This window comes from Streptomyces sp. GbtcB6, assembly GCF_019091475.1.
Taxonomy (GTDB): domain Bacteria; phylum Actinomycetota; class Actinomycetes; order Streptomycetales; family Streptomycetaceae; genus Streptomyces; species Streptomyces hyaluromycini.
The window spans coordinates 3,093-233,778 of the sequence record NZ_JAGXJL010000003.1 but is presented as its reverse complement, the minus strand read 5'-3'; the positions used below and the strand labels follow the sequence as shown (position 1 = coordinate 233,778).

The window sequence follows — 230,686 nt, the reverse complement described above, 5'->3', positions numbered from 1 at the left end:
GACGACCTCCAGCGCGCGGGCGATCGAGCACTCCTGTGTCGCGTAGTCCTTGCCCAGTGCCATGGGGACCACCTTAGTCAGTTTCCCAGTAGCGGGTTCAATGAACGAACCAACGATGCTACGGTACCCCCATGACTAGGTTCAATGAAAGAACCATGAAGCGTGCGAGCCCTGCACCACCTGCATCCGCATCCGCATCTATCCCGGTCACGGACCCCGCCCCCGCCCGGAGCGGCCGCCCCACCCTGGCCCTCACCAGCGCCGCGACCGCCGTGGCCCTGATGACGTACACCGCCCCGGTGGTCACGCTCCCGGACACGGTCGCCGCCCTGCACACCCCGCTCTCCGCCCAGGCCTGGCTGCTGAACGGCACCCCGCTCGGCCTCGCCGCCCTCCTGCTGGTGGTGGGCAGCCTGGCCGACGACTACGGCCGCCGCCGGGTCTTCGTCGCCGGCACCCTCGCCCTCGGCCTGACCACCGCCCTCGGCGGCCTGACGACCTCCACCTGGGCCTTCACCCTGGCCCGGGTGGCGCAGGGCGCGGCGAGCGCGGCGATCCTGGCGAGCAGCCTGGGCCTGCTGGTGGCCGCGTTCCCGAGCCCCCGCGGCCGACTGCACGCGACGGGCGTGTGGGGCGCGTTCGTGAGCGGCGGCATCGCACTCGGCCCGCTGGTCGCCGGCGCGATGCCCAGCTGGCGGGTGGCGTACGCCGTCCTGGGCGCGGCCGCGCTGCTGGTGGCCGGAGTCTCCTTCCGCACGCTGACGGAGTCCCGCTCACCGCGCGGCGGCCGCCCTGACGTCGCCGGGGCCCTGACCTTCGGGCTCGCACTGGTGTCCCTGGTGGCGGCGCTGACCCTGGGCCGGGACGGCTGGCTGCGCGCACCGGTGGCCCTGCTGCTGGCGGCCACGGTCGTCCTGCTGGCGGCCTTCACCCTCGTCGAGCGCCGCTTCTCGTCCACCCCGATGATCGACCTGGCCCTCTTCCGCACCCCCCGCTTCCTGGCCTCCTCCCTCAGCGGCCTGGTCACGGGCCTGACGGTGATAGGCCTGTTCAGCTATCTGCCGGCGCTGCTCCAGCGGACGCTGGGAATGTCCGCGATGGACACGGCGTGGCTGTTCCTGCTCTGGTCCGGCCTGTCCTTCACGGTGGCGCTGCAGGCGAAGCGCCTGGCGGGCCGGGTCTCACCCCGCTGGCAACTCGCCGCCGGTTTCCTCCTCCACGCGGGCGGCGCACTGGCCATGCTGGGCGCCCTGGACGCGGGCTCCTGGCCCCGGCTGCTGCCGGGCCTGGTCCTCGGCGGGGTGGGCAGCGGCCTCCTCAACGCCGCGCTCCCCCTCCTGGCGGTGGAGTCGGTCCCCGCCGCCCGCGCCGCGATGGGCTCGGGCGCCCAGCAGACCTTCCGCTACATCGGCTCCTGCGCGGGCGTGGCCCTGACCATCGCCCTGGCCACGTCGTCCGGCACCGGCCTGGCACACGGGGCGGACGTGGCGATGGTGGTCTCCGCGGGAGTGGCGGTACTGGGGGCGGCGGGGGTGGTGGCGCTGCGGGAGCGGGCGCGGTAGCGGTAGCGGATCCGGCGCCGACAGTGCCTCGACCGTACGTTCCTTCACCAGCGCGGAAGTGTCCGACGCGCCTTCGCAAACGCGCCGGACACTTCCTCAAAGTGCCTCCTGCTCTCGCCCGTTACCGGGCAGCCCGTGCCCCCGGCCGGACAGCGGGCGCCGTGACGTGCGGAGCGGGAGCGGAACTGTTCGCGGGCTGCCGCAGGTGCGTGACTCCCGCGGGCGTGGCCTGTTCGAACCCCGACCAGACACTGCCCCCTCGCCATGCGGACCCGTCCCAGACGAAGGCCGCGGCCTGCGTTCCGTAGAAACCCGCCCCGCACGAAGCCCACCCGCCCCAGTCGATGAGCTGCTCCGGCCCCCACGGACCCCACCGGTTCACGCCGGTGGCACCGAACTTCCAGGCACTGCTGCGGCACACGTCCCAGCCGGACCCGTTCCACTTGAAGACGATCGCTCGCGTGGCGGCCCAGCCGTCGGGCTCGTTCAGACCCGTACCGCATCCCTGCTTCAGCGCGTAGGTATTTGAGTAGGCGAGGTTGCCGGAGAACGCGCCGGGCCTCTGGTGGTCGATTCCTGCGTCTCCCTGGACGCACAGGCCGGAAGCGTTGTACACGGTGACCCTTCGGGCCCAGGTGTACGCGCTTGCCGGTTGCGTCCACAGCGCTGCCATCAGCAACGCGACGAACATGCACAGTGTGGCTTTCAGAGACAGGCGGGACATGGTCGTGATCCCTCCAGTTCTTGAGTCGCCTGCGACTCGGCGACCGCCGTGCCGTTTCCAGGAGGCACCACAGGTGGGGAGTTGCCGAACCCCTCACGCAGAGTGGCGCCACCAGTCCCGACGGCACCTGTCAGGGCGGCACCGACCAGCAGGAAGCGTCGCGGACACCTCATGTCCTCGGCATACGTGACTCCCAGAACCCCCATGAGGTCCTGGGCCTGGGCCGAGGGCGAGACAGTGGGGCGACCGGTGTCCTCCCGGCCCCACCGGGCGTGTCCGCGACTGCGGACGTGAGTGCTCCGAGGTCGAGGACCCCGGGCTCACCGAACCTCTTCACGGTAGGCGATGCGGTCGCCCGTCGCCTGCCGGGAGCCGCAGGACGCCGAACCGGGCCCCGGCGCCTCCTCACCCGCTGACCTTCCTCGGCGCCTCAACTCCCGCGAAAATCGCCGGACTCCGAACCCCCGGCCCTCCGCCCTCCGCACCTCACCCGACCCCGACCCCGACCCCGACGGTCACCCGGTCCCCGCCCGCGGCCGCATCGACACCAGCTTCCCCCACACCACCATCCGGTACCGCGAGGTGAACTCGGGCGTACAGGTAGTGAGGGTGATGTAGTAGCCGGGCACCTTGTACCCGTACGACGGCTTCACGATCGAACGCGGTACGGCCCTGACGACCCCCGAGTCCCGGGACGACGTCTGCGGCAGGATCTGGTCCACGGCGTACGTGTACGTCGCCGACTCCGTCTCGACCTCGATCGTGTCCTTGCGCTTGAGCCGCGGCAGATAGCGGAACGGCTCGCCGTGGGTGTTGCGGTGCCCGGCGAGCGCGAAGTTCCCGGCCTGGCCCGGCTGCTGGGTGCCGGGGTAGTGGCCGACGTACCCGTGGTTGAGCACCTTCGGCTTGCTGACGCCCTCGGCGATCGGGACGCGCAGCCCGAGCCGCGGGATGACGAGGATGGCGTACGCCTGGGAGGCGACGACCCGGGTGGTGTACGACGTCTGCTTCCGGCCGGCGCCGGACGCCCCGGCGGACGATGCGGAACCGGCCGCACCGGAGCCGCCCTTCCCTCCACCGCCATCGCCCCCGGAGCCGTTCGACCCCCCGCTGCCCCACTCCCGCTCCAGTGCCGCCACCTTCCGCTCGGCCCCCTGCCTGGCCTCCCGGTTGGTCCACCACAGCTGGTGCACGACAAGGAGCATGAGCACCACGCCCACCGTGACGAGAAGTTCGCCCCCGGTCCACAGCACCCGCCGACGCCGGGCCCGCCACCGCCGCTCACCGTGCCCCACGACCCGCACCGCGCACCTCCCGCCGACCCCCGGTCGGTCCCGCACGATAAGGCGGCCGCCGCCAACTCACCAGAGCCGCGGGGACCCCTCTCACCGGACCTCCCCCCCTTCCTCGCCCCCACCTCTTCCTCAACGGGTTTTAGAAACCACTGTCAGAAAGCACTGTCACACCCCTCGACAACCTCACACACCACACCTGATGCTTCCTGTTGGCATGCGGGGGGACGAGTCAACGCCGGTTCGGGAACCGGTGTTTGAGCCGCACGGAGAGGTTGAGAAGCAGCCATGATCCGACGCAGAACACTCCTGGCCGCCGCGGGAGGCGGCCTCCTGGGCAGCGCCCTGGCAACCGGCACGGCCCGGGCCGACGCGACCATCGCCGTCAGCCCGTCCACCTCGTACGGCACCTGGGAGGGCTGGGGTACCTCGCTGGCCTGGTGGGGCAACGTCTTCGGCACCCGGGACGACTTCGCCGACATCTTCTTCACCACCAAGTCGACGACGTACAACAGCACTTCGCTCCCCGGCCTGGGCCTGAACATCGCCCGCTACAACCTGGGCGCGTCCAGCTGGAACAGCGTGAGCGGCGAGAGCATGGTGGCCTCCGCCAACATCCCCGCGTTCAAGCAGATCGAGGGCTACTGGCAGGACTGGAACAACGAGGACCCGACGTCCTCGGCCTGGGACTGGACCGCCGACGCAACGCAACGAGCCATGCTCGTGAAGGCGGTGAACCGCGGCGCGACGGCCGAGCTCTTCGCCAACTCCCCCATGTGGTGGATGTGTCTGAACCACAACCCGTCCGGCGCCTCCGACGGCGGCAACAACCTGCAGTCCTGGAACTACCGCCAGCACGCCTCCCACCTCGCCTCCGTGGCCCTGTACGCCAAGAACAACTGGGGCGTGAACTTCGCGACGGTGGAGGCCTTCAACGAACCGTCGTCGTCCTGGTGGACGGCGACGGGCACCCAAGAGGGCTGCCACATGGACTCGACAGTCCAGTCAGCCGTACTCCCCTACCTCCGAAGCGAGTTGAACAGCCGAGGCCTGACCAGCACCAAGATCTCGGCCTCGGACGAGACGAGCTACGACCTGGCCCGCACCACCTGGAGCGCCTTCTCCTCCACCACGAAGGGCTACGTGGACCGCGTGAACGTCCACGGCTACCAGGGCTCGGGCGGCCGCCGCGACCTGCTCTACACCGACGTCGTGACGACGGCCGGCAAGGCCCTCTGGAACTCCGAGACCGGCGACAACGACGGCACCGGCTACACCATGGCCTTCAACCTGCTCTACGACTTCCGCTGGCTGCACCCCACGGCCTGGGTCTACTGGCAGGTCATGGACCCGTCCTCGAACTGGGCGATGATCGCGTACGACGCGAGCACCCTGGCGGCCGGCGCGGTCACCACCAAGTACTACGTGATGGCGCAGTTCAGCCGCCACATCCGCCCCGGGATGAAGATCCTGGACACGGGCGTGAGCAACGCGGTCGCGGCCTACGACAGCTCGGCGAAGCGCCTGGTGATAGTCGCCCTGAACACCGCCACCTCCGCCCAGACCTTCACCTTCAACCTCTCCGGCTTCACCACGGTGACGGGCGGCACGGGCGGCCTGGTCCCCCGCTGGAACACGGTGACGACGGGCGGCGACGCGTACAAGTCGTACTCGGACACCTACCTGTCCGGGAAGACGGTCGCGGTGTCGGTGGCGGCGAAGGCGGTCCAGACCCTCCAGATCGACGGCGTGACGATCTGACCGGAACCGTCCCGGACCGGACCGGCGGCGGGGCCAAGCAGCTCCACCGTGCCCCGCCGCCATCCCACCCCCTACCCCAGCCGAACCCGCATCTCCACCCGCACCTCATCCCCCGCCTCCAGCCCCTGCGGCTTCCGCACCGCACTCTTGAGCGGCAGCAGATACCCCCCGTCCTTGGGAAACAAGGACGTCTCGAACACCACCCCACCCAAGGTCACCTCGACCGGAATGACCCCCCACCCGTAGGAGGCCATGGCGGCCACGGCCCGCACCTCCTCGCACTCCTCCTCCGGCACCGGCACGAAGTAGTACGGAGCAGGCCCCCGCCACTCCACGACACACCCACCGAACTCAAACCGCACCGAACGACTCCCCTCGCTACCGACTGCCCCCTATCCCTATCTCTTCTTTGTCACCGCCGGGCAGTACGGTGTCGTTCATGCGCCCCGACACGCCTGCCGAGAACGTCGACCACACCGCCGAAGCGGCACGCCTGGAGCGGACCGCCGACCGCTACCCCGAGGACGCCGAGGCCCTGCTGCTCCAGGCCGCGGCCCACCTGGAACTGGCCGACGCCCGCCCCGCCGCGACCGCGCTCTACGACCGCCTCCTCTCCACCCCGGACACCCTGGAGAACGCGCCCCTCGTCCGCGCCCTCAAGGCGTCGAACCTGTGGGAGTACGACCACGAGGCCGAGGCGCGGGCGATCATCGACGGCATCCGCACCACGGCCCCCCGGGACCCGGCCCCCTGGGTCATCGTCGCCGAATCCCTGGAATCCCACGACGAGCTGGAAGCGGCGCACGACACGTTCACAGAGGCGGCGACCCTCCTCCTCACGAACGTCGCCGAACCCCCCTACGCCACCCACCCCGTCCTCTTCGGCCGCCACCGGGTCCGCCGCATGCTCGGCCTCCCCCACGACGACTGGGACGCCCTGGCCGACACCCTCCACTCCTCCCCGATCTCCCTGGACGAACTCCACGACCCCAAGCGCGTCTGGTCCCTGGGCTCGGACAACCCGGAGGAACTGGAAGCCGAAATCTCCCGCCTCCGAGCAGAACTCGGCACCTACCGCGAGGCCCTCTCCCGCCCCTTCCCGGTAGCGGTCCTGCACTGGCCGGCGGGAGAACTGGAGGAGTTGCTGTCGGCGTACCCGGACCTGGCCGCCGAATACCCCTCCCACCCGGAGCACCTCTCGACCATAGAGTCCTCCCTCCGCGAACTGTCCGTCTCCGGCACCGGGAACCTGGGCATCGTCACGGGCACAGTCCCCTCCTACGAGGCCTTCGCAGCCTCGGAGGGCTCGTCCCCCGGCGACACCACCCTCCTCCCCCAGTACGCGACGACCCTGGCGGCCCGGGGGCGGGCGGTGGCTTGGCCTCCGCAGCGCACTTCGGACTGCTGGTGCGGCCAGACCCAGCCGTACGACGCCTGCCACGGCTCGTAAGCCACCCTCCGCACCCGCTAAGACGACCCGGCGTGCCCCCCACGCACCCGACGCGCCCCAACCCCGGCCCCGAACGCAGCCGACCCCTTCGGCTCACCCCGCCAAGCCGCCCACTTTCCCCGGGCCGCCCGCTCGCTTCTCCCCCGTGCCGGAGCGGCCCGGGTCAAGGGTGGCCCGAAGGGCCATCGGCGCAGCCGACGCGGACGCGGAGCGCAGCGGAGCGGGAGCGCCCTTGATGCGGGGCGCGGAGGCACGACACTGACAAAGAAGCGGGCGGCCCCTCCGCCGACGATGCCCACTCCAGTGCGGCGAGTCCTTCCCTGGCCACACGCCGATCCACCTACGCCGGCAGGATAATCCCGTGCCCAATGTCGTCCCCTCCTCTCTTGCCGTTTCCGCCCGCATGAGCAAGCAGGTGAGCAAAGACACGGAGGCTGAGCTGGCTGTAAGACGGCTGTTGCACGCGGCCGGCCTGCGCTATCGCGTGGAGTACCCCGTGCCGGGCATGCCCCGGCGACGGATCGACGTGGCCTTCACTCGGGCCAAGGTCGCCGTCCTCATCGACGGCTGCTTCTGGCACGGCTGTCCCCAGCACGCCACTCACCCGAAGGCCAACGCGGACTGGTGGCGTCGCAAGCTTGATCGGAACATGGCCCGCGACCGGGAGACGACCGAGCATCTGATCGCGGAAGGCTGGACGGTGCTGCGATTCTGGGAGCACGAGGCTCCTGGGGAAGTGGCCGTACGGGTGGTGGCGGCTGTGGAGCAGCGCCGGACGGAAGCGACCCGGGGGAGCAGAGAATGAGTGGACTGACTTTCGTCGACGTGTGCTCCGGGGCCGGTGGGCTCGCCCTCGGACTGGAGCAGGCAGGATTCGAGCCGCACCTGTTGCTGGACGACGACGAAATCGCCGTCAGCACTCTGCGGACGAACCGACCGCACTGGAACGTACTTCACGCCGACCTGATGGACTTCGACCCGGCGGAACATCCCGTGAGCCTCGATGTGGATCTCCTCTCGGCCGGCCTGCCGCGGGTGAAGTCGAGTGCGACCGTCGGACGTGCGGATTCGCGTGCGGAGGAGCAATTACTGAAGGCCACGGTCTATCTCGTCCATGCGATCAGGCCTCGTGCGGTGCTCATCGAGAACGTTCCGGGGCTCGCGCACTCGGACGCGTACCAACAGTTTCGTGATTTCGCCCGAGCCGAACTGGCCCACTTGGGATACGAGTTCAGTTGGTTCGTGGTGAACGCCGTCGACTTCGGCGTGCCCCAGAACCGCAAGCAGGGCGTCCTCGTCGCCATCGAGCAGCAATGGGCCTCGAAATTCCGGCCACCGGTACCGACCGTGCAGCAGCCCACGACGGTCGGTGCCGTTCTGGGACCGACCATGGCCTCACGGGGTTGGCCAGACGCCGCCCGTTGGGTCGCGCAGGCCGATCGACCGGCACCGACTCTGGTCGGCGGCTCGAAGAACCGGGGCGGCGCGGACCTGGGACCGACGGGAGCCAAGCGGACCTGGGCGACCATGGGTGTCAACGGTCACACCGTGGGCGACGATGTGCCCGACGCGGACTTCGTATGGAACCCCGAGCTCGGCAGGGACAACATGGTGAAGATCACGGTCGAGCAGGCCGCGCTGTTGCAGGGGTTTCCCGAGACTTGGGAGATCATCGGGCGCAAGACCGCCCGATACCGCCAGGTCGGGCACGCGACACCACCGCCGGTGGGAGAGGCGCTGGGGAGGGCTGTCGCCGCAGCGCTGATTCTGGATCCAGCAGTCCCCGCTGCCGGCTAGACTTCGGCCACATGACCAGCACGGCGTCCCACAAGCCCATCCTCGACCAGCCCTTCGTCCTCGACCTCTTCGCAGGTCCCGGAGGGCTGGACGTCGCCGGTCACTCGCTCGATATCCCGAGTCTCGGTATCGAGTGGGACAGAAGCGCGTGCCTGACCCGGTACGCTGCCGGGCTGGACACCCTGCACGCGGATGTGAGCGCGGTACGCAAGGACGCCTTCGAGTCGCTGCCGCCGGAGATCAACGTGCTCGCCGGCGGCCCTCCGTGCCAGACGTACTCGGTGGCCGGGCACGGCGCCGGGCGCCAGGCCTTGGACAGGGTCAAGAAGTACATCGACAGGCTGATGCCAGGTGACTCCGACAAGAAGATCGACGAAGAGCTCAAGGATCTCCCCGATCCACGTACTGCACTGGTCCTCGAACCTCTGCGGTACGCGATTCAGGCAACGCGGAGCCCCAATCGTGAGAACCGACCGTACGATGTGATCGTCCTGGAGCAGGTCCCAGCAGTGGCCCCGCTCTGGGAGCACTACGCCAAGGTGCTGGCCGAGACAGGGCTCCCCGACGGGACCAAATACAAGGTTGTCGTCGGCGTTCTGGACACCGAGACCTACGGGGTACCACAGACCCGATCTCGCGCGGTGTTGATCGCTCGACGCGAAGGGCTCGGTCAGCCCTCGCTCCCCTCCCCTACACACCGTTCCTATGATGCGAAGGAATGGAACCGGAGCAACGGGACGAGCGCACCTGACCAGGCCCGTCAGCCGACCCTTGACGAGGGCGGCACATCGGGGAGCGACGAGGACAGGCTCCCCTGGAGGTCAATGCGTGATGCCCTCTCGGACTCGGTGGGCTCGCATCCCGGGCGTGTCACTCCCTTCTTGGTCCGCTCGAACTACGGCAGTTCGGGGAACCCGGGGAGGCGTGGAGTGCGGACCGACCAGCAGCCCGCCACCACCGTCACCGGCCGCATCTCCCGTTTCGTGGTCTTCGAGCACCTGAACGAGAACATCGTCTACGAGGGTCCGCGGTTCAGCATGAACGAGGCGGGGATGCTGCAGAGCTTCCCGCCGGACTATCCGTGGTCCGGAACGGCGCAGGCCCAGCAGGTGGGCAACGCCGTACCGCCCCTGTTCGGTGCGCACCTGCTGAGTTCCGCTCTCGGACTCCCCAAGCCGACTCCAAGGGCATTGGCAAAGCCCTGGCAGCCGGCCACGGAGGAGCAGCGAGCCAAGCTGCGAAGCAATGGCTGCGGGGCCCCCGACAACTGCACCGACAAGTGCCCGCAGGCAAAGGACCAAGTGCCACCGCCCTCATCCATGCGCCCGCGCAAGGGCAAGAAGGGGTCGGCCAAGTAGTCCGAGCCCGGCGCCAGGTCAATCCCCGGGCTTCCTGCCCCTGACCGGCGCAGTCTCGAACAGTTCTGCAAAGTAGCTGGTGAGCGCGGCCACGGCCTCCTCCGGGACAGGGTCCTCGTCGGGCCCCTTCGGGAGTTCGTACCGCTCGACCGGTGGCGCCGATTCCGCTTCCGCGATCCAGTCGCGCAGATGGACGGGATCACGAGGCCGGTCCTGCCCGAGGATGTCGTAGATCAGGGTCGCACCGGCCGCGTTGATCGCGACGCTGAGGCCATCGACCTCTCGCCCCGTGGTGACCAGTCCGCTCTTCAGCAGACGGACCATGGCCTGAGCAGTGGGACGGTGGTCGATCATCTCCTTCTTCAGAACGCTGTGGATGAGGTCCTGGTTTCCGCAGGCTGCCTCGACCGGCTCGTAGTCCGCCCCGTTCCTGAACAGCTCCGCTGCCCACCACAGGCGTGAGAAACACTGCCGGTCGGCAGGTCCCCGGAAGCGCTCCGCGGCGACACGCCTTTCCGGCTTCTTCACCGTCGGTTCCGAAAGGTGACGCCAGACCACGTAGTCGGGAGCCACCGCCAGTGCGAGGTGGTTCCACAGACGCTTGTCCGCCGCTTCTCGTCGCGTCAGGCGCAGCGTGGCATGGAGCCGAGGCGCGAGCCATGCGTCGGCTCGCGTGCGGTCCTCCCGGAACTCGAAGATGGCGTCTTCCACCAGGCTTCGGATCGGCTCGACCCACCATCTGGCGTCGTCCTCGGGAAGCGGTTCGACGACCTTGGCGAGGTCGATGCCGCCGTGGACCTGTTCGCCTCTGAGCAGTTCCTCGGTGAGGAACGGATCGACGGCCGAGGTGGCGAGCAGCGCCAGCCGCTCCGGTACATGGTTCGGTTGGGTGATCACGTCTCACTCTCGCGGTTCATCTGTTCCAGACTGCGGATCACATAGGCAAGCGCCTTGGCGGCATCGGCGCGGCGGACCGCCGCGTAGTGGATACGGGTCTGCAACTCGACCCAGCCCGATTCACCGGTACGCCGGCGGTGGACCTGCCGTAGGGCCTCCTCGACATGGACGCCTGGAAAGACGTCCGGGAGCATCTCCCGGAGCACCTCGCCCTGCCAGTCGGTCGGGAAGACCGGGGCGCCGCCGGGTTCTACCTCCAGATCGCCGATGGCACCGTGGAACACCGCGGTCCAGACGTCGGTGGCCATCTGGGCGACCAAGAGGTCACGTACCTTGCTGTCCACTCCCGAGCCGTTACTGTCCAGCAGGCCGATGACACCCTCGACGTCGGTGTTCACGAACACGGTGGGGACTCTGGCCGAGGCGTCCACGATCCAGGGCGCGTCGGCGTAGGCCTGGAGCCACTCCCGGGAGCTTCTCTTGAACGATGCTGTCTGGACGTCCAGTTGGAGCCCACGGACGGGCTCGTCGGAGACCGTGTCGACGATCCAGCTCCGGTCGGTCTCAGCAATCGACCGTCCGCGCACTCCGTCCACCGTCCCGACGGCGTACACGGCGAGGGAGGCTCGACCCAAGTGGTCGTCGCGGAGCACCTCCAGCGACCCCGACCAGTCCCGCCCGCCCTCCGCGTCAAGCGTGAGATCCGCGGAGGTGCGGACATTGGTCTCGCCGTCGGTCAGCACGGCGAGGACGCTCAGATCGGACCAGGCCGCGTCCGGCGCATTCGCCCCGGGTGGCAGCGTCGCCGACAGGCCGATCGTGGCGCTCACCCAGTCGGTGTGACCGGCGATGCCGAGCGCGACGGACTGCTGTTGGGTCGAGTACGCCGTGGTCTCCAGCTGGTCGCGGGTGCCGTCCGAGAGCTTGAGGGACACCGACGTCACTCTGAGAGCGACCGGCCGGTTGAGTCGCTTGTACGGGTAGATCTTCACGCGTCACTCCCCCTTTCCGGCACGGAGTTCGAGGACGAGGCGGGTGAGCGTGGTCCTGACCGGGTGACTGGTGACATCGGTGGATCCTCGGAACTTCGCGCGACGCACGCCGGGAGTGAAGCGCAGGGTCCCGTCCTCCACCTCGCAGCCCTCGACAGCCACGAGTTCCGCCCACTCCAGCTTCGGACGGCCTCCGGAACGCACATCCAGTTGCGCGACCGGCACCATCGGGACGATCTCGTCGCCCCGCGGGATGCTCACCTCTGCGGTGATCCGCCATTCCCCGTCGTCGCCGACTGTCGCGTCGAGCTTGTCCAGCACCGGAACCACCGGCCCGGCGGGCGCCTTGGCCTTTGGCCTAGTTCTCACGGTCAACGCCTTGCGTACGGCCTCGCCGCCCTCGCGGCTGGTGCGCTTCGGCCGTGCGACAAGTTCCCTGACCGCATTGTTGACCTCGGCGGTCAGCGCGCTGATCCGGCGATACGCGGAGGGGGACCAGCGCAGAGTCAGCTCCTCCGTCTGCCCCCAGCGGTCGTGCTCAGGCGGTTCCGCCGCACGTAGGAATTCCTCGGCCTCCTTCGCGAAGGGAGCCGATTCTCCGGCTGCCTCGCCCACCAGCAGAACGGCCTGAAAGGGGTTGGTCCCAAGCGGCAGCCTCTGAACCCCGGCCCTCTTGACGGTCATGCGGTTGCCGCGCAGCGAGTGCACCTGGTTCTTCCCCCCGTCCCCGTCTCTGTCGCCCTCGGCCTCGGTGACCAGCAGGACCGCCTGGTGCGTGCCGAGCGTCCCATGGGCGCCGCCGGAGAGCGGCAGCTTCAGCGGGACGTTCCGCGCCGCGACCTGCCCGGCCTCGGTGAGACGGTCCACTGTGGTGCCCTCGTAGTGCGCCCTGAGGGCACGAGTCCGGGCGGGCTGCTCGACAGACGGGTCCACCTGCTTCTCCGGCACGACCTCCTTACCGTTCTGAAAGGCCCGGACAGAGACCTCCAGGAGGGGGAGCCTGCTGCCGCCGCCGGTCATCGCGGCCCAGAAGTCACGTCCCAGCGCCTCTACCAGACGGCCGTGCATCTTGCAGATGTCACGCGTGTCCTCATCGCCGTCCTCGACACCGCCGGACTCGTCGTCGGCGTCGGACCTGCTCTCAAGGCTGGCAACGTCGTGCGCACCGACGATGAGGAAGGAGGTACCGGGTTCGTCGCTCTCCCTGGTCAGATACAGACGTGCGACGGTCTCCTCGTCCGCCCACCAGGAACGGGCGACCATGGCACCGGGCGAATCGGGATCGGGGCGCCCGAACCAGGCCGGCCCCGCGTACGGCTCGCCGTCCACTTCGCGCCACGGCAGTTCGAGACGGCCGATGACCCGTCGCTCGGTACGTCCCTCGTGAGGCACGGACAGAGTGGAGTTGATGAGCACGAGTCCGAGGGCGCTGGTGGCCCACAGCGTCGCCTTGCCCAGGCCGTACGAACCACCCGCGCCGGGGCCGGACTTGAGGCTCTCCAGCTGACGCCTGACCACGGCGGCGAACTTGCCGTCCGCGTAGTCGTCGCCGATGAGCCCGGAAGCGTTGTAGTCGTCAACACGCAGCAGGACCAGACGGCCCTTCTCGTACATGTCCCGTACCCCGGCGTCTACGACCCGACCAACCTTCTGGTTACCGGCGGCCTCCGAGACGGCGGAGTAGTGCGGGAAGAGATCGTTCCAGAGGATCGCCTCACGGAAGGAGTCCAGGGCCTCACCGGTGAGCTCGTGCAGGGTGTAACGGACCCGGACCGGGCGGCCGTTCTCCGTAAGGCGCTCGTCCAAGCTGTTCTGGCAGGTCTCGCGGGCGAGGACCTGCACGTCGGCGTCGAAGGCGAAGGCTGCCGCATTGCCCAGGTCACGGCCACCGTCGGAGTAGCCGGGGCGGTGGTACCAGGTGACCGGGAGGCCGGCCTGGGTGTCGGTGGTGCGGGTGTGCACCGTACCCACGTCCGTGCCGAGCGCCTTGGCGATGTCCGTCATTACGGTAGGGCGAGGCGTCGACCGGCCCGTGATCCACGCGGACACGGCGGCCCGAGTCAGCTGGAGTTCGTCGGCCAGTTCGGCCTGCGTCTTCCCCGCGAGCTTGAGCTGTCGGGCCAGCCAAGGCCCGAACTCCTCGCCTGTCTCCACGCGTCACCTGCTCTTTCTCGAAGTCCATGCGGCTCGTGTGCTGTGGACCACGAGGTTAATTTGACACGTCCGGAAGCGTCAACCAACAGTTGATCGATCCCACGGCACGGATCCCTTCAACCAGGTGTCCAACTTGTATCGAATGCCCAACTGTCGCACCATGTGTACGACTTCCATAAATGGAGCGATTAACTCCCTTCAAGCGAAAGGGAGTTGAGCTTGCGCGTTCGAGTGGCCGCCGGTACCGTTGTTGACGATGGGGATCCCATCTCGCTCACGAAACCCGAAATCGGGAGGGCTGGGCGGCCGGGGAAGAAGTGCACCCAAATTCAGCCCCGCACAACAGGAAACGAGGCACACACCAATTCGCCTCCACCGCCACAGAAGAATTTCAACGAAAGGGCTGGCGACACTGGGCCAGAACCCGCTAGTGTCCTCAGCCAACAAGAGTCCCGGTGGGGGGATTCGCTATCGATTTAATCCATTTTCGCGGGGGGATGTGTGCCCAATTTACCCCTGTGCAACCTGAATAGGGGTGCGCCAGCAATGATTGAGCAGGGATACAACGACTTCTTGTTTTCATCTCGGGAATTGAGTTCATTCGATTTGGAAATCAGCACGGCCAAGACCGAGAACGAGGTGATGAAGATTCTCCAGGACTACGACCTGTCCGAGAAGGACTTTCCCGACGGCAGGGTTCCCGGTCTGCCGCCGGACGAGTTCCCGGCAACCTGAACACCTGGGCGAGGTAGTAAAAAGAGCAGGTCATAGCCCTGACCCGGTTCCTGTCGACGGGACCGAGCCCCATCGCCTTCGCGCTCTCGAAGGCACTGTGACGCCAATACCCAGCACCACGACAGGCATGCGCCGGCTTCGTCGAAGCCGGCGCGGCCAGTCCCATCCCTGACATTTCACTCGGACTTTTACGACCCTGGAGTGCAGAGCAGTGCCGTCTTCGCCCCTTTCGGTAGAGCAAACCGTTCTCGAACAATCCTCACGCGTCCTGCAGACTTACGCGGTGGACCCCGGCCTCGTGGCCGAGCACGCCAATGGCGAGCGTCGGATCACCCAGGGTGGATATGGCGACCGCCAGCTCTTCGAGCTCGTCCAGAATGCGGCGGACGAAATGGCCGACGAGCCGGGCGGCCGAGTTTTCATCATCCTCACGGACACCCACCTCTACTGCGCGAACGAGGGGAACCCGGTCACCCCTGAAGGTGCGGAGACAATTCTCCGAATGAGCATGTCGAAGAAGCGTGGAGGGCAGATCGGACGCTTCGGAGTAGGCGTCAAGTCGGTCCTCGTGGTAACCGACGCACCTGAATTCTTCAGCCGCACGGGAAGTTTCGGATTCGACCGTGCCTGGTCGTACGAGCAGATCAAGGCCGTACCTGGCGTATCAGCGCGCTACGGCCCGGACTTCGACGCCCCCGTACTGCGGATGGCCCGGCCTCTCGACGTGCAGGCCGAGCGCACCGCCGATCATGTACTCAACGAACTGCTGGACTGGGCCGCCACCGTCGTTCGACTGCCTCTGCTCCCCAGGGCCGACGATCGGTTGGGCAGGGACATGCACGGCGGTCGCGCCAAGGACCACGGCGAGCCGCGCGAGGAATTCCCGGTGGGCTTCCAGCTCTTCTCCCCGCACGTCGCGAAGGTCGTGCTGGAGGACCGCCGGCCCCGGCCCATGGCCCGACGTACGCTGACCACCCGACAGACCGGCGACCTGCACACCGTGGTCGAGGAGCGGACCGGAAAAGCCGTGACCACCGACCGGTGGCGTGTGTTCAGCACCACCCACGAGCCCGGTCCGAGTGCTCGGGCGGATGCCGGAGAGCTGCACGACCGGCTTCTGCTCGACCTCGCCTGGGGTGTCCCGGCCCTGGAGAAGGATCCGGAGAGCGGCCTGTACGTCAGCCCGCGATCGCGCGGACGCGGCAAATTCTGGTCCTTCTTTCCGACCAAGTACGAAATGTCGTTGAGCGGCATTCTCAACGGAGCCTGGAAGACCAACGAGGACAGGCAGAACCTGCTGGACTCCTCCCCCTTCAACCAAGAAATGATCAGGGTGTCGGCGAAGCTGGTCGTCGACTCCCTCCCCGCCCTGGCACCGGCCGAGGACCCGGCCGCCTACCTCCCCCTGCTGCCCGGCCGCGTCAAGGAGGCGATCAGCTGGGCCGACGAGTTCCTGACCCGGGAGGTCTGGGACCGCACCGCGGACCGCCCCTCCCTGCCCGACCAGGACGGCGTCCTGCGCGTCCCCACGGAACTGCGGATCCACCCGCGGCTCGACAGGGACCTGCGGAAACTGTCCAGTTGGCTGCGGATGTGGAACGAGTGCCCCGGGCGCCCCTCGAACTGGCTGCACCCGAGCACGGAGGCGGACGTCCTCCGTTCCGGCAAGGTCGAGCACATCATCGGCGCGGCCGGACACGAACGGACCGGCGTCCGTGAGTGGCTGGAAGCCCTGGTCGAGAGCGAGGCACCCGAAGCATCGGCAGTGGCCGTGCGAATCCTCGCGGACATGATCGAGGCCAACTCTCCCTATGCCGAGGAGGCCCGCAAGGCCCACATCGTGCTCACCGAGGAGCACGGTCTGGTAGCCCCCGTGCACGGCAAGGTGTTCCGCCGTGCCGACCAGGGCGGACTGCGCGAGGCCCTGGTGTACGTGGTCGACGAGCTTGCCCAGGATCCGTCGCTCGCTCACGCCCTCAACACCCTGGGCATCCGGGAGGCCGATGTCGAGGGCAGGTTCGTCAGCGTCCTCGATCAGGGCTTCGATCACTACAGCGATTCGGACTGGGAGCGCTTCTGGGAGTTGTTCCGTCAGGCGGGGGTCCGTCGGCTGGCCCACAAGGTCCTGGAGCGGGTGCCCGCTCCCCGCTCGACGCTTCGGGTGCGAACCGCCGACGGGCGATTCCGGCCGATCGAGGACTGCATGCTGCCGGGTGTCGTCGTCGACGCGAAGCGCGACCCGAGTATCGCCGTCGACATGGCGTTCCACTCCGACGACACCACGTTCTTCTCCCAGGTCGGTCTACGGGAGCGACCGTCCGGTGGGGTGCAGCCCCAGGCGGACGAAGCGTGGTTCGAGGAGTACCGCGAAGCCGTCCACGCCGCCTACCTGCGCGGCTTGGACAGTCGCGCCCCGCGCCCCACGCTGAGCCGGATGAAGGTCGAGGGCGCCGCGATCGGTGGTCCGCTCCACCTCTACCGCGCGCTCTCCGAGGAATCCCGCTCCGCCTTCCTGAAGGTGTTGCCCGACGACGCCGTCGTGGACAACTGGACGCTGCAGATCGGCGCCCAGACCAGCACCCGCCAAGCGGTGGCCTCACCGATCCGGTGGATGCTGAGGAAGTTCGGCTCGGTCAGCACCTCGCAGGGGATCAAGCCGCTGAAGGAGGCCGTCGGCCCCCAGCTCGCCGGCTATCGGGACGTGCTGCCGGTCGCCGACGTCTCCCCCGAGAAGGCTCGCAGGCTGCGGCTCCCGACCACCGTCGACGAGGTTCCCCCCGACCGCTGGGTCGCGCTCCTCGACGAGGTGACCCGTAGCGAGGACGACTCCTTCGTCGGCGCCACTTACGTGATGCTGACCCGGTTCGGCGCGGACTTCCCCGAGGACTCCCTGACGCGTTGCCGGATCGGCGACGTCTGGGGCACCCGCCCCGACGGCGAGATCACGATCGCCGTCGGAGCCGCTCAGTACCGGGCGCTCCGCGCCGAACAGCTCCCGGCGCTCCTCGTACCGACCGCCGAGGATGCCGAGCTGATGATCGAGAAGTGGGGGATGCTCCGCTATGCCGATGTGATCAGCCGGGAGACCCGTGAAGAACCGGAGGGTGACCCCGTCCCTCTGGTCGAGCTGTTCCCTGCCCTGCGGCAGCGCCTGAACAGCGGCCACCGGAACAGCATGGTGCAACGATGCAGCGAGCTGGAGGAGGTCATCCGTACGCCCAACGGCACACACGCCTCTCCCCTGGACGCCGTGCGCCAGGACGGCACCGTCAAGGTCCGCGTGCCGCTGGAGCCCGAGCCGATGCTGCGTCTCATCGATCGCGAACTCGGCCTTGGTCTGGGCGCCGCCGGTTGCCGCGCGGTCCTGGAGCACCAGGACCGTATGGCTCGTGACAGCGAGCTGAAGGCGGCGCAGAAGGCGGTGCGCGAGGCCGCGGACGTGGTGGCCAAGATCGAGCTGCTGATCGGTGCCGACGCGCTCCGGGCCGGCCTCCCGGAGGGATTGATGGAGGCCGAGATGCAGGCGACCGGCGGTGTGGAGCCGTCCGGGCGCCGGATCGCGCAGATGGCGTTCAACGCGCACGGTGACGGAGTGCTCCAGCAGCACGCCCGGGACATCCAGGTGCGTTTTCCCAACGCACCGGTCGCGTACGGGGGTTCGTCGGCGGCCATCGTGTTCGTCTCGGAGATGAGGCTGCCGGTCGCGTTCGCCGGTTCGAAGACTCCGTCTCCGCCACCGTTCGAGACCGTCGAGGGCCCTCGGGACTTCCCCAGCCTCCACGGCTACCAGGAGGACCTGGTCAGGAACATCTCCACCATGCTCGACCGACTGGCGCCCCAGCGCGGCATGCTGTCGCTGCCGACCGGCGCCGGCAAGACCCGGGTCACCGCCGAGGCCGTGATCCGCTGGGTGAAGCGGGTCGGCGACCTGAAGGGTCCACTGCTGTGGATCGCGCAGACCGAGGAGTTGTGCGAACAGGCCGTCCAGAGCTGGAAGTTCGTCTGGAGCAAGGTCGGTGCCGAACGACCGCTGACCATCAGCCGGCTGTGGAGCACCTACGAGGTCGGAAATGTCGTAGACCACCCGCACCTGGTGGTCGCCACCGACGCCAAGCTGGAGCGGTGTCTGGACACCGACCAGTACGCCTGGTTGCGCAAGGCCGCACTGGTGATCGTGGACGAGGCTCACACCGCCATCTCGAAGCGATACACCGAGATCCTCAGTCAGTTGGGACTCACACAGTACGAGACCAGCCGGCATCTGCTCGGTCTGACCGCCACCCCGTTCCGGAACACCAACGAGGAGGAGACCCGTCGTCTCGTCAGCCGCTTCGGCAATCGACGACTCGACGAAGGAGTGTTCCCGTCGGGCGACCCGTATCGCGACCTCCAGGACTGGCGCATCCTGGCCCAGGTCGAGCACCGCACCCTTGAAGGCGGTCGTATCGAACTCACACGGGACGAGAAGACGCACGCCGATCGCATGGCCATGCTCTCCCGCTCCGCCGAACAGCGGCTCGCCGATGACCACGCGCGCAGTCGGCGCATTGTCGACTCGGTGACGGAACTGCCGGACAACTGGCCGACGTTGCTCTTCGCCACCTCGGTCGACCATGCCAAATACCTGGCCGCCATGCTCAACGACCAAGGTGTCCCGTCCGCCGCCGTGGACTCGACGACCAGCACGCAGGACCGCCGCAACCGCATCGAGAACTTCCGAAACGGACGCATCCGAGTCCTCACCAACTACGGTGTGCTCACCCAGGGATTCGACGCACCTGCCACGCGTGTCGTGGTCGTGGCCCGGCCGGTTTACAGCACCAACGTGTACCAGCAGATGATCGGTCGTGGGCTGCGTGGACCACTGAACGGCGGCAAGGACAGCTGTCTGATCCTCAACGTCAGCGACAACATCGCCAACTTTGACACACACCTCGCCTTCACCCAGTTCGAGCACCTCTGGAGCCGGAAGTGACCGACGTCTACCAGGACAGCCCTCCGCTCACCGACGAGCAACTGGCCGTCGTCGAACAGTTCTGGGACGCGCGCGTCCTGGTCACCGCGGGCGCCGGGGCTGGTAAGACGCACGCCCTGGTGCGCCGGCTCGACGCCCTGTGCGGCCACGAGGACCCTGAACAGGCTCTGGAGGCGGCCGAGATCCTGGTGCTCACCTTCTCCCGGGCGGCGGCTCGGGAACTGCGCGAACGGATCTCTCGGCACGGGGAACGAGCTCACCGGGTACGCGCCCGTACCTTCGACGCGTGGGCCTATGAGGTGCTCCTTCAGGCACATCCGGACGGCGAGTGGGGCGCGGTCGGCTTCGACGAGCGGATAGCCGCCGCGACCCGCGCGATCGAGAAGGGCGCGCTGGAGGTCGGCGACGCGGTGCCACCGGCCCACGTCGTGATCGACGAGGTGCAGGACCTGCTGGGCGGGCGCCGTGAGCTGGTGGAGACGCTTCTCGACCGGTACCAGGACAGCTGCGGGTTCACCGTCGTCGGAGACGCCGCCCAGTCCGTGTACGGCTTCCAGATCGCGAACCTGGGCGAACGCGCTGACGAGACCGGTCGGTTCTTCGACTGGCTGCGCTGTTCCTACCCCGACGACCTCGTGGAGCTGCGTCTCACGAGGAATTTCCGGGCCACCACCGCCGAAGCCCGGGTCGCTCTGGCGCACGGCCCCCTTCTCCAGCAGGTCACCGACCCGGACGAGGCCGGGAGGCTCTACGACGAACTGCGCGATCTCCTTCTGGATCCGGCGAACGGCATGGGCGACCTCGACGGCGAGTTCACCCTGGACGGCCTGCGGGACCTCTCCGACACCTGCGCCGTCCTCACCCGTGACAACCAGCAGGCCCTCGTGGTCTCCGGCCTGCTGCACGCGCACGGCATCGACCACCGGCTGCGGCGCCCGCTGGAGGAGCGTCCGGTGCCGTACTGGGTGGCCGAGCTGCTGCGTCGCACGGAGGCGACCGGCCTCACCGAGGACCGGTTCCGTACGCTTCTCTCGGAAATCCCTCTTCCTTACGAGCCTGACGCCGCCGCCCTGTGGACGGTGCTGCGTAGGGTCGCGCGCGGTGCGGGGCGCGGAGTGCTCGATCTGGACCGGCTGCGCCGCGCGGTCGCCGACGGCAGGTTCCCGGACGAAGCGGCGGACCCGGAGAACGCCCGCATCGTCGTCTCGACGGTGCACCGGGCCAAGGGCCTGGAGTTCGATCGGGTGATCGTCCTGACGCCACCGACCCTCGCCGAGCTCCACAAGCGGCATCAGGACGAGTTGGACCTTCCCGCCGAAGCCCGCGCCCTGTACGTGGCCATGACGCGCGCCCGCCAGGATCTGTACCACGTGGCCCCTCCCGAACTGCCGCACTTCAAGCGGGCTGGGAGTCAGCGCAACGGCCGTCGCTACCTCGGGTCGTGGCGGTCGTACGACAGGTACGGGATCGTCGCCGAGGCGGGGGACGTCTGCCGGGACAACCCGCCCGGCCACCAGACCGACGCCGTTGCCACCCAGGCGTATCTCCTGGAACAGGTGCGCTCCGGCCAGGAGGTGCTGCTGCGTAGGGTCCACGACCTGCCGATGGGCGAGGCGGAAAGCCCGCCGTACGCCCTGGTGCACAAGGGGCGGGAGATCGGCGAGGCGTCGCGGCGGTTCCGCGAGGAGTTGTTCCAGGTACAGAAGGTGAACCGCACCTGGGACCCTTGGTGGCCCGACGAGATCCACGACCTGCGGATCGACACCCTGGAGACCGTGACGGGCAGCGCCGCCGCCGGCGCCAACGCCGGTCTCGGTGACCGAGGCGTGTGGATCGTCCCGCGCATCACCGGCATCGGCCGGTACCGGAGAGCCGACAACGACGAGGAGCAGCACGCATGACGCAGGTGGCAGGCCGACACTCCGAGCACTACCGGGTCCGGGACGAGGAACTCCTCGTGGGACTCCGCCGTGAGCTCCTCGGCCCCGCCGAGGACGCCGTACCGGACGATCGGGACGAGGTACTCACCCAGGACGCGCCGATCGACCGTTACTTGACCGGTGTGCTGTATCCGCGTGCCACGAAAGAACGGCAGGAGGAAGAGGCCGCCAAGCAGGACGGTCCGGACGACACTCCCGTCAACACCCGTGGCGACGGCGAGGATTCCAGCACCCCGCCGGAGGTCGGTGCCTCGGGGGACAGGCGGCCCTCCTCGATGGGCCTGACCTTCGCGGTCAAGCCGGATATAAACGACATGATCGTGGTCTCGGCGCGTGCGGCCGTCTACGAGCCCACGGACGCCGACGGCAAGCGGATCCCGGCCCGTCGCGCCGAGGCCCGTACCGTCGCCGACCAGCGTGAACGGTGGCGCCGGCGGGAGCTCTCCTTCCCCGACCAGCGCTTCGTCGTGACCAAGGCCGCTCCGAAAGATCCGATCCCGCTCAGCGACGAAGCCTCACTGCACGTCAACATCCGTCGCCTTGACAAGACCACCGGCACGGTCACGATCACGGTCACTCTGATCAACACGCAGAAGATCGGCGAGTGGGATCTACAGGACGCGTTCTCCCTCTTCCAGTGCGGGCTGACGGTCCGGGCTGCCGACGGCTCCGACGCGTTCGTCGAACGCCCGGCTCCGGACGCCGCCCACGACCCGGAGGTCGCCACGAGTCGGCTGCTGCACCGCCACGCCCCGACCTTCGCCGTCGGGCACGGTTGTGCCGCCGAATGGGACTGGAATCCGTGGCCTATCGGCATGACCGAAACCGCCCCGGAGATCGCCGTCCCTGAGGTGCGGACCCAGTTCGTGCCGACGGTGGAGGTGCTGCTCACCGACTCAAACCCCGAGATCGACAGCTCAGCGCTGTCCATGCTGGGGCTGGCGGAGAATTCCGACGCCGAGATCCTGACCGCTCTGGAAGGGCTCGCCGACGGGTACGAACGCTGGATCGACCGCAAGGCGGCCGAGACGGAGGATCTGGCTGCCGGAACGCACGAGGAACCCGCGCGGGAACAGGTCAAGGCCTGCCGCCAGGCACTCGGCCGAGTCCGCGAGGGCATCGAGCTGTTGCAGACCAAGCCCGATCTGATGAAGGCTTTCCGACTGGCCAATCGCGCCATGGCCGACCAGCGTGCCCGCAGCGCCTGGGTGAAGGGCGGACGCGTCGGCGTCCCCGACCCGACCGCCGGACGCTGGCGTCCCTTTCAGATCGCCTTCGTACTCCTGTGCCTGGCAGGCATCGACGACCCCGAGCATCGTGATCGGCAGATCTCCGATCTGCTGTGGTTCCCCACCGGTGGTGGCAAGACCGAGGCCTACCTCGGTCTGATCGCCTTCACCTCGTTCCTGCGCCGTATCCGCAAGGGCGTGGACGGCGGCGGTGTCACCGTCCTCATGCGCTACACGCTGCGGCTGCTCACCCTCCAGCAGTTCGAGCGCGCCGCGATCCTTCTCTGTGCCATGGAACACATGCGGCGCCGAACACCCGAGTTGGGCCACGAAGAGTTCTCCGTCGGTATGTGGGTGGGACGCTCGGCCACCCCCAACACGCTGACCGAGGCAGGCCTGAAGCTCGACGAGCTCCGCGCGAACCTCGACAAGCGCCTCGCCACCGAGAATCCCGTCCAGCTGCACGCCTGTCCTTGGTGCGGAACCCGCCTCGACGCACGGAACTACGAAGCCGACGAGGACGCGAAGCGGATGCACGTCCGATGCCCCGGCGCAAACTGCGACTTCGCCGACGGCCTGCCCGTCCACCTGATCGACGAGGCGGTGTACGACGCGCGGCCGACACTGGTGATCGCCACTGTGGACAAGTTCGCGTCGATGCCGTGGCGTCCGGCGACCGCGGCACTCTTCAACCGCGACGACGACCCGGACGGCGGCACCCCACCCCCGGAACTGATTGTCCAGGACGAACTCCACCTGATCTCCGGCCCGTTGGGGACACTCACCGGCCTCTACGAGACCGCCGTGGACGCACTCGCCGGCCGACCCAAGGTGATCGCCTCCACAGCCACCATCCGTCGCGCAGCCGACCAGGGACGCCACCTCTTCGCCCGCGAAGTGCGGCAGTTCCCGCCCGCCGGCCTCGACGCCCGCGACTCGTGGTTCGCCGTGGAGACACCGCGCGAGGAAAAGGCGAGCCGCCGCTACGTCGGCCTCCTGGCCCCCGGCATCAGCCAGGCCACCCTCCTGATCCGCACGTACGCCACCCTTCTGCACCGGGCCAAGCAGGCGAAGACCGAGGACGAGGTACGCGACGCCTACTGGAGTCTCGTCGGCTACTTCAACAGCCTCCGGCTGCTGTCCGCTGCCGAACTCCAGGTCCACGACGACGTGGTGGCCTATCTGGAGGTGCTCGCTGAGCGCGAGGGGGTGGAAGTCCGCTCGGTCGTCAACTACTCGGAGCTGACGAGCCGTATCGACGCCAGCGAGATCCCCACCCGCCTCAAGGGCATCGAGAAGCGGCTGCCCGACGAGGACACCGTGGACGTCCTCCTGGCCACCAACATGATCGCGGTCGGCGTGGACGTGGACCGACTCGGTCTCATGGCCGTGATGGGCCAGCCACAGACGACCGCCGAGTACATCCAGGCGACCAGCCGCGTCGGTCGCGCGCACCCCGGTCTGGTCGCGATCATGCTCAACTCAACGCGCTCCCGGGACCGTTCCCACTACGAGAGCTTCCAACATTTCCACTCGGCCCTGTACCGAGAGGTCGAGTCCACTTCCGTCACACCGTTCTCCGCCCGCGCCCGTTACCGGGGCCTGCACGCGGTGATCGTCGCCCTCGCCCGCATCATGATCCCCGCCGCCCGACCCAACGATGGCGCCGGAAAGGTCGAGTCCTACGAAGACGTACTCCGTGGCCCCATCAAGACGATCCTTCTGGAACGCGTGGACGCGGTCACCCGGGAGGAGACCAACGCCGTGTCCCGGGCCTTCGACGAGTTCGTCGGGTGGTGGTGCAAGGAGGCCGACATCCATAACGGCCTGCTGTTCGAGCCTCAGAGAGGCAGTCGCGCACCGTCGCTTCTCAAGGCCTATGACGACGAGTCCGAGGGCACCGGGGCGTATCCCACGTTGTGGAGCCTGCGTGACGTCGACGCCGAGACCGCCCTGTTCATGGAGGGAACCCGATGACCCCGCCCCCCGCCCGCCGTCGCCGAACCGGCGCGGACGGCGCCGCACCCGCCCACAACTTTCCGCGGCGCGGTGCGGTCCGCCGCGTCCAGGCGATCACCACGTACGGCGTCGGGTCGCTCATCGCCGTCGACCATGAGTCCTTCATCGTCTCGGGACTCGACGAGGCCGAGCAGAGCTGGAGCCGTGATGAGTCGCCGCAGATCCACGAACGGCGGCTGGCCCGAGTGCTCGGCGTCGACTACTTCCGGCTGCCGCCCGCTTCCGACGACACCAGCAAAGACGGTATCCGGGTCCGACGTTTTCCCTTGATGCACTCCTGCCCCGAGTGCAACGACCTGCAACGACATCGCGACTTCAACCCGCCGGCCGGTCGAAGCGTCTGCGGCACGTGCGAGGTCGACCTGGTCCCCTCCCGTTTCGTCGTCGCCTGCGAGGCCGGGCACCTCGACGAGTTCCCGTACTGGCAGTGGGTGCACCGTTCCACGGACCGTGGTGCCTCGACGGCGGCACAGTGCGGAGGGAAGCTCAAGATGCGCACGTCCGGGCGTACTTCCTCGCTGCGCTCCATCCTCGTCTCCTGCACCTGTGGGCAGGCACCCGAGGTTTCGATGGAGGGCTCCTTCCGGAGGAGAGCGCTCAAGGACCTGGGCCTCAAGTGCCGAGGCTCCCGTCCGTGGCTCGGTACGTCCGCCGCCACGGGCGGATGCGGACTCCCTCTGCGCACCCTGCAGCGCGGTTCGTCGGCAGTCTGGCAGCCGGTGTTGAAGTCTGCGCTCTCCATCCCGCCGTGGAGCAATGGCCGCGCGGATCCGCTCGCCGAACACTGGGAGCAACTACGCAAGCTGAACAGCCGCGCAGAGGTCGAGATGTGCCTCAAGTTCGTCTTCAAGGGTGAGAGCCCGGTTCCGATCGACGAAGTCATGGCCTTCCTCGACGCCGAGCGGGAGGAAGACCCCACTGGCGACGAGGCGCCCTCCTTCGACCATCGTTATCGCGCCCTGCGCAACAAGGAATACGAGCGTCTCCGCTCCGGCAACGACGAGAGCGAGCACTCCCGCGACGAGGAGTTCGTCTGCGAGACCCCGCTGGGCGACCAGAGCTTGCTCGACCCGCTCGGCGTCACCGGCCCGATGCTGGTCAAGAAGCTCCGCGAGGTGCGCGCACTGAAGGCGTTCACCCGGCTCGGCGACGCCGAATCGACGACCGATCCCAAGGAGATGCCGCTGTCCGAACGCTCCCTGCGTTGGCTCCCGGCCATGGAGGTTCGGGGCGAGGGAGTCTTTCTCCGTCTGAACGAGGATCGACTCGGCGCCTGGGAGAAAGCCACAGCGGTGGCGGCCCGGATCGAACGGATGCGCACCGCCCACCAGCGGGTGTTGGAGCAGCGGGCCGACGACCCGAGCCGCGTCGTCCTCTCCCCCGCCACGCCTCGCATGGTGCTGCTGCACACCTTGGCCCACATTCTCATCAACGAGTGGAGCCTGGAGGCGGGATACCCGGCCGCGTCCCTGCGCGAGCGCCTGTACACCGCCGAGGACATGGCCGGGGTGCTCGTCTACACGGCGACGAGCGACTCCGCAGGCAGTCTGGGTGGCCTGGTCGCTCAAGGTGAGCCGGAGATTCTCGCTCGCACGGTCCGTTCGGCCGTCCGCCGTGCCGAGTGGTGTTCCTCGGACCCGCTCTGCATGGAGACCGAGGCGTCCGGCGCCGGCGGAATCAACCTGGCGGCCTGCCATGCCTGCGTGATGCTCCCGGAGACGAGTTGTGAGCACAACAACGTCCTCTTGGACCGCGCCCTCCTTGTCGGAACCCCTGACGATCCCGAGGTGGGCTTCTTCGCCGACATCCTGAACCCATGACGTCCGCCCCGCCTTGGCGAAGGCGCCGACACTGATCGGCGCCTTCGCCGCGCTTCCCGAGTCAGGGAGCCTTCCGTCACCATGCCGGTCGTCGCGTGTCCGCCTCGAACTGCATCTGGGCGCGGTCCAGAGCCCCATCTGCGTCATGGCCATGGGCTCGAAGCCAGTGAAGAAGATCGGCGATGACGTCGATCGCCACCTCCTCCGCGGCGATGGCGCTCAGCCTGCTCGGTCCCCCCAGGTGGGTCGGCAACGCCGCGTTGTAGAAGTGCAGGCAACTCGTGGCTCTGGACACCCGGACGTCCTTGCTGTGGCCGTTCGCCTCCGTCAGTCCCGACGCGAGTTCAACCCACGTGATCTTGCGGTCGGGCAGGAGTTGGACGCCCCAGCGCTCGGACATCGCGGCTACTAGGGCCATACCGCGCCCCGCCTCGGCATCGCCGGCCGAGTCGATCAGACGCGGTAAGGCCCGAGTGTCGGGATCATGGACTTCGATACGCAGGCGCGTACCGCTGATGGAGACGGCGAGCGTCGTCGGGGTACCGGGGCCCACGTGAGTGATCACGTTGGAGACGAGTTCGCTCAGGCAGAGCTGGGCCGACTCCGTCAGCTCCGCCAGCCCCCAGAGGCCCAGATGAGCGCGAAGCAAGCGCCGCAGCGCCGCCATTTCCGCCGGCTCGGCGGAAAAAGAAAGATCCCAAAGCCTTCCCGGCGTACATCCACCGCAATCCATGTCCCAACTCCTTCGTCCACCTGACTCGTTGCGCTGCTCGTGAAGCAGTGGCCTGTCGCCCTGGCGCAGGCCACCCCTCCCAGGGCAGGAGAGAACAGGGGGCATACGCGATGCGCTTCTGCTCGCTGTGCGTGAGCGGCGCGATGTCCAAGCTAGAAGACGGCTTGGTAAATTTGCCACACTCTTCGGCAAATTAGCTCGATCGTGGCTCGCGAGCCGCCCAGCACGGCAGACTGCCGTCCGAGTCCGAAACGGAAGGATCGACATGGCCCCGAGGGCAGTACCGACGCAACGTCAGAGGCGCCTCGGTCACGAACTGCGCAGGATGCGGATGGCTGCAGGCGTGTCCGCGGAGCAGGCCGCAAACTTCCTGGGCGTGGACCGAGGAAAGATCTCCAACATGGAGTCCGGGGTCCGGAGCATCAGCGAGGAACGTCTGCGCACCCTGGCTCACCACTGCCGTTGCGACGACGAGGAGTACGTAGCCGCCCTGGTCGAAATGGCCTCACCCACCACCTCGGGCTGGTGGGAGCGGTATCGCGGAACCCTTCCTCAAGGTCTGCTGGACATCGCCGAGTTGGAGTGGCAGGCCATTCGCATGCGCACCGCATGCACAGTGCACATTCCTGGCCTGTTTCAGACGACCGACTATGCCCTCGCGGTCTTCCGTGCCGTCCTTCCGCAACTACCCGAGCACGAAGTGGCGTTGAGAGCAGCCCACCGCAACAACCGTCAGGAGGTGCTCGCCTCCGAGGCCGCACCCACTTTCACCGGAATCGTGCACGAGGCCGCGTTGCGGATGCAGTTCGGAGGCTCCCGGGTCAGCCGCGCGCAACTCGAACACCTACTGGACCAGTCCGAGCGGGACGGTCGAACGGTTCTGGTCGTCCCGTTCAGCAGTGGAGCCTTTCCAGGTGCAGGACAGACCGTTCTGTACGCGGAAGGACCGACGCAACAACTGGACACCGTGCAGATCGACAACTCCCACGGCCCGGACTTCCTGTACGGCGAGGCAGAATTGACCAAGTACCGCGCTCACTTGAACCGGATGGAGGAGCTGGCGCTGTCCCCCGACGACTCAAGAGCCTTCATCCACGCCATCGCACGCGAACTCTAGGAGACGTCATGCCTGAGATTCAGTGGGAAGATCCGTTCTGCGGGGAAGGCAACTCGTGCTTCCGGATAGGCGTGGACAGCTCCGGCAATGCGTTCATAGCGGTGAACGGCCAGGAGGACCGTTTCATCACGGACAGTCGGGACGCTCTGCAGACCATGATCCTCGACATCAAGGCCGGCAAGGCGGACCACCTGCTGAGGTGAGTCCCGGAGCGAACGCCGGTTCGTTGACACCTGGAATGACTCGCGGCTTAGGGCACCGGCTCGCTGTTGGCAACATCCTTACTCCCTGGGACAGTTGGTCACGACGGGCGAGCCGCAGGGGATGAGCGGGGGCTGTGGTGCAGAGGCGTCGACAGATCGTGCTGTGCGTATGTGCTGTCGTACTCGCGGTCGTAGCAGTCCTTCATCCACGCAGTGCCGACGACGTCGTGGCCGCCACCCAGTTCAGCATCGCCTTCTTCGCCACACTGCTGACCGGCGAAGCCGTGATCTTCGCGCTCACCTTCTCCGCTGCCAGCTCCTGGCCCTCCTTACAGGCGATAGACAGCCATATCGCCTTCCGGGAGTGGGTGCTCATCGGCTGGTTCGCCGCCCTCTTCACCGTCTGTGGCCTGCTGGGCGACAACAGGATCAGCGCGACCTACGGCGCGCTGCTGTTCCTGCTGGCCAACATCTTCGGGATCTTCTCCTTCATACGGCTCTTCGGTCTGGCCAGCGTCGGCGGCCGTAACCGGCTGCTGTGCCGGACGCTCGCCGAGTCGCTCAGTCAGCCGGGCGTCAGGGTCTCTGTCCACGACTTCGAGAACAGCTCGGTCGTCAACGCCTACCTCGGCGCCATCAATCAGGCCGTAACGAGCAACGATCCGACCGCTGTCAGAAACCTCGTGGACCAACTGGTCGAGGTCGAAGTGGGAGTGGAGGCGGCCGAGGGGGCGATCACCCTCCATATCGACGTCCTGCACCGGCTCGCCCGAGCCGCCCTGGTCAGCGGGGCCGATCCGATCCAGGCGACCGCCTGTGCTCACGCCCTTGTCGACTCCGTCGTCCGCCTGTGCCGGAACCTGCCCGAGCCGGCTCTGCCGCTCGGAGCCCTCAGCCGCTATCTCGCCTGGCTGACCAACACCTCACTACTGATGTCGGTACGCGGTGTCGCGTCCAATCGGTCCGCCCGTGAGCTGGTCGCCCTCAGCACCGATGCCCGGCTGAAGATCCTGCGCTGCGTCGACCCGGACCCTAAGTCCGCCACCAACCGCGACGAACTCGGCACGCTTCTCACGAAGCCGCACCAAGTCCTTATGTGGAGCTCCGACTTCGCCGAGTTCCACGGTGCGCACCAGGCCAGTGCCATGTACGGCGTGTACGAGATCCTCACCGGCACGAAGTTCATGGGGAACTACTGGGACGGCGCGTCCATCCTCACCCAGTTGCGTCAGGCTCTCTTCGGCGCCGACGACGCCGTGACCGGCCCGGCGGCGGACGCGGCTCGTGCGGCCTTCGGTGACGTCGAGGAGTACGACCACTTCTGGGCCCTCACCTCGGTGACTGCGCTCGCCACCCTGCGGGACTGCCGCGTCACCCACCCGCCGGAGCTCGTACGTCCCGAATTCACGCCTGACCACCAGCTGCTGGGCGCTTACCTGCGGACATTCGCCACCCACCGGTACTTCACCACGGCCGACGAGGCACGTACAGCCCTGCTCGGACTCCTTTCCCGTACAGCTCCGGTCGGGTCGGCCAGTGACCGCGTGCACCACAGTCGGGTCGGCCGTACGTACCGCGTGCCCGCCCCGCACGTGGAGCCGCAGCAGCGGCCCGCCGCGTTGATCCTCGCCATAGCCTGCCGTCTGGCTCCGCTCACGCCCCGCGAGGACGACATGGAGCTGCGTACCTTCCTCGCCGGGCTTCCCTCCACCGGTCTGAAGGCCACTGCCGTTCTGGCCGCCCGTGTTCTTCCCGGTGCGGCCGAGGAGACCGAACCGATCGAAGCCGTCGTCACAGGTCTGAAGGCCCTGACGCTGGTCGGGGCACACACCCGGGAGGGAGCATGACGGACCCGGTCATAGACACGATCGCCTGGCGCGAGCGCGTCGCCGCTCTCCAGTCGAGCGAGGTGACAGCCGCCGTCCTGGTGCAGTGCGATCTGACGTGGCTCCAACCCGGTCTCGTCGGTCTCCGGAATGAGATCGATCAAGCTGTCATGAACGCCCAGTTGCGTCGCGGTGCCTACCTCACCGTCGACCGCGTGATCCTGCACAATCTGCCCGTCGTGGTGGCCGGTGCCACGGCCCGGCCCGCCTCCGTCGACCGGGCCTTCGAGGAATGGCACCAGCGGCTGTCGGCCACCAGTCTGCTGCTCTGCACCTCCGACCGGCCGGCGCCCAGAATCCACCGTCTCATCCTCGACGGCGACCAGTCGTCCGCGCCCATCCCGGATATGGTCGAAGTGCTGGACAACGGCGACTGGACCGACCACCAGCGGGCCGGGCTGGCGCTGGACATCATCCATACGGTCGGCGCCACCACGCCTCTCACGGGCTACGACATGAACCTGGATGGCCCCTTCGGCGACGCCGATCCCTCCATATACATGTGAGCGTGGCCGCGAGCGGCCTACCAAAGACTTGGAGACCAGGTGCCCTTCTCCGCCGAGATCCCCGAGGACCACGTCTTCCTTACCCAGGCAATCGAGTTGTCGCGCCACGCGCTGGAGGACGAGGGCAAGACTCCGTTCGGCGCCCTGGTCGTCATCGACGGGGAGGTCGTCGCCACCGGCACCAGTTCGGTCGTCGAACTCCGTGACCCGACGGCGCACGCCGAGGTCATGGCCCTCCGTGCCGCCGGGGGCAAACTCGGCCGTCACCTCATGGAGGACGCCGTGATGTACTCCAGCAGCGAGCCGTGCCCCATGTGTCTGGTGGCCTGCTACTGGGCCCGCGTCTCGCGCCTCGTCTATGCCGCGACCAGCCATGACGTCGCGGTCAGTGGGTTCGAGGACCTGCAGTACTACCGAGAACTCAGCGTCCCCAATGCGGAGCGGACCCTGCTTCAGGAAACGGCGGTCGGCGGTGAGACGCGGGAGATCGCGGCGGCGGCCCTGGCCAGTTGGGCCGACAAGCTGCCCTTCCCCGTAGAACCCAAGCTCTGAAGTATCTGCTGGCAAGGCTCGTTGGATCAGGTACGGGGAGAACCAAGGCCGAGTTCGCAGCCGTCGGTCAAAAGGGTGCCCCGGCCGCCCGCTTCTTCGTCAGTGTCGTGCTTCCGTGAGCCGAGTAAAGGGCGCTCCCGCTCCGCTGCGCTGCGCGTCCGCGTCGGCTTCGCCGATCGGCCTCCGGCCGACCCTTGACTCGGCTCACTCCAGCACGGGGAAGAAGCGAGCGGGCGGCCGGGAAGGATGCGGTGGGGCTTGCGTTGGATGGCCCTTGGGTGGGCTGCGAGGGGCCGTCGGCGGTCGCTGCACACCGACGCGCATGTAGTGCCCAGGAGTTCTCGCTTCCTGGGCACTACCCGTACCCGGATCCCCCCTTTTTTGAGGGTGCCCCTCGAAAATGACGCAGGCCTTCGAGGATCTCGGCGGCCGGCTCGCGCGGGAAGTACGAAGGACTCAACAGGGCTGCAGGTGAGTGGTCCGGTTCGGCTTGGCCCAGTCCTCCACGGCGAACTGGTCGATTCGTCAGCGGTCGTCGCGCGCGGCGAGCCGCTTGTTGATCTCGGTCTTCACCGTCTCGTGGAGCTCCTCCGACGTGAAGCCGAGGTCGCGCAGGATCTGTGCGGCCGGGCTCTGCGCCACGCGGATCAGGCCCAGCAGGGTGTGTTCCGTGCCGACCCAGTCGTGGCCGAGGTCGGTCGATGCGCGGCGGGCCTGGGCGATGGCCTCCTTGCTCTCCTCGTGGAACGGGATGTGGCCCCGCGGCGCCTTCTTCCCGGCCGGCGGCATCGCTTCCTCGATCGCGTCGCGGATGCGTTGTTCCGACTCGGTCTTCGCGACCAGCACCTCGTAGGCCAGGCCCTGCGGTTCGCCGAGCAGGCCGAGGAGGAGGTGTTCGGTGCCGATGGAGTCGTGCTTGTGCGTGCGGGCGGCCTCCTGGGCCAGCACGATGCTGTGCCGGTTCAGGTTGGTGAACCGCTCGAACGCGGCGGGCGCGTGGCGCTGCTGGGCGGCCTGCTTGGACACTCCGATGGCGTCGCCGATCTGGGTCCACGACGCGCCGACCTGCTTGGCCTTGCTGACGTAGTGGTCGATGAGCTGGTCACCGAGGTCGGACAGGGTCTGGGCGCGCAGGCGGGCCTCGCTGATGCGGGCCAGTTCGCTGGCTTCGGGGAGTTCCTCGTCGAGACGGGCGATCAAGTCGGCCAGGCTGATGTCGAGTGGGCTCATGCGTCAATCTTAAGTTGACGACCCACGAGCGTCAACTTGTAATTGACGATTTTTGCGGGTGGACTCACACGGAACAGGCCGGCTGCCCCTGCTCCAACTCGCTTGCGGCATCGTCCTCTTGGGGCGACCGGGCGGCCTCGGTGTCAGGATGAGGGCATGACGACTATCCACGGGGAAGTGGCCGACGGGTTCGAAGGTGTGCGGGAGGCGTTCCGCGCCAACTTTGCGGAGCGGGGGGATGTCGGGGCCGCCGTGTGCGTGTACCGGGACAGGCGGCCCGTGGTGGATCTGTGGGGTGGGGTGGCCGATCCGGACACCGGGCGGGAGTGGGAGCGGGACACCTTGCAGCTCGTGTACTCCGCGACCAAGGGTGCCACCGCCACCGTGGCTCATCTGCTCGCCCAGCGGGGGGAGTTGGATCTCGATGCGCCGGTGGCCGCCTACTGGCCCGAGTTCGGGGTGGAGGGGAAGGCGGAGATCCCGGTGCGGTGGTTGCTGTCGCATCGGGCCGGGGTGGTGACCGTCGAGCCGCCGGTGCCGGTGGGGGACGCGTTGCGCTGGCAGCCGATGGTCGACGCGCTCGCCGTACAGCGGCCGGAGTGGGAGCCGGGGACCGCGCACGGGTATCACGGGCGGACCTTCGGGTGGCTGGTCGGGGAAGTCGTGCGGCGGGTTTCCGGGCGTACGCCAGGGCGGTTCTTCGCCGAGGAGGTCGCCGGGCCGCTGGGCCTCGACTTCTTCATCGGGCTGCCGGCGGCCGAGCGCGGGCGGGTCAGCCGGATGGTGTACCCGAAGCCGGAGGTCGACCTGAGCACCGTACCGCTGGACCTCGTGCCGCCGGAGGTACGGGAGTTCGTCGCCGCGCTGCAGGATCCTCAGTCGTTGAGCAACAGGGCGTTCGCCGTCACCGACCCCGCCGAGATCGACTTCAACTCGGTCGAGGTGCAGGCCGCGGAGCTGCCCGCCTCCAACGGGATCGGCACCGCGCGCGGCCTCGCCCGGATGTACGCCGCGCTGATCGGGGAGGTGGACGGGGTACGGCTGTTCAGCCCGGAGACGCTTGCGTCGGCGACCTCGGAGCAGGCCGCCGGGGTGGACAGGGTCATCATGCTCCCGATCCGGTACGCCTCCGGGTACATGCTGCCGGTCGAGACGAACCCCCTGACCGGGCCCCGCGCCTTCGGCCACCCCGGACGCGGCGGATCGCTGGCCTTCGCCGACCCCGAGCACGGCATCTCCTTCGGGTACGTCATGAACAGCATCGTCGAGGGGGCCGAGGACACGCGTGCGTCGGCGCTCGTGGAGGCGGTACGGGCCGCGCTGTGACGGATTGAGGCGGCGGCCGGGGGCGGCACCTCCGGTGGGGTGGGGCTGTCCCGCGCGCGCGTCCCGGGCGCACCTGGTTTCGTGCGCGCGGGACGCCCTGGACGCCCGGGACAGCTGTCACCGGAACGCCGCCACGTTGCGCCCCACCCACCCCCCGAACCCGCCCGCCGGGCGACCCAGCACGGTCTCCACGTCCGTGCTGATCCTCAGCTCCGCCGGAAGCGGCGCCCCCAGGACGTCCAGCGTGCCCGTGACCGCCTCCTCCGGCATGAAGCGGGCCATGGCCGCGTGGGCCTCCTCGCGGGGGAGTTCGACGAGTGTCACCTCCTCGCCCAGCGCCGCGGAGACGACCGCCGTCTGCTGACGCGGGCTGATGAGTTCCGGGCCGGTCAGCTCGTACACGCGGCCCCCGTGGCCGTCCTCGCGGAGCGCCGTCGCCGCCACCGCCGCGATGTCCGCCGGGTCCACGACCGGGAGGGCCACGTCGGCGAACGGGGCGAAGACCGTGCGCTTGGCGCGGATCGTCTCGGCCCACGCGAAGGCGTTGGAGGCGAAGCCGCCGGGGCGCAGGATCGTGAAGTCGAGGCCCGACGCGCGTACCGCCGCCTCGAATTCGCGCAGGCGGGCGTGTGAGGCCGCCTCCGGGCGGGTCGCGCTGACCTGGGAGGAGACCAGGACGATCCGTTCGACGCCGGCGCCCGCGGCCGCCCGGAGCAGGAGCTTGGGGTCTTCGCCCCAGGCGTTGAGTTCGCCGCCCAGGACGATGAACAGGGCCCGGGCGCCGGCCATGGGTGCCCGCATGCTCGCCGCGTCACCGACATGCCCCTCGGCCCATCGGACACCGGAGCCGCCGGACGCCTGCCCGGGATGCCGGGGCTGCTGGGGATGCCGGGACACCGCCACCACCTCCTCCCCCGCCTCGGCCAGCAGGTCCACCAGCGTCCGGCCGATGTTGCCGGTCGCGCCCGTCACTGTGATCATCGGATTCCCCCTGAAGTTAGTTAGTTGACTGACTTAGTGCGCTGACTCAGACGCTAGCACGGTCGAACCCCGGGTTGTCTATAGTTAGTTGGGTGACCAACTCAGTGGATCGGCGGGCGCGGGCGTCGCAGAAGCGGCAGCGGCTGATGGCGGCGGCCGCCCGGGTCCTGCACGAGCAGGGCATCGAGCGCACCACCCTCGCGGACATCGCACGCGAGGCCGACGTCCCCGTCGGGAACGTCTACTACTACTTCAAGACCAAGGACGAGCTGGTCCAGGCCGCCTTGTCCGAGCACACCGCGCATCTCGACGAACTCACCGACCGGCTCGACCGGTTGTCCGACCCGCGCGACCGGCTCAAGGCACTGGTCCGGGGGTGGGTCGAGCAGCGTGACGTCGCCGCCCGGTACGGCTGCCCCACCGGCACCCTGGCCGCCGAGCTCGGCAAGCGCACCGACGGGACCCTCGACGCCGAGGCCGGCGCGGTGATCCGGCGGCTGCTGGACTGGGCCGCACGTCAGTTCCGGGAGATGAGGCTGTCCGGCGCGAACGGCAGCTCGGCCGGCGCGGACGATCCGTACGACCCGGACGACCTGGCGCTCACCCTCGTCGCCGGCTACCAGGGCATGTCGCTCATGGCCAACGCACTGCGCGACCCGGACGTCATGACCCGCGAAGGCACCCGCCTCCTCGACTGGCTCGACTCACTCCAGTGAGCCTCCCCTGAGAATCCTTTGAAACATTTTCCCGGCCCACCGCATCAATGAGGTAAGCGGCAGAGCGCCGGGGCGGGGACGGGGACGGGGGAGCTTGCGGATGAGTCAGAGGGCTGGGGAGGACTACGCCGAGTTCGCCGCGGCGCGGGCCGGGCATCTGTACCGGTCCGCCTGTCTGCTCACCGCCGGGGACACCCATCTGGCGGAGGACCTGGTGCAGGAGGCCCTCGGGCGGATCTACGTCCGCTGGGGCCGGGTCTCGCGCGTCGGGAACCCCGCCGGGTACGCGCAGACCGTCCTCACCCGGACCTTCCTCGCCCACCGGCGGCGGTTCAGCAGCCGGGAGAGAGCCAGGGAATCGTTCCCCGAACTCGCCGACACCGGCGCCGATCACACGGGTGCCGATCCCTCGCTGCGGCTGACCCTCCTCGACGCGCTGGCGCGGCTCCCCGCGAAGGACCGGGCCGTGGTCGTCCTGCGGTACTGGGAGGACCGGTCGGTGCACGAGACCGCGGACGCGCTCAACATGAGCTCGGCCGCCGTCCGTACGCGGTGCGTGCGCGCCCTCGCGCGGTTGCGCGAGCTGCTGGGCGAGGACCTCGCCGAGTACGCCCGCTCCTGACATCGCTCCTGACATCAACCTTGTGGAAACGGTGGTTCGTCATGCCCGTGGAGCAGCGGCACAACGACAGCAACAGTGACAGCAACAGTGACAACGGCCAGGCCTTCGAGGTGCGATTCTCCGCCGCCCTGCACGACGCAGGCGACACCTTCGACACCGACCGGGGCGCGCTCGTCGCCGCCGGTACGGTCCGTGGGCGGCGACTACGGCTACGGCGGCGGACGACCGTGCTGGGCGGCGCCGCCGGCGTCGCGCTCGCCGGTGTGGGCGGGGCGCTGCTGGTGCCCTGGAGCGGGACGCCGTCCGGACAGCCCCGGCCCCCCTCTTCCGTGAGCACCACCCCGCACCCCACGTCCTCCCCCGCCACCCGCGCCATCACCTCGGACGAGATGATCAGCACGCTGGAGAAGCTGCTGCCCAAGGGGAAGTTCAGCATGGCGCAGGGGCGGGGCGTCGACGCGAGCGAGCCGCTCGTGGCGCCGTACGCGCAGGTCGTGTACGACGACGGGCACGGCGCGTCCGCCATCAGTGTCTCCGTGAACCGGGTGCTGCCGGGCGGGTACGACGCCCGGCAGGCCGTCCGGTGTCCGGACAAGGTCTATACGCCGTACGACAGTTGCACCACCAGCCATCTGCCCGACGCGTCCGTGGTCACCGTCGTCAAGGGGTACGAGTATCCCGACCGGCGGGTGGACACCAAGCTCTGGACCGCGAACCTCGTCACCCCGGACGGCCATCACGTCTCCGTGAGCGAGTGGAACGCCGCCGCCGAGAAGGACGCGCCGGTCAGCCGCGACGAACCGCCCTTGTCGGCTGCCCAGTTGAAGGAGCTGGCGGCGGCGCAGGACTGGCGTGGGGTCGTCGACGCCATTCCGGAGGATTCCCGGCAGACCCAGGAACCGCCCATGGCGCAGGAGGACGGCAAGGCGATCCGGCGGACCCTCACCTCGCTCGTTCCCAAGGGGCTGAAGGTGGTGGCGCACGGGAGCGATGACGACAGCCAGTTCACCTACGTCGTCGTCGACGACGGCAAGGGCCGGAGTCTCCTCCAGATCAATGTGCAGCCGGACATGTCCGATGTCGCGGGACAGCTGTTCGGGGCCGGGTCCGAGACCCTCTCCGACGGGACCAGGGTCGCCGAGCGGAAGCAGCCCGGGGAGAAGGGCGGCCCCGGGGTCGTCATGTGGACCGTCGACACCCTGCGCACCGACGGCTTCCGCGTGGTGATCAGCGCCTTCAACTCCGGCTCCCAGCAGACGGCCGCGACGCGCACCGCCCCGGCCCTGACCATGAAGCAGCTCCGCGCTATCGCGCTCAGCCCTCGGTGGCGGTCCTAGCCGTGTAGTTCGGGTGCGGGTGGGGTGGGGGCTGGTCGCGCAGTTCCCCGCGCCCCTGAAGGGGCGCTACAGCCGCCGCTTCTTCCCGGCTGCGGCCACGTTAGCCTCGGGGAATCCAGACAGAAGCGGCAGCAACAGAAGGAGACAGGCATGGCCAGGGTTCCCAGTTCGGTGATCGCCGCGGGCGGGCTCGTCGGAGGGTACGGCGTGGCCCGGTGGACGAAGAAGCGGCCGCTGGGCGGAGCCGTGCTGGCGGTCGCCGGGGCCGCCGCCGCGCAGCAGTGGCGGCAGCGGGCGGGCGGGAAGGCCGCCGGGGCGCTGTCCGTCGCGTATGTCGCCGCGTTCGCCGGGTCGCATCCGTTGGCCAAGAAGGTCGGCGCCTGGCCGTCCGTCCTCGGGGTGGCGGGCGCGGTGGCACTGGCGTCCTGGGCCGTCGCGGACCGCCGGGCCTGACCCGGCCTAAGCAGGTCGGGTGAAGTCCGCTGCCGCTCGGCAGCGCCCCGAAGGGGCGCGGGGCTGTATTGCCTGTGCGGCTACCGCCGCGTGGGCGCGACCAGCCACGACGGCGCCGCGGGCGAATGACGGCGCATCGCGGCAATTCCAGCGGAGCGCCTAGCCCTCCGAGGTGCGAAAGGCCCGCCGGTAGGCCTGGGGGCTGGTGCCGACCACTCTGCGGAAGCGTTCCCGGAAGGCCGTGGGGGAGCCGAAGCCCGACTGGGTCGCGATGCGTTCGACGGGGTGGGCGGTGGTCTCCAGCAGGTGCTGGGCCCTGCGCACCCGCGCCCGGTGCAGCCACTGCAGCGGGGTCGTGCCGGTCTGGTCGCGGAAGCGGCGGTTGAGGGTACGGGTGCTCATGCCGGCCCGCGCCGCGACCTCCTCCAGGGTCAGGTCCCGGTCGCAGTTGTCCTCCAGCCAGGCCAGGAGTGGTTCCAGGGCGGCGCCGGCGGGGGCCGGCGGCTGGTCGTGGACGATGAACTGGGCCTGGCCGCCCTCCCGTTCCAGCGGCATCACCGACATCCGGGCGGTGTGCGCGGCGACCGCCGAGCCGTAGTCCTTGCGGACCATGTGCAGGCACATGTCCATGGCCGCGGCCGCGCCCGCCGAGGTCAGGAACTGGCCGTTGTCGACGTACAGGACGTTCGGGTCCACCTCGATGTCCGGGTGCAGCTCGGCCAGGGTGCCGGCCGCGGCCCAGTGCGTGGTGGCGCGCAGGCCGTCGAGGAGGCCGGTGGCCGCGAGGACGAACGCCCCGACGCACACCGACGCGATCCGCGTGCCGTTCGCCGCCGCCGCGTGCAGGGCCCCGGTGACCTCGGGCGGCAGGACGCAGGCGGGGTCCGCTACGCCCGGCACGATGATCGTGTCCGCCTCGGCGAGCGCGTCCAGCCCGTACGGCGCCCTGACCGTGAACGCGCCGCCCGCCGCGGTCACCTCCTCCGCCGACCCGCACACCCGCACCCGGTAGGCGTCCCGTCCGTCGGGCAGCCGGGCCCAGCCGAAGGTGTCGATCGGCACGGTGAAGTCGGACGGGATGACCTGGTCCAGGACGAGTACGGCGACGGTGTGCATGGCAGGAAGGTAGCTGTTCAACGGGTTACCGCCAATCGGGGGGTCCCGGTTCCGGGCGGATGCCGACATCGAGGGCTACCGACGGAATTCGGTGACCTGCGGAAACGCGACCTCTGGCCGGTGGGGATCCCGCGCTGGTCTACGGGGATTCCCGGTGAACTTCTGGCCGTCGGCTGTCGCTGGTCCGGGTGCTCTGGAGAAGTTCCCGGAGCGAAACCCGTCCGTCAGCTGACGGACGCTCGGGCGCAACCTTCCGGTGTTCTGGCGTGTCCACGTAGTGTGCTGACGATACGCAGAACATGGCGGACAGCGGCGGCCGCCGCTTTCGCGACCGCCGCTATGGCGGTCGCGACCCCGGCCGCGCACGCCGCCGGAACGACGCTCGTCCTGGACGCCCAGGAGAACTACTACCTCCCCGCCGAGGGCGAGGGCCCGAACCTGGACCTCGGCATCACCGCCTCGGGCGGGGACGCCCATGACGTCTCGGTCGCGGTCGACGCGTCGTCCCTCGCCGGGAAGGCGACGATGGTGGTCACGGGGGACTGCGTGAGCACCGGCACCCTGAAGGTGAGGTGTGACGTGGGCCCGCTGTCGGGCAGGGAGTCGATCGACCCGTTCTTCCTGAAGCCCACCGCGGCCGCCAAGGCGGGCGACACCGGTGCCGTCACCTACACCGCCACCGCCTCCGACGCGACCACCGTGACGGGGAAGACGGACGTCCTGGTCGGCGGGCCGAAGCTCGTCCGCCGGCCCTACCCGGCGCTGAAGGGCATCGCGCCCGGCGCCGTCTTCGAGCGCACCCCGGCCTTCGCCGACACCGGCACAGCCCCCGCCGGCAAGGGCGTCATGCTGCTGGTGCAGGACTCAGAAGGCGTCTCTCTCGCCCGTGACCACTCCAACTGCCACTACTCGGACCTGCCCGACGTCGGCGCCTGGTGCCGGTTCGACACCCCGGTCGCGCGCGGCGCGGCCTACGAGACGGACGCGCCGCTGCGCTACACCGCCTCCAAGGACACGATGTACGGCTACGACACCTACGTCGTGTGGCCGGTCGGCGGCAGCGCGCCCGACTCCTTCGACCCGTCCGACTTCCCCGAGACCGGCACCGGCGCGCCGCTCGGCCTGAAGTCCGTCGCCTCCGGCTCCGGATTCACCGGCTCCGGGTACGGCACCTTCGCCACCACCCAGCACGCCGACTACCAGGCGCTCGGTGACACGGTCGAGGGCAAGGTCGGCGAGACGGTGAGCATCACCGTGGGCGTGCGGAACAACGGGCCGGGCCGGATGGACTTCCAGTGGGTGGGCGCCGACAACTCCGGCACGTTCGTGGTGACCCCGCCCGCCGGCACCACCATCACGGGCGCCCCCGGCCCCGGCGAGCAGGGCGACCCCGGGCCGCTGTGGAACTGCACACCGGGCAAGGCCGGCGCGAAGAGCTACACCTGCGACATCGGCAGCACGGACTTCCGGCCGGGCGACTCCGTGACCCAGGAGTTCACGGTGCGGATCGACCGGGTCGTCCCCGGCGCGCGGGGCAGCGTGCGGGCGGTGGAGAACCCCGAGTACCCCAATCGTGACGACGACGCGGCGAACGACACCGCGGCGATCGCGGTGAAGGCCACCGGCTCGGCGACGTCCAGCCCGTCGCCCAGCGCCTCCGCGTCCCCGTCGGCCACGGCCACCGCGAGCCCGTCCGGCTCCGGGGCGGGAACCAGCGGGACGACGACCGGCGGCGGGCTCGCCGCCACGGGCGCGGACGGAGTCCTGCTGCGGGCGGGCACCGCCGTCCTGCTGGTGGCGGGCGGCGCGCTGGCGTTCCTGGCGGCGCGGAGGTCGCGGCCGCGGGGCGGCCGCTGACGCCACCGCCCCGGCGTGGCAGGGCGTCAGCGGCCGATGAGGCGTTCCGTCACCTCGCGAACCGCATTTCGTCGGTAGCCCAACGGTGGCGAGAATCCGTCGAGTGGTGGCAGTATTGCCGCTTCTGCAAGATCCGCCGCCCGCCTACGGTCGACGCCGTGACCAAGTTCCTCCTCGCCGTCCATGTCCTCGCGGCGATCGTCGCGATCGGTCCCGTCGCCGTCGCCGCCAGCATGTTCCCGCCGGCCGCCCGGCGCGTCCTGGAAGCGCCGGACGACGTCCGGGCCGCCGAGACCCTTCGGCTGCTGTACCGGATCTGCCGGGTGTACGCCGTCGTCGGCGTCGTCGTGCCCGTGTTCGGGTTCGCCACGGCGAGCAACATGCATGTGCTGGGCAGCGCCTGGCTGATCACGTCGATCGCGCTCACCGCGCTCGCGGCGGTCGTCCTCGCCGCGCTGGTGCTGCCCCGGCAGAGTGCGCTGGTGGAGGGCGGCACGGACGCCCGTACCCGGCAGGCCACCGTCCAATTGGCCATGTTCACAGGGGTGTTCAATCTCCTCTGGGCCGTCGTGACGGTCCTGATGATCGTGCGGCCGGGGTCGACGACGGGCGCCTGACCGAATCCCCGGGTTTCTGTTATCGGGGCCGTGCCGGTTCGTCTCCCAGGGCATGCACATGACTCGACAGATCAGCCGCCGGAGCATGCTGAAGGCCTCGGGAGTGGCGGTGGGGGCCGCCGCCGGGATCGGCGCGGCAGGCGGTACCGCGGCCGCCGCCGGGACCGGGGCCGGGACCGCCTTCGCCCATCCCGGCCTGCTGCACACCCGTACCGACCTCGACCGCATGGCCGCCAAGGTGAAGGCGGGCGCCGCGCCCTACACGGCCGGGTTCGCCAGGCTCACCGCCAACCGGCACGCCCAGAGCGGCTGGCAGGCGCGGCCGCAGGCCGTGGTGTACCGGGGCTCGGGCACCCCGGAGAACTACTCGCTCCTCTACAACGACATCCACGCCGCCTACCAGAACGCCCTGCGGTACCACGTGACCGGCGAGAGCGCCTACGCCGACACCGCTGTAGCCATCCTCAACGCGTGGTCCTCGACCCTCACCGCGGTCAACGGCTCCGCCGACCGGTTCCTGGCCGCCGGCCTGTACGGCTACCAGTTCGCCAACGCCGCCGAACTCGTCCGCGATCACGGGGACTTCGAGCTGGCCCGCTTCCAGGAGATGCTCAGCAAGCTGTTCGGTGCGGTCAGCGACGACTTCCTCGTCCGGCACAACAACGCCGTCGTCTCCAACTACTGGACCAACTGGGACCTCGCCAACATGGCCTGCGTCCTCGCCACCGGCATCTTCTGCGACGACCGCGCCCAAGTCACCCGCGCTGTCGACTACTTCAAGCACGGCGCCGGGCTCGGGGCGATCGGCAACGCGATTCCCGTCGTGTACGAGGACGGGCTGGCCGAGTGGCTGGAGGCGGGGCGCGACCAGGGGCACGCGCTGCTCGGGGTGGGCCTGATGGGCACGTTCTGCGAGATGGCCTGGAACCAGGGGATCGACCTGTACGGGTACGACGACAGCCGCTTCCTCAAGGGGGCGCAGTACGTCGCCAAGTGGAGCCTGGGCGGGCAGGTGCCGTTCACCGCGAGCACGCGGCGGAAGGGGGCGATCGGCGGGTGGTCGGGCAGCGAGACGGTGACGGCCGCAGCCGGCGTCGATCCGTCGATGACCCGTCCCATCTGGGCGATGATCGCCAACCACTACACGAAGCGGCGGGGCCTGTCGGCGACGTACGTCACGCAGATCGCGGCCAAGGCGGCGCCGGAGGGCGGGGGCGGGGACTACGGGCCGAACAGCGGAGGGTACGACCAACTTGGCTTCGGGACTCTGACGTTCACTCGGGACCGGGTGAGCGAGGGGAAGACGGCGGGGGGTACGACGTCGTCCTCGCCGAGCCCGGGAGCGTCAGCGTCCGCCTCGGCGAAGGCGTCGACATCGGCATCGGCATCCGGGGCCTCACCGGCCTCGGCCTCTGCTTCTGCTTCCTCCGCGCCGTCGGCCATGGGCAAGGGCGACGACCTCGCCGCCACCGGGACCGGTGACATCGTCGCGTGGAGCGCGGGGGCGGGGATCACCGCGCTGGCCGGTGGGTTGCTGTTGCTGCGCAGGCGGGCCCGCGGCGGTCAATAGCGGCGCCCTCCCCGGAGAGACCCGGGCCTCACACATTCAGGTGATGCACCCGCACGGCTCCCCCTGCGCATGATGCCGCCTGCAACAGCAGCGGGAAACGCGAGGGGACGACAACCATGAGCCCGACCGACGCACTCACCTACGACCTGTTCATCAACAACCCTCCGCCACAGGACAACGGCCTGCTTCCGAACGGAGAACCGAAGCTCTTCTCCCCCGTCACCAGCACCCTGATCTCCGGTGCCGAGGACGCCGTGCTGGTCGACCCGGGTTTCACGGCCGAGCATGCGCACGCGCTGGGCGACTGGGTGGCCGCCAAGAACCGGAACGTGACGGACATCTTCATCACCCACGGCCACGGCGACCACTGGTTCGCCGCCGGCCTGCTGGCGGAGCGGTTCGGCGCACGCGTCGTGGCGACCGAGGGCACGATCGCCCAGATGCACGCCAACAACGCCGGTCGCCCGTACGTCTGGGACAAGGTCTACTCGGACATTCCGGCCTCCCCGGTGACCGCGGTGACGGTGCCCGACAACCGCTTCACCCTCGAAGGCAGGGAACTCGTCATCGTCGAGGTCGGGTACACCGACACCGAGGCGACCAGCGTCCTGCACGTGCCCGAGCTCGCCCTCGTCGTGGCCGGTGACGTCATCTACAACGGCGCCCACCAGTACATCGGCGAGGCCGTACTCGCGGGCCTCGACTCCTGGCGCCGGGCGATCGACCAGGTCGAGTCGCTGAGCCCGCGCTCCGTCGTCGCCGGCCACAAGAAATCCGAACTCGACGACGACGCGGCCCGGACGATCACCGAGACCCGGGAGTACCTCGACGTCGCCGAGGAGCTGATGGGCACCGAGAAGAGCGCCGTCGACTTCTTCAAGGCGATGGTCGCCCGCTACCCGGACCGGATCGGGCGAACGGTCCTGTGGTCGATGTCCCAGGCCGTGTTCGGCATCCGCGAGCACCCCGACGAGGACCCCGTCCAGTTCATCGCCGGGGGCTGGCTCTAGTCCGCGGCACCACCCGTCGCGCCGCCCGCCGTCGCGCCGCCCGCAGCTGCGCCGGGCGGCGCGACGGCCGTCAGCGGCCGGGCGATGTCCTCCAGCGGGCGGCGCTCCGCCTTCACCGCCAGCGCCGCCGCCACCAGCCCCGCCGCGCACATCAGCGCGGCGCCGATCTGGAAGGCCAGTACCGTGTCGGCCACCTTGCCCGTCCCCGTCAGGTCGGCGAAGAGGAGCGGTCCGCTGATGCCGCCGGCCGCCGTGCCCAGGGCGTAGAAGAAGGCGATGCACATCGCCCGCGTCTCCATCGGGAAGATCTCGGAGACGGTCAGATAGGCGCTGGACGCTCCCGCCGAGGCGAAGAACAGGACCCCGCACCAGCACGCCGTCAGGGTTCCCGCCGACAGCACGCCCTGGCCGAACAGCCAGGCCGTCAGGAAGAGGAGCAGCCCGGACACGATGTACGTCGACGAGATCATCACCCTTCTCCCCACCGTGTCGAAGAGCTTGCCCAGCAGCAGGGGGCCGAAGAAGTTGCCCACCGCGATGACCGCGAAGTAGTAGCCCGTGTCCCCCGTCGGCACGTCGAAGAACTTCGTGAGGATCGCGCCGAAGCCGAAGGTGATCGCGTTGTAGAGGAACGCCTGGCCGACGAAGAGGGAGAAGCCGAGGACGGCGCGGCGCCGGTAGTCGTGGAAGACCGTGCGGGCGATCTCGGCGAACGTGACGCTCGCGCGCTGGTGGATCACCAGCTCACCGGCGGGTTCGGGCAGCGGGACGCCCTTCTCGGCCTCCACCTGCCGCTCGATCGAGGTGACGATCTCCTCCGCCTCCCGCTCCCTGCCGTGGATCAACAGCCAGCGCGGGCTCTCCGGGACGTTGCGCCGCACCAGCAGGATGACCAGGCCGAGGACGACGCCCAGCGCGAAGGTCAGGCGCCAGCCCACGTCCTTCGCCAGGAAGTCCGTGTCCAGCGCGACGATCGACAGCAGCGAGCCGCCCACCGCGCCCACCCAGAAGCTGCCGTTGATGATCAGGTCGACCCGGCCCCGGTAGTACGCCGGGATCAGCTCGTCGATCGCCGAGTTGATCGCCGCGTACTCGCCGCCGATGCCGAAGCCGGTCAGGAAGCGGAAGGTGAAGAACCACCAGGGGGCGAAGGAGACCGAGGTCAGGGCGGTGGCGGCCAGGTAGACCGCCAGGGTGATCATGAAGAGTTTCTTGCGGCCGTGGCGGTCGGTCAGGCGGCCCCAGAAGAGGGCGCCGGTGCAGGCGCCGGCCACGTAGAGCGCCGCGGCCGTGCCGGTGACCTGGGAGGAGGAGATCGCGAGGCCGCTGCCCGGTTCGGAGAGACGGCTCGCGATGTTGCCGACGACCGTGACCTCCAGGCCGTCCAGGATCCAGACCGTGCCGAGGCCGATGACGATCGTCCAGTGCCAGTGGGACCAGGGGAGCCGGTCCAGGCGGGCCGGGATGCGGGTGGTGATCGTCCGGCCGTCCGCTGTCGTGTCCGCGTCCGTACCTGCACCCATCGTGCCTCCTCGGCCGGGAAGGAAACCGAAACCCCGGCCGGGTGCCCCGCTCCGGGCGCGCTACGCCCCCAGTGCCCGGGACACCGTGAAGATCAGCACTCCGGCCAGCGATCCCACCACCGTGCCATTGATCCGGATGAACTGCAGGTCGCGGCCGATGTGCGCCTCGATCTTCCGGGTGGTGTGTTCCGCGTCCCAGCCGGCCACCGTGTCGGTGATCAGGGACGTGATCTCCTTGCGGTACGTCGTCACGACGTGCACGGCCGCGCCCTCGACCCAGCTGTCCACCTTGTCCTGGACCTTGGGTTCGGTGGCCATCCGGGCGCCCAGGGAGATCAGGGAGGCGCGGACGCGCAGCCGCAGCTCGCTGCGTTCGTCCTCGGCCGCCGAGACGATCATGGACCGTACGGCCGTCCAGGCGGACGCGATCAGGTCCTGTACCTCGCCGCGGCCCAGCACCTCGCCCTTGAGCCGCTCGATGCGGGCCCGGGTGTCGGTGTCGGACTGGAGGTCGTTCGCGAAGTCCGAGAGGAAGCGGTCCAGGGCGCCGCGGGCCGGGTGGGAGGGCATGTCCCGCATCTCGGCGCAGAAGCGGAGCAGCTCCTTGTAGACGCGCTCGCCGACCTTACGGTCCACGAACCGGGGGGTCCAGCCGGGCGCCCCGCCCTGCACCGCGTCCATCACGGAGTCCGCGTGCAGCACCAGCCAGTCGTGCGCGCGGGTCACGACCAGGTCCACGGCCCGATTGTGGCCGCCGTCGGCGACGATCCGCTCCAGCATCTTGCCGATGCCGGGGGCGATCTCCTGGGCGTCGGCCCGCCGCGTGATGGCTTCGCCGACGACCGCCTGGACGTCGGAGTCCCGCATCACGGTGAGCGCGCCGCGGAGCGCTGTCGCGAGCTCGGCCGTGACCCGGTCGGCGTTGTTCGGCTCCGCCAGCCAGGCGCCGAGCCGGCTGCCGATGCCGACGGCGCGCAGGCGCTGCCTCACGACGTCCTGGGAGAGGAAGTTCTCGCCGACGAACTCGCCGAGCGAGACGCCCAGCTGGTCCTTCTTCGTCGGGATGATCGCGGTGTGCGGGATGGGCAGGCCGAGGGGGTGGCGGAACAGGGCGGTCACCGCGAACCAGTCGGCGAGCGCGCCGACCATGCCGGCCTCGGCGGCCGCGGCCACGTAGTCCGCCCATACCCCGGCGCCGGCGCCGGACGCCCACTTGGCGAGGACGTACACCAGGGCGACGAGCAGCAGCAGGCCGGTCGCCGTGCGCTTCATACGCCGGACGCCGCGCTGGCGCTCCTCGTCGGCGGGTGTGAAGGCGTTCATGGACTTGTAGGACGGGGTGGCAGCCGCCACCACCGCTTCCGTACGTTCCTCCATCTGCTCCACCCGTTCGCAGCCGGCACCACCCTCACGGTGACCCCGCACCCATTGTCCCTGCCTGACCTACTCCCGAAACGGACGAAGAGTTCCCACCCCACCTACCCGCCCCACACCCGCGGCTCCCCGAACTCCGCCGCCGCTGGAAACACACCCCCACCCACCCCGCCGCGACGGCGGTCAGCCACGACGGCGGATCTCGGCGGTGCCGAACCGGCCGGTGGCCACCTGCGGGCCGGTGGGGGCTGGTCGCGCCCACGCGGCAGAGCCGCATATCGATACAGCCCCGCGCCCCTGGGTTGGCTGCCCCACCGCCCGTTCAATGGCCCCGCGCGCCCCGGGTGGGCTGCCCCACCGCCCGCTCAATGGCCCCCGCGCGCCCCAGGTGAGCTGCTCCGCCGCCCTCCTCAGTGGTCCCCGTGCCTCCGGCGGTCCCGGTCCTCGCGGCGTTCTTCGCGGTGTTCCCTGCGCTGCTGGTGCCACTCGTGGCGGGCCTCGTGCAGTTCGTGGCGGGCCGACCTGCGGTCCAGGCTCTGCTGGCGGCGTTCCTCCTTGAGCCGCTGGCGTTCCGCCTTCGTCACCTTGTGGGCCACCTCGACCCCGCCCCAGAACGCGAAGCCCGTCACGACCACCCGCGGCGCACCCGGGTCCGGCGACATGTCGTGCTCGCGTTCGTCGAAGCCGCCCATGATGCCGATGCCGCGCATCACCACCTCGACGCCCGGCGGCACGATCACGCTGATCCCGCCCATGATCGCGATGCAGTTGATCACGACCTCGCCGTCCGCGAAGTTCGCCTCGCGCAGGTCGATCTCGCCGCCGCCCCAGAACGCGAAGGAGTTGAAGCGCCTGGGCACCGTCCAGCGGCCCTTGCGCTGGAATCCGGACATCACGGCCACCGCCCAGGAGGACGAGCCCTCGCCTCCGACGATCCGGCTTCCCCAACTCCCGCTCGCCGCAGGGGGCTTGCTGAGCGACACCGCCGGCGACGCGCCCGCCGCGGGCAGGTCTCTCGTGATCGGCGTCAACTCACCGTAGGTACGGGCCTTGTACGTCGCCTCCAGCCGCTCCTCGAACTCCTCCATGTCGAGGCGCCCCTCCGCGAGGGCGTCCCGGAGGATCTCGGTGACTCGTTCACGATCGGCGTCGGAGGCGCGCAGCTCCGGGGCATCGTCGGTCATAGAGTGCAGACTACGAGTTTGCGGCGCCGGGGACTATGCGGTGGCCCTGTCGGGCGGGGGTTTGGGGGTGTCCTCCATTGAACGCAGCATCTTCGCGATCACCGCCTCGATGTCCGGCTCACGGACCGACAGGTCGGCCAACGGGTACTCCGCCGCGATCCGCGCCACCAGCGGCGCCGCCGACTCCGCCGCCGGGAACGCCAGCCACTGCCTCGGCCCCTCCACCTTCACCACCCGCGCCGCCGGGCCCGCGTCGATCGGCGGGAGCTCCCGCTCCAGGTCGACCACGAGGGTCCGCTCGCTCTCCCCCGCCTCGTGCAGGCCGGCGAGCGGGCCGTCGTACACCAGGCGCCCGTGGTCGATGACCATCACGCGGGAGCACAGCTGCTCGATGTCCTGGAGGTCGTGGGTGGTCAGCAGGACCGTGGTGCCGCGTTCGGTGTTCAGTTCGCGGAGGAATTCGCGGACCTTTGCCTTCGACATGACGTCCAGGCCGATCGTCGGCTCGTCCAGGTACAACACGTCCGGGTCGTGCAGCAGTGCCGCCACGATGTCGCCGCGCATCCGCTGGCCGAGGGAGAGTTGTCGTACCGGGACGTCCAACAGGCTTTCCAGGGAGAGGAGTTCGACCAGGCGGTCCAGGTTCTCGGCGTAACGGGCGTCCGGGATGCGGTACATGCGGTGCATCAGGCGGTAGGAGTCGATCAGCGGGAGGTCCCACCACAGGGTGGTGCGCTGGCCGAAGACCACGCCGATGCGCTGGGCCAGCCGGGTGCGCTCGCGGGACGGGTCGATGCCGGCCACCCGGAGCCGGCCGCCGCTCGGGGTCAGGATGCCCGTCAGCATCTTGATCGTGGTCGACTTCCCGGCGCCGTTCGGGCCGATGTAGCCGACCATCTCGCCGCGCGCCACCGTGAAGGAGAGCGAGTCGACCGCCCGTACCTGCCGTCGTTCCCGTTTCAGGAACCCGGCCTTCTTCCGGACCTCGAAGACCTTCTCCACCCCGTCGACCTCGATGAACACCTCGTCGACCTCCTTGGACGCGTCCGGCATCAGATCAGCCCCTCCTACTCCGTTCATCCGATCAGCTGCCCGTACTTCGATACGCCCTGAGGCCCGCCCGCCATGCCAGCCCCGCCAGCGCGCAGCACACCGCCGCCACCAGCGGCGACGACCACACCGTCCACGCCGGCAGCCGCAGCGGATACGGCCGCCCCAGCACATACGCGGCCGGCACCCAGTTGACGAAGGCCAGCGGCAACAGGAACGTGACCCCGCGCACGAAGTCCTTCCCGAACACCGTCGGCGGGTACTGGAGCAGCGTCGTACCGCCGTACGTGAACGCGTTCTGCACCTCCGCCGCGTCCTGCGCCAGGAACTGGAAGGCCGCGCCCGCCACGAACAGCGCGCAGAAGATAGCCGCGCCGGCGGCCAGCATCAGCGGGATCAGCAGCACCTTCGCCGGCGTCCAGTCGATGCCGGCGGAGGCCAGCGCCCAGCCCAGCACCACCGCCCCCTGGGTGATCCGGCCGAGGCGGCGCAGCGCGAAGTGGTCCGCGCCTATCTGGGCGAGCACCGGGGCCGGCCGGACCAGCAGCGTGTCGAAGGAGCCGTCGCGGATCCGGGTGCCCAGCACGTCCATCGAGCCCAGCACCAGGTCGGCGACGCCGAACGCGGTCGCCGACAGGCCGTACAGGAAGGCGACCTCGGGCAGCGACCAGCCGCCGAGCGAGTCGACCTGCGAGAACATCAGCAGGATCGTGGCGAAGTCCAGCCCGGTCACCAGCAGGTTCCCGGCCATCGTGATGGCGAAGGACGTCCGGTAGATCATCGTGGAACGGATCCACATCGCGGCGATCAGCAGGTACGCCCGAAGGCCGTCCCGGACACGCTCACCCACCCTGCACCACCACCCGTCGCGTCGCCGCCGACTGCAGCAACCGCCCCGCCGCCAGCAGCGCCACCGCCCACGCGGCCTGGAAGGCGAACGCCCCCGCCACACCGGTCTCCCCCATCAGCACGTCCGCCGGCATCTGGATCTGCGCCGCCCACGGCAGGACGCGGACGACCTCGCCGAAGGCGCCCGGGAAGACGTTCAGCGGCAGGGTCATGCCCGAGAAGAAGATCCCGGTGATCATCAGCACCTGGTTGACGCCCATGCCGTCCATCAGCCAGAACGCGCTCAGCGCAACCAGGTAGCGGATGCCGAAGCTGACGAGCATCGCGAGGAACAGCGCGACCAGGAAGGCGGCCCAGGTGCCGGCGTCCGCGGGCAGCGCCATCGGGAAGAACACCGCGCCGACGAGGAAGGGAATCACGCCCCGCCCCAGCATCTGGAACAGCGAGCGACCCAAATCGGTCGCCAACCACCACAGTTGAAGATCGGCCGGACGGTACAGGTCGATCGCGATCGCGCCCGTGCGGATACGCTCCATCAGGTCTTTTTCCACGCCCCCGCCCTGGATCGCGAGAGTCGCGTACAGGCACTGTCCGAGCCACACATAGGTCACCGCCTGTGCCTGGTCATAGCCTCCGAGGTGCGGTTTCTCGTCCCACAGCGCCAAGTACGTGTAGACGAGGATGATCCCGAAGGCCGTGTTGGTGAACACCCCGGCGGCGGTGGCCGCCCGATACGTCGCGTACCGTCGGAAACCCCCCGCCGCGACGGCCGTGTACAACCGTCCCGCGCCCACGCCAACCGACCTCCCGGACCGCCCGACACCGAAGCGCAGGAGCCTACTGCGCCGACGACATCGCAGGCCACGCAATTTCCGTGACCGAAGCGTGCCGGAATCCGGGAACGGAACGCACGGTGCGAGAGTCTTCATCAGGGGGCGCAGAAGCGTACGAGGTCGTACGGGAACGAATGTACGACGCGAAACAGGAGTCCGTGCACGACATGAGCGACGAGCCGCAGCCGCAACAGCCGAACCAGGGCGGCGGAGGCCCGACGGAGCCGCCTGCTGCGGCCGAGGAGAAGCAGACCCCACCGCAGCCGGTGGCCGAGGCGAAGCAGCCGGAGCCGCCCGCGGCGGCCGAGGAGAGGACGCCGGAGCAGCCACCGGCGGGCGGGAGACCGGGCGGGAAGACGATCGCACCGCCGCGGGCTGCGGCCGAGGACACCCAGACGCGGCAGCTCACCGCGGTCACGGCGCCGAAGGCGCGACCGCCGGCGGCGGCCCGGGACAGGCAGGACGGACAGGACCGGCAGGACGGGCAGGACGGGCAGGACACGCAGACACGGCAGCTCGCGGCGGTCAGGGTGCCGAAGGCGGCAGCGCCCGCGGCACCCACCGCGGTCACCGCGGTCCCGGCGCCCGGGGCGGAGCCGCCCGCGGTCGACGTGCCGACGAACGGGGGCGAGAAGAAGATGAAGCGGCCCAAGCGGACCGGATGGCGGCGGATCATCCCGACCTGGCGGATGGTGCTCGGCACCTTCGTGATCGGGGTACTGCTGCTGATCGGCCTGTTCTTCCTCGGCTACTCGATGGTGAAGATCCCGACGGCCAACGCGTTCGCCACCAAGCAGTCCAACGTCTATCTGTTCGCCGACGGCTCCCAGCTCGCCCGCGACGGCGAGGTCAACCGGGAGAACGTCACCCTCGCCCAGGTCTCCGTGGACGCCCAGCACGCCGTGCTCGCCGCCGAGGACCGCGACTTCTACACCGAGACCGCGGTCGACCCCAAGGCGATGCTGCGCGCCGCCTGGAACACCGCGACCGGCAAGGGCACCCAGTCCGGCTCGACGATCACCCAGCAGTACGTGAAGAACTACTACCTCGCGCAGGAGCAGACCGTCACCCGCAAGGTGAAGGAGTTCTTCATCTCGATCAAGCTGGACCGCAGCGAGTCCAAGGCCCAGATCCTGGAGGGCTACCTCAACACCAGCTACTTCGGCCGCAACGCCTACGGCATCCAGGCCGCCGCCCAGGCCTACTACGGCATGGACGCCACCGACCTCGACCCGGCCCGCGCCGCCTACCTCGCCGCGCTCGTCAACGCGCCGAGCGAGTACGACGTCGTCGCCCACCCCGAGAACAAGGCCGCGGCCGTCGCCCGCTGGAACTACGTCCTCGACGGCATGGTCAAGAAGGGCTGGCTCAGCGAGTCGAAGCGGGCCGCCATGAAGTTCCCGATGCCCAAGGAGCAGACCGTCTCCACCGGCATGTCCGGACAGCGCGGCTACATCGTCAACGCGGTCAACGACTACCTGATCAAGAACAAGATCGTCGACTCGGACGCCCTGGAGGCCGGCGGCTACCGCATCACGACGACCCTGCAGAAGTCCAGGCAGAACGCCTTCGTGAAGGCGGTCGACGACAAGCTGATCTCCCAGCTGGACAAGAAGAACAACAAGGTCGACAACTACGTGCGGGCCGGTGGCGCCTCCGTCGACCCGAAGACCGGCAAGGTCGTCGCCATGTACGGCGGCATCGACTACGTGAAGCAGTACACCAACGGCGCGACCCGCGGCGACTTCCAGGTGGGCTCCACCTTCAAGCCCTTCGTCTTCGCCTCCGCCGTCGACAACGGCTCCACCACCCAGTCCGGCCAGACCATCACCCCGAACACCTACTACGACGGCACCAACAAGCGCACCGTCCAGGGCTGGTCCGGCGGCGCCTACGCACCGGAGAACGAGGACGAGAAGTCGTACGGCCAGATCACCGTCCGCAAGGCCACCGACCTCTCCGTGAACTCGGTGTACGCGCAGATGGCCGTCGACGTCGGCCCGTCCAAGGTCAAGCAGACCGCCGTCGACCTGGGCATCCCCGCCGCCACCAAGGACCTCCAGCCCTACCCGTCCATCGCCCTCGGCACCGCCACCGCCAGCGTCCTGGACATGGCGGAGGCGTACGCCACGCTCGCCAACCACGGCAAGCACGGCACGTACACGATGGTCGAGAAGATCACCAAGGACGGCACACAGGAGATCAAGCTGCCGGAGTCGACGACCAAGCAGGCCGTCAGCCGGCAGGCCGCCGACACCACCACCTCCATCCTGCAGAGCGTGGTCGACAACGGCACCGCCACCGCCGCCCAGGCCGCGGGCCGTCCGGCGGCCGGCAAGACCGGTACCGCGGAAGAGGACACCGCGGCCTGGTTCGCGGGCTACACCCCCGACCTCGCCACCGTCGTCTCCGTGATGGGCCAGGACCCGGTCACCGCCGCCCACAAGTCGCTGTACGGCGCGCTCGGCCTCGCCCGCATCAACGGCGGCGGGGCCCCGACCGAGATCTGGGCGCAGTACACCAAGGACGCCCTGAAGGGCACCACGGCCTCCGACTTCGACCTGGAGCTCCAGGCCGGCGCCGAGACGGTGGCCCCGGGCACCCAGGCCCCGGCCACCCCGGGCACCGGCGGCCAGGACAACGGCGGCACCACCGACCAGGGCCAGGACAACGGCGGCGCCACCGACGGCGGCACCGGCAACGGCGGCACGGACGGCACCACCACCGCCGGCACCACCGACGGCGGCACGACGGACGGCTCCACCACCGCCGGCACCACCACGTCCGGTACGACCACCTCGGGCACCGACTCGGGAACGACGACCTCGGGCACCGACTCCGGCACCTCCACCGGGACCACGACCAGCGGCACCAGTACCGGTACGACCACAGCAGGCACCGATACCGGCACCACCACCGGCACGACAGCAGGCGACGGGGGCGGATTCGGGTTCATTCAGTGACCGCTGGTCGCCTTGAGCCCCACCACGGCGACCAGCAGCAGACACACGAAGAAGATCCGGGCGGCGGTGGCCGGCTCCCCGAGCACCACCATCCCGAACACCGCCGCCCCGGCCGCCCCGATCCCCACCCACACGCCGTAGGCGGTACCGATGGGCAGGGTCCGGGCGGCGTACGAGAGCAGCAGCATGCTGGCGACGATCCCGCCGCCGGTGAGCAGACTGGGCACGAGCCGGGTGAACCCGTCGGTGTACTTCATGCCGACGGACCACCCGACCTCTAGCAGACCGGCGACGGCAAGCAGAACCCAGGCCATGACAGACACCTCCGAGACGTCTCGCTGAACGCGGGGTGCGTCGTCTTTGCCGTCACGGTCCCGGTACGGCGCGTCTCGTCGGGCTGGCTCCTTCGAAGGTAGCAAAGAAACAGCAAAGGGGCCTGGTGATCACAGTCACCAGGCCCCTTCTGCCCTCTGAATCACAGATACAGGCCGGTCGAGTCCTCCGAGCCCTCGAAGCGGTCGGCGGCCACCGCGTGCAGATCGCGCTCCCGCATCAGCACGTACGCGACCCCCCGCACCTCGACCTCGGCACGGTCCTCCGGGTCGTACAGCACCCGGTCGCCGGGCTCCACCGTCCGCACGTTCTGCCCGACCGCGACCACCTCGGCCCAGGCCAGCCGGCGCCCGACCGCCGCCGTGGCGGGAATCAGGATGCCCCCGCCCGACCGTCGCTCGCCCTCCCCGGTGTCCTGCTTGACCAGGACCCGGTCGTGCAGCATCCGGATCGGCAGCTTGTCGTGCTGGCTGCCCTGCTCGTCTCTCTTGGCGCTCACGCCTTCGAACCTACCTGCCTCTGATCAGCTCTTGCGCCGCCGGGTCCCGCTGAAGACCAGCAGCCCGACCACGCCCACGGCGACGAGGGCGACCGGCACCACCCGCTCCAGCCGCGGTGCACCCTCTTCGTCCACGAACTGGGCCTTCACCTCACTCACGACCCGGTTGACCTGGACGTAGGCCTTCCCGAGCGTGTGATCGACGTTGGCCGCGACCTTGGCCTTCGCGTCGCCGACGATGGTCTTCGGATGCACCCGCACCCCGATCTCGTCCAGCGTCTCGGCCAGCACCTCGCGGCGGCGCTTGATGTCCGCCTCGATCTGCGCCGGGGTTCTGGTGTCCGACGTCTCCGCCACCGTAGGCCCTCCGAAGTCTGCCGTACTGCCTGTTCTGGACAGTCTGTCAGTTCTCGCCACCGCTGCCATGCCAGGACCCCCCGTTACGCTAGACCGATGAGCGAGCGACTCCAGCCCGGGGACGTAGCCCCCGACTTCACCCTCCCCGACGCCGACGGCAACGAGGTGTCCCTCTCCGCCCACAAGGGCCGCAAGGTCATCGTCTACTTCTACCCGGCAGCCCTCACCCCCGGCTGCACGAAGCAGGCCTGCGACTTCACGGACAACCTCTCCCTCCTGGCCGACGCCGGCTACGACGTCCTCGGCATCTCCCCCGACGCCCCGGAGAAACTCGGCAAGTTCCGCGAGAAGGAGCACCTCAAGGTCACCCTCCTCGCCGACCCCGACAAGAAGGTCCTCGACGCCTACGGCGCCTACGGCGAGAAAATGAACTACGGCAAGACCTACATGGGCGTCATCCGCTCCACGGTCATCGTCGACGAGGAGGGCAAGGTCGAACGCGCCCTCTACAACGTCCGCGCCACCGGCCACGTGGCCAAGATCATCAAGGATCTGGGCATCTGACCCCGCTGCCCGGCCGCTAGCATGGCCGGGCAGCATCTTCAGGCGGCCGTGGTGGAATTGGCAGTCACGCTGGGTTTAGGTCCCAGTGGGGTAACTCCCGTGAGGGTTCGAGTCCCTCCGGCCGCACCAGCTCTTCACTCGCCGAGCAGGTCCCGCACGACGGGCACCAGCGCCCGGAACGCCTTCCCCCGGTGGCTGATCGCGTTCTTCTCCTCGGGCGTCAGCTCGGCGCAGGTTCGCGCCTCCCCCTCCGGCTGGAGGATCGGGTCGTAGCCGAAGCCGTTCGTGCCGGAAGGCGCGTGGCGCAGCGCCCCCCTCAACTGGCCCTCGACCACCCGCTCCGTGCCGTCCGGCAGGGCCAGGGCCGCCGCGCACGCGAAGTGGGCCCCCCTGTGTTCCTCGGCGATGTCGGAGAGCTGGGCCAGGAGGAGGTCCAGGTTGGCCTTGTCGTCGCCGTGGCGGCCTGCCCAGCGGGCGGAGAAGATGCCGGGGGCGCCGTTGAGGACGTCGACGCAGAGGCCGGAGTCGTCGGCGATCGCCGGGAGGCCGGTGGCCTGGGCGAGGGCGTGGGCCTTCAGCAGCGCGTTCTCGGCGAAGGTGACGCCGGTTTCCTTGACGTCGGGGATGTCGGGGTACTCCTCCGCGCCGACCAGGTCGTGGGGCAGGCCCGCTTCGGCGAGGATGGCGCGGAGTTCGGTGATCTTTCCGGCGTTGCGGGTGGCGAGGATCAGGCGGGTCGTCATGGCAGGCAGTATCGCAACTGCCGCGCCTGCCGCTTACGGCGTGCAGACCTTCGTCAGTTCGCCGGCCGCGTCGGTGACCGGGGTGACGTCGGGGGTCGAGTCGCCGTTCCTGACGGCCGTGCGGACGTTGTCCACGGCCTGCTGGAGGTGGTCGACCGCCTTGTTGACGTCGGCGTCGTCGGTCTTGTCGCCGATCTTCTTCAGGTTCTGCTGGATCGAGTCGAGGGAGGCGTCGGTCCGGGTGGGGTCGTTCGCCGCGTTCTCCACGGCCTGCTGGAGGGCGGTGACGCTGTCGGCGATGGAGTCGGCGGTCCGGACGCAGTCCAGCGCCGTGTCGACCGAGTCGCAGCCCGCGAGCAGGGCGGTGGTGAGTGCGGCGGTCGCGGCTACGGCGGCGATGGCGGTGACGCGACGGCGTCCTCGGCGTCGGCTGGCGGCCATGGTGGTGTTCCCTCCCCGTTGTACGGCTGGCCGGGCGCACGGTTGTACACGCCGTGCGCCCGTACCCATAGGGACGCGGGGCCGACCGCCGGGGTTGCCACGCCGTACCTCGGGATTTTTCTTTCCCTTTACTTCTTGAGGGCCTCGTCGAGCGCCGCCTGCTGGATCGTGGCGAGGTCGGTGCAGCCGGCGACCGCGAGGTCGAGGAGGGCGTTGAGTTCGTCGCGGGCGAAGGGTTCGGCCTCGGCGGTGCCCTGGACCTCTACGAAGCGGCCGTCGCCGGTGCAGACGACGTTCATGTCGGTCTCGGCCTTGACGTCCTCCTCGTAGCAGAGGTCCAACAAGGGCACTCCGCCGACGATGCCCACCGAGACGGCCGAGACGGTGCCGGTCAGGGGCTGGCGGCCGGCCTTGACGAGCTTGCGCTCCTTCGCCCAGGCGACGGCGTCGGCCAGGGCCACGTATGCGCCGGTGATCGCCGCCGTACGCGTGCCGCCGTCCGCCTGCAGCACGTCGCAGTCGAGGACGATCGTGTTCTCGCCGAGGGCCTTGTAGTCGATGACGGCGCGCAGGGAGCGGCCGATGAGGCGGGAGATCTCGTGGGTGCGGCCGCCGATCTTGCCCTTGACGGACTCGCGGTCGCCGCGGGTGTTGGTGGCGCGGGGGAGCATGGCGTACTCCGCGGTGACCCAGCCCTCGCCGCTGCCCTTGCGCCAGCGGGGGACGCCTTCGGTGACGGAGGCGGTGCAGAAGACCTTGGTGTCGCCGAAGGAGACGAGGACGGAGCCCTCGGCGTGCTTGCTCCAGCCGCGTTCGATGGTGACCGGGCGGAGCTGTTCGGGCGTGCGGCCGTCGATTCGAGACATGGCGACGAGCCTATCCGGAGCGTGCGAAGGGGCTCCTCCCAAGGTGGGAAGAGCCCCTTTTCCGGTGAGCCGGAGGCTCACATCATGTCTTCGATCTCCGCGGCGATCGGGTCGGCGTCGGTGCCGATGACGACCTGGATGGCGGTGCCCATCTTGACGACGCCGTGGGCGCCGGCGGCCTTCAGCGCGGCGTCGTCGACCAGCGAGGCGTCGTGGACCTCGGTGCGCAGCCGGGTGATGCAGCCTTCGATCTCGTCGATGTTCTCGATTCCGCCGAGGCCGGCGACGATCTTCTCAGCCTTGCTGGCCATGTTCCTTCTCCCTGATCCGAACCGCTTTGTCGCAGTAACCCACAGTTGGCCCAACTTTGCGAGCGGTCGTACCGCGGGTGCCGAATGATGGCGAGCACCGCGGCGGAACCGTCTGTCGACTGGTCTACACCAGCTGGCGGGTGGTCGACAAACCCCCGTGGCAACCCGCGGTGCAGCCGAGCGGCCCGGAGGACGCGCCCATGAGTGCCGAGAGCGCCGACAGTACGGCAAGTCCCGCGCGGGAGCGGTGGAACGTGCTGTTCCAGGGGCTGCAGAAGATGGGCCGCAGTCTGCAGCTGCCGATCGCGGTGCTGCCGGCCGCGGGGATCCTCAACCGGCTGGGCCAGCCCGACGTGTTCGGCGAGCAGGGGCTGGGCTGGACGGCGGTCTCCAAGGTGATGAAGGGGGCGGGCGGGGCGCTGCTCGACGGTTCGATCGGGCTGCCGCTGCTGTTCTGTGTCGGGGTCGCGATCGGGATGGCGAAGAAGGCGGACGGTTCGACGGCGCTGGCGGCGGTGGCGGGCTTTCTCGTCTATTACGGGGTGCTGCACCAGTTCCCGGAGGACTGTCCCGGCGGTTCGAGGACGCTGCCGGGGATCGGGTGCCAGGTGAGCGAGGGGACGGTGTCGACGTTCACGTTCCAGAATCCGGGGGTCTTCGGCGGTATCGCGCTGGGACTGCTGACCGCCTTCTTCTGGGCCCGGTACCACCGGACGCGGCTGGTGGACTGGCTCGGGTTCTTCAACGGGCGGCGGCTGGTCCCGATCATCATGTCGTTCGTGGCCATCGCGTTCGCCGTGTTGTGCCTGTGGGTCTGGCCGCCGGTCGGCAGTGGTCTGGAGAGTTTCAGTCACTGGCTGCGGGAGGCGGGGGCGTGGGGTGCGGGGGTGTTCGGGCTCGCGAACCGGGCGTTGCTGGTGGTCGGGCTGCACCAGTTCCTGAACGTGCCCATCTGGTTCCAGTTCGGCAGTTACACCACGCCCGACGGCCAGACCGTGCACGGTGACATCAACATGTTCCTGGCGGGTGATCCGCACGCGGGTCAGTTCACGTCGGGGTTCTTCCCGATCATGATGTTCGCGCTGCCGGCCGCCGCGCTCGCCATCACGCACTGCGCGAAGCCGCACCGGCGCAAGGAGATCGGCGGTCTGATGCTGTCGGTGGCGCTGACGTCGTTCGTGACCGGCATCACCGAGCCGATCGAGTACTCGTTCCTCTTCATCGCGCCCCTGCTGTACGCGGTGCACGCGGTGCTGACCGGGGTGTCGATGGCGGTGACCTGGGGGCTGGGGGTGCACGACGGGTTCAGTTTCTCGGCGGGGCTCATCGACTACGTCATCAACTGGAAGCTGGCGACCCGGCCTTGGGCGATCATCCCGATCGGCCTGTGCTTCGCGGCGGTCTACTACGCGATCTTCCGGTTCGCCATCACGCGGTTCGATCTGAAGACCCCGGGCAGAGAACCGGAGGACGAAGTGGAGGACGTCACCAAGGCTTAAGCAGCCTGTCGCCATATGGCGTACAGCGCGTAGCGCTCCGGTTGCGGAATTGACGGGTTCCTTATATCGCCCCCATCGTGTACAACAGGTCTACACCACTGAGTGGTGTAGACCACCACCGATGGAGGAAGTATGACAACCGCCACCGCGACGGCGGCCCCCACAAAGAAGTGGGGATCCGGTCTGTTCCAGGGCCTGCAGAAGGTCGGCCGCAGCCTCCAGCTCCCGATCGCCGTACTGCCGGCGGCTGGTCTGCTGCTCCGCTTCGGCCAGCAGGACATCCACGACAAGCTGCACCTGCCCGACAAGGTCACCTCGGTGTTCGCCACCGCGGGCGGCGCGATCTTCGACAACCTCCCGATGCTCTTCTGTATCGGCGTCGCGATCGGCTTCGCCAAGAAGTCGGACGGCTCCACCGCGCTGGCCGCCCTGGTCGGCTTCCTGGTCTACAAGAACGTGCTCACCGCGTTCCCCGTCACCGAGGCGAAGGTCCAGGCGGGCGCGGACGTGGCCGCGACGTACAACAACCCCGGTGTGCTCGGCGGCCTGGTGATGGGTCTGCTGGGCGCGGTGGTCTGGCAGCGCTTCCATCGGACCAAGCTGGTGGACTGGCTCGGCTTCTTCAACGGCCGCCGGCTCGTCCCGATCATCATGGCCTTCGTCGGCACGGTCATGGGCGTCTTCTTCGGTCTGGTCTGGAAGCCGATCGGCGAGGGCATCTCCAACTTCGGTGAGTGGATCACGGGCCTGGGCGCCCTCGGTGCCGGTCTGTTCGGTCTGATCAACCGTGCGCTGATCCCGGTCGGCATGCACCAGTTCGTGAACACCGTCTCCTGGTTCCAGATCGGCGACTACAAGACGGCGTCCGGCACGATCGTCCACGGTGACCTGACCCGCTTCTTCGCCGGTGACCCGACGGCCGGTCAGTTCATGTCCGGCTTCTTCCCCATCATGATGTTCGGTCTCCCGGCCGCCGCCCTGGCCATCGCGCACACCGCCCGCCCGGAGCGCCGCGCGGCCGTGATGGGCATGATGATGTCGATGGCGCTGACCTCCTTCGTGACCGGTGTGACCGAGCCGATCGAGTTCACCTTCATGTTCATCGCGCCGCTGCTGTACGTGATCCACGCGGTGCTCACCGCCGTGTCGATGGCGGTCACCTGGGCGCTCGGGGTGCACGCGGGCTTCACCTTCTCCGCGGGTGTCATCGACTACATACTCAACTGGAACCTGGCGACCAAGCCCTGGCTGATCATCCCGATCGGCCTGGTGTTCGGAGCGATCTACTACTTCGTCTTCCGCTTCGCCATCGTCCGCTTCAACCTCCCCACCCCGGGCCGCGAGCCCGAGGAGGAGATCGAGGACCTCACGAAGGCGTGAGTCCCGGCAGCACACATGACGAAGGCCCCCGCGGCGGCGGGGGCCTTCTCGTCGTACGGCCCTGAACGCCGTACACGTGTCAGATCTCGTACGTCACCCTCGGCGCCGCGAGATCCACCGGGCCGTCGAAGACCTCGCGGGCGTCGGCGAGGTTCACGGCGGGGTCGGTCCACGGCGGGATGTGGGTGAGGACCAGGCGGCGGGCGCCGGCCCGGGCCGCGGTCTCGCCGGCCTCGCGGCCGTTGAGGTGCAGGTCCGGGATGTTCTCCTTGCCGTGCGTGAAGGCGGCCTCGCACAGGAACAGGTCGGTGTCCCGGGCCAGGTCCTCCAGCGCCTCGGTGACGCCGGTGTCGCCCGAGTACGTCAGGGACTTCCCGGCGTGTTCGACGCGGATGCCGTACGCCTCCACGGGGTGGCGGACCCGCTCGGTGTGGACCGTGAAGGGGCCGACGTCGAACGTGGACGGCTTCACCGTGTGGAAGTCGAAGACCTCGCTCATCGAGGAGGCGGTGGGGGTGTCCGCGTAGGCCGTGGTCAGGCGGTGCTCGGTGCCCTCGGGGCCGTAGACCGGGATAGGGGGGCACGGGCCGCCGTCGTGGCGGTAGTAGCGCGCCACGAAGTAGGCGCACATGTCGATGCAGTGATCGGCGTGCAGATGGCTCAGGAAGATCGCGTCGAGGTCGTAGAGACCGCAGTGGCGCTGCAACTCGCCCAGGGCGCCGTTGCCCATGTCGAGGAGCAGCCGGAAGCCGTCGGCCTCTACGAGGTAGCTCGAACAGGCCGATTCCGCGGACGGGAACGACCCCGAGCAGCCGACGACGGTGAGCTTCATGAAGCAGAAACCTCCGTTGGCGGAAACCCAGATGCGCTGGGAACTGGAGTCGGGAAAAAGGGCATGACGGGGGTCGTGCGGTTTGTCGAGCGTAAGGCGCAAAAGAGCCGGTCGCTCCTCCGCCAGGGGCCGTTGTGGGCGAACTCACCTGTGGCGTCACCGGTTCGGCTGGACCGAGGGCGTATGAGGATCGCGTAAGGGCGCGCGTCGATTATCTCGCGCCGGTAACGTCGTCGTATGGACACGTCATGGTGGCTCGCGCTCGCGGCAGTCGTCCTGCTGGCGCTGGTCGCCACGCTCGTCGACGGCTGGGGCAGGGGCCACCGTCCGCGCGGGCACCGCACCCGCCCGCCGGGTCATCCGCGCGGCCCGCGCGGGCAGCTCGGACGGCCCCATCCGGGGGACATCTGGTGGGCCAACGTGCCCTACGAGAACGGTCCCGGCGCCAAGGACCGGCCCTGCCTGGTGCTGGCCGTGCGCGGCAACCGGGCGACGATCGCGAAGATCACCAGCAAGTACCACGACGAGCGCGCCGGGGTGATCCCGCTGCCGCCCGGCTCGGTCGGGGACGCCCAGGGCCGACCGAGCTTCCTGGAGACGGACGAGCTGCGCGAGATCGCGGTATGGGAGTTCCGGCGCCGGGTGGGCGTGGTCGACCCGGTGCTGTGGGACCAGGTGCGGCACCTGGCCGGCTGAAGTTCACTCCACCCTTACGGTGACCTGCCACTCCTGGATGCCCTTGCAGGAGACCTGGCCGGACGCGGTGGGCTCGGCGCACAGCGGGCGGGTGGAGGAGAGGGTGACGGTCCCGGCGGCCATCGCCTGGTAGGCGGCTCCGGCGTCGCCGCCGCGGAGCATGATCCCGTAGTTGATCTCCTTCAGGGCGGCCGTGTCCCCGGCCGCGGTGATCTTCTTCCAGGGGCGCTGCTCGGAGCCGGTCAGGGTGACCCGGAAGGCCCCGTCCTTGGCCAGGCAGAAGGTACGGCCGCTGTCGGCGGCGGTGAGCTCGGAGGTCAGGGGCGTGCAGCCGGCGGCGGAGCCACTGGCGGAGGGGGTGGGTGTCGAGGTCGCGGTCGGTGTCGGGGTCGGTTTCGCGGACACCGTGCCGCTGCCCTTGTCCCCGCCCCCGCTCTGGGAGCCGCAGCCCGCCAGCAGGAGCAGGCTCGCCACGGCGAGAGACGCGCGGTGGAACGTCGTACGGCGCATGAGGTGTCCGCCTTTCCGTCGGGGTACGGACCCTTGGTGCCGATATGACGTATCCGCCGCTCATACGGATCCCGCACCCGGAAGGCTTCCGGGTGCGGGATCCGGTCAGTTCACGGGCGGGGTCAGCCGGTCGTGACGGCGGTGTCGTCGACGACGAAGCTGGTCTGGAGCGAGGAGTCCTCGACACCGCTGAACTTCAGGGTGACGGTCGAGCCCGCGTAGGACCCGAGGCTGAAGGACTTCTGCACGTATCCGGTGGCCGCGTTGAGGTTGGAGTACGTGGCCAGGGTGGTCGAACCGGCGGTGACCGTCAGCTTGTCGTACTGGGTGCTGGTGGAGGTCTCGGCCGTGTCGACGTGCAGGTAGAAGGTGAACGTGGTGGCGGTGCAGCCGGACGGGATCGTCACCGACTGGGAGAGCGTGTCGGTGTGGGTCGATCCGTAGCCGTCGAGCCAGGCCTTGTACGAGCCCGCGTGGGCGGCCTCGCTGCTGGAGTTGGTGATGACGCCGCTGCTCGCGGTCCAGGTGGTGTTGCCCGACTCGAAGCCGGGGTTGCCAAGGAGCTGGGACGAGGAGCAGGTGCCGCCGCCGCTGGTGCTGACGGTCCAGGTGAAGGAGGCCGAGCCGGAGGCACCGGTGGAGTCGGTCGCGGTGACGGTGGCGCTGTAGGTGCCCGCGGTGGACGCCGTACCGGAGATCAGGCCGGTGGAGCTGGAGATCGACAGGCCGGTGGGCAGGCCGCTGGCGCTGTAGGTGAGGGTCGCGCCCGCGCTGTCGGAGGCGGAGATCTGCAGGCTGACCGAGCTGCCGGTCGCGGTGGACTGGCTGCCCGGGTTGGTGACGGTCACCGTGTTGCCGGTGGTGGTGCCGGAGGTGAAGGCGGCGGTGCCGTTCGGGGTGCCCCAGCCGGTCGGGCCGTCGTAGCCGGTGCCGGCGGTGCAGAAGTACGAGGTGGTGCAGGAGCCGTTGTTGCCGCTGGTGACGTCGTACAGGTTGCTGGTGTGGGAGTACGGGTACTTCGCCGGGTAGTCACTCGAACCCGGGGTGCCCGCGAGGGCGTACACACCGGCGATGATCGGCGAGGAGGCGCTCGTACCGCCGTAGACCGCCCAGCCGGAGCCGCCGTAGGTGTCGTAGACCGCCACGCCGGTGGCCGGGTCGGCGACCGCGGAGACGTCGGACTCCATGCGCTTGGTGCAGCCGGTGTCGGTCTGCCAGCTCGGCTTCGAGTCGTAGGCGGAGCAGCCGGAGCCGGTGCCCTCGGAGGAGCTGGTCTTCCACACGGACTCGGTCCAGCCGCGGGTGCTGGAGGAGGTGGACAGCGCGGTGCCGCCGACGGCGGTCACGTACTGGGAGGTCGCCGGGTACTCGGCGCCGTAGTCGGAGTCACCGGCGGAGACGGTGATCGCGACACCCGGGTGCTTGAAGTACGAGGTGTCCTCGCTGGTCTGGGAGGAGGACTCGGAGCCGCCCCAGCTGTTGGAGACGAACTTGGCGCCGAGCGCGACGGCCTCGTTCTCGGCGGTGCCGAGGTCGGAGTCGGTGGCGGAGCTGGCCTCGACGAGGATGATGTTGCAGTTCGGGCAGACGGCGCTGACCATGTCGATGTCGAGCGCTTCCTCACCCGCCCAGCCGGAGTCGTTCGTCGGCAGCGAGGTCGTCGAACCGGTCTGGCTGACCTGCTTGAAGCAGCCGTTGGCGACGGTGCATGCCGACAGGCCGTACGTGGAACGGTAAGTGGCCAGGTCGGAGGCCGCGTTGGGGTCGTTGTAGGCGTCGACCACGGCGACGGTCAGGCCGGAGCCGCCCGTCGAGGGCAGGTTGTAGGCGCTGTGCAGGTTGGTCGGGCTCAGGCCGGAGGGGGCCGCGGCGAGCGCGGCGGACAGCTGCTGCTTGATGTCGGTGCGGCGCTGCGCGAAGCAGTTGACCTCACCGGGCTTGCTGACGGTGGCGCACAGGTGCTTGGTGGGCACCTTCTGCCCGGCCTTGCCGGTGCTGTGCACGGCCTGCCGGGCGGGGTCGGTGAGGGCCTTGGAGTTCTGGGCGGCCCGGGTGGTCTGGGCGGTGGCCTGGGGGGCGATGGCGTGCGCCGGTGCCTGTGCCTGTGCGGTCGGTGCCGCGACGAAACCGGAGACGGCGAGGGCGAGGGCGGGGAAAGCGAAGGCCAGGAGTCTTCGCAGGCTCCGTCGTGATTCACGCATGGGGGTACTGCCTCCATCGGTGGGGTTACAAGGCAGGCCCGTGACGCGCGTAGCGGCGGCAGAGTGCGCGGTCATGAGCATGACACTTAAAACACCCTGGGATGCCGATGAGCGTGGCATGACAGGACGGTGAGGAACCTAGCGGGGTTCACCGGGGACCGGTTCCTCCGGGCGAAGATCTTTGCACCGTCATAGGCAGCGCTTAGCCCCCTCATAGGAGGGGGTTGGCGCGTGCATGATGAGCGCTATGCCCAGAGCTGACCCTGGAGGGTCTCGATGGCTTCCTCGGTCGTGGCGGCGGTGTACACACCGGTCGAGAGGTACTTCCAGCCGCCGTCGGCGACGACGAACACGATGTCCGCGCTCTCGCCGGCCTGGACGGCCTTCTTCCCGACACCGATCGCGGCGTGCAGCGCGGCGCCGGTGGAGATGCCCGCGAAGATACCCTCCTGCTGGAGCAGGTCCCGGGTCCGGGTCACCGCGTCCGCGGAGCCGACCGAGTAGCGGGTGGTGAGCACGGAGGCGTCGTACAGCTCGGGTACGAAGCCCTCGTCGAGGTTCCTGAGCCCGTACACGAGGTCGTCGTACCGGGGTTCGGCGGCGACGATCTTCACGTCCGGCTTGTGCTCGCGCAGATACCGGCCGACGCCCATCAGCGTGCCGGTCGTCCCCAGCCCCGCGACGAAGTGCGTCACGGACGGCAGGTCGGCGAGGATCTCCGGACCGGTGGTCGCGTAGTGCGCACCGGCGTTGTCCGGGTTGCCGTACTGGTAGAGCATCACCCAGTCGGGGTGCTCGGCGGACAGCTCCTTGGCCACGCGTACGGCGGTGTTGGAACCGCCCGCGGCCGGGCTGGAGATGATCTCCGCGCCCCACATCCCCAGCAGGTCCCGCCGCTCCTGCGAGGTGTTCTCGGGCATCACGCAGACCATGCGGTAGCCCTTGAGCTTGGCGGCCATCGCCAGCGAGATGCCGGTGTTCCCCGAGGTCGGCTCCAGGATGGTGCAGCCCGGGGTCAGCCGGCCGTCCTTCTCGGCCTGCTCGATCATGTGCAGGGCGGGACGGTCCTTGACCGAGCCGGTCGGGTTGCGGTCCTCCAGCTTGGCCCAGATCCGGACGTCGGCGGACGGCGAGAGCCGCGGCAGGCGCACCAGGGGGGTGTTGCCGACCGCGGCCAACGGGGAGTCGTAGCGCATGCCGATCTCAGGCCATGCCACCGGCGACGGCCGGCAGGATCGTCACGGTGTCGCCATCGGTGAGCTTGGTGTTGATGCCGTCGACGAAACGGACGTCCTCGTCGTTCAGGTACACGTTGACGAAGCGGCGCAGCTTGCCGTCGTCCACGATGCGGGCGTGGATGCCGGCGTGCCGGGTCTCGAGGTCGTTGAAGAGGTCGGCGATGGTGTCACCGCTGCCCTCCACCGCCTTCTGACCGTCGGTGTACTGGCGGAGGATGGTCGGGATGCGGACCTCGATGGCCATGATCGCGGGCTCCTGTCGGAAAGTCTGGGTGGTTGGGCGCGCACAGCAGCACGCCGCGGCTCATGGCCGTACGGCGGCAGGGAAACGTCAACAGATGGCGCTGTTCAGCCTGCACAGATCGACGTGCAGCCGCGCCACGAGCAGGGTGCCCCGCGCCTTGTCGCCCACGTCGTTCAGAACCATGGGGTCATCGTATCGATTCCCGGTGCGGGTTCCGGAGTGTGATTCCACATGATGGACGGATTCCGGCCGAGGGGTGAGATGACTGCCCCAGGGGCGCGGGGCTGTACCGATTTTGCGGCTCCGCCGCATGGGCGCGACGGGGAGGCGATGGATCGTCGCCGGGCGGCGCAGCCGACCTGAGGGGCGCGGGGCTGTATCGATATGCGGCTCCGCCGGGTGGGCGCGACCGGCCCCCACCGGCCCGCAGGTGACGATGCCGGTCCGGCACCGCCGAAATCCACCGTCGTGGCTGAGCGCCGCCGCGGCGGAGAAGGGGGAGCGACCGAGAAGGGGGAACGGTCGAGAAGGGGTGCGCAGCCGACCCAAGGGGCGCGGGGCTGTATCGATATGCGGCTCCGCCGCGTGGGCGCGATCAGCCCCCACCGGCCCGCAGGTGACGACCGGCCGGTCCGGCACCGCCGAAATCCACCGTCGTGGCTGAGCGCCGTCGCGGCGGAGGAGAAGGGGGCAGGCGTTGGCTCGCCGAGGGTCAGTACGCCTCGACGATGCTGATCTCCTCCTCTGTGACCTCGCCGTCCACGATCCGGTACGAGCGGAACTGGAAGTCGCCGAGGCCGTCGGTGTCGGCGGTGGAGACGAGGACGTAGTGGGCGCCGGGCTCGTTGGCGTAGCTGATGTCGGTCCGGGACGGGTACGCCTCCGTCGCCGTGTGGGAGTGGTAGACGACCACCGGCTCCTCGTCACGGTCGTCCATCTCCCGGTACAGCTTGAGGAGGTCGCCGGAGTCGAACTCGTAGAACGTCGGGGACATCGCCGCGTTCAGCATCGGGATGAACCGCTCGGGGCGGTCCGAGCCCGCCGGGCCCGCGACGACGCCGCACGCCTCGTCGGGGTGGTCCTTGCGCGCGTGGGCGACGATCTGGTCGACGAGGGCCTGGGTGATGGTCAGCATGGTCGCCAGGATAAGCAGAAGGGCCGCCCCGTACCGAAGGCTGGTACGGGACGGCCCAGATGCCGGACGTCCTGAGCGGCTGCCGCAAGGGGCGCCACGAGTGCTCCCTGCGGCGGGACGTCCTGGAGGGGGTGGTCAGTTCGCCTTCTCCAGCGGTGCCGGCTCGCGGCGCTCGGCGACCTCGGGGTTGCGGTTCTTCAGGACCAGCCAGCCGACGCCGAGCGCGGCGGCCCAGCCGGCCATGACGTACAGGCAGACCCGGGAGTCGCCGTCGTACGCGATCAGGCAGGTGACGAAGAGGAGGAAGGCGATCGCGATCCAGCTGCACTTCGCGCCGCCGGGGGCCGGGAAGGCGGAGGCCGGCAGGCGGCCCGCGTCGACCGCGCGGCGGTAGAGGACGTGGCTGATCAGGATCATCAGCCAGGTCCAGATGCCGGCCGCGGTGGCGACGGAGGTGACGTAGCCGAACGCCTTCTCCGGGACGACGTAGTTGAGGATCACGCCGATGCCCATGAAGAGGACCGAGACGGTGATGCCGAGCGCCGGGGTCTTCGACGCGGACAGCTTGCGGAAAACGGCCGGGGCCTCGCCGCTGTCGGCCAGGTTCCGCAGCATGCGGCCCGTGGAGTACATGCCGGAGTTGCAGGAGGACAGCGCGGCGGTGAGGACGACGAAGTTGACGATGCCGGCGCCGGCCGGGATGCCGATCTTCGCGAAGGCGGCCACGAAGGGGCTGACGCCCGGGGCGAACTCCGTCCACTTCACGACGCAGAGGATCACCGTGAGCGCGCCGACGTAGAAGAGGGCGATGCGCCAGGGGAGGGTGTTGATCGCCTTGGGGAGGGTCTTCTCCGGGTTCTCCGACTCGCCGGCGGTGACGCCGACCAGCTCGACCGCGAGGTAGGCGAACATGACGCCCTGAAGGGTCATCAGGGAGGAGCCGACGCCCTTGGGGAAGAAGCCGTCGAACTGGTAGAGGTTCGCGACCGAGGCGGTGTCACCGGCAGCGCTGAAACCGAAGGTGAGGACGCCGAGACCGATCACGATCATGCCGATCAGGGCGGTGACCTTGACCATGGAGAACCAGAACTCCAGCTCTCCGAAGACCTTAACCGAGATCAGGTTGACCCCGAAGAGGATCACCAGGAAGACCAGCGCGGTCACCCACTGCGGGACCGACGGGAACCAGTAGTTCACGTAGATCGCGGCGGCCGTCAGTTCGGCCATGCCGGTGACGACCCACATCAGCCAGTACGTCCAGCCGGTGAAGTAGCCGAAGAACGGGCCGAGGAACTCGCGGGAGTACTCGGCGAAGGAGCCGGAGACCGGACGGTAGAGCAGCAGCTCGCCGAGGGCCCGCATGATGAAGAAGATGATGCCGCCGGCGAGGGCGTACATCAGGATGAGGCTGGGTCCCGCCTTGGCGATGTTCGCCCCGGCGCCCAGGAAGAGCCCGACGCCGATGGCGCCGCCGATGGCGATCATCTGGACCTGGCGGCTGCCGAGCCCGCGCTCGTACCCCTCTTCGGAGGCTTCGGAGGTCCCGGAGGACTTCTCCGACGTGTCGACCTGAGCGGAGGTCATGTGTGGTGTGCGCCTTTCTCCATGCCGACCCGGGCCTCTCGTCGGCCTCGGATCGGGTTTCGATCCCCCCGGATTGCTGGAGCGGTGCCTGACCGGTGGTTGCCGGTTCGGTGGCGCACCCGGACGTACACATGGGTGGTGTTCGCCGGGCGGTCGTGAAGATTTATCACGGCCGCAACACTGATCACCGGGTTCCGCCGAGAGGGATTGTGGCGCACACCACTGGAAGAAGCGGACAAAGTTGGGCCGAAAAGGTCATACCAGGCCGCAACGGTGACGGGATCGTTATCCGGATTTGAGCGTCCTCTGAGCGAACGCGAAACCGGGACGGATTACGGCATAAGGGTTGCGACCAGGGTCTCCTGGAGGCCGCCGAGCCACAGGTACGCCATCACCATCGGCTTGCGCGGGTCCTCGTCCGGGAGCCGGTAGAGCAGGTCGGTGTCGTCCTCGTCGGTGATGTCGAGGCGGGAGCCGATCGCCAGGCGCAGGTCGGTGAGGGCGCCGAGCCACTGCCGGGACTCCTCGGGCGTCAGCTTGAGGACCGCGTCGCCCTTCTCCTCCGGGACGAGGGCGTCGAGGGAGCGGATCACCGCGAGGGCGGTCTCCCGCTTGCCGGCCCTGAGGTCGTTCTCGGTGTAGCGGCGGAACTCGGCGGAGTGGGCCTGCCGCTCCTCGGCCTCCTCGGGGGACTGCGGGAGCCGCTCCGGGTCGCAGTAGGCGTCCGGGAAGAGCCGGCGCAGCACCGGGTCGGCGGGCGCCTCGCTCGGACCCTCGGCGAACAGTTCGGCGAGCGGGTCGTCGGGGGCGTCCTCGGCGGGGCCGGGGCCGATGAGTTCCAGGAGCTGGACGGCCAGCGACCGGATGATGGAGATCTCGACGTCGTCGAGCGCGACGGCCGCGCCGCCGCCGGGGAGCGGTTCGAAGATTCCTGGCATGGAGGGGATTCGCTGCTTCCGGAGCTGATCGAGGAGCTGATCGGGGGCCGGCCGAGGGCCGATCGGGGGTGTGGCTACTTCCGGTCCTGCTGGAGGGTCGCCCACAGGCCGTAGCCGTGCATCGCCTGCACGTCGCGTTCCATCTCCTCGCGACTGCCGCTGGAGACGACCGCCCGGCCCTTGTGGTGGACGTCCAGCATGAGCTTGGTGGCCTTGTCCTTGGGATAGCCGAAGTACGTCTGGAAGACGTACGTCACGTAGCTCATGAGGTTCACCGGGTCGTTGTGCACGAGCGTGATCCACGGGACGTCCGGCTCGGGGACGGCGAAGGCCTCCTCCGCCGACTCGGTGCGTTCGATCTCTACGGGAGCGGGTGACGTCACAAGGCCCATGCTGCCACGGGCCCCTTAAATCGTCACACTGACGCGAAGGGGTGTAGCATCTTGCGCCATGAACACTGCGGACCTTGGGCTGCCGGTGGACGTCCCGTCGACGGCGCTCTTCACGGACCAGTACGAGCTGACGATGCTGCAGGCCGCCCTGAAGGCGGGTACGGCCGAGCGGCGGAGCGTCTTCGAGGTCTTCACCCGGCGGCTGCCCGACGGGCGCCGCTACGGCGTCGTGGGGGGCACCGGACGCGTCCTGGACGCGGTGGAGAACTTCCGCTTCGACGCCGACGTCCTCCGCTTCCTTCAGGAGCGGAACATCGTCGACGGGCCGACCCTGGAGTGGCTCGCCGGCTACCGCTTCAGCGGCGACATCTGGGGCTACCCCGAGGGCGAGGTCTACTTCCCGGGCTCGCCGATCATGCGGGTGGAGGGCTCCTTCGCGGAGTGCGTGCTCCTGGAGACCGTGATCCTCTCCGTCCTCAACCACGACTCCGCGATCGCGGCCGCCGCCTCCCGCATGTCCTCGGCCGCCGGGGACCGCCCGCTGATCGAGATGGGCGCCCGCCGCACCCACGAACTGGCCGCCGTCGCCGCCTCCCGCGCCGCCTACGTCGGCGGTTTCGCCACCACCTCCGACCTCGCCGCCGGCTTCCGCTACGGCATCCCCACCGTCGGCACCTCCGCCCACGCCTTCACCCTGCTCCACGACCACGAGCGGGACGCCTTCCGCGCCCAGGTCGACTCGCTCGGCCGGGGGACCACCCTGCTGGTCGACACCTACGACGTCGCCGAGGCGGTCCGTACGGCCGTGGAGGTGGCCGGGCCCGAGCTGGGCGCCGTCCGCATCGACTCCGGCGACCTGCTGCTGGTCGCCCACCGGGTCCGCCAGCAGCTGGACGAGCTCGGCGCCCGGGACACGAGGATCATCGTCACCTCCGACCTCGACGAGTACGCCATCGCCTCCCTGGCCGCCGCCCCCGTGGACGCGTACGGCGTCGGCACCCAGCTGGTGACCGGTTCCGGGCACCCCACCTGCTCGATGGTCTACAAGCTCGTCGCCCGTGCCGAGTCCGCCGACCCGAAGGCACCGCTGGTGCCGGTGGCGAAGAAGTCGACGGGCGGCAAGACGTCCGTCGGCGGCCGCAAGTGGGCGGCGCGGCGGCTGGACGCCGACGGGGTGGCGGAAGCCGAGGTCGTCGGCACCGGCGAGGTCCCGGCCGCCCTGGTCGACCGGCAGCTCCTGGTCGAACTGGTGAAGTCCGGCGAGGTCGTCGCCCGCGAGCCCCTGGACGCGCCCCGCACCCGGCACGCGGCGGCCCGCGCGAATCTGCCGCTCTCCGCGACGCAGCTGTCGCGCGGGGAACCGGTCATTCCGACGGAGTACGTGCAGGGGCGCTCGGGTAGCTAGAGCGAGTGCCCGCGTACGCGCCCCGCAAAGCCCCCTCCCCTACGCCCCCGTAAGTCTCTACGCTCATAGGTTCAGGCCGGGCCCGCACCCCTTCTTTCCGCGTCTCTCCCGTCGACGGACCCGATATCGAATGCGAAGGACACCGACCATGCGCCGCGCCTTGATCGTCGTCGATGTGCAGAACGACTTCTGCGAGGGAGGCAGCCTCGCGGTGGCCGGGGGCTCCGACGTGGCCGCCGCGATCACGGAGCTGATCGGGCAGGCGCCCGCCGGCTACCGCCACGTGGTGGCGACCCGCGACCACCACATCGCGCCGGGCGGCCACTTCGCCGACAACCCCGACTACGTCCGCAGCTGGCCGGCGCACTGTGTCGCCGGCACCGAGGGGGTGGGCTTCCATCCGAACTTCGCCCCGGCGGTCGCCTCCGGGGCGGTGGACGCGGTGTTCAGCAAGGGGGCGTACGCCGCGGCCTACAGCGGCTTCGAGGGCGTCGACGAGAACGGCGTCAAGCTGGCGGAGTGGCTGCGGGCCCGCAAGATCGACGAGGTGGACGTGGTGGGCATCGCCACGGACCACTGCGTGCGGGCCACCGCCCTGGACGCCGCGAGGGAGGGCTTCCGCACCCAGGTCCTCCTCGACCTCACGGCCGGCGTGGCAGAGGCGACGACGGAACGCGCCCTGGAGGAGCTGCGCGAAGCAGGCGTGGAACTGACCGGCAAGCCGGTGGTCTGAGGGTCACCCGCGCTGAGCCCGCTGCACCCTGAGCTCGCCGCGCCCTGAGGTCGGTGCGGTTTGCGGTCGCTGCGCTTCGGGGTCGCCGATCCCTATGGATCGCCTGCACTCTTCGTCGGCCGGTCACATCCATTCCCGCCGCAACGGCGATCAGCCACGCCGGCGGATTCCGGCGGTGCCGGACCGGCCGGTGGGCACCTGCGGGCCGGTGGGGGCTGGCCGCGCAGTTCCCCGCGCCCCTGGGTGGGCTGCTCAGCCCGGCAACGATCCATCGCCTCGCCGGTCGCGCCCACGCGGCGGAGCCGCATATCGATACAGCCCCGCGCTCCTGGGTCGGCTGCACAGCCCGGCGCTGGTCGGCTACGCCGGTGTCGGTCTGCGGAGGAGGGATCTGATCGGTCTCCAGAGTTCCAGCGCCGTGACACCGTTGTCAGGGGCAGTTCGCCATATCAGGCCGTCGGGGTGGTGGAGGACGGCCGTGATCTCGTCCGGGGTCGGTGGGGCGGCGTTGCCCCGCAGGTAGACCGCTCGCATGCCCAGGTTGCGTAGCCTGGTCAGGGCCCGGGCGCGGTTGTGGGCGTGGACCAGTACCCGGACGGCGGACGAGCCGTCCGCGGTGGCGGGGCTGGGCAGGTTCAGCGCCACCACCACCATGCCGTTCGGCAGCTTGCAGAACCCTCCTGCGGCCATGCGGTCACACCCCCGTGCGTGTCGGTGTCAATAAGAAAGCCACAGGAGGCACCTAAACACGAGCGGCGGCGACCCGCCAAGGGGGTCGCCGCCGATACATGTCTGACCTGCGGAAATGCGAATTACTTCACCGCGGGGCCGACCTGGAGGGAGATCGTCGAGCCGTCCCGGGCCTCCGAGACGATGTTGATCTTCGTGTTGGTGTCAGTGATCTTGACGCCGGCGGCCGGGTTCGAGGCGTCGTAGTAGTCGCTCTTGTGGTCGTTGAAGACCGACACCCCGGAGGACTGCCTGATCTTGGTCGCCACGTCCGCCTTGTGGAGGGTGATGCCGTCGCTCGCGTAGAGGCTGAACGGCGAGTCGTAGGCCTGGATGCGGTTGCGCATCAGCGTGCCGTCGGACCACTTCAGAGGCGTCGGGTGCGAGTCGATCGGGAGGATGAGACCGGTGCCGGGGTGGACGCTGGTGTTGTCGTCCGCCTCGGAGGTGTCCCACTTCCAGATCAACAGGCCGTTCTGGTACGGGTAGTGCTCCACCCAGTCCGGACGGGTCGTGGAGAAGCCGTAGTTGTACGGGCCGACCTTGAGGGTCTTGTCGTACGACACGTACTGGCGGTTCTCCGCGATGTAGTACTGCGCGTAGTCCTTGGTGAAGGACGCGCCGATGCGGGAGAAGCCGGAGGCGGTCCAAGCGGCGTCCGCCGACTCGGCGTTGTCGGCGAAGACCGTCGAGCCGTCCGCGGTCAGGGTGATCTCGTCGGCCGCGAAGCCCTTCAGGGCGACCCCGCCGTCGGTCTGGTAGCGGAAGCGCAGCTGGATCTTCTGGCCCGCGTAGGCGTCCAGCGGGTACGACAGCTTGGTGTACGCGTCGGCCGAACCGGTGAGCGCCGGCTTGTCGCTGCCGTCGCGCGGGAGGGCAGCGCCGTTCACCGTGCCGTCCAGGGCGGTCCAGTTGGCGCCGCCGTCGGTGGAGACCTCGGTGTAGAGGTAGTCGTAGCCCGACTCGATGTCGTACCAGCCGTCCAGGTTCAGCGTGGCGGACGACTTGCCGGTCAGGTCGACCTCACGGGTCAGCGTGTTCTTGAGGTTGTCGCCGCTGCCGCTCCACCACTGGGTCGACCCCTCGGCCGGGGTGACCACGGTGGTGGCGACCGCCTTGTCGGGGAGGGAGACCACCAGGGCCTGCTTGTTCTCGGTGTTGTACTCGGCGACGCCCAGCTTGGTGCTGGACTTCGTGCCCGCCTTGGCCACGCCGTAGTTGAGCCAGCCGAGCTGGAGCTTGTCCCAGGCGTTCATGTCGCCCGGCAGGTCGCCGATGGCCTCCTTGCCGGTGCCCAGCCAGGAGCCGGAGGACATCAGGGTCCAGAAACCGGTGGAGTTCTCGCCGCCGTTGGTGTCGTACTCGTCCGGCAGGCCGAGGTCGTGGCCGTACTCGTGGGCGTAGACGCCGAGTCCGCCGTTCTCCGGCTGCATGGTGTAGTCGCCGACCCAGATGCCGGTGTCGCCGACCTGGGTGCCGCCGAGCTTGTTGTCGGCGGGGCCGGTGGCGCCGGCGTCGGTGCCGAAGGCGTACCAGCGGTGCGCCCAGATCGCGTCGGTGCCCTGGGCGCCGCCGCCCGCGGACTCGTCCTCGCCGGCGTGCACGATCTGGAAGTGGTCGACGTAGCCGTCGGGCTCGTTGAAGTTGCCGTCGCCGTCGTAGTCGTAGCGGTCCCACTGGTCGTACTGGGCGAGGTCCGCCTTGATCGCGGCGTCGGACTCGCCGGCCGCCTTCTGGTCGGCGACCCAGGCGTTCAGGCCGTCGCGCACCAGGTTCCAGACGCTGGAGCAGGTGGTCGAGCCGCAGGCGTTGTTGCCGTAACGGGCCTCGTTGTAGGGGACCTTGACCCAGTCGGTGACCTCACCGTCGACCGAGTAGCGGCCCGAGGACTGCTTCTCGTAGTACTTCTTCAGCGACTCGGTGTTCTTGCCGGTGCCGAAGTAGAGGTCCTGGAAGTGGGCCTGGTTGTAGTCCGCCTGCCACGCCGTGGAGTTGTCCTTGGTGCGGTCCGGCTGGGCTATCTGGTTGTGCAGCGGACCGGCCGTGCCGTTGTACCGCGGGTCCGTCTGGTCGCCGAACTCGACGAGGATCGTGAAGATCTTGTCTGTCTTCTCGCGGCCGAGTTCGACGTACTTGCTGTCGCCCTCCTTGCCCTTGAGCTGGACGACCTTCGAACCGTCGCGCTCCTTGACCTGGGCCTTGCCGGATATGACCTGGTCGAGGGCCTCCTGGCGCTGGGCCTCCTGGGTCTTGCTCAGGGGGCCGTCGAGGTCGTGCTCCTCCTGCTTCGTCGACGGGTCGTGCCGGTCGACGGTGCTGGTGGTCGCCGCCGAAGCCGCGGCCTCCGCGACCGCGAAGGTGGCGAAGCCCACGGAGGCGGTCGCGAGCGTCACGCCGACGGCGAGCGCTCTGAACGTCCAGGGTCTGCTGGTCACTTGAGTTCCTCCCCTGCGCCGCGCGCACGGCAAGGGGGACCGGGTCATGGTTGGGGGTCCGTGCGCGCACGTTCAACGCGTCGATTCAAGTGACGATATTTGACTACTGGTTTACGAGAAAAGACAGACCTTGACTCGGACAGTTCAACTGCACTATGCGGAGCGGAAGTTCGCTTTACGGACGCCGGGACGCGACGGTACCCCCGAAGGGCCTCGCCCAACCGGCGCGCATATGCCTCCGGTTGCCGTATGCCATGCGACCGTGCGCCCCCTGTGCACCGGTACCGTGGGTTAGGTCACGCTTACCGGCCGTTCCACTCGGGCATGCACGCGAATAGAGTCGAACGGTGGAACGCCCGGAAGCCGGTGGAAACCAAGGCCGGTTCCCCGTCTCACCCCCATATCTCCCGAGGACACGATTGCCATGCCTCGTCCGACCCCGGCACAGCTCGTCTACGGTTCGTGCACCGTGATCTGCTCGACGCTCGCCATGCTGCTGCTGTCACAGACGAGTTCGGGCATCGGGATCGCGGTCATCGCGCTCGCCGCGCTCGGTCTGGGACTGCTGGTCGCCATGACGATCCCGCTCCCCCGGCCGCGCACGGTCGCACAGTCCGAGCCCGTCCCTGTCGCACTGCCCGAGGTGCGGGTCCCCCTACGGCGGGAGACCGTGGCCGCCGCCACGGCCGAGCCCGTCCGGGAGCCCACCGCACCCTGACGTACGCACACCAGTGAAGTCGGCGGGTCCGTGAGACTGACGGACCCGCCGACTGCTTGTGCGCCCCCCTGCACCGGCCCCGCTACGTGTTCGTACTGACCACGACCGTCTTCGCGGCCTTGTCGTGCAGCCCCTGTTTGTACGGCTTGTCGAAGAAGCTCCAGCCGCCGCAGATCACCGTCCAGATGCAGGCGCAGCAGAAGGCGAACGGCACCCACAGCACCAGGGCGCGCAGCAGCGAGGTCTGGGCGGTGGGCGTGGCGCCGTCGGCCAGGTTGGCGACCCGCATGCCGAGCCACTTCATGCCGAGGGTCTGCCCGGACTTGGCGATCAGCAGGGTGTCGTAGGCGACGAACAGGACCGCGGCCACGAGCGACTGTACGAAGGACCGGCCGGCCGAGATCTTGTCGCCGTTCATCTGGTACTCGCTCACCCCGAACGCCCAGGTGAGCAACACGACCACGATTCCCACCAGGATCATGTCGATGATCCGCGCGAGGGTGCGCTTGGCGCTGTCGGCGAGCGGCGGCATCCCGGCGAGGGGATCGTCGGGGTAGCCGCCGGTTCCGCCACCGCCTCCGTAGGGGCCACCACCTCCGTGGGGGCCGCCGCCGCCCGCGCCGTAGGGGCCGCCGCCGTAGGAGGGCGGCGGGGGCTGCGAGCCGCCGTACGGGGTGTCGTACGGCGAGCCCGGCCCCTGGCCCTCGCTCTGGCCCGGCGGGGGCTGCTTCCGGAACGGATCGTCCTCCGGCTGCTCTCCGGAGCCGGGGGGCGGGGGCGGTTCGGTGCTCATGGCCCGAGTGGACCGCGAACCCGCCGGGCCCGCATCCGGCGAGCGGCCGTACGGAGTACGACGGCCCGTCAGCCGGCGACGAAGGTGTGCGCCGCCTTGTCGTGCCAGCACTGGTGCCAGGGCCGGTCGAACAGGCACCAGGCGACGCCGACGATCCCGATGCCGAGCAGTCCGGGCACGGTGTACACCAGCCAGCGGCGCAGCGCGGCGCCGAAGGCGGGCGGCTCGTGGCCCTCGATGTCCCGTACCTCCAGGCCGAACAGCTTCTTGCCGAGCGTGCGGCCCCACTTGGCGGTGGGCAGCACCTCGTAGAGGACGCCGACGAGGAGCAGGACGGCGAGCACGATCCCGAGGTACAGGCCGGTGGTGCCGTCCAGCAGCCAGACGGTCTCGGTACGGCCGGAGAGCTTGGCCGCGTCGATCTTGTCCTGCACGTGGGCGGCGGCCTTGGTCCCGAACGGTACGGCGGCGGCCGCGGTCACCGCGCCGACGACCAGGCTGTCGACGAGCCGTGCGGCGAACCGCTTGCCGAGCCCGGCGGGCCGGGCCGCCGCCTGCCGCCGCGCGGCCGCCTGGAAGACGTCCTCCACCGGCGGCTTCCAGGGGGCGACCTGCGGGTCACCGGCGAGCTGGTGCACCTGCTGCGCCCAGGAGGACTGCCCGCCGCCGGCACCGGAGGCCATGGGGGTGGCCGAGGAGGCGGGAGCCATCGGGGACCGGGGCGCGGCGGACTGCTGCGGGGGAACGGCGGGAGCGACGGCCTGCGGGGCGGCGGCCTGCGGGTCCGGCTGTGCCTGGGCCGCGGCGGCGCGGGCGGCGGCCGCCTTTCCGGCGCCGAAACCGGGGCGCGCGCTGCCGCCGGCGCCGGGGGCACCGACCGGCCCCTGGGCACCGAAACCTGCCGCGCCACCGGGGCTGCCCGCCACACCGGACCCGGGGCCGGGCGTGCCCTCGCCCCGGATCGGCCGGAACGTCATCGTGCCGTCGTCCATGGGCGGCTGGGCGGGCGGCGGGGTCCCCGCCGGGCCGACCGTCGGCCTGCGGAAGATGAACGTGCCGCCGGAGTCGACGTCCCCCTGGTCCGCCGGCGGGATCGTCGCCGTGCCGTCGGTGCGGGAGGACCGGCCGTCCGGCTGGGCCGGGGAGCCCGCCGCCCGGGGGTCGGTGCCCCAGGCGCCCCCGCCGTCCCCCCAGCCGGAGGCGCCGCCCGGCTGCGGGTCCTCGTCGAAGAAATGCGGGCCGGTCTCCTCGACCGCCGAGGCCGCCGGTGCCGCCGGGGCGGCCGGGGCCGCGGGGTGGGAGCCGGGCGGCGCGACGAGGGGTTCGCCGTCGGACGGGGCCGGGCGGCTGGTGCCCGGCACCCACGCGGCGCCGTTCCAGTAACGGACGTAGCCGGGGATGGACGGGTCCGGGTAGTAGCCCTCGCGGGGCCGTTCGTCACCGGGTGCCGGGGTTGGGGCGGTCATGTCCGTCATCCCGTATCTGCTCGGGGGTCATGTGGGAGCCTCCACATCTATCAGACCCGGGTGCCCGCCACCGCCAGTCCCGCAGGACCCGCCCCTTTCCGGGCAGCCCTGTGCACCCCCTTCACCGCATCGGAAAAAAACTTCCCGGAACCCGCGTAATGCTCGCGGCCCCAGCCTCTCTCCACTCGTACGGGCCCACCCGCAGGCGCCCGTACGACTGACCGAGAGAGGAACCGAACGTCATGCATCACACCATGGTGGAGCGCGAACTGGAGCTGCGGCTCATCCTGTCCCCCGAGCGGAGCATCCCGGTCCCGGCCCGGCTGACCTACCGCTCCGACGACCCGTACGCCGTCCACGTCAGCTTCCACATCAACTCCGAGTTCCCGGTCCACTGGACCTTCGCCCGCGACCTGCTGGTGGAGGGGGTGTTCCGGCCGTGCGGGCACGGGGACGTGCGGGTGTGGCCGACCAAGTCGGAGGGCCGCAGCGTCGTGCTGATGGCGCTGAGTTCACCCGACGGTGACGCCCTGCTCGAAGCACCGGTCCCCCAGGTGTCCGCCTGGCTGGAGCGGACGCTGCGGGTGGTGCCCCCGGGTACCGAGGGCAGGCAGCTGGGGATCGACGAGGCGCTCGACCAGCTGCTCGCCCAGTGAGGGCCCCGCCGCATGGAGGCCGCGGGGGATCAGAACAGCTTGCCCGGATTGAGGATGCCCAGCGGGTCGAAGACGTTCTTCACGGCCCGCTGCATCTCCACGCCCACCGGCCCGATCTCGCGGGCCAGCCACTCCTTCTTCAGGACGCCGACGCCGTGTTCGCCGGTGATGGTGCCGCCGAGTTCCAGGCCGAGGCCCATGATCTCGTCGAAGGACTCGCGGGCCCGGCGGCACTCGTCGGAGTCCTGTGCGTCGAAGCAGACCGTGGGATGGGTGTTGCCGTCGCCCGCGTGTGCGACGACCCCGATGGTCAGCCCGTGCTTCTCCGCGATGCGCTCGACGCCCTCGATCATGTCGCCGAGCCGGGAGCGGGGCACGCACACGTCGTCGATCATCGTCGTGCCCTTGACGGCCTCCAGGGCGACGAGCGAGGACCGGCGGGCCTGGAGCAGGAGTTCGGACTCGGCGGCGTCGTCGGCGGGGACCACCTGGGTGGCGCCCGCGGCCTCGCAGAGCTCACCGACGGCGGCCAGGTCGGCGGCGGGGTCCGGGGTGTCGAAGGCGGCGAGGAGCAGCGCCTCGGTGGACTCCGGCAGACCCATCCGGGTGAGTTCGTTGACCGCCTTCACGGTCGTGCGGTCCATCAGTTCGAGCAGGGACGGCACATGACCGCCCGCCATGATCCGGCACACCGCCTCGCAGGCGGCGGCCGCGGAAGCGAACTCGGCGGCCAGCACCAGCTGCTGCGGCGGCTTGGGCTTCAGCGCGAGCACGGCCCGTACGACGATGCCGAGCGAGCCCTCGGAGCCGACGAAGAGGCGGGTGAGGTCGTACCCCGCGACACCCTTCGCCGTACGGCGCCCGGTGGACATCAGCCGCCCGTCCGCGAGGACGACGTCCAGACCGAGCACGTACTCGGCCGTGACCCCGTACTTCACGCAGCACAGGCCGCCCGAGGCGGTGCCGATGTTGCCGCCGATCGTGCACATCTCCCAGCTGGAGGGGTCCGGCGGGTAGTAGAGGCCGTGTTCCTCGACCGCGCGGGAGAGGGTGGCGTTGATGACGCCCGGCTCGACGACCGCGATGCGGTCCACCGGCGAGATCTCGAGAACGCGGTCCATCTTCGTCAGGGACAGCACGATGCAGCCGTCGGTGGCGTTGGCCGCGCCGGACAGGCCGGTGCGGGCGCCCTGCGGGACGACCGGGACGCGCAGCTCGGTGGCGACGCGCATGACGTGCTGGACGTGCTCGACGGTGCGGGGCAGCACTACGACGGCCGGGACACCGGCCGGGCAGAAGCTCGCCATGTCGTTGGCGTAGGAGGCGGTCACGTCGGGGTCGACGAGGACCGCGTCGGCCGGCAGACCCGCGAGGAGCCGGTCGGTGAGGTTGCTGGTGGCCTCGTCCCGAGGCGCTTCGATACGGCTCATGATCACAGCGTCGCACCCGGGGCCATCGGTGTGAACCCCACAGGTGCCGTCCTTGGGCCGCACGGATGTGGTGGTCGTATTGACGCACAGTGTGCGTCATGTGCGCGCTGGATAACCGACCGTCCCCACCAGCCACCTCGCTGCTCCCCGAACCGGCGCCGCCGCGCCGCCGCCGTGGCCGGGTGCTGCGGCGGCTGCTGGTCGTGGGGCTGGCGGGCGGGGTGGCGGCGGGCGGCACGCTGATGCTGTGGCCGCGCGAGCCGCACCGGGCCGCGCCGGGCCGCGCCGGGCCACAGGCCCAGGCGGCCGCGCAGGCGGCGGCACTCGCCGCGGCGCAGACGGCCGTCGTCAACGGCCTGCCCGCCGCGCTGCCCGACCTCACGAAGCTCATCGGCGCCCGCGAGGCGCGGGTACGGGCGCAGCCGAAGGACGCGAAGGCCTGGGCGGTGCTCGGGGCCGCGTACGTCGAGCGGGCGCGCCTGACCGCCGACACCGGCGACTACCCCCGGGCCGAGCGCGCGCTGCAGACCTCCCTCAAGGCGGCCGGCAAGAACAACACCGAGGCGCTGAGCGGACTGGCGGGCCTGGCCGTGGCGCGCCGGGACTTCCCGCAGGCCAAGCAGTTCGGCGAGGAGGCGCTGAAGGCGGCGCCGAAGCGCTGGTCGGCGTATCCGGTGCTGATCGACGCGTACAACGGGGTCGGCGACTACAAGGCGGCCCGGTCCGCGCTGGACAAGCTGATGGCGCTGAAGGTCGGTGCGGACGTGAAGCCGGCGGTGAAGGCGCGGGCCTCGGCGGTGTACCGGGACCGGGGCTGGCGCGAGGACGCGGTGGCCCAGGTGACCGACGCGGCGGCGGCCGCCCGGACCCCCGCCGAGCAGGCCGCGTATCTCTGCCAGGCCGGGCAGCTGGCCTGGGAACGGGGTGACCGTGAGGACGCGCTGCGGCACTTCACGGCGGCCGTACGCCTCGACCCCGAGCAGTCGGCCGCGCGGGCCGGGCAGGGGCGGGTGCTGGCCGCGCTGGGCCGGACGCAGGAGGCGCTGACCGCTTACCAGGGGGCGCTCGCGCACCGGCCGACTCCCCAGGTGGCCCTGGAACTGGCCGAGTTGTACGAGTCGCTGGGGATGGGTCGGCAGGCGGAGTCGCAGTACGGGCTGCTGCGGACGCAGGTGCGGCGGGAGCTGGAGGCCGGGGTCGACGACGATCTGGTGATCGGGCAGTACGAGACGGACCACGGGGACGTCCAGGAGGCGGTGCGGCGGCTGACGGCCGAGTGGGAGCGCCAGCCCGGCATCGAGGTCGCGGACGCCCTGGGGTGGGCGCTGCACCGGGCCGGCGACGACAAGGAGGCGCTGCGGTACGCCTCGGTCGCGACGGACTCGACGAAGGGCGGCGGGGTCCGCAGCGCGCTGTACGCCTTCCACCGGGGCATGATCGAACGCGACCTGGACCTCGAAGCACCGGCCCGCCGCCACCTCCAGGACGCCCTGCGGACCAACCCCTACTTCTCACCGCTCCAGGCCCCGGCGGCCCGCGCCACCCTCACCGCCCTCGGCAACCAGCCACCGAACGAGGAACTGCCGCAGTAGGCCGGGGGCGGGGCCGACCGGGCACCGCCGGGAGGAGCCGCCGTGGCTGAGCGCCGCCGTGGCTGAGCGCCGTCGCGACGGAAAGAACAGGAGGACCGGCGTGCCCGGCCGCAGGGGCCGGGGCGGGGCGTCGGGCGGTGGGTCACAGGTTGCCGCGGCGGTCCTGTTCTCGTTCGATCGCTTCGAAGAGGGCCTTGAAGTTGCCCTTGCCGAAGCCCATCGAGCCGTGGCGTTCGATGATCTCGAAGAAGACCGTCGGGCGGTCCTGGACCGGCTTGGTGAAGATCTGGAGCAGGTAGCCGTCCTCGTCGCGGTCGGCGAGGATCCTCAGCTCGCGCAGGGTGTCCAGCGGGACGCGGGTGTCGCCTACCCACTCGCCGAGGGTGTCGTAATAGGTGTCCGGGGTGCTCAGGAACTCGACGCCGGCCGCGCGCATGGTCCGTACCGTCTCGACGATGTCGTTCGTGTTGAGCGCGATGTGCTGGACGCCCGCCCCGCCGTAGAACTCCAGGTACTCGTCGATCTGGGACTTCTTCTTGGCGACGGCGGGCTCGTTGATCGGGAACTTGACCTTGAGGGTGCCGTCGGCGACCACCTTCGACATCAGCGCGCTGTACTCGGTGGCGATGTCGTCGCCCACGAACTCCTTCATGTTCGTGAAGCCCATGACCCTGTTGTAGAAGCCGACCCACTCGTTCATCCGGCCGAGTTCGACGTTGCCGACGCAGTGGTCGACGGCCTGGAAGGTGCGCCGGGAGGGCGGTGCGACGATCGGGGACGCGGCGACGAACCCCGGGAGGTACGGGCCGTCGTAGCCGGTCCGCTCCACGAGGGTGTGCCGGGTCTCGCCGTACGTGGCGATCGCCGCCAGCACCACCGTGCCGTGCTCGTCCTTCAGCTCGTACGGCTCGGCCACCGACCGCGCGCCGTGCTCGACCGCGTATTCGTACGCGGCGCGCGCGTCCGGGACCTCGATGGCGAGGTCGACGACCCCGTCGCCGTGCTCGGCCACATGGCGGGACAGGAAGTGGCCCCACTCGGTGTCCGGCCTGATGACGGAGGTGAGGACGAACCGGGCCGAGCCGTTCTCCAGGACGTAGCTCGCGGTCTCGCGGCTGCCGTTCTCCGGTCCGGAGTACGCGACCAGCCGCATGCCGAAGGCGGTGGAGTAGTAGTGCGCCGCCTGTTTGGCGTTGCCCACGGCGAAGACGACCGCGTCCATTCCCCTGACCGGGAAGGGGTCGTCCTGCCGGGCGGTCGCAACGGGAGTGTGGTGTGTGGTCTGCGTCATGTCCGAAGGGTGAACCCGGCACACAAGGTGCGCAATAGATACCGTTTCTACTGGGCAATATGCTCAGCACTACGGCCGTATCGGCGGACTTTCTGTACAGGATGACCATCCGGAGGCGGGTATGGCGATCGATCGTCTGGACGGGCGGATCCTGGTGCTGCTGGCCCGGGAGCCGCGCATCGGGGTCCTGGAGATGTCCCGTCGGCTGGGCGTGGCCCGGGGGACCGTGCAGGCGCGTCTCGACCGGCTTCAGTCGAACGGAGTGATCCAGGGATTCGGCCCCCAGGTGGATCCGGCGGCCCTCGGCTACCCGGTCACCGCGTTCGCCACCCTGCAGATCCGGCAGGGCCAGGGTCCGGACGTGCGAGCGCACTTGGCGACCGTGCCGGAGGTGCTGGAGCTGCACACCACCACCGGCACCGGCGACATGCAGTGCCGTCTGGTGGCCCGCTCCAACGCCGATCTCCAGCGGGTGATCGACCGGGTCGTCGGGTTCGAGGGCATCGTCCGGGCCTCCACGGCGATCGTGATGGAGAACCCCGTGCCGCTGCGGATCATCCCGCTGGTGGAACAGGCCGCGGCGGACAGCGAAGGGACGACCTGACCGGCACGCGAGTTCCAAAGAAGTCGATGCAAAAGAGGTGTTGCAAAGGAGCCTTTGCATAGCTATCTTTGTACACATGACGGAGCACGAGGAACGCAAACCGCGCCGGCTGGACGCCCGCTCCCTGCGGGGGCTCGCCCATCCGCTGCGGATGCAGCTGCTGGACGCCCTGCGGCAGCACGGTCCCGCCACCGCGTCCCAACTGGCCGAGCGGCTGGGCGAGTCCAGCGGCGCGACCAGCTACCACCTGCGCCAGCTCGCCGAGCACGGCTTCGTCGAGGACGCCCCGGAGCGCGGCAAGGGCCGGGAGCGGTGGTGGCAGGCGGCGGACCAGGGCATCACCTACGACAGCGCGGACTTCGAGGACGCGAGTCCCGAGATACGGGGACTGACGGAGGTCTTCCTGCAGGAGGCCGCCGCACGTCACGCCCGCGAGCTGGCCGCCTGGCTCGGCACCCGTGACCAGTGGTCCCAGGCCTGGACCCGCTCCTCCGACATGAGCGACATGGGTCTGCGACTCACCCCCGAACTCGCCCTCGAACTGATCGAGAAGATGCACGCCCTGGTCGACGGCTACCGGGACCGGGTCCCCGACAAGGACACGCCGGAGTCGGAACAAGTACGCATCCACATGCACCTCTTCCCCCTCAAGACGGACTGAGAGGCACACCATGTACACGCAGGCCCAGCTCGCCCGGCACCACATGACGGAACTGCACACCCAGGCGGAGAACCACCGGCTGGCGAAGGAGGCCAAGCCCGAGCGGGAACTCCGCCAGCGCATCGGCTGGACCCTGGTGGAGGTAGGCCTGCGCCTGGCATCTCCGGCCCCGGCAATCGCCCGGTAAGGGACACCACTCAGCGCCCCGTAGGCTCAGCGCCCCGTAAGGGGCGCGGGGAACTGCGCGAGCAACCCCCACCGGCCGGCAGCCGACCACCCACCTCCCCCCACTCACCCGCACCCGAAACTCAACAGCTGGGGACCTTCTCCCCCTTCTCCAACGCCACCAGATCGGACACGGCCCCCTTCAGCGTCGTCACCGGCACCAGCCGCAACCCCTTCGGCAACTCCCCCTTGGCATCGGCGCACTCGTCCTTCGGCACCAGAAAGACGGTCGCCCCGTCCCTGCGCGCGGCCTGCGTCTTCAGCCCGACCCCGCCCACGGCCCCCACCGTGCCGTCCGCTGCGATGGTCCCCGTACCGGCGATGTTCTTCCCCCCGGTGAGGTCTCCCCCGCTGCCGTTCCCGTCCAGCTTGTCGACGATGCCGAGCGAGAACAGCAACCCCGCGCTCGGCCCGCCCACATCCGCCAGCTTCAGGGTCACCTTGACCTTGCTCGCGCTCAGGTCGAGGTACTTCAGCGCGGCCTGGGCCGCCGCGTCCTGCGACTGCTCCATCTGCTCGGTGTTGTGCTGCTCGATCTCCTTGACGTCGTTGCCGCTCGGGTAGACCGAGTCGCGCGGCATGACGGCACGGTCCGTCCGGAACCAGCTGCCGATCACGTCGCCGAGTGAGACCCGCGCGTCCGGCCCGGTCGCCTCGATCGTCGTCATCCGCAACTGCCCGCTGGTCGTGCGTACGGGCGCCCCGGAGACGGTGATCACCGGGGTGCCCTTGTTGTCGCCGAGCACGTTGGCCGTCATCCCGGGCTGGGCCACCGAGAACGGCAACGGCGCGAAGACGGCCGTACCGATCAGAGCCACGACGGGAACCGCGCAGACGGCGATGACCTGGAGACGCGTGAGACGTGAGAGCACGGAGTCAATCTAACGCGGTGACCTGTTCGGGCCACCGCCCCGACCCCGCTCAGCGCAGCGCTTCCGCGACCTCCCGGGCCGCGTCCATGACCCGTGCCCCCACCCGTTCCGGCACGGCGTCGGCCAGCATCACGACCCCGACGCTGCCCTCGACGCCGGTGACCCCGAGCAGCGGCGCCGCGGCCCCGCTCGCCCCGGCCTCCAGTTCGCCGTGGGTCAGCGTGTACCCGGGGTCGTCCCGCGACTTGTGCCGTGCGGCCAGGATCGCCTTGCCGGCGGCCCCGCGGTCCAACGGGTGCCGGAATCCGGCCCGGTAGGCCACGTGATAGTCGGTCCAGGTCGGCTCGACGACCGCGACGGCGAGCGCCTCGGTCCCGTCGACCAGGGTCAGATGAGCCGTCGCCCCTATGTCCTCGGCGAGCGAACGCAGCGCCGGCAGGGCGGCTTCCCGTACAAGGGGATGCACCTGCCGACCGAGGCGCAGCACGCCCAGCCCGACCCGGGCTCGCCCGCCCAGGTCACGCCGTACCAGCGCATGCTGCTCAAGCGTGGCGAGCAACCGGTACACCACGGTCCGGTTCACGCCCAGTTTGTTGGAAAGCTCGGTGACGGTCAGCCCGTGGTCCGTGTCGGCCAGCAGTTTGAGGACGCGCAGTCCCCGGTCGAGCGTCTGAGAGGTCTCCGCGGTCACGACGCCCACTCCTTAAGTGGTGAGGTCGGCAACCTCCGACGCGGCGGATGCGTCGCCGAGTCCCGTCAGCGACGCGCTTCAGAGGCCGCCGATCGGCAGGACGGCCCGGCGGCTCCGGGCCCAGTCGCTTCACGGCTGCGCTCCGCGGCGGCGCTGCCACGGGGCGTGTGCGTAGCCGGACAGTAGCGAAGGGGGTTCGCTGAGCGGAAGCCTCCGTCCAGAATCCGGTCACGTACCGGTATGGACTACTGCGGATTAGGCCGGTATGTACACAGCGATGTACGCAGCGCCCTCGCAACAGCGCCCCAAAGGGGCGCGGGGCTGTGTCCATATGCGGCTCCGCCGCGCGGGCGCGAGCACCCCCCCTCAGCCGCACCCGACCGACTACCGCATCCGGGTAGCCCACTCCTGCACCTTGGCGATCCGCTGCCGCAACTGCCCCGCCGTGGCCTCCGCGCTCGGCGGCCCGCCGCACACCCTCCGCAGCTCCGTATGAATCACCCCGTGCGGCTTCCCGCTCTGATGCACATACGCGCTGACCATCGTGTTCAGCTGCTTGCGCAGCTCCATCATCTCCTTGTGGGAGACCACGGGCCGCCGCTCCGCGGGCAGTTCCAGCAGGTCGGCCTCGTCGTCCGGCTTCTTGCGGCTGTGCGCGATCTGCCGGGCCTGCCGCTTCTGCAACAGCAGCTGCACCTGGTCGGGTTCGAGGAGCCCCGGGATGCCCAGGTAGTCCTGCTCCTCCTCGCTCCCCGGGTGGGCCTGCATGCCGAACTCGGCACCGTCGTAGAGCACCCGGTCGAAGACGGCCTCGGACTCCAGCGCCTCGAAGGCGAACTGCTCCTGCTCGCCGGTGTCCTCGTCCTGCTCCTTGTTCGCCTCCTCCATCTCCTTCTCGGACTCGGCGTACGGGTCCTCCTCGCCGTCCTTCTTGGGCTTGTCGAGGGCGTGGTCGCGCTCGACCTCCATCTCGTTGGCGAAGGTCAGCAGATCGGGCACGGTCGGCAGGAACACCGACGCGGTCTCGCCGCGCCGCCGGGACCGCACGAACCGCCCGACGGCCTGGGCGAAGAAGAGGGGCGTCGAGATGGTCGTGGCGTAGACCCCCACCGCCAGCCGGGGCACGTCGACGCCCTCGGACACCATCCGGACCGCGACCATCCACCGGTCGTCGCTGCCGCTGAAGTCGTCGATCCGCTTGGACGCGCCGGTGTCGTCGGAGAGGACCAGGGTCGCCTTCGTCCCCGTGATCTCGCGGATGAGCTTGGCGTAGGCGCGGGCCGATTCCTGGTCGGAGGCGATGACGAGGGCACCCGCGTCGGGGATGCCCTTGCGCACCTCGGTCAGCCGCTGGTCGGCCGCGCGCAGCACCGCCGGCATCCACTCACCGCGCGGATCGAGCGCCGTACGCCAGGCCTGGCTGACGGCGTCCTTGGTCATCGGCTCACCGAGCCGCGCGGCGATCTCGTCGCCGGCCTTCGTCCGCCAGCGCATGTTGCCGCTGTAGGAGAGGAAGATGACGGGCCGCACGACGTGGTCGGCGAGCGCGTTGCCGTACCCGTAGGTGTAGTCGGCGGCGGAGCGCCGGATCCCGTCCTGCCCCTCCTCGTACGTCACGAAGGGAATGGGGTTGGTGTCGGACCGGAACGGCGTGCCGGTCAGGGCCAGCCGCCGGGTCGCCGGCTCGAACGCCTCCAGGCAGGCCTCACCCCAGGACTTGGAGTCGCCGGCGTGGTGGATCTCGTCGAGGATGACGAGCGTCTTGCGCTGCTCGGACCTGTTGCGGTGCAGCATCGGCCGCACACCGACACCGGCGTACGTCACGGCGACCCCGTCGTACTCCCGGCTGAGCGGTCCGGCGCTGTACTCGGGATCGAGCTTGATCCCTATCCTTGCCGCGGCCTCCGCCCACTGCTTCTTCAGGTGCTCGGTGGGGGCGACGACGGTGACCTGCTGCACGACATGGTGGTGCAGCAGCCAGGACGCGAGCGTCAGCGCGAACGTCGTCTTCCCGGCGCCGGGCGTGGCCACGGCCAGGAAGTCGCGCGGCTGCTCCTGGACGTACTTCTCCATGGCCCCCTGCTGCCAGGCACGCAGCTTGCTGGCGGTACCCCAGGGCGCCCGGCCCGGGAAGGCCGGCGAAAGGTGGTGGGAGGACTGGGAAGCAGAGGCGGCGGTGGTAGTCACGGTCTCCGTAGTAAGGGGGTCGGGCGGCAGTAAGGGGGTTGGGGGCTACGTATGACAACCGGGCCACCCTACCGGCGCCCCGTGACCGTCAAGGCGCGGACAAGGCCGGGTCACCCCCGGGTGGGACTCACGTCACAGATCACGAAGCCGGGTCGCCACCCAGGCCCCGGCGAGGGCCATGCCCGCCATCGGCAGGAACACGGCGACGAAGGCCGCCGGATGGGAACCGGAGCCGGCCGCCCCCGTCATGCTGCCGCCGCCGAGGGACGCGAAGGCCGCGCCGGTCGCGGCGAGCAGGACGACGTCCGAGAGGGCGTCGGAGATCTGGAGGGCGGCGGAGTTGGCGCCGGCCTCCTCCGGGGCGGAGAGCCGGAGCATCAGCACGCTGGCCGAGGCGATCACCAGGCCCATCCCGAAACAGCCGAAGGCCCAGGCGACGGCGACGATCCACACCGGCACGCCGGCCACCAGCACAGCCGGCACGGTGGCGATCGCCGCGGCGACCAGCACCATCCCCAGGGTCATCAGCCGCTCCCGGTACGGCTCCATGCGCGGCCGCGCCTGTACCCACGAGCCCACCGCCCAGGTCACCCCGCCCGCGGCCAGCGAGAATCCGGCGAGGGTGGGTGACAGCCCCCGCTGGGTCACGAGCATCAACGGCACGAAGGACTCGGCGGAGATGAAGGTGCCGGCCGCGACACCGCGCAGCAGGACCACCGACGGCAGGCCCCGGGCCGCCCGCCAGGTGCCGCGCGGCAGCAGCCCGAGCACCGCGGGCACCAGCAGCGCACCACCGAGCAGCCCCGGTATCACCGCCACCCACCGCAGGTCCTGGGCCGCGTACTGCAGCAGCCCCGCGCCGAGTGAAATACCGAAGGCAAGCCGGATCCGCCGCCGGTCGAAGGCTCCCTGCCCGCCTTCCGTCACGGGTCCGCCGGCCCGGCGCCGTATCTGCGGCAGGGCGAGTGCCACCGGGAAGACCACGAGCACCGGGATCCCGAGGAACACCCACCGCCACCCGAGCTGCTCGGTCACGGCCCCGGCGGCCAGCGGCCCGACGACGGACGGCACCACCCAGCCCGCGGCGAACGCGGCGATGATCGCGGGCCGCAACCGCTCCGGGTAGGCCCGTCCCACGACGACGTACAACGCGACGATGACCAGCCCGCCACCGAACCCCTGCACGGCCCGCCCCGCGATGAACACCCACATGGCCTGGGCAGTCCCGGCGACGACAAGCCCGGCGGCAAAGGCCCCGATCCCGGTCGTCAGCGCCCCGAGCGGCCCCTTCCGGTCCGACCACTGCCCGGACAGCACCATCCCGAACAGGCTGGTCGTGAAGTACCCGGAGAAGGCGAACGCGTACAGCGACACCCCGTCCAGTTCCCGGGCCGCCACGGGCATCGCCGTCCCGACGGCCGTCGCCTCGAACGCGATCAGCAGCACGACGGACACGATCCCGACACTCAGCGCCCGATACGGCCGCCCCAGCACACCACCCGCATCGGCTCTGTCAGCGGTCTCGTCTGCGACGACGGCGTCGCTCGGCTCAAGGGCGGTCATGCTGACCACGGTAAGGCCCAAAGCCCACCCTGGCCCCTGTCGCAAGCCCCGTCACGCCTCCGACCTTGGTCGTACACCCCCGGTCCCCCGGTTCATGAACGCCGTATGGCAGTCCCGTTGCAGCCCCGCCCGTCCCCTTGAGCCCCTCCCCCACACCCCCGTACCTTCTAACCACCGACACGGCCGTGTGCCCGAGTGGTTTAGGGACTCGCCTGCAAAGCGAGTTACGTGGGTTCGATTCCCGCCACGGCCTCTACTGCCTTGACCAGGCAAAACGACAGGGCGACACCTCAGACGGGGTCGCCCTGTCGGTCGTCCGTCTCAGTTCCCGTCTCAGTTGCCCCCCACCAGTACCGCGTCGGCTCACCCAGCAGCTCCAGCGTTGAGTGAGAGTAGGCAGCAAGATCTCTGAAAGCAGCGGCCTTCACACGCCAAGACGTCCATACTCACGCCATGGACGCAGGGCTAGCAGGGCTCATCGGGGCTGCAATCGGGGGCGTCTTAGGAGCTGGCGGTGCAGTGGCCGCCGCAGCAGTAACGGGCCGGGGCCAGCTTCGCGCCAACCTAGGCCAGATGCAGCGAACGGCGCGACGGGCCGTCTACCTTCCAGCGCTCGCCGAGTATACAGACATCATGAAAAAAGTCGATCAAATATGGGCTGACTTCGTTTCATACTACGACGAAGACACGACGCCTCCCGTAGCACACGAAACTTCTGAAGATTTAATAAACCGGATCAGTGAACTTTTCCACGAAGGACCCACCGACACCTACACAGCAATGCGCCTCGAAGGTCCACCAGGCGTGTATGAGCAATACCTACAATGCGATGCAGCGGTGGGCGACCTGTTGTCGACCCTACGGGATTCAATCGTCACTCTCGGGAGATACTCCGACGGAACCTTCCGCTTAATAAACTTCAGACCCTCCAATATGGATGAATCAGTGGAGGAGATAGGAGTTCGACGACTGAATTTCGGGATGCAGCTGGACCGCTTCACCGTAATGGCACATGACGCCATGTATCGCAGCTAAGTGCCGTACCGTAGAGGTTTTGTGACACGGCCCAGTGCGCGCTGACGCACTGGGCCGCCCATGTCATTCCCAGATCAGACCGTCCACCTGCTTGGCGATGTCCGTCCGTACTGCGTCGACCATGTGTTGATACCGAGCGGCCATGGCGGTTGTGGACCACCCCATGAGCCCCATGACCGCCCGCTCGGGGACACCAAGGATGAGTAGCACCGTCGCGGCCGTGTGGCGCGCGTCGTGCAAACGGCCGTCCCGAACCTTGGCCTCTGTCAGAAGAGCCTTCCACTCGGTCCAGTCGCGGCGATGGGACGGACTACGGCCATGCTCGTCCGGGAAGACAAGGCCGTTCTCCTCCCAACGCTGCCCAGCCGTTTCCCGCTCCACTTCCTGCGCCTTGAGGTGCGTATCGAGCAAGGCAACGAGTTGTTCGGGGAGTCCGACCGCGCGACGGCCAGCGCGCGACTTGGTGGTGGACAACTCGGGGTTGGTTCGTCGCCTCTGCGGGCAGTACCCGGCGGCCTTGCGTCCACAGGGCTCCGCGCACCCGTGGGCGTACTGCGGCCTGTGACGACTACGGCGGACAACAAGGAATCCACCCTCAAGGTCCACGTCGTCCCACGTCAGCCCTAGTACCTCCCCTTGACGCAGTCCGAGGGCGAGCGCGGCGGCCCATCGCGCGGAGTTGCGATGGCGGTCAGCGGCCTTCAACAGTCGCTGTACCTCTTGAACGCTGTAGGGCTCCACCTCGTACTCCCCCGTCTTTGGGGCCTTAGCCAACAGGACAGGGTTCCTGCCGAGATGGCCGCGCCGTACAGCCTCATTGAGGGCTGTGCGCAGAGTTCGGTGCACCTGGTGAGCGGTGGCGGGCTTACTGCCATTGGCCTGCATCTTGGCGTAGAACGTCTCGATGTGCTCGGGCTTGAGTCTGTCGAGCCGGTGAGCGCCCAAGCCGGGGATGAGGTGCTTCCGGACCGCGACGCCGTACCCGACCATCGTGTTGTCGTTGACGGCGAGGGGCGCGACGTTCTCAACCCAGTGCGTCAACCACGCCTTGACCGTCCACGCCTTGCCCGGCTTCCTTACGGTCTTGGCGTCGCGCTGTTTCTCCAGCTCTCGAACAGCCTCCGCTACCTCAGCCTTGGTCTTGCGCTCGACATGGCGACGGTCCGTCGTGCCGTCGTCGCGGACGCCGACGGTCACGCGGCCGTGCCATTTGCCGTCCTTACCGAAGTAGATCGAGCTACGGCCGTTGGGCTGTCGGGTGCGCTTCTTGTCTTCCGCCACAGGCGGACTCCTTCGGGGTGGGTGGAAACGGCCGGAGCGCCACCCCGTGGGGGTGGCGCTCCGTTGAGAGGCCGGTCAGGCCGCGCGCTGTTCGGCGCGTCGGCGGGCGAGGTAGGCGGCGGGGGCGTCGGCGGGAACGCGCCGGAGTCCGCCAACCAACAGGGACTCCAGCTCTCCCGTACGAATGAGGCCGAAGCATGTGGTCCGGCCTATGCGGAGGCAGCAGGCAGCCTCTTCGACGGTCAGGAGAACGGGGGCCGGTCCGCCGGCGTCAACGAGCCGGACCGTGTCCACACTGGCGATACTCACGCGGGAGCTCCTAGGGGTGAGGGGATGCACGGCCGGGGTGTCGTTGGTTCGACAGGCTTCTCAGGAGCCTGCGTGTGTCCGAGGTGAGGATTTCTGCGTCACAGCGTCACCCGCGTCACGCAGGCTTCTGACCTGCGGGTTTGGTGTGACGCAGAGCGTTCGGGGTGCGTCACGCGTGACGCAGGCTCTCGTCACGCGTGACGCAGGTGACGCGGCGTGACGCAGAGAGGGGCCGTCTGCGTCACGCCCTTATGTGCAGGTCACCGGCCGTTTTCCAAGATCGTGTGACGCTGTGACGCAGCGTTCCCCTACTTAGGAAAAAAGAGGGGGTGTCCGTGGTGGTGTGGCGCGGCTCAGAACGTGAAGAAGGAGCCGCTTCGCGGCGCGTCCATCGGGGCGGCGCGAGCGCCGAACAGCAAGAGGAGCACGCCTGGCCGGTGGTGCTCCTCTTGCTGTTCGGCCGTGGCGCCGGTCAGAGCGTCTGCTGTTCGTGCGGCGGCGCGGCCTGTGTGCGGGCCATTTCGATGTAGCGGCCTTCCCGGGTGCGTCCGGAGTCGATGAGTACGCCCCGCGCGGCGAGGGTGGGCTGTAGCCGCTTGAGCCGGTCGGAGAGGACCTTGCCGGTGGTCGGCCAGCCCTTTGGCAGGGGGCGGAAGTCGTCTCCGGTGTAGACGCGGCTGAGGCAGTGCAGCCACTCCGTGGACGTCATCTGCTGCCCCGTCCCCGGTTCGATGCCGGCCGCGTGCGCGAGGACCGTCTGAGCCAACAGGTCGCCCTCGATGACGTCGTCGTTGAGGTCGTCCAGGCTGGCCCGGTAGGCGGCCAGAGCACCCAGACCGGTTGCCGCGTCGAGCTGCGCGCACAGGTGGGCGAAGTCCGCCATGCGCAGGTCGGTCGGGGTCTCCGCGTCCACCGCGCGGACCTTGACCGTCAGGTCCAGGAGCGAGCCGAGGACGACGGGCAGCACCTGCGCGTACTCCGTCCACAGCTCATCCTCGGTGCGCCGCACTCGGGGCCGCTCCAGCCTGAGCGGCAGGAGCCGTTCCGCGAGGTCGGGCCGGATGACTCCGACGTCGATGCCGGTCAGGAGCAGGGGGCGACGGTAGCCGACGCGGAACACGTCCCCGTCAGTGAACAGAGCGCGCTTTACGTTCTCGGCACCAGTCACGATGCAGCACATCGCGTCGGACAGGTCCGGGCTCATGTGGGAGAGGTTGTCCAGCGCGGTCACCCATCCGGCAGCCACGGCCGCAAGGAGGTTCTCCTCATCCTTCGGGGCGCGGCGCAGGTCACCGGTCATGCCTTCGATGATCCGTACGAGCATCCGGCCGCCGGTCGACTTGCCGGCGCCCTGCGGTCCGGTGAGGAACGGGGCCGGGACGGGCACGGACGGCCCGAGGCACCCGACCAGCCACGCGATGGCCAGACACTCCGTCTCAGCCGTGGCGAAGTTGCACAGCCTCAGCAGCAGGTCGATGCCCTTGCCGTCCGTGTTCTTGACCGGCAGCGGGAGTTCGCCGGTGAGCTGGGTGCGCCGCCAGCACACCTCACGCGGGTCCGGAACGGCGATGTCCCATCCGGTGGGGTGGATACGGACGGACTGGCCGTCGGCACGCCCCAGGTCCAACCAGGTGGCCCCGTCGAATCCCGGGGCGACGCGGATGTACACGGGCTGGACGTCCTCGGTCAGTGCAAGTGCTTCGATCAAGTCGAGTGCCTCTTTAAGCGCGGTCCCGTTGAACACGCCCAGTCCGTCCTTGAACAGGCCGACCATGAGTTCTTGGCGGTGGCTGCCGGTGGTTCCCTGGGAGCGGATTGGGCGGGCGACGGGGTGGCCGTTGCGCTGCGCGTAGACGGTGCCGTCGGCGGTGCGGAAGTACCGGAAGTGCGTCTGCGCGTAGTCGGTGATGATCTCTCGGGCCGGGTTCTTGTCGTCGTCGGCCATGGTCACAGTCCCAATGTGGTCAGGGCGTTGGTCCACGCGTCGGTGCAGTGCCGGGCCGTTTCGCCCTTGGCCTGCGCGGCGGTGAACAGCCGCGTGACGTGGGCGTCGGTGAGGCAGCCGCACCGGCCGTGCGTCGACAGCACCGCGAGGAACGTCCGGTACACGGTCGCGTGGACGGCGCTGCGGGCCTCGGTGATGCGCTGCACGCCCATGGTGATCCCACGGTCCAGGTAGGTGGGCGTGCGGTGTGGGCACTCGCCCCCATGCCCCCTCAGAGGCACTGAGAGGCTCTGTGGCGCCCTGCGGGCGTGCGACGGCTCCTTTAACGCGCGCACAGCGTCCGGGAGAGCGGCCATGGCGCCCGTGCCGTTGTCGAGCCAACGGGCGTACGCCATAAGGGACTTGATGTCGATGCCGGGCCGTACGGCGTTCGAGGACGGCATGGTGCCCCGGTAGATCCAGTGTTCGCCTCGGGTGGTGAGCACGGTCCGGGTCGCGGGCAGCGTCTCACGGGCCCACCGGACGGCGGCAGGGTTGTCGAGGTCGACCACGGTCACGCCGGCGCCGCCGGGGTGGTAGGCCACGGACGCCGCGTGCCGCCACGCCGGCCCCCACGCGGGCGAGTTGAGGACGTGGGGGTCGATGGTGGCGGCGGCCCAGCCATGGCAGGGCTGCGGGCAGGCGCACGAGCCGGGGGTTTTCATGTTCGGCCGGCCACCGCACGCGTTTCGCGCGCAGGTCGGGCAGTTCCCGAACGGCAGCTTTCCCGCCCGCAGGGGCAGGACCGGGACGCCGGCCGCCCCGAGCTGAAGCGCGGTGCGCAGCGGGGTGAGTGTGGTGGTCACGCGGCCACCCCCAGACCGCTGGTCGTGCGGGTGGCGAGGTAGGCGCGGCCGATGAATTCGGTGTAGGCGGGCGGGATCGCCTCGGTCAGCTCCTCGCGGACGTCCGTCCAGTGCATGCCCATCGCGGTCTGGAGTTCGGGCACGGTGGGCTTGCCGCCGCCGTTGCCGTACGCGGCGACGTACGGGCCGTCGTAGAAGCGGCCGTGTCGGTAGCCGCGCACCCGGCCCCGGTGGGGGACGTGCGCGGGCTGCTCGGTCGTCCAGCCGCCCAACTCGAAGTTGCGGTGCCTGATGACCCCGAGGCCGTACATCTCGCCGCACAGCGTCAGGTCCTTACGGATCTCCGCACGGCCGTTGGGCTGCTCGATCACGTACGGCAGACCGGTCGCGTCCAGCAGTTCCCGGGTGGGCGCCACGAGGTCGACGTGGGCGCCGCCCCAGCCCTGCGAGGCGTTGGTGCCCACGGTGAGGGCACATCCGTGCTGGCACGGCGGCGAGGCGTGGACGAACACGTACCGGCGGATCTCCCCCGTCACGATCAGGTGGGCGAGGTAGGCGAGAGCGTCGCCCCGGTGGTAGGGGAACGGGTAGTTGGGGCGGTTGGCCACGTCGCACCCGTCCACGTCGAATCCGGCGCGGTGGTAGCCCACACCGGCGCCGCCGGCGCAGCAGAAGAGGTCCAGCAGGCGCGGTCGGGGGCCGGACACTCGCCGGATGAGGGTGGGTTGGGTCATTCTGGATGTCTCCAGTTCCTGGTTGGGTCCTGGTTGGACAAGGGCGGCCCCGCGACTTTGGCGAGACGAGGGGGCCGCCCTTGGCACAGCTAGAACGGGGCCTTGGCGCGGTAGCCGCGCCGGGTGCGGCGCATCCAGCGCGGCAGGGGCAGCAGGGTCATGCGCCACGTCGACCAGCACGGGCAGAACTCCCAACCGCTGCCCCAGTACTCCCCGGCGTCCGGGTAGCCGTAGCGCTGCACGGTGCCCCCGCGCCCCTTGCAGTCCGGGCAGTCGGGGCGGGGGGTGTCGGTCAGGACCAGGGCACGGAAGCGGCAGCCGTCGAGGACCTTGATTCGCAGGCGGAACATGGGTGTTGGGTCTCCTGTCAGCCGTGGTGCTCGTTGCGGGTGCGGGCGATGACCCCATAGGTCTTCGTGGTCGTGTTCTCCTGCCGGACCGGGCCGGCGTAGTGGTGGTGGTTCTCGGTGTGGACGGCCTTGAGGGAGCGCAACGCGGTGCCAATCGCGGCGACGACACCGCCCACGGCGGCGATCGGCAGCGTGACGAACAGAACGCTCGTCAGGGAGACGGCGGCGAATCCCTGGCAGGCGAGCCAGACACCGCACCCGATGCCGACGAATGCGGCTCCCACGCCGATGCCGGCGACGGCGGTCCCGGCGGCCCACGCGGGCACGATCCTGCGGTCCGGCTGCATGACCGGGGGCGTGTCGCCGTACGCCGGGAGCGGGCTGGTGTCGCGGTAGGCGGTCGGGGTGTCGGGGGCGGGCCGGTAGGCGTCGGCGATGATCCAGGCCGCTTCGGCGGCGGCCACGTCCTCGCTCATCCGGACGCCCTTGCGGAACGCTTCGGGAGTGGTCTCGGGGTACATGCGGAATCCCTTCCGGTCACGGTTCAGGGAGGCGGGGACACCCCCTGCCGGGGGCGTTGTGAGGGGGGTTTCAGGGGTCTGACCTGGGGCGCCTCCCTGCCTCCCTGACGATCAATTACGCAGGTCAGGGGGAGGGAGGCGGGCCAGGGAGGGGTTCAGGGAGTTCTCCCTGCCTCCCTGACCCGACGGGGGTCGACTCCCTGTCACTGGGAAGCGGAAGCGGAATCCGTCTCGTCGCGGTCGGCGAGTGCGCGGGCGATGCGGTCGGCGACGACGACCATGCGCCCGTCCGACTTGTGGGGCTCGCCTGCGGTGCCGGCGAGCACGCGCTTGAGGTCGATGAACGACCACTTGCCGTAGGTGTCGGGGGCGAGCACGGCGAGCCGCTTGAGAACGTCCTGGGTGCTGATGCGGGTGTCGGTGCCGAGGACGGCGGCGATGTCCGCGAGCGGGTCACGCGTCTCGCGCTCCGGTTCAACGGCGTGCAGGGTCGTGATCCCGCTGCGCAGGGCCTTGGCCCGCTCAGCGATGGCGGTTGCGTCGTCGTGGCCGATGAAGTGCGTGCGCACGGTGATGGACGACTGGCCCTTGGGGATGTCGATCCCGCTGGACGCGATGACCAACGTTCCCTGGTCCAGCCCGGGACGCAGCAGGTTCGGGGCCGCCCCGCCGTCGACGGCCTTGTCCCCGAGCGCCATGCGGGCCTGAGACTCGGTGCCCAGCGCGAGCGAGGCACGCGTGTGGGCACCTTCCCTGACCAGCTTGGGAAGGTTCTGGTCGGTGGGGTCCTGGGTCCCCTGCCACATCAGCACGTTGACCGCACGGCCCTGGTTGTGAATCTTCCGCACGGCCATGAAGTACCGGGAGGTGGCCTTGGATCCGCCGTACTGCTGCCCCAGGTCGTCCTTGACCGGGCACATGAACGCCACCTGTGCTTCGTCCACGATGCAGATCAGGGGCGGGAACTCCATGTTCGGCTCGAACTGACGGTCCTCGATCCGCCGGTTCATCTCATCGACCACGCCTTCGACCATCTCCGTGGCCTTGATGACGTGGTCGTCGGTCGGGCCCTGGATGAGCACGGTGGCCAGGCCGTTGAACATGACCCAGTCACCGCCCTTGAGGTCGGCGATCCGGAATTCGATGGTCTTGTCGAGCACGGCCCACAGGGCGAGCGATCGCAGGGAAGCGGTCTTGCCCTGGTTCGACAGGCCGGTGATGAGCAGATGGCGCTGATACAGGCTCAAGGCCGCCGCGTCGCCGCGCAGGTCCTGACCCCAGGGGGCCTTGCCCTTCTTGTAATCGGCGGTCATGGTCTCGTCGGTGACCAGCGGAGACGGACCGATCGGCTCATCGAGCGCACCGGAGTCGGCGACCCAGAGGCGGACGGTGCGGGCCGCTTCGGGGATCGTGATGAACACTTCGTGCTCGTGCCGGGTCAGGTTCTCCGCCAGCTTCCTGCGGCGCTGCTGCACCTCGATCGTGGATACCCCGGACGGGAGCGTGACGTCGACCTCGACACCGCATCCGGCGATCCGGATCGGCCCGAGCATCGACGCGCCCACGTCGCCCATCTCCTTGATGGCGTTACGCAGCGCCGGGATACCGAGGTCACGCAGGGCCTTGACCACGATCGAGGGCGTGATCGGCTCGCCATCGCTCGATCGCTGGTGCTCAGGCATCGACCACGACGGCGCCGCCTTCTGGTGCGCGCCGACCGACCACAGGGCGAGCAGCGCGAGGAAGGGGCCGATCGTGAGCGCCGGGCCCCACACGATCTGAACGATCCGGATCAGGGTCGCGATGAAGTCGATGGTGGCGGCGAGCGGGGTGATGACGTCCGCCGGCCGCTTGGTGTTGATGGCCATGACGACCCCGAGCGCGAGCAGCCCGGCGATGCCCATACCGGTGCCGACGGCCACGCCCTTGGCCACCTCGACCGGGGAGTGGAGGAGGTCCATGCGGCGGCGGTGGCGTGCCTCGCGGAAGCGCTGGAGACGCTCCTCCCACTCCTCCGCAACTTCCAGGTTCCCGGCCGCTTCGGCGGCCCGGATCATGCGCTCATAGCGGGCGCCGGTCTTGCCGTCCCAGGTGCGGCGGGCCACGATCCGGCCCCCGTTGAACGTGTACAGGCCGTGCCGGGCCACCGCCCGGACCACGGTCTTGGTGTTCTCGTCGGTCGCGGCGGCCTTGACCGCACGGCCGGAGCGCACCCACAGCGGCAGCCGCGGGGCCGGTGCCGGGTCGGGGACGACGGTGAGGACGGTCGGGGCGTTGGCGCCGGTCGGGGGGTCGGTGGGCTTGTGGAGGTTGATGACGTTCTCGGTCATGACGGCAGGTCTCCTGAACGGGAGGCAAGGGAGGGGAGGTCGGCGCACCGGGCGCGGTTCTCGGCACGGCTGAGCTGGGAGGGGTCGGTGCGGGGGCCGTCGGCCCAGCAGAACGGGCGCAGGGTGTCGGCGGCGGTGAAGACGCGGATGGCGCTGCCGGCCGGGGCGTCGGGCAGGCCGTAGACGCGGGCACCGTCCAGGCTGGCCAGGAGGCGGGCGCCGTGGTGCTCGCACCCGTTCGCGCCCGCGTTGAAGGCGTCCAGCACGGTCACCACGACCGCACCGACACAGCCGGTCGGGTCGTCCGGGTGAGCGGCGAGGCAACGAGCGTCCACGCTCACCACCACCCGGACGACTTCGTCTTGGCCTTGGCCTGCGCGTACTCGGTGATGATGCGCTGGCGCTCGCCGTGCAGGGCGGTCAGTTCGGCGTTCAGCCGGGACTCCACCGAGGAACCGATGGAGTCCATACGGGTCTCGGCGCCGCTGGTGCTGTGTCCCTGGTGGATGCTGCGGGCGCCGCCGGCCATCGCCCGGAACATGTCCCGGCGCTCCTTGCCGGTCAGCGGCCACCACTCGCCCCGCTGGACCGCTTCCAACTTCTTCTGCGTCTTGCTGATCTCGCGGTCCACACGGCGGGTGTCGGGTTTGCCCATGTCAGGCGATCCCTTCGGGGTAGGCGCAGGGCGCGCAGGTGCCGAGCGCGGTGGGGATGACGTAGCCGGCGTCACGCCGGCAGTCGGGGCATGTGCGGCGGGCGGCATTGGCCTTGGCGAGCGCCGCCCACCTGGCCGGAGTCATGGGCCGGACCGGTTTGGCCAGGTCGACGCGGTACAGGTAGGCGACCAGCGGCGGACGTCGGCGGCGGGAGCGTTCGAGCTGAGCGGCGACGCCCTGACCACCGGGGCGCAGGTTGCGGGCCCGCAGTTGGCGGCGGGTGGCGTAGCCGTCCGGTGCCAGGCGCCAGGGGTAGACGGGCAGCGTGCTCATGCCGCGCCGCGCCGTCCGGGTCGGCGGCCGGCGACCGAGCCGAGCAGCCGCCCGAGGCGGGCCCGGCGGGGCCCGGACCGCCCGGACCGCTTGGCCGCGTACATGGCCTCATCGGCACGGCGCAGCAGCGCGGACAGGTCCTCATCCGGATGGTCACCGGCCCGGACCCACCCCAGCGACACCGTGGTGTGCACGTCGGGGGCGGTGTCGACCGGCCGGGCGAGGACACGGGCGAGGGTGTGCAGCCGGTCCGGCATCGAGCCGTCGCGGTCGATGACGACGGCGGCGAACTCGTCGCCGCCCAGCCGGCCCGCGACACCGCCGGGGGTGGTGCCGTGGGCGAGGCGGGCGGCGACCGTGGCGAGCAGCGCGTCACCGGCCGCGTGGCCGTGGGTGTCGTTGATGTGCTTGAAGTGGTCGACGTCCGCCAGCACCACCACGGCGCGGGGGTCGCGCAGCAGGCGGCGGGCCCTGCGGGTGAACGCGTCCCGCGTCCACAACCCGGTGAGCGGGTCACGGCGAGCCGTTGTCAACCGGCCGTGCAGCCACCGGGCGTGGACCGCCCACCCGATCGCGGGCGGCACGGCCGGTAAGAGCGCGGCGAGGGTGCTCACGGCGTCACCACCTGGGTGGCACGTTCGGCGAGCAGAGCGTCACGCAGCATCCGGGCGTTGGCGGGCGAGGTGCGCAGGGCCCGGCGGATGCCCTCTGCGGTCACCTCAGCGTCCGTCAGGCCGGCCGTCGCCTTCCGTGCTTCCGTCATGAGCTGTTCGGGGGTGCGGCGGGTGCGGGGCGACTTGGCGGCGACCGGGACACGGCCCGTCGCCCGACGCGGCGCGCTCGACGCGGCCGCCACCGGACGGGCGGGTGTCGGGGCGATCGGGACCGGCCGCGCCACCGGGACGACGGCGGGCATCGGCTTCACGCCGACGCCCGACTTGCCGAGGTCGACCGGCGCCGGATCGGGCACCGAAAGCCGTGTCACCACGACCGTGGGTGTGCTCGATACGGGCAGGTCAGAGGTAGACCGTTCTCGACTGCTTCCGGTCGATTCCTCCGCATTCGTGACCGTGGCGGGGATCGCGGCGGTGGTGCCGAACATCGACGCAAGAGCCGCGTCCGCGCCGGCCGTGACCCGCTGCCGCTGGACATCGAGCAGACTCGATCCCAGCGCGGTGTCTCCCACCCCGACCTTGCGGGCCAGACGCCACGACTTCCGCTCCGACCACCACTTCACCCGATCGCTCGGGTGGTGGGCGGCACGGGCGCGGTGGTAGGCGAGCGCCCGCACGATGTCGGCGGTCCGCTGCTCGTGCTCCGCGTCCCGGCCGTCGGTGTGGACGACGATCCGCCGGGCCAGGAACGCCATACCTTCGGCGGACACGGACATGCCCAGCGGGGTCAGGGCGTAGATGACGGTGCGGCCGGGGTCGGACGCGGCCATCGCACCCATGAAGGCGGCGGCGGCCGGCAGCGCCCACAGCCCGGCGCGGATGACACGCGGGGAGGACTGCCCCAGCAGCGTCAGACCGAGCAGGACCAGCGCGAGAACGGCCGTGGCACCCTCACCCGCACCGAGCGCGCCCAGGGCGGTTCCCTTGCCGTAGGCGTGCCCGATGTTGCTGTAGGTCCCGATACCGCCGACCACGCCCGTGGCGAGCATGGGCACGAACGCGGCGCTCAAGACACCGATCTGCACCTTGTTCAGGGAACGGCCCGCGCTCATGCCGCACCTCCGTCCGCGTCGTAATGGCGGTAGGTGGTCGGCGGCTTCTGCGCGAGTTGCTTGCGCAGGTAACCGGTGTGCCAGCCGAGCCCCCAGTCGGTGTCCGGGGGTTCGCCCAGGGCGCCGGTCAGGGCCACGATCGCGTCCAGCGCGCGGTCTTCCAGCAGGATCCGGAACGCTTCGTGGTCGCCGATGGTGGCCGGGGTGGGGATGTTGAGGGCGTCCAGGACGGCAGCCAGGAACTCGCGGGTGTCGTCGTTCATGCCGCACCCCCGAGCGCCAGCGCCACGGCAGCGATCAGGAGGGCGCCGCCGGCGCGGGTGAGGTCGACCGCGCGGCGCAGGCAGGTGAACTTGACGACCGCGAGCCGGGACAGTCCGGCGATGTCGGCGGCGAGATCCGTCGACAGGCTCGCGGTGATCTGCTCGGGGGTCAGGGTGGCCCACAGGGGGAAGCCGTGACCGCCGTTCAGGTTCGGGCGCACCGACGTCAGCAGCACACTCGCCGCACCGACCAACAGCACCATGCCCAGCACACCGACGACGGCCGCCGCCGGGTTGAGGGGGAGGGCGCCACCGATCGTCCAGGCGCCGGCCAGGACCGCGCCGACGAACGCGAGCAGCAGCGCGGTCTTGTTGTCGGTCCGCGCGATCTCCGCCCTCACCTCAGCGTGCGCGGCAGTGAGGGTCTGTCCGGTCGGGGTGCTCATGCGGCACCGCCGGGCAGGATCGCGCTGGCGGTGCGGTTGGTCAGCTCCAGCCGGGCCGCGAGCACCCGGCGGCGGGCCCGGCGGATCCGGCGGCCGTCCAGCACGGTCGGGGTGCGGTCCAGAGTGATGATCTGCGCGTCCAACAGGTCGACCTCCGCCAGGATCAGCGGGAGCTCCTGCTCGATCGCGCCCAGGTCCGCGTCCGTCGGCTCGCCCCAGTCGGCGAACTCGGTAACAGCGGTCTGAACAGTCACGATGGGGTTCATAGGGTCGTGTGTCCTCTCACAGGGAACGGCCCGTCGCGGTCCCCGGGGTGCCACCCGGGGACCGCTCGCCGTTGAAGTCGGAACATCCGGCTCCCCTCAGCACTGCACGTACGAGACGCGCAGCGGAGGCAACCGGCCGCCGCACGAATGCGGCGAAGGTCAGAGATGCGCGGTCTTGCAGCCGCGCGGCCGTCACTTCGGGGAGACGGCTCAGAGACCCACTTATGCAGCCCCACCAGCGGCGGAGCGTTCTCAAACAGCGACCGATACGGGGCTGGAGGCGCGCGGCATAGCCGCCTTCCTGCCGAGCGATCCCGTCCGGTATTGCAGTACCTGTTTTACAGGTACTGCATAGGGGGCCGTCAAGTACGGCGACGGACCCTCTTGGCTTTGCGCCGGGACTTCTTGGCGCACCATCAGAATCGCCCCAGGTCAGGGGACTTGGTTACCCTCTACGTGGACACCTCAAGGACGTCTCGGTACCTTCAAGAGGTCCCGAGACGTCCCACCGGGGGTGCAGATGTCCAACGAACGTTTGCGGTCTGCTCTGTTGGCCGCCGGCATGACGATTCAGACGCTCGCCGACGAGATCGACGTCAACCCGAAGACGATCGAACGTTGGATCACCAAGGGAAAGGTGCCGTATCGCCGACACCAGTACGCGACGGCGGCGGCGCTCAAGGTCGACGTGACGACACTGTGGGATGACGATCGCGCTGTTGAGAGTGCGGCAGACCTGACGAAAGCCGAGATCGTCAACGTCTACCCACACCGACACACGGTGCCGCCGAACCTGTGGCGCGAGATCTACGCACGGGCTGAGAACAACCTCGATGTCCTCGTCTACTCGGGGCTTTTCCTGTCCGAGGATCCCGTGTTCCTGGATCTCTTGAAGGAGAAGGTGAAGGGGACCACCCAGGCGCGCATCCTGCTCGGGGATCCAGACTGTGAAGCGGTCCGGCAACGCGGCATAGACGAAGGTCACCGCATCATGGACGGCAAAATCCGGAACGCGCTGGTGAACTACCGGCCGCTACTCAAGAGCCATCCGGAGATTGGGTTCCGGCTCCACGCAACGACCCTCTACAACTCGATCTACCGGTCCGATGGCGAGATGCTCGTGAACCCCCACGTGTACGGCATCGGTGCCTACATGGCTCCGGTCTTCCACCTGCGACGGCTACCAGGTGGCGGCCTGTTCGACACGTATGCGAATAGCATCGAACAGACCTGGGGAGGCGCTCGCCAGGTCACGGAACAAGACATCACTGGAGCTTGATCATGGGACGCATTGACTACCTGCACGACCCCGACGCTCCGCCGGCCAACTCGGTCGTGCCGTCCGTCGTGGCGTTCGTACAGAACGATGCGGGCCAAGTGCTCATGATCCAGCGGTCCGACAACGGACGCTGGGCGCTGCCCGGCGGGGGGCACGACGTAGGCGAGTCGATCAGTGACACCGTGGTGCGCGAGGTCTGGGAAGAGACCGGCATCAAGGCGGAAGTCGTCGACATGTCCGGGATCTACACCGACCCAGGGCATGTGATGAAGTACGACGACGGCGAGGTTCGGCAGCAGTTCAGTATCTGCTTCCGGGCGCGGCCTGTCGGCGGTGAGGTGCGTACGAGCGATGAAACGACGCAGGTCCGATGGGTCGACCCATCGGACCTGTCTCAGTTGGACGTCCACCCCACCATGCGGCTCCGGATCGAGCACGCGATGGATCGGACCCGCCCGACTCCCTACATCGGCTGACGCTTGGCGGCGGCGACCCGATCGAGCACACGCGAGGTGCTCGCCAGGATCTCCGGTTCGGCCCGGCGGATGAATGTACCGATCAGGCTGTCCGGCCCGTAGCGGCCGGTGATCTCGTTCACGCGGTCCACAGGATTCGTGGGCGTCCCGTCCGGGGTCGTGTTCATGTCGCAGTAGCACAGTGCGTCATTGAGGTGCGCCTCCTCGCGCGGGAACTCGGCTTCAAGTTCCTGGCGCAGCCCACGGGCCTCCGCCTCCATCCACGAACAGGAGTGGTGCGCTACCAAGTTCACGACCCGTTCGTCGGCTTGGGCGACGTCGCGGAGGTAGCGGGCCCCGTCCAGCGGGTGAAAGCCCGTCTTGGCGAGGTCCGGTGCGTATCCGATGTCGTGCAGGACCGCAGCCGCTTCCAAGAGGTCCGCGTCCACACCGAGGAACGGCGCGATGGTGCGCGCGCGCTCAGCGACTCCCACGGAGTGCTTCCAGCGACGCGGCAGCGGATCGGAAAGCAGCGATTCGGCGAGCGGGTAAGCCCACTCCGTCAGTCCCGTCACTGTGAGGAACTCTCCTCTCGATACGGCAGGGCGCGCACGGTCCGTAGCTTGCCCTGTCCCCCTTCGGACAGCCATCCTGCTGCTTCCAGCTTCCCCAACGCCTTGGTGACCGTCGGGCGCGAGACATCGAACCTCTCGCATAGCGCGGAAGCACTCGGGAACGCTGCCCCGACTTCAAGGCCGTCATCCGCGAAGACGTCGGTGAGCCGCTCGGCGAGGGGCCGACGGTCGGTCCGCTGTCCCGCTCTGACCACACGCCAGCGCCCACCCGGCACCGGTTCTGCAGCGCCCTCCCTCTGAAGCGTCGCGAACGCCCGAAGCACCACACCACGCGAGACCTGGTGATCGTCCATGACCTCCGCGATCGGCGGCAGTTCCACCATCTCCGAATCGCGATCCATCTGCGCCTTGAGCTGATCCGCGATCTTCTGAAAGGTCCCGCGCGGGCTTGCTTGCTGCGCCACTCCCTCTCCCTCTCCCTCTCCCGCCATCAGGGTCAAGCGTGCCACGTTCAGCATCGGGCCAGAGCGCCTCAGCGGGAAGAGGTATCCGCTCCGCTTCGTTCGGGGAACCGCATCCACTCCCTATGAAACGCTGAAGCAACTGACCTAAAAGGCAACGACCAGTGCAATAATTGCCACCGCCACCGAGACCACCGTAAGCCAGAGCACTACCGCCTGCAATCGAATTCCGTACGCCGCGTTAGTCAAGTCAGCGGCAGCTGACACCAAATCCCTAATTTCTTTTTCCGAGTCGACAATTCGAGCCGACTCTCGCGCAATATGACGCGCCAACAAGGAATGAAATTGAATCGGAGTCCCACCTAGGCCCAGAAGCGCTTGAGGCAAGATTTCGTTCATCCGGAAACCTTCTCCGAGCCATCTATTACTAGCAGAGAAAGTAACGATTTCTTTCGCCACGAGCTGACTTTCAATACCGCTGATCAGCAGACGATTCCGAAGAGACACGAAAGACTTGTGTGTCGCATCGTTCGCAATCGAAGTAGCCTGATCTCGAACCTCCGCAATCTGGTTACTCAGCTTGGCGACATACGAGTAAAATCCCCACCTAACTGCAATATCGGTTAGGCTGTCATCTAGGCGTTGCATGGCATGGCTGATACTCGAAGAGTAGTGGGATCCAACTCCCACAGGTTCCGCGGAGAGCAAATCCGACTCACGCGCGGCACACGCGAGCACTTCCTCTACCCCGCGCCATCGCTCCGTGTGCTCAGTCGCCCATCGAAACCTTAGCGATGTCAGATCGGACGGCTCCCATTGAGATCTGAAGTCTGGCTGCAGATCTAGCACACCATATCCATCGGCCCTATTGCCCGAGGGCTCATCCCGCCACGGCACCACGTTAGCCGTTGTGACAAAGTAGACGACAGGATGCGTCTCGGCCTGCCGAGTGAAATGTCCGGGATAGTGCGCAGTGATCCACTCACTTGCCTGTTCAATCCGGCACTGTCGCCACTCCTTAACCTTTCGCGACTTCATAAACATGGGAGAAATTATGGAATGCCCATTACCGATAGGATCCAGTCTCTTACCCTGGTCTTCGCGAAGGAGTTCTCCATAGCTCTTCGCGAAGTCCTCGTCATACTCAAACCTAAGCACGAGCGCACTGATCCCATGCGTCACTGCTACAAGTCCGGCCCAAACTCGACTTACGCCCTCAGGGAGTGCTGTAAAAACCTGATCCCCCCACGGCAAGGTCGACTGCCCCGGTGACGCAAAATTAGGTAGCCTAGTCCACGCCCCTCCGTCAGCCATTCGGGCGGACTTAAACCACTCTGCGTAACCTCGCCTGCCCGTCGGGGCAACGCCATCGAGCTGCTGCAGCCTCCTAAACATATCACTGGCATCCGGCGGCGTATAGAATTCAACCATCCAAATCGCACGAAATGAAACCGCCTCACCCTGCGGGAGGCGTGCATTAATATTCTCTTCAATATCCCGCTGCGTAAATCGGCGGGCATATCGAATTCCACTTAGCCGAAAGTGATTTCTTCGCGCTCGCGAGCGAATGACAGCCGGAAGTTCATTGCGGCCAGAAATCCATTCAAAGGCAGCCTCCATCCGCCCTTTCGGCAAAGCGGTAGGACTCGAAGAGGGCGGAACAAAGTAAGCGCGACGAAGCATGATCTCCTTTTCCTTACCTCCGGAGCGGTTCGCTCTCCCCTGTCCAACCCACACCTGCACGAGTTCGACCACACCCGGACCACGCCCTGACCAGCACCGACAAACCTGCAAAGTGATCGCCGCTAGACGTGGCCGGCCCACACTGCGGATCCATCCGCTCAGCTAGCGCAGTGGACGTGCTTCAACCTTCTCCGCAAGAGCGATCGTCTTTGAGATGCGTACCTTGCGCTTTCGATGACCGATCTTGACGTGAAGCCGCCAGGTGTTGGGTCGCCAACGGATCGCCTCCGTCATCAGCTCCGTTGCCGGGCAGGACCACTCGACAAGCATGTTCCCTTCCAACCGGAAGGGGAACTCCGCGGGGAACATAGGCCAAAGGGTGCGCTGCGTGTCTCGCCAAGGCTTGTCGTCGTACGGCCAGGAGACATCGAGATGCCCGACCTCGATCGTGGTAGCCGACCGCCCTCTATTCGACACAACGAGACGGAGCATGTACTCACCAGTCGAGTACTTCACGATGTAGGACTGGACGCCGACCTTCGGCCCCCCGGCCCGGAACGCAAAGAAAGCAAGGGCGAGCGAAGCGAACGTCACACAGAGTGACGCAAGGGCCACGGTCGGCGCCGCATCGGGACTGATCAAAGCCATCTAGGTAATGTAACGGTCTGACTTCACAGGGGTGTCACAGTGGAGGAACTGGGCGGTCGCAGGCAGGGCAGCCGTCTCAGTTTCCGTCTCGTTCGTAGCCGTACGCGGTCGTTCAGGGCCGTTCACTCAGCCCTGCCGGCCGCCCCGTTCGCACGGGATTGAACGCCCCTGAATGACCCCGGATCATGCCCTGACCAGCACCGACAAACCTGCAAAGCGAGTTACACCGGTTCAATTCCGGTCACGGCCTCTACCTGCCTGACCAGGCAGAACGCGAAGGGCGGCCCCTCCGACGAGGGGCCGCCCTCGTGGTTGTCCGGGTGGCTATGGCTGCCGGGGGCGGGGGTCGGCTTCGGCGTCGGGTGGGGATGAGTCGCCGTGGGGTCGGCGGGAAAGGCGCCCGCCGGCAAAGGGGTTGGCCGGCAGCCAGGCGTTCAGGTGCCGCCGGGCGTGCACGTGCAGCCGCGTCAGGAGCCGGAGGGCTTGGGCGGCCGGTGGCGGATCGGTGAGATCGCCGGTCAGGGCCACTTCGACACCGCCGCTGAACCGGGCGGTGTAGTTGTACATGAAGCCGCAAAGGCAGGCCAGAACGGTGCCCAGGAGGATCTCCAGCGCGACGACCCCGGTGGCGACGACCAGCGTCTCCCACGGCGTCGGCCACTCGCCCGGGGCCACGATGTCCAGCAGCACCGACGTGGCGAGCGCGGCGCCGAGGACGCACACGCCCAGGCCTGTCAGGAAGAAGAAGCTCATCACCGTGACCGACCACGGGTTGGTCCCGGATATGCGCATGCGGGTGGGCCGGCGCGGCGGGCCGTGCGGGAATGTGTGATCACGGGGCGGCGCCGGCTGCGGCGACCCGCGTTCGGGTGCCGTCGGAGTGGGTGCTGTCGGGGTGGGCGCCGTCGGTGACGTCACTATGCGGGACGAGATCCTCGGCGTCGGCTTACGGGCCGTGCCGCGGGTGCTGCTGCGCTTGGTTCGGCTCATGTCCGCTCCCTGGCTGGTCCTCACCTGCGACGTTATGTGGACGCGTGCGGCCTCGCATCCCCTGCGATTACGGTGAGTGATCAGGAGCGCGTCGCCGGCCCTGAGCGGTGACGGCCGGTTCGGAATGTCCCCCCTTTCTGTCCCCCGTGCGAGCTACGGGCAGGTGTCCACTGCGTGGTGACGATTGCGGGGCGGCCGATCCGTAGCGTTCGGGCCAGTCGCAGCGGTTGGGCTGCGGATCCTGTGAGGGAGTCATCATGAGGCTGGTCTGGCAGCTCCTGGCGGTCGCGGCGGTCGCCTTCGTCGGGGGGCAGGGTGTCGCCGCGGTGCAGGGGAACTGGTTCCTCACCCTGGTCCTCGGTCTGCTGACGGCCGTGGTCGCGGTGCTCGTCTACGGCTGGGTGGTACGGCGGACCGAGCGCCGGCCGAGCACCGAGGTGGGGCGGGTCGGTGCGCGGGCGGCTTTCGGGCGGGGGGTGGTCATAGGTGTGGTGACGTTCGCGTGTGTCATCGGGAACATCGCCTTTCTCGGGGACTACGCGATCCACGGCGTGGGGTCGGTGACGGGTGCGCTGGGGGTCGTCGGGTACATGGCCGCCGCCGCTGTGACGGAGGAACTGCTCTTCCGTGGCGTGCTGTTCCGGATCGTCGAGGAACGCACCGGGACCTGGATCGCGCTGATGTCGACCGGGGCGCTGTTCGGGATGATGCATCTGCTCAACAAGGACGCGACCGTGTGGGGCGCCCTCGCCATCGCGATCGAGGCCGGCGGCATGCTCGGCGCCGCGTACGCCGCCACCCGCACCCTCTGGCTGCCGATCGGCCTGCACTTCGGCTGGAACTTCGCCGAGTCCGGCATCTTCGGCACCGAGGTCTCCGGCAGCGGCGCGGCGCAGAAGGGGCTGCTGGACGCCACCACCTCGGGGTCGCGGCTGGTCACCGGCGGGCAGTTCGGGCCGGAGGCGAGCGTGTACTCGGTGCTGCTCGGGGTGCTGGTGACGGTCGCGTTCCTGTGGCTCGCCAAGCGACGGGGGCACCTGGTACCGCGCCCGCGACGGGGTGTCCCGGCCGGCTCCGTCGCTACACTGCCCCGGTGATCAGTCCTCGGCAGGCGCCCGGGTGGTGGCACCGGCTCGACGTCACGGTCCGGGATCTGCCGCTCGGGCTGCTGCTCCTGGCCGGGTCGTTCCTGCCGGCGCTGCACGGCAAGGGGACGCAGGTCGGGGATCTGCCGAACCGTCCGTTCGACGCGCTGACCATCGCGGTGCTGGGCCTGGAGTGCCTGCCGCTCGCCGTGCGCCGGCGGTGGCCGGCCGTCTCGCTCGCCCTGGTGTCTCTCGGCTTCGCCGTCGACCAGCTGCGCGGCTACCACTCGGCCGCGGGCACGGCGCTGCCGCTCGCCCTGATCAGCACCGGCGCCCATCTGGAACGGCACCGGCGGGCCACCGCGCTCGTGTTCTCCGCGGCCTACGTGCCGCTGGCGGTCGCGCTGCACCGGCTGGGGTCGGGAGGCGAGACGGCGAGCGGGTTCGTGACGTTCTACCTGGCGCTGGCCCTCGCGTGGGGCGTCGGGGCGTGGCTGCGCTCCACCCGGGCCGCGGAGGCCGAACGCCGACTGCGGGTCGCCGAGGACACCCGTACCGCCGAGCGGACCCGGATCGCCCGCGAGCTGCACGACGTGGTGACCCACCATGTGACGGCGATGGTCGTGCAGGCCGAGGCGGCCCGCTATCTGACCGCCGCGCCCGACCGCCTCGACCAGACCCTGACCGCCGTCACGGACACCGGCCGCCGGGCCATCTCCGACCTGCGCCATCTGCTCGACCTGCTCAATCCCGACCACGGCACCGGCACCGGCAGTACGGGGGTCAGGACACCGCCTGCCGGCCGGCTGCGCACGCTCGTGGAGCAGACGCGCCGGGCCGGGCAGCCGGTGGAGTTCACCGAGGAGGGCACACCAACGGAGTCGGCCGGCAGCGCCGACCTGGTGGCCTACCGGGTGGTGCAGGAGTCCCTGACGAACGCCCTCAAGTACGCCCACGGCAGCCGCACTTCGGTACGGGTCCGGCACGGCGAGAAGGAGATCACCGTGGAGGTCGACACGGACGGGCTCGGCGGCCCCGGCGCTTCCGGCGGTTCCGGTCGGCCGACCGCGTCCCCCGGCGGGAGCGGGCGCGGCCTCGCCGGTCTCCGGGAGCGGGTGGCCGTCCTGGGCGGCGAGTTCAGCGCGGGCCCACGAGCGGACGGCGGGTTCCTCGTGCAGGCCCGGATACCCGCCGGGAGCCCCTCGTGACCGCCGCGGACGGGGCGCCGCTGCGGGTCCTGGTCTGCGACGACCAGGTGCTGATCCGCACCGGCCTTGCGACGATCATCGACGCCCAGCCCGACCTGGAGGTGGCGGGCGAGTGCGGGGACGGGCAGGCCGCGGTCGACCTCGCCGGCCGGCTGCGCCCCGACGTCGTGGTGATGGACGTCCGGATGCCTGTCCTCGACGGCATCGAGGCCACCCGGCTGCTCGCCGGTGCCGGGGTGCCGCATCCGGTGAAGGTGCTCGTGGTGACGACGTTCAACCTGGACGAGTACGTCTACGAGGCCCTGCGCGCGGGCGCCAGCGGCTTCCTGCTCAAGGACGCGCCGCCGGACCGGCTGCTGCACGGCATCCGGACCGTGGCCACGGGCGCGGCCCTGCTGGACCCCGAGGTGACCCGGCAGCTCGTGGGCCGCTACGCCGCCCGTATCCGCCCCGCCGACGGCGGCACCCCGCACGGCATTCCGCTGACCCCGCGCGAGCTGGAGGTGCTGCGGCTGATCGCGGACGGCCTCTCCAACGGCGAGATCGCCGCGGCTCTCGTGCTCAGCCCGGAGACCGTCAAGACCTTCGTGTCCCGCATCCTCGCCAAGCTGGGTCTGCGCGACCGCGTCCAGGCCGTCGTCTACGCCTACCGCCAGGGCCTGGTGACCTGACCCCGCCCGGCCCCGCCCGGCCCCGCCGCTACAGCACCCCACCCGCCTCGTCCTGGAAAAGCTCCGTCCAGTAGTGCCAGTCGGCGTCCGTCGTGACGGGGGTGGGGTCGATGGTCGCGAGGGTGTGGAGCATGGTCGCGGCGAGCTGGTCGTAGGCCTCCGTGGTGAGTTCGTGGTTCAGGTGCTCGTCGATGGTGCGCTCGTGGTGCAGGAGCCAGAGGGTGTAGGCGAGCGTGGAGATGTCCGTGTTGAGGGGGTAGAGCGTCGCCTCGGGCTCGGAGAAGTTGAGGATCGCGCCCGTGGTGCCGTCCACGACGAGGCTGTTGTCCTCGACCAGGTAGCCGAGGCGTATGAGCCGGTCGGCGTGGGACGGGAGGTCGTCCAGGGGGAAGCCGCCCGGGTGGATGTCGGTGAAGTACTCCCACAGGGTGGGGAGCGGGGCGTCCGGGTCGAGGTGGAAGAGGACCGCGTCCTCCGGGAGGCCGGTCTCGCGCAGGAAGCGGCGGGTCGGCTCGTGGGTGAGCGTGGGCGGGAAGTCGACCTCCTCGAAGCGGGCCACCCGGCCCTGTCCGAACTCCTGGTCCAGCAGCCGGGCCGGCAGGTCGACGGTCAGCCCGGAGTCCGTGCCGGGGCCCGCGATCAGGCTGAGGGGGCGGATCAGGGCCGTCGCCTTCCAGTACGGCGGAACGCGGCCGGCCGTGCCCTCCTCGAAGAGCTCCAGGAGCTTGCGGGAGGCCTCGGTCGCCACCTTCGTGCCGTACGTCCCGGCGAGGGAGGCGAAACGGCCGCGCAGGCCGGTCAGTTCCTCGGTGACCGCGGCGAAGCGCAGCAGCGTCTCCAGCGAGGGCGCCAGCGGGCGGGGGTCGGTGGGGTCGATCAGGTAGGCCGTGGTGATCTCGCCGGTGCCGCCGTCGAGGAGGATCGACTCCGGGTCCAGGCCGGCCGGGGCCAGCAGCTCCCCTATCACCAGCCGGTCCCGGAGCTCCTCCGCGAGCCGGGACGGGCCGTCCGTGACGTCGGCCAGCGTGCGCAGACCGGCCGTGCGCAGCGGCGCGAACGTCAACAGGCCGCCGCTGTCGGGCAGTCCGGGGCCGGCGAGCCGGCTGCGGGTCGGTTCGTGCGTGATGTATCGGTCCATTTCAGCCTCGGTCAGCGTGATCGTCGCCGCACCGCTGCCGGTCGTGCTGATCGTGCTCATCGCTGCCCCCGCGATCAAAGTGTTCAAGACGTGCAAGTGGGTCGAGTGGTGCGTCGTGCGTAGAAGTCAGCAGGGCATGGCGGGTCGTCCGGGCTTCCCCTCCGGAACGGCCGTCCCCACTGCCCAGAACACTACGCCGCGGCACTGACAACGCCCCGCTGAAGAGACGTCAGGCGACCCTGGACCGTTCCGTCCCGGTGGGAATCGCCTCCACCTTCTGTTCCACGGTGAGTTCAGAGGTGCCCGGACACAGGCCCGACGGCCCGGTACGCGGGCATGGTTCCGCGTCGAGTCCGGCGGTCGGCCCGGGACGGGCTCACTGGCCCGTGACCACCGCCGCCTGCGGGCGGATCGGGAGGCGGTTGACCGGGCGGCCGGTGGCCGCGCGGACGGCGGAGGCGATGGCCGCCGGGGACGTCACGACCGGCACCGCGCTGACCGACTTGGCGCCGAAGGGGGCGACCACGTCCCGTTCCTCGACGAGCTTGACGATGCGGATGTCGGGGGCGTCGAGAGCGGTCGGCAGGGCGTATCCGGTGAGGTCGGGGTGGCGGATCAGCCCGCGCGGGGTGCGCAGGTTCTCCGTCAGGGCGATACCCAGGCCCTGGGTGACACCGGCCTCGATACGGGCGTTGAGCTGCGCCGGGTTGAGGATCCGGCCGACGTCCTGGGCGACGGCGAGTTCCACGACCCGGACCGAGCCGAGTTCGATGTCCACGTCGACGACCGCGCGGATCGCGCAGAAGGCGAGGCCGACGAAGGCGTCGCCCTGGCCTTCGGCGTTCAGCGGCTCGGTCGGATGCGGGCGGCACTGGGCGGTGGCCCACAGCTCCTTGCCGTCCAGCGCCTCGGTGACGGTGGTCGACAGGACGCCGTCGTACGACGTGATCTTGCCGTCGGTGATCTGGAGCAGCTCGGTCGACATGCCGAACTTGTGGGCGAGGGGCTGGAGAAGCTGGGTGCGGACCATCTTGGCCGCGCGTTCGACGGCGCCGCCGGAGACCCAGGTGTGGCGGCCGCGGCAGCCGGGGCCGGCCGGCGGCTGGTCGGTGTCGACGGGGGCCACGTGGACTTCGTCGATACCGAGGGTCTCCTGGACGATCTGGCGGGCCAGCGTGGTGAAGCCCTGGCCGCTCTCCACGGCCGCGCAGAGCACGGTCGCGATGCCGTCGTGGACCTTGACGGTGGCCGTCGAGACCTCGTCGGCGCCCTCCGCGCCGAGCATGTGGACCATGCCGAGGCCGTAGCCGACGCCCCGGCGCACCGCGCCCGGCTCGCCCGCGCCCTCGGGGCCGCCGGGCAGCAGCCACTCGTCCTCGGGGGTGTCCTTGGGCAGCGCCGGGAGCGGGAAGTCCTGTACGGCCTGGAGGAGTTCGGCGACCGGGGCCGGGCAGGTCACCGTCTGGCCGATGGGGAGCACGTCACCGGTCGCGAGCGCGTTGCGCAGGCGGATCTCGGCCGGGTCGAGGCCGAGCTTCTTCGCCAGCTTGTCCATCTGCGCCTCGTAGGCGGCGCAGACCTGCATGGCGCCCTCGCCGCGGACATGGCCGGAGGGCGGGTTGTTGGTGCGGACGGCCCAGCCCTCGATGAAGGCGTTCGGGACGACGTACGGGCCGCAGGCGAAGGAGACGGCGGCGGCCAGGGACTCGGCGGAGGTGTCGGCGTAGGCGCCCGCGTCGAGCAGGATCTGCGCCTCGACCTTGACCAGCCTGCCCTCGGCGTCGGCGTGGTGCCGGTAGCGGAGCAGGGTGGGGTGGCGGTGGGCGTGGCCGAGGAAGGACTCCTCGCGCGTGGCGGTGAGTTTGACCGGGCAGCCGGTCTTGAGGGCGAGCAGGCCGAGCGGCAGCTGGAAGCCCTGGTCCTCGCGGTCGGCGGTGGCGCCGGGCACGCCGGTGACGACGATCTTCACCTGTTCGAGCGACAGGCCGTAGCAGGCGGCGGCCGTGTTGCGGTCGGTGTGCGGGTCGGTGGAGGCCAGGTACAGCTCGACCCCGCCGTCGGGGCGGGGCACGGCGAGTCCGGCCTCGGCGCCGATGGGGGCGGGGTCGGCGCGGCCGATGCGGTACTGGCCCTCGACCACGATCTCGCCGGTCGCGTCCGGGTCGCCGTGCTGGAGCGGGATGTGCCGGATCAGGTTGCCGTCGGGGTGCAGCGGCTCGGCCTCGAAGGACTGCTCGGGGTCGATGACCGGGTCGAGCATCTCGTACTCGACGATGACGGCGGCGGCGGCCATGCGGGCCGTGTCCGGGTGGTCGGCGGCGACGGCCGCGATGGGCTCGCCGTGGTGCCGTACGACCTCGGAGGCGAAGACCGGGCGGTCCGGGGTGCCCCGGCCGTGGCGCGGGGTGCCGGGGACGTCCTCGTGGGTGACGACGGCCCGTACGCCGGGCATCTCGCGCGCGTGGCTGGTGTCGATCGACACGATGCGCGCGTGCGGGTGCGGGGAGCGCAGCACGGCCGCCCACAGCAGGCCCTCGGCCCACAGGTCGGCCGCGTACGGGAAGGTGCCCTCGGTCTTCGCGCCCGCGTCGGCGGCGGGCAGCGACACGCCGAGGCCGTGCGGCAGCGGCTCGGGGGCGGTGACGGGCGTCTCCGCGGCCGTGGTCGTGGTGACGGTCTCGTTGGTCACGCCTGGCCTCCGTCCGGGCCGTAGGGCTGATCGTCGTAGCTCTGGCTCTGGTCGTCGAACGACTGGTTGCCGCCGAACGTGTGGTTACCACCGAACGTCTGGTTGCCGCCGAAGGACTGGTTCCCACCGAACGTCTGGTTGCCACCGTACGACTGGTCGTACGACTGCTCGTGCGGGACCTGGATTCCGGCCCCGAAGGTGCCCGGGGAGTCGAACGCCGACGCGTTGACGCCGCCGGCGCCCGGTCCCGCCTGATGCGGAATACGGGCCTCGTCGCCGTCCGTCTCAGCGTCGGCGGCGGCGTGTGCCTCGCGTTCGGCGACGACATCGTTGACGGCGTCCAGGACGCCCCGGTAGCCGGAGCAGCGGCAGAGGTTGCCGCACAGGGCCTGGCGGGTCTCCAGCTCGGTGGGGGCCGGGTTGCCTTCCAGCAGGTCGTGGACGGTCATCGCCATGCCGGGGACGCAGAAGCCGCACTGGACGGCTCCGCAGCGGGCCAGGGCGCGCTGGACGTCCGAGGGCCGGCCGTCCTGGGCCAGGCCCTCGACCGTGCGGACCTCGCTGCCGGCCGCGGTGACCGCGGGGACCAGGCAGGAGGCGACCAGGCGGCCGTCGACCTGGACGTTGCAGGCGCCGCACTCGCCTTGCGAGCAGCCGTCCTTGGCGCCGGCCAGGCCGAGGCGTTCGCGCAGGACGTACAGGAGGGATTCGCCGATCCAGGCGTCGGTGACGGGGCGGTCGGCGCCGTTGACGCGGAGGACGTAGGAGGCGAGGGGATGGTCGTCGACCGCCTCGGCTTCGCCTTCGGCGTGTTCTTTCCCGCCCGCACCATCCGTGGCGCTCTCGTCGTCGGGTGCGGGTGGCCCCGACGGGGCGGACTCTCCGTCGGCGGCCTGCGGATCGTGGGCGGGGTGTCCGCCGGCGGCGGCGTGGGGCGCGTCGGCCTCGCCGACTTCGCCCGGGCCGTCCGCTGCGGCACGTCCGCCGGTACCGGACGATGCACCGGCCATGCGCAGTTCGCCGGTATCGCCCGCTTCGCCCCTTTCCCCCCGCGTCGGCGCGTCGGCCACAGATGGCGCGCCGGCGGCTCCGGAGGCGAGACCGAGTGCCGGAGTGTCGCCGTAGCCCGCGGGGGGCTCAGCGGGCGAACCAGGGGCCCCCGCGGGGTGTTCCCACGCCGGGGTCTCCGCCGCCCATGGTGCGGACGCGCCGCCCGGCAGGGTCGACGGCGGCGTGCCGCCCCACTGCTCCATGAGCGCGGATGTGGTGAACTCGCCCGATTCGTCCGGGGCGTCACCGGTCGCGACCGGGATCGACCACTGGCCGGTGACATCGTGACCGGGCGCGGGCGGCGGCTCTTCGTACGTCCACTGCTGGGTCGAAGCCGGGTTGTACGTGAACCGGTCGTCGGCGGGCTGTTCCTGGGGGACCGCGTTGGGGTCGGGCCACCGGGCGCCGTCGGCCGGCGTGCCCCAGGTGTCGGTGCCGGGCGCGGCCGTTATCTGCGGCGGCACATAGCCGTGTCCGGGCGCGGCCAGGGGGCTGTCGGCGGACAGCAGGGCCTCGATGCCGCCCTCGGGGAGTTTCACGAAGGCGGTCGCGCCGTCGTCGTAGTCACCCTGGGGCAGCGGGTTCCAGCGGCCGCCACCGCTTGCGGGCGCGCCCTCTCCGTGCTGGTCGTCGGTCATGACAGCGCCCTCCCCAGTGCTCGTCGGGCCAGCGCGGCGACGGTGCGCCGCAGGTGCAGTACGGCGGGCGGAAGCGGCGGCACCGAGCCGTCCGGCTCGGGGGCCGGGTCGGGGATGCAGGCGGCCGCGACGTACTCGCCGAAGGCGGCCAGCGCCTCCGGGACGAGCGCGCGGTCGTTGTCCCAGTCGATCAGCCGGGCCACCCACTGCTCGGCGTCCAGGGGCCGGAGCGGCATCGGCGCTATGGCGCCGACGGCGCATCTGACGCCGCGCCGCGCGGGGTCGAGGACGAGCGCCACGGAGGCCACCGAGCGACCCGGTCCGGTGCGGCCGGTCGCCTTCAGGAAGACCTGCGGGGCGTGCAGCAGCGGCACCCGCACGAAGCCGATCAGCTCGCCCGCGCGGAGCATCTCCACGCCGGCCAGCAGGTGCGACACCGGGATCTCCCGGCGGGATCCGCCCGGGCCCGCGATGATCAGCGTCGCCTCCAGGGCGGCGAGCACCGGCAGCGCGTCGCCGGTGGGCGCGGCGGTGGCGATGTTGCCGCCCAGGGTGCCGGCGTTGCGGATGTGCGGCGGACCGGCGGCCCGCGCGGCGGCGGCGAGCGCCGGGATCAGGGCCGCGAAGTCGGGGCGGCCCATGCGCGCGTGCGTGAGGCCGGCGCCGAGGAGTGCGTTGCCGTCCTGGTACTGCCAGCCGCGGATCTCGCTGATCCGGCCGAGGCCGACCAGGGCGGCGGGCCTGAGCTGTCCTGAGTTGACGGCGGCCATGAGGTCGGTGCCGCCCGCGACGGGGACGGCGGCGGGCATGGCGGTGAGAGCTGCCACGGCCTCGTTCAGCGTCGTGGGCAGCGTGACGGACTGCGCCGCCTGCGGTGCGTGCGTGGTCAAAACCGGCTGCCCCTTCCCGCTGCCCCACCTGGTCCCACCTGTGTGGCCGTACGGTACGTGCTCACAGGGCGGACGTGGCAACTCTGGCACATCTTCGCAAGCCTCGAACGCACGGGTCCGCTAGGAGGCATTCGCCCACCTCATCGGCGACTTGGTCCGTTTTCTTCCACCATTGCCAATGCGTACCGATTGACACTCTTCGGTGATCCTTGGGGTCTTTTTCCATTACGCGTTCGGAGCGGGGAGAGGCACCGGAGAGCCGGACCGGTGAGGGGGCGGGGCGGGGGCGGGGCTAGCGGTTCGGGGGCGGGCCGTCGATCGGGCGGCCGGGGACGCCGGGGCGCTGCTGCCACGGCAGGGGCCCGGCCGGCGGGCGGTAGGCGACCCCCAGGGCGTCGAGCCGCCGGTAGTGCGCGGCCATGCGGCGCTCGAAGCCGGCGAAGTCCCGCTCCCCCGGCGCCGGGAGGGTGCTCCAGGCGACCTCGGCGAAGGCGGCGAGCCGGGGGAAGGCCTGGTAGTCCACGCGCGCGTGGTCCTCCATCACCTCGGTCCAGACGTTGGCCTGGGTGCCGAGGATCCGCCGCGCCTGGGACTCGTCCAGTCCCGGTGGAACGGGCTCGAACCGGTACACGTCCTCCAGGGTGCGGACGAATCCGATCGGCACCGGCTCGTCGGCGCCGGCGGCCTGCCGGTGGTCCAGGTACACGTGCTGCTCGGGGCACATGACGACGTCGTGTCCGGCCCGCGCGGCCGCGATCCCGCCGCCGTAACCGCGCCACGACGAGACGGCCGCGCCCTCGGCGATCCCGCCCTCCAGGATCTCGTCCCAGCCGATCAGCCGACGCCCGCGCGCGGAAAGCCACTTCGCGAAGTGTCCGATGAACCAGGACTGCAACTCGTCCTCGTCGGCGAGCCCGAGTTCCTTGATGCGCGCCTGCGCGGCCGGCGAGGCCCGCCACTGGTCCTTGCGGCATTCGTCGCCGCCGATGTGAACGAACTCCGACGGGAAGAGACCGAGCACTTCCTCGAACACCCCCTCGTAGAAGCGCAGGGTGTTGTCAGTGGGGGCGAGTACGTTCGGAGAGATCCCCCAGGAGTCCCAGACGGTCAGGGAGGTGGTGTCGATGACGTCGGTGTTGCCGAGTTCCGGATACGCGGCGATGGCGGCCTGCGAGTGCCCCGGTACGTCGATTTCGGGGACGACGGTGATATGCCGCTCGGCCGCGTAGGCGACGATCTCCCGGATGTCGTCCTGGGTGTAGAAGCCGCCGTGCGGCTTCTCCTCCCACAGCGGTGAGGCCCGGTGACCGAATTTCGTGCGGGTCCGCCAGGAGCCGACCTCGGTGAGCCGGGGGTAGCGCTCGATCCGCACGCGCCAGCCCTGGTCGTCCGTCAGGTGGAAGTGGAAGACGTTGAGTTTGTGCGCCGCCATGAGATCGAGGTAGCGCAGGACGCCTTCCTTGGGCATGAAGTGCCGGGCGACGTCGAGCATGAGGCCGCGCCAGGGGAATCGGGGGGAGTCCTGGAGGTGGCTGAGCGGCAGCCGCCAGGAACGGCCGGGCAGCGGGGCACGCCGATAGGCGTCCGGACCGAGCAGCTGACGCAGCGTCTGGGCGCCCCAGAAAAGCCCGGCGGGGCCGCCGCCCGCCAAGTGCACACCGGTGGGCATGACCGCGAGGCGGTAGCCCTCCGTACCGAGGTCCTTGGTGACCGACGAGTCGACGGTCAGCCGGATGACGTTGCCGTCCGTGCCTCCGCCGGGCGGCAGCGGCAGGCCGGTGGCCGCCCCCAGGGTGGCTCGCAGCCAGCGCTCCGTGTGCTCCGCGCCCTCCCCCGCCGCCAGTCCGGTGTCCGGATCCAGTTCGAAGAAACCGCCCCCGTAGGACACCACGTACCGGGGCTCGGGAATCACATCCGTCATGTCAGTCCTTAACCGCTCCGCCCAGTCCCGAGACCAGGCGTCGCTGTACGAGTACGAAGAACACCAGCACCGGAATCGTCATCACCGTGGAGGCCGCCATCACCCCGCCCCAGTCGGGGTCGTCCGGCTTGAAGAACACCAGCAGCGCCATCGGCAGGGTCGACTGCGAAGTGTCGCTGATGATGAAGGACTTGGCGAAGAGGAAGTCGTTCCAGGCGGAGATGAAGGAAAACACGCTCGTGGCCACCAGGCCCGGCAGGACGAGCGGGAAAAGGATCTGCCAGAGAAAGCGCGACCGGCTCGCCCCGTCGATGTACGCGGCCTCCTCCAGCGCCTCCGGCACCCCTTTCACGAACCCTCGCAGCATCCAGATCGCGAAGGGCAGCGAGAAGGCGATGTGGGGCAGGATCAGCGAGCCCAGCGTGTTCAGCAGACCGAAGTCCCGCATCTGGAAGAAGAGGGGGATGGTGAGGGCCTCCACGGGCACCATCTGGGCCACCAGAAACATGATCAGCAAGGTGGTCCGGAAGCGGAACCGGAATCGGGTCACGGCGGTCGCGGCGAGAAAGGCGACGAGGGCCGAGACGATCACGACACTGCCCGCGACGACGAGACTGTTGACGAAGTAACGACCGAATTCCTGCTGCCCGAACACCCGCCGGAAGGAGTCGAGAGAGGGCGAGAGGGTCCACGGCCGGGGCCGGTCCGACTCGATCTCCCCGGCCGGTTTGAAGGCGCCCAGCACCATCCAGTAGAGCGGAAAGGCGACGAGTACGGCGATCGCCAGTGCCGCCCCCTCGGCGGCCAGCCGGCCCGGCCGCCGTACGAACCCGCGCACAAGATTCACGACGGTCACAGCTCCTCTCCCTGCCGGCGCAGCAGCCGCAGGTAGACCAGAGTGACGGCGAGCAGGACCAGCAGCGTGACGACACCGATGGCGGCGCCCAGCCCGTACTGCGAGGAGGCGAAGGCCTGCTGGTAGGCGTACACGTTGAGCACCAGGTTCTGCCCGGCGATCCCGCCCCCGCCGGTCATCACGTAGATCTGCGTGAAGATCTTGAAGTCCCAGATCACCGACTGGATGGTGACGACCATCAGGATCGGCCGGAGCAGCGGCGCCAGCACCGACCGCCAGATCCGCCACTGCGAGGCCCCGTCCAGCGCGGCGGCCTCCAGCACCTCGGCCGGTACGGCGCGGATCCCGGCGTACACGGTGACCATGACGAACGGGAAGGAGCACCAGACCACTTCGAGCAGGACCAGGAAGAAGGCGGAGTAGCGCCCGTACGTCCAGGAGTGGTCACCGAGGCCGAGCAGCCGGTTCACCGGCCCGAAGTCCGGATCGAAGAGGAACAGCCAGACGGTCGACCCGGTCACCGCCGGCGTCGCCCACGCCCCCAGCGCGGCCAGCATCAGCGCCAGCCGCGGCAGCGCCCGCACCCGCGTCAGCAGCACGGCGAGCGCACAGCCGACGGCGAGGGTCGACACCACACAGGCGGCGGCGAACCCGACGGTGGCCAGCAGAACCGACCAGAACTGGTCGTCGGAGAAGACGTCCGAGTAGTTGCCGAGTCCGACGAAGGCGGTGGGTTCACCGCCACTGACCTGAGCCTGGGTGTACCGGAAGACCGAGATGAGCCCGAGCTGATAAATGGGGTAGACGAGCAGCCCCCCGAGGACGACGAGAGCGGGCGTGAGATACAACCAAGGGCTCCACCCAGCGCCCCCATAGGGGCGCGGGGAACTGCGCGACAAGCCCCCACGCACCCGCACTCGCCAACGCACCGCCGCCCCCACCCCGGTCGGCGTCATCCGGCGGAGCCAAACGCCGCGTCCATCTTCTTCGCCGCCTCCCCCGAAGCCGCCCCCACGCTCTTCTTGCCGCTGATGACCTCCTGGAACATCGTCGGCAGCACCAGCGAGGAGTCGATCTGCGACCACCCGGCAGAGGCCGGCACGAACTTCGTCCCGGCGGCCAGGGTCTGCACGAACGGCTTCACGAACGGCTCCTTGGCGGCCGCCTGGTCACGGACGTCCTTGAACGTCGGCAGAAACCCCATCGCGTCGAACATCGCCGCCTGCGTCTTCTTGCCGGTCAGCTCCTCCATCAGCTGGACGGCCAGCGTCCGGTGCGTCGTGCTCTTCAGCACCCCGATGTTGTTGCCGCCCGCGAAGGCCGGCGCGACCGAGCCGGCCGTGGCCCCCGGCAGCGGCACCACCGCGTACTTGCCCTTGACCGCGCCCGCCTCCACGGCCGCGTGGCTGAAGTCGCCCCCGATCGCCATGCCCGCCTTGCCCGCGGCGAACGCGGTGACCGTGTCGTTGCCGCCGAAGCCCGCGCACTTGGCGGCCGGACAGTTGTCGTCGCCGAAGAGGGACGTGTACGCCTTGATGCCCTTCTGCGCGGCCGCGCTGTCGATCGCCGAGGTGTACGAGCCGCCCTTGGCGGTGGCCAGTTCGCCGCCGTCGGCCCAGATGAAGGGCATCGCGCCGTAGGTGTAGGCGCCGCCGACGACCAGGCCGTAGAGGTCGGGCTTCGCCTTGCGGATGGCGCGGGCGGTGGAGGCCAGCCCGGCCATGGTCGTCGGCGGCTTCAGGCCGAGTTCCCTGAAGACGTCCGTGCGGTAGTAGAGGGCGCGGACGCCGACGTAGAAGGGGGCGCCGTAGACCTTGCCGGCGACGGTGACCGACTGCCTGGCCGTCGGGTCGGTGTCCTTGGCCGCGGGCCAGGCCGCGAACTCCCTGGTGACGTCGAGGAGTCCGCCGTCGTGGACGTAGCCGGCGGTGTCGGTGTTGCCGTACTCCATGACGTCGGGGGCCGAGGCCGGGTCGTTGAAGGCGGCCTTGACGCGCTGCGCGCGCGTGTCGACCGGGATGTACTCCACGTCGACCTTGGTGCCGGTGTGCGCCTTCTCGAAGGCGGCGACGACCGAGTCGACGACCTTCTGCTTCGGGTCGTTGCCGACCTCCTGGAAGAGCCACACCCGCAGGGTGCCGCTCTTGTCGTCCTTGTCGGAAGCGGAGTTGGAGGAGGTCTGCGGGGCGCAGCCGGCGGCCAGGAACAGGGCGCCGACGAGGAGTGCGGGGACGGGGAGCTTCATGGAGTGACCCTCCGGGAGCGCGCTCAAGCACGGGGCGTTGCAAGGTATGCAACGGGTGTTTCGCTCTGCACAACACCACGGAGGCTAGGGACAACATGAACACGCCGACAAGAGGTCTCAACCACTCTGTGACCGCGCGACGCACTCCGTGCAACGCGCGGGTACGACAAAGGCCCCGGAGCACGCCAAAGCGTGCCCGGGGCCTCGCAGAGCCGAGCGGTCGGACCGGCGGGTTACTTGTCCTTGCCCTCGCCGTCGCCGCCGGCGCCCATGGACTCGTAGATCTCCTTGCACATGGGACACACGGGGTACTTCTTCGGGTCGCGGCCGGGCACCCACACCTTGCCGCACAGCGCCACGACGGGGGTGCCGTCGAGCGCGCTCGCCATGATCTTGTCCTTCTGGACGTAGTGGGCGAAGCGCTCGTGGTCGCCGTCACCGTGGGACACCTGCGGCGTCGGCTCTACGAGGGTCCCCGTACCAGTCCCGCGCTCGGGCTCAAGAGTGCTCATGAGTGCCAAGGGTACTGAAACGCCCGGACAACGGTCGCGAGAAGGTCCGCGGTCAGTTGAGCGAGGGGTCGTCCGGATATGTGGCGACCATCGCGAGCTCGTTGCGCTGGCGGCGCAGGACCTCGCGCCAGAGTCTTTCGGGGGACGGCGAGGAGACGTCGCCGGGTTCGGACTCGACGACGTACCAGGCGCCCTCGACCAGTTCGTCCTCCAGCTGGCCGGGGCCCCAGCCGGCGTAACCGGCGAAGATCCGCAGGGAGCCGAGGGCCGAGGCGAGCAGTTCCGGCGGCGCCTCCAGGTCGACCAGGCCGATCGCGCCGTGCACCCGGCGCCAGCCGAGCGGGGCGCGGTCGCCGTTCGCCCCGCCGGGGATGACCGCCACGCCGAGCGCGGAGTCCAGTGACACCGGGCCGCCCTGGAAGACGACCCCCGGCTCGCCGGCGAGGGAGGCCCAGCCCTCCAGGATGTCGCCGACGTCCACCGGGGTGGGGCGGTTGAGGACGACACCGAGGGAGCCCTCCTCGTCGTGGTCGAGAAGGAGCACCACCGCACGGTCGAAGTTCGGGTCCGCCAGGGCGGGCGTGGCCACGAGCAGCCGCCCTGTGAGCGAGGACACCTCGGTCATGCCAGACATGATCCCGCATCTTCCTCTCCCATGGGGAGCCAATCAGGGTGTGGGAGTGAATGCAGCTCAGGGCGGAAGGGAGCGCCCCCGGCGCACGGTAACCGGCGGTGACCCCATGTGCCCGATTAGGCACCGTTCGTGTTGTGACACAGCTATGACGTAGCTGGGTGGTCCTTGGGCTTACGGGAGTGGGCCGATGGGCGATTACTCTGTCTCTCCGGCCCTGCCCAACTCCATGGAACGCGAGATTCATGACCGTCAACGACGATGTCCTGCTTGTCCACGGCGGAACCCCGCTGGAGGGCGAGATCCGGGTCCGCGGTGCGAAGAACCTCGTACCGAAGGCCATGGTCGCCGCCCTGCTGGGCAGCGCACCGAGTCGGCTGCGCAACGTTCCGGACATCCGTGACGTACGGGTGGTGCGCGGCCTGCTGCAGCTGCACGGGGTGACGGTGCGTCCGGGCGAGGAGCCCGGTGAGCTGGTGCTCGATCCGACGTACGTGGAGAGCGCGAACGTCGCTGACATCGATGCCCACGCGGGGTCCAGCCGGATCCCGATCCTGTTCTGCGGCCCGCTGCTGCACCGGCTCGGCCACGCCTTCATCCCGGGCCTGGGCGGCTGCGACATCGGCGGCCGGCCGATCGACTTCCACTTCGACGTGCTGCGGCAGTTCGGCGCGACCATCGAGAAGCGGGCGGACGGCCAGTACCTGGAGGCGCCGAAGGGGCTGCGCGGCACGAAGATCCAGCTGCCGTACCCGTCCGTCGGCGCGACCGAGCAGGTGCTGCTGACGGCCGTACTGGCCGAGGGCGTCACGGAGTTGTCGAACGCGGCCGTGGAGCCGGAGATCGAGGACCTCATCTGCGTGCTGCAGAAGATGGGCGCGATCATCGCGATCGACACCGACCGCACGATCCGCATCACCGGCGTGGACAAGCTCGGCGGCTACACCCACCGGGCCCTGTCGGACCGTCTGGAGGCCGCGTCCTGGGCGTCGGCGGCGCTGGCGACCGAGGGCAACATCTACGTCCGGGGCGCCCAGCAGCGCTCGATGATGACGTTCCTGAACACCTACCGGAAGGTGGGCGGTGCCTTCGAGATCGACGACGAGGGCATCCGCTTCTGGCACCCCGGCGGCCAGCTGAAGTCCATCGCCCTGGAGACGGACGTGCACCCGGGCTTCCAGACCGACTGGCAGCAGCCGCTCGTCGTCGCCCTGACCCAGGCGACGGGCCTCTCGATCGTCCACGAGACGGTCTACGAGTCCCGCCTCGGCTTCACCTCCGCGCTGAACCAGATGGGTGCTCACATCCAGCTCTACCGCGAGTGCCTGGGCGGCTCGGCCTGCCGCTTCGGCCAGCGCAACTTCCTGCACTCCGCGGTCGTCTCCGGCCCGACCAAGCTCCAGGGCGCCGACCTGGTCATCCCCGACCTGCGCGGCGGCTTCTCGTACCTCATCGCAGCCCTCGCGGCCCAGGGCACGTCCCGTGTCCACGGCATCGACCTCATCAACCGCGGCTACGAGAACTTCATGGAGAAGCTCGTGGAGCTCGGCGCCAAGGTGGAACTCCCCGGCAAGGCCCTCGGCTGACCACCCCCTCCCGACCCCGGCCCACGGCAAGCGCCCTCCGGCCGGGGGGCCGGGGGTTGGCCTCCGTGGAGCTGGGCGCGAAGGTGGAGTTGACCGGGAAGGCGCTCTGCTGACGCCTGTATGAGCCGGTACGACGATGGGGCGGCCCCTGGTGGAGGGGCCGCCCCATCGTCATTTTCGGCGGCGTCGGCGGGCGCGCCCCGAAGGGGCACGGGGAACTGCGCGGCCAGCCACGACGGGCCCGCAGTCACCCACGGCGCTCAAGCGAAGCGCCTCGGCTTACTTGCCCTTCGCGGATTCCTTGAGCTTCGAGCCCGCGGAGACCTTCACGCTGTAGCCGGCGGGGATGTTGATCGGCTCGCCGGTCTGCGGGTTGCGCGCGGTGCGAGCGGCACGGTGGGTGCGCTCGAAGGTCAGGAAGCCGGGGATGGTGACCTTCTCGTCGCCCTTGGAGACGATGTCGCCGACGACATCGGCGAAAGCGGCCAGCACGGCGTCGGCGTCCTTGCGAGTCACCTCGGCACGGTCGGCCAGCGCGGCCACCAGCTCACTGCGGTTCATGTTGTTACTCCCGTGTTCTTCTTGCCATTGAGGCGTGCCACGCGGCGGAGCCGCATGTTGGGCCGGGACGCATCCTGCCCCCACCTGCGGCGGGAACGCCAATCCGGGTGCCGCAAATACCCTACGGGTGGGCCGAAGGGGGGGTTTCACGACGCGCCGATCGGATGGCGTGGCAAGTTTCACAAACGTTTGCCTGGGGGCTGCCGCCCCCAGACCCCCGCATGATGCGGGTGCGTCGTGTTTTGGCCGCCGGCCCGGTGGGGGCTTGTCGCGCAGTTCCCCGCGCCCCCAAAAACAAAACGCTTACGCGCCCTTCGCCGCTTCTCGTACCGCGCCCGCCACCGCTCCGGCGACCTTCTCGTTGAAGACGCTCGGAATGATGTAGTTCGGGTTCAGCTCGTCCTCCGTGACCACGTCCGCGAGGGCCTTCGCGGCCGCGAGCATCATGTCGGTGTTCACCGTACGGGACTGCGCGTCCAGGAGGCCTCGGAAGACACCCGGGAAGACCAGCACGTTGTTGATCTGGTTCGGGAAGTCCGAGCGGCCGGTGGCCACCACGGCGGCCGTCTGGCGGGCGATCGCCGGGTCCACCTCGGGGTCGGGGTTCGCGAGTGCGAACACGATCGCACCCTCCGCCATGGCGGCCACGTCGTCGCCGTCGATGACGTTCGGGGCGGAGACGCCGATGAAGACGTCGGCGCCGCGCACGGCCTCCTTGAGGGTGCCGGTCAGGTTCTCGTGGTTGGTGTTGTCGGCGATCCAGCGCAGCGGCGAGTCGGCCGACGCGTCGACGAGGTCCTCGCGGGCGGAGTGCACGACACCGTGGATGTCGGCGACGACGGCGTTCTTCACGCCGGCCGCGAGCAGCAGCTTGAGGATGGCGGTACCGGCCGCGCCGGCGCCGGACATGACGACCCGGATGTTCTCAATTGCCTTGCCCGCGACGCGAAGTGCGTTCGTCAGGGCGGCGAGGACGACGATCGCGGTGCCGTGCTGGTCGTCGTGGAAGACGGGGATGTCGAGGGCCTCGCGCAGGCGGGCCTCGATCTCGAAGCAGCGGGGGGCGGAGATGTCCTCGAGGTTGATGCCGGCGAAGCCGGGGGCGATCGCCTTGACGATCTCGACGATCGCGTCGGTGTCCTGGGTGTCGAGGCACAGCGGCCACGCGTCGATGCCGGCGAACCGCTTGAAGAGGGCCGCCTTGCCCTCCATGACCGGGAGGGCGGCCTTGGGGCCGATGTTGCCGAGCCCCAGGACCGCGGAGCCGTCCGTCACGACCGCAACGGAGTTGCGCTTGATGGTGAGGCGGCGCGCGTCCTCGGGGTTCTCCGCGATCGCCATGCACACGCGGGCCACGCCCGGGGTGTAGATCATGGAGAGGTCGTCACGGTTGCGGATGGGGTGCTTGGACTGCATCTCGATCTTGCCGCCGAGGTGCATGAGGAACGTACGGTCCGAGACCTTGCCGAGGGTGACACCCTCGATCTCGCGGAGCTGCCCGACGATCTGGTCGGCGTGCGCGGTCGAGCTGGCCGCGATGGTGACGTCGATACGGAGCTTCTCGTGGCCGGACGCGGTGACGTCGAGGCCGGTGACCGAGCCCCCGGAGGACTCCACGGCGGTGGTGAGCTGCGAGACGGCGGTTCCGCTCGCGGGCACCTCCAACCGGATGGTCATCGAGTAGGAGACGCTGGGCGCCGTTGCCATGGCCGACTTCCTTCGTTGTTCACCGTGTCGCTCGTTTTGCCGTCCGATCGTCGCACCTACCGCCGGGTAGGCGTTAGCCGGGCCTGATTACGTGCGTATTGTTCGCGCAAAAAAGAGGCCCACGTCACACAGTGACGTGGGCCTCTCTCTACGTTCATGACACCGACCCGCCATGCTCGCCTCGCGGCAAGTGGTCGCTCGCAGCGACGAAGGTTGGGCCCGGGGGCTTGGATCGGGCCGGTGTCACGACAAGGCTAACAAACAGATCCCGCGCAGCCATTCCCGTCCGGGGACTTCACAGGAAACCTCCAGCCGAACGGGCCTGACACCGGCCCTGCCGTCGGTCCTGCCGTCAGTCCCTGAGCAGGTCCGGAACCCCCGCCGCGTCCGGTTCGTCCCGCTCGCCCGAAACCACCGTCAGCTGTTGCGTCGCCCGGGTGAGGGCCACGTACAGCACGCGCAGCCCGGCCGGGGACTCGTCGGCGATCTCCGCGGGCGACACGACGACCGTGGCGTCGTACTCCAGGCCCTTGGCCTCCAGGCTGCCCAGGGCCACCACCCGGTCGCCGAGCCCGGCCAGCCAGCGGGCGGCCTCGGCGCGCCGGTCCATGGCGACGACCACGCCGACCGTGCCGTCGACCAGGTCCAGCAACCGCTCGGCCTCGGCGCGCACGGTCTTCTCGAGCGAGTCGCGCACCACCGTGAAGCGGGGCTCGACGCCGGTGGAGCGGACGGCCGAGGGGGACTTGGAGCCGGGCATGGCGAGGGCCAGGACCTTCGCGGCCAGGTCGGCGATCTCGGCCGGGTTGCGGTAGTTCACGGTGAGCTCGAAGCGGCGGCGCGGGCGGCTGCCGAGGGCCTCGTCGCGGGCCTCGGCCGCCTCGTCCGGGTCGGACCAGGAGGACTGGGCCGGGTCGCCGACGACCGTCCAGGTGGCGTGCCGGCCGCGGCGGCCGACCATCCGCCACTGCATCGGGGTGAGGTCCTGCGCCTCGTCGACGATGACGTGGGCGTACTCGACCCGCTCCTGGGCGAGCCGCTCGGCACGCTCGCGCTGCGACTCCTCGCGCATCGGCATCAGCTCCTCCAGGCCGGTGAGCTGGTCCAGCGGGTCCGCCTCGCGCTTCCGCTTCGGGCGGGCGGGGGTGCCGAGGATGGCCTGGAGTTCGTCCAGCATGGCGATGTCGTGCACGGTGTGGCCGTCCCGCTTCAGGGAGCGGGCCACCCGGCGGATCTCGCCGGGGTTGAGGATGCGGCGGGCCCAGCGGCCCAGGCGCCTCTCGTCGGTCATGGCCGTGAGGACGGACTGCGGGGTGAGCTCGGGCCACCAGGCGTCGAGGAACTCGATGAAGGAGTCCTCCGTGACGATGTCCTCGTCGAAGGAGGAGCGCAGTTCGGCGGCGAGTTCCGGGTCGGTGTGGCGGCCGGCCGCGCCGGAGCGGTGCCACAGGGCGTCCAGGAGCAGCTTGCGGGCGCGGGGGCGCAGCAGGTTGACGGGGGCCGTGCCGCCCAGCGCGTTGTGTCTGACGCGGTCCAGGTCCGCGGCCTCCAGCTCCAGGCGGCGGTTGAACGCGACGACCCTGAGCCGGGTCGGTGAGTCGTTCAGCTCCAGGGCCCCGCGGGCGGCCTTGCGCAGCACCCGGAGCATCCGGGAGGAGCCCTTGGCGCGGGCGGTGGCCGGCGTGTCGTACAGGGTGGCCCCGGTGCCGTCGACGAGGGAGCCGATGGCCCGGATGGCGACCTGGCCCTCCTCGCCGAGGGAGGGCAGCACCCCTTCGGTGTACGCGACCAGCAGCGGGGTCGGGGAGACGATCAGGATGCCGCCCGCGTACCGGCGCCGGTCCTGGTAGAGCAGGTAGGCGGCGCGGTGCAGGGCGACGGCCGTCTTGCCGGTCCCCGGGCCGCCCTCGACGTAGGTCACGGAGGCGGCGGGGGCGCGGATGACCAGGTCCTGCTCGGCCTGGATGGAGGCGACGATGTCCCGCATGGTGTGGCTGCGGGCCTGGCCGAGGGCGGCCATCAGGGCGCCGTCGCCGATGACGGGCAGCGTGCCGCCGTCCAGGAAGGCGGTCAGCTCGGGGCGCATCAGGTCGTCCTCGACACCGAGGACCCGGCGGCCCTTGGAGCGGATGACCCGGCGTCGTACGACACGCCCGGGATCCACCGGAGTGGACCTGTAGAAGGGCGCGGCGGCCGGCGCCCGCCAGTCGATGACCAGCGGGGCGTAGTCCTGGTCGAGGACGCCGATGCGGCCGATGTGCAGGGTCTCGGCGATGTCGGCGGTGTTGTCGGCACGGACCGCGCCCTCGGCGGGTTCCACGGCCGTGTAGGCGCCGTCGGGCCCCTTCTTGCCGTCCTTCCCCAGGAGCAGGTCGATCCGGCCGAAGAGGAAGTCCTCGAACTCGTTGTTGAGCCGGTTCAGGTGGACGCCCGCCCGGAAGACCTGCGCGTCCCGCTCGGCGAGCGCGCCGGGTGTGCCTACCTGACCGCGCTTGGCCGCGTCGTTCATCAGGAACTCCGCCTCGTGGATCTTCTCCTCCAGGCGGCGGTACACCCGGTCGAGGTGTACCTGTTCGACGCTGATCTCACGGTCTCGGACGGAGTCCTGGTTGGACTCCTCGACGGAGTCCTGTACGGAATCCCGTTCGGAGCCGTGCGAGCCGACCACGGATTGCTGAGCCTGAGCGGCCACCGGGCCCCCTTCTGACGTGCTGGGCAGCCGTCAACCGTACGCGAAGGGGGCCCGCTGAAGCTACGCGCTGACCGAGACGAGCTTCTTGCCGTCGAAGGTCATGACCTCGAAGTGGTCGATCTGGTTGGGGGTGAAGGCGGCGCCGCCGTGCACGTAGAGAGGCTCCTTGGCCTTCTCCGTCTTGGCGTCGGTGATGCCGTATCCCCAGGTCGGAACGGACCAGGAGGTCACCGTCTCGCGCTCGCCGTTCTTGCCGACGGCGATCAGCGAGCACTTCTTCGGGCCGGTGACGTTCTTGAGCTGGAGGACCGCGTGGGTGCCCCAGTCCTTCTTCTCGACGGCGACGGTGGCGCTGACGTGGGTCGTCGGGTCCGTGGCCGACTTCTTGTCGGTCATGGTCTGGAAGGCCGCCTGGGCGGGGCCCATGGCCATGTCCGTGCCGCTGTTGCCGTCCGAGCCGCCGCCCAGCGCCACACCGGCCGCCGAGCCGCCGGCGATCAGTACGATCGAGGCCGCCAGCGCGAAGATGTTGCGCCGACTGCGGACCTTCCGCTTCTCGGAGACCTCGACGACGAGCTTCTCGACCATCCGCGGGCTGGGCTTGGCGGACAGCGACTCGCCGATGGACGGGGTACTTCCGGAACCCGGCAGATCCGCCAGGGCCGCGAGCATGGGCTCCATTCCGGCCAGCTCGTCGAGCTGCTGGGCGCACCATTCGCACCCGGCCAGATGGGCCTCGAAAGCGGTTGCCTCGGCGTCGTCGAGAATCCCGAGCGCATACGCGCCGACAGTCTCGTGCTCATTGGGCACCGGAGATTCCTGCATGGCACCAGACATACCCGAACCACCTGTGCCGAATCCGCCGTGCCCCCCGTACACACTCATCACGCCGTCACCCCCCGCTCCTCCAGTGCCAGCTTCATCGACCTGAGGGCATAGAACACCCGGCTACGGACGGTGCCGCTGGGTATACCCAGCGTTTCGGCCGCCTCGTTGACGGTACGCCCCTTGAAGTACGTCTCGACGAGCACCTCCCGGTGGGCCGGGGTCAGGTCGTCGAGCGCGTCAGACAGCGTCATCAGCCACAGCGCCTTGTCGATCTCGTCCTCCGCGGGGATGACCTCCAGCGGCGACGGATCGACCTCCTGCGGCCGGGCCTGCCGGCTGCGGTGACCGTCGATGACGATGCGGCGAGCGACCGTCACCAGCCAGGGGCGTACCGATCCGGTCGCTCGATTGAGCTGTCCGGCGTTCTTCCAGGCACGGATGAGTGTCTCTTGCACGACGTCCTCGGCGCGTTGCCGATCACCGGCGACCAGCCGAAGGACATACGCAAGGAGAGGTCCGGCATGCTCTCGGTAGAGGGCACGCATCAGCTCCTCATCGGGCTCCGAGGGCTGGGACATGCGATGTCGGGCCCTCGATCCACGTTCATTGGCCACGGCCGCATCCTTGCGCACGCCCACCTCCGGTGTCCGGGGGTTCCCCCAGTCGGTCGCTCCCCCACCGGTACGGAAGTGGCTCGCGGCGTGTTCAACAAGACCCCACATTTTTCTGCGAGGTGACATGACGAGCGGGACATGACCCCACATTCCCACCGCGTGATCTTTACATTTCCGACACAACGTCGAAGGCGGCCGGGTTGCCCGTACTCGCCCGTCACCAAACGGAGTGTTGTCGAAATCACTTTCGCGGAGCTTCGATGAAGATCCGACAGAAGCCGCGAATGGGGCAGGAGTTGGGTTGCGGGGTGACGGCGGTCACATGGCGTTCAGGCACGGGCGAGCGCGGCACGGCGCCGGTGCCGGGCCACCCGCTCACGGTTCCCGCAGACCTCGCTGGAGCACCAGCGGCGCCTGCGCCCCCGGGAGGTGTCCAGGTACACGAGGGGGCAGTTGTCGCCCTCGCACTCCCGGATCGCCGCCCCGGCGACGGGGTCGGTGAGCAGCTCCACGGCGTCCCGGGCGACGGCGGCGAGCAGCGCGGCGCACTCCGGCGGGCCGGCCAACTCCCGCACCAGAAGTCCGTCTTCGCCGGGTACGGCGCGCGGGGCCGGGGGCGCGGCGGCGCGGGCGAGGTCGTTGACGCGGCCGAGCGCGAAGTCGTGGGGCAGGCCCCTCGGCGTGCGTCGGCCACGTACCAACTGGCCCACATGTACCCGCAGTTCACGGAAGCCGACGAGCCAGCCGGCGTCGGCGTGGGCCAGCGGGGTGCCCGGCGGGACGAGTCCGGATCCGGTGATCCAGGCCCGCAACGCTTCCAGCCCGTCGAGCCGTTCGCCGGGATGCGTGGTCGCGAGCAGATCGAGACAGATCCGCCCGGCGTCGAAGCGCAGCTCGTACGGGGCCGCGGCCGTACCCAGTGCCATGTGCCTGTCACCGCCTACGCCTAGGACAGGGGAACCGTTCTGTTCACAGTGCCCGGTGCGGCGGGCGGCCGGAAGCCCTCGTACCGGTGTTCCGCCGTTCCGCGGGGTTCCCGTGCGACCCCGCTCCGGGCGGGGACGCCGGTGCCCGCAGCGCGGGCCGTCCCCGTTCGGTCCGGATATCCCGGCAGGTCTCGCCGCCCCCGCTCCCGCCCGTGACTCTGTGTCCTGCGAACGCACAGCGAGCCGCCCCAGGGGGGACCCGTGAGGGACGGCGGTTCAGAAGGGACACATCCATGAGCATGCGCACCCGGGTCGTCGCGATGGCGACGGCCGTACTGCTGGGCGCCGGTGGCCTGGCCCTGGCACCGGCCGCGAGCGCCGCCCCGCCGTACCACGGCATCGACGGCGGCGGCTCGGTCCTCGACGACTGGCAGGACGAGGAGAACCTCGGGGTAGACGACTACGCCACGAGCAACGCGACGGCCCTGTGGGAGACCGTCCTGTGGGCCGACGGCGCCGTGTGGCAGGACGACGACGGCGACTCTCACACCTTCACCAAGAGCCAGATCGACGGTTCGTTCGGGCCCGAGACCGAGTCGGCCACCCAGTGGTGGCAGGAGCACATCGCCGGCCTGGCGGACAACGACGGCGTGGTCAACGAGCAGAGCTGGACGTTCGCCCAGCGACGGCTCACCGGCCCGGCCTCGGGCGGCTTCGTGACCTACGCCGGCTCCGCGCACAACGCCACCCTCAAGCGGATCAGCGGCAAGTACCGGGTGCGGATCAAGGGCACGGGTTCCTGGAAGATCGCGTACTACGAGCAGCTGGGCTGAGTACGGCCCGGGGGCGGGCGGCCGCCGGGCCGCCCGCCCTGCGCGGCAGCGCCCACAACAGCCCGGCGGCCAGCAGCACGGCGAGCGCGGACGCGGCGAGGGCGGCGATCCGCCACCGCCGCTGTCCTGTGGAGGGCTTGGCAGGCTCAGCGGGCCCGGCGGTCCCGCTGAGCCTGGGGACCGTTTCGGCCGCCGGCTCCGACGCGCCCTGCGGCCAGGCCTGTTCGGCCAGTTCCCACAGCGCGAGCAGCCGCGCCTGGTCCCCGCCGGCCAGCCGGCAGAGCATCTGTGCCGCGCCCCTCGGCGGCAGTCTGTCGCCGCTCAGATAGCGCTGCCAGGACGACTTGCTGTACGCGGTGCGCCGGGCCAGTCCGGCGAGGCTGAGTCCGGTACGGCCCTTCAGGAGCCGCAGTTGCTCGACCAGATGCCGGGCCTCGCGCGGCAGCGTGGCCGGCAAGGGCTGCCAGCGTGTCATGTTCCGTCCCCCCGTGTGCCGTGGTCCGGCGTCAGCGTGCCGCCCGGCCGGAGAGATCCGGCAGAGCGCACGGCCGCGGATCCGGGGCACGGACCGTCGCACGTGCGCGGCCGCACGGGACGGCCCGGCGTGCCCGGGAAGGAACGGACCGGAGTGGCGGGCCGCGAGCCGCCCGCTACGGCCCGTTGCCCGGCGGCGCTCCCCAGAACGTCGTACGACTGTCAGCCGGTCCGCTCATCCCCCGCGGCAGGGAACCGCCTCACGTGGCTCAGCCGCACGTGGCTCAGCCGCACGTGACTCAGCCACACGTGACTCAGCTGCGCAGGGCGAGGGCGAGTTGGGCGTCGATGGCGGACATCGTGGTCAGGCTTCCGGAACCGACCCGGACGTTGGGCGCGGTGCCGTTCCGCGTGGACCGCTCGGCCGCCTGGGAGAGGGCCGACCAGTCGTTCTCGAAGTCCAGGCCCGACACGGTGATCATGCTGCCGCCGCTGTTGGAGCCGTTGCTGCTGACCTCCGACTGCTGCCCCGAGCGCCAGGAGCGGCCCTGCCCGAGGGCCTGGCCCAGGTTGTAGGAGATGTAGTCGAAGCGGGCCGCCTCGGCGAAGGCCTGGACGAGGATCAGCATGGACCGGGCCTGGACCTGCTCGGTGGCGGCGGTCGCGTTGCCGAGGCTGCTGATCGCGTTGCGGATGGCCCCCTGGTTGATCTCCAGGACTCCGCGGTCGTTGACGCTCGCGGCACGCTGCATGTCCGCGTAGTTGAGCCAGTTCCGCTCGACGACACGGTCGTTGCGGACCGTGCCCGGGTAGGGGTTGGCGGGCCCGCCGAACCGGTAGTAGCGGTTCTCGCCCAGGTTCCGGTAGCCCTCGACGTACAGGTTCCTGGCGTTGAACACGAGGCTCACCTGGTCCCCCGCCCGGTTGGCCAGAGTGATGTCGAAGTAGTCGTTGCCGGCGGCGGTCAGGACGATGTTGTTGTAGAGCCGGGAGGAGCCGGTCCGGCGGCGGATCTGCTCGACGACACCGTCGTACGCCCGCTTGAAGTCCTCGGGGTCGGAGGCCGAGAGGTCGTGGCTGGTGCCGTCGCTGACCTTGTCGGAGGCGACGGTCCGGATGTCACCGAGCGCGGTGGACCGCGGTGCCGGGGCGCCGTCGGCGTCGGCGTCGGCGAGGAGGACGGCTCCCGCCAGGAGCGCGGGAAGCAGTGCCGTGGTGCCGAGGCGGCGGACGATCGTCATGGGGCGGTTCCTCCATGTGCTAGAAAGTTCAATTACTTGGGGAGAAAAAAGAGAGAGAAAAAGGAGTCACGTTGACTCACACCGCGTCCGAGCGAGGGAACCGACCAGCCCCTGACTCGCTCGCGATAGCCGTGGTCGGTACGGACGAAGCGCTCGGCGGCTGCCTCTCCGAGGTGACCGCCCGGTTGATCCGGGAGCCGCACGAGCTCCGCTCCGACGACGACCTGCTGTTGTTCCACGGACCCCGCATGGCACGTCACGTGATGCGGTTCTCGGCGGCGGCACCGAGGATCCTGCCGCCCATCGCCGTCCTGGCCCCGCGGCTGGACGTGGCGGACGCGGCTCTGGCCCTGGACCACGGCGTGGCCAGCTACCTGCTGGAGCCGCAGTGTCCGGACCTGTTCACCGTCGCGCTGCACTACACCTCGCGCGGCGGGAGCATCCTGGCCTCGCCCGTGGCCGCGGACTGGGTCAGGGCACGATCGGTGCGGGGGACGCGGGTGACCGCCGGCCCGGAGCCGGATCTGGCCCGCCGGCTCACCCGGCGCGAGCGGCAGGTCGTCGAACTCCTCGCCACCGGGCTGGGAGTCCGGGAGATAGCCGGTGAGATGTTCCTGAGCGAGAAGACGGTCAGGAACTACCTGAGCCGCGTGTACCCGAAGCTGGGTGTGCAGTGCAGGTCCGACGCGATCCTGCGCTGGCTCGGCCGCCTGGAGCCGGAGGCGCCGGACGCCGGACCGGCCTGATGGGTGTTCGACACGACGAGGACCTCTTTCGGAAGCTGTTCCTGTGGGGTGCCTCGATCATGCCGGGCCGCGGCCACCGCGAAATAGAGTCACCTGCCTCCATCGCACGGGCGGCGGCGGACCGAACCGGCCGTCCGCCTCAGACGTCCGCGTACTTCGTGTCCGCCGCCGGGTCCAGGGCGAGCCGGTACCCCCGCTTGACGACGGTCTGGATCAGCTTCGGCGCGCCCAGGGCCGTACGCAGCCGGGCCATCGCCGTCTCCACCGCGTGCTCGTCGCGGCCCGCGCCCGGCAGGGCCCGGAGCAGTTCGGCGCGGGCCACCACCCAGCCCGGACGCCGGGAGAGCGCCCGCAGCAGGGACATCCCGGCCGGCGGTACCGGCTTCAGCGCGCCGTCGACGAGGACGGCATGCCCCCGGATCTCGACGCGGTGACCGGCGATGGGCAACGCCCGTGCCCGCGAGGGCAGTTCCTGGCAGAGCAGCTGTACGAGGGGGCCGAGCCGGAAGCGTTCCGGCTGGATGGTGTCGACGCCGAGGGCCTGGAGCGGCAGGGCCGTCACCGGTCCGACGCAGGCGGGGACGACGTCGTGGCCGAGGGCGGCGAGCAGGTCGCCGAGCAGCCCGCGGTGCTCGGCGCGCGAGATCAGCGAGGCCGCGGCGGGCGCGCTGGTGAAGGTGATCGCGTCGACCGAGCGGGAGACGACGGCGTCGAGGAGCCGGTCCACCGGCCCCAGGTCCTCCGGCGGCATCCACCGGTACACCGGCACCGGCACCACCTCCGCGCCCGCCGCCCGCAGCGACTCCACGAACCCCGGCAGCGGCTCCCCGTGCAGCTGTACGGCGACCCGGCGGCCGTCGACGCCCTCCTCCAGGAGCCGGTCGAGCACCTCGGCCATGGACTCGGAGGACGGCGACCACTCCTCGGTCAGCCCGGCGGCCCGGATGGCCCCCTTGACCTTGGGTCCCCGGGCCAGCAGCTCCACGTCCCGCAGCCGCCCGAGCAGCTCCTCACCGAAGCCCCACCCGTCGGCGGCCTCGACCCACCCCCGGAACCCGATCGCGGTGGTCGCCACGACCACGTCCGGCGCCTGGTCGATGATCTCCTTCGTGGCGGCGAGCAGCTCACCGTCGTCGGCGAGCGGCACGATGCGCAGCGCGGGGGCGTGCAGCACGGCGGCACCGCGCCGCTGCAGCAGTGCCCCGAGCTCATCGGCGCGGCGCGCGGCCGTGACCCCCACGGTGAATCCCGCGAGAGGACCGTGCGGACCGGGCTCCGGTCGCTGCTGCTGTTCCTCGTCCATGGCTGCTCTCCTAGCTGACCCGCATGCCGAACGAGCCTGTCAACGGTGCGTGACAGGCTCGGTTCGGGTTGATGTCACCGGTGTTACGTCACACCTTGGCGTAGCTGAGCTGCGCCTTTGCCTCGGTGGCGGCCGTGGCCTGCTCCCGCACGGCCGGCCGGCGAAGGTATACGGCCCAGGTGACGGCGAAGCACAGGCCGTAGAAGACCAGGAAGGCGACGAAGGCGCCCGTGCCGCTGCCGTAGGAGAGGTACGACTGCCGGAAGGCGAGGTTGATGCCGACGCCGCCGAGCGCGCCGACCGCGCCGATGAGCCCCATGGAGGCCCCGGACAGCCGCCGCCCGTAAGCCGCCGCTTCCTCTCCCTGCAGCCCCTTGGCGAGGGCCTTGGCCTGGAAGATGCCGGGGATCATCTTGTACGTCGAGCCGTTGCCGAGCCCGCTGAGCACGAACAGCACGACGAAGACGGTCACGAACATCGGCAGCGACTTCTGCATGCTGGCGACGACGAGCAGGGCGGTGGCGGTGGCCATGCCGACGTAGTTCCAGAGCGTGATCCGCGCCCCGCCGTACCGGTCGGCGAGCCAGCCGCCGACGGGCCGGATGAGGGAGCCGAGCAGCGGGCCGATGAAGGTGAGGTAGGCGGCCTGGAGCGGCGTACGGCCGAACTGGACCTGGAGCACCTGCCCGAAGGCGAAGGCGTACCCGATGAACGACCCGAACGTCCCGACGTAGAGGAAGGACATGATCCAGGTGTGACCGTCCTTGGCGGCGTCGATCGCGGCGCCGGTGTCGTTCTTCACGGTGGCGAGGTTGTCCATGAAGAGCGCGGCGAGGACGGCGGCGACGACGATCAGCGGGATGTATATGCCGAGCAGCACCCGCGGCCCGCCGCTCGCCCCGATGATCGCGAGGGCGACCAGCTGGATGACGGGCACGCCGATGTTTCCGCCGCCGGCGTTCAGCCCGAGCGCCCACCCCTTCTTCTTCAACGGGAAGAAGGCGTTGATGTTGGTCATGCTGCTGGCGAAGTTACCGCCGCCGATACCGGCCAGCAGCCCCACCAGCAGGAACGTGTTGAAGGACGTCCCCGGCTTCATCACCGCGAACGCGGCGACGGTCGGGATGAGCAGCAGCCCGGCGCTGATGATCGTCCAGTTCCGGCCGCCGAAGATCGCGACGGCGAAGGTGTACGGCACCCGGACGACCGCGCCGACGAGCGTGACCATCGAGGTCAGCAGGAACTTGTCGGCGGGGGTGAGCCCGTACTCCGGCCCCATGAACAGCACCAGAACCGACCACATGGTCCAGATCGAGAACCCGATGTGCTCGGAGAGGACGGAAAAGATCAGGTTCCGCCGGGCGACCTTCTCGCCGGTCGCGTTCCAGAACGTCTCGTCCTCCGGATCCCACTCCTGGATCCAGCGACTGTGTGAGGTAGGGGCTGGGGCTGTCATGACGCCTCCACGGTGCTCCGCGTGCTCGGTCTGCTACGAGTGACTAGGCCACGAAGGTAGGGAGGCGTCGTTTCCGCGCTGTGGCTGTGGGTGACCGGAAGGGAACGTTGCTCTCACCCTGCGGGGAGGCCCGGTGAGAGGTCGGAGGGCATCGGGGAGGCCGGGGCGGGTCAGCGGGAGGGGTACGGGGGCTGCTGGGGCTGCTGGTGGTAGGGGCCGGGGGCATACGGGCCCGGGGGCTGCTGAGGAGCGGCGTACGGCCCGGCGGGCTGCTGGGGCGGGGCGTAGGGGCCGGGGGCGTAGGGCGCGGGCGGCTGCTGACCGTAACCGGCGGCGGGGGCAGGGGCAGGGGCAGGGGCGGCGGGGGGTTGGCCGCCGTAGGGGCCCTGGCCGCCCTGGCCGCCGTACGGGCCGTAGGGCCCGGCCTGCTGCGGGGGCTGCTGCATCGGGCTCGGCTGCATAGGCATAGGCGTAGGTGTGGGGATAGGCATAGGCGTGCCGGGCGGCAGATACCGCACCCGCCCGCTCTGGTCCGTCACCGGCACGAACCCGGCGGCCTGGAGCCGCTGCGCGAACTTGGCGTTGCGCCCGCGCGTGACGAAGAACCCGAGCCCCATGACCGCCATGAGGAGGACCCACACCAGACCGGCGACGACGAAGGCCCCCGCACTCCCGCCGGCGCGCGCCGCGGCCAGCACCAGCCCGAGGGTGATACCCCCGGCCCCGAGCAGCATTCGTTTCTCGGCGTTCTTCCCGGTGAGGTCGAACTGGATCCGGGCCTTGAGGAGTTCGACGGCATCGGGCACGAGGGGCGGCAGCGGGACACCGTCGGCGGCGTTCGGGTACTGCGCCCAGTTCTGCGCGGCGCGCGCCCGCCCCTGCGGGCTGTGGTCGGGCACGATCAGCAGCTTGAGGACGTTGTTGCGGGAGCCGGTGTGGCGGGCGTCGGCGTACTCGTACCCGAACTGCTGGGCGACGAAGGCCAGCCGGGCGAGCTTCTTGACGGAGGCCCAGGTGTTGCTGAGCTCGACGGGCTCGCCGCTGGCCATCAACTGGAACATCTTCCGCACCTGCCGCGCGCTCACAGCATCCACTCCCCGTCGGTCGAGCAACTCGTTTGCCTTCCGCAACTTGGGAAGTTTTTCACGGGACATGCCACAAGGAGTCGGCTACCTGGCGGATTGACCGGACCTTGACCTGCCCACCTCGAACCACAACAGCTTCCCGGCACCGCGGTCCAGCGGGCCGCCGTCCCCGACGGACCAACCGCCCCACGAGTCGGCGCACTCCTGCACGAGATGCAGCCCACGCCCGTTTTCGGCATCCGCCGGGCTGAGCGGGACGCGATCCCGGGGCGGGATACCGAAAGGGGCTGGAATCCGCGGGTGACTGTCCCAGACACCGACGCGCAGCCGGCCACCGGGCAGGGCGGTCAGCCGGAGGGAGGCGGGTCCGCTGGTGTGCCGGTAGGCGTTGGTGACCAACTCCGACGTCAACAACTCGACGACATCGAGGACTTCAAGTCTGCCGTGCCCGCTCAGCGCCGCCCGTACGGTCATGCGTGCGACGCGTGCCGCGCGCGGGTCGTGCGGCAGACGGAGGGCGTACGCCCAGGTGTCGGGCGGGGATACGGTTCCCATGGAGACCTCCAGCGAGAACAAGAAGGGGGAGGCGGATCGGGCTCAACGACCGCGCCGGACGGTGGCTCTGCCGTGAGGTGCGCTTCCGGCTTATGGGCACGGGGAGTTGAGCGGTACAGGCATTACAGTAGGCCGCAAGCGGGAGATATATCTCTACAATCGGGGAGATGTGCCCGCGTTTACCTCCTGTGGGTTACAAGAGAGCCGCACATCGGCCGGGAAGGACATGCCGTGCCGCCCACCAGCAACCCCACTCTGCGTCAACGGCGTCTCGGTACTGAGCTGCGCAAACTCCGCGAGCGATCCGGCCTCACCGTCACCCAGGCCGCTGCGCTCCTGGGCGTCAACCAGGGGCGCGTCAGCATGATCGAGACAGGCCGCAGCTCCCTCAGCGCTGACCGCGTCCGCTCACTGGCATCGGCATACGACTGCTCGGACGGCGCTGTGATCGACGCCTTGGCCGCGATGACCGGACGCCGAACGGGCGGCTGGTGGGAGGAGTACCGCGAACACCTCCCGGCCGCGCTGGTCGATCTGGCCGAACTCGAGCACCACGCGACCGGGTTGCGGGTGGCCCTCGCGATGCACGTTCCCGCCTTGCTGCAGACCGCCGACCATGCCCGTGCCCTGTTCCGGGCAGTGGTGCCGCCCATGCGGCAGTACGAGATCGAGCACCGTCTCACGCACCGCATGAAACGGCAGGGGATCCTCCACCGCGGGAAGCCGCTTCCGTATACGGCGATCATTCACGAGTCGGCTCTCCGCATCCGGTTCGGCGGCTCCGACGTCAGGCGCGGCCAGCTCAAGCACCTTCTCGACATGGGCGAGCTGCCGAACGTGACCGTCCGGGTGATCCCCTTCGATGCGGAGTACTACCCGAGCACGGGTCAGTCCTTCGACTACGTCGAGGGCCCGGTCCCCCAACTCGACACGGTGCAACTCGACACCCACCACGGCGGCTGCGGATTTCTCGACGGGGAGGCACAGTTGAGCAAGTACCGTGCCGTGCTGGACCACATGGAGTCCTGCGCGCTCGGCCCCGCCGAGTCGCACGACTTCGTCCAGAGCCTCATCCAGGACATCTGAGAGAGCGACCGTGCACATACTCCACTGGCGGAAGTCGACGTACAGCGGCGACAGCTCGAACTGCGTCGAGGTGGCCACCACCTCTGCGGCCGTCCACATCCGCGACTCGAAGACCCCGGCAGGCCTCCGCCTCGCGGTCGGGTCCTCCGCGTGGGCCCACTTCATCTCCTGCCTGCTACAGCCCCGGTCACAGTGACCGCATGGGAACGGACATCCACGGCTGGATCGAGTGCCGCACCTGGCGGGAGGGCCTGAACCACGACGAGACGGCATGGTCTCCGGCCATCGGCTTGCCGATGCTGGGGATGCCGAGGGACTACGACGGCTTCGCCTGCCTCTTCGGAGTACGCGACTTCGACGCCACATGGCGCCCGGTGGCGGCGAACCGAGGCCTACCGCCGGACGCCTCCCCCGAGGTCCGCCAGGAGCACGCCACCTGGGCGGCCGCGGCCTTCGGCGAGACGGGGCTGACCTGGCCGGAGGCGGGGTCGATCGACTGGACGGAACCGGCGGTCCCCCGCACCACCCACATCGCCCGCTACAACCGCACCCCGGACGGCACCCTCCGCCTGCTCCACCACCACGATTGGAGCAGAGGCTTCGCCCGGGCGAGCGGCATCAACACGCTGACGACGTCCCCGGCCGACCTGGCCGGCGTCTGCCCCGAGGGCACGGAATGGACCACCGGCACCACGGTCTACCGAGCCGAGCGTGCCCGCCGCCGCGACGCCGTTCCGGAGGACGGCCCGTGGGCACCCGTGTGGACGGTGATGGAGGCCCTGTCGGGGGTCCACGGCGAGGAGAACGTGCGGTTGGTGGCGTGGTTCGACGAGTAACAACCACCTGCCCCGCCCCCGGTCACGGCTGGCACTCGGCACTCCCCCGCTGCGATGCCAGCTTCTCGGTGATCCAGACACCTTGCTTGCCGGTCCGAAGCAGACTGCGGTAAAGGACGTAGCTGTCACTGGAAGGCGTGTCGACGTCGGTCTTTCCGGTCTCCAGGCTCTTGTTGTACGCCTTGGTCTGATCCTCGCAGTAGACGAGACCAGCGGTTCCGTCCGTGTTGATCTTCACCTTGGCGTCGAAGAAGCGCTTCGTACCGGTGATCCGGTCCTTGTAGTCCACGAACTCCTGGATGAACTTCTGGCTCCCCGCCGCCGCTTCACCCTCGGAGTAGAAGCGGTACGCCTTGTCGAGCGGGTCCTGGTGGGCGATCGCCATGTCCACCGCCTTGATGAACTGCTCGGTGTCACCGAGGACCGCGTCCTTCTTCAGGTCGCCTGTCTTCGGCCACTCGAAGGCGTACGACAGGTCGGACGGCAGCTTGATCTCCGGCCTTTCAGCCACACTTGCCGCTGCCGAGGCACCGGACGAAGCCGAGGACTTCGGAGTGGTCGCTGTCGCCTTTGCCGACTTGTCGTCGGACTTCGACTCTCCGGCACCGCATCCGGCAAGAACCAGCACACCCACAATGCAGACGCCGACAGCCCTCGTTACGGCTGGCACTGAGCCGCCCCCCTGGTGGAAATGATCTGTGATGTCTGCCAGACACCGTCGGAGTTCTTGTCGAGCCTGGTGTTGTAGGTGACGTAACTGTCCTTGGTGACGGGCGTCTTGTTGATTTTGTTGGACTTCTTGTCCTTGCTGAAGCCCTTGCTCTCGTCGCCGCAGAACGTGAGGATGGCCGCCGTCTTGCTCTCGAGCGTCACCTTGCGGTCGTAGTACCGGACAACGCCGGTGATCGTGACATTGGCCTTCTTGAACTGGGCGACCCAGGACAGCGCGGCCTCAAGGGCCTTACCCGTGTTGTAGTAGGCGATTCCTTCGCCCTTGGAATCTGTCCCGGCGATAGCCGCGTCGGTCGCCCGCAGCATCTCCGCATTGTCCGCGAGCACCGCGTCCTTGACCGCATCCCCGGTCCGGCCGCCCTCGAAGGTCAACGTCACGTCCGACGGCAACGTGATCTTCGGGCGGCCGTCGGACGAGGCCGAGGCAGACGCACTCGGCGAGGCCGAAGTAGACGCCCCGGTCGCTGTCGGCGCGGACGAGGCCTTGTCCGCGGCCTGCGCTCCGCCGTCGCCGTCACCCCCGCCGCATCCCGTGAGGAGGAGTACGGAGGTCAGACCGGCTACGGCTGTCGTGGACAGGCGGGAACGGGGGTTCACGAATGACTCCTGGTAGAACGGCTGGGATTGGTACACGAGGTACCGAGAACACGCGGCTCGTCGACTAGCCGACGCAGGCCTTGTCGCCGCGGTGCGAGGTCAGAGCGGTGGTCTGCCACACGCCTGAGTCGTTCTTCTCGACGCGCGTGTCGTACAACACGTACGGGCTCTGGTCCGAGGGCGTCCGGTCGACCTTGCCGGTCTTGCGGTTCTTGTTGAAGCCCTTGCTCTCGTCGGAGCAGTAGAGGACCGTCGCCGTGGTCTTTCCGGAGGCCAGGGTGACCTTGGGAGCGTAGTAGCGGGTGGTGCCCGTGAAGGAGAGGTCGGCGTCCAGATACGCCTGGATCCAGGCGACGGCGCCGCTCAACGCCTTGTCCCGGTAGTAGAAGTACAGGCCGGGTGCGCTCGTGTCACCGCGCAGGATGGCGTCGTTCGTCGAGTCGATGCGTGCGGCGACGTCTGCGAGTACGGCGTCCTTCGCGGCATCGCCCGTCCTCCAGCCTGAGTATTCGTCCGTCACGTCCGACGGCAACGTGACGTGGGGACGGTCCGTCCTGGCCGACACACTCGGCGACGCGGATGCGCTGCTGACCTTTCCCGTACCGGCCGCCGCGCTGTCGTCACCTGCGGAGGACCCACCGCTGCCGCCACAACCGCCGACGAGCAGCGCGATCGCGGCCCCCGTGAGTGTGCGTACGAACAGACGGGGCCGGCGGCTCACTCTGAAACTCCTGCTGGGGCGATGTGGTCGGGATGGGGAAGTGAGGCAGCGGCGCACGGCAAGGCGGACCTGGCCAGGTGCCCTTGGGTACATGGCCAGGTCCCGGTCGTCGTCACCGGACGACAGATCTCACCTGTTGACGGACTGGATCTCCTGCACGGTGACATCCTGCGACCGGCCGAAGGAGCCGTCGGGCAGCCGGCGGTCATTGGTGCCGTCGCTGCCGGACCAGGTGATCTGCCAGGTGATCGTGGCCTTGAGCTGGTACGAGCCGTTGCCTGACGACCGGAGGTACTTCACCCCACAGGGTGGCGTCTTGTGGGCGTCGCCCGCGGTGTACTTCTCCCCGACGCTGTCGTCGTTGTTGAGTGCGCACACCCCCGAGGCCGGATAGGTGACCGCGTCGGAGGTACCCGGCTCGATCTTGAGGGAGACCGGTTTGGCGGTGGTCGTGGCCCACATGCCCAGGGCGTCGATGCGCGCGGTGACCGAGACCGGCTTGAACGTCGTCTTGTCCAGCCACGCCCACGTGGGGAGGTTGACCTTCGTCTTGTCCGCCGGGGCCAGGCTCACGTCCTTGGAGGGCACCCTGATCTCGTTGTAGGCGAGTTCGGCGAGGATCTGTGGCGTGACGGCGTTCTTGATGTTGGCCGGCGGTGCGTCGCCGGTGGCCACCCAGAAGTAGGGCTCGTCGCACTTGTCCCAGCCGGGCGGGAAGGATTTATTGACGTACGAGTCCCACCAGTAGCCCTTACCGGTCTCGTCCTTGTTGAAGTCCTTGTAGGGGTGACCGTTGACGTACCGGTCGCGCTGGGTCTGGTCCCACGCGTCACCGGTCGAACCGGCCGCCCAGATCGGCTCCAGGTACGCCTGCAAAGCGGCGGGCGTGTATTTCGGGGCGTACCAGCACGCCGGCGGGGTCCAGGACGTGGTGGAGGTGACGGGCCCCACGGAATCGCCCGAGCCGTTCTTGGAACGGTCGTACACAATCACGCCCGCGCTGAGCGAGTCCCCGTCGGCACCGCCCGACGTCTTCCCTCCCGGCACGGGGGGAGTCTTCGCACCTCCGCCTACTCCGGTGTTAGCCATAGCAGGCTGAGCTCCTGCCAGGATCGAGCTGACCAGAAACAAGGTGATCAGCGTTCTTGAGCCCGGCCTCATGGCTGGCACTTGGAACTCCCCCTTACAGACATGAGCTTCTCGACAGCCCAGACACCCTTATCGTTCTTGTGCAACTGAGTGCTGTAAAGCACGTAGCTGTCTTTAGTGACGGACGTCTTGTTGACTTTCTTCGTCTTCAGGTAGAGGTCATATGCCTTGCCCTGGTCCTCGCAGTACACGAGAGAGGCCTGATCGGAGCCGCTGACGTCCACCACCGGGTCGTAATAGCGGAAGTGGCCCGTCGTCCGCGCCTTGGCCTTGACGTATGCCTGCACATACGTCTGGATCTGAGCGGCGGCTTCGCCCTCGAAGTAGTACCGGTAAGCCTTGTCCAACGGGTCCTGGTTCGCGATGGCAAGGTCAACGGACTTGATGTTCTGCTCGCTGTCCGCCAATACGGCGTCCTTGACCTCGTTCCCAGTCTTGGGCCACTCGAAGGTGTAGGAGAGATCCGATGGCAGTTCGATCTTCGGCCGCCCCGACTCGGCCGCCGAAGCCGAAGCACTGGGCGAAGCCGACGTCGACGCCCCCGTATCCGCGCCCGCGATCTTGTCGTTCGACTTTGAGCTGCCTCCGTCACCTCCACCACACCCGGCAAGCAGCAGTGCGGCCGCCACACCGGCGGTGGCTGTCGTGAGCAGGCGGGAACGGCGGGTCACGGTGGGCTCCTGGTGGGGCGGTTGGGGTCTGCGAAGCAGCGAATACGCTATCGGGGTCCATCCGGAACACACCAGAGCGATTTGCTGCGACCCAGTCGCACGAAGCGTGCACGACACATCATAGTCGGGCAACTCGCCACCCCCACTTCAGCTTTGGTGCCGTCCCGTGACATCGCCGCGACCCTCAGTTGGCCCCAGCAAAGGCTGTCGGCCGGGTCAGGTCACCCGTACGTGCGGTGATCCACACATTCAACCCAGGCACCTTCCCAATACCGGATAAAGCCGACCATGTTGCACCAGTGGCCCCGTCGACCGTTCACGGAGCGGCCTTCACTTCAAACTGCAGGGACCTGTAACTTCACGTGTGCATAGGTTTGTTGACGGGGCGTACGCGACGGGGGTTGCGGGGTTATGGCGGGGTACCGACCGGCGGACTGGCATCCACTCGACCTGGACAGGGACCCGACCCCCGGCGACCCGCAGCGCGTCCGCACCCTCGCGACGCAGTTGCACGACTTCGCCGACGACGTCTCCGACGCGCTGCGTCTGGTCAAGGGCATGGCGGGCGAGGACACGCTCCTGCAGTGGGCGGGCAAGTCGGCGGAGGTGTTCAAGGAGCAGTTCAAGGACGTTCCGAAGAACCTGAAGAAGCTGAAGAAGTCCTACGAGATGTGCGGCGACGCCCTCGCGGACTACTGGCCGAAGCTGGAGCGGGCCCAGGCCCTGGCCGACAAGGCCCTCGCCAAGGCGAAGGAGGCCCAGGCCGACCTGTCCTCCGCCAAGTCCCGGCTCTCCTCGGCCGATTCGTGGGTCACGCGGGCGACGAAGGAAGCCGACAAGTACAAGGACGACCCCACCGGCAGCAAGTCGGACGGTGACAAGCCGGACGAGGGGAAGGTGCGGGCCGCCACCCGGGACGTGCAGAGCGCCAAGTCCGCGCACACCCAGGCCCAGTCGGACGTCACCACCGCGCAGAACGCCCTCGATGCCGCCAAGAAGATGGCCGAGGACGCCCGCAAGATGCGGGACGACGCAGCGGGCGAGGCGAAGCGGAAGATCGACGAAGCCTCCGACGCGGGAATTCCGAACCGGCACTGGTGGCAGGACGTCGGTCACTGGTTCGAGGACAACTGGGACACCATCGTCACGGTCTGCAAGGTCGTCGTCGCGGTCGTCGGGATCATCGCGATGATCATCGGCGGGCCGATCCTCGGCGCGATCGTGCTCGTCGCGGCGCTCGTCGTGCTCGCCGACACGCTCTACAAATACTCCAAAGGGCAAGCATCCCTATGGGACGTGGCGTTCGCCGCCATGGACTGCATACCCGGCGGCAAGGGCATCACCAGCCTCGGCAAACTCGCCAAGGGCCTCAAGGAGATGAAGAACCTCCGAGGCGGCATGAAGGCCATGAGCCTCGCCGTCCGCGGGCTGGGCAAGAACGCGCGTGGCATGCTGGCCGAGGGCGCGGCGGGCGCGTTCAACCGGCTCAAGAGCGTGGTGCGTTCCAAGGGCAGCGACCCGGTCGACATGGCCACCGGCGCCATGTACCTCCCACAGACCGACATCGAGCTGCCCGGCCTGCTCCCCCTGGCCTTCACCCGTCGCGTCGCCTCCGATTACCGCTGCGGCTGGTGGTTCGGCCCCACCTGGGCCTCCACCCTCGACCAGCGCCTGGAAATCGACGAGCAGGGCATCGTCCACGTCACCGAGGACGGCCTGCTGCTCGCCTACCCCCACCCCACCGCACCCCACGCCCCGGTCCTGCCCGAGGCCGGCCCCCGTCGCCCCCTGACCCGCCTCGACGACGGCGGCTACCGCATCACGGACCCCCTCACCGGCCACACCCACCACTTCGCCCGCCCCGCCGCCGACGGCACCGCTCTCCTCACCCGCATCACCGACCGCAACCAACACACCCTGACCTTCGACCACGACGAGCACGGCACCCCGCTCGCCATCCGCCACTCCGGCGGCTACCACCTGCGCATCACCACCGATGAGGGCCGCGTCACCGCCCTCTCCCTGGCCGACGCCGCCGACGTCGTCATCAAGCGCTACGGCTACACCGACGGCAACCTCACCGAGACGGTCAACTCCTCGGGCCTGCCCCTGCGCTTCACCTACGACCAGCGACTGCGCGTCACCTCCTGGACCGACACCAACAACAGCCGCTACGCCTACACCTACGACGACCGCGACCGCTGCATCGCCGAGGGCGGCGAAGCCGGCCACATCACAATCGCCCTCGACCACGACGGCATCGACCCCGCGTGGCCCGACTGCCGTATCACGACCCTCACCACCGCCGAAGGCGCCGTCACCCGCTTCGTCATCAACGACAACAGCCAGGTCATCGCCGAGACTGACCCTCTCGGGCACACCACCCGCACTACCTACGACTCGCATCACCACCTTCTGGCCAAGACGGATGAACTCGATCAAACCACCCGGTTCACAAACAACCCGTACGGTCAGCCCACCAAAATCGCTCGTCCAGACGGCCGAGAAATACAAGTGGAGTACGACGACTTCTGCCTACCCACCCGGGTCGTTGCTCCTGACGGGGGTGTCCATCGGTGGAGCTACGACGAGCGTGGCAACCGCATCGTCGCAAGCAACTCTGCTGGAGTGGTCACTCGCTTTTCCCACGACGACTCGGGCCGACTCACTTCAGTCACCGACGGCCTCGGCCACATCACGACGGTCGTGTGTAACCGCGCAGGCCTCCCTGTTGAAATCAGCGACCCATCAGCCGCCACGACCCATTGCGACCGGGACCCTTTCGGCCGGCCTGTCACCATGACAGACACGACCGGTGCCGTCACCCGCCTGAAGTGGAGCGTCGAAGGACGGCTCGTTCGCCGTATGGCACCGGACGGCGCCACGGAGTCATGGACCTACGACGGTGAGGGCAACTGCATCAGCCATGTCGACTCCATTGGCGGGACCTCTCACTTCGAATACACCCACTTCGATCTGCTGACCGCCCGTACCGGTCCAGACAGGGCTCGCTACGAGTTCGTCCACGACGCACAACTGCGTCTCACCGAGGTAGTCAGCCCCCAAGGCCTGAAGTGGACATATGAATACGACGCGGCAGGCCGGCTGGTTTGCGAGACGGACTTCGACGACCGCACCCTCGCATTCGCGTACGACGCGGCGACTCGCCTTGTGTCCCGCACGAACGCCCTCGGTCAGACGATCAGGTTCGAGCGAAACGCGCTGGGACAGGTCATCCGGAAGGACGCGGCAGGTCGGGTAACCACGTACGTCTACGACGAGGCTGACCGGTTGGCTCAAGCGATCGGCCCCACGTCAGCGCTCACCCTTGTGCGTGATTCCTTCGGCTATGTGCTTTCGGAGACCGTCTCCGGCCGCACGGTGCGGTACGAGTACGACGCGCTCGGACGTCGTACTGCTCGCACGACCCCCAGCGGCGCCCGAAGTAGTTGGTCGTACGACGCGCCGGGAAACCGCACCGGTATGGTGTCGTCGGGCCGGTCGATCGGCTTCGTTTACGACGCGGCCGGCCGTGAACTGACCCGCACCGTCGACGGTGCGTTGACCCTGGAACAGGGCTACGACCCCACAGGGCGTCTGACGAACCAGACGCTGACGGATGCACAGGGCAGCCTCATCCAACATCGGACGTATCGCTACCGTGCCGACGGCGGCGTAATCGGCATCGACGACCGTCTGGCCGGAACCCGCAGCTTCGAGCTGGACGGGGCAGGCCGCGTGACCGCGGTGCGGGCCGAAGACTGGACGGAGCGGTACGCCTACGACGAGATGGGCAACCAAACCACCGCGGAATGGCCGACGGCTCACGAAGAGCCAGGGGCCACCGGCGATCGTGAGTACGCAGGCACGCGCATAACCCGCGCTGGACACGTTCGCTATGAGCACGACGCTCTCGGCCGCATCATCCTGCGCCAGAAACCACGTCTGTCTCGCAAGCCGGATACCTGGCGCTACGCATGGGATGCCGAGGACCGTCTCACTTCTGTTGTCACTCCGGACGGCACACGCTGGCGCTATGAATACGACCCGCTGGGCCGTCGCGTGGCCAAACTCCGCATGGCTGACAGCGGAGAGGAAATCGTCGAGCGCGTCGACTTCACCTGGGACGGCACCGTTCTGTGCGAACAGACGACGAACGCTATCGGTCTCCCCAACCGCACCACCCTTACCTGGGATCACCAGAACCGGCGCCCCATCGCTCAGGCGGAACGCATCACCACGGACGAGATGTCTCGGGAGGAGATCGACTCCCGCTTCTTCGCCATCGTCACCGACCTGGTCGGCACACCGACCGAACTCGTCGACGAACAGGGCCGGATCGCCTGGCATTCTCGCAGCACAGTCTGGGGAAACAGCGCGCGGTCCGAGAGCAGTACTGCGTATACCCCGCTCCGCTTCCCCGGGCAGTACTACGACCCGGAGACGGCCCTCCATTACAACTACTTTCGCCATTACGATCCGGAGACGGCCAGGTATCTCACAGCGGACCCGCTGGGGCTCACCCCGGCTCCGAACCCGATGGCGTACGTTCACGACCCCCTTACGTGGACAGACGCGCTCGGACTCGCGCCGGACTACCCGCTGGGAGAAAAGGGGAACCCCTTCGGCAGCAGAGCGGACGCCGAGAAATCCGCGTTCGAAGTTGCCGGAGTGCCGCACGGGACCACTCCGGACGCAGAATGGGTGGTCATGGGCGACAAGAATTACAAGAACATGCCGGGATACGTTTACTCCAAGGATCCGACACACTGGGGAAATTTCCGCCAGTTCGAGATGGAGAACGGCTCGCGTGTCATCGTGGAACACACTCATGACCCGGCTGGCCCTCACTTCCACGCAGGCGCTCCCAAGGGACAGACTCCAGAAGAGCAGAGTCGCAACCTCGTCAACTTCGGCTGGGACAATACCCAGAAAGGGTACGGCACCATGGAGCGGTACCGGGCGTTGGACAAGCCTGGCGGAGACCATCACTTCTTTTATCAGCAATGACTTTCAGGGGTTGCCATGGACGCAGAAATTAAGTCCCGCTTCACGAACGCCGGCCTGGAAGTGGTCGCTCGATACACAGGCGTTGACGGCCCGTCCGTCGAAGAGGCGTTTCACCGGGTCGTGCACATCGATGCCACGCCGGTTCAGAGAATGCAGAAGCGCGGACCCGATGCGGCTCACCAGGTCGACGATGCCTGGAAGGCCTGTGCACATCAAGGAGGAGTAGTAGCCGATGATGGAGCTTTTCTCGCGGCCGGCAGCATGAGCTACGGGTGGGTTCACGTCAGACTGACCCCGGCAACCGATATTTCTGCGTTGGCGGACCAGGGAGGAGAGCTTCTTTTCATTGCCCGTTCCTTGAGCGGTCACCGGGTCTGCGCGGCCAGCACCGAGGGATCCGAATACTGGATCCTTGAAATGGATTTTCCTGCACAGGAATGACGGGGCTGAAGAGCCGTCTGACAGGAAGGGGTGGCGCTCGGTGGAGTTCGAGTTCTCCGTGGACGAGAACGAGGCACCCCCGCCGTCGGGATTCGACCTGGGGCACATGGACGTCCGGGGCGACCGGGGAGAGGCGACCTCGCGGGACCGCACCCCGGACCAGGCGATGATGGTCTACCTCTCGCTGCCCCTGCTCATGGACGGCCTGCGCCGTTTCCTGCCGGGCCGGGACCGGTCCTTCACGACGTCCGCCGTCGACTCGTCCTTCTCGCTGACGTTCCGGCGCGGCAAGGACGGCTCGATCGAGACCCTCCACGACGGTACGGTCATCGACCGCTCGTCCGCCGAGGACCTCGCGAGCGCCGTGCTCACGGGAGCCGAGCGCTTCGCCGCGCCCCGGCTCCCCCTCCTGCCCGGGAACGATGCGGGACGAGAGGACCTGGAGAAGTCCCTGGCCGAGTTCGGGGACTTCGTGGCACAGCTGCGTCGGCGGAACTCCGGTGAGTAACGGCGCCTCCGAGCCCTGGGTGGTCCTTGTTCCGGAGGGGTCCGCCGGGGTCCGGCGCCAGCTGGCGGAGCTGACGGCGAAGGGCGGGCGGGTCCACCACTTCGACGCCCGGGATCTGGTGACCGAACAGGGGGTGTACCGCGCCTTCGCGGAAACCCTCCGCTTTCCCGGCTACTTCGGCCGCAACTGGGATGCCGTGGTCGACTGCCTGGGCGACCTGTGCGGCGAGGTCACGGGAGGAGGGGTGGGGATCGCGGGCGTCGTGCACGGCGCGGATCTTCTGCTGCAGACAGCACACTTCCCCCTGTTCGTATCGGTTCTCTGCCAGGGCGCCGACCGCGCGAACTCGGCCGTGGACCTCGACGGCGACCCCCTGGACCGGCCCGCCGTCGCCGAACACTTCGTCCTCGAATTCCGTGATTTCGACCGCGAGAAGCTCGCAGCCCGCGTCGGACAGCCCGACCTGATCGTCACCGCAGGGGACGGCTTCGTGGGAGCCGCGCTCAATCCCGAGGTATGGCACTGAGGCTGCGGCTGCTCAGGGCGCCCGCCGGCGAGTGCGTCCCCCGCGAGTCCGTCCCCCGCGTGCCCCGTTCGGCCACACCCGCGCCCTCCTCCCCGCCGCCACGTCCTCCACCCACCCGAACGCCACCACCGCCACCGCGATCAGCGGCCAGACCACCGCGAACATCCAGAAGCCGTAGGTGGAGTCCAGGAGCCCCGACGCCCGGTCCGACTCCATGAACGGCAGGTTGTACGCCTGGTCGATGATCGGGACCGTTGCCATGATCAGCATGTTGTGCCAGAGGTAGATGGTCACCGCGCGGTTGTTGGAGAGGGTGATCCATCTGTCCCAGCGGCGCAGGCCGCCCGGCAACTCCCGCCAGGACGGGGCGTACTGGAGCAGCAGCACGACCGCCCCGAACGACCAGCACGCCTGCGCCAACGGGATGTCGTTCAGGTCCCAGCCGTCGGGGCCCTGGTGGCCCGCCGCCCACCACAGGCCCAACGCCATCACCAGGCAGGAGAGGGAGACCGCCGCGTAGCGGGGGACTCGCGCCAGTACGCCCTCGTGGTGGGCGAAGCCGAGGATCCAGCAGCCGCCGTACACCGCGAAGTCCGTGACCGCGTTGCCCGTTTCGCCGGGGATCCTCACCAACCCCGTGGCCAGCAAAGCCGTCAGCGCCAGCGGGGCCAGGACCGTCGGCAGCGGGGCCTTGCGGAACGCCCGGAGGAGGAACGGCGACAGCAGGACGAACCACAGGTACGCGCGGAGGTACCAGAGCGGGCCCGCCGCCTGTTCCGCCCAGGTGTCGTCCAGCAGGCCCGACGCCGAGCCGAGGTGTTCGGGGTAGGGCGGGGCGCCGATCGGTACGAAGTAGTCGATCAGCTTCGCACAGCCGGACCAGCCACCGCCTACGTCAGGGTCCTTCAGCGGGTGCCAGCCCGCCGTCAGCATCATCGTCAGCAGGACCGGGCTGAACAGCCACAGGGGCGGGAGGAGCCGGCGGAGCCGGCCCCGGATCACACTTCCCGCCGGGCGGTTCAGGCTGCGGGCCATCAGAGAGCCCGCCAGCGCGAACATCACGCCCATGGAGGGGAAGAGGACGGTGAGCCACGGCCAGCCGAAGAGGTGGTAGACCACCACGCGGAGCAGAGCCAGGGAGCGGAGGAGGTCCAGGTAGCGGTCCCGGCCGCCGCCGGTTCCGGCCTTGCCCGTTCCGACCGGGGCCGCTTCTGCCTGCGTCATGCCGCCTGCCTCTCCCCGGTGGTGCCCGGAGCCGCCCCCACCACTCCCGTCCGCCGCAGCTTCTGCCAGCGCAGGCGGCCGCCGGTGAGGGCGGTGATCCAGGACTGGAGCAGGACGACGTACATGAGCTGGCGGTAGAGGATCTGCTGGAGCGGGAGCGAGACGAGGTGGGTCATGCGTTCCCGGTCGAGGTGGAAGGCGTAGGCCGCGCAGGCCGCCTGGACCGCCAGGACCCCCAGCCAGGCGCCGATCGTCTTCTGCGTCGGGCCGAAGACGATGCCGTAGAGGAGGAACGCGTCGATCAGCGGGGCGAGGAGAGGTGCCACCACCATGAACAACGACACCAGCGGCAGACCCACCCTGCCGAAGCGGCCGGACGGGCCGCGGTCCAGCATCGCCCCCCGGTGTTTCCAGATCGCCTGCATCGTGCCGTACGACCAGCGGTAGCGCTGGGACCAGAGCTGGGAGACCGACTCCGGGGCCTCGGTCCAGGCCCGGGCCCGTTCCGCGTAGACCACCCGCCAGCCGTTCCGGTGGATCGCCATCGTGATGTCGGTGTCCTCGGCGAGGGTGTCGTCGCTCATGCCGCCGACCTGTTCGAGGGCGGTACGGCGGAAGGCGCCGACCGCGCCGGGGATGGTCGGCATGCAGCGCAGCACGTCGTACATCCGGCGGTCCAGGTTGAAGCCCATCACGTACTCGATGTGCTGCCAGGCACCGATCAGCGAATCCCGGTTGCCTACCTTGGCGTTGCCGGCGACCGCGCCGACGGCCGGGTCGCCGAAGGGCTGGACCAGCTCCCGTACGGTGGCCGGTTCGAAGACCGTGTCGCCGTCCATCATCACGACGATGTCGTGACGGGCGTTCGCCAGGCCCCGGTTGAGGGCGGCCGGCTTGCCCGCGTTCTCCTGGCGGACCACCCGGACGCCCGGCAGGTCCAGGTTCTCCACGATCCGTGCCGTACCGTCCGTCGAGCCGTCGTCGATGACGAGGATCTCGACGGGGTGTTCGCTCACGGTCAGTGAACGGACCGTGTTCTCTATGCACTTGGCCTCGTTGTACGCCGGGACGAGCACCGACACCGGTTCGGTCACCGGGCGGCCCCAGCGGAAGCGCCGGCGGCGGACCCTGCGGGCGTGCACGACCGACAGCCAGAGCATCAGGGCGAACCGGGCCAGCACGGACGCGCCGATCACCGCCAGGCCGGCCACCAGCACGTCCGTGATGCCGTCCGCCGCCTGGACCAGGAGGATCCAGGCCCTGCCCTGCCAGAGGTCGGGGCCGGTGACCGGGGTGTGGGCGCTCGGCGCGTTCAGGGCCTCGGTGAGGTTGTCGAAGGTGTAGCCCTGCTTCTGCAGGAGGGGCAGGAACCTGCCCAGGGCCTGGACGGTCTGGTGGCGGTCGCCGCCCGAGTCGTGCATCAGGACGATCGCACCCTTGCCGGCGCCCGGGGTGGCGTTGCGGATGATCCGGTCGACGCCCGGCTTGCGCCAGTCCTCGCTGTCGGTGTCGTTGACGACGGTGATGTAGCCACGGCTGCCGATGTACTCGGTCACCGGCCAGGAGAGGTCGTCCATCGCGTCGGTGAAGGAGGAGTACGGCGGGCGGAAGAGGGAGGTACGGATGCCGGCCGCGCCGGTGATCGCCAGCTGGGTCTGGGACAGCTCCCAGTCGATGCGCTTCTTCGACTGGTACGACAGGTCGGGGTGGCTGAAGGTGTGCACGCCCACCTCGTGGCCCTCGGCCACCATGCGCCGGACCAGCTGCGGATAGCGGGAGGTCATGGTGCCGGTGACGAAGAAGACGGCGTGCGCGTGGTGCTTCTTCAGGACGTCCAGGACCTTCGGGGTCCAGGTCGGGTCGGGACCGTCGTCGAAGGTGAGGACCAGGTGGTGGTCGGGGATGCGCAGTGACGTCGTACGGCCGCCCCGGGTGTCGATGACCGGGCCGCCGTCCAGGATCTTCTCCGGGACCCGGCCGGAGGCGGCCTCGGGGCGGATGCGGTGGTCGGCGAGGATCTCGCTGTGGACGTAGCCGCGCAGCATCAGCATCGCCATCAGGGCGGCGAGGACGAGCACGGGCAGCGTCAGGCGCATGGGCAGCCGGCGGCGCCGGGAAGCGTCGGCGGCGGTCCCGCGGCGCCGGGTGCGGGAGGCCATCAGAGGACGGGGGCGGGAGAAGCGGCGACGCCGGTGCGCGGGGCCGCGCCCTCCGCGACCGGGCCGCCGGTCGGGGCGGCCGACTCGCTGGGCGAGACCGGAGGCGGCGACGAGGCCGGAGAGGCCGGCGCGTCGGAGGAGGGCGTCACCGCGGACGGCGAGGCGGACGCGGACGACGACCCCGGCTTCGGCGAGGAACCCGTCACCCCCGCGGACGACGTCGGCCGGGCGGACGCCGACGCACTCGGCCGGGCGGTCCCCGTTCCGGCACCGGGCGCCCGGGAGGAAGCGCCTGCCGACGGGGGCGTACCGCCGCTCACGCCGGGGCCGGCCACCGAGGCGCCGTCGTCCGAGGACCGGGGCGAGTGCGCGGGGCGCGGCGAGTCGTCGACCTTGCCGGCCGGCCTGTCTGCGTTCTGCCCGGGCACCGGCAGCCAGGGCGCGTCGGAGCTCCCGGACAGCAGGGTGACGACGATGACGACCGCGTAGACCGCGCAGGCGAGGCAGACGGCCATCCCGATCCGGCGGAACCGGCGGCTACGGCGCCCCGACGCGTCGACGAAGACGGGGGCGGCGGGGCCGGGGCCGGGGCCGAGGCCGGCGAGGCCGTCGAAAGCGCCGGAAGCCTCTGCGGCACCGGACCGGGTCGGCCGTATCGGCCAAGTCCGCCCTGGCGGCGGTATCGGCCCTGTCGGCCCTGTCGGCCGTATTCGCACGGCACCGACGTCGTTCTGGACGGTCACCTCGTCGGGGTCGTGGACGAGGTCCGGGGCCGGGCCATGGACGAGGTCCGGGGCCGGGTTGCGTGCAAACACCGGGATCGGGGGCTCGACGACGCTCCACGGGTCCCGTAACGACCCGACCCGCAACACCTCGGTCCCCCCGGTCGCCCCGGCGGCCCCGGCGACTCCGTCGGTCCCCGCCGCTCCGCCGCCGTCGGCGTCCGCAGCGGCCGGCTCCGTCCCGTCGTCCCCCGTCACCGGTACATCCCGGGCGTCCAGGGCCACCTGCGGCAATTCGGGTTGGGTTTCTTCTCGCCAATTTTTCACGCGCGTACATCCCCCCACGGGACTGTTCCGGGCGCACTGACGAACCCGAGCACACGTCATCGGAACGGGCCCTCACCCGCTCCGAACGCCCCCTTCCAGCTCTCCGCGCTCGGGCCCATGAAGCTAGCGCACAGGGAAGACCCGTGTTCCCGATGTGTCATTTGTGGTCGTCCATCACCTCTTGATCAGTGGCCGGAATCCATCCGTCGGCCGGCCACTGAAGCCAGCCTTCCACCCGCCCGATCTCGACGGCCGCCCGCCGCAGCCCGTCGACTCCCGGATGGACCAGCCCCTTTCGCCACACGAGCGACACGGGCGACAACGGGACCGGATCGACCAGGGGCCGCAACACGCTTCCAGGTATGGCCGGAAATCCCACTACCGCAAGGATGGGATACCGATCCTTGGCCATGACTCGCTGGAACTCCTCCTCCCCGACGGCCAGCGGCAGGGGCGGCGCGACCGCGATGCCCCGCCCCTCGAAGAGCTGAAAGGCCAGGTCAGTCCATTCCAGGGTGCGTTCGTTCCCGGCGCCGGCGTACACCGTCTCCCCCGCCAGCGCGGCCAACGGCACCGCGTCCAGAGTCGCGAGCCGGTGGTCGGAGGGGAGAATTACGGCCATGGGTTCGAACCGTACGGGCTGTTGTTCGAGCCCGGAGCGCAGCGCCGGATCCAGTCCCGCGAACCGCCCGAAGGACGCGTCGAGCCGCCCCGCGAGGAGTTCGGCCGCCGCTCCGGTGAGCCCGCTCTCGTAACGGGCCATCAGCTCGCAGTCGGGGGTGAGTTCGCGGGCGCGGTGCAGGACGCGGCGGGCGGTCTCCAGGCCCGGGGAGTTGAGGTCCACCAGCATCGGCCGGGCCTGCCCGAAGGCGGCGAGCAGGGCGTCCTGGGCGGCCAGCACCCGGCGGGCGTACGGCAGCAGCCGGGTGCCGTCGGCGGTGAGGCTGACCTGCCGGGTGCTGCGGAGGAACAGCTCGGCGCCCAACTCGCGCTCCAGTCGCCGTACATCACGGCTGAGTGCCTGCTGGGCGACGTACAGCCGGGCGGCGGCGCGGGTGAAGTGAAGTTCCTCGGCGACGACGACGAAGACACGCAGGAGCCGGGGGTCGATGTGGGCGGGAGAAGCGGCCATCGGGCGAATTTACCCGTACCGCACCGGGCACCCGGCCGATGCCCCGGCGGGCAGTCACCGATGCGTCGGCAGGGACATCACCGGTGCCCCATCAGGCACTGTTACCGGCAACGCGGCAGGAAACAGCAACTAGACGAACCCGCAAGCAAGTTGGCAACAACGAGGCAGCTCGACGCGGCCTGGCCCCGGGTCCTGCGCCAGTAGCATCGGCGCCCTGGCGCCGCCGGACGCGTTCGCCACCGCTCTTCTGGAAGGACGCGACAACAGTGCAGTCTCCACTGCCCCGGCGGCCGAAGGGGCCGTCGGCCATCGCCGCGGCGTCCGCCTCCCGCACCGCGCCGGGCCCCGCCCCCGAGGACGACTCCGCCTCCCAGCAGCGACCCGACCCCACCGCGCCGCCCATGTCCGCGGCGGCGGCCGCGTTCGCCACGGAGAGCGCGGTCACCCCTCAGCACACAGCCGTCGCTGCCGGCCCACCGCGTGTCGGCGGCGAGCGCACGGAGAAGGGGAGCGGGCGCCGGCTGCCCCGGGCGGTGCTCCTGACCGGGGTGTCCGTGGTCGTGGCCGCGCTGATCGGCGGCGCCTTCCTCATCGGCCGCGCCGGTGACGACGACACGCGGTCGTCGGACCCGGCGTCCGGCGCCATGCCGGGCACTGCGGGGGACGGTGGCTCGTACGACAGCACGCCGAGCCTGCTCGGCCCGCCCCCACCGTCCATGTCGCGGTCCGCCTCGCCGTCCACGTCACCGTCACCGTCGGCGGACGCCACCCACGCGTCGTCGGGGCCGCCGGCCACGAAGGCCGTCAAGGGCGGCTCCGCCGCCCACCCGACGACCGAGCCGTCCGTCGCTGCTGCGGCGGCGCCGGACGGCGGCCAGACCCGGGCAGTGTCGGGCGGCAGCGACGACGACTCCTCCTGCACGTCCGCCGCGGGCTCGGGTGCCCTCACCGACTACTCCGTCTGCGTGTCGTCCGGGACGGTCACCTTCCAGGTCACCTTCCACACCTCGCAGTCCTACTACCACGTCTTCTTCAACACCGACGGCAACACCGCGACCGGTTACCAGCTCCCCTATCCGTCGCCCTCGGCCCTCGGCGCCGACTACATGATCGAGAACGGCGGCCTCTACCGGAGCCGGTCGGCCGACTGGAGCTGGACCGAGACGGCGACCCGCCCGAAGCGGACGGTCGACGGCTCGACACAGACCTGGACGCTGCGACTGAGCGGGATCGGCTCACCGACCGGCACCCAGCGGGTCGAATTCAACGCCGGATCCGACTACACCCCGGTGATCGCCTTCAGCCCGAAGTAGCCCGACTCACAACACCAGTGCGTGAATCGGCGCCGAGCAGGTGTTGGACCCCTTGATCGGCCCGGGGCGACGGTGGTGTCCATGCCACAACCGACCGAACCCGCTGCACCGAGCATGCACACCGTCACCGCCGACTCCCTCGTCACCGTCGACTTCGGCCCCCGCTTCCACCGCCGCTCCACTCCCCGCTCCGGTCCCCGCCGTCACCCGCCCGGCCCCTACCGCCGCCTCTTCGCCCACCCCGGCACCCGGGCCTTCACCGCCGGGAACCTGCTGGCCCGCCTCCCCATGGGCATGTTCAGCGTCAGCGCGGTCGTGATGATCGCCGGGTCGCGCGGCTCGTACGCCCTCGCCGGTGCCGTCACCGCGACCGGCCTCGCCGCCACCGGGCTGGCCGGGCCCTGGATCGCCCGGCTCGTCGACCGGTACGGGCAGGCCCGGGTCGCCGTACCCGCGACCGTCACCGCCGTGCTCGGCAGCCTCGCCCTGCTGCTCTGCGTCCGGTACGGCGCTCCCGACTGGACCCTGTTCGCCGCCTACGCGGCCACCGCCACCACCCCGAACCTCGGCGGCATGTCCCGGGCCCGCTGGGCGCACCTGCTGCGCGACGACCCGGGCGCCCTGCACACCGCGAACTCCTTCGAACAGGCCGCCGACGAGCTGTGCTTCATGCTCGGCCCGGTCCTCGCCTCCTTCCTGACCGGCACGTTCTTCCCGGAGGCCGGCACCCTGGTCGGCGCGGTGCTGCTGCTCACCGGCGCGCTGCTGTTCGCCGCCCAGCGGGCCACCGAGCCGCCGCCCCGGGCCGGGACGGGCACCGCACGGACACCGCTGCGCATCGGCCCCCTGCTGGCCTGCTTCGTCGCGACCGGCGCGGTGTTCGGCTCGATGGAGGTCGTCACCATCGCCTACGCCGACGCCCAGGGCCACCGCTCGGCGGCCGGTGCCGTGCTCGCCCTCCAGGCCGCCGGTTCCTGCGCGGCGGGCCTGCTGTACGGGGCGCTCAGGCCGACCGGACCGGCCGAACGCAGGCTCCCCGTCTGCCTGTTGTCGATGGCGGCGCTGATGTCCCTGCCCCTGCTCGCCGCCCGCGCCTTCGACACCCTCGGGGCCGTCGCCCCCGCCCTGCTCGCGGCCGGCATGGCGACCGCCCCGACCATGGTGACCGCGATGACCCTGGTCCAGGACCGCGCCCCCGCGGACCGTCTCAACGAGGGGATGAGCCTGGTCGTCACCGCCCTGCTGACCGGTATCGCCTGCGGCTCCGCGCTCGGCGGCTGGGCGGCCGAGCGCCTCTCCCCGACGGCCGCCTACGCCGCCCCGGTCGCCGCGGCCGGCACGGCCCTGCTGATCAACACGGTCGGTACGCTGCTGCGCAACCCGGCCGGTCGAACCGCTTCTCCCCATTCCGCCGGCGACCGGAACGCGCGAGCACGGCATCCCGACCGGCGTGACGGTCACCGTCCGTGAACCTTTGTTCCGCTCCGACGGCCGGGTTCGGCCAGTGGCTACAGTTGTCGGTCCCCTTGCCAGGTGATCGACGTCAGTGTGCTCAGGCCGCCGTGTGCCACGCCCTTGTAGGTCACTCTTCGGGCGGGGCCGGACTCATGGGCGACTCGTTTCGTCAGTTCCGCGCCCTCGTGGAACAGCCGCTGCCACTCGTCCTCGTACTTGGCCTCGTCCCGGTCCCGCAGATACAGGTTCAGAGTGGTGTCGATGGCCTTCGCCCAGGTGTACAGATCGGCGACGAGGCCGTCGGACAGGGCCAGCCCGGCGGCAGGGTCGTCGGGGAAGAAGTCCCCGAAGCCGTCGGAGCGCAGCGGACCGTACTGGTACTCGCCCTCGACCGTGAGGTCGAGCGGATGCGGCGGGGTAGGTCTGGAACGCAAAGCACATCCCGTTCTTCGTGCGGAGGGCGGACGGGGGCCCCGGCTCGAAGATTTGACCGGCTGGGATCAATCTTCACCTAGTCGCCCGGCGGCCCCGCAAACACGACGAGGGCCCGGTGGTCCAAGACCACCGGGCCCTCGCAACATGGAGACTGTGGAGATGGCGGGAATCGAACCCGCGTCCAACGGTGCAAAAACAGGGCTTCTCCGTGTGCAGTTCGCTGTGATTTTCTCGGCCCCGGTGATCTCGCGAACAAGTCGCCGACGGGCCCAGTCACTGTTTGATTTCCCATCGAACCCCGTGACCGGGCTCGATGGTTTAGTCCCCTAGATTATGCCAGGGTCCGGGTCGGGAACATCCCCGGGCTGACACCCGTTAAGGGCCTTCACTCACTGCTTATTAGGCAGCGAGGGCGAAGGCGCGGGAATCGCTCTTGGAATTGGCGATTATTGGTTGCGACATATGGTTAACGAGATCATTGCCGCTTTCTCGACACGCTTCCCCTGTTTCAACATCCGCTGTCGAAACCGATCATCCCCATGTTGATTTTTCAATGCGCACACCCGGGTTTCCCCTGGTGTTGGTGCCATCGTACGCGACCAACGCACGCCGATGCCACCGTATTCCCCGCACCTTCGCCCTACTGGCCGCGCTGCTTCCGTTTCGCCGCCGAGATCGCCCGGTCCGACTCCCGGCGGTCCTGCTGCTCGCGCAGGGTCTGCCGCTTGTCGTACTCCTTCTTGCCCCGGGCGAGCGCGATCTCCGCCTTGGCCCGGCCGTCCTTGAAGTAGATGGCGAGGGGCACGATCGTGTGACCCGTCTCCTGGGACTTCGTCTCCAGCTTGTCGATCTCCTCCCGGTGCAGCAGCAGCTTGCGCTTGCGGCGCACCGAGTGGTTGGTCCAGGTGCCCTGGCTGTACTCGGGGATGTGGGCGTTGTGCAGCCACGCCTCGTTCCCGTCGATCTGCACGAAGCCGTCGGTCAGCGAGGTGCGGCCCTGACGCAGCGACTTCACCTCGGTGCCGGACAGGACGATGCCGGCCTCGTAGGTGTCGATGATCGCGTAGTCGTGCCGCGCCTTCTTGTTCTGCGCGACGATCTTGCGCTTGCCGCCCTTCTCGCCGTCCCGGGCTTTGGCGGCCGTCCCCTGCTGCTTCTGCTGGGACTCTTTCGGTACGTACATTCCCTTGGCCATAGTGCTGTCCATTTTCGCACTACGGAGGGGGTGCGGGGGAAGCGGATTAGCAGCGGGTTTCCGCAGGGTCCGCAAGGTCCGCGACGAGCTGCGACCGGGCTACGACGGATCCCCGAGGCCGCTCAGGACCGTCTCCGCCCGCTCCAGCGCCCCGGAGGACACCTCCAGGTCGGGCGTGATGCCCCGGCCGTCGACGGTGTGACCGGAGGGGGTGCGGTAGTGGCCGACGGTGAGCTCGGCGACCGAGCCGTCGGGGAGGCGGGTCGGCATCTGGATGGAGCCCTTGCCGAAGGTGCGGGAGCCGAGGACGACCGCGCGGCCGCGGTCCTGGAGAGCGCCGGTGAGCATCTCGGCCGCGCTCATCGTGCCGCCGTCGACGAGCGCGACCAGGGGTCTCGCGGTGTCGCCGCCGGGGTCGGCGTGCAGGGAGCGCTGGGCGCCGTCGACGTCGTAGGTGGCCACCAGGCCGCCGTCGAGGAAGGCGGAGGCGGCGGTGACGGCCTCGCTGACCAGGCCGCCGGAGTTGCCGCGCAGGTCGAGGATGATCCCGGCGTCGGCCGGTGCCTGCTGTACGGCGGTGCGCACGAGTTCCCCGGAGCCCTTGGTGAAGGCGGAGATCCTGATGACGGTGATGCCTGCGGCCAGCTTGCGCACGGCCACCGAGTCGGTGGACAGCAGCGCCCTGCGCACTGTCTCGCTCCACGCGCGCGTGCCGCGCTGGAGGCCGAGGGTGACGGTCGTACCGGCGCGGGCGTCGGTGGCGTCACCGCGCAGTAATGAGACGACGTCGGTGACGGGCCGCCCGTCGACGTCCTCTCCGTCGATGCTGCGCAGCCGGTCGCCCTTCCTGACGCCCGCCTCGGCCGCGGGCGACCCGGCCTGCACCTTGCTCACCTCGATCCGCCCGTCCTGCCGGCGCCGGGCCCACAGTCCGACCCCGGTGTACTGGCCGTCGAGCGCTTCCTCGAACTCCTGGTACTCGCCCTCGGAGTAGACCGCCGCCCACCGGTCCCCGCTGCGGCTGACGGCGCGTTCCGCCGCCTCCATGGGGGACTCGCCGTCGGCCATGGCCTCGGCGGCGGCCTTCGCGACGTCCTCGTGCCCGGCGGCCGGACGGGCGGCTCCGGTGGGCGTCTTCCGGTCGGACTGCCCGGGATCGGGAAACGCCCCGGTGGCCGCCCCGGTTACCAACAGCCCTGCGAACACCAACGTCAGAGCCGCCCCCCGGCGAACCCGGCGGGGCTGACAGAACAGCTCTCGGCCTGACATGCCGGTGAGTCTAGGACAAGGCAAGAGGGCCGCACGGGCGGTTGCCCGTACGGCCCTCTTGGCATGCGTCACACCTTCAGGTACTTGCGCAGCGCGAAGAACGCGGCAAGCGCGGGCATCAGGAGGCTCGTTGCGAGGATGAGGGGGAGCTTGGTCAACACCGCGTCCCAGCCGATGAAGTTGATCAAATTCAGCTTGTGGGACAGGTCCAGGCCGTGGTCGATGATGAAGTACCGGGCGATCACCAGGAATCCGCAGGCGACCGTGCCGCCGATCAGGCCGGCGACGGCGGCCTCCGCGATGAACGGGGCCTGGATGTAGAAGCCGGAGGCGCCGACCAGGCGCATGATGCCGGTCTCCCGCCGACGGCTGAACGCGGAGACGCGCACCGTGTTGACGATCAGCATCAGGGCGACCACCAGCATCAGGGCCATGACCATGCGGGCCGCCCAGTTCATGCCGTTGAGCAGGCCGAAGAGGTTGTCGAGGATGCCCTTCTGGTCCTGGACCGACTGGACCCCGTCACGGCCGTCGAAGGCCGTCGCGACGACCTGGTACTTCTCCGGGTCCTTGAGCTTGATCCGGTACGACTCCTGCATCTGGTCCGGCGTGAGGGAGTCGGCCAGCGGCGAGTCGCCGAACTGCTGCTTGTAGTGCTTGTAGGCCTCGTCCTGCGACTCGTAGGTGACCTTCTCGACCACCGACATCTTGCCCAGGTCGGCCTGGATCTGCTTCTTCTGGTCGTCGGTCACCGCGCCCTTGGCGCAGTTGGGGTCCGACTCGGCGTCGCTCTTGTTGCAGAGGAAGATCGAGACGTTGACCTTGTCGTACCAGTAGCCCTTCATGGTGTTGACCTGGTCGCTCATCAGAAGCGAGCCACCGAAGAGCGCCAGGGACAGGGCGACCGAGACGACGACCGCGAAGGTCATCGTCAGATTGCGGCGGAGACCGACTCCGATCTCCGACATTACGAACGAGGCGCGCATGGCGTCGGGTTATGCCTTTCCGTGGACGGTCGCGGTCAGTGCTGGTAGCCGTAGACGCCTCGGGCCTGGTCCCGGACGAGGCGGCCCTTCTCCAGCTCGATGACGCGCTTGCGCATCTGGTCCACGATGTTCTGGTCGTGGGTGGCCATCACCACGGTGGTGCCGGTGCGGTTGATGCGGTCGAGGAGCTTCATGATGCCGACCGAGGTCTGCGGGTCGAGGTTGCCCGTGGGCTCGTCCGCGATCAGCAGCTTGGGCCGGTTCACGAAGGCGCGCGCGATGGCCACACGCTGCTGCTCACCACCGGAGAGCTCACCGGGCCTGCGGTCCTCCTTGCCGCCGAGCCCGACGAGGTCGAGCACCTGGGGCACGGACTTGCGGATCTCGCCCTTGGACTTGCCGATGACCTCCTGGGCGAAGGCCACGTTCTCGGCGACCGTCTTGTTGGGCAGCAGACGGAAGTCCTGGAAGACCGTCCCGAGCTGGCGGCGCATCTGCGGCACCTTCCAGTTGGAGAGACGGGCGAGGTCCTTGCCGAGGACGTGCACCTGACCATGGCTGCACCGCTCCTCGCGGAGGATCAGCCGCAGGAAGGTCGACTTTCCGGAGCCGGAGGACCCCACGAGGAAGACGAACTCACCCTTCTCCACTTCCAGGGAGACATCCCTGAGTGCGGGGTGGGTCTGCTTGGGGTAGACCTTGGAGACATTGTCGAATCGGATCACGGATGCACCACGGGTCGCCGGGGGTAGATGAGCGTGACCATACGCGAGTCGGGTGAGGAAGCGCAGGCGCCGGTCACGGTTGGGTGAGGCTTGTGCGGTTTTGTTCCGGGGCAGTCTCTTCCGAGTGCCCGGGAGCGCCTGGGCGAGGTCTACGGACGGCCGCGCTCTTTCCGGGGGAACCTGGCACAGTGGGAGGGGAACGTTCTCGTTCCGCAGAGCGTTGTGTAAGCGATGGCCGGTGCAAGGAGGGCGAGCGCATGACGTACGACCGGTTGGTGTGCGCGAACTGCGCGGCGCCCGTGAGCGAAGGCCGGTGCCCCGTGTGCCGTGCCAACCGCGAGCGTCTTCAGCAGGAGAGTTTTCTCGGCGGTCTGAACCCGATGGCGCTGATCGGGCTGCTGGCGGTGCTGATCGCCGCGGTGGCGCTGCTGGCGGCGCACCAGACCGCGTAACGAAGCTCACACGCGACGCTTGGACACGAAGCTCGCACAGAGCGACCGAAGGGCCCCGAGCTGCTGCTCGGGGCCCTTCGCCGTACGATGCGCATGCGCTGCGTGAACGGCCGGTTACCGTCAGGCGGCAGCGCCGCCGCGGCCGCTCATGAGGCGCGGCAGGATGCGGAAGCCGATACCGCCGGCGATCATCGTGGCGGCGCCGACGATGAGGAAGGCCGTCTGCGCGGCACCGGTCTCGGCGAGCTGGTCGCCGCCGCCCTGGGCCTGGGTGTTCGACGAGCCGGTGTCGGTGAGGGCGGAGGTGCCCTCCTCCTGCGCGGAGGTGCCCGAGTTGCCGTCGGTGCCGGTGTTGTTGCCGCTGCCGCTGTCGCCGCTGCCCGTGCCGCTGCCGTCGGTCGGGTTGTCGGTGGTCGGCTCGTCCGTCGGCTCGGTGGGCTCGTCGGTCGGCTGAGTGGGCTCGTCCGAGGGCGCGCTCGACTCGGAGGGCGGCTCGCTGCTCGGCGGCTCGCTCGTCGGCGGCTCGCTCGTCGGCGGCTCGCTGGTGGCCGGGCCGGTCGGGATTCCGGTGTCGCCCGGGTCGGGCGTCTGGGTGCCGTCGAGGTCGGCGTTCACGTGTACGCCGGTCTCGTCGGCCTCGACGCCGATGGAGAGGGCGGAGGCCGCGCCGGCCGCGGTCAGCGAGGCGCCGGCGGCGATCACGGCGCCGGCGGCTATCCGCGCGACCCGGATCCGCGTCTTCTTGGTCATCTGGTTGCTACCCCCAGTAGCTGAACGTCAGGATGGCGGCGCTGGGGCTGTGATCGACGGGGAAAGCTACGGATGCGCAAGCCCCCCGGTTCACATGCGCCCCAGAGATACGCATGCCACGCTTCACCCTTCCCATTTTTCAAAGCAACGTCAAGGCCGTTGCGGGCGTGATGTCCAATTGCGCACCCAATGCCGGGACCTGAAGCATGTGAGTGTGACGTAAAACCCAGACAAACGAGAACTGCCGCCACCAGGGCGGCAGTTCCAAGGAGTTCGACTCACCGTGGGCGAGTCGACAAAGTTACTTCTCCTGCTGCTTGCGCCAGCGAATTCCGGCCTCCAGGAACCCGTCGATCTCGCCGTTGAACACGGCCTCGGGGTTGCCCACTTCGTACTCGGTCCGCAGGTCCTTGACCATCTGGTACGGGTGCAGGACGTACGACCGCATCTGGTTGCCCCAGGAGTTGCCGCCGTCGCCCTTGAGGGCGTCCATCCTGGCCTGCTCCTCCTGGCGGCGTCGCTCGAGGAGCTTGGCCTGGAGGACGTTCATCGCGGTCGCCTTGTTCTGGATCTGCGAGCGCTCGTTCTGGCAGGAGACGACGATGCCGGTGGGGAGGTGGGTGAGGCGCACCGCGGAGTCGGTGGTGTTGACGCCCTGGCCGCCGGGCCCGGAGGACCGGTACACGTCGACCCGCAGCTCGGACTCGTCGATCTCGATGTGGTCGGTCTGCTCGACCACGGGGAGCACCTCGACCCCGGCGAAGGAGGTCTGCCGACGTCCCTGGTTGTCATAGGGCGAGATCCGGACGAGCCGGTGCGTGCCCTGCTCCACGGAGAGGGTCCCGTAGGCGTACGGCACCTGCACGGCGAAGGTGGTCGACTTGATGCCGGCCTCTTCGGCGTACGACGTCTCGATGAGCTCGGTCTTGTATCCGTGCTGCTCGGCCCAGCGCAGGTACATGCGCTGCAGCTTCTCGGCGAAGTCGGCGGCGTCGACACCGCCGGCCTCCGCGCGGATGTTCACGAGCGCCTCACGGGCGTCGTACTCACCGCTCAGCAGCGTCCGGACCTCCATCTCGTCCAGCGCCTTCTTGACGGCGGTGAGCTCGGACTCGGCCTCGGCGCGGGTGTCCGGGTCGTCCTCCTCCTCGGCCATCTCGAAGAGCACGGAAAGATCGTCGATCCGCCCGCGCAGCCCCTCGGCCTTCCTGACCTCGGCCTGCAGGTGGCTCAGCTTGCTGGTGATCTTCTGCGCCTCGTCCGGGTTGTCCCACAGGGACGGCGCGGCCGCCTGCTCCTCGAGCACGGCGACGTCTGCCCTCAGCTTGTCGAGGTCCAGAACGGCCTCGATCGACTCCATGGTCGAGGAGAGGGACTTGAGCTCTTCGGATACATCGACGACTGCCACGCCTCCAGCGTAACGGCTCCGCCAAGCGAGGATGGCCGACGGGCATCGCCCACGCGCTCAGCTCCGCGAGGGGCCGAGTCAGGAGGGCGCCAGGTCCCTCACCGGGTTCCGGGGCGGAGCCCCGTGGCAGTGCCCCTGCCACCCACCGAGCCGGGCAGACGCCAAAACCCCCATCGGGATCTGGGGCGAAGCCCCGTGGCGGTGGGCTTGTGGCCTACCGAGCCGGGCGGCCGCCAAGCCCCCATCGGGGTCCGGGGCGGAGCCCCGTGGCAGTGGCCCTGCCGCCCACCCGAATCGGGCGGCCACCAAGCCCCCCATCGGGGTCCGGGGCGGAGCCCCGTGGCAGTGGCCCTGCCGCCCACCGAGTCGAGTGGACGTCAGCCCTCCGACGAGATCCGAACCTCCGCCGGGGTCCGGGGCGGAGCCCCGTGGCGGTGACTCTGTGGCCTACTGAGTCGGGTGGGTGGGGGGGCAACGGGTCGGCCAATACGGTCACGGCGTCGACGTGCTGTGTGTCTCCTGCGGCGGAGCCGAGTCGTCGCCGGACGACGCCAGCCATGCACCGACGCCCACCACCGCGGCCACCACCACCCCCGCCACCGTGAACGTCACCCTGCGTCGCCGAGCCGCCACGCGATGCCGCGCCGACCCCGGCCGCGGCGCCCCCGACGCCCTCGGCGCCCGCGCCGTGCCCCGGGCGCCGCCCGCCAGCTCGTCGGGGCCCGGCACCCGCATCGACGTATGCGTGTCCCGGTTGGAGTCCGGCTTCGCGCCCGGCACCAGGGAGACGGCCCCCCGGCGCCGTACCCGCTGCTCCTCCGCGGCCGGAGCGGTGCCGGCCGGCTCCTCGGACTCCTCCGGCGCCTCCGTCTCCGGCTCGTCGACGTCCAGCGGCGGCATCCCCGCCAGCATCGGCAGCTGCTCCCGCAGCCGCGCGGCCAGCTCTGACGCCCGCAGCCGGGACGCCGGCGCCTTCGCCAGGCACTGCACGAGCAGCTGCCAGAGCTCCTCGGGGATGCCGGGGAGCGGCACGACGCTCTCGGTCACATGCCGGCGCAGCACCGCTCCGGGATGGCCGCCGCCGAAGGGGGTGAAGCCCGCGAGAAGCTCGTACAGGACCGTCGCGAGCGCGTAGATGTCCACCGAGGCGCGGGGCGGCAGGCCCTCGACGATCTCCGGGGCCAGGTAGTCCGGCGTACCGATGATCTTCGTGGCGCGGGTCCGCTTCGGGGAGTCGATGAGCTTCGCGACACCGAAGTCGGTCAGCAGCGCCGGGTGGGAGCCGCCGGGGCCGAGCGGGCCCTGCATGTCCAGGAGGACGTTCTCCGGCTTGACGTCCCGGTGCACGACGCTGGCCGCATGCGCCGCCGCCAGCCCGTCCGCGACGTCCGCGACGATCGCGACGGCCGCCTCGGGCGCGAGGCGCCGCTCCCGGTCCAGGCGGGTCCGCAGATCCGTGCCCCGGACCAGGTCCATGACGAGGGCGAGGTCGTTGCCGTCGACGACGAGGTCACGGACGGACACCACATGGGGGTGCTCAAGGCCCAGCAGTGCCGTGCGCTCCTGCACGAAGCGACCCACCAGCTCCTCGTCGGACGCGAGATCCTCGCGCAGCAGCTTGATGGCGACGGGCCCCTCCGGCCCCTCGCCCAGCCACACCGTGCCGGCGCTGCCCCGCCCCAGGATCTGGTTGGCGGTGTACCGGCTGCCGATCTTCCGTGCCAAGACTGCTCCTACAGACGCGTGTTGCCGACAAAAGTACGCGTCCGATGACCCAACCTTCACCACGGAGGCGGAAATCACCCGCCAGGTGTCGACAAATCCCCAGAGTCGCGGTCAGTTCCCGGAGCCGTTGCCCAGGTCGCCGATGAAGCTGCCGACCGACTTCGCCCAGTCCTTCAGCTGACTCCAGTAGCCCTGGCCCTGCCCCACCCACGTGTGCACCGGGGTCAGGTCCCAGATCAGCCAGCCCGCGACGAAGAGGATGACGACCAGGAACAGGCAGCCCTTGAGGCAGCCGAGCCCGGGGATCTTCATCGGGTTGGCGCTGCGCTGCCGCGGCTCGCGCGGGGCCCGCTGCTGCGGCTCGGCGGGGGGCGCGTAGCGCTGCTGGGGCTGCTGCGGCTGCTGCGGCGGGGCGTACTGCTGCTGCGGCCGGCCTCCGCCGTACCCGGCGGGCTGCTGCGGCCCGTAGCCGGCCGGCGGCTGCTGGCCGTATCCGGCGGGCTGCTGCCCGTACCCGCCCTGTCCGCCCGGCTGGCCCTGGCCTCGCGGCTGCGGCCGGCGTACCGGCTGCTGCTGCGGGGCCTGGCGCGGCGGCTGCTGCTGCGGCCGGGCCACCTGCCGCTGCGGGCGGCGGCGCAGCGGGTCCTCGCCCGGGTCGAGGTACTGGACCTGGGTCTGCTCGTTGCGGTCGCGGGCCGCGCGGAGCTGGGTCTGCCAGGGGTGCGGCTGTTCCGGCTGCTGCTGGCCGGGCTGGCCCGGCTGGCCCTGGGGCATCGGCGGCAGCACGGCCGTCGGGTCGGCCGCGCCGGTGTTCGGCAGCACGGCGGTCGGGTCGGCGGCGCCGAACGGCACCGGCCCGCCGGTGTGCGGCAGGACGCTGGTCGCGGCGTTCGGGTCGTACGCCCCCAGCGGCGCGCCCGTGTTCGGCAGCACCTGGGTCGGGTCGGCCGCGCCCGTTACGGCGGCCGGCGCCGGGTCGGGGGCGAGCAGCGCGCCGACGCCCTCGGCCGCCGCGATCTGTGCGGAGTTCGCGTGCACGCCGACGCCCTCGGCGACGACCCGCAGGCCGCGCGCGAGGTTCTCGGCGCTGGGGCGTTCGTCGGGGTTCTTGCGCAGGCAGCGCTCTATGACCGTCCACAGCGGGTCGGGGACGGTCGAGGGGCGGCGGGGCTCGGCGCTGAGGTGCTGGTGGAGGACTTCCAGGGCGCTGCCGCCGGAGAACGGCGGACGGCCGGTGACCAGCTCGTACAGCAGGATGCCGGCGCCGTAGATGTCGACCGCGGAGGTCTGCGGGCGGCCCTCGGCGGACTCCGGGGCGATGTACGCGGGCGTGCCGACGAACTCCTGGGTGCGGGTCAGGCCCGGGGAGTCGGCGAGCCGGGCGATGCCGAAGTCGGTCAGCAGCGGGTGCATCTGGCCGTTGTACTGCTGGAGCAGCACGTTGGCGGGCTTCAGGTCGCGGTGCACGACGCCGTCGGCGTGGCTGGCGGCGAGCGCGTCGGCGACCTGGGCGGTGAGCAGGGCTGCGGCGACGGGCGTGAAGGGGCCGTTCTCACGCAGGTAGCGGTGCAGGTCGGGGCCGTCGACGAGGTCCATGACCAGGGCCAGCAGATCACCCTCGACGACCAGGTCGCGGACCCGGACGATGTTCGGGTGGGTGAGCCGGAGCAGGACGGAGCGCTCCCGCAGGAAGCGCATCACGATGTCGGGGTCGTTCGCGAGCTCTTCCTTGAGCACCTTGATCGCGACGGTCTCGCCGGGCTGTCCGGGCACGGCTGCCTCGGCGCCCGCGGTCTCCCGCTGGCGGGCACGCCAGACGGTACCGGTGGCGCCGCGTCCCAGCGGCTCCTCCAGGAGGTACTTGCTGCCTACCGGCCGCACGTCATGCACTCCCTGCTGCTTGCTGAATGTCTCCGACCCATGTGTCCGAACCACTGTAGTGCCGTGGTGCCTGGGACCGGGCTGTCGTCCGGCTGTGCTTTCCCCCTCCCCGGTAGGGAGGCGATAAGCGTCCCGACGTATCCCCATACGTTGCCGTTCCGGCGTGCGTTCGATGGAAAGACGCTTGCTTCGGTCCGCCGGTTGCCGGGCTCGGACGTGACCGATCTCAAGTGATCGCCCGCACGGTATTGGTCAGGCACTTTTGGGGGCAGAGCTGACCAATCAAGATCACTTGCCATCGGGGCGTGGGCGCGTTGTCAGTGGCAGGTGCGAGGATGCGTTTGACAGCAGAACTGGCCGACGTGCTCGTGGCGGTGGGGGGAATTCCGCGCCCGCGCAGAAGGGACCGCTGACGGCGATGCAGATCCGGCTGACCGTCGTAGACCCGCTGGGCCCTGCCGCGCAGCGGGGCCGGGCCGTGAGCCGCGACGTGCTGGTGACGGCGCCGGCGGGCACGGACCTGGCCGCGGTGGCGTCGGGGCTGGCCTCGGCGGTCACCGGGGACGGCAGCCTGGGCGGCCGTGAGCCGAGCGGTGCCCCGGTCGTGCTGTACGCCGGGGTGGAGCGGCTGGACGCCCGCCGCCGCATCCTGGGCGAGCCCCCGCTGGTCGACGGCGCGGTGCTGTCCCTGGGCGCGCCCGCGGCCCCCGAGCCGCACCCCGAGCTGGACGACGCCCCGACCCAGCTGCACGTGATCGCCGGCCCGGACGCGGGCGGGGTCCACCTCCTGCACGGCGGCCAGATCACCATCGGCCGCTCCGCCGACGCCGACGTCCCGCTCGACGACCCGGACGTCTCCCGGCTGCACTGCGCGGTCACGGTCGCCGCGGACGGCCGGGTCTCGGTCGCCGACCTGAACTCCACCAACGGCACCGCCCTGGACGGCACCCGCGTCACCGACCACCCGGTCCGCCTCACCCCGGGCTCGCTCCTGCGCATCGGGGAGTCGGCCCTGCGGCTTACGCCGTCCGGTGGACCGGGGGCCCGGGTGGGCACGACACCCGACGGGGAGGGGTGCGTGCGGGTGCTGACGGGGGGCGAGGGGGCCGACGACGGCGGTTCGGCCGACCCCGAGAGCGGTACGGCCGCTCCGGCGGGCCGTACCCATCACGCCTACGGCACCGCGGGCTGGGGAGCCGCGGGCGGCGCGGCCGGGGGCCAGGAGCACGGCCCGGTGGAGCCACCGGTCGTACCGGCACAGGGGGACGCGCCGAGGATCGAGAGCCGGGGCGGGCTGCCGGCGGCCGGCCGCGGAGACGGAACGCCACGGACCGAGCGGACCGGGCGGACCGGGCGGGAAACCGGCCCGTCGGCCGGGTACGGCGGGCACCCGGGCGGGTTCCCGTCGGCCGAGCACGGGGACGACGGCGACCGCCACGGATACCCGTCGGCCGGCGATCACGGCACGCTGCCGGGCCCGCGCGGCGGTTCCGCCGCCGCACCCGGATCCGGCCCCTCCCACCGCCCCATCCCCTCCCACGGCTCAGAAGCCGCGCACGGCTCCGCCGTCAAGCACAGCTCGGGCGACACGCACGCCGGCCGATCCGGAGCCCTCGGCGGCCCGAGCTCCTCCGGAGGCACCGGAAGCACCAGCGGTTCCGGCGAGACCCGACCTGCGGCCCCCGCCTTCTCCGACGACAGCACCCTCGCCGACTCCCCCACCGACTCCCCCGCCCCCTCCGGCAGGCGCAAGGGCACCCCCCTCCGCGGTACCGACGCCCCCGCCCTGCCCGGTGCCCGCAGGCGCGGCGGGCTCGGCGCCTGGGCGCGGCGGCTGGCCGGTGGGCGCGGCGAGCCCCCGTCGGCCGCCGACGACGAGACCGCGGCGCAGGACGGCGGCGTCGCGTCCGTCGGTGTTCCCGCCCAGCCCGAGACCTGGCCCGACCCCGCCGCCCTGCTGCTGACCGCGCTCGGCCCCGGCCCCCGCCTCTGGGAGCGCGGCCCCGGCCACCCGGAGACGCTCACCGTCCGGCTGGGCACGGCGGACCGCTCGGCACCCGACGGCTCGGGCCTGCTCCCCGCCGTCCCGGTCACCGCCGATCTACGCGAGGCCGGCGCCCTCGGCCTGGCCGGCCCGCGCACCCGCCTGGCCGGCCTCGCCCGCGCGGTCCTGGCCCAGCTCGCCGCACTGCACTCGCCCGACCTGCTGGAGATCGTGCTGATCAGCGCGGACCGGGCCCGCCCCCTGGAGGAGCGCACGGCCGAGTGGTCCTGGCTCGGCTGGCTCCCGCACGTCCGCCCGGGGCACGGCCAGGACTGCCGCCTGCTGCTCGCCTACGACCGCGAACAGGCCGCGACCCGCGTGGAGGAACTGCTGCGGCGGACGGAGGAGCTGTCCGCCCCCCGAAGGCCGGCCACCCCGTCCGACCGCCCGGCACCGGTCCCCGCGCAGGCACCCGCACCCGCCCGTACGGCAGCGGACACCCCGCCCGCCGAAGCGGCCCACCGCCCCTCCTGGGCGCGCGACGACCTCGGCGCCGACGACGGCAGGGGCGGCTTCCCGGGGCCGTACACGGTCGTCGTCGTGGACGGCGATCCCGGCGGCTCCGCGCTGCGCGAGGCGGTGGCGCGGCTGACCGTGGCCGGCCCCCGTGCCGGAGTGCACGTGATCTGCCTCGCGGAGACGGCCCCCACCTCGTCCACCTCCCCGGTCGCCCGGACCTACGAGGAGGCGTGCGCGGTGACGCCGACGTTCCGGGAGTGCGGGGCGGTTGCCCTGCTCAGCGGGGACGTGGCGACGGCGCTGCACCTCATGCGAGTCTCCGCCGGTCACGCCGGTCACGCCGGCCCGGTCGGCCCCGGCACCCTGGCCGCGGTGGACGCGGTCTCCCCCGCCTGGGCCGAGCGGTTCGCGAGGGCGCTGGCCCCGCTGCGCCCCGACGGCCCGGGCGGCGACCGGCACACGCGCATGGCCGCCCCGCTCCCCCAGTCCGCCCGTCTGCTGGACGAGTTGGGGCTGGCGAGGGCCACCCCGGCGTCCCTGATGGCCCGTTGGGCGGACGCTGCCGACGACACCGAGTCGCTGGGCGGCCGGGCCCGGGCGGTGCTCGGCGCCGGACCGCGCGGCCCGCTCACCGCCGACCTGGTGGCCGACGGACCGCATCTGCTGATCGAGGGCCCACCCGGCAGCGGCCGTACGGAGCTGCTGCGGGCGACGGTCGCCTCGCTGGCCGCCGCCGAGCGCCCCGACCGGCTCGGGATCGTCCTGATCGACGGCCGCGACGGCGTCGGCACGGGTGCCGGGCACGGCGAGGGCCTTCGGGTCTGTACGGACATACCGCATGTCACGACCCATCTCACCGCCAACGACCCGGTGCGGATGCGGGAGTTGGCCCAGTCGCTGAGCGCCGAGCTGAAGCGGCGGGCCGAGCTGCTGGGCCGCTCCGACTTCACCGACTGGCACGCGCAGCGGGAGATCTCCGGCCGTATCGTCCCGCAGCGCGCCCGCCCCGCCGCCTCGGGCGCCGCCGACATAGAGGCCCCGCCGAGTTCGACGATCCGCCTGCGCCCGTCGGCCGGGGCCGCGGCCCGCGGGCGTACGGAGGCGCCGCCCCCGCTCCCCCGTCTCGTGGTCGTGGTCGACGACCTGGACGCCCTGGTCTCCCCCGCCCTCGGTTCACCGGGCCGGCCGGCCGCGGGTTCCGTGATGCGGGCGCTGGAGGCGGTGGCGAAGGAGGGCGACCGGCTCGGCGTGCACCTGGTCGCGGCGGCCGGCACGGGCGGCCGTACGGCGGAGACGGAACCGGCCCGGCAGGCCACCCTGCGCATCACCCTGGACACACCGGCCGGCGGCCCCGACGAACCGGCGCCGGGCCGCGGCCGCCTGACCACACCGGACGGCCGGACCACGGCGTTCCAGACGGGCCGCGTCACGGGCCGTATCCCCCGCACGGCGACCCAGCGCCCCACGGTGGTCCCCCTCGACTGGCACCGCATGGGCGACCCCCCGACCCGCCGCCCGGTACGCGAGCTGGGCAACGGCCCGACGGACCTGGCCCTGCTGGCGAGCGCGGTGGAGAGGGCGGCGAAGGAGGTTTCCGCGGCTGAGGTTCCTTCACTTCTGTGAGTGAGGGCACCCCTCTCAGCCCGTCTGGGGCTACCCCCCTCTGGGGGAGTTTGAGGACGGGGCCGCCCGTCACCCATCACGACGCGATCACGATCCCCGGCCCTCCCCAGTCGGCCCCCTTGCCGCGCAAGCGGCCCCCGCGTACACCGGAGCGCACGGGACAGAGTTCTGACGTTCAACGAGGAACGACGAACGGGGAAGTGATGCGCGTCATGAGCAACACCATCCGGACACACAGGGCCCTCGCCACACTCGCCGCACTGCTCGCGGGATCCCTCGCGCTCACCGCGTGCGGAAGCAACGACAAGAAATCCGACGGCGACAACAGCACCGGCGCCACCGAGACCAGCACCCTCACCCTGCCGAAGCTCGACGGCACCACCCTCGAAGTGGCCGCCGTCTGGACCGGGCAGGAGCAGAAGAACTTCAAGCAGGTGCTCGCGGAGTTCGAGAAGCGCACCGGCGCGAAGGTCACCTTCGTGCCCGCCCAGGACCCGATCATCAACTTCCTGGGGTCGAAGATCGCGGGCGGCCAGCCGCCGGACATCGCGCTGCTGCCGCAGCCCGGCGCGATCAAGCAGGCCGTGCAGAAGGGCTGGGCGAAGCCGCTCGACGCGGACACGCTCACAGAAGTGCAGAAGAACTACTCGCAGGGCTGGCAGGACATCGGCAAGGTCGACGGCAAGCAGTACGGCGTCTACTACAAGGCCGCCAACAAGTCGCTGGTCTGGTACAACGCCAAGGTCTTCGAGAACGCGGGCGCCAAGGAGCCCAAGACCTGGCAGGACCTGCTGACGACGGCGCAGGCGGTGTACGACTCGGGGGTCACCCCGTTCTCGGTCGGCGGCGCCGACGGCTGGACGCTGACCGACTGGTTCGAGAACGTCTACCTCTCCCAGGCGGGCCCGGAGAAGTACGACCAGCTCGCCCAGCACAAGATCAAGTGGACCGACCCGAGCGTCAAGCAGGCGCTGACCACGCTGGCCCAGATCTGGGGCAAGAAGGGGTACGTCGCGGGGAACGCGTCCGGCGCGCTGCAGACGGAGTTCCCGGCCTCGGTCACCCAGACCTTCACCGGCGGCGACCAGCCGAAGGCGGCCATGGTGTACGAGGGCGACTTCGTGCAGGTCAACATCGGTGAGACCAAGGCGAAGGTGGGCACGGACGCAAAGGTGTTCCCGTTCCCGACCGTCGGCTCGACCGCGCCCGTGGTCTCCGGCGGTGACGCGGCGGTCATCTTCAAGGACTCCAAGGGCGCCCAGGCGCTGGCGAAGTTCCTGGCCTCGCCGGACGCGGCGACGATCCAGGCGAAGCTCGGCGGCTACCTCTCGCCGAACAAGAGCGTGCCGAACTCGGCGTACCCGAACGAGGTGCAGCGCACGATCGCCAAGTCGCTGATCGCGTCCGGTGACGACTTCCGCTTCGACATGTCCGACCAGGCCCCGCAGGCGTTCGGCGGCACCCCGGGCAAGGGCGAGTGGAAGGACCTCCAGGACTTCCTGCAGAACCCGACGGACGTCGCGGGCACCCAGGCCAAGCTGGAGAAGGACGCGGCGGCCGCCTACGGCAGCGGAAGCTGACCCGGGACCCGGCGATGGCATCACCCGCAACGGCGGGGGTCGCCAAGGCCCCCGCCCGCAAGCCCCGCAAGAGCGTGACCGGCACCCGCAGGACCGTGGCGGTTCTCTTCCTCCTCCCGGCCCTGGTGCTGCTCGGCGCGCTCGTGGTCTACCCGATCGGGTACTCGCTGATCCGCAGCTTCTACAACGCGAACGGCGACGGATTCGCCGGCCTCGACAACTACAAGGCGATCTTCACGGACGACGGCATCCGCACCGCCCTGAAGAACAACGTGATCTGGGTGGTGTTCGCGCCGACGGTCTCCACGGCCCTCGGCCTGATCTTCGCGGTGCTGACCGAACGGGTGCGCTGGGGCACGGCGTTCAAGCTGGTCGTCTTCATGCCGATGGCGATCTCGATGCTGGCCGCCGGGATCATCTTCCGCCTCGTCTACGACCAGGACCCGGACAAGGGGGTCGCCAACGCGGTCTGGGTCGGCATCCACGACACCTTCGCCCGGTCCTCCGCGTTCCCCAACGCCCACCTGGGCCGCGAGTCACCGCTGAAACCGGACCAGGGCGGCTTCATCACCAACACGACGGTCCACACCGGTCAGACCGTCGCTCTCCCCCTCGTCGGTGTCGCCCCCGACCAGATGCCCGACGGCGCGAAGAGGGCCGTGGCGGCGAAGCCCGACCCGGGGAAGATCACCGGCACCACCTGGCAGGACTTCACACGGGGCAAGGGCGTCGGCAAGCTGGGCGTCCCCGACCCTTCCGAGCTCGGCTACGACGGGATGCGTATCGAGGCGGTGAAGAACGGCAAGGTGGTGGCGTCGGCGAAGGCCGCCGCCGACGGCACCTTCACCCTCCCCGCCGCCGCCGACGGGGCTCGGCTCCGGCTCCCCGCCGGCAACTTCAAGCAACCGTACAACGGCGTCGACTGGCTCGGCCCGTCCCTCGTCACGCCGGCCATCATCGGGTCGTACGTCTGGATGTGGGCGGGCTTCGCGATGGTGCTGATCGCGGCCGGGCTCGCGGGCGTGCCCCGGGAGCTCCTTGAGGCGGCGCGGGTAGACGGGGCCACCGAGTGGCAGGTGTTCCGCAAGGTCACCGTGCCGCTCCTGGCGCCGGTCCTGGCGGTGGTCACCGTCACCCTGATGATCAATGTGCTGAAGGTCTTCGACCTCGTGTACATCATCGCGCCGGGCTCCTCGCAGGACGACGCGAACGTGCTCGCCCTGGAGCTGTACCGCAAGGGCTTCTCGGAGGGCCAGCCTGGCATCGCGAGCGCGATCGCGGTGTTCCTGCTCCTGCTGGTCATCCCCGTGATGCTGTTCAACATTCGTCGGCTGCGGCGGGAGGAGCGGCGATGAGCTGGGTGCTGGAGAAGATCAACGGCGGTCTGGTCCGGGTCTTCCTGATCGTCGTCGCCCTGTTCTGGCTGGTGCCGACGATCGGGCTGCTCGCCTCCTCCCTGCGCTCGCCGGAGGACATGAGCGCGAGCGGCTGGTGGCACGTGTTCGGCAAGCCGTCCCAGCTGACGTTCGACAGCTACCAGAAGCTCCTGGAGAACAGTGACATCACCAACTCCCTCTGGAACACGGTCCTGATCACCGTCCCGGCGACGATCCTGGTCGTGATCATCGGGGCGCTGGCGGGTTACGCGTTCGCGTGGATGGAGTTCCCGGGCCGGGACTGGTGGTTCCTGACCGTGGTCAGTCTGCTGGTCGTCCCGGTCCAGGTGGCGCTGATCCCGATCGCCGAACTCTTCGGCAGGATCGGTCTGTTCGGGACGATCTTCGGGGTGATCCTCTTCCACGTCGGCTTCGGGCTGCCGTTCGCGGTGTTCCTGCTGCGGAACTTCTTCGCGGAGATCCCGCGGGAGCTGCTGGAGGCGGCCCGTCTCGACGGCGCCGGTGAACTGCGCGTGTTCACCCGGGTGGTGATGCCGCTCGGCGGGCCGGCGATCGCGAGCCTGGGCATCTTCCAGTTCCTGTGGGTGTGGAACGACATGCTGGTCGCGCTGGTGTTCACCAAGTCGGGCACCCAGCCGATCACGGTCGCGCTCCAGACCCAGGTACGCCAGTTCGGCAACAACGTCGACGTCCTCGCGCCCGGGGCGTTCATCTCGATGGTGATCCCGCTGGCCGTGTTCTTCGCGTTCCAGCGGCAGTTCGTGTCGGGGGTGATGGCGGGCGCGGTCAAATAACCGCACGAGACCGCACAAGGGGCTCCCGAAAGGGGCGAGTCGGCCATCGGCTCGCCCCTGTCCGTTCACGGAACGTAACCCACATGACGTAGCGAACCGTAACCAAATCACTCCATTGGCCGTTCCCGGGCAGAACGCCCGCGCCGACCGACCCATGGATGCCCCTTGCCCAGGTTCAGTGTCATTGTCCCCGCGTACCAGGTCCAGGCGTATCTGCCCGAGTGCCTGGACTCGGTGCTCTCGCAGTCGTACCCCGATCTGGAACTGATCGCCGTCGACGACTGCTCACCGGACGCCTGCGGCACGATCATCGACGAGTACGCGGCCCGGGACGCGCGTGTGAAGGCCCTGCACCTGCCGGAGAACCAGGGCCTGGGCGGCGCCCGCAACGCGGGGATGGCGCAGGCGCACGGCGACTACCTGCTCTTCCTGGACAGCGACGACACGCTCACGCCGGACGCGCTGCGGGCGATCGCCGACCGGATCAAGGAGACCGGCGATCCGGACGTGCTCGTGTACGACTACGCGCGGACGTTCTGGACGGGCCGGGCGGAGCGCAACAAGGTCGCGTTGCAGCTGACCGAGCAGGGTCAGGCGCCGTTCCGTCTGGAGGACCGGCCGGGTCTGCTGCGGGTACTCATGGTGGCCTGGAACAAGGCGTACCGGCGGGAGTTCGTCGAGGAGAACGACTTCGTCTTCCCGCCCGGCTACTACGAGGACACCCCCTGGACCTACCCGGCCCTGATGACCGCCGGGTCGATCGCGACCCTCGACCGGGTCTGTGTGCACTACCGGCAGCGGCGGCAGGGCAGCATCCTCGGCACCAGGAGCCGCCGGCACTTCGACATCTTCGACCAGTACGACCGGGTCTTCGCGTTCATCGAGGAGCGGCCCGAACTGGAGCGCTGGCGGCCGGTGTTGTTCCGCCGGATGGCCGACCACTTCTCGACGGTGTTCACCAGGAAGGACCGGCTTCCGAAGGGCAGCCGCGCAGAGTTCCTGCGCACGGCCCGCGCCCACTACCTGCGTTACCGGGCCAAGGGCGCCCCGGTGCCGTTGCGCACCCGGCTCCGCCACGGTCTCGTCCACTACGGCCTGCACCGCACCTACCGCGCCCTCCAGCTGGCGATGTCCGCCCGCCGCCGCGCCCTCAAGGCCGGCGTCAAGTCCGTCCGCGGCCTGCGCTCGGCCCTGCTCCAGCTGCACTACCGGGTCCAGCTGCGCCTCCCGCTGCGCGCCGACCGCGCGGTCTTCGCCGCCTACTGGAACCGCGGCCACAGCTGCAACCCGGGCGCGCTGGAGGAGGCGTTCCGCACCCATGCCCCGCACATCCGCACCGCCTGGATCGCCCGCCCGGAACACCACCACACGATCCCGCCGGGCCCGCGCCGGCTGCGACCGGGCACCTTCGGCTACTGGACGGCGCTGGCCCGCTCCAAGTACCTGGTCAACAACGTCAACTTCGACAGGCGGCTGAAGAAGCGCCCCGGCCAGGTGTTCGTACAGACCCAGCACGGCACCCCCCTCAAGCACATGGGCCTGGACCTCCAGGAACACCCGGCGGCCGCCGCCGACATGGACTTCGAGGAGCTCCTGCGGGGCGTCGACAAGTGGGACTACGTCCTGTCCGCCAACCGCCACACCACCCTGACCTGGGAGCGCGTCTACCCCGGCGGATACCGCACCCTCGAATACGGCTACCCGCGCAACGACGTCTTCCAGAAAGCCACCTCGGCCGACGTCACCCGGATCCGCGAGTCGCTCGGCGTCCCCGAGGGCACGGTCGCCCTCCTCTACGCCCCCACCCACCGCGACTACCGGCGCACCCAGCGCCCCGCCCTCGACCTGGACCGGATCGTGCGGCGCCTCGGCCCGCGCTTCGTGATCCTGGCCCGCGCCCACTACTGGCACGGCGGTCCGCCGGCGTCCGGGGACCGGGTGATCGACGTCAGCGACCACCCCAGTGTGGAGTCCCTCTGCCTGGCCGCGGACGCGCTGGTCACCGACTACTCCTCCCTGATGTTCGACTACGCCAACCTGGACCGCCCGATCGTCGTGCACACCGAGGACTGGGACGCCTACCACGCGGCCCGCGGCACCTACTTCGACCTGCGCTCCACCCCGCCCGGCGCGGTCGCCCGCACCGAGGACGAGCTGATCGACATCTTCGCCACCGGCCACTGGCGCGGCTCCCGCTCCGCCCAGCTGCGCGCCGCGTTCCGCGAGCGGTTCTGCCGGTACGACGACGGACGCGCCGCCGAGCGGGTGGTCCGGCATGTGGTGCTCGGCGAGCCGGCCGGGCTGCCGGATTTCATCCCGCTGGAGCAGCGGCATCCCGTGCCCTCGGCGGCCGCGGGGCTCGCCCACTCCCCGTTGGCCACCGTTCCGCAACCTTCCGGCCATCTGCCCGTCACCGAGAGCCGCTGAACGCCGTTTGCCTTGCAGGGAGTTCCCTCGTGCCCCCCAACACCTCGCGGCCCACTCCGTCCCGGCCGTCCACCTGGCGACCGACGGGAAGGCCGGGCCGCATGCACACCTGAGAAAGAGCAGCATGCCCCGCTTCAGCATCATCGTCCCGTCCCACGGAGTCGCCGGCCGACTGTCCCAGGCGCTGGACTCGGTCCTCGCCCAGTCCTTCGGCGACCTGGAGCTGATCCCGGTCTGCGACGCGCCCGACGTCCCGGCCGCCTCGGTCGCCGCCGCCTACGCCGAACGGGACTCCCGGGTGGCCCCCTTGCACTCCCCGCCGTCGGCCGGGCTGAGCGGGGCCCGGAACACCGGGATGCGGGCGGCGCACGGCACGTACCTGCTGTTCCTCGACGGCGACGACGTGCTGGTCCCGGGCGCGCTGGCGCTGCTCGACGCCCGGCTCGCCGAGACCGGTGACGTGGACGTCCTGTATGCCGAGCACGAGCGGACGCCCTGGTGGGAGGGCGAGCCGGGCAACCCGGCGGCCCTCCTGCTGGCGGGCGTGCCGAACGGCGCGTTCACCCCGGACCGGGCGCCCCGGCTGACGGGCGTGGCCCTTCCTGCCTGGAGCGCGGTGTACCGCCGTTCCTTCCTGGCCGAACGGAAGCTGGCCTTTCCGGACGGGCACTTCACGGACATCGGCTGGGGCGGCCTGACCACCGCCGCCGCCGAGCGGATCGCGGTGCTGCGCTCGGTGGTCGTACGGCACCGGCTGCGCCGGCAGGGCAGTCGGCTGAACCTGCCCGGGCCGCACCAGCGGGACCTCCTCGACCAGGTGGAGCTGGTGCTGGAACGGGCCGCCGGGCTGCCCGGCGAGCGGGCGCGGGCGCTGTTCGAGCAGGTCTTCGGGGTGGTGCTGAAGACGGCCGCGCGGCCGGACCGGATGCCGTCCGGGCACCGGGCGTTCTTCCGGCGGGCGGCACGGCTGCACCGCGCGCACCGGCCGGACGGGTTCCGGATGCCGGGCGGGAGCGTGGGTGTCCAGCACCGGCTGCTCGCGGCGGGCGCGTACACGGCGTTCCGCGTGCTGCGCGGTGCCAACCGGGTCGCCGCCGGGGCGGCCGAGCGGCTGCCCCGCCCGCACATGCCGCTCACCCGGCTGCGGTACGCCCTCGAACTGCGCCGCCCGCTGGACGCGAACCTCGCCGTGTACTGCGCGTACTGGGGGCGCGGTTACGTCTGCAACCCGGCCGCGATCCACGCCGTGGCCCGCGAACTCGCCCCGCGCATCCGCTCGGTGTTCCTGGTCGAGGCCGGTCAGGAGCACACCGTGCCGCAGGACGTCGAGTACGCGGTGATCGGGAGCCGCCGTTACTGGCAGGTGCTGGCCCGCGCCAAGTACCTGGTCAACAACGCCAACTTCGCCGAGGGCGTCGTCAAGCGGCCGGGCAGCATCCACGTCCAGACACAACACGGCACCCCGCTGAAGAAGATGGGCGTCGACCAGTCGACGTACCCGGTGGTCGCCGCGCAGACCGGCAGCTTCTCCAGGCTGCTCGGCCGCGTCGACCGCTGGGACTTCAACCTCTCCTCCAACCGCCACTCCACCCAGATGTGGGAGCGCGCCTTCCCCGGCTCGTACCGGACGCTGGAGTACGGCTATCCGCGCAACGACGTCTACTACACGGCGACCGCCCACGACGTGGTCCGGGCCCGCCGGAGGCTGGGCGTCCCGGACGGCAGGACGGCCGTGCTGTACGCCCCCACCCACCGCGACCACCACACCGGATTCGAGCCCGGCCTCGACCTGGAGGCGTTCTGCGAGGCGGCCGGCGAGGACGTCGTCGTCCTGCTGCGCGCGCACTACTTCTACGACCGGGGAGCAGGCCGGGGCAGCGGCCGGGTCATCGACGTCACCGCGCACCGCTCCGCCGAGGACGTCTGCCTGGCCGCGGACGCGCTGATCACCGACTACTCCTCCATCATGTTCGACTACGCCAACCTGGACCGGTCGATCGTCGTCTACGCCGACGACTGGGAGGTCTACCGGCAGACCCGGGGCGTCTACTTCGACCTGATGGCCGAGCCGCCGGGACCGGTCGCCCATACCCCGGAGGAACTGGCCCGGATCTTCCGCGACGGCTCCTACCGGGGCCCGGAGTCCAGGCAGTTGCGGGCCCGGTTCCGCGCGCGCTTCTGCCAGTTCGACGACGGCCTGGCCGCCGAACGGGTCGTACGGCGGGTGTTCCTCGGCCGGCCGCCGGAGGACATCCCGGCGGTGATCCCGCTCGCCGAACGCCTGCCCGCCCCGGCCGCGACCCTCGTCAGGAGCTGACCGTGCCCCGACTCAGTGTGATCATCCCCTGTTTCAAGGTGCAGGGCTTCCTCCGGGAGTGCCTCGACTCGGTCCTGGAGCAGTCCTTCCACGACATCGAGGTGATCGCCGTCGACGACCGCTCCCCGGACGGCTGCGGCGCGATCCTCGACGAGTACGCGGCCCGCGACCCGCGCGTGAAGGTCCTGCACCTGCCCGAGAACGTCGGCCTCGGCCGCGCCCGCAACGCCGGACTCCCCTACGCCACCGGTGACTTCCTCCTCTTCCTCGACAGCGACGACACCCTCACCCCGGGCGCGCTGCGCGCGGTCAACGACCGGCTGACGGAGACCGGCGACCCGGACGTGCTGGTCTTCGACTACGCCCGCACCTACTGGTGGGGCGGGACCCGGCGCAACGCCCTCGCCGAGGTGCTCGGCGTGACGTCGGAGGTGTTCACGGCGGCCGAACACCCCGAGATCCTGGACCTGTTGATGGTGGTCTGGAACAAGGTCTACCGCCGGGACTTCGTCGAGGAGAACGGCTTCCAGTTCCCGCCGGGCTACTACGAGGACACCCCCTGGACCTTCCCGGTCATGCTCAGCGCGGCCCGGATCGCCACCCTCGACCGGATCTGCCTCAACTACCGCCAGCGCCGGCAGGGCAACATCCTCTCCACCACCAGCCGCAAGCACTTCGACGTGCACGAGCAGTACAAGCGGGTCTTCGCCTTCGTCGACGCCCGGCCTGAACTGGCGGTCTGGCGGCCGTATCTGCACCGGAAGATGGGCGAGCACTGCCTGGACATCCTCGCCAAACCGGACCGGCTGCCGCCCGCCGCCAGGGGCGAGTTCTTCCGGCGCACGGCGGAGCTGTACCGGGCGTTCCGGCCGGAGGAGACCGCGGGGGCCACGGGAGTCGCGGGGGCCGCGGAGGCAGCGGAGGCAGCGGGGGCCGCGGAGGCCGAGGGTGCCGGCCTCGGTGTGCTGGGCGGGTCGTACGCGTCGTACCTGCTGAGGCAGCGCGCCGGGCAGGCCGGCCGGGCGGGCGGGCGGCAGGCGCTGCGGGTACGGCGGGCGGCGGGGGGCCGGGCCCGGCGCGCGCTGACCGGGCTCCGCGGCCTGCGCTCCCTGGACGAGGAACTGGTCCTGTACTCGGCGGCCTCGCACCTGGGGCTGCGCGGCGATCCGGCGGCCGTGTACCGCGCGGCCCGGGAGATCGCCCCGCGGCTGCGCGGCGTCTGGGTGGTGCGGGACGCGGAGGTCGCGGCGGGGCTGCCGGCCGGCGTGGAGCATGTGCTGCTGGACTCCCCGGAGTACCTGCGGCTGACCGCCCGCGCGAAGTTCTTCGTCAACGACGTCAACTGGCCCGGCGCGCTGGTGAAACGGCCCGGCAGCGTGCACGTCCACACCCACCGGGGCACCCCGCTCAAGTACCTGGGCGCCGACCTGCTGGGCAAGCCCGGCGCCCGGCTCGGTTTCGACGTGCCGCAGATGCTGCGCCGGGCCGACCGCTGGGACCACAGCCTGGTCGCCAACCGCCACTCGGAGCTGGTGTGGGAGCGGGCCTACCCCTGTCACTTCGCGTCGGCCCGTACGGGCAGCCCGCGCAACGACGTCCTGGTCACCGGCGGCCGGACCGGCTTCCGGGCCCGGCACGGCATTCCCGCCGACCACACGGTGGTGCTGTACGCGCCGACCCGCCGCGACTACGTCCGGGGCGGTCACGTCGACCGGATCGACCTGGCCCGGTTCGCCGCCGACCTGGGCGCGGGGCACACGCTGGTGGTCCGCCTGCATCCGGCCCTGGCGACCGGTCCGGCGCGCGGGATGGGCCTGGCCGAGCTGCACCGGCGCGGCATCGTGGTCGACGCGACCGGCGAACCGCACGTCGAGGAGGTCATGCTGGCCTCGGACGCCCTGGTCACCGACTACTCGTCGATCATGTTCGACTACGCCAACCTGGACCGGCCGATCGTCGTGCACGCCGACGACTGGGCCGCGTACACGGCGAGCCGGGGCGCCTATCTCGACATCACCGCCGAGGCCCCGGGCCATGTCTCGCACTCCTACCGGGAGTTGGCCTGGCTGTTCGCCTCGGGCGGCTGGCGGGACGAGGAGTCGGCGCGGCTGCGGGCCGACTTCCGGTCCCGTTTCTGCGAGTTCGACGACGGCAGGGCAGCCGAACGGGTCGTACGGACGCTGCTGCTGGGCGAGTCGATGCCGGAGCCGGCCCGGGTGCCCGGTCCGGCCGGCGCGCCCGACCTGCTGGCGTCGACGTGAGACCGCGCACCTGGGTGCTGGTGCTGGCCGCCGTCTTCGCGGTGCTGCAACTCGCCGACGTCACCGGCCGTGACACGCCCGACTCCAAGAACTACGTGTCGTACGCGCTGGCCCTGGCCGGGGCGGGCAAGCGGCCGGCGGCGGCCGAGACGGTGGACTGGGTGTGCGCCGGCGAGGCGTCGGCGGCGGAGCGCGCCCAGCGCGTGGACGTGCTGCGCTTCCACGGGCCGAGTCCGGCGGGCCGGGCGTTCGCGGAGTGCCGGGCCGGTGAACTGGCGCGGGTGGAGCGGCGGTTGCGGGCCGGGGGCGCGCAGACGGACGGGCACATCGTGCCGTTCGTGGCCCCGCGGCTGCGGCGGATCTTCGAGGTGCGGCCTGGTTATCCGGTGTTCCTGGTGCCGTTCGTCACCGTGTTCGGGGTGACGTGGGGGGTGTGGCTGGCGAGTGTGCTGGTCGCGGGCGCGGGCGGGGTGCTGGTCTTCCTGGTGCTGCGGTCGGTGTCGGTGCCGGTACCGCTCGCGCTGACCGGGCAGGCCCTGTACTACGTCCTGCCGGTCGGCACGACCGCGATGCGGCCGATGGCGGAGGGCCTGATGCTGGCCCTGACCCTGACGGTGGTGTGGGGCTGCGCGCTGGCCCTGACCGGGCGGGTGCGGGCGGGAACGGCGCTGGTGGCGGGCGCGCTGGTCGCGCTGTTCACCGTGAAGCACTCGCAGGCGCTCTTCCTCGGCGGGTGCCTGGCCGGGGCCGCGGCGGTGGTCGCGCTGTGGCGGCGCCGGCACGGGCGGGGGCCTGGGCGCGCGGTGACCGCGATCGCGGTGGCGGGCTGTGGGGCGGTGGCCGGCACCCTGCTGCTCGCCCGGCTGCTGCGCTACCCCTCCGAGGCGGAGAGCGTGCAGGACCTGCTGACCGGCCACTACTCCCACCCGGACCGGGCCCACCCCGGGCGGGAGTTCCTCCATCTGGAGTTCGACTTCTGGGTGGAGTGGCTGCGCCGGCAGCTGATGGAGCCGCTGTTCCCGGCCGCGCTGGCGGCCGGGGCGTGGGGAGCGGGGCGGCGGCCGGCGTTCGGTGTCTTCCTGCTGGCGGCCGCCGGAACCGGGATCCTCACCCAGGCCGGGCATCCCGACATCACCATCTTCGGCGACCGGCTGATCGTGCTGGCCTGGCTGCTGCCGGTGGTGGGCGTGCCGCTGCTCCTCGAACCGCTGCTGCACCGGCCGGTTCCGGTTCCCGCGCAGGGGTCACCCAGGGCGGTCGGCGTCACTCGATGAGGTGACGGGCGGCAACGCCGTCGGGGCGGACGGGAACACTTGGCAAATGGTCCGCCCTGTCCGATTCCTCCGGTGAGCACCGGCGCCCTGCTCCGGCGCGCCACTCGCGGCTCCACCGCCCTGCGCGGCGGCCGGGTCCGCAGACTCACCCCGTATCAGGTCTTCGGCCTGCTGTTCTGGCTGCTGATGACCCTGGCGTACTGGCGGGTGCCACCGTGCTGCGAGGCCGGGCAGCACGCGGCGGCGGTGGCACGGCTGCGGGCGGGCCTGACGGACCCGGCCGTGTCCCCGTACGTGCTGGCGCAGGGTGCGCTGGCCCGGCTGACCAGGCTCAGCGGCTGGCAGTTGCTGCGGGTGTGCGGCCCGCTGAACCTGGTGGTGCTGCTGACGGGCCTCGGCCGGCTGGTCCGGGTCCTCACCCCGCGCCGTTGGGCGCCGGTGCTGGCGCTGGCCTTCCTGTCCGTGCTGTGGGGGACACGACCGGCGTGGGGCGGGGGCTCGCTGGCCCTGCTGCCGCTGACCGGCAGCCTCGGCTACCCATCCGCGTTCGCCCTCGGCCTCACCTTCTGGGCCTGGTCCCTGACCGGCGTCCGCGCCCGCGATCTGCGCCGGGTGCGCTATGTAGGGCCGAGCGGCCTGCGCAGCCTGTCCGGATACGCGGCACTCGGACTGCTGTACGGGACGGTGGCACTGGTCGACCCGGTGACCGGGGTGGGCGCGGCGGCCGGGGCGGCGGCGTTCGCAGCCGGGTGGCAGCGGGGGTGGCGGGGCTCGGTGTGGGGGCGGTGGGCGCTGACGTGCGCGGTGGCGTCGACAACGCTCGCCTTCGGGACGCACGCACACGTACTGCCGCCGTCACCGTACGAGCCGTTCGCGTCGTACGACGGGTCGACCGGGTTGGCCGGGTCGACAGGGTTGGCCGCATTGGGCGGGCTGGGCGGGCTGGGCGGGCAGTGCTGGCTGGCCCTGCTCGGGGTCCCGGCGCTGTGGCTGCGGGCCCGGCGGGCGGCCGGGTCCGGTCCGCGGGGTTCGCTGGGGCTTGCGGCCTGGCGTGATCCGCTTGTGCTGCTGTTCGCTCTGGAGTGCCTGGTGCTGGTGGGCGGGCGGCTCGCCGGGGCGCTCGGGCTCGTGCTGCTGGCGCCGCAGTGCGCGCTCGCCGTGGAGCTGGCGGCGGAGCGGCCCTGGCCCAGGTGGCGGCGGGCGCTCGGCTGGGCCGCGGCCGGCGGGGCCTGCCTGGGCTTTCTGGCCGCGCAGGCCGGAGCGGTCGTACCGCGCTCGGTGGACCCGGTCGGCTTCGTCCAGCCGCCGCGCTGGCCGTCGTACGACTGGGCGGCCCGGCACATCGGCCCGGGGGAACCGGTGATCACGGACGCGTACTACGCCGTCCGGCTGCTCCCCGGGTACGGCATCGACCTGACCGACGGCCACGACCACCGCCCCCGGGTGCGCTGGCTGCTGCTGACGCGGCAGGAGCGGCTGCCCGCGGAGGCGGTGGTCGTGGACTGGAGCCGGCGGACCGGGGAGGTGCTCGCGCGCCTCACCCGGACGGGGGATGCGTCCCTGGTGCCGCTGACTACTCGATGACGAGGTCGACCGGGATGTTGCCCTTGGTGGCCTTGGAGTAGGGGCAGTAGGCGTGGGCCTGGTGGACCAGCTTCTCGCCGGTCTCGTTGGCGAGCGCCTCGGGGAGCTCGACGCGCAGGGTGACCTTGAGCGCGAAGCCGCCGTCGGACTCGTCCTTGCCGATGCCGACCTCGGCGGTGACGGAGATCTCGCCGGTGTCGACCTTGGCCTGGCGGCCGATGGCGCCGAGGGCGCTGGCGAAACAGGCGGCGTAACCGGCGGCGAAGAGCTGCTCGGGGTTGGTGCCCTGGCCGTTGCCGCCCAGCGCGGGCGGGAACGCCAGCGTCAGGTCCAGCTGCCCGTCCGAGCTGACCGCCCGTCCTTCCCGGCCGGTGGCGGTGGCGGCTGCCGTGTAGATGGCGTCCATGGAAGACCATCCCTCTCGAAGTACTCGAAGTATCGGTGTTCCGGCGGCTCCCGTTCCGGCCGCCCTCACGACCACAAGTAGAGCACACAATTCAATTGCACACAACTAAATGACCCACAAGCGCTACGCTTGAGCCATGAGCGCGACGACCCCGACCCCCAGCCCCGCCGCCGAGGCGGAGTGGCTCCACCTGGACCGCCAGATCTGCTTCTCCCTGCACGCCGCGTCCCGCGCCTTCAACGGCGTGTACCGCGTGATCCTCAAGGACCTCGGACTCACCTACCCGCAGTACCTGGTGATGCTGGTGCTGTGGGAACAGGGCGACCTGCCGGTCAAGAAGCTCGGCGAACACCTGCGTCTGGACTCCGGCACCCTGTCGCCGCTGCTCAAGCGCCTGGAGGCGGCGGGCCTGGTACACCGCGAGCGCAGCACACGCGACGAACGCTCGGTGGAGGTCCGGCTGACGGAGGAGGGGACCGCGCTGCGGGAGCGGGCGCTGGAGGTACCGCGCCGGATCGTGTCGGCGACGGGCTTCGACGTGGACGAGATCCGGGACTTGAAGACACGGCTGGACCAGCTGACGGGAACGCTGGATGCGGCGGCGGAGGAGGAAGGGGCGCGCTAAGCGCGCCCCTTAGGGGCGCGGGGAACTGCGCGACCAGCCCCCACCCACCCGCAGCCCGGACTCCTCCGACCCCACCCGAATCGGCCGCACATACAACCTCAGCGCAACCCGGTCGATCACCATCTCCTCCCGAAGCACGAACTCCTGGTTCAGCACAGCCCACTTGGCCCGCTCCGTAGCGAGCCGCGGCCGATACCCGCTCACCAGCGCGTACTTCTCCATCACCGCCCACACCTCGTCCACCCCGGCCAGCCGCCGCCGCAGCGTCCCCGCCCCCACCTCACGCCCGTACAACGTCCCCGACACCGGCCCCGGCTCGGCCAGTGCAACGTCCCTGGTGGACTTGAAGTCGGCGGGATACGCAAGCTCCGCCCCGCGCGCGTGGGCCGGCAGGAACAGCACGGGGTCGCCGGGCCGCAGCACACGGGCCACGGCCGCCGCGACCGCGCCGAGGTTGTCGGCACGGTTGCCCGGCACCCGGTCCGCCCGCAGCAGCGGAACCTGGTGGGTGAAGGCGAGGACGACCGCCAGGACCCCGGCCAGGGTGAGCGCGGGCGACCGGGGCGCGGGCGACCCGGGCACGGGCGGCGTGCCGTGGGACCAGAGCCGGCCGAGCGCCCCGGCGACCCGGTCCGCGCCGAGCGCCACCAGCAACGGCCCCCCGGCCAGCGCGTACAGCACATACCGGTCGACGTACAGCGGGGTGAGCTGCGAGGCCAGCATCAGCGCCACCGGTGGCAGCACCGCGAGCGGCAGCGCGACCGCCGCGAGGGTCACCTCGCCGCGCCGGCCCACCAGCCGCGTCAGCCCGAGCAGCCCCAGCGCCAGGCACGCCCAGTACACCCCGTCGGTCGGTCCGAGATACTGGCGCAGCAGCTCCTGCGCGGTCTCCACGTCCGGCTCCCGCAGCCACGCCACCTGGGCCGACTGTCCGTGCGAGACCACGACCATCGGCAGCAGCGACAGCGCCACGCCCCCGGCCGCGCAGCCCCACCCCCGCCACACCCTTCCCGACGAACGGGCCAGCGCCAGAGTTCCCGCGTGCGCGAGCAGCAGCAGGACGGCGAACTCGTGCAGCCAGCAGGTGACTCCGAGCAGGGCGCCGTACCACCACCAGGCCCGCCGCCCCTCGTCCCGCACCGCCCGGACGAAGAGCAGCGTCGCGCCGGTGGCACCCGCGGCGACCAGGGCGTACGAGCGGCCCTCCTGCGCGTAGTGGCCGACCAGCGGGGTGACCGCGTACAACAGCCCGGCCCACAGGCCGACGCGCGGCCGGGCCAGGCGGGTGCCCAGGGCGGCCACCAGGCCCGCGGTGACGGCGGCCGCGCACACCGAGGGCAGTCGGAGGACGACCTCGCCGGGGTGGCCGGGATCGGCGGCGAGGACGACGTGCATCAGCAGGTAGTACAGGCCGTGCACCGCGTCCACGCCGTGCAGCAGCCGCCAGATCTGCGGCACCGTGCGCCGGGCGACCTGGTAGGTGACGGCCTCGTCGCGCCACATGCCGCCGCGGTGCAGCCCCCACAACCCGACCGCGAGCATCACCGCGCCCGGGGCGGCCACGGCGAGGACCCGGGCCGCCCCCGGCCACCGGGGCGGACCGCCCAACGGGCGCGGCCGACTCCGTGGAGCCGGCCGGCCGTCCTGTGCTGTTCGCGTCGTGCGCGGATGTGCTTTTACGAGAGGCCCGATAGTCACCACGGCCCGATCTTTTGCGATTAGCCAACCTTTGCCGGGTATTGACGGCGTATCGGCATGGATACACCATCCGCGCGGCTTACGCTCGCGGTTCATGAATCGCCGCCCGTACTCGCCGCTCCCGCGCGTCCCGTTCGCCCCGCCTGTTCGACTCCCGCGGCTCCGCCGCCCGCCCGGCCTCTCGCGTCTCCTCTGTCTCGCCGTCACCTGGGCCGCCACGCGCGCGTCGATGCTGTGGCTCCTCGCCCACAACAACGAGCGACCCCTGGGCCACGGAGCGGTCGCGCGCGAAGTGTGGCGGCTGTACTTCCACTGGTACGGCGTGCTGTCGCACGGCTCGTTCCCGGCGCACGACACGTTGTGGCAGTACCCGCCGGGCGCCGGTGCGGTGCTGCTCGCGCCGGGGCTGGTGCCCGGACTGAGCTACTTCCAGGCGTTCGTGGCGCTCACCCTGGCCACCGACGCGCTGATCACGGCGGCGCTCGCCCGCGCGGGCACACGCCCCGGCCGGACCCTGCTCGGCGCGGCCCTGTGGACCGGCGGCCTCCCCCTGCTGCTGCACCTCCCGCTCGCCCGCTACGACGTGGAGGTCACCGCCTTCGCCGTGCTCTCCCTGCTGGCGCTGTCGCGCTCCACGCGCGCGTGCGGTGCGCTCGCGGCACTGGGCGCGCTGGTGAAGGTGTGGCCGGCGCTGGTGCTGCTGGGCCTGGCGCGCGGACGGCCGACGCGCGCGGCGTGGCTGTCCGCGGCCCTGACGGGGACCGTGGCCCTCGCCGCCCTCGTCATGTCGTTCCGCAACCCGCTCGCGTTCCTCCGTCAGCAGGGCGGCCGGGGTGTGCAGGTCGAGTCGCTCGGGGGGACCGCGCTGAGCCTCGCGCGCCATGCCGGCTGGCCGGGCACGACCCGCTACCAGTACGGCGCCATGGAACTCGTCGGCCCGCACGTGCGCGCGGTCGCGACCGTCTCCCTCGCGCTCACCGCGGCCGCCTTCGCCCTCCTCGTGCTGTGGCGGGTACGGGCCCGGCGCTGGACCCCGGCCACCCCGTACGACGCGGCGCTGAGCGCCGTGCTCCTGTTCACCGTCACCAGCCGGGTGATCAGCCCGCAGTACATGATCTGGCTGCTCGGCCTGGCCGCCGTGTGCCTGACCTCCCGGCACACCACGCAGCGTCCGGTCGCCGCGCTGATCGTCGCGGCGACCGCGCTCAGTGCCGTCGCCTACCCCGCGTTCTACACCGAGGTCGTCCACTGCACCTGGACCGGCTGTCTGCTGATGCTCGCCCGCAACGGCCTGCTGGCCACCGCCGCCGTGCTCTCCCTCACCCGGCTGTGGCGCGCCTCCCGCCGCCGGGAGAGCACATCACGTGTCCACATGGTGACAACAGGCCAGTTCAGCCGTCCGCAGATGTCGGCGGCACCTGCTTCACTGAGAGGTGACCGCGGCTGACGAACACCACGGGCCAACTGACGGAGGGAACGGCCACACATGACCTGGCTGATCACCGGCGGCGCCGGTTACATCGGGGCGCATGTCGTACGGGCGATGGCGGAGGCGGGCGAGCGGACGGTGGTGTACGACGACCTGTCCACCGGTATCGCCGACCGCGTGCCGGAGGACGTGCCCCTGGTGACGGGCTCCACGCTAGACGGTGAGAAGGTCGCGCGCGTCCTGGCCGAGCACGAGGTGACCGGGGTCGTGCACCTGGCGGCGAAGAAGCAGGTCGGCGAGTCGGTGGGCCGCCCGCTGCACTACTACCACGAGAACGTCGAGGGCCTGCGCGTCCTGCTGCAGGCCGTGACGGAGGCACGGGTCCCGTCCTTCGTGTTCTCCTCCTCCGCCGCCGTCTACGGCATGCCGGACGTCGACCTGGTCACGGAGGAGACGCCGTGCGTGCCGATGTCGCCGTACGGCGAGACGAAGCTCGCGGGTGAGTGGCTGGTCCGCGCGACGGGCCGGGCCACAGGTCTCGCCACGGCCTCGCTCCGCTACTTCAACGTGGCCGGCGCGGCCCGCCCCGAACTCGCCGACGTGGGCGTCTACAACCTCATCCCGATGGTCTTCGAGAAGCTCACGGAGAACGCGCCGCCGCGCATCTTCGGCGACGACTACGCGACACCGGACGGCACCTGCGTCCGCGACTACATCCACGTGGTGGACCTCGCCGAGGCCCACGTGGCCGCGGCCCGCGCCCTCCAGGCCGAGCCGGGCCGCGAACTGACCCTCAACATCGGGCGCGGCGAGGGCGTCTCGGTCCGCGAGATGATCGACCGCATCAACGCGGTCACCGGCTACGACCTCCCCCCGACCGTCGCCCCGCGCCGCCCCGGCGACCCGGCCCGCGTGGTCGCCTCCGCCGACCGCATCACCACCGAACTCGACTGGAAGACCAAACACGACATCCAGGACATGATCACCTCAGCCTGGGACGGCTGGGTACGCCTGCACCCGGAGGCGGCCCGGGGCTGACGCACCGGTCCGGCCACCGGGTACGTGAGCCCCCGTCACTCCCCCGTCCTGCGGGCCTGTTTGACTTCCTCGGCGATGGACCAGGCGTCCGCCACCGGGCCCACGTGGCCGAGTTTGTCGGGATTGAGGACCAGGCGGATGGCCTGGACACGGCCGTCGAGGATGTCGAGGGAGAAGGTCTGCAGGACCTTGCCGTGGCGGTCGCGGAAGATCGCGCCGGGCTGGCCGTTGACCTCGTGCTGCTCGCAGGTCACCTCGATCCGGAACAGCAACGGGATGACGGCGCCGAGGAGGCGGGCCACGTTCTGGGCGCCCAGGACCGCGCGGGCCAGCTGCGGGGCCTTGCCGCCGGCGTCGCTGACCAGCGACACGTCGGCGGCGAGCAGCTCCTGGAGGCCGGCCAGGTCGCCTTCGTGGAGGGCCTCGAAGAAGCGGTCGGCCAGTTCGTCGCGTTCCCTGCGGTCCGCCTCGAATCGGGGGCGGCCCTCGGCCATGTGGCGCCGGGCCCGGACCGCCAGCTGGCGGCAGGCGGCCTCCGAGCGGCCCACCGCCGACGCGACCTCGGGGAAGCCGAAGTCGAACACCTCGCGCAGGACGAAGACCGCGCGTTCCAGGGGGCTGAGCCGCTCCAGGAGCAGCAGGGCCGCCATCGACACCGAGTCGGCCAGCTCCGCCGACCGCACCGGGTCCTCGTAGGGGTCGGCGAGCAGTGGCTCGGGGAACCACGGGCCGACGTACTCCTCTCGCCGGACCCGGGCCGAGCGCAGTACGTCGATCGAGATCCGGGTCACCGCGGCCGACAGGAAGGCCTTCGGCGACCTGACCTCCGCCGGTGAGCCGGCGAAGCGCAGCCAGGTCTCCTGGACCGCGTCCTCGGCCTCGGCGACGCTGCCCAGGATGCGGTACGCGATCGAGAACAGCAGCGGCCGCAGCTCCTGGAACTCCTCGGTCCTGTTGTTCTTCATGTGCGTCTCCCCCCTCGTCCCGTCCCGGCCCGTCAGAAGGCGCCCGGGCCGAACCGGCCCGCCGCGACGACCAGTGCCAGCGCGAGATAGACCAGGTTCAGCGCCACGAACGCCCGCTCGCCGCGCCGGCCATGGGTGATCATCGCGCCGATCATGAGCAGGATCCAGGCGGTGGCGGTCACCGGCACCAGTACCGGTGCGACGCCGGTGGCGGCGGGCAGCACCAGGCCCGCCGCGGCCAGGAGTTCGAGGATGCCGAGCGTCCGCACGAAACCGTCGCCGACGTCACCGGTCCAGCCGCCGCCATGGGCCGCGGCCAGCTTCTCTCTCGGTACGAACGTCTTGCTGATCCCGCCGGCCAGCGCCACCGCGGCGAGCAGTCCGGCGGTGATCCACAGCGCGAGGTTCATCGTCCACTCCTTGGTCGGGGATGCCTGCGCCCTCTACGACGAGACGGCCGCTCCGGCTGTGACATCCCCGGCCGGGTGGTTCACAGCGCCTTGAGCGCCTCCGTGGTCCCGCGGGCCAGCGCCGCCAGATACCCCTTCGGCAGCTTCGGGGTGCGGATCACCACCGAGCGCCAGTACAGCGGGCCGGAGATCAGGTCCATGGCCAGGTCGTCGTCGAGGCCCTCGGCGAGTTCGCCGCGCCGCTGCGCCGCCTCGATGATCTTGCTGGCGACGCCCTCCTGGCCCTCGCGCAGCGTCTTCTGCATGGCCTCGGCGATGTCGGGGTTACGGGCCGCCTCGGCCTGGAGGTCCGGGATGATCTGCGAGGCGACCGGGTGGCGCAGCGCGCGGGACGTGACCTCGTACAGCAGTCGCAGGTCGCCCTCCAGGGAGCCGGTGTCGGGCACCGGCAGGCCCATCACCGCGAGGGCCGAGACGACGTCGAGGACCAGGTGCAGCTTGGAGCGCCAGCGGCGGTAGACGGCGGTCTTGCCGACGCCCGCGCGGCGCGCGATGCCCTCGATGGACATCCGGGCATACCCGACCGCCGCGAGCTCCTCGAAGACGGCGGCCCGAATGGCCTCGGTCACGTCCTCGCGGAGGACGGCCGCCCCGGCGGGGGCTCGTCGGCGCGGACGCGTCTGGGACTCCTCGGCGTTCGTCGTCATGCTCCCAGCATAGGGGCGTAACGACGAAACGGTTGCGTTCCGACGACGTACCGACACGGAGCCGCCACCCGAACGCCGCAACGCGGGGCGTGCTGAACGCGCCCCAGGTCACCGCCGTACCGAACACGTGCCCGCACCGCATCGCAACGAATCGGTCGCGCCCCGACCTCGAAAGTGTTACGGCACACATCCGCCCGTGACGACGAAACGGTTGCGTTCCGACGCCAACTCGGCCTACGCTCCCGTTGCGACGATACGGTCCCGTCCCGACGTAAGAAAACGTGAAGAGAAGCGTAAGGAAACTTCGGGTGACGGGCCCGGCCCCAGCCGGACGCCGCAGCACCCCCACCCCCCGAGTGAAAGCAGCGGATGTGACCCAGGTTCTCCACACACCGCCCCCGGCCCCGGTCACGGCCGAGGACGACCTCGCGGCGCTCGCCGCCCGGCACGGTCTCTCGGTCAGCGGCGCCCGCCCCTCCCTGCTGGCGTACGTCGGCCAGCTGTGGGCGCGGCGGCACTTCATCACCGCGTTCGCCACCGCCAAGCTCACCGCCCAGTACGCCCAGGCGAAGCTCGGCCAGGTCTGGCAGATCATGACCCCGCTGCTGAACGCCGCGGTGTACTACTTCATCTTCGGCATCCTGCTGGGCACCAAGAGGGGCGTCCCGGACTACATCCCGTTCCTGGTCACGGGCGTGTTCATCTGGACGTTCACGTCGAGCTCGATCATGACCGGCACCCGCGCGATCGCCGGCAACCTCGGTCTCGTCCGCGCCCTGCACTTCCCGCGCGCCGCGCTGCCCATCTCCTTCTGCCTCCAGCAGCTCCAGCAGCTGCTGTTCTCGATGGCCGCCCTGGTCGTCATCCTGCTCTGCTTCGGCGTTCCGGTGGCCGCCTCCTGGCTGCTGGCGATCCCGGTGCTGATCCTCCAGTTCACCTTCAACACCGGCATGTCGCTGATCATGGCCCGCTGGGGCGCCAAGACCCCGGACATCTCCCAGCTGATGCCGTTCGTGCTGCGCACCTGGATGTACATCTCGGGCGTCATGTGGAACATCGACAAGCTGACCAAGAACCACCACGGTCTGCCGAGCTGGGTGAACCCGGTACTCAAGGACAACCCGGCCGCCGTCTACATCGACCTGATGCGCTACGCCCTGATCGACAGCTTCCACTCCAGCCAGCTGCCGCCGCACGTGTGGATCGTCGCCACCGGCTGGGCCCTGGTCGTCGGCGTCGGCGGGTTCATCTACTTCTGGAAGGCTGAGGAGACGTACGGCCGTGGCTGAGAACATGAGCGACACCCCCAGCATGAACGAGACACCCACCGAGCGTGAGCCCCGCACCGTGAGCGACATCCCCACCGTCGTCTGCGACCGCGTCGACATCGTCTACCGGGTCAACGGCACCGGCGCCGGACGCGGTTCCGCCACCGCCGCCCTGAACCGCATGCTGCGCCGCAAGAACGCCGAGAAGGCGGCGGGTACCCGCACGGTGCACGCGGTCAAGAACGTCTCCTTCGTCGCCTACAAGGGCGAGGCCATCGGCCTGATCGGCACCAACGGCTCCGGCAAGTCCACCCTCCTCAAGGCGGTCGCCGGCCTGCTGCCCGTGGAGAACGGCGCCATCTACACCGACGGCCAGCCCTCCCTCCTCGGCGTCAACGCGGCCCTGATGGGCGACCTGACCGGCGAGAAGAACGTCTACCTCGGCGGCCTCGCCATGGGCATGTCCCGCGAGGAGATCAAGGAGCGCTACCAGGATATCGTCGACTTCTCGGGCATCAACGAGAAGGGCGACTTCATCACCCTCCCGATGCGCACCTACTCCTCCGGCATGGGCGCCCGGCTGCGGTTCTCCATCGCCGCCGCCAAGGACCACGACGTCCTGCTCATCGACGAGGCCCTGGCCACCGGTGACGCGTCCTTCCGCATGCGGTCCGAGGAGCGCATCCGCGAGCTGCGCCAGCACGCGGGCACGGTGTTCCTGGTCAGCCACAACAACAAGTCCATCCGCGACACCTGCGAGCGGGTGCTGTGGCTGGAGCGCGGTGTGCTGCGCATGGACGGGCCGACCGAGGAGGTCCTCGCGGAGTACGAGGCCTTCACCGGCGACAGGGCCGACAAGACGAAGGCGAAGCCCAAGCCGAAGCCCAAGGTCACCCAGCCTTCCTGAACCTGCCTGAAACCTTCCTGAAGCAGACCTACGACCACGAGCCGCGCCGTCGCTACACGGCGCGGCTCGTGTCCGTCTGGAACACCCACGTCCGGTAGACGAGGAAGCGGAAGGCCGAGGCGAGCACGATCGACAGCGCCTTCACGATGTTGGATTCAAGCGGCCCGGCGAGACCGAGGCCGTGATAGCCGGCATAGAACAGACCGCTTTCCAGCACGACACCCACTCCGCTGAACACGAAGAAAAGTGCGATCTGCTGTCGTGTGCGCGAGGCCCGGTCCCGATAGGTGAAAAACCGGAAGCCCACGTAATTGGTCGCCATCGCCAGGCAGCTGGCCGCCACCGTCGCGGTCATGGCCGGCCAACGCAGGCCGTGCAGCAGCAGGTTGAAGACCAGGAAATTGACGAGGACACCGCTGCCGCCGACGACCCCGAATTTCACGACTTCGAGGACGACCCGCGGGACCGGCCGCCCCACCGTGAGTTGCACTGTCATGCGGCCGACCATATCCGAGACGTCCCGATTAGCAGGAAACGGTAATTTCGCCGCCCGTTTTCCCCTAAACATCGGCAAGAATAGGCATCGGTAAGAAAGAAAGCGCCCCGAGCCGTCATCGGCCCGGGGCGCCTTTCATGTCGTACGACTACTTCGTACAGCTACTTCGTTCGGCTGCTTCGTACCGCTACGAGTGCGTGCGCAGCAGCGTCCGCATCGTCCGCATGGCCACCGAGAGGTTGGCCAGGTCGAAGGAGTCCGAGCTGCGGATCTCCTCCAGGGTGGTCCGGGCCCGGCCCAGGATCGCGGTGTTCTTCTGCTCCCAGGCCTGGTAGCGCTGCTCGGGCGTCGAGGTGCCGTTGCCCGCGGCGAGCACGTCGGCGGTGAGCATCGCGTGGGCCGCGTACAGGTCCTCGCGGATGGAGGCGCGGGCCATCGACTGCCAGCGGTCGGCGCGCGGGAGCTCGATGATGCGGTCCATCAGCTGGGTGACGCCGAGCCGGTCGGCGAGGTCGTAGTAGACCTCGGCGACGTCCAGCGGCTCCTTGCCCGTGCGGTCGGCCACCGAGACGATGTCCAGCGCCGGGAAGGCGGAGGAGAAGCCGGCCACGCGGGTGGCGGCCTCGTCGGGCACACCGGCGCCGGACAGCTCGTCGTACACGTGCTGGTACCACTCCAGGTCCGCGCCGCGCAGCAGCTTCGGCAGCTGCTGCCAGACCTGCTCGACCCGCTCGGAGAAGAAGTCGACGGTCTCCAGCAGCTGGAGCGGCTGCGGCCGGTTGTTGAGCAGCCAGCGGGTGCCGCGCTCCACCAGGCGGCGGGAGTGCAGCCGGATCCGGGTCTGGACGGCCGCGTCGACCTTGTTGTCCAGCTCCTCGACCGCGTCCCACACCGGGGCCGAGCGGAAGATCGCGCGGGCCGCGGTCTGCGCCCTGACGATCTCCTCCAGGGAGGCCCCGGTCTCCTCGCGCAGCCGGTGCAGGTAGGTCGTGCCACCGGTGTTGACGGTGTCGTTGACCAGGACCGTGGTGGTGATCTCGCGGCGCAGCGGGTGGGTGGCGAGCGCGGCGGCGAACCGCTCGCGCAGGGCCGTCGGGAAGTAGGCGTGCAGCAGGCTGCTCAGGTACGGGTCGTCCGGCAGCGAGGTGGCCAGCAGCTCGTCGGCGACCGTGATCTTCGTGTACGCCAGCAGCACTGCCGTCTCCGGGCCGGTCAGGCCCTGGCCGGTGCCGATGCGCTCGCGGATCTGGCGGTCGGTGGGCAGGAACTCCAGGGCCCGGTCGAGATGACCTTCCCTGACCAGGTGGCGGATGAACCGCTGCTGGGCGTGGAGCATGTCCCCGGACTGGGCGAGCGCGTTGGCGATCGCCACGTTCTGCGCGTAGTTGTTGCGCAGCACCAGGGCGCCGACCTCGTCGGTCATCTCGGCGAGCAGCTTGTTGCGCTGCTTGACCGTCATGTCGCCGTCCGCGACCACACCGTTGAGCAGGATCTTGATGTTCACCTCGTGGTCGGAGGTGTCCACGCCCGCGCTGTTGTCGATGGCATCGGTGTTGATCTTGCCGCCCTGGCGGGCGAACTCGATCCGGCCGAGCTGGGTCAGGCCCAGGTTGCCGCCCTCGCCGACGACCTTGACGCGCAGGTCGGCGCCATCGACGCGGATGGCGTCGTTGGCCTTGTCGCCGACGTCCGCGTTGGACTCGGTCGACGCCTTGACATAGGTGCCGATACCGCCGTTCCACAGCAGGTCGACCGGCGCCGCCAGGATCGCCTTCATCAGCTCGGCCGGGGTCAGCTTGGTGACCTTCTCCTCGATGCCGAGGGCCTCGCGGATGTGGCCGTTGACCGGGATGGCCTTGGCGCTGCGCGGGAAGATCCCGCCGCCCTGCGAGAGCAGGTCGGTGTCGTAGTCGCCCCAGCTGGAGCGGGGCAGGTCGAACAGGCGACGGCGCTCGGCGAAGGAGGTGGCCGCGTCCGGGTTCGGGTCGATGAAGATGTGCCGGTGGTCGAAGGCGGCGACCAGGCGGATCTGCTCGCTGAGCAGCATGCCGTTGCCGAACACGTCACCGGACATGTCACCGATCCCGACGACCGTGAATTCCTCGGTCTGGGTGTCGACGCCCAGCTCTCGGAAGTGCCGCTTCACGGACTCCCAGGCGCCGCGCGCGGTGATGCCCATGCCCTTGTGGTCGTAGCCCGCGCTGCCGCCGGAGGCGAAGGCGTCGCCGAGCCAGAAGTTGTAGCTGCCGGCGACCTCGTTGGCGATGTCGGAGAACGTCGCCGTGCCCTTGTCGGCCGCGACCACCAGGTAGGTGTCGTCCTCGTCGTGCCGGACCACGTCCTGCGGGGGCACGACCTCGCCGGCCACCATGTTGTCGGTGATGTCGAGCAGCGCCGAGATGAACGTCTTGTAGCTGGCGATGCCCTCGGCCAGCCACGCGTCGCGGTCCACGCCCGGGTCGGGCAGCTGCTTGGCGACGAAGCCGCCCTTGGCGCCGACCGGCACGATGACGGTGTTCTTCACCATCTGCGCCTTGACCAGGCCGAGGATCTCGGTGCGGAAGTCCTCACGCCGGTCGGACCAGCGCAGACCGCCGCGCGCGACCTTGCCGAAGCGCAGGTGCACGCCCTCGACGCGCGGCGAGTACACCCAGATCTCGAACGCCGGGCGGGGCGCCGGGAGGTCGGGGATGGCCTGCGGGTCGAACTTCATGGAGACGTACGCGTGCGGCGCGCCGTCGACCGTCTCCTGGAAGAAGTTGGTGCGCAGCGTCGCCTTGATGACGGTCAGGAAGGAGCGCAGGATGCGGTCCTCGTCGAGGCTCGCCACCTGGTCCAGCGCCGCGTCCAGCTCCTCAAGGAGGGCGTCGGTGATCTCCAGGCCGGCCTTCTGCCGGTCCGGCGACATCCGCGCCTCGAACAGGGAGACGAGCAGCCGGGTGGTGTGGACGTTGTTGCGGAGCGTCGTCTCCATGTAGTCCTGGGAGAACGTGGACGCGGCCTGCCGCAGGTACTTGGCGTACGCCCGCAGCACCATCGCCTGCCGCCAGCTCAGCCCGGCGCTCAGCACCAGCGCGTTGAAGCCGTCGTTCTCCGCCAGGCCGGTCCAGGTCGCGGCGAACGCGTCCTGGAATCGCTCACGGCCGTCGTCACCCAGGTAGTCGCCGTTGCCGCCGCCGGACACCTTCGGCATGCGCAGCCCGAAGTCGTAGATCCACGCGGTCGTCCGGTCCGCGCAGCGCAGCTCGTACGGCCGCTCGTCGATCACCTCGACGCCCAGCCGGTTCAGGACCGGCAGCACGGCCGACAGGGAGATCGCCGCGCCCTTGCGGTAGATCTTGAACCGGCGCTCACCCGGGGCGGCGCCCACCGGCTCGTAGAGGCTGAGCGCGAAGTCGTTGCCCGCCTCCTCGGTGAGCCGCTCCAGGTGTACCAGGTCGGCGACCGCCGCACGCGGGGTGTGATCGGCCTTGTAGCCCTCGGGGAAGGAGTTGGTGTAGCGGCGCAGCAGCTCGGCCGCGCGCTCCTCGCCGCACTCGGCGTTGAGCGCCTCGGCGAAACCGTCGGCCCACGAGCGGGCCGCCTCGACCAGGCGGGCCTCGATGCGGTCCTTGTCGGCGTCGGACAGCTCGGGCAGCTCGGTGCCCTGCGGGACGCGGACCACGAAGTGCAGCCGGGAGAGGATCGACTCGGTGTTCCAGGCCGTGAAGTCGACGCTGGTGCCGCCGAGCTCCTCCTTCAGGATGTCGATGATCCGCAGCCGGACGCCGGTGGTGTAGCGGTCGCGCGGGAGGTAGACGAGGGCCGAGTAGTAGCGGCCGTACTCGTCCTGGCGCAGGTACAGCCGCAGCCTGCGGCGCTCCTGGAGGTAGAGCACGCTCGTGACGATCGACTCCAGCTCCGGGACCGGGGTCTGGAACAGCTCGTCGCGCGGGTACGTCTCCATGATCTGCATCAGGTCACGGCCGTCGTGGCTGTTGGGCGAGAAGCCCGCGCGCTCCAGCACCGCGTCGACCTTGCGGCGGATGACCGGCACCCGGCGCACCGACTCGGTGTAGGCGGCGGACGAGAACAGGCCCAGGAAGCGCCGCTCACCCACCACGTTGCCGGCCGCGTCGAACTTCTTGACGCCGATGTAGTCCAGGTACGACGGCCGGTGCACGGTCGCCCGGCTGTTCGCCTTGGTCAGGACGAGGAGCTTGTGCTCACGGGCCTTGGCGCGCGCGTCGGCGGGGAGCCGCTCGAAGGACGGGCTGACCGGGTGGCCCTCCTCGCCGGCGTGCTGCGGGTCGGAGCGCAGGATGCCGAGGCCGGTGCCGGGCACGGCGGCCAGCGAGTCGTCCTCGCGCAGCTCGTACTCGCGGAAGCCGAGGAAGGTGAAGTGGTCGGCGGCCAGCCAGCGCAGCAGCTCGCGGGCCTCCTCGACCTCGGGGCGCGGCAGGTCGCCGGGCACCGGCTCCTCGCCGAGGTTCTCGGCGACGCGGACGGCCGCCTCCCGCATCTTCTCCCAGTCCTCGACGGCCTCACGGACGTCGGAGAGGACGCGCAGCAGGTCGGCGGTGATCTGCTTGAGGTCGGAGCGGTCGGTCTCGCGGTCGATCTCGACGTGGATCCAGGACTCGACGTGCGTGTCGTGCGGCAGTTCCTCGTCGTCGGACGGCGGGGTGGGCAGCACCTCGATCAGCTTGCCGGTGAGGTCGCGGCGGACGGCGATCTGGGGGTGGATGACGACGTGGATCCCGCGCCCCTGCCGGGTCAGCTCATTGGTGACCGAGTCCACGAGGAAGGGCATGTCGTCGGTGACGACCTCCACCACCGTGTGGGTGCAGGTCCACCCGTTCTCCTCGACGGTCGGGGTGTGGACCCGGACGTTCGCGGTGCCCTGCGGGCGGGTCTCGGCGAGACGGTAGTGCGAGACGGCGGCGCCGAAGACGTCGACCGGGTCGCGGTCGGCGAGGTCCTCCGGTGCGGTGTGCAGGTAGTAGCGCTGGAGGAACGCGAAGACGGACTCATGGTCCGCCTCTCCCGTCGTCCCAGTCGGTAGGTGCCCCCCGGCCGGGCTGTTCTCAGCTACCCGGGCGGCCCGATCGAGCAGCTCGGCCTTGGCTTCGTCCAGCTTGGTCTGCATTGTCCTCTGGCTCCTGTCGCGCGCCATTGCGTGACGTAGAAGGAAGTACGGGCTCTTCCCCCTGCGGCTCGACGCCACGGCCGGGGTCTCCGGTCTGCTCCGACGCTATGCCGCAAGGTGAGATGAGCGGGGGGTATTGAGCCATATTTGAGCTGCTCCGCAGGTGTGATGCTGCTCTCGGCAGCGAACCCGCCAGGGCCGCTTTCGGCGCCCTCCGCCCGGGAAGACCAGCGACCGCCGCCCGGTCACGGAGGTGTTCCGTGCAAACCGGGCGCAGGGCAGGGGCACCGATGCCCCCGCGAACTATCGCGCTGATCACGCCACCAAGGCTATCGCTCCCTACCGGGGGGCCGTCATGAGCCGTATGTGTACAAAACAGGGGGTGGAACTTTGACGTTCTGCACAGGGGCGCTGCGCTGGCTTGGCCGACATGGGGGCTGGGGATGCGTTTGACAGCGCGGGTGAGTGGGGGCTGATCGCGCAGTTCCCCGCGCCCCTACGGGGCGCCCCTCAGCCGCGCCCCACATAGCTGCGGGCAGGCGTGCCGCAGGGCGGCACGGGTGGGCGCAGCGGCACCCTGCAAGCGCCGGTAAGCGTCCCCACCCCCGGCCCCAGCCCACCGGCACTGGCACCGGCACCGGCACCGGCACCGGCACCGGCTCACGCCACCAACCGCTCCGCCTCCTCGACCGCCTCCGCCAGCGAGTCCACGACGGGTACCCCGACCTCCTCCAGGCTCGCTCTCCCGTGCGACCCCCCGGTGTACAGCACCGCCTTCGCCCCCACCGCCCGCGCCGCCACCGCGTCATCCGCCGCGTCCCCGATCACCACGGTCCGCCCGGGCTCCACATCCGCCAGCTGCCGCAGATGCCGCACCATGTGCTCGGCCTTGCTGCCCCCCGACGGCCCGATCCGCCCCTCCACCCGGAGGAAGTGCGGCTCGATCCCGAAGCCCCGCACCAGCGGGACCAGGTCGTCATGCGCGTACATGCTCAGCAGCGACTGGCTGCGCCCCGCCGAACGCCACCCGACCAGCAGCTCGGCCGCCCCCTCGGTCAGCCCGCAGCGGCCTCGGTGCTCGGTGTAGTACCGGTGGAAGATCTCGTCCATGACCTCCCACTCGGCCTCCGTCGGAAAGCGCCCCATCAGCCGCTTGTAGAACTTCGGCACCGGCACGCAGTACAGCGCCCGGTACTGCTCCAGCGTTATCGGCGCCAGGCCCAGCTCGGCCGAGGCCGCGTTCGTCGCCCCGATGATCGCGTCGTTGTCGTGGAACAGCGTCCCGTTCCAGTCCCAGACGATGTGTGCGTTTTCCTGCTTCCCCATGCCAAAAACGCTACCCGCCGCCACTGACAATCAAGACCGCCGGCACATCATCGCAGGTCACAGAAGCCCGGCCGGCTCCCGTCGGCCCCACTCAGCCGCCGAACCCCACCAGGTTCCGGATCTCCTGCGTCGCGTACCAGAGCAGCTCGTGGTCCTCGGCCCCGTCCACGACGAACTGCGCGTCGTCGTCCCCGCCGTCCGCCGCCTCGAGGGCCTCGGCCGCCGCCGTCACGTCCTCCTCCGCGTCGTCGGAGTCGACGTGCACCGAGGCCGCCTTGGCCAGCGCCACCGTCCCGGTGACCCGGACCTCGCCCAGCGCGGCCGGGTCGAGCCCGCGGTCCGGGTCGGCCGCCGCCGTGCCGTCGGGCACGTCCACGGCGACCACGACCCGGCGCCGCATCGCACCCGGGTCGGCGGCGAGGAGCCGCAGGGAGGCCAGCGCGGCCCGGTTGAGCGCGGCGTACTCCAGTTCCTCTATGTCGTCGGAGAGGTACCACTCGCGCAGCGCGGGCGTGACGGCGTAGGCGACGAAAGGACCGGTCCCCAGCTCGCCCGTCCTGTGCGCCTCGGCAAGCCCGGGGAGGGTCAGGGGGACGTAGACGCGCATGACTGGCCGCTCTCTTCCGGGACTTTTCGACTACTCGACTCTGCGTCTCCCGAAGGTTCTGGAACCTCCCGGAGGGCCTACAGGATACGTGTGGGCGTCCCCTTTCGGGTCCCGGGCGGTGACGTCGGGGGCGTCCACCCGACGCCCTGTGATTCACCCGGTACCGCCGCCCGCCCACGGGGTTTCCCGCACCTTCGACCACTCGGATAGGTGAACATTCCCGGGCCTCCGACATGGACCAGCGCCGCCTTGCTGTCGGCGACCCGGCCCCCGTACAAGATCCGTAACCGAAAGTTACCGCCCGGTACCCGCCGGGCCCGCCGAACGGGGATCCCCATGAACAAGGTCATGACCAGGACCGCCCAGCTCCGCCCGGGCACCCGGCCGCCGGGCCGCCGCGACTCCCGCCGGCCCGGCTCCCCCTCCTCCCGCCGGCCTCTCACGCCTCCGGCGGCCCCGCCGAGCCCACGCCCCACCGACCTCTTCGCGGAGCGTCTGCTGGCCGTCCTGAGCGGCCGCCGCCCCGTCCACTGGATGCTCCGGCACACCGCGGGCCATGCCTACGACGACCTGGCCCGGCTCGCCGAACGCGGCCCCCTGCGCACCCGCGGCACCGACCCCGTCGTCCGCGACATCGGCTACTACGTACCGCGCGCCGGCGCCCTGGAGGTCTTCGCCCGCATCGCCGCGGGCGACCGGTTGCGCGCGATGGCCTTCCGCCTGGAACAGGGCGCGGACCTGCGCTGGCGCTGCACGGCCGTGGAGATGGGCGGCCCACGCGCGCCTCACGGCACCTGACAGCCGGGCGGAGGGCGCGGGGCACCTGTCCGACGTCCCAGCCGCGCAGGTGCCCGTCCCATGCCGAAGGGCCGGCCCCCTCTCGGGTGACCGGCCCTCGCGAAGCGCTGGTGCTGGGGTTACTTCCTGCGGCGGCGGATGCCCTTCGCCTGCTTGCGGCGCTCGGCGCGGGTCAGGCCGTCGGCCTCGGAGCGGGCCGGCTCCTCGTCGTCGTAGTCGAAGTCGCCCTCGACGATGCCGCCCTCGCCGTCCACAGTGGCCGCCGAGAAGTGCATACCCCGCCGCTGCGGCGCCTCCAGACCCTTCGCGCGGATCTCGGGACGGGAACCCGCCTGGGCCGGCACCGCGTCCTGGACGCCCTCCGCGGCCTCGGTGTCCTCCACCGGGACCTCCTCGACCTGCTGCTCGACCTGGACCTCCAGGTTGAACAGGTAGCCGACGGACTCCTCCTTGATGCCGTCCATCATCGCGGTGAACATGTCGAAGCCCTCGCGCTGGTACTCGACCAGCGGGTCCTTCTGGGCCATCGCGCGCAGGCCGATGCCCTCCTGGAGGTAGTCCATCTCGTAGAGGTGCTCGCGCCACTTGCGGTCCAGGACCGACAGCACGACCCTGCGCTCCAGCTCACGCATGATCTCGGAGCCGAGCTGCGTCTCGCGCGACTCGTACTGCTCGTGGATGTCGTCCTTGATGGACTCGGAGATGTACTCGGCGGTCAGGCCCGCGCGGTCGCCGGCCGCCTCCTCCAGCTCGTCGACGGTGACCTTCACCGGGTAGAGCTGCTTGAAGGCGCCCCACAGGCGGTCGAGGTCCCAGTCCTCCGGGAAGCCCTCGGCGGTCTCCGCACCGACGTACGCGTCGATGGTGTCGTCCATGAAGTGATGGATCTGCTCCTGCAGGTCCTCGCCCTCCAGGACGCGGCGGCGCTCGCCGTAGATGACCTCGCGCTGACGGTTGAGCACCTCGTCGTACTTCAGGACGTTCTTACGGGTCTCGAAGTTCTGCTGCTCGACCTGCGACTGCGCGGACGCGATCGCGCGGGTGACCATCTTGTTCTCGATCGGCACGTCGTCCGGCACGTTCGCCATGGACATCACGCGCTCGACCATCTGGGCCTTGAACAGGCGCATCAGGTCGTCGCCGAGGGAGAGGTAGAAGCGGGACTCGCCGGGGTCGCCCTGACGGCCGGAACGACCACGCAGCTGGTTGTCGATCCGGCGCGACTCGTGCCGCTCGGTACCGAGGACGTAGAGGCCGCCGAGCTCCTTGACCTCGTCGAACTCGGCCTTGACGGCCCGCTCGGCCTTCTCCAGGGCGGCGGGCAGCGCGGCCGCCCACTCCTCGATGTGCTCCTCGGGGTCGAGGCCGCGCTGGCGCAGCTCCGCCTCGGCGAGGTCCTCGGGGTTGCCGCCGAGCTTGATGTCGGTACCACGGCCGGCCATGTTGGTGGCCACCGTCACGGCACCCTTGCGGCCGGCCTGGGCGACGATCGACGCCTCACGCTCGTGGTGCTTGGCGTTGAGCACCTCGTGCTGGATGCCGCGCTTGGAGAGCTGCTGCGAGAGGTACTCCGACTTCTCGACGGAGGTCGTGCCGACCAGGATCGGCTGGCCCTTCTCGTGCTTCTCCGCGATGTCGTCGACGACCGCCTCGAACTTGGCGACCTCGGTGCGGTAGATCAGGTCCGACTGGTCCTTGCGGACCATCGGCCTGTTCGTCGGGATCGGGACCACGCCGAGCTTGTAGATCTGGTGGAACTCGGCGGCCTCGGTCATGGCCGTACCGGTCATGCCGGACAGGCCGGGCTGTTCCTTCTCGTTGTGGTCGTGACGCTTGTAGAGGCGGAAGAAGTTCTGCAGGGTGATCGTGGCGAGGGTCTGGTTCTCGTCCTTGATGTCCACCCCTTCCTTCGCCTCGATCGCCTGGTGCATGCCCTCGTTGTAGCGGCGGCCGGCGAGGATACGGCCGGTGTGCTCGTCGACGATCATGACTTCGCCGTCCATGACGACGTAGTCCTTGTCCTTCTTGAAGAGCTCCTTCGCCTTGATGGCGTTGTTCAGGTAGCCCACCAGAGGGGTGTTCACCGACTCGTAGAGGTTGTCGATGCCCAGCCAGTCCTCGACCTTGCTGACACCGGACTCGTGGATGGCGACCGTGCGCTTCTTCTCGTCGACCTCGTAGTCGCCGGTCTCCTCGATGCCCTTGAGCGGGTTGCCGGCCTCGCCCTTCTTCAGGCGCAGGACCAGCTTGGCGAAGTCGCCGTACCACTTGGTGGCCTGGTCGGCCGGGCCGGAGATGATCAGCGGCGTACGGGCCTCGTCGACCAGGATGGAGTCGACCTCGTCGACGATGGCGAAGTTGTGGCCGCGCTGGACGAGCTCGTCCTGGGCCCACGCCATGTTGTCACGCAGGTAGTCGAAGCCGAACTCGTTGTTCGTGCCGTACGTGATGTCGCACGCGTACTGCTCGCGACGCTGGGCCGGCGTCATGTTGGCGAGGATGCAGCCGACGGTGAGGCCCAGGAACTTGTGGACGCGGCCCATCATCTCGGAGTCGCGCTCGGCCAGGTAGTCGTTGACCGTGATGAGGTGGACGCCCTTGCCCGACAGTGCGTTGAGGTACGCGGGCAGGGTGCCGACGAGGGTCTTGCCCTCACCGGTCTTCATCTCGGCCACGTAGCCGAGGTGGAGGGCCGCGCCACCCATGATCTGCACGTCGTAGTGACGCTGGCCGAGGGCGCGCTTGGCGGCCTCGCGGACGGTCGCGAACGCCTCGGGAAGCAGGTCGTCGAGGCTCTCGCCGTCGGCGTAGCGCTGCTTGTACTCATCGGTGAGGGCCCGCAGCTCGGCGTCGGAGAGGTCGACGAAGTCCTCTTCGATGGAGTTGACCTGGTCCGCGATGCGGTGCAGCTTGCGCAGGATCTTGCCTTCGCCTGCACGCATGATCTTCGAGAGGACGGACACGGGGGTTTGTCTCCTTGCCGGTCGGGCCTGGGAGGGTCGGTTTCCATTTGACGTACTGAGCAACGGCCATCGTATGCGAGGACCCGGCCGCGTCGGGAGGCCTGGGCGACCCAACGGCCCTCCGTCGCCTTCCCGAGGGCCCTGTGAGCCCGCTTCGTGTCACTGTTCCAGGGGACTGACGGGTGGTGCCGGGTGGTGTCGCCGGGTTTTGCCGCTTCATGAAGGACAACGGCCGGGGCCCGCGGATGGTGCCGCGCAGGGGCGGGGAATTGCGCGAAATGTGATCACGCACTCACAGAAAGCGAACGCGGGCAGCGAAACCGATGGCGTACCGGACGCCCGGGCGAGCAGAATCAGCCGATGGAACCCGTCACGCTCACCACCCCTCGTCTGCTGCTGCGCGCGGTCGGCCCGCAGGACACCGACGCGGTGTACGCGGCCGTCCAGGATCCCGACATCCAGCGCTGGACGACGATTCCCTCGCCCTACCTCGCCGAGCATGCCCGGAGCTTCACGGAACAGATGGTCCCCGACGGCTGGTCCGAGGGCTCGATGTTCACCTTCGGCGTCTTCCTGCCGGCGGGGGAACTGGCCGGGATGCTCGCCCTGACCATGCGCTCCCTGGGAACGGCCGAGGCGGGTTTCTGGACCGCCAAGGAGCACCGCGGCCACGGCTACACCACCGAGGCCACCCTCGCGGCCGCCCGCTGGGCGTTCACGCGGATGGCGATCGACCGGGTCGAATGGCGTGCCGAGGTCGGCAACCACGCCTCCCGCGCGGTCGCGGAACGCGCCGGCTTCATCGTCGAGGGCACCCTCCGCTCCTCCCTCAACAACAAGGGCGTCCGACGCGACTGCTGGGTGGGCTCGCTGCTCCCGTCGGACCTGGGCCTGCCGTCGGCGGCGCCCTACCTGCCGGCCCCTGCGCAGGGCTGAAACCCCAGCTCGTGCCGGGCTGTCAGTGCCACCCTCTATCGTCCGACCCATGACGACCCTCCCGCGTCCTGCCGCCGCCCTCTCGGCGGACGAAGCCCGCCGTATCGCGCTGAAGGCACAGGGCTTCCTCGGTGCCCCCGACCGGCGCTCCGGCGTCCGGGGCGTGCTCCGCCACCTCGGCGCGGTCCAGCTCGACACCATCTCGGTCCTCGCCCGCTCCCACGAGCTCATTCCGTACGCCCGCCTCGGCCGCGTCGGCCGGGGGACGGTCGAGACCGCCTACTGGCAGGACGCGCACGCCTTCGAGTACTGGTCGCACGCGGCCTGCATCCTCCCCATCGAGGAGTGGCCGCACTTCGCCTTCCGCCGCCGCGCCTACCGCGACCGCCCGCACTGGAGCCACGATCTTCCCGACGGCGTCTACGACCAGGTCATCAAGCAGCTGCGCAGCGAGGGCCCGCTGACCGCGACGGAGTTGGGCGGCGCGAAGAAGACCAGCGAGTGGTGGGACTGGTCCGGCACCAAGGTCGCCGTGGAGCGCGCGCTGATGTACGGCGAGGTGGTGTGCGTCCAGCGGCGCGGCTGGAAGCGGGTGTACGACCTCGCCGAGCGCGCGGTCCCGGACGCGCTGCTCCACGACGAGCTGGACGACACGGAGTGCCTGCGCCGCCTGGTCCGGCTGGCCGGGCAGTCGCTGGGCGTCGGCACGCGCGCGGACATCGCCGACTACCACCGGCTCAAGGGCGAGCAGGTCGACGCGGTGATCGCCGACTCGGGTCTGGTCCCGGTGGAGGTGGAGGGCTGGGGGAAGCCCGCCTGGGCGGACCCGGCGGCCCTGGCCACGCCCCCGCGGGGCCGGCACCGTACGACCCTGCTCTCCCCGTTCGACTCCCTGATCTGGGACCGGGCGCGCACGGAGCGGATCTTCGGCTTCACCCACCGCCTGGAGGCGTACGTCCCGAAGCCGAAGCGGGTGTACGGCTACTACGCGATGCCGGTGCTGGCCGGCGGCCGGCTCGTGGGCCGGGTGGACCCGGCGCGCGAGGCGGGCGGCATCCTGGTGGCCCGCCAGGTCACGCTGGACGGCCCGAAGGCGGTCCCGGCGGTGGCGGAGGCGCTGGTCGAGGCGGCGAGCTGGGTGGACTGCACGACGGTGCGCGTGGAGCGCGTGGACGCCCCCGAGCTGCGCGAGCCGCTCCTCAAGGAAGTGACCCGCGCCCTGATCGCCGCGCTGCGCTGACCGGCGCCCGCGCCCGCGGCCTCAGCGGATTTCGAGGATCTTCTCCCGCATCGCGTAGACCACCGCCTCCATCCTGGAGTGCAGCTGCAGCTTCTCCAGGATGTTGCGCACATGGTTCTTCACGGTGTTCTCGGAGATGAACAACTCCTTCGCGATGTCGCGGTTGTTCATCCCCGTGGCGACCAGCTTGAGCACTTCGAGTTCACGGTCGGTGAGCCGCGGCGCCGGCACCAGCCGGCGCTCGTCGGTCCGCTGGATCATCGACTTGAACTCGGTGAGGAGTTTCGACGCCATGGACGGGCTGATCTGCGACTGCCCGTCGGCCACCGCGCGAATGGCGGTGGCCACCTCGTCGGTGGAGATCTCCTTGAGGAGGTATCCGGTCGCGCCCGCCTTGATCGCGTCGTAGAGATCGGCCTCTTCGTCGCTGATCGTCAGCATGATGATCTTCGCGCTGGGTGCGACCTCCTTGATGGAGGTACAGGCCTCGATGCCGCCGCGCTTGGGCATCCGGACGTCCATCAGCACGATGTCGGGCAGCAGGTCCGCGGCCTTGTCGACAGCCTCCGCGCCGTCACCCGCCTCCCCGACGACCTGGATGTCCTCCTCGGCGGCGAGCACGATCTCCAGTCCGCGGCGGAAGAGGGCATGGTCGTCGACGACAAGGACTCTGATCGGTTCCTTGCGTGGAGTACCGCCCGCGTCCGGGCCCATGCCGACGACGCCGTCGGCATCGCCGTCCTGCATCGGTCCGAAGCTGTCCGCCATCGTTCCTCCCCCTGAAGGCTGTGGCCTGTGGTGCTGTGCCATCCCGCCAACCCAAGGCAACGGCCCACCGGTTGGGCCGTTGCGGCCATGATTCCATGCCCAGGCGACAACGCGGTGACGGAGCGGGGCGCGAAGTGGTTGCACACCGGTGCCCCTGGGGGCGCACGGCGCTTCCAGGGGCACCGGCTCAGCTGCCGGCCGGGCGGGTCAGCCGCCCAGCGTGCCTCCCGCCGCGGGAGGTTGCGCCTGGGTGACCATCGGGTCCGTGCTGAGGTGGATGACGCCGTAGTCGTACGCGTGCCGCCGGTAGACGACACTCGGCTCCTTGGTCTCGGAGTCGACGAACAGGTAGAAGTCGTGGCCGACCAGTTCCATCTCGTAGAGGGCCTGGTCGAGGCTCATCGGGGAGGCGACGTGGGTCTTCTCGCGGACGACGAGGGGGCCTTCGCCCTTCACTTCCAGGGAGCCCATCTTCTTGGTGGGCACGCCGTCGGGCTCTTCCTCCTGGACGGGATAGCCGTTCCCGTTGAGCGTCGCCGCGCCCGGGACGTGGTCGGGGACCTCGGCGGCCGAGATCCGCCGTGCGCCACGGCGCGAGAACCGCTTGTCGTGCTGCTTGCGCAACCGCGCGTCCAGCTTCTCCGCCGCCAGGTCGAGTGCCGCGTACGGGTCACTGGCCGCTGCCTCCGCCCGGATCACCGGACCGCGGGAGCGGAGCGTGATCTCCACTCGGTCGCAACGGTCGGCCTGTCGGGGGTTGGGCTCCTTGGACACCTCGACGTCGAGGCTGATCACCTTGCCGTCGAGCTTCTGGATCTTCTCCAGCTTCAGCTTCTCGGCCACGTGCTTGCGGAACCGCTCGGGCACCTCGGTCTTGCGGCCCTTGACGACGATGTCCACGCAGAACTCCGTTCCCGGATCACTCCGCTGCACTGCGGAGCATCTCCCTTTTGCACCCAGCTCCGGTGAACCCCGGAGCCTCGGACTCGGCGACTTCACCTCCTCCTCCCCCATGGGCAAGATCTGCACCCCAGCACCGCGATGATTACGGAAAACCCGCGGCACGGCATTCGGATTGGAGAGACATGGCCTGCGGCTTTCTCCCTCACAACCGAACATATCTCGCCCGGACGGATGTCGTCACCCTCTACTGATGCGTACCTCCATTCAGGTGAATTGACCCTGTCACTACCTGCAACGTTGTACGTTCACGGTCAGTTCCGGTTCATTTCGAAAGAATCCGGTGCGGCCGCGATCACAGCCGCACGGACCGGCCCCGCGAGGCCGTTCACCTCGGCCATTCCCGGTGCGTCCCGTGTCCACTTCGCCCGCTCTTCCCGCGATCCGGCCTGCTGTTCCTCCCTTCCTTCCCAAGCCGCGCGCCGATACACGGCCGTTGTTCCCTCTCCTGCCCCTCCGGCCCCCGTGGCCTCCCGTACCGCACGCGCCGCCTCCGCGAGGGTGGCGCCCGTGGTGACGAGGTCGTCGACCAGGACGACACGGCCCCCGGCGAGCAGCCGGGCACCGCCCGCCGTCACCTCCAGCGCACCCGCGAGATTCGCGAACCGCTGCCGGGAGTTGAGCCCCGTCTGGTCGGCCACGGCCCGCCGCTGCCGCAGCACCGGGGCCACCCGCGCCGAGCTCCCGGCACGCCGTAGCTCCGCGGCCGCCGCGAGAGCGATCCGCCGCACCGGATCATGCCCTCGCGCCCGCACGGCCCACGGCGCGGACGGCACCGGGACGAGCAGCACGGGTCCGGGGACGGCGGCGCCACCCGCCGTACCGTTCCACGAGGCGACGATCCGCACGGTCCGGCCGTCCCGGAGCCCGGCCCGCACCGCTCCCGCCAGCGCCGCGCCCAGCGCCCCGGCGAGCGCCAGCGCACCGCGCTCCTTGTGGGCGAGGAGAGCCGCCCTTACCTCGTCCGCGTAAGGCGCCGCCGCGTACACCGCCGGCAGCCCGGGCGGCTCCGGCACCGGTCGCACCCGGCGCGGTACGGCCCCGCTCAGGGCGGCACGGCACTCGGCACAGAGCACCGTGCGAGGCGTCCCACAGCCTCCGCACTCGGCCGGTAGCACCAGGTCGGTGAGGTCCTGCCACCACCCCCGCATGTGCCCACTGTGCCAATGACCGGCCGGACCGGCCACCCCTGTGGACAACCGCCTGTGGACAACTCCACGCGACACGCACAGCACGTCACCCACACGGGTGAGGAAGCCCTTGTCGTAAGCCGGTGCTGTACCCGAGAACAGTCGCCCGAGGCGCACAACGGCTACCGCACCCCGCCGTCCGCCACCCGGCCCCCAGACGCCAGACACCAGACACCAGACACCAGACACGGAAAACGACCGTCCCGTCGGCTCGACACCGGACCGGGACGGCCGCTCACGCACGGCCCGGGGCTCAGCCCGGATAGACCGGCGCCGACCCGTCCTTGACCACCTTCTGCCACTGGTCACCGGACGGCAGCCGGACGATCCCGTCGTCCTGCGAGTCGGCCACCAGCGGCACCGCGTCGTCCTCGGACGCGGCGATCGCCAGGACGCCCGTGAGCGCCGCGGGCGCCGGCCCGTCCGGTGTGGAGCCGTCGACCTGGACGTACCGCGTCTGCTGCACACCGCCCTGCTCGCGCCCGACCACCACGAGCCGGCTGTCCCCGGCCCAGGACATCGCGGTGACCTCCTCGGAGCCGGGGGTGGCGGAGTGCAGTTCGAGGACCGAAACCTCCTGCTGGTCATCGGACTTGGTGCGCTCGATCCGCCCGACGAGCAGCGACTGCTTGCCGTCCTTCTCGACGACGAGCGCGATCCGCACCCCGTCCGCGGCGACCCGCACGTCCTCGATACGGCCGTTCAGTTCGGGGATCTGCACGGCCAGCGGCTGGCCCACGCCCTGCGCCAGCATGTACAGCTGCGGCTTCGCGGGGTTCCGGTCGGCCACCCACAGGTCGCCGCGGGCGTCCCAGCTCGGCGCCGTCAGCCGGTCGTCCTCGGTCGCACCGTGACTGGTCAGCACCGCGTTGCCCAGCGAACCGGCCGACGCGAGCGAGGTGACGTACAGCGACCTGCCGTCGCTGCTGACCCCGGCCGCGGTCCGCTCGTCGCGGGCGACCGCCACCGACCGCAGCGGCTTGGTGCCCGCGCCGAACGGGCCCGGTACGGCGACCGCGCTGGTACCGGTGCCGCCGGTCGTCATCCGCACCAGCCGGTGTTTGCCGTCGAGGAAGTACAGGTAGTCGGGGTGCTTGGTGGAGGCCCGCCAGGCGATGGCCTCGGCCTGCTCCTCGTCGGCGTCGCACATGTGGGAGCCGCTGACGGACTGCACCGCGACCGAGTCCACGGTGGGCGTCAGGTTCCGCAGCGTGAAGAGCAACTGGGTCGCCATCTCGTTGCACATGGCCGAGCCGATCCGGGACGCCTTGACGTTCAGCGGCACCGTGACCTGGTTCTGGTCGTCCGGGGCCAGCCCGGACACGCCCTTCTTCAGCGTCGTACCCGTCGGGAAACTCGACCGGACCACCGGGCCGAGCCAGGTGGTGGGACCCTTGAGCAGCGAACGCACCAGCTGGGTCGTCGGGTCCACGCTGCTGCGCACGAAAACGGGATCGGCGACCGCCACCGGCTGCCCGGTCTCCTCGGCCGACGTGTCCGAAGCGAAGTAGTACTTGTCGACGGACGTGTAGTTGCGCTGGAAGTCGGACTTGCCCATCACGACACCCTGCGGCAGCGAGTCGATCCGCCACTGCCCGCTCTTGGCGTCCTTGGTCAGATGCACCGTTTTGCGGTACGCCCCGTCCGCGGGCGTGTACGCCTGCTGGGCGTCGACGGTGGCCACCCGGCTGCCCTGGAACGTGTAGGTGATGGCGTCGGTGCCCTCCCGGGTCGCCGGACGCGGGTCCGTCTGGATGCTCGGCCCGTTCGCCAGCACCGTGGTCTGCGACTCCGGCTGCCAGGTCTTCGCGGCGGCCTTGGTCAGATACTTGCGCGCCGTGTCGTAGTTCGGATCGTCACTGGTCAGGGCCTCCAGGAAACCCTGCACGATCTCCGTGGCCGAGGCGTCCTGCTGCGGCGGTATGGCGAACACCCGCACCTGTGTGTCCTGCCGCGGCGTGGACTCGACGTCCCGCAGGTCGCCGCTGTCCGGCATGGAGGCACAGCCCGCCAGCAGTACGGCCCCACAGGCGGCGTACGCCACCGCGCGCGCCGGTCTGCGCCGAGCGCTCCCCTCGCGGTCAGCGCCCACGAAATGCCTCCCCTGGCTTGTTCGACTCGTCCGCCCCGCCGGCCTGACCGGTCTCGGGCGTGCCCTCCTGACGCCGTGCGCCCTGGGCCGGGCGGGGCACCACGCGCGCGCCGTTGCCGGGCAGCGCGGTCGGGTCGGCGGCGGGCGCCCCGGCGGCCAGCCGCTGCTGCATCGGCGCGAGCGGCGACGCCTGGCCGCCGGGCTGCACCGGTACCGTCGCCCGCTTGTCCTCGCCGCCGCCCGGCGGTCCGGCACCGTCGAGCCCCCGGTTGCGCCGGGAGTCCTTGGGCTCCAGGGGTATCGGCGAGCCCCGCAGCGGCTCGTCCGCCGTCCTGGGGAGCGTCAGCCGGAACTGCGAGCCGCCGCCCGGTTCCCCCCACGCCTGCAACCAGCCGCCGTGCAGCCGCGCGTCCTCCAGGGCGATCGACAACCCCAGGCCGGTACCCCCGGTGGTACGCGCGCGTGCGGGGTCGGCCCGCCAGAAGCGGCTGAACACCCGGGTCGCCTCGCCCGGCTTGAGCCCGATGCCGTAGTCGCGCACCGCGACCGCGACCGCGCCGCCGGCCGCCGCCAGCTTGACGACGACGTCCTTGCCCTCGCCGTGCTCGACTGCGTTGACGACGAGGTTGCGAAGTACCCGCTCCACCCGCCGGGCGTCCGCCTCGGCCACCACGGGCTGCAGGTCGCCGACCACGCGTATGTGCGTGCCCTTGCGGTCCGCGAGCGGCTCGGCCCCGCTGACCACCCGCCGCACGACCTCCCTGAGGTCTATCGGCTCGGCCTCCAGCGCCGCCGCGCCCGCGTCGAACCGGCTGATCTCCAGCAGGTCGGCGAGCAGCGACTCGAACCGGTCCACCTGGTCGGCGAGCAGTTCCGCGGACCGCGCGGTCACCGGGTCGAAGTCCTCGCGTGCCTCGTGGATGACGTCCGCGGCCATCCGGACGGTCGTCAACGGCGTCCGCAGTTCGTGCGATACGTCGGACACGAACCGGCGCTGCATCCGCGACAGGTCCTCCAGCTGCTGGATCTTCAGCTGGAGGTTCTGCGCCATCTTGTTGAAGGCTTCGCCGAGCCGCGCGATGTCGTCCTCACCGGTGACCTTCATGCGCTCCTGGAGCCGCCCCGCCGACAGCCGCTCGGCGATCCCGGCCGCCATCCGCACAGGCGTGACGACCTGGCGCACCACGAGCCAGGCGATGGCCCCGAGGAGTACGACGACGAACAGTCCGGCGGTCGCCAGCGTGCCCTTCACCAGGCTGAGGGACTTCTCCTCCTGGGTGAGCGGGAAGAGGTAGTACAGCTCGTACGGGTCGTTGTTCGGGTCGTTGACCTGCTTGCCGATGACCAGAGCGGGCTGCGACTCCTTGTCGTCCGTGTAGATGATCCGCGTGTAGCTCTGCGCGGCAGTGGTACTGCCGTTGATCCGCGTGCGCAGGTCGTCGGGCACGCTGGCCGTCGGGTCGACCTGCCCGGAGGCCCGCGGCCCGCGACCGCCGCCGCCGTTGTTGTCGCCCGCGGGCAGTGTCACCACGTCGAAGGCGCCCTGGCCACCGCTGGACAGGGACTCCACGAGGTCGCTCATCCACGAGGTGAGGTTCTGCGGCTGCCGTCCGTCCGCCGTCGCGGTGGTGTCACCGGCGCCGGTCGCGGCCTCGTCGGCCTTCTGCTTGGCCACCGCGAAACCGCCGGTGGCCTGGCTCTGCGAGGCCTTCACCTTGGCGTCCAGCAGGCCGTTGCGCACCTGCCCGATGACGACGAAGCCGAGCAGCAGTACGACGCCCAGCGACATCAGCAGGGTCGTGACGACGACCTTGAGCTGGATGTTGCGCCGCCACAGCCGCATGACCGGCAGCAGCGGCCGCCGCACCCAGCGCATGAACAGGCGCAGCACCGGGCTGCCCTGAACCCCGCCCTGGAGCAGTCCGCCCTCGAAGAGCAACCGCCAGCGCTTCGCGAGCCGTTTCACGCCGACAGGCCGCTCCGGGCGGTCCCCGGACCGGCCGGGGGCCGAAGCGGCACTGTCCCCGGACATGTCAGCTCGGTCCCGCCTTGTATCCGACACCACGGACGGTCACCACGATCTCCGGCCGCTCCGGGTCCTTCTCGACCTTGGAGCGCAGCCGCTGGACGTGAACGTTGACAAGACGGGTGTCCGCCGCGTGCCGGTAGCCCCAGACCTGCTCGAGGAGCACCTCACGCGTGAACACCTGCCACGGCTTGCGGGCGAGCGCGACCAGCAGGTCGAACTCCAGCGGGGTCAGCGCGATCGACTGCCCGTCCCGCTTCACCGAGTGCCCGGCCACGTCGATGACCAGGTCACCTATGGCGAGCTGCTCCGGCGCCGGCTCTTCCGACCTCCGCAGCCTGGCCCGGATCCGGGCCACCAGCTCCTTCGGCTTGAACGGCTTCACGATGTAGTCGTCCGCGCCCGACTCCAGGCCCACGACCACATCGACGGTGTCGCTCTTCGCCGTGAGCATCACGATCGGCACCCCGGACTCCGCCCTGATCAGGCGGCACACCTCGATACCGTCCCGACCGGGCAGCATCAGGTCCAGGAGCACCAGGTCGGGCTTGGTCTCACGGAAAGCGGCCAGCGCCTTGTCGCCGTCGGCTACGAAAGACGGCTCAAAACCTTCACCACGCAGCACGATGCCGAGCATCTCGGCCAGTGCGGTGTCGTCGTCGACGACAAGGACTCGTCCCTTCATAAACGACATCATCCCATTAGCTAATCGTTACCTGGCGTGACCTGGCACACAGCTCGGCAAGTGCCTCAGCCGTCACGGGCGAAACGGCGCCTTCCTCGGTGACGATCGCCGTCACCAACTCGGGCGGCGTCACGTCGAACGCCGGGTTGTACGCCTGGGTCCCCAGGGGTGCCACCGGAATCCCGCCTCCCGCTCCCGCCACCGGCACCTGTGGTGCTGTGACCTCGGTCACCTCGTATCCGGGGCGCTGTTCGACCTCGATGGATGCCCCGTCCGGTGTCTCCGGATCAACCGTCGTCACCGGCGCCACCACGATGAACGGAACATGGTGGTACCGCGCGAGCACCGCGAGCGGATAGCTCCCCACCTTGTTCGCCACCGATCCGTCGGCCGCGATCCGGTCCGCCCCGATCAGCACCGCGTCCACCTCCCCCGCCGCGAACAGCGAACCGGCCGCGTTGTCGGTGAGCAAGGTGTACGCCATGCCGCTGCGAGCCGCCTCGTATGCCGTCAGGCGAGCACCTTGCAGCAACGGACGCGTTTCGTCCACCCAGAGCCGTCGCAACCGCCCCGCCCGATGGGCCTGGAGCGCCACCGCGAACGCCGTGCCCTCCCCTCCCGACACCAGCGAACCGGTGTTGCAGTGGGTCAGGATCCGGTGCCCTCCGCCGGGCAGCAACTCGTCCAGCAGCGCCAGCCCGTGCTCGGCCATCCGGGCGCTGGCCTCGGCATCCTCCCGGTGCAGAGCCCGCGCCGCAACCAGCGCCGCCGCGGCCGCCGCCCCGGTGTCACCGCCACCGGCCAGAGCGGACCGGTACGCCGACACCGCCCTGCGCACCCCGACGGACAGATTCACCGCCGTCGGCCGGGCACCCGACAGCGCCACCGCGGCCTCGTCCACATCGAAGCCCCTCGCGGCGGCGAGCGCGACGCCGTACGCCCCCGCTATCCCGAGCAACGGCGCACCGCGCACCGCGAGCGAACGGATCGCCTCCACCAGCGCCGGCGCGTCCGTGCACACCAGCTCGACCTCCTCGCTCGGCAGTCTGGTCTGGTCGAGAAGGATCACGACAGGACCTTCGGGCGGCTCCTCCCACCGGATCACTGGCATTCCCGTCGGCCGCTTGTCCCCACCGGTTCGCGCGTACTGATCAGCCATGCCGCCAGTCTGCCCCGTATCCGGCGGACAATTGAAGGTGCGCAGCCTCTACCGCGGCCGGTCACTGGGCGCCCACCCCATGGCACGATGGCAGCCAACCTGCCGCCGCGACCGCGGACGGGCACCGTGAAGGAGCTTCGATGAACGACACTCCGGGCTGGGCCTCGCCCGGATCCGCCCCGTCCGACGGGCGGGAACCCGGCGCGTCCGCCCCTGCCGACCGCCCCGTCCCCGCAGGGCCTGCCGAACAGCCCGCCGATCAGCCGGGTCCGGATCCACAGGGCCCCGGCTCGCAGTGGTCCAGGGAGCAGCCGCCGCCCGGCCAGTGGTCCACGCCCACCGGCGCCCCGGCACCAGGCCAGGCACCGCCGCCCCCACCCCCCGGCCCCGGCTGGGGCGGCCAGCCCCCCGGCGGCGGTTACGGGGGCCCCGGCGGGCCTGGCGGATACGGAGGCCCCGGCGGATACGGCCCGCCCGGCGGATACGGAGCCTGGGGCGGCGGCTGGGGCGGCCCCCCGCCCGCCGCCAAACCCGGCGTGATCCCGCTCCGCCCACTCGGCGTCGGCGAGATCCTCGACGGCGCCGTCTCCACCATGCGCACCTACTGGCGCACGGTCCTCGGCATCTCGCTGACGGTCGCCGTCGTCACCGAGGTCGCGGTGATCCTCCTCCAGGGCCTCGTCCTGAACGACACCGAGACCACCGACGCCCTCAACGACCCGAGCGCCTCCCTCACCGAGATCAGCCGCGCCGCGGGAGAGGTCGCGCTCAGCTCGGGCGCCGTCCTGCTGATCACCCTGGTCGGCACCATCATCGCGACAGCCCTGCTGACGACCGTCACCAGCCGCGCCGTGCTCGGCAAGTCCGTCACCATCGGCGAGGCCTGGCGCGACGCCCGCCCGCAGGTCCTCAAGCTGTTCGGCCTCATCATCCTGACCGGGCTCATCGCGGTCGGCATCCTGCTCGTCGGCGCACTGCCCGGCATCGTCGTCGCGATCGCCGGCGGCCCCGGAGGCGCCATCGCCGCCCTGCTCGTCCTCGGCATCCTCGCCGGTGTCGTCGTCACCGTGTGGCTGATGGTCCGCTTCTCCCTGGCCTCGCCCGCCCTGATGCTGGAGAAGCAGAGCATCACCAAGTCTCTGGGCCGCTCCACCAAGCTCGTCCGCGGCTCCTGGTGGCGGGTCTTCGGCATCCAGTTCCTCGCCTCGATCATCGCCAACATCGTCTCGTCGCTCGCCGTGGTCCCCTTCACCCTGATCGGGGCCTACAGCAGCGGCCACGGCCTGACCGGCTTCCTCGAGAACACCAACGCCGACTACGGCTGGACGTTCCTCATCATCACCGGGATCGGCTCGGTGATCGGCTCCATGCTCACCTTCCCGATCAACGCGGGCGTCACCGTGCTCCTCTACATCGACCAGCGCATCCGCCGCGAGGCCCTCGATCTCGAACTGGCCCGCGCCGCCGGTGTCGAGAACTACGGTGCCGGCACCCCCGGCACCGTCCCGGGGAGCTGATGCGGTGAGTCCGACGGGGGGAATCACAGCGGTGCCCGCAGCACTGCCACGCGCCGCCGACGAGGCCGTACGAGGCCTGCTGCGGGCCCGGGACACCGCCCTGCTGTCGCTGACCGGCTCGGGCGACCAACCGCCCGTGACCATCCCCCGCGACCCCGCGCGGGAAGCGGCACGGCGTGAACTGTCCAAGCGGATGTACCACGAGAACGACCCCGGGCTGTTCCAGCGCGCCCTGAACGCCGTCCTCGACTGGGTGGACCGCCTCCTCGCCGCCGCCGCGTCCGCGACGCCCGGAGGCGCACTGGGCCTGGTCGTCGTGGTCCTGGCCGTCATCGCCGTCCTGGGTGCCCTGTGGTGGCGCCTGGGCACCCCCCGCCGCCAACCCGCCTCCACCGCCGCCCTGTTCGACGACCGCCCCCGCAGCGCCGCAGAACACCGCGCAGCCGCCGAGGCACACGCCGCCCAGGGCCACTGGAACCAGGCCCTCCAGGAACGCATGCGCGCCGTCGTCCGCGCCCTGGAGGAACGCGCCCTGCTCGACGTCCGCCCCGGCCGCACCGCCGACGAGGCCGCCGCCGAAGCCGGCCGCGTCCTGCCCGCCCACACCGACCGGCTGCGCGCCGCCGCCCGGGAGTTCGACGACGTGACGTACGGCGGCCGCAGGGCGACCCAGGCGTCGTACGACCGCATCGCCGACCTCGACCGCGACCTGGAACGCACCAAGCCGGTCCTCGCCAGCAGCGCCCACAGCACGGCCCACAACACCCGCCAGGGAGCCGCCGAATGACCACCGGCGTGGCCGCCCTCCCGACCACCTCCACCGCGCCCACCACCCGTCAGGTGTGGACCCGCACCCGGGGCATCGTCCTCGCCGTGGTGCTCGTCCTCGCCGGGGCCGTCGCCATCGCCGTCATCCGCTCCGACAGCAGGCACGGCGACCTCGACCCGCGCTCCGCCGACCCCTACGGCAGCCGCGCCGTCGCCGAACTCCTCGCCGACCGAGGCGTGGACACCCGCGTGGTCACCACACTCGCCGAGGCACGCGCCGCGGCCGGCCGCGACACCACCCTTCTCGTCGCCGTCCCGGACCTGCTGACCCCGCATCAGCAGTCCCAGCTGCAGGCGTCGACGGCCCGGTCGGGCGGCCGCACCGTCCTGGTCGCCGCCGGCAGCTCGTCCGTCGAACGGCTCGCCCCCGGCGTCACCGCCGACCCCGCCACCAGCATCAGGTCCACACTCGACCCCCACTGCACCCTGGCCGCGGCCCGGCGGGCGGGCAGCGCCGACACCGGTGGCATCCGCTACACCACCACCCATCTCGACGCCGACACCTGCTACCCCAGCCAGCGCCTGGCCACGCTGCTCCGCATCCCCGCGGCCTCCGGAAACGGAGACACCGTCGTCCTCGGCGCGCCCGACATCCTGCTCAACGACCGCCTCGACAAGCAGGGCAACGCCTCGCTCACCCTCCAACTCCTCGGCTCCCGCCCCCATCTGGTCTGGTACCTCCCCTCGCTCTCCGACGCCACGGCCACCGGTACCGGCGACCAGAAATCCCTGTTCGACCTGCTCCCGTCCGGCTGGCTCTGGGGCACACTGCAGCTCTTCATCGCCGCAGCCCTCGCCGCCTTCTGGCGGGCACGCCGACTCGGCCCCCTCGTGCCCGAGAATCTCCCCGTGGCGATCCGTGCCTCCGAAACCGTCGAAGGCCGCGCCCGCCTCTACCGCAAGGCGAACGCCCGCGACCGCGCGGCCGCCGCTCTTCGCTCCACCGCTCGCACCCGCCTCGCCCCCCTCGTAGGCGTCCCCGTCTCCCAGGCACACGCGCCCGAGGCCCTGCTCCCCGCCCTGTCCGCGCACCTCCATGGCGACGGACAGGCCCTGCAGGCCCTGCTCTTCGGACCGCCGCCCGGCGACGACGCGGCCCTCATCGCCCTCACCGACCAGCTTGACGCCCTCGAAGGAGAGGTACGCCGTCCATGATGGACCCGACCACTGACAACGCCGGGAACACCGGGAACCCGGCCGACGCCCGGGCCTCCCTGGAGGCCCTGCGCGCGGAGATCGCCAAAGCCGTGGTCGGCCAGGACCCCGCCGTGACCGGCCTCGTCGTCGCTCTCCTCTGCCGCGGACACGTTCTCCTTGAAGGAGTCCCCGGAGTCGCCAAAACGTTGCTCGTCCGCGCCCTCGCATCCGCACTCGAACTGGACACCAAGCGCGTCCAGTTCACCCCCGACCTCATGCCGAGCGACGTCACGGGGTCCCTCGTCTACGACACCCGCACCGCCGAGTTCTCCTTCCAGCCCGGCCCGGTCTTCACCAACCTCCTCCTCGCGGACGAGATCAACCGCACCCCGCCCAAGACCCAGTCGTCCCTCCTCGAAGCCATGGAGGAACGCCAGGTCACCGTCGACGGCATCCCGCGTCTTCTCCCCGATCCGTTCCTGGTCGCGGCAACCCAGAACCCCGTCGAGTACGAGGGCACCTACCCCCTCCCCGAAGCCCAACTCGACCGATTCCTCCTCAAACTGACGATCCCTCTCCCTTCCCGCCAGGACGAGATCGCCGTCCTCACCCGCCACGCCGAGGGCTTCAACCCGCGCGACCTGCGCGCCGCCGGCCTACGCCCCGTCGCAGGCCCCGCCGACCTCGAAGCCGCGCGCTCGGCGGTCGCAAAGACGACCGTCTCCCCCGAGATCACCGCCTACGTGGTCGACATCTGCCGCGCCACCCGCGAGTCCCCGTCCCTCACCCTCGGCGTCTCCCCGCGTGGCGCCACCGCCCTCCTGGCCACCTCGCGTGCCTGGGCCTGGCTGACCGGCCGCGACTACGTCATCCCCGACGACGTCAAGGCCCTCGCCCTGCCCACTCTCCGCCACCGCGTCCAACTCCGCCCCGAGGCCGAGATGGAGGGCGTGACCGCCGACTCCGTCATCAACGCGATCCTCGCCCACGTCCCGGTTCCCCGCTGATGCCCCTCACCGGACGCGCCGCCCTCATCGCGGCAATCGGATCGATCCCCATCGGCATCTGGGGACCGAGCTGGACGGGCATCCTCGCCGTCGACGGCCCACTGGTGCTGGCCTGCGCCTGCGACTTCGCCCTGGCGGCCCCGGTACGACGCCTCGCGCTGACCCGCTCCGGCGACACGTCCGCCCGCCTGGGCGAGACCGCGGACGTCACCCTCACGGTGACCAACCCGTCCCGGCGCCCGCTCCGCGCTCGCCTCAGGGACGGCTGGCCGCCCAGCAGCTGGCAGCCGGGCACGGAGGTCGAGGGCTCACGCCACCGCCTTGACGTCCCCCCTGGCGAACGCCGACGCGTCACGACCCGCCTGCGCCCCACCCGCCGCGGCGACCGCCAGGCGGACCGCGTCACCATCCGCTCCTACGGCCCCCTCGGCCTGTTCTCCCGCCAGGGCGGCCACAAAGTGCCCTGGACTGTACGGGTTCTGCCCCCCTTCACCAGCCGGAAGCATCTGCCGTCGAAACTCGCCCGATTGCGTGAACTCGACGGCCGCACCAGCGTCCTGACACGAGGCGAGGGCACGGAATTCGACAGCCTGCGCGAGTACGTCCCCGGCGACGACACCCGCTCCATCGACTGGCGCGCCACAGCACGGCAGTCGGCGGTCGCGGTACGCACCTGGCGTCCCGAACGCGACCGGCACATCCTCCTCGTCCTCGACACCGGCCGCACCTCCGCCGGCCGAGTCGGCGACGCCCCCCGCCTGGACGCCTCCATGGACGCGGCACTCCTCCTCGCGGCCCTCGCGTCCCGCGCGGGCGACCGGGTGGATCTCCTCGCCTACGACCGCCGGGTCCGCGCTCTCGTCCAGGGCCGCGCCGCAGGTGACGTCCTCCCGTCCCTGGTCAACGCGATGGCCACACTGGAGCCCGAGCTTGTCGAAACGGACGCCCGCGGACTCACCGCCACCGCGCTGCGTACGGCTCCACGCCGTTCCCTGATCGTCCTGCTCACGACACTCGACACAGCCCCGGTCGAGCAGGGTTTGCTTCCCGTGCTCTCCCAGCTGACCCAACGCCATACGGTTCTACTCGCCTCAGTGGCCGACCCGCATGTCGCCCGCATGGCGACGGCTCGCGGAAACGCCGACGCCGTGTACGAGGCAGCGGCGGCCGCACAGGCCCAGAGCGAACGGCATCGGACCGCGGAGCAACTCCGCCGGCACGGCGTGACTGTCGTGGACGCGACGCCTGATGATCTCGCTCCTGCTTTGGCGGATGCGTACCTGGCCTTGAAGGCGGCGGGCCGGCTCTGATTCCCGGACGCCGGGCGGCGGACCGGGCCCTTAAACGCGAAAGAGCCCCACACCGTAAGGTGTGGGGCTCTTTCCTAATATTTGTTCGGCGGTGTCCTACTCTCCCACAGGGTCCCCCCTGCAATACCATCGGCGCTGTAAGGCTTAGCTTCCGGGTTCGGAATGTAACCGGGCGTTTCCCTCACGCTATGACCACCGAAACACTATGAAACTGTCGAACCTTGCCGCACCACGCCGTGACCGGACGTGGGGCCGTTCGTGGTTTCAGAACCAACACAGTGGACGCGAGCAACTGAGGACAAGCCCTCGGCCTATTAGTACCGGTCACCTCCACCCATTACTGGGCTTCCAGATCCGGCCTATCAACCCAGTCGTCTACTGGGAGCCTTACCCCATCAAGTGGGTGGGAATACTCATCTCGAAGCAGGCTTCCCGCTTAGATGCTTTCAGCGGTTATCCCTCCCGAACGTAGCCAACCAGCCATGCCCTTGGCAGAACAACTGGCACACCAGAGGTTCGTCCGTCCCGGTCCTCTCGTACTAGGGACAGCCCTTCTCAATATTCCTGCGCGCGCAGCGGATAGGGACCGAACTGTCTCACGACGTTCTAAACCCAGCTCGCGTACCGCTTTAATGGGCGAACAGCCCAACCCTTGGGACCGACTCCAGCCCCAGGATGCGACGAGCCGACATCGAGGTGCCAAACCATCCCGTCGATATGGACTCTTGGGGAAGATCAGCCTGTTATCCCCGGGGTACCTTTTATCCGTTGAGCGACGGCGCTTCCACAAGCCACCGCCGGATCACTAGTCCCGACTTTCGTCCCTGCTCGACCCGTCGGTCTCACAGTCAAGCTCCCTTGTGCACTTACACTCAACACCTGATTGCCAACCAGGCTGAGGGAACCTTTGGGCGCCTCCGTTACTCTTTAGGAGGCAACCGCCCCAGTTAAACTACCCATCAGACACTGTCCCTGATCCGGATCACGGACCCAGGTTAGACATCCAGCACGACCAGACTGGTATTTCAACGACGACTCACCGTGAACTGGCGTCCACGTTTCAAAGTCTCCCAGCTATCCTACACAAGCCGAACCGAACACCAATATCAAACTGTAGTAAAGGTCCCGGGGTCTTTCCGTCCTGCTGCGCGAAACGAGCATCTTTACTCGTAGTGCAATTTCACCGGGCCTATGGTTGAGACAGTCGAGAAGTCGTTACGCCATTCGTGCAGGTCGGAACTTACCCGACAAGGAATTTCGCTACCTTAGGATGGTTATAGTTACCACCGCCGTTTACTGGCGCTTAAGTTCTCAGCTTCGCCCCACCGAAATGGAGCTAACCGGTCCCCTTAACGTTCCAGCACCGGGCAGGCGTCAGTCCGTATACATCGCCTTACGGCTTCGCACGGACCTGTGTTTTTAGTAAACAGTCGCTTCTCGCTGGTCTCTGCGGCCACCCCCAGCTC

General features: G+C 70.1%; 201 protein-coding genes, 2 tRNA genes, 2 rRNA genes, 1 other RNA gene and 1 riboswitch (2 of these 207 only partly in view). Of the genes, 82 read left to right on the top strand and 124 right to left on the bottom strand.

The features are described 5' to 3' along the window. A protein-coding gene (locus tag KVT45_RS06355; RefSeq protein ID WP_217545493.1) for a helix-turn-helix domain-containing protein crosses the window boundary here: on the bottom strand, positions 1-63 show its beginning. The gene continues 465 nt to the left of window position 1, outside the view; the window shows 63 of its 528 coding nt (coding positions 1-63); its start codon is at positions 61-63; the stop codon falls past the left edge of the window. A gap of 92 nt (positions 64-155) precedes the next feature. Between KVT45_RS06355 and KVT45_RS06350 the strand changes: the two genes are divergently transcribed. After that, a complete protein-coding gene (locus tag KVT45_RS06350) occupies positions 156-1,562 on the top strand; it encodes an MFS transporter (protein ID WP_254646382.1) in 1,407 nt (468 codons plus the stop codon). Between the two features lie 121 nt (positions 1,563-1,683). On the opposite strand, the gene KVT45_RS06345 is transcribed toward KVT45_RS06350, so the two are convergent. Then, positions 1,684-2,286 carry a hypothetical protein gene (locus KVT45_RS06345; RefSeq protein ID WP_217545491.1) on the bottom strand — a complete coding sequence of 201 codons (603 nt, stop codon included), beginning with the start codon at positions 2,284-2,286 and terminating at the stop codon, positions 1,684-1,686. Positions 2,287-2,801: 515 nt separating this feature from the next. Further along, positions 2,802-3,590 (bottom strand): class E sortase, encoded by a 789-nt coding sequence (locus tag KVT45_RS06340; RefSeq protein WP_308310664.1) that lies wholly within the window; start codon positions 3,588-3,590, stop codon positions 2,802-2,804. 276 nt (positions 3,591-3,866) lie between these two features. Between KVT45_RS06340 and KVT45_RS06335 the strand changes: the two genes are divergently transcribed. Beyond that, on the top strand, positions 3,867-5,339 hold the full coding sequence (locus KVT45_RS06335) for a beta-1,6-galactanase (protein ID WP_217545490.1): 1,473 nt from the start codon (positions 3,867-3,869) through the stop codon (positions 5,337-5,339). 71 nt (positions 5,340-5,410) lie between these two features. Here KVT45_RS06335 and KVT45_RS06330 read toward each other — a convergent pair whose 3' ends face one another. Then, positions 5,411-5,701 carry a DUF1905 domain-containing protein gene (locus KVT45_RS06330; protein ID WP_089105105.1) on the bottom strand — a complete coding sequence of 97 codons (291 nt, stop codon included), beginning with the start codon at positions 5,699-5,701 and terminating at the stop codon, positions 5,411-5,413. Between the two features lie 77 nt (positions 5,702-5,778). Here KVT45_RS06330 and KVT45_RS06325 point away from each other — a divergent pair, with 77 nt between their 5' ends. From KVT45_RS06325 to KVT45_RS06310, 4 genes are all read left to right on the top strand, one after another. Further along, entirely contained in the window at positions 5,779-6,789 is a 1,011-nt protein-coding gene (locus KVT45_RS06325) for a hypothetical protein (protein WP_217545489.1), read from the top strand. A gap of 403 nt (positions 6,790-7,192) precedes the next feature. Continuing rightward, positions 7,193-7,594 (top strand): very short patch repair endonuclease, encoded by a 402-nt coding sequence (locus KVT45_RS06320; protein ID WP_089105347.1) that lies wholly within the window; start codon positions 7,193-7,195, stop codon positions 7,592-7,594. Next, positions 7,591-8,586, top strand: a complete 996-nt coding sequence (locus tag KVT45_RS06315) for a DNA cytosine methyltransferase (protein WP_217545488.1) — start codon at positions 7,591-7,593, stop codon at positions 8,584-8,586. The genes KVT45_RS06320 and KVT45_RS06315 overlap by 4 nt, the downstream gene beginning before the upstream one ends. Positions 8,587-8,597: 11 nt before the next feature. Beyond that, complete coding sequence (locus KVT45_RS06310) at positions 8,598-9,944, top strand: DNA cytosine methyltransferase (RefSeq protein WP_217545487.1); 1,347 nt, start codon at positions 8,598-8,600, stop codon at positions 9,942-9,944. Positions 9,945-9,962: 18 nt separating this feature from the next. On the opposite strand, the gene KVT45_RS06305 is transcribed toward KVT45_RS06310, so the two are convergent. The 3 genes from KVT45_RS06305 to KVT45_RS06295 are packed head-to-tail and all read right to left on the bottom strand — an operon-like array spanning position 9,963 to position 13,987. Then, complete coding sequence (locus tag KVT45_RS06305; protein WP_217545486.1) at positions 9,963-10,841, bottom strand: DUF6339 family protein; 879 nt, start codon at positions 10,839-10,841, stop codon at positions 9,963-9,965. After that, positions 10,838-11,833 (bottom strand): hypothetical protein, encoded by a 996-nt coding sequence (locus KVT45_RS06300; RefSeq protein ID WP_217545485.1) that lies wholly within the window; start codon positions 11,831-11,833, stop codon positions 10,838-10,840. The genes KVT45_RS06305 and KVT45_RS06300 overlap by 4 nt, the downstream gene beginning before the upstream one ends. A gap of 3 nt (positions 11,834-11,836) precedes the next feature. After that, positions 11,837-13,987, bottom strand: coding sequence for a helix-turn-helix transcriptional regulator (locus tag KVT45_RS06295; RefSeq protein ID WP_217545484.1), 2,151 nt, complete (start codon positions 13,985-13,987; stop codon positions 11,837-11,839). A 546-nt stretch (positions 13,988-14,533) separates the two neighbouring features. Here KVT45_RS06295 and KVT45_RS06290 point away from each other — a divergent pair. From KVT45_RS06290 to drmB, 5 genes are all read left to right on the top strand, one after another. Continuing rightward, positions 14,534-14,722 carry a hypothetical protein gene (locus KVT45_RS06290; RefSeq protein WP_217545483.1) on the top strand — a complete coding sequence of 63 codons (189 nt, stop codon included), beginning with the start codon at positions 14,534-14,536 and terminating at the stop codon, positions 14,720-14,722. Between the two features lie 211 nt (positions 14,723-14,933). Further along, on the top strand, positions 14,934-19,697 hold the full coding sequence (locus KVT45_RS06285; protein WP_217545482.1) for a DEAD/DEAH box helicase: 4,764 nt from the start codon (positions 14,934-14,936) through the stop codon (positions 19,695-19,697). Beyond that, the gene (locus KVT45_RS06280; RefSeq protein ID WP_217545481.1) at positions 19,694-21,598 is read left to right on the top strand and encodes a UvrD-helicase domain-containing protein; all 1,905 of its coding nucleotides are present in this window, start codon (positions 19,694-19,696) and stop codon (positions 21,596-21,598) included. Before KVT45_RS06285 ends, KVT45_RS06280 begins: the two co-directional genes overlap by 4 nt. After that, positions 21,595-24,843, top strand: coding sequence for a helicase-related protein (locus KVT45_RS06275; RefSeq protein WP_217545480.1), 3,249 nt, complete (start codon positions 21,595-21,597; stop codon positions 24,841-24,843). Before KVT45_RS06280 ends, KVT45_RS06275 begins: the two co-directional genes overlap by 4 nt. After that, entirely contained in the window at positions 24,840-26,705 is a 1,866-nt protein-coding gene (gene drmB, locus KVT45_RS06270) for a DUF1998 domain-containing protein (protein ID WP_217545479.1), read from the top strand. The genes KVT45_RS06275 and drmB overlap by 4 nt, the downstream gene beginning before the upstream one ends. A gap of 76 nt (positions 26,706-26,781) precedes the next feature. Here drmB and KVT45_RS06265 read toward each other — a convergent pair whose 3' ends face one another. Continuing rightward, a complete protein-coding gene (locus KVT45_RS06265; RefSeq protein ID WP_217545478.1) occupies positions 26,782-27,438 on the bottom strand; it encodes an ATP-binding protein in 657 nt (218 codons plus the stop codon). Positions 27,439-27,703: 265 nt separating this feature from the next. On the opposite strand from KVT45_RS06265, the gene KVT45_RS06260 reads away from it, so the two are divergent. From KVT45_RS06260 to KVT45_RS06240, 5 genes are all read left to right on the top strand, one after another. Continuing rightward, positions 27,704-28,555, top strand: coding sequence for a helix-turn-helix transcriptional regulator (locus KVT45_RS06260; RefSeq protein ID WP_217545477.1), 852 nt, complete (start codon positions 27,704-27,706; stop codon positions 28,553-28,555). 8 nt (positions 28,556-28,563) lie between these two features. After that, positions 28,564-28,758 carry a hypothetical protein gene (locus KVT45_RS06255; protein ID WP_217545476.1) on the top strand — a complete coding sequence of 65 codons (195 nt, stop codon included), beginning with the start codon at positions 28,564-28,566 and terminating at the stop codon, positions 28,756-28,758. A gap of 227 nt (positions 28,759-28,985) precedes the next feature. Next, complete coding sequence (locus tag KVT45_RS06250; RefSeq protein WP_217545475.1) at positions 28,986-30,605, top strand: hypothetical protein; 1,620 nt, start codon at positions 28,986-28,988, stop codon at positions 30,603-30,605. Continuing rightward, a complete protein-coding gene (locus KVT45_RS06245) occupies positions 30,602-31,150 on the top strand; it encodes a hypothetical protein (RefSeq protein WP_217545474.1) in 549 nt (182 codons plus the stop codon). Before KVT45_RS06250 ends, KVT45_RS06245 begins: the two co-directional genes overlap by 4 nt. Before the next feature lie 39 nt (positions 31,151-31,189). After that, positions 31,190-31,702 carry a nucleoside deaminase gene (locus KVT45_RS06240; RefSeq protein WP_217545473.1) on the top strand — a complete coding sequence of 171 codons (513 nt, stop codon included), beginning with the start codon at positions 31,190-31,192 and terminating at the stop codon, positions 31,700-31,702. A 525-nt stretch (positions 31,703-32,227) separates the two neighbouring features. Here the strand turns inward: KVT45_RS06240 and KVT45_RS06235 are convergent. Beyond that, positions 32,228-32,932, bottom strand: coding sequence for a Clp protease N-terminal domain-containing protein (locus KVT45_RS06235; RefSeq protein ID WP_217545472.1), 705 nt, complete (start codon positions 32,930-32,932; stop codon positions 32,228-32,230). A gap of 156 nt (positions 32,933-33,088) precedes the next feature. Between KVT45_RS06235 and KVT45_RS06230 the strand changes: the two genes are divergently transcribed. Continuing rightward, positions 33,089-34,258 (top strand): serine hydrolase, encoded by a 1,170-nt coding sequence (locus KVT45_RS06230; protein WP_217545471.1) that lies wholly within the window; start codon positions 33,089-33,091, stop codon positions 34,256-34,258. A gap of 117 nt (positions 34,259-34,375) precedes the next feature. On the opposite strand, the gene KVT45_RS06225 is transcribed toward KVT45_RS06230, so the two are convergent. After that, a complete protein-coding gene (locus tag KVT45_RS06225) occupies positions 34,376-35,239 on the bottom strand; it encodes an SDR family oxidoreductase (RefSeq protein ID WP_217545470.1) in 864 nt (287 codons plus the stop codon). A 92-nt stretch (positions 35,240-35,331) separates the two neighbouring features. Between KVT45_RS06225 and KVT45_RS06220 the strand changes: the two genes are divergently transcribed. The 4 genes from KVT45_RS06220 (at position 35,332) to KVT45_RS06205 (ending at position 38,367) form a co-directional block, all read left to right on the top strand. Further along, positions 35,332-35,955 (top strand): TetR/AcrR family transcriptional regulator, encoded by a 624-nt coding sequence (locus KVT45_RS06220; protein ID WP_308310663.1) that lies wholly within the window; start codon positions 35,332-35,334, stop codon positions 35,953-35,955. A gap of 100 nt (positions 35,956-36,055) precedes the next feature. Continuing rightward, positions 36,056-36,577 (top strand): SigE family RNA polymerase sigma factor, encoded by a 522-nt coding sequence (locus KVT45_RS06215; protein ID WP_217545469.1) that lies wholly within the window; start codon positions 36,056-36,058, stop codon positions 36,575-36,577. Positions 36,578-36,618: 41 nt separating this feature from the next. Then, on the top strand, positions 36,619-37,914 hold the full coding sequence (locus KVT45_RS06210; protein ID WP_254646380.1) for a hypothetical protein: 1,296 nt from the start codon (positions 36,619-36,621) through the stop codon (positions 37,912-37,914). 150 nt (positions 37,915-38,064) lie between these two features. Beyond that, positions 38,065-38,367 (top strand): hypothetical protein, encoded by a 303-nt coding sequence (locus KVT45_RS06205; protein ID WP_089106691.1) that lies wholly within the window; start codon positions 38,065-38,067, stop codon positions 38,365-38,367. A gap of 159 nt (positions 38,368-38,526) precedes the next feature. On the opposite strand, the gene KVT45_RS06200 is transcribed toward KVT45_RS06205, so the two are convergent. Continuing rightward, entirely contained in the window at positions 38,527-39,483 is a 957-nt protein-coding gene (locus KVT45_RS06200; protein WP_217545468.1) for a GlxA family transcriptional regulator, read from the bottom strand. A gap of 339 nt (positions 39,484-39,822) precedes the next feature. Here KVT45_RS06200 and KVT45_RS06195 point away from each other — a divergent pair, with 339 nt between their 5' ends. From KVT45_RS06195 to KVT45_RS06180, 4 genes are all read left to right on the top strand, one after another. Continuing rightward, complete coding sequence (locus KVT45_RS06195) at positions 39,823-41,340, top strand: hypothetical protein (RefSeq protein WP_217545467.1); 1,518 nt, start codon at positions 39,823-39,825, stop codon at positions 41,338-41,340. Positions 41,341-41,498: 158 nt separating this feature from the next. Next, entirely contained in the window at positions 41,499-41,957 is a 459-nt protein-coding gene (locus tag KVT45_RS06190) for a hypothetical protein (protein ID WP_217545466.1), read from the top strand. A gap of 58 nt (positions 41,958-42,015) precedes the next feature. Continuing rightward, a complete protein-coding gene (locus tag KVT45_RS06185; RefSeq protein ID WP_217545465.1) occupies positions 42,016-43,527 on the top strand; it encodes an alginate lyase family protein in 1,512 nt (503 codons plus the stop codon). A 116-nt stretch (positions 43,528-43,643) separates the two neighbouring features. Then, positions 43,644-44,537: an MBL fold metallo-hydrolase gene (locus tag KVT45_RS06180; RefSeq protein WP_217545464.1), complete on the top strand. Its 894-nt coding sequence runs from the start codon at positions 43,644-43,646 to the stop codon at positions 44,535-44,537. On the opposite strand, the gene KVT45_RS06175 is transcribed toward KVT45_RS06180, so the two are convergent. From KVT45_RS06175 to KVT45_RS06150, 6 genes are all read right to left on the bottom strand, one after another. Next, positions 44,534-46,060 carry an MFS transporter gene (locus KVT45_RS06175; RefSeq protein ID WP_217545463.1) on the bottom strand — a complete coding sequence of 509 codons (1,527 nt, stop codon included), beginning with the start codon at positions 46,058-46,060 and terminating at the stop codon, positions 44,534-44,536. The genes KVT45_RS06180 and KVT45_RS06175 overlap by 4 nt on opposite strands. Before the next feature lie 60 nt (positions 46,061-46,120). Further along, entirely contained in the window at positions 46,121-47,437 is a 1,317-nt protein-coding gene (locus tag KVT45_RS06170; protein WP_217545462.1) for a DUF445 domain-containing protein, read from the bottom strand. A 407-nt stretch (positions 47,438-47,844) separates the two neighbouring features. Then, positions 47,845-48,618 (bottom strand): DUF1707 domain-containing protein, encoded by a 774-nt coding sequence (locus KVT45_RS06165; RefSeq protein ID WP_217545461.1) that lies wholly within the window; start codon positions 48,616-48,618, stop codon positions 47,845-47,847. 33 nt (positions 48,619-48,651) lie between these two features. Further along, positions 48,652-49,671 (bottom strand): ATP-binding cassette domain-containing protein, encoded by a 1,020-nt coding sequence (locus KVT45_RS06160; RefSeq protein ID WP_217545460.1) that lies wholly within the window; start codon positions 49,669-49,671, stop codon positions 48,652-48,654. A 31-nt stretch (positions 49,672-49,702) separates the two neighbouring features. Beyond that, a complete protein-coding gene (locus tag KVT45_RS06155) occupies positions 49,703-50,518 on the bottom strand; it encodes an ABC transporter permease (protein ID WP_308310662.1) in 816 nt (271 codons plus the stop codon). Then, positions 50,511-51,296 (bottom strand): ABC-2 family transporter protein, encoded by a 786-nt coding sequence (locus KVT45_RS06150; RefSeq protein ID WP_254646432.1) that lies wholly within the window; start codon positions 51,294-51,296, stop codon positions 50,511-50,513. The genes KVT45_RS06155 and KVT45_RS06150 overlap by 8 nt, the downstream gene beginning before the upstream one ends. Positions 51,297-51,988: 692 nt before the next feature. Between KVT45_RS06150 and KVT45_RS06145 the strand changes: the two genes are divergently transcribed. Beyond that, positions 51,989-54,313 carry a transglycosylase domain-containing protein gene (locus tag KVT45_RS06145; protein ID WP_217545778.1) on the top strand — a complete coding sequence of 775 codons (2,325 nt, stop codon included), beginning with the start codon at positions 51,989-51,991 and terminating at the stop codon, positions 54,311-54,313. On the opposite strand, the gene KVT45_RS06140 is transcribed toward KVT45_RS06145, so the two are convergent. The 3 genes from KVT45_RS06140 to KVT45_RS06130 form a co-directional block, all read right to left on the bottom strand. After that, the gene (locus KVT45_RS06140; protein ID WP_217545458.1) at positions 54,307-54,627 is read right to left on the bottom strand and encodes a multidrug efflux SMR transporter; all 321 of its coding nucleotides are present in this window, start codon (positions 54,625-54,627) and stop codon (positions 54,307-54,309) included. The two genes, KVT45_RS06145 and KVT45_RS06140, sit on opposite strands and share 7 nt — an antisense overlap. A gap of 34 nt (positions 54,628-54,661) precedes the next feature. Beyond that, positions 54,662-54,735: riboswitch (guanidine-III (ykkC-III) riboswitch) on the bottom strand. Positions 54,736-54,788: 53 nt separating this feature from the next. Next, complete coding sequence (locus KVT45_RS06135) at positions 54,789-55,145, bottom strand: co-chaperone GroES (RefSeq protein ID WP_217545457.1); 357 nt, start codon at positions 55,143-55,145, stop codon at positions 54,789-54,791. A gap of 24 nt (positions 55,146-55,169) precedes the next feature. Continuing rightward, a complete protein-coding gene (locus KVT45_RS06130) occupies positions 55,170-55,502 on the bottom strand; it encodes a DUF3618 domain-containing protein (protein WP_217545456.1) in 333 nt (110 codons plus the stop codon). 96 nt (positions 55,503-55,598) lie between these two features. Between KVT45_RS06130 and bcp the strand changes: the two genes are divergently transcribed. Together bcp and KVT45_RS06120 are read left to right on the top strand one after the other, a co-directional pair. After that, positions 55,599-56,066: a thioredoxin-dependent thiol peroxidase gene (gene bcp, locus KVT45_RS06125; protein WP_217545455.1), complete on the top strand. Its 468-nt coding sequence runs from the start codon at positions 55,599-55,601 to the stop codon at positions 56,064-56,066. Positions 56,067-56,108: 42 nt separating this feature from the next. Then, positions 56,109-56,195: transfer RNA gene (locus tag KVT45_RS06120), tRNA-Leu, on the top strand. 5 nt (positions 56,196-56,200) lie between these two features. Here KVT45_RS06120 and rdgB read toward each other — a convergent pair. From rdgB to KVT45_RS06100, 4 genes are all read right to left on the bottom strand, one after another. Next, positions 56,201-56,809 carry an RdgB/HAM1 family non-canonical purine NTP pyrophosphatase gene (gene rdgB / locus KVT45_RS06115; RefSeq protein WP_217545454.1) on the bottom strand — a complete coding sequence of 203 codons (609 nt, stop codon included), beginning with the start codon at positions 56,807-56,809 and terminating at the stop codon, positions 56,201-56,203. A 33-nt stretch (positions 56,810-56,842) separates the two neighbouring features. Then, the gene (locus tag KVT45_RS06110; protein ID WP_217545453.1) at positions 56,843-57,250 is read right to left on the bottom strand and encodes a hypothetical protein; all 408 of its coding nucleotides are present in this window, start codon (positions 57,248-57,250) and stop codon (positions 56,843-56,845) included. 128 nt (positions 57,251-57,378) lie between these two features. After that, a complete protein-coding gene (gene rph, locus KVT45_RS06105; RefSeq protein WP_217545452.1) occupies positions 57,379-58,116 on the bottom strand; it encodes a ribonuclease PH in 738 nt (245 codons plus the stop codon). Between the two features lie 77 nt (positions 58,117-58,193). Continuing rightward, positions 58,194-58,427 (bottom strand): glucose PTS transporter subunit EIIB, encoded by a 234-nt coding sequence (locus KVT45_RS06100; protein WP_089106674.1) that lies wholly within the window; start codon positions 58,425-58,427, stop codon positions 58,194-58,196. A gap of 200 nt (positions 58,428-58,627) precedes the next feature. On the opposite strand from KVT45_RS06100, the gene KVT45_RS06095 reads away from it, so the two are divergent. After that, positions 58,628-59,926: a PTS transporter subunit EIIC gene (locus tag KVT45_RS06095; RefSeq protein WP_217545451.1), complete on the top strand. Its 1,299-nt coding sequence runs from the start codon at positions 58,628-58,630 to the stop codon at positions 59,924-59,926. Positions 59,927-60,058: 132 nt separating this feature from the next. Then, positions 60,059-61,306 (top strand): PTS transporter subunit EIIC, encoded by a 1,248-nt coding sequence (locus KVT45_RS06090; protein ID WP_217545450.1) that lies wholly within the window; start codon positions 60,059-60,061, stop codon positions 61,304-61,306. A gap of 79 nt (positions 61,307-61,385) precedes the next feature. Here KVT45_RS06090 and KVT45_RS06085 read toward each other — a convergent pair whose 3' ends face one another. Continuing rightward, positions 61,386-62,138 (bottom strand): MBL fold metallo-hydrolase, encoded by a 753-nt coding sequence (locus tag KVT45_RS06085; RefSeq protein WP_217545449.1) that lies wholly within the window; start codon positions 62,136-62,138, stop codon positions 61,386-61,388. Positions 62,139-62,375: 237 nt separating this feature from the next. Between KVT45_RS06085 and KVT45_RS06080 the strand changes: the two genes are divergently transcribed. Then, complete coding sequence (locus tag KVT45_RS06080; RefSeq protein ID WP_217545448.1) at positions 62,376-62,834, top strand: type II toxin-antitoxin system PemK/MazF family toxin; 459 nt, start codon at positions 62,376-62,378, stop codon at positions 62,832-62,834. 3 nt (positions 62,835-62,837) lie between these two features. Here KVT45_RS06080 and KVT45_RS06075 read toward each other — a convergent pair whose 3' ends face one another. The 9 genes from KVT45_RS06075 to clpS form a co-directional block, all read right to left on the bottom strand. Then, complete coding sequence (locus KVT45_RS06075; RefSeq protein ID WP_217545447.1) at positions 62,838-63,344, bottom strand: hypothetical protein; 507 nt, start codon at positions 63,342-63,344, stop codon at positions 62,838-62,840. A gap of 122 nt (positions 63,345-63,466) precedes the next feature. After that, positions 63,467-65,545, bottom strand: a complete 2,079-nt coding sequence (locus KVT45_RS06070) for a putative Ig domain-containing protein (RefSeq protein ID WP_217545446.1) — start codon at positions 65,543-65,545, stop codon at positions 63,467-63,469. A 245-nt stretch (positions 65,546-65,790) separates the two neighbouring features. Continuing rightward, positions 65,791-66,741, bottom strand: coding sequence for a PLP-dependent cysteine synthase family protein (locus KVT45_RS06065; protein WP_089106667.1), 951 nt, complete (start codon positions 66,739-66,741; stop codon positions 65,791-65,793). Positions 66,742-66,748: 7 nt separating this feature from the next. Beyond that, a complete protein-coding gene (locus tag KVT45_RS06060) occupies positions 66,749-67,027 on the bottom strand; it encodes a MoaD/ThiS family protein (RefSeq protein ID WP_089106666.1) in 279 nt (92 codons plus the stop codon). 87 nt (positions 67,028-67,114) lie between these two features. Continuing rightward, positions 67,115-67,210: a putative leader peptide gene (locus KVT45_RS58380; protein WP_350784557.1), complete on the bottom strand. Its 96-nt coding sequence runs from the start codon at positions 67,208-67,210 to the stop codon at positions 67,115-67,117. A 529-nt stretch (positions 67,211-67,739) separates the two neighbouring features. Then, the gene (locus tag KVT45_RS06055; protein ID WP_217545445.1) at positions 67,740-68,162 is read right to left on the bottom strand and encodes a Mov34/MPN/PAD-1 family protein; all 423 of its coding nucleotides are present in this window, start codon (positions 68,160-68,162) and stop codon (positions 67,740-67,742) included. A 135-nt stretch (positions 68,163-68,297) separates the two neighbouring features. Further along, the gene (locus KVT45_RS06050; protein WP_217545444.1) at positions 68,298-69,746 is read right to left on the bottom strand and encodes an amino acid permease; all 1,449 of its coding nucleotides are present in this window, start codon (positions 69,744-69,746) and stop codon (positions 68,298-68,300) included. A 332-nt stretch (positions 69,747-70,078) separates the two neighbouring features. Continuing rightward, positions 70,079-70,684, bottom strand: coding sequence for a DUF2017 domain-containing protein (locus tag KVT45_RS06045; RefSeq protein ID WP_217545443.1), 606 nt, complete (start codon positions 70,682-70,684; stop codon positions 70,079-70,081). A gap of 74 nt (positions 70,685-70,758) precedes the next feature. Further along, a complete protein-coding gene (clpS, locus tag KVT45_RS06040) occupies positions 70,759-71,076 on the bottom strand; it encodes an ATP-dependent Clp protease adapter ClpS (RefSeq protein ID WP_217545442.1) in 318 nt (105 codons plus the stop codon). A 58-nt stretch (positions 71,077-71,134) separates the two neighbouring features. On the opposite strand from clpS, the gene KVT45_RS06035 reads away from it, so the two are divergent. Continuing rightward, entirely contained in the window at positions 71,135-72,481 is a 1,347-nt protein-coding gene (locus KVT45_RS06035; protein WP_217545441.1) for a nicotinate phosphoribosyltransferase, read from the top strand. Positions 72,482-72,629: 148 nt separating this feature from the next. Continuing rightward, on the top strand, positions 72,630-73,214 hold the full coding sequence (locus tag KVT45_RS06030) for a nicotinamidase (RefSeq protein ID WP_089106660.1): 585 nt from the start codon (positions 72,630-72,632) through the stop codon (positions 73,212-73,214). A 360-nt stretch (positions 73,215-73,574) separates the two neighbouring features. Here the strand turns inward: KVT45_RS06030 and KVT45_RS06025 are convergent, their stop codons facing one another. Next, positions 73,575-73,904, bottom strand: a complete 330-nt coding sequence (locus KVT45_RS06025) for a hypothetical protein (RefSeq protein ID WP_217545440.1) — start codon at positions 73,902-73,904, stop codon at positions 73,575-73,577. 122 nt (positions 73,905-74,026) lie between these two features. Continuing rightward, positions 74,027-76,378, bottom strand: a complete 2,352-nt coding sequence (locus tag KVT45_RS06020; protein ID WP_217545439.1) for an immune inhibitor A domain-containing protein — start codon at positions 76,376-76,378, stop codon at positions 74,027-74,029. Between the two features lie 424 nt (positions 76,379-76,802). On the opposite strand from KVT45_RS06020, the gene KVT45_RS06015 reads away from it, so the two are divergent. Next, entirely contained in the window at positions 76,803-77,096 is a 294-nt protein-coding gene (locus tag KVT45_RS06015; RefSeq protein WP_217545438.1) for a hypothetical protein, read from the top strand. 82 nt (positions 77,097-77,178) lie between these two features. Here the strand turns inward: KVT45_RS06015 and KVT45_RS06010 are convergent, their stop codons facing one another. Both KVT45_RS06010 and KVT45_RS06005 read right to left on the bottom strand, forming a co-directional pair. Beyond that, positions 77,179-77,889, bottom strand: coding sequence for an RDD family protein (locus KVT45_RS06010; protein WP_217545437.1), 711 nt, complete (start codon positions 77,887-77,889; stop codon positions 77,179-77,181). 68 nt (positions 77,890-77,957) lie between these two features. Then, positions 77,958-79,355, bottom strand: a complete 1,398-nt coding sequence (locus KVT45_RS06005; protein WP_217545436.1) for an RDD family protein — start codon at positions 79,353-79,355, stop codon at positions 77,958-77,960. A gap of 242 nt (positions 79,356-79,597) precedes the next feature. On the opposite strand from KVT45_RS06005, the gene KVT45_RS06000 reads away from it, so the two are divergent. Then, complete coding sequence (locus tag KVT45_RS06000; RefSeq protein ID WP_217545435.1) at positions 79,598-80,011, top strand: SsgA family sporulation/cell division regulator; 414 nt, start codon at positions 79,598-79,600, stop codon at positions 80,009-80,011. Between the two features lie 29 nt (positions 80,012-80,040). Here KVT45_RS06000 and KVT45_RS05995 read toward each other — a convergent pair whose 3' ends face one another. Continuing rightward, positions 80,041-81,447, bottom strand: coding sequence for an FAD-binding oxidoreductase (locus tag KVT45_RS05995; protein ID WP_217545434.1), 1,407 nt, complete (start codon positions 81,445-81,447; stop codon positions 80,041-80,043). 92 nt (positions 81,448-81,539) lie between these two features. On the opposite strand from KVT45_RS05995, the gene KVT45_RS05990 reads away from it, so the two are divergent. Next, the gene (locus KVT45_RS05990) at positions 81,540-83,033 is read left to right on the top strand and encodes a tetratricopeptide repeat protein (RefSeq protein ID WP_217545433.1); all 1,494 of its coding nucleotides are present in this window, start codon (positions 81,540-81,542) and stop codon (positions 83,031-83,033) included. 142 nt (positions 83,034-83,175) lie between these two features. Here KVT45_RS05990 and hppD read toward each other — a convergent pair whose 3' ends face one another. Next, positions 83,176-84,324 carry a 4-hydroxyphenylpyruvate dioxygenase gene (gene hppD, locus KVT45_RS05985; RefSeq protein WP_217545432.1) on the bottom strand — a complete coding sequence of 383 codons (1,149 nt, stop codon included), beginning with the start codon at positions 84,322-84,324 and terminating at the stop codon, positions 83,176-83,178. Between the two features lie 121 nt (positions 84,325-84,445). On the opposite strand from hppD, the gene KVT45_RS05980 reads away from it, so the two are divergent. The 3 genes from KVT45_RS05980 to KVT45_RS05970 all read left to right on the top strand — a co-directional run bounded on the left by KVT45_RS05980 (position 84,446) and on the right by KVT45_RS05970 (position 85,776). After that, on the top strand, positions 84,446-84,928 hold the full coding sequence (locus tag KVT45_RS05980) for an Lrp/AsnC family transcriptional regulator (protein WP_217545431.1): 483 nt from the start codon (positions 84,446-84,448) through the stop codon (positions 84,926-84,928). A 76-nt stretch (positions 84,929-85,004) separates the two neighbouring features. Then, a complete protein-coding gene (locus KVT45_RS05975) occupies positions 85,005-85,589 on the top strand; it encodes a transcriptional regulator (protein WP_217545430.1) in 585 nt (194 codons plus the stop codon). 10 nt (positions 85,590-85,599) lie between these two features. Further along, positions 85,600-85,776: a hypothetical protein gene (locus tag KVT45_RS05970; RefSeq protein ID WP_217545429.1), complete on the top strand. Its 177-nt coding sequence runs from the start codon at positions 85,600-85,602 to the stop codon at positions 85,774-85,776. 121 nt (positions 85,777-85,897) lie between these two features. Here the strand turns inward: KVT45_RS05970 and KVT45_RS05965 are convergent, their stop codons facing one another. From KVT45_RS05965 to KVT45_RS05950, 4 genes are all read right to left on the bottom strand, one after another. After that, positions 85,898-86,686: a S16 family serine protease gene (locus KVT45_RS05965; RefSeq protein WP_217545428.1), complete on the bottom strand. Its 789-nt coding sequence runs from the start codon at positions 86,684-86,686 to the stop codon at positions 85,898-85,900. Positions 86,687-86,735: 49 nt separating this feature from the next. Further along, a complete protein-coding gene (locus tag KVT45_RS05960) occupies positions 86,736-87,377 on the bottom strand; it encodes an IclR family transcriptional regulator (protein WP_217545427.1) in 642 nt (213 codons plus the stop codon). Between the two features lie 384 nt (positions 87,378-87,761). Next, complete coding sequence (locus KVT45_RS05955; protein WP_217545426.1) at positions 87,762-89,564, bottom strand: DEAD/DEAH box helicase; 1,803 nt, start codon at positions 89,562-89,564, stop codon at positions 87,762-87,764. 132 nt (positions 89,565-89,696) lie between these two features. Next, positions 89,697-91,127, bottom strand: a complete 1,431-nt coding sequence (locus tag KVT45_RS05950) for an MFS transporter (RefSeq protein ID WP_217545425.1) — start codon at positions 91,125-91,127, stop codon at positions 89,697-89,699. Between the two features lie 181 nt (positions 91,128-91,308). Here KVT45_RS05950 and KVT45_RS05945 point away from each other — a divergent pair. Both KVT45_RS05945 and KVT45_RS05940 read left to right on the top strand, forming a co-directional pair. After that, positions 91,309-91,380: transfer RNA gene (locus KVT45_RS05945), tRNA-Cys, on the top strand. Between the two features lie 200 nt (positions 91,381-91,580). Next, complete coding sequence (locus KVT45_RS05940; RefSeq protein ID WP_217545424.1) at positions 91,581-92,162, top strand: hypothetical protein; 582 nt, start codon at positions 91,581-91,583, stop codon at positions 92,160-92,162. Positions 92,163-92,225: 63 nt separating this feature from the next. On the opposite strand, the gene KVT45_RS05935 is transcribed toward KVT45_RS05940, so the two are convergent. The 16 genes from KVT45_RS05935 to KVT45_RS05860 form a co-directional block, all read right to left on the bottom strand. Next, on the bottom strand, positions 92,226-93,443 hold the full coding sequence (locus KVT45_RS05935; protein WP_217545423.1) for a site-specific integrase: 1,218 nt from the start codon (positions 93,441-93,443) through the stop codon (positions 92,226-92,228). Positions 93,444-93,518: 75 nt separating this feature from the next. Next, on the bottom strand, positions 93,519-93,752 hold the full coding sequence (locus tag KVT45_RS05930) for an excisionase family DNA-binding protein (protein WP_217545422.1): 234 nt from the start codon (positions 93,750-93,752) through the stop codon (positions 93,519-93,521). A 472-nt stretch (positions 93,753-94,224) separates the two neighbouring features. After that, entirely contained in the window at positions 94,225-95,697 is a 1,473-nt protein-coding gene (locus KVT45_RS05925) for an ATP-binding protein (protein ID WP_217545777.1), read from the bottom strand. 2 nt (positions 95,698-95,699) lie between these two features. After that, entirely contained in the window at positions 95,700-96,542 is an 843-nt protein-coding gene (locus KVT45_RS05920) for a bifunctional DNA primase/polymerase (RefSeq protein ID WP_217545421.1), read from the bottom strand. Continuing rightward, positions 96,539-97,276: a DNA methylase gene (locus tag KVT45_RS05915; protein ID WP_217545420.1), complete on the bottom strand. Its 738-nt coding sequence runs from the start codon at positions 97,274-97,276 to the stop codon at positions 96,539-96,541. Before KVT45_RS05915 ends, KVT45_RS05920 begins: the two co-directional genes overlap by 4 nt. Positions 97,277-97,365: 89 nt before the next feature. Continuing rightward, entirely contained in the window at positions 97,366-97,626 is a 261-nt protein-coding gene (locus KVT45_RS05910; RefSeq protein ID WP_217545419.1) for a hypothetical protein, read from the bottom strand. A 17-nt stretch (positions 97,627-97,643) separates the two neighbouring features. Further along, positions 97,644-98,147 (bottom strand): hypothetical protein, encoded by a 504-nt coding sequence (locus KVT45_RS05905; RefSeq protein WP_217545418.1) that lies wholly within the window; start codon positions 98,145-98,147, stop codon positions 97,644-97,646. A gap of 203 nt (positions 98,148-98,350) precedes the next feature. Next, positions 98,351-100,477 (bottom strand): FtsK/SpoIIIE domain-containing protein, encoded by a 2,127-nt coding sequence (locus KVT45_RS05900; RefSeq protein WP_217545417.1) that lies wholly within the window; start codon positions 100,475-100,477, stop codon positions 98,351-98,353. Further along, a complete protein-coding gene (locus KVT45_RS05895; RefSeq protein WP_254646377.1) occupies positions 100,474-100,812 on the bottom strand; it encodes a hypothetical protein in 339 nt (112 codons plus the stop codon). Before KVT45_RS05895 ends, KVT45_RS05900 begins: the two co-directional genes overlap by 4 nt. A gap of 2 nt (positions 100,813-100,814) precedes the next feature. After that, the gene (locus KVT45_RS05890) at positions 100,815-101,132 is read right to left on the bottom strand and encodes a hypothetical protein (protein ID WP_217545415.1); all 318 of its coding nucleotides are present in this window, start codon (positions 101,130-101,132) and stop codon (positions 100,815-100,817) included. Between the two features lies 1 nt (position 101,133). Then, positions 101,134-101,466, bottom strand: coding sequence for an RRQRL motif-containing zinc-binding protein (locus KVT45_RS05885; RefSeq protein ID WP_217545414.1), 333 nt, complete (start codon positions 101,464-101,466; stop codon positions 101,134-101,136). Continuing rightward, positions 101,463-102,080, bottom strand: a complete 618-nt coding sequence (locus KVT45_RS05880; protein WP_217545413.1) for a GGDEF domain-containing protein — start codon at positions 102,078-102,080, stop codon at positions 101,463-101,465. Before KVT45_RS05880 ends, KVT45_RS05885 begins: the two co-directional genes overlap by 4 nt. Then, positions 102,077-103,192: a conjugal transfer protein gene (locus tag KVT45_RS05875; RefSeq protein WP_217545412.1), complete on the bottom strand. Its 1,116-nt coding sequence runs from the start codon at positions 103,190-103,192 to the stop codon at positions 102,077-102,079. Before KVT45_RS05875 ends, KVT45_RS05880 begins: the two co-directional genes overlap by 4 nt. Further along, a complete protein-coding gene (locus KVT45_RS05870; RefSeq protein WP_217545411.1) occupies positions 103,189-103,455 on the bottom strand; it encodes a hypothetical protein in 267 nt (88 codons plus the stop codon). The genes KVT45_RS05875 and KVT45_RS05870 overlap by 4 nt, the downstream gene beginning before the upstream one ends. Further along, positions 103,452-103,901 (bottom strand): Pycsar system effector family protein, encoded by a 450-nt coding sequence (locus KVT45_RS05865; protein ID WP_217545410.1) that lies wholly within the window; start codon positions 103,899-103,901, stop codon positions 103,452-103,454. The genes KVT45_RS05870 and KVT45_RS05865 overlap by 4 nt, the downstream gene beginning before the upstream one ends. Further along, positions 103,898-104,167 (bottom strand): DUF6284 family protein, encoded by a 270-nt coding sequence (locus tag KVT45_RS05860; RefSeq protein WP_217545409.1) that lies wholly within the window; start codon positions 104,165-104,167, stop codon positions 103,898-103,900. Before KVT45_RS05860 ends, KVT45_RS05865 begins: the two co-directional genes overlap by 4 nt. A 520-nt stretch (positions 104,168-104,687) precedes the next feature. Between KVT45_RS05860 and KVT45_RS05855 the strand changes: the two genes are divergently transcribed. Both KVT45_RS05855 and KVT45_RS05850 read left to right on the top strand, forming a co-directional pair. After that, positions 104,688-105,446 carry a helix-turn-helix domain-containing protein gene (locus KVT45_RS05855; protein WP_217545408.1) on the top strand — a complete coding sequence of 253 codons (759 nt, stop codon included), beginning with the start codon at positions 104,688-104,690 and terminating at the stop codon, positions 105,444-105,446. A 2-nt stretch (positions 105,447-105,448) separates the two neighbouring features. Then, the gene (locus KVT45_RS05850; RefSeq protein WP_217545407.1) at positions 105,449-105,922 is read left to right on the top strand and encodes an NUDIX domain-containing protein; all 474 of its coding nucleotides are present in this window, start codon (positions 105,449-105,451) and stop codon (positions 105,920-105,922) included. On the opposite strand, the gene KVT45_RS05845 is transcribed toward KVT45_RS05850, so the two are convergent. The 5 genes from KVT45_RS05845 to KVT45_RS05825 form a co-directional block, all read right to left on the bottom strand. Then, positions 105,910-106,476: an HD domain-containing protein gene (locus tag KVT45_RS05845; RefSeq protein WP_308310660.1), complete on the bottom strand. Its 567-nt coding sequence runs from the start codon at positions 106,474-106,476 to the stop codon at positions 105,910-105,912. The genes KVT45_RS05850 and KVT45_RS05845 overlap by 13 nt on opposite strands. Further along, a complete protein-coding gene (locus KVT45_RS05840) occupies positions 106,473-106,940 on the bottom strand; it encodes a GntR family transcriptional regulator (RefSeq protein ID WP_217545405.1) in 468 nt (155 codons plus the stop codon). Before KVT45_RS05840 ends, KVT45_RS05845 begins: the two co-directional genes overlap by 4 nt. Before the next feature lie 144 nt (positions 106,941-107,084). After that, a complete protein-coding gene (locus KVT45_RS05835; RefSeq protein WP_217545404.1) occupies positions 107,085-107,585 on the bottom strand; it encodes a hypothetical protein in 501 nt (166 codons plus the stop codon). 1,197 nt (positions 107,586-108,782) lie between these two features. Beyond that, on the bottom strand, positions 108,783-109,268 hold the full coding sequence (locus KVT45_RS05830; RefSeq protein ID WP_217545403.1) for a hypothetical protein: 486 nt from the start codon (positions 109,266-109,268) through the stop codon (positions 108,783-108,785). 324 nt (positions 109,269-109,592) lie between these two features. Next, positions 109,593-110,258: a DUF3566 domain-containing protein gene (locus KVT45_RS05825; protein WP_217545402.1), complete on the bottom strand. Its 666-nt coding sequence runs from the start codon at positions 110,256-110,258 to the stop codon at positions 109,593-109,595. Positions 110,259-110,515: 257 nt separating this feature from the next. Here KVT45_RS05825 and KVT45_RS05820 point away from each other — a divergent pair, with 257 nt between their 5' ends. Genes KVT45_RS05820 through KVT45_RS05810 form a run of 3 tightly spaced genes read left to right on the top strand, consistent with a single transcriptional unit; the run spans position 110,516 to position 113,222 of the window. Then, positions 110,516-111,355 carry a CPBP family intramembrane glutamic endopeptidase gene (locus KVT45_RS05820; protein ID WP_217545401.1) on the top strand — a complete coding sequence of 280 codons (840 nt, stop codon included), beginning with the start codon at positions 110,516-110,518 and terminating at the stop codon, positions 111,353-111,355. Next, positions 111,352-112,551 (top strand): histidine kinase, encoded by a 1,200-nt coding sequence (locus KVT45_RS05815; RefSeq protein WP_217545400.1) that lies wholly within the window; start codon positions 111,352-111,354, stop codon positions 112,549-112,551. Before KVT45_RS05820 ends, KVT45_RS05815 begins: the two co-directional genes overlap by 4 nt. Next, on the top strand, positions 112,548-113,222 hold the full coding sequence (locus KVT45_RS05810) for a response regulator transcription factor (RefSeq protein ID WP_217545399.1): 675 nt from the start codon (positions 112,548-112,550) through the stop codon (positions 113,220-113,222). Before KVT45_RS05815 ends, KVT45_RS05810 begins: the two co-directional genes overlap by 4 nt. A gap of 28 nt (positions 113,223-113,250) precedes the next feature. Here KVT45_RS05810 and KVT45_RS05805 read toward each other — a convergent pair whose 3' ends face one another. The 10 genes from KVT45_RS05805 to KVT45_RS05760 all read right to left on the bottom strand — a co-directional run bounded on the left by KVT45_RS05805 (position 113,251) and on the right by KVT45_RS05760 (position 125,786). Beyond that, positions 113,251-114,420, bottom strand: a complete 1,170-nt coding sequence (locus KVT45_RS05805; RefSeq protein ID WP_217545398.1) for an SUKH-4 family immunity protein — start codon at positions 114,418-114,420, stop codon at positions 113,251-113,253. A gap of 316 nt (positions 114,421-114,736) precedes the next feature. Further along, positions 114,737-117,049: a molybdopterin cofactor-binding domain-containing protein gene (locus KVT45_RS05800; RefSeq protein ID WP_217545397.1), complete on the bottom strand. Its 2,313-nt coding sequence runs from the start codon at positions 117,047-117,049 to the stop codon at positions 114,737-114,739. Further along, positions 117,046-118,737: a 2Fe-2S iron-sulfur cluster-binding protein gene (locus KVT45_RS05795; RefSeq protein WP_254646376.1), complete on the bottom strand. Its 1,692-nt coding sequence runs from the start codon at positions 118,735-118,737 to the stop codon at positions 117,046-117,048. Before KVT45_RS05795 ends, KVT45_RS05800 begins: the two co-directional genes overlap by 4 nt. Then, positions 118,734-119,627, bottom strand: a complete 894-nt coding sequence (locus tag KVT45_RS05790) for a xanthine dehydrogenase family protein subunit M (protein ID WP_217545396.1) — start codon at positions 119,625-119,627, stop codon at positions 118,734-118,736. Before KVT45_RS05790 ends, KVT45_RS05795 begins: the two co-directional genes overlap by 4 nt. Positions 119,628-119,919: 292 nt before the next feature. After that, positions 119,920-121,548 carry a beta-N-acetylhexosaminidase gene (locus KVT45_RS05785; RefSeq protein WP_217545395.1) on the bottom strand — a complete coding sequence of 543 codons (1,629 nt, stop codon included), beginning with the start codon at positions 121,546-121,548 and terminating at the stop codon, positions 119,920-119,922. Between the two features lies 1 nt (position 121,549). After that, complete coding sequence (locus KVT45_RS05780; RefSeq protein ID WP_217545776.1) at positions 121,550-122,395, bottom strand: carbohydrate ABC transporter permease; 846 nt, start codon at positions 122,393-122,395, stop codon at positions 121,550-121,552. A 5-nt stretch (positions 122,396-122,400) separates the two neighbouring features. Then, complete coding sequence (locus KVT45_RS05775; protein WP_217545394.1) at positions 122,401-123,360, bottom strand: carbohydrate ABC transporter permease; 960 nt, start codon at positions 123,358-123,360, stop codon at positions 122,401-122,403. After that, positions 123,357-124,649, bottom strand: a complete 1,293-nt coding sequence (locus KVT45_RS05770) for an extracellular solute-binding protein (RefSeq protein WP_217545393.1) — start codon at positions 124,647-124,649, stop codon at positions 123,357-123,359. The genes KVT45_RS05775 and KVT45_RS05770 overlap by 4 nt, the downstream gene beginning before the upstream one ends. A 233-nt stretch (positions 124,650-124,882) precedes the next feature. Beyond that, positions 124,883-125,161, bottom strand: a complete 279-nt coding sequence (locus KVT45_RS05765; protein WP_217545392.1) for a DUF3039 domain-containing protein — start codon at positions 125,159-125,161, stop codon at positions 124,883-124,885. Positions 125,162-125,213: 52 nt separating this feature from the next. Beyond that, on the bottom strand, positions 125,214-125,786 hold the full coding sequence (locus KVT45_RS05760) for a YqgE/AlgH family protein (protein ID WP_217545775.1): 573 nt from the start codon (positions 125,784-125,786) through the stop codon (positions 125,214-125,216). A 251-nt stretch (positions 125,787-126,037) separates the two neighbouring features. Here KVT45_RS05760 and murA point away from each other — a divergent pair, with 251 nt between their 5' ends. After that, positions 126,038-127,378 (top strand): UDP-N-acetylglucosamine 1-carboxyvinyltransferase, encoded by a 1,341-nt coding sequence (gene murA / locus KVT45_RS05755; protein ID WP_089106630.1) that lies wholly within the window; start codon positions 126,038-126,040, stop codon positions 127,376-127,378. 279 nt (positions 127,379-127,657) lie between these two features. Here the strand turns inward: murA and KVT45_RS05750 are convergent, their stop codons facing one another. The 6 genes from KVT45_RS05750 to KVT45_RS05725 form a co-directional block, all read right to left on the bottom strand. Next, positions 127,658-127,939 carry an HU family DNA-binding protein gene (locus KVT45_RS05750; protein WP_089106629.1) on the bottom strand — a complete coding sequence of 94 codons (282 nt, stop codon included), beginning with the start codon at positions 127,937-127,939 and terminating at the stop codon, positions 127,658-127,660. Positions 127,940-128,242: 303 nt separating this feature from the next. Next, the gene (locus KVT45_RS05745; protein WP_217545391.1) at positions 128,243-129,646 is read right to left on the bottom strand and encodes an NAD-dependent malic enzyme; all 1,404 of its coding nucleotides are present in this window, start codon (positions 129,644-129,646) and stop codon (positions 128,243-128,245) included. A 352-nt stretch (positions 129,647-129,998) separates the two neighbouring features. Then, entirely contained in the window at positions 129,999-132,230 is a 2,232-nt protein-coding gene (locus KVT45_RS05740; protein WP_308310674.1) for a UvrD-helicase domain-containing protein, read from the bottom strand. A gap of 168 nt (positions 132,231-132,398) precedes the next feature. Next, complete coding sequence (locus KVT45_RS05735; protein ID WP_302832482.1) at positions 132,399-133,223, bottom strand: anti-sigma factor; 825 nt, start codon at positions 133,221-133,223, stop codon at positions 132,399-132,401. Beyond that, the gene (locus tag KVT45_RS05730; RefSeq protein WP_010039908.1) at positions 133,223-133,744 is read right to left on the bottom strand and encodes a sigma-70 family RNA polymerase sigma factor; all 522 of its coding nucleotides are present in this window, start codon (positions 133,742-133,744) and stop codon (positions 133,223-133,225) included. The genes KVT45_RS05735 and KVT45_RS05730 overlap by 1 nt, the downstream gene beginning before the upstream one ends. A 365-nt stretch (positions 133,745-134,109) precedes the next feature. Then, positions 134,110-134,706, bottom strand: a complete 597-nt coding sequence (locus tag KVT45_RS05725) for an ABATE domain-containing protein (RefSeq protein WP_217545389.1) — start codon at positions 134,704-134,706, stop codon at positions 134,110-134,112. A gap of 293 nt (positions 134,707-134,999) precedes the next feature. On the opposite strand from KVT45_RS05725, the gene KVT45_RS05720 reads away from it, so the two are divergent. Continuing rightward, positions 135,000-135,539 carry a peptidoglycan-binding protein gene (locus KVT45_RS05720; RefSeq protein WP_217545388.1) on the top strand — a complete coding sequence of 180 codons (540 nt, stop codon included), beginning with the start codon at positions 135,000-135,002 and terminating at the stop codon, positions 135,537-135,539. Here KVT45_RS05720 and KVT45_RS05715 read toward each other — a convergent pair. Both KVT45_RS05715 and KVT45_RS05710 read right to left on the bottom strand, forming a co-directional pair. Beyond that, positions 135,490-136,014, bottom strand: a complete 525-nt coding sequence (locus KVT45_RS05715) for a helix-turn-helix transcriptional regulator (RefSeq protein ID WP_217545387.1) — start codon at positions 136,012-136,014, stop codon at positions 135,490-135,492. The genes KVT45_RS05720 and KVT45_RS05715 overlap by 50 nt on opposite strands. A 313-nt stretch (positions 136,015-136,327) precedes the next feature. Then, positions 136,328-137,254: a ribosome-inactivating family protein gene (locus tag KVT45_RS05710; protein ID WP_217545386.1), complete on the bottom strand. Its 927-nt coding sequence runs from the start codon at positions 137,252-137,254 to the stop codon at positions 136,328-136,330. Between the two features lie 71 nt (positions 137,255-137,325). On the opposite strand from KVT45_RS05710, the gene KVT45_RS57615 reads away from it, so the two are divergent. After that, positions 137,326-138,000 carry a response regulator transcription factor gene (locus KVT45_RS57615; protein WP_302832481.1) on the top strand — a complete coding sequence of 225 codons (675 nt, stop codon included), beginning with the start codon at positions 137,326-137,328 and terminating at the stop codon, positions 137,998-138,000. A gap of 139 nt (positions 138,001-138,139) precedes the next feature. Here the strand turns inward: KVT45_RS57615 and KVT45_RS05700 are convergent, their stop codons facing one another. From KVT45_RS05700 to KVT45_RS05685, 4 genes are all read right to left on the bottom strand, one after another. Beyond that, entirely contained in the window at positions 138,140-139,303 is a 1,164-nt protein-coding gene (locus tag KVT45_RS05700) for a uroporphyrinogen-III synthase (protein WP_217545385.1), read from the bottom strand. Between the two features lie 88 nt (positions 139,304-139,391). Further along, entirely contained in the window at positions 139,392-140,759 is a 1,368-nt protein-coding gene (locus tag KVT45_RS05695) for a NarK/NasA family nitrate transporter (protein ID WP_217545384.1), read from the bottom strand. Between the two features lie 170 nt (positions 140,760-140,929). Then, entirely contained in the window at positions 140,930-141,844 is a 915-nt protein-coding gene (locus KVT45_RS05690) for a hypothetical protein (protein ID WP_217545383.1), read from the bottom strand. Positions 141,845-141,928: 84 nt separating this feature from the next. Next, entirely contained in the window at positions 141,929-142,399 is a 471-nt protein-coding gene (locus tag KVT45_RS05685; protein WP_217545382.1) for an ATP-binding protein, read from the bottom strand. 231 nt (positions 142,400-142,630) lie between these two features. Here KVT45_RS05685 and KVT45_RS05680 point away from each other — a divergent pair, with 231 nt between their 5' ends. Genes KVT45_RS05680 through KVT45_RS05670 form a run of 3 tightly spaced genes read left to right on the top strand, consistent with a single transcriptional unit; the run spans position 142,631 to position 144,321 of the window. Continuing rightward, entirely contained in the window at positions 142,631-143,485 is an 855-nt protein-coding gene (locus KVT45_RS05680) for a helix-turn-helix transcriptional regulator (RefSeq protein ID WP_217545381.1), read from the top strand. Positions 143,486-143,495: 10 nt separating this feature from the next. Then, positions 143,496-143,681, top strand: a complete 186-nt coding sequence (locus tag KVT45_RS05675) for a DUF397 domain-containing protein (protein ID WP_217545380.1) — start codon at positions 143,496-143,498, stop codon at positions 143,679-143,681. 4 nt (positions 143,682-143,685) lie between these two features. After that, on the top strand, positions 143,686-144,321 hold the full coding sequence (locus KVT45_RS05670) for a hypothetical protein (RefSeq protein ID WP_217545379.1): 636 nt from the start codon (positions 143,686-143,688) through the stop codon (positions 144,319-144,321). Between the two features lie 22 nt (positions 144,322-144,343). Here the strand turns inward: KVT45_RS05670 and KVT45_RS05665 are convergent, their stop codons facing one another. The 5 genes from KVT45_RS05665 to KVT45_RS05645 form a co-directional block, all read right to left on the bottom strand. Continuing rightward, entirely contained in the window at positions 144,344-144,832 is a 489-nt protein-coding gene (locus KVT45_RS05665; protein WP_308310659.1) for a hypothetical protein, read from the bottom strand. 146 nt (positions 144,833-144,978) lie between these two features. Continuing rightward, entirely contained in the window at positions 144,979-145,650 is a 672-nt protein-coding gene (locus KVT45_RS05660) for a hypothetical protein (RefSeq protein WP_217545377.1), read from the bottom strand. A 64-nt stretch (positions 145,651-145,714) separates the two neighbouring features. Continuing rightward, positions 145,715-146,371 carry a hypothetical protein gene (locus tag KVT45_RS05655; RefSeq protein ID WP_308310658.1) on the bottom strand — a complete coding sequence of 219 codons (657 nt, stop codon included), beginning with the start codon at positions 146,369-146,371 and terminating at the stop codon, positions 145,715-145,717. Positions 146,372-146,500: 129 nt separating this feature from the next. Then, a complete protein-coding gene (locus KVT45_RS05650; RefSeq protein WP_217545770.1) occupies positions 146,501-147,532 on the bottom strand; it encodes a hypothetical protein in 1,032 nt (343 codons plus the stop codon). Then, entirely contained in the window at positions 147,529-148,191 is a 663-nt protein-coding gene (locus tag KVT45_RS05645) for a hypothetical protein (protein WP_308310657.1), read from the bottom strand. Before KVT45_RS05645 ends, KVT45_RS05650 begins: the two co-directional genes overlap by 4 nt. Positions 148,192-148,602: 411 nt before the next feature. Between KVT45_RS05645 and KVT45_RS05640 the strand changes: the two genes are divergently transcribed. The 4 genes from KVT45_RS05640 to KVT45_RS05625 are packed head-to-tail and all read left to right on the top strand — an operon-like array spanning position 148,603 to position 154,676. Then, positions 148,603-153,201, top strand: coding sequence for an RHS repeat-associated core domain-containing protein (locus KVT45_RS05640; RefSeq protein ID WP_217545376.1), 4,599 nt, complete (start codon positions 148,603-148,605; stop codon positions 153,199-153,201). A 15-nt stretch (positions 153,202-153,216) separates the two neighbouring features. Continuing rightward, positions 153,217-153,642 carry a hypothetical protein gene (locus KVT45_RS05635; RefSeq protein ID WP_217545375.1) on the top strand — a complete coding sequence of 142 codons (426 nt, stop codon included), beginning with the start codon at positions 153,217-153,219 and terminating at the stop codon, positions 153,640-153,642. Between the two features lie 40 nt (positions 153,643-153,682). Further along, a complete protein-coding gene (locus KVT45_RS05630; RefSeq protein WP_217545374.1) occupies positions 153,683-154,150 on the top strand; it encodes a hypothetical protein in 468 nt (155 codons plus the stop codon). Then, on the top strand, positions 154,143-154,676 hold the full coding sequence (locus KVT45_RS05625) for a barstar family protein (protein WP_308310655.1): 534 nt from the start codon (positions 154,143-154,145) through the stop codon (positions 154,674-154,676). The genes KVT45_RS05630 and KVT45_RS05625 overlap by 8 nt, the downstream gene beginning before the upstream one ends. Positions 154,677-154,688: 12 nt before the next feature. Here the strand turns inward: KVT45_RS05625 and KVT45_RS05620 are convergent, their stop codons facing one another. Both KVT45_RS05620 and KVT45_RS05615 read right to left on the bottom strand, forming a co-directional pair. Beyond that, on the bottom strand, positions 154,689-155,900 hold the full coding sequence (locus tag KVT45_RS05620) for an acyltransferase (RefSeq protein ID WP_217545372.1): 1,212 nt from the start codon (positions 155,898-155,900) through the stop codon (positions 154,689-154,691). Then, positions 155,897-158,059 (bottom strand): bifunctional polysaccharide deacetylase/glycosyltransferase family 2 protein, encoded by a 2,163-nt coding sequence (locus KVT45_RS05615; RefSeq protein ID WP_217545371.1) that lies wholly within the window; start codon positions 158,057-158,059, stop codon positions 155,897-155,899. Before KVT45_RS05615 ends, KVT45_RS05620 begins: the two co-directional genes overlap by 4 nt. 33 nt (positions 158,060-158,092) lie before the next feature. On the opposite strand from KVT45_RS05615, the gene KVT45_RS05610 reads away from it, so the two are divergent. Further along, complete coding sequence (locus tag KVT45_RS05610; protein WP_217545370.1) at positions 158,093-158,548, top strand: hypothetical protein; 456 nt, start codon at positions 158,093-158,095, stop codon at positions 158,546-158,548. A 717-nt stretch (positions 158,549-159,265) separates the two neighbouring features. On the opposite strand, the gene KVT45_RS05605 is transcribed toward KVT45_RS05610, so the two are convergent. Continuing rightward, on the bottom strand, positions 159,266-160,240 hold the full coding sequence (locus tag KVT45_RS05605; RefSeq protein ID WP_217545369.1) for a LysR family transcriptional regulator: 975 nt from the start codon (positions 160,238-160,240) through the stop codon (positions 159,266-159,268). 266 nt (positions 160,241-160,506) lie between these two features. Here KVT45_RS05605 and KVT45_RS05600 point away from each other — a divergent pair, with 266 nt between their 5' ends. Both KVT45_RS05600 and KVT45_RS05595 read left to right on the top strand, forming a co-directional pair. Then, complete coding sequence (locus KVT45_RS05600) at positions 160,507-161,553, top strand: hypothetical protein (protein ID WP_217545368.1); 1,047 nt, start codon at positions 160,507-160,509, stop codon at positions 161,551-161,553. An 81-nt stretch (positions 161,554-161,634) separates the two neighbouring features. After that, complete coding sequence (locus tag KVT45_RS05595; protein ID WP_217545367.1) at positions 161,635-163,023, top strand: MFS transporter; 1,389 nt, start codon at positions 161,635-161,637, stop codon at positions 163,021-163,023. A 38-nt stretch (positions 163,024-163,061) separates the two neighbouring features. On the opposite strand, the gene KVT45_RS05590 is transcribed toward KVT45_RS05595, so the two are convergent. The 6 genes from KVT45_RS05590 to ftsE all read right to left on the bottom strand — a co-directional run bounded on the left by KVT45_RS05590 (position 163,062) and on the right by ftsE (position 167,618). After that, positions 163,062-163,442, bottom strand: a complete 381-nt coding sequence (locus KVT45_RS05590) for a hypothetical protein (RefSeq protein WP_217545366.1) — start codon at positions 163,440-163,442, stop codon at positions 163,062-163,064. A gap of 152 nt (positions 163,443-163,594) precedes the next feature. Then, positions 163,595-163,982: a transfer-messenger RNA gene (gene ssrA / locus KVT45_RS05585) on the bottom strand. A gap of 101 nt (positions 163,983-164,083) precedes the next feature. After that, entirely contained in the window at positions 164,084-164,626 is a 543-nt protein-coding gene (gene smpB, locus KVT45_RS05580) for an SsrA-binding protein SmpB (RefSeq protein ID WP_254646375.1), read from the bottom strand. 111 nt (positions 164,627-164,737) lie between these two features. Further along, positions 164,738-165,907: a S41 family peptidase gene (locus KVT45_RS05575; protein WP_217545365.1), complete on the bottom strand. Its 1,170-nt coding sequence runs from the start codon at positions 165,905-165,907 to the stop codon at positions 164,738-164,740. 68 nt (positions 165,908-165,975) lie between these two features. Then, positions 165,976-166,893 carry a permease-like cell division protein FtsX gene (gene ftsX, locus KVT45_RS05570; RefSeq protein ID WP_217545364.1) on the bottom strand — a complete coding sequence of 306 codons (918 nt, stop codon included), beginning with the start codon at positions 166,891-166,893 and terminating at the stop codon, positions 165,976-165,978. A gap of 35 nt (positions 166,894-166,928) precedes the next feature. Beyond that, on the bottom strand, positions 166,929-167,618 hold the full coding sequence (gene ftsE / locus KVT45_RS05565; RefSeq protein ID WP_059203505.1) for a cell division ATP-binding protein FtsE: 690 nt from the start codon (positions 167,616-167,618) through the stop codon (positions 166,929-166,931). A gap of 257 nt (positions 167,619-167,875) precedes the next feature. Here ftsE and KVT45_RS05560 point away from each other — a divergent pair, with 257 nt between their 5' ends. Further along, positions 167,876-168,070 carry a hypothetical protein gene (locus tag KVT45_RS05560; protein WP_089106595.1) on the top strand — a complete coding sequence of 65 codons (195 nt, stop codon included), beginning with the start codon at positions 167,876-167,878 and terminating at the stop codon, positions 168,068-168,070. Positions 168,071-168,190: 120 nt separating this feature from the next. Here the strand turns inward: KVT45_RS05560 and KVT45_RS05555 are convergent, their stop codons facing one another. The 4 genes from KVT45_RS05555 to KVT45_RS05540 all read right to left on the bottom strand — a co-directional run bounded on the left by KVT45_RS05555 (position 168,191) and on the right by KVT45_RS05540 (position 173,834). Beyond that, positions 168,191-168,820, bottom strand: a complete 630-nt coding sequence (locus KVT45_RS05555; protein WP_217545363.1) for a hypothetical protein — start codon at positions 168,818-168,820, stop codon at positions 168,191-168,193. 301 nt (positions 168,821-169,121) lie between these two features. Further along, entirely contained in the window at positions 169,122-170,228 is a 1,107-nt protein-coding gene (gene prfB / locus KVT45_RS05550) for a peptide chain release factor 2 (protein WP_217545362.1), read from the bottom strand. 492 nt (positions 170,229-170,720) lie between these two features. Beyond that, the gene (locus tag KVT45_RS05545; RefSeq protein ID WP_217545361.1) at positions 170,721-171,953 is read right to left on the bottom strand and encodes a serine/threonine-protein kinase; all 1,233 of its coding nucleotides are present in this window, start codon (positions 171,951-171,953) and stop codon (positions 170,721-170,723) included. Between the two features lie 111 nt (positions 171,954-172,064). After that, complete coding sequence (locus tag KVT45_RS05540; protein WP_217545360.1) at positions 172,065-173,834, bottom strand: serine/threonine-protein kinase; 1,770 nt, start codon at positions 173,832-173,834, stop codon at positions 172,065-172,067. Positions 173,835-174,252: 418 nt separating this feature from the next. On the opposite strand from KVT45_RS05540, the gene KVT45_RS05535 reads away from it, so the two are divergent. The 9 genes from KVT45_RS05535 to KVT45_RS05495 all read left to right on the top strand — a co-directional run bounded on the left by KVT45_RS05535 (position 174,253) and on the right by KVT45_RS05495 (position 191,594). Next, the gene (locus tag KVT45_RS05535) at positions 174,253-177,960 is read left to right on the top strand and encodes an FHA domain-containing protein (RefSeq protein ID WP_217545359.1); all 3,708 of its coding nucleotides are present in this window, start codon (positions 174,253-174,255) and stop codon (positions 177,958-177,960) included. 203 nt (positions 177,961-178,163) lie between these two features. Then, a complete protein-coding gene (locus KVT45_RS05530) occupies positions 178,164-179,540 on the top strand; it encodes an ABC transporter substrate-binding protein (protein ID WP_217545358.1) in 1,377 nt (458 codons plus the stop codon). 14 nt (positions 179,541-179,554) lie between these two features. Then, a complete protein-coding gene (locus KVT45_RS05525) occupies positions 179,555-180,895 on the top strand; it encodes a carbohydrate ABC transporter permease (protein WP_217545357.1) in 1,341 nt (446 codons plus the stop codon). After that, positions 180,892-181,731 carry a carbohydrate ABC transporter permease gene (locus tag KVT45_RS05520; RefSeq protein WP_217545356.1) on the top strand — a complete coding sequence of 280 codons (840 nt, stop codon included), beginning with the start codon at positions 180,892-180,894 and terminating at the stop codon, positions 181,729-181,731. The genes KVT45_RS05525 and KVT45_RS05520 overlap by 4 nt, the downstream gene beginning before the upstream one ends. 165 nt (positions 181,732-181,896) lie before the next feature. Further along, entirely contained in the window at positions 181,897-184,158 is a 2,262-nt protein-coding gene (locus KVT45_RS05515) for a bifunctional glycosyltransferase family 2 protein/CDP-glycerol:glycerophosphate glycerophosphotransferase (RefSeq protein ID WP_217545355.1), read from the top strand. Positions 184,159-184,282: 124 nt separating this feature from the next. Continuing rightward, positions 184,283-186,475, top strand: a complete 2,193-nt coding sequence (locus KVT45_RS05510; RefSeq protein ID WP_217545354.1) for a bifunctional glycosyltransferase family 2 protein/CDP-glycerol:glycerophosphate glycerophosphotransferase — start codon at positions 184,283-184,285, stop codon at positions 186,473-186,475. A gap of 2 nt (positions 186,476-186,477) precedes the next feature. Beyond that, positions 186,478-188,736 (top strand): bifunctional glycosyltransferase/CDP-glycerol:glycerophosphate glycerophosphotransferase, encoded by a 2,259-nt coding sequence (locus KVT45_RS05505; protein ID WP_217545353.1) that lies wholly within the window; start codon positions 186,478-186,480, stop codon positions 188,734-188,736. After that, the gene (locus KVT45_RS05500; RefSeq protein ID WP_217545352.1) at positions 188,733-190,010 is read left to right on the top strand and encodes a hypothetical protein; all 1,278 of its coding nucleotides are present in this window, start codon (positions 188,733-188,735) and stop codon (positions 190,008-190,010) included. The genes KVT45_RS05505 and KVT45_RS05500 overlap by 4 nt, the downstream gene beginning before the upstream one ends. Before the next feature lie 72 nt (positions 190,011-190,082). After that, the gene (locus KVT45_RS05495; protein ID WP_217545351.1) at positions 190,083-191,594 is read left to right on the top strand and encodes a hypothetical protein; all 1,512 of its coding nucleotides are present in this window, start codon (positions 190,083-190,085) and stop codon (positions 191,592-191,594) included. On the opposite strand, the gene KVT45_RS05490 is transcribed toward KVT45_RS05495, so the two are convergent. Then, on the bottom strand, positions 191,584-192,000 hold the full coding sequence (locus KVT45_RS05490; protein ID WP_217545350.1) for an organic hydroperoxide resistance protein: 417 nt from the start codon (positions 191,998-192,000) through the stop codon (positions 191,584-191,586). The two genes, KVT45_RS05495 and KVT45_RS05490, sit on opposite strands and share 11 nt — an antisense overlap. 136 nt (positions 192,001-192,136) lie before the next feature. Between KVT45_RS05490 and KVT45_RS05485 the strand changes: the two genes are divergently transcribed. After that, positions 192,137-192,625, top strand: a complete 489-nt coding sequence (locus KVT45_RS05485) for a MarR family winged helix-turn-helix transcriptional regulator (RefSeq protein ID WP_217545349.1) — start codon at positions 192,137-192,139, stop codon at positions 192,623-192,625. A gap of 9 nt (positions 192,626-192,634) precedes the next feature. On the opposite strand, the gene KVT45_RS05480 is transcribed toward KVT45_RS05485, so the two are convergent. Continuing rightward, positions 192,635-194,233: a glycosyltransferase family 39 protein gene (locus KVT45_RS05480; protein WP_308310652.1), complete on the bottom strand. Its 1,599-nt coding sequence runs from the start codon at positions 194,231-194,233 to the stop codon at positions 192,635-192,637. A 319-nt stretch (positions 194,234-194,552) separates the two neighbouring features. Here KVT45_RS05480 and KVT45_RS05475 point away from each other — a divergent pair, with 319 nt between their 5' ends. Next, complete coding sequence (locus KVT45_RS05475) at positions 194,553-195,770, top strand: glycosyltransferase family 87 protein (RefSeq protein ID WP_254646407.1); 1,218 nt, start codon at positions 194,553-194,555, stop codon at positions 195,768-195,770. A 39-nt stretch (positions 195,771-195,809) separates the two neighbouring features. Next, positions 195,810-196,790 (top strand): UDP-glucose 4-epimerase GalE, encoded by a 981-nt coding sequence (gene galE, locus KVT45_RS05470; protein ID WP_217545347.1) that lies wholly within the window; start codon positions 195,810-195,812, stop codon positions 196,788-196,790. A gap of 35 nt (positions 196,791-196,825) precedes the next feature. Here galE and KVT45_RS05465 read toward each other — a convergent pair whose 3' ends face one another. The 3 genes from KVT45_RS05465 to KVT45_RS05455 all read right to left on the bottom strand — a co-directional run bounded on the left by KVT45_RS05465 (position 196,826) and on the right by KVT45_RS05455 (position 198,872). Further along, positions 196,826-197,755: an RNA polymerase sigma-70 factor gene (locus tag KVT45_RS05465; protein ID WP_217545346.1), complete on the bottom strand. Its 930-nt coding sequence runs from the start codon at positions 197,753-197,755 to the stop codon at positions 196,826-196,828. Positions 197,756-197,787: 32 nt separating this feature from the next. Further along, positions 197,788-198,165, bottom strand: coding sequence for a DoxX family protein (locus KVT45_RS05460; RefSeq protein ID WP_217545345.1), 378 nt, complete (start codon positions 198,163-198,165; stop codon positions 197,788-197,790). A gap of 80 nt (positions 198,166-198,245) precedes the next feature. After that, a complete protein-coding gene (locus KVT45_RS05455) occupies positions 198,246-198,872 on the bottom strand; it encodes a TetR/AcrR family transcriptional regulator (RefSeq protein WP_089106574.1) in 627 nt (208 codons plus the stop codon). Positions 198,873-199,243: 371 nt separating this feature from the next. Here KVT45_RS05455 and KVT45_RS05450 point away from each other — a divergent pair, with 371 nt between their 5' ends. Both KVT45_RS05450 and KVT45_RS05445 read left to right on the top strand, forming a co-directional pair. After that, positions 199,244-200,161: an ABC transporter permease gene (locus KVT45_RS05450; protein WP_217545344.1), complete on the top strand. Its 918-nt coding sequence runs from the start codon at positions 199,244-199,246 to the stop codon at positions 200,159-200,161. Positions 200,162-200,183: 22 nt separating this feature from the next. Further along, entirely contained in the window at positions 200,184-201,047 is an 864-nt protein-coding gene (locus KVT45_RS05445) for an ABC transporter ATP-binding protein (RefSeq protein ID WP_217545767.1), read from the top strand. A gap of 52 nt (positions 201,048-201,099) precedes the next feature. Here KVT45_RS05445 and KVT45_RS05440 read toward each other — a convergent pair whose 3' ends face one another. The 4 genes from KVT45_RS05440 to KVT45_RS05425 form a co-directional block, all read right to left on the bottom strand. Further along, positions 201,100-201,543 (bottom strand): GtrA family protein, encoded by a 444-nt coding sequence (locus KVT45_RS05440; RefSeq protein ID WP_254646374.1) that lies wholly within the window; start codon positions 201,541-201,543, stop codon positions 201,100-201,102. A gap of 187 nt (positions 201,544-201,730) precedes the next feature. Then, on the bottom strand, positions 201,731-206,671 hold the full coding sequence (locus KVT45_RS05435) for an NAD-glutamate dehydrogenase (RefSeq protein ID WP_217545342.1): 4,941 nt from the start codon (positions 206,669-206,671) through the stop codon (positions 201,731-201,733). 660 nt (positions 206,672-207,331) lie between these two features. After that, complete coding sequence (locus KVT45_RS05430) at positions 207,332-207,997, bottom strand: HAD family hydrolase (protein ID WP_217545341.1); 666 nt, start codon at positions 207,995-207,997, stop codon at positions 207,332-207,334. Between the two features lie 91 nt (positions 207,998-208,088). Next, the gene (locus KVT45_RS05425) at positions 208,089-208,604 is read right to left on the bottom strand and encodes a hypothetical protein (protein WP_217545340.1); all 516 of its coding nucleotides are present in this window, start codon (positions 208,602-208,604) and stop codon (positions 208,089-208,091) included. Between the two features lie 336 nt (positions 208,605-208,940). On the opposite strand from KVT45_RS05425, the gene KVT45_RS05420 reads away from it, so the two are divergent. Then, complete coding sequence (locus tag KVT45_RS05420) at positions 208,941-209,402, top strand: Rv3235 family protein (RefSeq protein WP_089106569.1); 462 nt, start codon at positions 208,941-208,943, stop codon at positions 209,400-209,402. A gap of 119 nt (positions 209,403-209,521) precedes the next feature. Here the strand turns inward: KVT45_RS05420 and secA are convergent, their stop codons facing one another. Beyond that, positions 209,522-212,365, bottom strand: coding sequence for a preprotein translocase subunit SecA (secA, locus tag KVT45_RS05415; protein WP_217545339.1), 2,844 nt, complete (start codon positions 212,363-212,365; stop codon positions 209,522-209,524). Between the two features lie 360 nt (positions 212,366-212,725). Between secA and KVT45_RS05410 the strand changes: the two genes are divergently transcribed. Then, entirely contained in the window at positions 212,726-213,301 is a 576-nt protein-coding gene (locus KVT45_RS05410) for a GNAT family N-acetyltransferase (protein ID WP_217545338.1), read from the top strand. A 49-nt stretch (positions 213,302-213,350) separates the two neighbouring features. Beyond that, positions 213,351-214,541, top strand: a complete 1,191-nt coding sequence (locus KVT45_RS05405; protein ID WP_217545337.1) for a winged helix-turn-helix domain-containing protein — start codon at positions 213,351-213,353, stop codon at positions 214,539-214,541. Between the two features lie 21 nt (positions 214,542-214,562). On the opposite strand, the gene KVT45_RS05400 is transcribed toward KVT45_RS05405, so the two are convergent. From KVT45_RS05400 to mtnA, 7 genes are all read right to left on the bottom strand, one after another. Beyond that, positions 214,563-215,309, bottom strand: coding sequence for a response regulator transcription factor (locus KVT45_RS05400; RefSeq protein ID WP_217545336.1), 747 nt, complete (start codon positions 215,307-215,309; stop codon positions 214,563-214,565). Positions 215,310-215,516: 207 nt separating this feature from the next. Further along, complete coding sequence (gene raiA / locus KVT45_RS05395; protein WP_089106564.1) at positions 215,517-216,242, bottom strand: ribosome-associated translation inhibitor RaiA; 726 nt, start codon at positions 216,240-216,242, stop codon at positions 215,517-215,519. Between the two features lie 281 nt (positions 216,243-216,523). Next, positions 216,524-217,420, bottom strand: coding sequence for a ComF family protein (locus tag KVT45_RS05390; protein ID WP_217545335.1), 897 nt, complete (start codon positions 217,418-217,420; stop codon positions 216,524-216,526). A gap of 292 nt (positions 217,421-217,712) precedes the next feature. Continuing rightward, on the bottom strand, positions 217,713-219,551 hold the full coding sequence (locus KVT45_RS05385) for an LpqB family beta-propeller domain-containing protein (RefSeq protein WP_217545334.1): 1,839 nt from the start codon (positions 219,549-219,551) through the stop codon (positions 217,713-217,715). Continuing rightward, entirely contained in the window at positions 219,541-221,583 is a 2,043-nt protein-coding gene (mtrB, locus tag KVT45_RS05380; protein WP_217545333.1) for an MtrAB system histidine kinase MtrB, read from the bottom strand. The genes KVT45_RS05385 and mtrB overlap by 11 nt, the downstream gene beginning before the upstream one ends. 1 nt (position 221,584) lies before the next feature. Further along, positions 221,585-222,274, bottom strand: coding sequence for a two-component system response regulator MtrA (gene mtrA, locus KVT45_RS05375; RefSeq protein WP_015659998.1), 690 nt, complete (start codon positions 222,272-222,274; stop codon positions 221,585-221,587). Positions 222,275-222,278: 4 nt separating this feature from the next. Beyond that, positions 222,279-223,421: an S-methyl-5-thioribose-1-phosphate isomerase gene (gene mtnA / locus KVT45_RS05370; RefSeq protein ID WP_217545332.1), complete on the bottom strand. Its 1,143-nt coding sequence runs from the start codon at positions 223,419-223,421 to the stop codon at positions 222,279-222,281. A gap of 140 nt (positions 223,422-223,561) precedes the next feature. Here mtnA and KVT45_RS05365 point away from each other — a divergent pair, with 140 nt between their 5' ends. Genes KVT45_RS05365 through KVT45_RS05345 form a run of 5 tightly spaced genes read left to right on the top strand, consistent with a single transcriptional unit; the run spans position 223,562 to position 229,220 of the window. Beyond that, positions 223,562-224,938 (top strand): proline-rich domain-containing protein, encoded by a 1,377-nt coding sequence (locus tag KVT45_RS05365; RefSeq protein ID WP_217545331.1) that lies wholly within the window; start codon positions 223,562-223,564, stop codon positions 224,936-224,938. Between the two features lie 31 nt (positions 224,939-224,969). Next, positions 224,970-225,725: a DUF4129 domain-containing protein gene (locus tag KVT45_RS05360; protein ID WP_217545330.1), complete on the top strand. Its 756-nt coding sequence runs from the start codon at positions 224,970-224,972 to the stop codon at positions 225,723-225,725. Further along, complete coding sequence (locus KVT45_RS05355; protein ID WP_217545329.1) at positions 225,722-226,921, top strand: DUF4350 domain-containing protein; 1,200 nt, start codon at positions 225,722-225,724, stop codon at positions 226,919-226,921. The genes KVT45_RS05360 and KVT45_RS05355 overlap by 4 nt, the downstream gene beginning before the upstream one ends. Continuing rightward, a complete protein-coding gene (locus KVT45_RS05350; RefSeq protein WP_217545766.1) occupies positions 226,921-227,910 on the top strand; it encodes a MoxR family ATPase in 990 nt (329 codons plus the stop codon). Before KVT45_RS05355 ends, KVT45_RS05350 begins: the two co-directional genes overlap by 1 nt. Then, on the top strand, positions 227,910-229,220 hold the full coding sequence (locus KVT45_RS05345) for a DUF58 domain-containing protein (RefSeq protein WP_217545328.1): 1,311 nt from the start codon (positions 227,910-227,912) through the stop codon (positions 229,218-229,220). Before KVT45_RS05350 ends, KVT45_RS05345 begins: the two co-directional genes overlap by 1 nt. 83 nt (positions 229,221-229,303) lie before the next feature. Here the strand turns inward: KVT45_RS05345 and rrf are convergent. Then, positions 229,304-229,420 (bottom strand): 5S ribosomal RNA (gene rrf, locus KVT45_RS05340). Positions 229,421-229,514: 94 nt separating this feature from the next. Beyond that, positions 229,515-230,686 (bottom strand): 23S ribosomal RNA (locus KVT45_RS05335) (it continues 1,357 nt past the right edge of the window).

Excerpts from the sequence above, each read along its gene's own strand:
- KVT45_RS06350 (WP_254646382.1), top strand. The coding sequence starts at position 156 with ATGAAGCGTGCGAGCCCTGCACCACCTGCATCCGCATCCGCATCTATC.
- KVT45_RS06345 (WP_217545491.1), bottom strand. The coding sequence starts at position 2,286 with ATGTCCCGCCTGTCTCTGAAAGCCACACTGTGCATGTTCGTCGCGTTG.
- KVT45_RS06335 (WP_217545490.1), top strand. The coding sequence starts at position 3,867 with ATGATCCGACGCAGAACACTCCTGGCCGCCGCGGGAGGCGGCCTCCTG.
- KVT45_RS06325 (WP_217545489.1), top strand. The coding sequence starts at position 5,779 with ATGCGCCCCGACACGCCTGCCGAGAACGTCGACCACACCGCCGAAGCG.
- KVT45_RS06320 (WP_089105347.1), top strand. The coding sequence starts at position 7,193 with ATGAGCAAGCAGGTGAGCAAAGACACGGAGGCTGAGCTGGCTGTAAGA.
- KVT45_RS06315 (WP_217545488.1), top strand. The coding sequence starts at position 7,591 with ATGAGTGGACTGACTTTCGTCGACGTGTGCTCCGGGGCCGGTGGGCTC.
- KVT45_RS06310 (WP_217545487.1), top strand. The coding sequence starts at position 8,598 with ATGACCAGCACGGCGTCCCACAAGCCCATCCTCGACCAGCCCTTCGTC.
- KVT45_RS06290 (WP_217545483.1), top strand. The coding sequence starts at position 14,534 with ATGATTGAGCAGGGATACAACGACTTCTTGTTTTCATCTCGGGAATTG.
- KVT45_RS06275 (WP_217545480.1), top strand. The coding sequence starts at position 21,595 with ATGACGCAGGTGGCAGGCCGACACTCCGAGCACTACCGGGTCCGGGAC.
- drmB (WP_217545479.1), top strand. The coding sequence starts at position 24,840 with ATGACCCCGCCCCCCGCCCGCCGTCGCCGAACCGGCGCGGACGGCGCC.
- KVT45_RS06265 (WP_217545478.1), bottom strand. The coding sequence starts at position 27,438 with ATGGATTGCGGTGGATGTACGCCGGGAAGGCTTTGGGATCTTTCTTTT.
- KVT45_RS06260 (WP_217545477.1), top strand. The coding sequence starts at position 27,704 with ATGGCCCCGAGGGCAGTACCGACGCAACGTCAGAGGCGCCTCGGTCAC.
- KVT45_RS06255 (WP_217545476.1), top strand. The coding sequence starts at position 28,564 with ATGCCTGAGATTCAGTGGGAAGATCCGTTCTGCGGGGAAGGCAACTCG.
- KVT45_RS06245 (WP_217545474.1), top strand. The coding sequence starts at position 30,602 with ATGACGGACCCGGTCATAGACACGATCGCCTGGCGCGAGCGCGTCGCC.
- KVT45_RS06235 (WP_217545472.1), bottom strand. The coding sequence starts at position 32,932 with ATGAGCCCACTCGACATCAGCCTGGCCGACTTGATCGCCCGTCTCGAC.
- KVT45_RS06230 (WP_217545471.1), top strand. The coding sequence starts at position 33,089 with ATGACGACTATCCACGGGGAAGTGGCCGACGGGTTCGAAGGTGTGCGG.
- KVT45_RS06225 (WP_217545470.1), bottom strand. The coding sequence starts at position 35,239 with ATGATCACAGTGACGGGCGCGACCGGCAACATCGGCCGGACGCTGGTG.
- KVT45_RS06215 (WP_217545469.1), top strand. The coding sequence starts at position 36,056 with ATGAGTCAGAGGGCTGGGGAGGACTACGCCGAGTTCGCCGCGGCGCGG.
- KVT45_RS06210 (WP_254646380.1), top strand. The coding sequence starts at position 36,619 with ATGCCCGTGGAGCAGCGGCACAACGACAGCAACAGTGACAGCAACAGT.
- KVT45_RS06205 (WP_089106691.1), top strand. The coding sequence starts at position 38,065 with ATGGCCAGGGTTCCCAGTTCGGTGATCGCCGCGGGCGGGCTCGTCGGA.
- KVT45_RS06200 (WP_217545468.1), bottom strand. The coding sequence starts at position 39,483 with ATGCACACCGTCGCCGTACTCGTCCTGGACCAGGTCATCCCGTCCGAC.
- KVT45_RS06195 (WP_217545467.1), top strand. The coding sequence starts at position 39,823 with ATGGCGGTCGCGACCCCGGCCGCGCACGCCGCCGGAACGACGCTCGTC.
- KVT45_RS06185 (WP_217545465.1), top strand. The coding sequence starts at position 42,016 with ATGACTCGACAGATCAGCCGCCGGAGCATGCTGAAGGCCTCGGGAGTG.
- KVT45_RS06180 (WP_217545464.1), top strand. The coding sequence starts at position 43,644 with ATGAGCCCGACCGACGCACTCACCTACGACCTGTTCATCAACAACCCT.
- KVT45_RS06175 (WP_217545463.1), bottom strand. The coding sequence starts at position 46,060 with ATGGGTGCAGGTACGGACGCGGACACGACAGCGGACGGCCGGACGATC.
- KVT45_RS06170 (WP_217545462.1), bottom strand. The coding sequence starts at position 47,437 with ATGGAGGAACGTACGGAAGCGGTGGTGGCGGCTGCCACCCCGTCCTAC.
- KVT45_RS06165 (WP_217545461.1), bottom strand. The coding sequence starts at position 48,618 with ATGACCGACGATGCCCCGGAGCTGCGCGCCTCCGACGCCGATCGTGAA.
- KVT45_RS06160 (WP_217545460.1), bottom strand. The coding sequence starts at position 49,671 with ATGCCGGACGCGTCCAAGGAGGTCGACGAGGTGTTCATCGAGGTCGAC.
- KVT45_RS06145 (WP_217545778.1), top strand. The coding sequence starts at position 51,989 with ATGAAGCGGCCCAAGCGGACCGGATGGCGGCGGATCATCCCGACCTGG.
- KVT45_RS06140 (WP_217545458.1), bottom strand. The coding sequence starts at position 54,627 with ATGGCCTGGGTTCTGCTTGCCGTCGCCGGTCTGCTAGAGGTCGGGTGG.
- bcp (WP_217545455.1), top strand. The coding sequence starts at position 55,599 with ATGAGCGAGCGACTCCAGCCCGGGGACGTAGCCCCCGACTTCACCCTC.
- rdgB (WP_217545454.1), bottom strand. The coding sequence starts at position 56,809 with ATGACGACCCGCCTGATCCTCGCCACCCGCAACGCCGGAAAGATCACC.
- KVT45_RS06110 (WP_217545453.1), bottom strand. The coding sequence starts at position 57,250 with ATGGCCGCCAGCCGACGCCGAGGACGCCGTCGCGTCACCGCCATCGCC.
- rph (WP_217545452.1), bottom strand. The coding sequence starts at position 58,116 with ATGTCTCGAATCGACGGCCGCACGCCCGAACAGCTCCGCCCGGTCACC.
- KVT45_RS06100 (WP_089106674.1), bottom strand. The coding sequence starts at position 58,427 with ATGGCCAGCAAGGCTGAGAAGATCGTCGCCGGCCTCGGCGGAATCGAG.
- KVT45_RS06095 (WP_217545451.1), top strand. The coding sequence starts at position 58,628 with ATGAGTGCCGAGAGCGCCGACAGTACGGCAAGTCCCGCGCGGGAGCGG.
- KVT45_RS06090 (WP_217545450.1), top strand. The coding sequence starts at position 60,059 with ATGACAACCGCCACCGCGACGGCGGCCCCCACAAAGAAGTGGGGATCC.
- KVT45_RS06085 (WP_217545449.1), bottom strand. The coding sequence starts at position 62,138 with ATGAAGCTCACCGTCGTCGGCTGCTCGGGGTCGTTCCCGTCCGCGGAA.
- KVT45_RS06080 (WP_217545448.1), top strand. The coding sequence starts at position 62,376 with ATGGACACGTCATGGTGGCTCGCGCTCGCGGCAGTCGTCCTGCTGGCG.
- KVT45_RS06075 (WP_217545447.1), bottom strand. The coding sequence starts at position 63,344 with ATGCGCCGTACGACGTTCCACCGCGCGTCTCTCGCCGTGGCGAGCCTG.
- KVT45_RS06070 (WP_217545446.1), bottom strand. The coding sequence starts at position 65,545 with ATGCGTGAATCACGACGGAGCCTGCGAAGACTCCTGGCCTTCGCTTTC.
- KVT45_RS06065 (WP_089106667.1), bottom strand. The coding sequence starts at position 66,741 with ATGCGCTACGACTCCCCGTTGGCCGCGGTCGGCAACACCCCCCTGGTG.
- KVT45_RS06060 (WP_089106666.1), bottom strand. The coding sequence starts at position 67,027 with ATGGCCATCGAGGTCCGCATCCCGACCATCCTCCGCCAGTACACCGAC.
- KVT45_RS58380 (WP_350784557.1), bottom strand. The coding sequence starts at position 67,210 with ATGGTTCTGAACGACGTGGGCGACAAGGCGCGGGGCACCCTGCTCGTG.
- KVT45_RS06055 (WP_217545445.1), bottom strand. The coding sequence starts at position 68,162 with ATGCTGACCATCACCCAGGCCCTCGTCGACCAGATCGTCGCCCACGCG.
- KVT45_RS06050 (WP_217545444.1), bottom strand. The coding sequence starts at position 69,746 with ATGACCTCCGCTCAGGTCGACACGTCGGAGAAGTCCTCCGGGACCTCC.
- KVT45_RS06045 (WP_217545443.1), bottom strand. The coding sequence starts at position 70,684 with ATGCCAGGAATCTTCGAACCGCTCCCCGGCGGCGGCGCGGCCGTCGCG.
- clpS (WP_217545442.1), bottom strand. The coding sequence starts at position 71,076 with ATGGGCCTTGTGACGTCACCCGCTCCCGTAGAGATCGAACGCACCGAG.
- KVT45_RS06035 (WP_217545441.1), top strand. The coding sequence starts at position 71,135 with ATGAACACTGCGGACCTTGGGCTGCCGGTGGACGTCCCGTCGACGGCG.
- KVT45_RS06030 (WP_089106660.1), top strand. The coding sequence starts at position 72,630 with ATGCGCCGCGCCTTGATCGTCGTCGATGTGCAGAACGACTTCTGCGAG.
- KVT45_RS06025 (WP_217545440.1), bottom strand. The coding sequence starts at position 73,904 with ATGGCCGCAGGAGGGTTCTGCAAGCTGCCGAACGGCATGGTGGTGGTG.
- KVT45_RS06015 (WP_217545438.1), top strand. The coding sequence starts at position 76,803 with ATGCCTCGTCCGACCCCGGCACAGCTCGTCTACGGTTCGTGCACCGTG.
- KVT45_RS06010 (WP_217545437.1), bottom strand. The coding sequence starts at position 77,889 with ATGAGCACCGAACCGCCCCCGCCCCCCGGCTCCGGAGAGCAGCCGGAG.
- KVT45_RS06005 (WP_217545436.1), bottom strand. The coding sequence starts at position 79,355 with ATGACCGCCCCAACCCCGGCACCCGGTGACGAACGGCCCCGCGAGGGC.
- KVT45_RS06000 (WP_217545435.1), top strand. The coding sequence starts at position 79,598 with ATGCATCACACCATGGTGGAGCGCGAACTGGAGCTGCGGCTCATCCTG.
- KVT45_RS05990 (WP_217545433.1), top strand. The coding sequence starts at position 81,540 with ATGTGCGCGCTGGATAACCGACCGTCCCCACCAGCCACCTCGCTGCTC.
- hppD (WP_217545432.1), bottom strand. The coding sequence starts at position 84,324 with ATGACGCAGACCACACACCACACTCCCGTTGCGACCGCCCGGCAGGAC.
- KVT45_RS05980 (WP_217545431.1), top strand. The coding sequence starts at position 84,446 with ATGGCGATCGATCGTCTGGACGGGCGGATCCTGGTGCTGCTGGCCCGG.
- KVT45_RS05975 (WP_217545430.1), top strand. The coding sequence starts at position 85,005 with ATGACGGAGCACGAGGAACGCAAACCGCGCCGGCTGGACGCCCGCTCC.
- KVT45_RS05970 (WP_217545429.1), top strand. The coding sequence starts at position 85,600 with ATGTACACGCAGGCCCAGCTCGCCCGGCACCACATGACGGAACTGCAC.
- KVT45_RS05950 (WP_217545425.1), bottom strand. The coding sequence starts at position 91,127 with ATGACCGCCCTTGAGCCGAGCGACGCCGTCGTCGCAGACGAGACCGCT.
- KVT45_RS05940 (WP_217545424.1), top strand. The coding sequence starts at position 91,581 with ATGGACGCAGGGCTAGCAGGGCTCATCGGGGCTGCAATCGGGGGCGTC.
- KVT45_RS05925 (WP_217545777.1), bottom strand. The coding sequence starts at position 95,697 with ATGGCCGACGACGACAAGAACCCGGCCCGAGAGATCATCACCGACTAC.
- KVT45_RS05915 (WP_217545420.1), bottom strand. The coding sequence starts at position 97,276 with ATGACCCAACCCACCCTCATCCGGCGAGTGTCCGGCCCCCGACCGCGC.
- KVT45_RS05910 (WP_217545419.1), bottom strand. The coding sequence starts at position 97,626 with ATGTTCCGCCTGCGAATCAAGGTCCTCGACGGCTGCCGCTTCCGTGCC.
- KVT45_RS05905 (WP_217545418.1), bottom strand. The coding sequence starts at position 98,147 with ATGTACCCCGAGACCACTCCCGAAGCGTTCCGCAAGGGCGTCCGGATG.
- KVT45_RS05900 (WP_217545417.1), bottom strand. The coding sequence starts at position 100,477 with ATGACCGAGAACGTCATCAACCTCCACAAGCCCACCGACCCCCCGACC.
- KVT45_RS05890 (WP_217545415.1), bottom strand. The coding sequence starts at position 101,132 with ATGGGCAAACCCGACACCCGCCGTGTGGACCGCGAGATCAGCAAGACG.
- KVT45_RS05885 (WP_217545414.1), bottom strand. The coding sequence starts at position 101,466 with ATGAGCACGCTGCCCGTCTACCCCTGGCGCCTGGCACCGGACGGCTAC.
- KVT45_RS05875 (WP_217545412.1), bottom strand. The coding sequence starts at position 103,192 with ATGAGCGCGGGCCGTTCCCTGAACAAGGTGCAGATCGGTGTCTTGAGC.
- KVT45_RS05870 (WP_217545411.1), bottom strand. The coding sequence starts at position 103,455 with ATGAACGACGACACCCGCGAGTTCCTGGCTGCCGTCCTGGACGCCCTC.
- KVT45_RS05865 (WP_217545410.1), bottom strand. The coding sequence starts at position 103,901 with ATGAGCACCCCGACCGGACAGACCCTCACTGCCGCGCACGCTGAGGTG.
- KVT45_RS05860 (WP_217545409.1), bottom strand. The coding sequence starts at position 104,167 with ATGAACCCCATCGTGACTGTTCAGACCGCTGTTACCGAGTTCGCCGAC.
- KVT45_RS05855 (WP_217545408.1), top strand. The coding sequence starts at position 104,688 with ATGTCCAACGAACGTTTGCGGTCTGCTCTGTTGGCCGCCGGCATGACG.
- KVT45_RS05850 (WP_217545407.1), top strand. The coding sequence starts at position 105,449 with ATGGGACGCATTGACTACCTGCACGACCCCGACGCTCCGCCGGCCAAC.
- KVT45_RS05835 (WP_217545404.1), bottom strand. The coding sequence starts at position 107,585 with ATGCAACGCCTAGATGACAGCCTAACCGATATTGCAGTTAGGTGGGGA.
- KVT45_RS05830 (WP_217545403.1), bottom strand. The coding sequence starts at position 109,268 with ATGGCTTTGATCAGTCCCGATGCGGCGCCGACCGTGGCCCTTGCGTCA.
- KVT45_RS05825 (WP_217545402.1), bottom strand. The coding sequence starts at position 110,258 with ATGAGCCGAACCAAGCGCAGCAGCACCCGCGGCACGGCCCGTAAGCCG.
- KVT45_RS05820 (WP_217545401.1), top strand. The coding sequence starts at position 110,516 with ATGAGGCTGGTCTGGCAGCTCCTGGCGGTCGCGGCGGTCGCCTTCGTC.
- KVT45_RS05805 (WP_217545398.1), bottom strand. The coding sequence starts at position 114,420 with ATGAGCACGATCAGCACGACCGGCAGCGGTGCGGCGACGATCACGCTG.
- KVT45_RS05795 (WP_254646376.1), bottom strand. The coding sequence starts at position 118,737 with ATGACCGACGACCAGCACGGAGAGGGCGCGCCCGCAAGCGGTGGCGGC.
- KVT45_RS05785 (WP_217545395.1), bottom strand. The coding sequence starts at position 121,548 with ATGACGGATGTGATTCCCGAGCCCCGGTACGTGGTGTCCTACGGGGGC.
- KVT45_RS05775 (WP_217545394.1), bottom strand. The coding sequence starts at position 123,360 with ATGACGCCGACCGGGGTGGGGGCGGCGGTGCGTTGGCGAGTGCGGGTG.
- KVT45_RS05770 (WP_217545393.1), bottom strand. The coding sequence starts at position 124,649 with ATGAAGCTCCCCGTCCCCGCACTCCTCGTCGGCGCCCTGTTCCTGGCC.
- KVT45_RS05765 (WP_217545392.1), bottom strand. The coding sequence starts at position 125,161 with ATGAGCACTCTTGAGCCCGAGCGCGGGACTGGTACGGGGACCCTCGTA.
- KVT45_RS05760 (WP_217545775.1), bottom strand. The coding sequence starts at position 125,786 with ATGACCGAGGTGTCCTCGCTCACAGGGCGGCTGCTCGTGGCCACGCCC.
- murA (WP_089106630.1), top strand. The coding sequence starts at position 126,038 with ATGACCGTCAACGACGATGTCCTGCTTGTCCACGGCGGAACCCCGCTG.
- KVT45_RS05750 (WP_089106629.1), bottom strand. The coding sequence starts at position 127,939 with ATGAACCGCAGTGAGCTGGTGGCCGCGCTGGCCGACCGTGCCGAGGTG.
- KVT45_RS05745 (WP_217545391.1), bottom strand. The coding sequence starts at position 129,646 with ATGGCAACGGCGCCCAGCGTCTCCTACTCGATGACCATCCGGTTGGAG.
- KVT45_RS05735 (WP_302832482.1), bottom strand. The coding sequence starts at position 133,223 with ATGAGTGTGTACGGGGGGCACGGCGGATTCGGCACAGGTGGTTCGGGT.
- KVT45_RS05730 (WP_010039908.1), bottom strand. The coding sequence starts at position 133,744 with ATGTCCCAGCCCTCGGAGCCCGATGAGGAGCTGATGCGTGCCCTCTAC.
- KVT45_RS05725 (WP_217545389.1), bottom strand. The coding sequence starts at position 134,706 with ATGGCACTGGGTACGGCCGCGGCCCCGTACGAGCTGCGCTTCGACGCC.
- KVT45_RS05720 (WP_217545388.1), top strand. The coding sequence starts at position 135,000 with ATGAGCATGCGCACCCGGGTCGTCGCGATGGCGACGGCCGTACTGCTG.
- KVT45_RS05715 (WP_217545387.1), bottom strand. The coding sequence starts at position 136,014 with ATGACACGCTGGCAGCCCTTGCCGGCCACGCTGCCGCGCGAGGCCCGG.
- KVT45_RS05710 (WP_217545386.1), bottom strand. The coding sequence starts at position 137,254 with ATGACGATCGTCCGCCGCCTCGGCACCACGGCACTGCTTCCCGCGCTC.
- KVT45_RS05700 (WP_217545385.1), bottom strand. The coding sequence starts at position 139,303 with ATGGACGAGGAACAGCAGCAGCGACCGGAGCCCGGTCCGCACGGTCCT.
- KVT45_RS05695 (WP_217545384.1), bottom strand. The coding sequence starts at position 140,759 with ATGACAGCCCCAGCCCCTACCTCACACAGTCGCTGGATCCAGGAGTGG.
- KVT45_RS05685 (WP_217545382.1), bottom strand. The coding sequence starts at position 142,399 with ATGGGAACCGTATCCCCGCCCGACACCTGGGCGTACGCCCTCCGTCTG.
- KVT45_RS05670 (WP_217545379.1), top strand. The coding sequence starts at position 143,686 with ATGGGAACGGACATCCACGGCTGGATCGAGTGCCGCACCTGGCGGGAG.
- KVT45_RS05650 (WP_217545770.1), bottom strand. The coding sequence starts at position 147,532 with ATGAGGCCGGGCTCAAGAACGCTGATCACCTTGTTTCTGGTCAGCTCG.
- KVT45_RS05640 (WP_217545376.1), top strand. The coding sequence starts at position 148,603 with ATGGCGGGGTACCGACCGGCGGACTGGCATCCACTCGACCTGGACAGG.
- KVT45_RS05635 (WP_217545375.1), top strand. The coding sequence starts at position 153,217 with ATGGACGCAGAAATTAAGTCCCGCTTCACGAACGCCGGCCTGGAAGTG.
- KVT45_RS05620 (WP_217545372.1), bottom strand. The coding sequence starts at position 155,900 with ATGACGCAGGCAGAAGCGGCCCCGGTCGGAACGGGCAAGGCCGGAACC.
- KVT45_RS05615 (WP_217545371.1), bottom strand. The coding sequence starts at position 158,059 with ATGGCCTCCCGCACCCGGCGCCGCGGGACCGCCGCCGACGCTTCCCGG.
- KVT45_RS05605 (WP_217545369.1), bottom strand. The coding sequence starts at position 160,240 with ATGGCCGCTTCTCCCGCCCACATCGACCCCCGGCTCCTGCGTGTCTTC.
- KVT45_RS05595 (WP_217545367.1), top strand. The coding sequence starts at position 161,635 with ATGCCACAACCGACCGAACCCGCTGCACCGAGCATGCACACCGTCACC.
- smpB (WP_254646375.1), bottom strand. The coding sequence starts at position 164,626 with ATGTACGTACCGAAAGAGTCCCAGCAGAAGCAGCAGGGGACGGCCGCC.
- KVT45_RS05575 (WP_217545365.1), bottom strand. The coding sequence starts at position 165,907 with ATGTCAGGCCGAGAGCTGTTCTGTCAGCCCCGCCGGGTTCGCCGGGGG.
- ftsX (WP_217545364.1), bottom strand. The coding sequence starts at position 166,893 with ATGCGCGCCTCGTTCGTAATGTCGGAGATCGGAGTCGGTCTCCGCCGC.
- KVT45_RS05560 (WP_089106595.1), top strand. The coding sequence starts at position 167,876 with ATGACGTACGACCGGTTGGTGTGCGCGAACTGCGCGGCGCCCGTGAGC.
- KVT45_RS05555 (WP_217545363.1), bottom strand. The coding sequence starts at position 168,820 with ATGACCAAGAAGACGCGGATCCGGGTCGCGCGGATAGCCGCCGGCGCC.
- KVT45_RS05535 (WP_217545359.1), top strand. The coding sequence starts at position 174,253 with ATGCAGATCCGGCTGACCGTCGTAGACCCGCTGGGCCCTGCCGCGCAG.
- KVT45_RS05530 (WP_217545358.1), top strand. The coding sequence starts at position 178,164 with ATGCGCGTCATGAGCAACACCATCCGGACACACAGGGCCCTCGCCACA.
- KVT45_RS05525 (WP_217545357.1), top strand. The coding sequence starts at position 179,555 with ATGGCATCACCCGCAACGGCGGGGGTCGCCAAGGCCCCCGCCCGCAAG.
- KVT45_RS05520 (WP_217545356.1), top strand. The coding sequence starts at position 180,892 with ATGAGCTGGGTGCTGGAGAAGATCAACGGCGGTCTGGTCCGGGTCTTC.
- KVT45_RS05510 (WP_217545354.1), top strand. The coding sequence starts at position 184,283 with ATGCCCCGCTTCAGCATCATCGTCCCGTCCCACGGAGTCGCCGGCCGA.
- KVT45_RS05490 (WP_217545350.1), bottom strand. The coding sequence starts at position 192,000 with ATGGACGCCATCTACACGGCAGCCGCCACCGCCACCGGCCGGGAAGGA.
- KVT45_RS05485 (WP_217545349.1), top strand. The coding sequence starts at position 192,137 with ATGAGCGCGACGACCCCGACCCCCAGCCCCGCCGCCGAGGCGGAGTGG.
- KVT45_RS05475 (WP_254646407.1), top strand. The coding sequence starts at position 194,553 with ATGCTGTGGCTCCTCGCCCACAACAACGAGCGACCCCTGGGCCACGGA.
- galE (WP_217545347.1), top strand. The coding sequence starts at position 195,810 with ATGACCTGGCTGATCACCGGCGGCGCCGGTTACATCGGGGCGCATGTC.
- KVT45_RS05465 (WP_217545346.1), bottom strand. The coding sequence starts at position 197,755 with ATGAAGAACAACAGGACCGAGGAGTTCCAGGAGCTGCGGCCGCTGCTG.
- KVT45_RS05460 (WP_217545345.1), bottom strand. The coding sequence starts at position 198,165 with ATGAACCTCGCGCTGTGGATCACCGCCGGACTGCTCGCCGCGGTGGCG.
- KVT45_RS05455 (WP_089106574.1), bottom strand. The coding sequence starts at position 198,872 with ATGACGACGAACGCCGAGGAGTCCCAGACGCGTCCGCGCCGACGAGCC.
- KVT45_RS05445 (WP_217545767.1), top strand. The coding sequence starts at position 200,184 with ATGAACGAGACACCCACCGAGCGTGAGCCCCGCACCGTGAGCGACATC.
- KVT45_RS05440 (WP_254646374.1), bottom strand. The coding sequence starts at position 201,543 with ATGACAGTGCAACTCACGGTGGGGCGGCCGGTCCCGCGGGTCGTCCTC.
- KVT45_RS05435 (WP_217545342.1), bottom strand. The coding sequence starts at position 206,671 with ATGCAGACCAAGCTGGACGAAGCCAAGGCCGAGCTGCTCGATCGGGCC.
- KVT45_RS05430 (WP_217545341.1), bottom strand. The coding sequence starts at position 207,997 with ATGGGGAAGCAGGAAAACGCACACATCGTCTGGGACTGGAACGGGACG.
- KVT45_RS05425 (WP_217545340.1), bottom strand. The coding sequence starts at position 208,604 with ATGCGCGTCTACGTCCCCCTGACCCTCCCCGGGCTTGCCGAGGCGCAC.
- KVT45_RS05420 (WP_089106569.1), top strand. The coding sequence starts at position 208,941 with ATGAACAAGGTCATGACCAGGACCGCCCAGCTCCGCCCGGGCACCCGG.
- KVT45_RS05410 (WP_217545338.1), top strand. The coding sequence starts at position 212,726 with ATGGAACCCGTCACGCTCACCACCCCTCGTCTGCTGCTGCGCGCGGTC.
- KVT45_RS05405 (WP_217545337.1), top strand. The coding sequence starts at position 213,351 with ATGACGACCCTCCCGCGTCCTGCCGCCGCCCTCTCGGCGGACGAAGCC.
- KVT45_RS05400 (WP_217545336.1), bottom strand. The coding sequence starts at position 215,309 with ATGGCGGACAGCTTCGGACCGATGCAGGACGGCGATGCCGACGGCGTC.
- KVT45_RS05390 (WP_217545335.1), bottom strand. The coding sequence starts at position 217,420 with ATGCGGGGGTGGTGGCAGGACCTCACCGACCTGGTGCTACCGGCCGAG.
- mtrB (WP_217545333.1), bottom strand. The coding sequence starts at position 221,583 with ATGTCCGGGGACAGTGCCGCTTCGGCCCCCGGCCGGTCCGGGGACCGC.
- mtrA (WP_015659998.1), bottom strand. The coding sequence starts at position 222,274 with ATGATGTCGTTTATGAAGGGACGAGTCCTTGTCGTCGACGACGACACC.
- mtnA (WP_217545332.1), bottom strand. The coding sequence starts at position 223,421 with ATGGCTGATCAGTACGCGCGAACCGGTGGGGACAAGCGGCCGACGGGA.
- KVT45_RS05365 (WP_217545331.1), top strand. The coding sequence starts at position 223,562 with ATGAACGACACTCCGGGCTGGGCCTCGCCCGGATCCGCCCCGTCCGAC.
- KVT45_RS05355 (WP_217545329.1), top strand. The coding sequence starts at position 225,722 with ATGACCACCGGCGTGGCCGCCCTCCCGACCACCTCCACCGCGCCCACC.
- KVT45_RS05350 (WP_217545766.1), top strand. The coding sequence starts at position 226,921 with ATGGACCCGACCACTGACAACGCCGGGAACACCGGGAACCCGGCCGAC.
- KVT45_RS05345 (WP_217545328.1), top strand. The coding sequence starts at position 227,910 with ATGCCCCTCACCGGACGCGCCGCCCTCATCGCGGCAATCGGATCGATC.